This is a genomic window from Phocaeicola coprocola (assembly GCF_041333015.1).
In the GTDB taxonomy this organism is placed as follows: Bacteria; Bacteroidota; Bacteroidia; order Bacteroidales; family Bacteroidaceae; genus Phocaeicola; species Phocaeicola coprocola.
Genome location: NZ_JBGKGM010000004.1, coordinates 692055 through 922740, shown reverse-complemented (window position 1 = coordinate 922740; position 230686 = coordinate 692055). Strand labels below are relative to the sequence as shown.

184 protein-coding genes, 1 tRNA gene and 9 pseudogenes (2 of these 194 only partly in view) are annotated in these 230686 nt (G+C 40.3%); 81 read left to right on the top strand and 113 right to left on the bottom strand.

Annotated elements, in window-relative coordinates; translation table 11 throughout:
* On the top strand, positions 1–646 hold the 3' portion of the coding sequence (locus tag ACDG22_RS14675) for a pyridoxal phosphate-dependent aminotransferase (protein ID WP_022124836.1). Its footprint begins 548 nt before the window's first position; only the last 646 of its 1194 coding nucleotides appear in the window; its start codon lies off the left edge, out of view; it ends in the stop codon at positions 644–646.
* 66 nt (positions 647–712) lie between these two features.
* Here ACDG22_RS14675 and ACDG22_RS14670 read toward each other — a convergent pair whose 3' ends face one another.
* Complete coding sequence (locus ACDG22_RS14670; RefSeq protein ID WP_204482913.1) at positions 713–1609, bottom strand: helix-turn-helix domain-containing protein; 897 nt, start codon at positions 1607–1609, stop codon at positions 713–715.
* A 197-nt stretch (positions 1610–1806) separates the two neighbouring features.
* Here ACDG22_RS14670 and ACDG22_RS14665 point away from each other — a divergent pair, with 197 nt between their 5' ends.
* From ACDG22_RS14665 to ACDG22_RS14650, 4 genes are all read left to right on the top strand, one after another.
* Entirely contained in the window at positions 1807–2928 is a 1122-nt protein-coding gene (locus ACDG22_RS14665) for an efflux RND transporter periplasmic adaptor subunit (protein WP_370858947.1), read from the top strand.
* 16 nt (positions 2929–2944) lie between these two features.
* Positions 2945–6091: an efflux RND transporter permease subunit gene (locus tag ACDG22_RS14660; RefSeq protein ID WP_370858946.1), complete on the top strand. Its 3147-nt coding sequence runs from the start codon at positions 2945–2947 to the stop codon at positions 6089–6091.
* Positions 6092–6125: 34 nt separating this feature from the next.
* Positions 6126–7505, top strand: a complete 1380-nt coding sequence (locus tag ACDG22_RS14655; protein WP_022124840.1) for a TolC family protein — start codon at positions 6126–6128, stop codon at positions 7503–7505.
* Between the two features lie 92 nt (positions 7506–7597).
* Positions 7598–8092, top strand: coding sequence for a hypothetical protein (locus tag ACDG22_RS14650; RefSeq protein WP_007567082.1), 495 nt, complete (start codon positions 7598–7600; stop codon positions 8090–8092).
* A gap of 40 nt (positions 8093–8132) precedes the next feature.
* Here ACDG22_RS14650 and hemW read toward each other — a convergent pair whose 3' ends face one another.
* Together hemW and ACDG22_RS14640 are read right to left on the bottom strand one after the other, a co-directional pair.
* Complete coding sequence (gene hemW / locus ACDG22_RS14645; protein ID WP_040311846.1) at positions 8133–9263, bottom strand: radical SAM family heme chaperone HemW; 1131 nt, start codon at positions 9261–9263, stop codon at positions 8133–8135.
* Between the two features lie 49 nt (positions 9264–9312).
* On the bottom strand, positions 9313–10476 hold the full coding sequence (locus ACDG22_RS14640) for an IS4 family transposase (RefSeq protein ID WP_227994611.1): 1164 nt from the start codon (positions 10474–10476) through the stop codon (positions 9313–9315).
* Positions 10477–10934: 458 nt separating this feature from the next.
* Between ACDG22_RS14640 and ACDG22_RS14635 the strand changes: the two genes are divergently transcribed.
* The 7 genes from ACDG22_RS14635 (at position 10935) to ACDG22_RS14605 (ending at position 19051) form a co-directional block, all read left to right on the top strand.
* Complete coding sequence (locus ACDG22_RS14635; RefSeq protein ID WP_007567075.1) at positions 10935–11123, top strand: hypothetical protein; 189 nt, start codon at positions 10935–10937, stop codon at positions 11121–11123.
* A gap of 35 nt (positions 11124–11158) precedes the next feature.
* Positions 11159–11245: a peptidase associated/transthyretin-like domain-containing protein gene (locus ACDG22_RS14630; RefSeq protein ID WP_083779548.1), complete on the top strand. Its 87-nt coding sequence runs from the start codon at positions 11159–11161 to the stop codon at positions 11243–11245.
* Between the two features lie 8 nt (positions 11246–11253).
* A complete protein-coding gene (locus ACDG22_RS14625; RefSeq protein ID WP_370858945.1) occupies positions 11254–14169 on the top strand; it encodes a SusC/RagA family TonB-linked outer membrane protein in 2916 nt (971 codons plus the stop codon).
* A gap of 14 nt (positions 14170–14183) precedes the next feature.
* Positions 14184–15575, top strand: a complete 1392-nt coding sequence (locus ACDG22_RS14620) for a RagB/SusD family nutrient uptake outer membrane protein (RefSeq protein WP_007567071.1) — start codon at positions 14184–14186, stop codon at positions 15573–15575.
* Between the two features lie 16 nt (positions 15576–15591).
* Positions 15592–16794 (top strand): TlpA disulfide reductase family protein, encoded by a 1203-nt coding sequence (locus tag ACDG22_RS14615; RefSeq protein ID WP_007567069.1) that lies wholly within the window; start codon positions 15592–15594, stop codon positions 16792–16794.
* A gap of 114 nt (positions 16795–16908) precedes the next feature.
* Positions 16909–17874 carry a TIGR01212 family radical SAM protein gene (locus ACDG22_RS14610; RefSeq protein ID WP_302309446.1) on the top strand — a complete coding sequence of 322 codons (966 nt, stop codon included), beginning with the start codon at positions 16909–16911 and terminating at the stop codon, positions 17872–17874.
* On the top strand, positions 17864–19051 hold the full coding sequence (locus ACDG22_RS14605) for an FprA family A-type flavoprotein (RefSeq protein ID WP_007567065.1): 1188 nt from the start codon (positions 17864–17866) through the stop codon (positions 19049–19051). Before ACDG22_RS14610 ends, ACDG22_RS14605 begins: the two co-directional genes overlap by 11 nt.
* A 130-nt stretch (positions 19052–19181) precedes the next feature.
* Here ACDG22_RS14605 and ACDG22_RS14600 read toward each other — a convergent pair whose 3' ends face one another.
* Positions 19182–19517 carry a winged helix-turn-helix transcriptional regulator gene (locus tag ACDG22_RS14600; RefSeq protein ID WP_022124845.1) on the bottom strand — a complete coding sequence of 112 codons (336 nt, stop codon included), beginning with the start codon at positions 19515–19517 and terminating at the stop codon, positions 19182–19184.
* Positions 19518–19700: 183 nt separating this feature from the next.
* On the opposite strand from ACDG22_RS14600, the gene ACDG22_RS14595 reads away from it, so the two are divergent.
* The 3 genes from ACDG22_RS14595 (at position 19701) to ACDG22_RS14585 (ending at position 22270) form a co-directional block, all read left to right on the top strand.
* Complete coding sequence (locus ACDG22_RS14595) at positions 19701–20681, top strand: aldo/keto reductase (RefSeq protein WP_370858944.1); 981 nt, start codon at positions 19701–19703, stop codon at positions 20679–20681.
* An 82-nt stretch (positions 20682–20763) separates the two neighbouring features.
* On the top strand, positions 20764–21375 hold the full coding sequence (locus ACDG22_RS14590) for an L-threonylcarbamoyladenylate synthase (RefSeq protein ID WP_270212980.1): 612 nt from the start codon (positions 20764–20766) through the stop codon (positions 21373–21375).
* Between the two features lie 28 nt (positions 21376–21403).
* Entirely contained in the window at positions 21404–22270 is an 867-nt protein-coding gene (locus ACDG22_RS14585; RefSeq protein ID WP_022124848.1) for a mechanosensitive ion channel family protein, read from the top strand.
* Between the two features lie 82 nt (positions 22271–22352).
* On the opposite strand, the gene ACDG22_RS14580 is transcribed toward ACDG22_RS14585, so the two are convergent.
* A complete protein-coding gene (locus ACDG22_RS14580) occupies positions 22353–23303 on the bottom strand; it encodes a DUF4476 domain-containing protein (RefSeq protein WP_040311850.1) in 951 nt (316 codons plus the stop codon).
* Between the two features lie 197 nt (positions 23304–23500).
* A pseudogene (locus ACDG22_RS14575) lies at positions 23501–24476 on the bottom strand (IS982 family transposase).
* A gap of 69 nt (positions 24477–24545) precedes the next feature.
* On the opposite strand from ACDG22_RS14575, the gene ACDG22_RS14570 reads away from it, so the two are divergent.
* Complete coding sequence (locus ACDG22_RS14570) at positions 24546–25622, top strand: TIGR04133 family radical SAM/SPASM protein (RefSeq protein ID WP_178269895.1); 1077 nt, start codon at positions 24546–24548, stop codon at positions 25620–25622.
* A gap of 19 nt (positions 25623–25641) precedes the next feature.
* On the top strand, positions 25642–26109 hold the full coding sequence (locus ACDG22_RS14565; RefSeq protein WP_022124851.1) for a radical SAM-associated putative lipoprotein: 468 nt from the start codon (positions 25642–25644) through the stop codon (positions 26107–26109).
* 132 nt (positions 26110–26241) lie between these two features.
* Here the strand turns inward: ACDG22_RS14565 and prmA are convergent, their stop codons facing one another.
* Positions 26242–27084: a 50S ribosomal protein L11 methyltransferase gene (gene prmA / locus ACDG22_RS14560; RefSeq protein WP_022124852.1), complete on the bottom strand. Its 843-nt coding sequence runs from the start codon at positions 27082–27084 to the stop codon at positions 26242–26244.
* A gap of 139 nt (positions 27085–27223) precedes the next feature.
* On the opposite strand from prmA, the gene ACDG22_RS14555 reads away from it, so the two are divergent.
* Positions 27224–28474 (top strand): hypothetical protein, encoded by a 1251-nt coding sequence (locus tag ACDG22_RS14555; protein WP_022124853.1) that lies wholly within the window; start codon positions 27224–27226, stop codon positions 28472–28474.
* A gap of 30 nt (positions 28475–28504) precedes the next feature.
* The gene (locus tag ACDG22_RS14550) at positions 28505–30124 is read left to right on the top strand and encodes a porin family protein (protein ID WP_007565464.1); all 1620 of its coding nucleotides are present in this window, start codon (positions 28505–28507) and stop codon (positions 30122–30124) included.
* A gap of 75 nt (positions 30125–30199) precedes the next feature.
* Here the strand turns inward: ACDG22_RS14550 and ACDG22_RS14545 are convergent, their stop codons facing one another.
* The 10 genes from ACDG22_RS14545 to ACDG22_RS14500 form a co-directional block, all read right to left on the bottom strand.
* The gene (locus tag ACDG22_RS14545; RefSeq protein WP_178269894.1) at positions 30200–31264 is read right to left on the bottom strand and encodes a DUF4421 domain-containing protein; all 1065 of its coding nucleotides are present in this window, start codon (positions 31262–31264) and stop codon (positions 30200–30202) included.
* Between the two features lie 36 nt (positions 31265–31300).
* Positions 31301–32290: a Gfo/Idh/MocA family protein gene (locus ACDG22_RS14540; RefSeq protein WP_007565461.1), complete on the bottom strand. Its 990-nt coding sequence runs from the start codon at positions 32288–32290 to the stop codon at positions 31301–31303.
* 17 nt (positions 32291–32307) lie between these two features.
* Entirely contained in the window at positions 32308–33132 is an 825-nt protein-coding gene (locus ACDG22_RS14535) for a transporter substrate-binding domain-containing protein (protein ID WP_370859013.1), read from the bottom strand.
* 7 nt (positions 33133–33139) lie between these two features.
* The gene (locus tag ACDG22_RS14530) at positions 33140–35251 is read right to left on the bottom strand and encodes a putative porin (protein WP_007565457.1); all 2112 of its coding nucleotides are present in this window, start codon (positions 35249–35251) and stop codon (positions 33140–33142) included.
* Positions 35252–35398: 147 nt separating this feature from the next.
* The gene (locus ACDG22_RS14525) at positions 35399–35944 is read right to left on the bottom strand and encodes a 2-oxoacid:acceptor oxidoreductase family protein (protein WP_022124859.1); all 546 of its coding nucleotides are present in this window, start codon (positions 35942–35944) and stop codon (positions 35399–35401) included.
* Positions 35945–35966: 22 nt separating this feature from the next.
* Positions 35967–36743, bottom strand: a complete 777-nt coding sequence (locus ACDG22_RS14520; protein WP_007565452.1) for a thiamine pyrophosphate-dependent enzyme — start codon at positions 36741–36743, stop codon at positions 35967–35969.
* A 21-nt stretch (positions 36744–36764) separates the two neighbouring features.
* Positions 36765–36941, bottom strand: a complete 177-nt coding sequence (locus tag ACDG22_RS14515) for a hypothetical protein (protein WP_007565451.1) — start codon at positions 36939–36941, stop codon at positions 36765–36767.
* Between the two features lie 7 nt (positions 36942–36948).
* Entirely contained in the window at positions 36949–38031 is a 1083-nt protein-coding gene (locus ACDG22_RS14510; protein ID WP_007565450.1) for a 3-methyl-2-oxobutanoate dehydrogenase subunit VorB, read from the bottom strand.
* Between the two features lie 24 nt (positions 38032–38055).
* Positions 38056–38286: a 4Fe-4S binding protein gene (locus ACDG22_RS14505; RefSeq protein WP_021971528.1), complete on the bottom strand. Its 231-nt coding sequence runs from the start codon at positions 38284–38286 to the stop codon at positions 38056–38058.
* Between the two features lie 12 nt (positions 38287–38298).
* Positions 38299–38577 (bottom strand): tetratricopeptide repeat protein, encoded by a 279-nt coding sequence (locus ACDG22_RS14500; protein WP_007568366.1) that lies wholly within the window; start codon positions 38575–38577, stop codon positions 38299–38301.
* Positions 38578–39010: 433 nt separating this feature from the next.
* Between ACDG22_RS14500 and ACDG22_RS14495 the strand changes: the two genes are divergently transcribed.
* Positions 39011–40123, top strand: a complete 1113-nt coding sequence (locus tag ACDG22_RS14495; protein ID WP_007568364.1) for a glycoside hydrolase family 10 protein — start codon at positions 39011–39013, stop codon at positions 40121–40123.
* A gap of 453 nt (positions 40124–40576) precedes the next feature.
* Positions 40577–42871, top strand: a complete 2295-nt coding sequence (locus tag ACDG22_RS14490; protein WP_007568360.1) for a bifunctional dihydroorotate dehydrogenase B NAD binding subunit/NADPH-dependent glutamate synthase — start codon at positions 40577–40579, stop codon at positions 42869–42871.
* Between the two features lie 105 nt (positions 42872–42976).
* On the opposite strand, the gene ACDG22_RS14485 is transcribed toward ACDG22_RS14490, so the two are convergent.
* Together ACDG22_RS14485 and ACDG22_RS14480 are read right to left on the bottom strand one after the other, a co-directional pair.
* Entirely contained in the window at positions 42977–44194 is a 1218-nt protein-coding gene (locus tag ACDG22_RS14485; RefSeq protein WP_370858943.1) for a transposase, read from the bottom strand.
* A gap of 292 nt (positions 44195–44486) precedes the next feature.
* The gene (locus ACDG22_RS14480; protein WP_007564783.1) at positions 44487–45650 is read right to left on the bottom strand and encodes an IS4 family transposase; all 1164 of its coding nucleotides are present in this window, start codon (positions 45648–45650) and stop codon (positions 44487–44489) included.
* A gap of 177 nt (positions 45651–45827) precedes the next feature.
* Here ACDG22_RS14480 and ACDG22_RS14475 point away from each other — a divergent pair, with 177 nt between their 5' ends.
* On the top strand, positions 45828–48932 hold the full coding sequence (locus ACDG22_RS14475) for a glycoside hydrolase family 2 TIM barrel-domain containing protein (RefSeq protein WP_270212790.1): 3105 nt from the start codon (positions 45828–45830) through the stop codon (positions 48930–48932).
* Between the two features lie 223 nt (positions 48933–49155).
* Here the strand turns inward: ACDG22_RS14475 and ACDG22_RS14470 are convergent, their stop codons facing one another.
* The 18 genes from ACDG22_RS14470 to ACDG22_RS14385 form a co-directional block, all read right to left on the bottom strand.
* Positions 49156–50676 (bottom strand): rhamnogalacturonan acetylesterase, encoded by a 1521-nt coding sequence (locus tag ACDG22_RS14470; protein ID WP_270669206.1) that lies wholly within the window; start codon positions 50674–50676, stop codon positions 49156–49158.
* A gap of 8 nt (positions 50677–50684) precedes the next feature.
* Complete coding sequence (locus ACDG22_RS14465) at positions 50685–52037, bottom strand: glycoside hydrolase family 28 protein (RefSeq protein ID WP_370859012.1); 1353 nt, start codon at positions 52035–52037, stop codon at positions 50685–50687.
* A gap of 82 nt (positions 52038–52119) precedes the next feature.
* On the bottom strand, positions 52120–53175 hold the full coding sequence (locus ACDG22_RS14460; protein ID WP_270230807.1) for a DUF4468 domain-containing protein: 1056 nt from the start codon (positions 53173–53175) through the stop codon (positions 52120–52122).
* 214 nt (positions 53176–53389) lie between these two features.
* On the bottom strand, positions 53390–53824 hold the full coding sequence (rpiB, locus tag ACDG22_RS14455) for a ribose 5-phosphate isomerase B (protein ID WP_007570839.1): 435 nt from the start codon (positions 53822–53824) through the stop codon (positions 53390–53392).
* Entirely contained in the window at positions 53824–55836 is a 2013-nt protein-coding gene (locus tag ACDG22_RS14450; protein ID WP_007570838.1) for a transketolase family protein, read from the bottom strand. Before ACDG22_RS14450 ends, rpiB begins: the two co-directional genes overlap by 1 nt.
* 62 nt (positions 55837–55898) lie before the next feature.
* Positions 55899–56378, bottom strand: coding sequence for a lipocalin-like domain-containing protein (locus tag ACDG22_RS14445; RefSeq protein WP_270212852.1), 480 nt, complete (start codon positions 56376–56378; stop codon positions 55899–55901).
* A gap of 34 nt (positions 56379–56412) precedes the next feature.
* Positions 56413–57903 carry a capsule assembly Wzi family protein gene (locus ACDG22_RS14440; protein WP_302559864.1) on the bottom strand — a complete coding sequence of 497 codons (1491 nt, stop codon included), beginning with the start codon at positions 57901–57903 and terminating at the stop codon, positions 56413–56415.
* A 283-nt stretch (positions 57904–58186) separates the two neighbouring features.
* On the bottom strand, positions 58187–59341 hold the full coding sequence (gene galK / locus ACDG22_RS14435) for a galactokinase (protein WP_007570835.1): 1155 nt from the start codon (positions 59339–59341) through the stop codon (positions 58187–58189).
* 116 nt (positions 59342–59457) lie between these two features.
* Entirely contained in the window at positions 59458–60798 is a 1341-nt protein-coding gene (locus tag ACDG22_RS14430) for an MFS transporter (RefSeq protein WP_270212851.1), read from the bottom strand.
* A 53-nt stretch (positions 60799–60851) separates the two neighbouring features.
* Positions 60852–61946, bottom strand: a complete 1095-nt coding sequence (locus ACDG22_RS14425) for an aldose epimerase family protein (RefSeq protein WP_007570833.1) — start codon at positions 61944–61946, stop codon at positions 60852–60854.
* A gap of 91 nt (positions 61947–62037) precedes the next feature.
* The gene (locus ACDG22_RS14420; RefSeq protein WP_007570832.1) at positions 62038–63333 is read right to left on the bottom strand and encodes a bifunctional folylpolyglutamate synthase/dihydrofolate synthase; all 1296 of its coding nucleotides are present in this window, start codon (positions 63331–63333) and stop codon (positions 62038–62040) included.
* Positions 63334–63387: 54 nt separating this feature from the next.
* The gene (locus tag ACDG22_RS14415) at positions 63388–64026 is read right to left on the bottom strand and encodes a hypothetical protein (protein WP_370858942.1); all 639 of its coding nucleotides are present in this window, start codon (positions 64024–64026) and stop codon (positions 63388–63390) included.
* A 176-nt stretch (positions 64027–64202) separates the two neighbouring features.
* Complete coding sequence (gene dnaJ / locus ACDG22_RS14410; RefSeq protein ID WP_007570830.1) at positions 64203–65375, bottom strand: molecular chaperone DnaJ; 1173 nt, start codon at positions 65373–65375, stop codon at positions 64203–64205.
* Positions 65376–65400: 25 nt separating this feature from the next.
* Positions 65401–65997, bottom strand: coding sequence for a nucleotide exchange factor GrpE (locus tag ACDG22_RS14405; protein WP_007570828.1), 597 nt, complete (start codon positions 65995–65997; stop codon positions 65401–65403).
* 440 nt (positions 65998–66437) lie between these two features.
* On the bottom strand, positions 66438–67394 hold the full coding sequence (locus ACDG22_RS14400) for a hypothetical protein (protein WP_270212850.1): 957 nt from the start codon (positions 67392–67394) through the stop codon (positions 66438–66440).
* A gap of 20 nt (positions 67395–67414) precedes the next feature.
* Entirely contained in the window at positions 67415–68461 is a 1047-nt protein-coding gene (gene recA / locus ACDG22_RS14395) for a recombinase RecA (protein WP_007570824.1), read from the bottom strand.
* A gap of 57 nt (positions 68462–68518) precedes the next feature.
* Complete coding sequence (bcp, locus tag ACDG22_RS14390; RefSeq protein WP_007570822.1) at positions 68519–68968, bottom strand: thioredoxin-dependent thiol peroxidase; 450 nt, start codon at positions 68966–68968, stop codon at positions 68519–68521.
* Between the two features lie 106 nt (positions 68969–69074).
* A complete protein-coding gene (locus ACDG22_RS14385) occupies positions 69075–70268 on the bottom strand; it encodes a saccharopine dehydrogenase family protein (protein ID WP_370858941.1) in 1194 nt (397 codons plus the stop codon).
* A gap of 213 nt (positions 70269–70481) precedes the next feature.
* Here ACDG22_RS14385 and ACDG22_RS14380 point away from each other — a divergent pair, with 213 nt between their 5' ends.
* On the top strand, positions 70482–71294 hold the full coding sequence (locus tag ACDG22_RS14380; protein ID WP_007570818.1) for an META domain-containing protein: 813 nt from the start codon (positions 70482–70484) through the stop codon (positions 71292–71294).
* Positions 71295–71382: 88 nt separating this feature from the next.
* On the opposite strand, the gene ACDG22_RS14375 is transcribed toward ACDG22_RS14380, so the two are convergent.
* The 7 genes and pseudogenes from ACDG22_RS14375 to ACDG22_RS14345 form a co-directional block, all read right to left on the bottom strand.
* On the bottom strand, positions 71383–74142 hold the full coding sequence (locus ACDG22_RS14375) for an outer membrane beta-barrel protein (RefSeq protein ID WP_278410708.1): 2760 nt from the start codon (positions 74140–74142) through the stop codon (positions 71383–71385).
* Positions 74143–74206: 64 nt separating this feature from the next.
* Entirely contained in the window at positions 74207–74989 is a 783-nt protein-coding gene (locus tag ACDG22_RS14370) for a LytR/AlgR family response regulator transcription factor (RefSeq protein ID WP_022126042.1), read from the bottom strand.
* Positions 74982–76046: a sensor histidine kinase gene (locus ACDG22_RS14365; protein WP_022126043.1), complete on the bottom strand. Its 1065-nt coding sequence runs from the start codon at positions 76044–76046 to the stop codon at positions 74982–74984. Before ACDG22_RS14365 ends, ACDG22_RS14370 begins: the two co-directional genes overlap by 8 nt.
* Before the next feature lie 4 nt (positions 76047–76050).
* Positions 76051–77352, bottom strand: a complete 1302-nt coding sequence (locus ACDG22_RS14360; protein WP_022126044.1) for a TolC family protein — start codon at positions 77350–77352, stop codon at positions 76051–76053.
* Between the two features lie 63 nt (positions 77353–77415).
* A pseudogene (locus tag ACDG22_RS14355) lies at positions 77416–80441 on the bottom strand (efflux RND transporter permease subunit).
* Between the two features lie 12 nt (positions 80442–80453).
* Positions 80454–80909, bottom strand: a complete 456-nt coding sequence (locus tag ACDG22_RS14350; protein WP_007571759.1) for an efflux RND transporter periplasmic adaptor subunit — start codon at positions 80907–80909, stop codon at positions 80454–80456.
* A gap of 53 nt (positions 80910–80962) precedes the next feature.
* Entirely contained in the window at positions 80963–81493 is a 531-nt protein-coding gene (locus ACDG22_RS14345; RefSeq protein WP_007571758.1) for an efflux RND transporter periplasmic adaptor subunit, read from the bottom strand.
* 580 nt (positions 81494–82073) lie between these two features.
* Between ACDG22_RS14345 and dnaK the strand changes: the two genes are divergently transcribed.
* The 14 genes from dnaK to ACDG22_RS14275 all read left to right on the top strand — a co-directional run bounded on the left by dnaK (position 82074) and on the right by ACDG22_RS14275 (position 97793).
* On the top strand, positions 82074–83981 hold the full coding sequence (dnaK, locus tag ACDG22_RS14340) for a molecular chaperone DnaK (RefSeq protein WP_007571756.1): 1908 nt from the start codon (positions 82074–82076) through the stop codon (positions 83979–83981).
* A gap of 217 nt (positions 83982–84198) precedes the next feature.
* Complete coding sequence (locus tag ACDG22_RS14335) at positions 84199–84759, top strand: helix-turn-helix domain-containing protein (RefSeq protein ID WP_270230964.1); 561 nt, start codon at positions 84199–84201, stop codon at positions 84757–84759.
* 131 nt (positions 84760–84890) lie between these two features.
* Positions 84891–85226, top strand: a complete 336-nt coding sequence (locus ACDG22_RS14330) for a hypothetical protein (RefSeq protein ID WP_270230965.1) — start codon at positions 84891–84893, stop codon at positions 85224–85226.
* A gap of 75 nt (positions 85227–85301) precedes the next feature.
* The gene (locus ACDG22_RS14325) at positions 85302–85670 is read left to right on the top strand and encodes a hypothetical protein (RefSeq protein WP_227994625.1); all 369 of its coding nucleotides are present in this window, start codon (positions 85302–85304) and stop codon (positions 85668–85670) included.
* 1 nt (position 85671) lies between these two features.
* Positions 85672–86016, top strand: coding sequence for an IS66 family insertion sequence element accessory protein TnpB (gene tnpB / locus ACDG22_RS14320; RefSeq protein ID WP_009131421.1), 345 nt, complete (start codon positions 85672–85674; stop codon positions 86014–86016).
* A gap of 86 nt (positions 86017–86102) precedes the next feature.
* Positions 86103–87884: an IS66 family transposase gene (gene tnpC / locus ACDG22_RS14315; RefSeq protein ID WP_370858843.1), complete on the top strand. Its 1782-nt coding sequence runs from the start codon at positions 86103–86105 to the stop codon at positions 87882–87884.
* A gap of 64 nt (positions 87885–87948) precedes the next feature.
* The gene (locus ACDG22_RS14310) at positions 87949–88668 is read left to right on the top strand and encodes an SIR2 family protein (protein ID WP_270230786.1); all 720 of its coding nucleotides are present in this window, start codon (positions 87949–87951) and stop codon (positions 88666–88668) included.
* A 3-nt stretch (positions 88669–88671) separates the two neighbouring features.
* The gene (locus tag ACDG22_RS14305) at positions 88672–90396 is read left to right on the top strand and encodes an ATP-binding protein (RefSeq protein WP_007571753.1); all 1725 of its coding nucleotides are present in this window, start codon (positions 88672–88674) and stop codon (positions 90394–90396) included.
* Between the two features lie 30 nt (positions 90397–90426).
* Entirely contained in the window at positions 90427–91683 is a 1257-nt protein-coding gene (locus ACDG22_RS14300) for a site-specific integrase (protein ID WP_007571752.1), read from the top strand.
* A gap of 293 nt (positions 91684–91976) precedes the next feature.
* Positions 91977–92336, top strand: coding sequence for a helix-turn-helix domain-containing protein (locus tag ACDG22_RS14295; RefSeq protein WP_007571751.1), 360 nt, complete (start codon positions 91977–91979; stop codon positions 92334–92336).
* Positions 92336–93706 (top strand): DUF3987 domain-containing protein, encoded by a 1371-nt coding sequence (locus ACDG22_RS14290; protein ID WP_007571750.1) that lies wholly within the window; start codon positions 92336–92338, stop codon positions 93704–93706. Before ACDG22_RS14295 ends, ACDG22_RS14290 begins: the two co-directional genes overlap by 1 nt.
* 115 nt (positions 93707–93821) lie before the next feature.
* On the top strand, positions 93822–94835 hold the full coding sequence (locus ACDG22_RS14285; protein WP_007571747.1) for a DUF6371 domain-containing protein: 1014 nt from the start codon (positions 93822–93824) through the stop codon (positions 94833–94835).
* A 149-nt stretch (positions 94836–94984) separates the two neighbouring features.
* Positions 94985–96532, top strand: coding sequence for a MobV family relaxase (gene mobV, locus ACDG22_RS14280; protein WP_007571745.1), 1548 nt, complete (start codon positions 94985–94987; stop codon positions 96530–96532).
* 148 nt (positions 96533–96680) lie between these two features.
* Positions 96681–97793: a restriction endonuclease subunit S gene (locus ACDG22_RS14275; protein WP_370858940.1), complete on the top strand. Its 1113-nt coding sequence runs from the start codon at positions 96681–96683 to the stop codon at positions 97791–97793.
* Here the strand turns inward: ACDG22_RS14275 and ACDG22_RS14270 are convergent.
* Positions 97788–98345 carry a restriction endonuclease subunit S gene (locus ACDG22_RS14270; RefSeq protein WP_007571736.1) on the bottom strand — a complete coding sequence of 186 codons (558 nt, stop codon included), beginning with the start codon at positions 98343–98345 and terminating at the stop codon, positions 97788–97790. The genes ACDG22_RS14275 and ACDG22_RS14270 overlap by 6 nt on opposite strands.
* Before the next feature lie 6 nt (positions 98346–98351).
* Between ACDG22_RS14270 and ACDG22_RS14265 the strand changes: the two genes are divergently transcribed.
* Positions 98352–99155 carry a tyrosine-type recombinase/integrase gene (locus ACDG22_RS14265; RefSeq protein WP_007571734.1) on the top strand — a complete coding sequence of 268 codons (804 nt, stop codon included), beginning with the start codon at positions 98352–98354 and terminating at the stop codon, positions 99153–99155.
* Positions 99156–99185: 30 nt separating this feature from the next.
* Here ACDG22_RS14265 and ACDG22_RS14260 read toward each other — a convergent pair whose 3' ends face one another.
* The 7 genes and pseudogenes from ACDG22_RS14260 to ACDG22_RS14230 all read right to left on the bottom strand — a co-directional run bounded on the left by ACDG22_RS14260 (position 99186) and on the right by ACDG22_RS14230 (position 106293).
* Positions 99186–99638, bottom strand: coding sequence for a restriction endonuclease subunit S (locus tag ACDG22_RS14260; protein WP_370859011.1), 453 nt, complete (start codon positions 99636–99638; stop codon positions 99186–99188).
* Between the two features lie 26 nt (positions 99639–99664).
* Positions 99665–99942, bottom strand: a pseudogene (locus ACDG22_RS14255) (restriction endonuclease subunit S); the annotation flags it as partial.
* Positions 99943–100414: 472 nt separating this feature from the next.
* A pseudogene (locus tag ACDG22_RS14250) lies at positions 100415–100653 on the bottom strand (restriction endonuclease subunit S); the annotation flags it as partial.
* Between the two features lie 61 nt (positions 100654–100714).
* Positions 100715–101875, bottom strand: a complete 1161-nt coding sequence (locus ACDG22_RS14245) for a PDDEXK nuclease domain-containing protein (protein ID WP_007571730.1) — start codon at positions 101873–101875, stop codon at positions 100715–100717.
* Between the two features lie 5 nt (positions 101876–101880).
* A complete protein-coding gene (locus ACDG22_RS14240) occupies positions 101881–103314 on the bottom strand; it encodes a type I restriction-modification system subunit M (protein WP_270230795.1) in 1434 nt (477 codons plus the stop codon).
* A gap of 4 nt (positions 103315–103318) precedes the next feature.
* The gene (locus ACDG22_RS14235; RefSeq protein ID WP_007571726.1) at positions 103319–106024 is read right to left on the bottom strand and encodes a type I restriction endonuclease subunit R; all 2706 of its coding nucleotides are present in this window, start codon (positions 106022–106024) and stop codon (positions 103319–103321) included.
* 62 nt (positions 106025–106086) lie between these two features.
* The gene (locus ACDG22_RS14230; RefSeq protein WP_007571724.1) at positions 106087–106293 is read right to left on the bottom strand and encodes a helix-turn-helix domain-containing protein; all 207 of its coding nucleotides are present in this window, start codon (positions 106291–106293) and stop codon (positions 106087–106089) included.
* Positions 106294–106394: 101 nt separating this feature from the next.
* Between ACDG22_RS14230 and ACDG22_RS14225 the strand changes: the two genes are divergently transcribed.
* Positions 106395–109292, top strand: coding sequence for a TOTE conflict system archaeo-eukaryotic primase domain-containing protein (locus ACDG22_RS14225; protein WP_270230797.1), 2898 nt, complete (start codon positions 106395–106397; stop codon positions 109290–109292).
* Positions 109293–109327: 35 nt separating this feature from the next.
* Here the strand turns inward: ACDG22_RS14225 and ACDG22_RS14220 are convergent, their stop codons facing one another.
* On the bottom strand, positions 109328–110083 hold the full coding sequence (locus tag ACDG22_RS14220; RefSeq protein ID WP_007571720.1) for a hypothetical protein: 756 nt from the start codon (positions 110081–110083) through the stop codon (positions 109328–109330).
* A gap of 541 nt (positions 110084–110624) precedes the next feature.
* On the opposite strand from ACDG22_RS14220, the gene ACDG22_RS14215 reads away from it, so the two are divergent.
* From ACDG22_RS14215 to ACDG22_RS14175, 9 genes are all read left to right on the top strand, one after another.
* Positions 110625–111170 (top strand): helix-turn-helix domain-containing protein, encoded by a 546-nt coding sequence (locus tag ACDG22_RS14215; RefSeq protein ID WP_007571716.1) that lies wholly within the window; start codon positions 110625–110627, stop codon positions 111168–111170.
* A complete protein-coding gene (locus tag ACDG22_RS14210) occupies positions 111167–112387 on the top strand; it encodes a site-specific integrase (RefSeq protein ID WP_270230796.1) in 1221 nt (406 codons plus the stop codon). Before ACDG22_RS14215 ends, ACDG22_RS14210 begins: the two co-directional genes overlap by 4 nt.
* A 550-nt stretch (positions 112388–112937) precedes the next feature.
* The gene (gene ltrA, locus ACDG22_RS14205; protein ID WP_118047455.1) at positions 112938–114746 is read left to right on the top strand and encodes a group II intron reverse transcriptase/maturase; all 1809 of its coding nucleotides are present in this window, start codon (positions 112938–112940) and stop codon (positions 114744–114746) included.
* A gap of 490 nt (positions 114747–115236) precedes the next feature.
* Positions 115237–115590, top strand: a complete 354-nt coding sequence (mads1, locus tag ACDG22_RS14200) for a methylation-associated defense system helix-turn-helix domain-containing protein MAD1 (RefSeq protein ID WP_007571711.1) — start codon at positions 115237–115239, stop codon at positions 115588–115590.
* Entirely contained in the window at positions 115587–116186 is a 600-nt protein-coding gene (locus ACDG22_RS14195; protein WP_270213154.1) for a BT4734/BF3469 family protein, read from the top strand. The genes mads1 and ACDG22_RS14195 overlap by 4 nt, the downstream gene beginning before the upstream one ends.
* Positions 116137–117936: a DUF3987 domain-containing protein gene (locus ACDG22_RS14190; RefSeq protein ID WP_270230447.1), complete on the top strand. Its 1800-nt coding sequence runs from the start codon at positions 116137–116139 to the stop codon at positions 117934–117936. Before ACDG22_RS14195 ends, ACDG22_RS14190 begins: the two co-directional genes overlap by 50 nt.
* A 102-nt stretch (positions 117937–118038) precedes the next feature.
* Complete coding sequence (locus ACDG22_RS14185) at positions 118039–118407, top strand: MobC family plasmid mobilization relaxosome protein (RefSeq protein ID WP_007571706.1); 369 nt, start codon at positions 118039–118041, stop codon at positions 118405–118407.
* Positions 118391–119290 carry a relaxase/mobilization nuclease domain-containing protein gene (locus ACDG22_RS14180; RefSeq protein ID WP_007571703.1) on the top strand — a complete coding sequence of 300 codons (900 nt, stop codon included), beginning with the start codon at positions 118391–118393 and terminating at the stop codon, positions 119288–119290. Before ACDG22_RS14185 ends, ACDG22_RS14180 begins: the two co-directional genes overlap by 17 nt.
* Positions 119290–119943 (top strand): hypothetical protein, encoded by a 654-nt coding sequence (locus ACDG22_RS14175; protein WP_270230444.1) that lies wholly within the window; start codon positions 119290–119292, stop codon positions 119941–119943. Before ACDG22_RS14180 ends, ACDG22_RS14175 begins: the two co-directional genes overlap by 1 nt.
* 202 nt (positions 119944–120145) lie before the next feature.
* On the opposite strand, the pseudogene rhuM reads toward ACDG22_RS14175, so the two are convergent.
* The 9 genes and pseudogenes from rhuM to ACDG22_RS14130 all read right to left on the bottom strand — a co-directional run.
* Positions 120146–120490: pseudogene (gene rhuM, locus ACDG22_RS14170) on the bottom strand (RhuM family protein); the annotation flags it as partial.
* A 50-nt stretch (positions 120491–120540) separates the two neighbouring features.
* Entirely contained in the window at positions 120541–122274 is a 1734-nt protein-coding gene (locus ACDG22_RS14165; RefSeq protein WP_007566675.1) for an ATP-binding protein, read from the bottom strand.
* The gene (locus ACDG22_RS14160; RefSeq protein ID WP_007566673.1) at positions 122255–123508 is read right to left on the bottom strand and encodes an SIR2 family protein; all 1254 of its coding nucleotides are present in this window, start codon (positions 123506–123508) and stop codon (positions 122255–122257) included. Before ACDG22_RS14160 ends, ACDG22_RS14165 begins: the two co-directional genes overlap by 20 nt.
* An 18-nt stretch (positions 123509–123526) precedes the next feature.
* The gene (locus ACDG22_RS14155) at positions 123527–125968 is read right to left on the bottom strand and encodes a DUF2357 domain-containing protein (protein WP_007566671.1); all 2442 of its coding nucleotides are present in this window, start codon (positions 125966–125968) and stop codon (positions 123527–123529) included.
* Positions 125969–125985: 17 nt separating this feature from the next.
* The gene (locus ACDG22_RS14150; protein WP_007566669.1) at positions 125986–127941 is read right to left on the bottom strand and encodes an McrB family protein; all 1956 of its coding nucleotides are present in this window, start codon (positions 127939–127941) and stop codon (positions 125986–125988) included.
* A 4-nt stretch (positions 127942–127945) separates the two neighbouring features.
* The gene (locus ACDG22_RS14145; RefSeq protein ID WP_007566667.1) at positions 127946–128803 is read right to left on the bottom strand and encodes a DNA adenine methylase; all 858 of its coding nucleotides are present in this window, start codon (positions 128801–128803) and stop codon (positions 127946–127948) included.
* Positions 128804–128839: 36 nt separating this feature from the next.
* Positions 128840–129046 carry a helix-turn-helix transcriptional regulator gene (locus ACDG22_RS14140; protein ID WP_007568096.1) on the bottom strand — a complete coding sequence of 69 codons (207 nt, stop codon included), beginning with the start codon at positions 129044–129046 and terminating at the stop codon, positions 128840–128842.
* Between the two features lie 134 nt (positions 129047–129180).
* Entirely contained in the window at positions 129181–129891 is a 711-nt protein-coding gene (locus ACDG22_RS14135; RefSeq protein WP_119979582.1) for a hypothetical protein, read from the bottom strand.
* Between the two features lie 4 nt (positions 129892–129895).
* Positions 129896–131416 carry an RNA-binding domain-containing protein gene (locus tag ACDG22_RS14130; protein WP_370858939.1) on the bottom strand — a complete coding sequence of 507 codons (1521 nt, stop codon included), beginning with the start codon at positions 131414–131416 and terminating at the stop codon, positions 129896–129898.
* A gap of 459 nt (positions 131417–131875) precedes the next feature.
* On the opposite strand from ACDG22_RS14130, the gene ACDG22_RS14125 reads away from it, so the two are divergent.
* From ACDG22_RS14125 to ACDG22_RS14100, 6 genes and pseudogenes are all read left to right on the top strand, one after another.
* On the top strand, positions 131876–134494 hold the full coding sequence (locus tag ACDG22_RS14125) for a transglutaminase-like domain-containing protein (RefSeq protein ID WP_270230442.1): 2619 nt from the start codon (positions 131876–131878) through the stop codon (positions 134492–134494).
* Between the two features lie 530 nt (positions 134495–135024).
* On the top strand, positions 135025–138147 hold the full coding sequence (locus tag ACDG22_RS14120) for a SusC/RagA family TonB-linked outer membrane protein (protein ID WP_370859010.1): 3123 nt from the start codon (positions 135025–135027) through the stop codon (positions 138145–138147).
* 18 nt (positions 138148–138165) lie between these two features.
* On the top strand, positions 138166–140160 hold the full coding sequence (locus ACDG22_RS14115; RefSeq protein ID WP_270230441.1) for a SusD/RagB family nutrient-binding outer membrane lipoprotein: 1995 nt from the start codon (positions 138166–138168) through the stop codon (positions 140158–140160).
* Positions 140161–140394: 234 nt separating this feature from the next.
* Positions 140395–141684, top strand: a complete 1290-nt coding sequence (locus tag ACDG22_RS14110) for an alpha-L-fucosidase (protein WP_370859009.1) — start codon at positions 140395–140397, stop codon at positions 141682–141684.
* 11 nt (positions 141685–141695) lie between these two features.
* Positions 141696–142763 (top strand): annotated as a pseudogene (locus tag ACDG22_RS14105) (carbohydrate-binding family 9-like protein); the annotation flags it as partial.
* A 78-nt stretch (positions 142764–142841) separates the two neighbouring features.
* Complete coding sequence (locus ACDG22_RS14100; protein WP_040311950.1) at positions 142842–144080, top strand: PNGase F N-terminal domain-containing protein; 1239 nt, start codon at positions 142842–142844, stop codon at positions 144078–144080.
* A 55-nt stretch (positions 144081–144135) separates the two neighbouring features.
* Here the strand turns inward: ACDG22_RS14100 and ACDG22_RS14095 are convergent, their stop codons facing one another.
* Both ACDG22_RS14095 and ACDG22_RS14090 read right to left on the bottom strand, forming a co-directional pair.
* On the bottom strand, positions 144136–144879 hold the full coding sequence (locus ACDG22_RS14095; RefSeq protein ID WP_007568113.1) for a copper homeostasis protein CutC: 744 nt from the start codon (positions 144877–144879) through the stop codon (positions 144136–144138).
* 55 nt (positions 144880–144934) lie between these two features.
* Entirely contained in the window at positions 144935–145612 is a 678-nt protein-coding gene (locus ACDG22_RS14090; RefSeq protein WP_007568115.1) for a YczE/YyaS/YitT family protein, read from the bottom strand.
* A 128-nt stretch (positions 145613–145740) separates the two neighbouring features.
* On the opposite strand from ACDG22_RS14090, the gene ACDG22_RS14085 reads away from it, so the two are divergent.
* On the top strand, positions 145741–146043 hold the full coding sequence (locus ACDG22_RS14085) for a GNAT family N-acetyltransferase (RefSeq protein WP_022126335.1): 303 nt from the start codon (positions 145741–145743) through the stop codon (positions 146041–146043).
* Between the two features lie 53 nt (positions 146044–146096).
* On the opposite strand, the gene ACDG22_RS14080 is transcribed toward ACDG22_RS14085, so the two are convergent.
* The 8 genes from ACDG22_RS14080 to ACDG22_RS14045 all read right to left on the bottom strand — a co-directional run bounded on the left by ACDG22_RS14080 (position 146097) and on the right by ACDG22_RS14045 (position 155027).
* A complete protein-coding gene (locus ACDG22_RS14080; RefSeq protein ID WP_022126336.1) occupies positions 146097–146498 on the bottom strand; it encodes a putative signal transducing protein in 402 nt (133 codons plus the stop codon).
* 12 nt (positions 146499–146510) lie between these two features.
* Positions 146511–148637, bottom strand: coding sequence for a cation:proton antiporter (locus tag ACDG22_RS14075; RefSeq protein ID WP_022126337.1), 2127 nt, complete (start codon positions 148635–148637; stop codon positions 146511–146513).
* Between the two features lie 60 nt (positions 148638–148697).
* Positions 148698–149831 carry an AMP-binding protein gene (locus tag ACDG22_RS14070; protein WP_270230439.1) on the bottom strand — a complete coding sequence of 378 codons (1134 nt, stop codon included), beginning with the start codon at positions 149829–149831 and terminating at the stop codon, positions 148698–148700.
* 8 nt (positions 149832–149839) lie between these two features.
* Positions 149840–150892 (bottom strand): o-succinylbenzoate synthase, encoded by a 1053-nt coding sequence (gene menC, locus ACDG22_RS14065; protein WP_022126339.1) that lies wholly within the window; start codon positions 150890–150892, stop codon positions 149840–149842.
* Positions 150893–150979: 87 nt separating this feature from the next.
* Complete coding sequence (menB, locus tag ACDG22_RS14060; RefSeq protein WP_007568128.1) at positions 150980–151804, bottom strand: 1,4-dihydroxy-2-naphthoyl-CoA synthase; 825 nt, start codon at positions 151802–151804, stop codon at positions 150980–150982.
* Positions 151805–151811: 7 nt separating this feature from the next.
* On the bottom strand, positions 151812–153479 hold the full coding sequence (gene menD, locus ACDG22_RS14055) for a 2-succinyl-5-enolpyruvyl-6-hydroxy-3-cyclohexene-1-carboxylic-acid synthase (protein WP_022126340.1): 1668 nt from the start codon (positions 153477–153479) through the stop codon (positions 151812–151814).
* A gap of 10 nt (positions 153480–153489) precedes the next feature.
* Positions 153490–154611: an isochorismate synthase gene (locus ACDG22_RS14050; protein WP_022126341.1), complete on the bottom strand. Its 1122-nt coding sequence runs from the start codon at positions 154609–154611 to the stop codon at positions 153490–153492.
* The gene (locus ACDG22_RS14045; protein ID WP_022126342.1) at positions 154608–155027 is read right to left on the bottom strand and encodes a PaaI family thioesterase; all 420 of its coding nucleotides are present in this window, start codon (positions 155025–155027) and stop codon (positions 154608–154610) included. Before ACDG22_RS14045 ends, ACDG22_RS14050 begins: the two co-directional genes overlap by 4 nt.
* Before the next feature lie 141 nt (positions 155028–155168).
* Here ACDG22_RS14045 and ACDG22_RS14040 point away from each other — a divergent pair, with 141 nt between their 5' ends.
* Positions 155169–156515: an MATE family efflux transporter gene (locus tag ACDG22_RS14040; RefSeq protein WP_022126343.1), complete on the top strand. Its 1347-nt coding sequence runs from the start codon at positions 155169–155171 to the stop codon at positions 156513–156515.
* A 79-nt stretch (positions 156516–156594) separates the two neighbouring features.
* Here the strand turns inward: ACDG22_RS14040 and ACDG22_RS14035 are convergent, their stop codons facing one another.
* Both ACDG22_RS14035 and ACDG22_RS14030 read right to left on the bottom strand, forming a co-directional pair.
* Complete coding sequence (locus ACDG22_RS14035) at positions 156595–157587, bottom strand: ISAon1 family transposase (RefSeq protein WP_155162804.1); 993 nt, start codon at positions 157585–157587, stop codon at positions 156595–156597.
* Positions 157553–157939, bottom strand: a complete 387-nt coding sequence (locus ACDG22_RS14030; protein WP_007565224.1) for an ISAon1 family transposase N-terminal region protein — start codon at positions 157937–157939, stop codon at positions 157553–157555. Before ACDG22_RS14030 ends, ACDG22_RS14035 begins: the two co-directional genes overlap by 35 nt.
* A 120-nt stretch (positions 157940–158059) precedes the next feature.
* On the opposite strand from ACDG22_RS14030, the gene ACDG22_RS14025 reads away from it, so the two are divergent.
* Positions 158060–158635, top strand: coding sequence for a Crp/Fnr family transcriptional regulator (locus ACDG22_RS14025; protein WP_370858938.1), 576 nt, complete (start codon positions 158060–158062; stop codon positions 158633–158635).
* 7 nt (positions 158636–158642) lie between these two features.
* On the opposite strand, the pseudogene tnpC (ACDG22_RS16525) reads toward ACDG22_RS14025, so the two are convergent.
* From tnpC (ACDG22_RS16525) to bla, 4 genes and pseudogenes are all read right to left on the bottom strand, one after another.
* Positions 158643–160423: pseudogene (gene tnpC, locus ACDG22_RS16525) on the bottom strand (IS66 family transposase).
* A gap of 88 nt (positions 160424–160511) precedes the next feature.
* Positions 160512–160856: an IS66 family insertion sequence element accessory protein TnpB gene (gene tnpB, locus ACDG22_RS14010; protein WP_370858937.1), complete on the bottom strand. Its 345-nt coding sequence runs from the start codon at positions 160854–160856 to the stop codon at positions 160512–160514.
* 1 nt (position 160857) lies between these two features.
* Complete coding sequence (locus ACDG22_RS14005; RefSeq protein WP_009131422.1) at positions 160858–161226, bottom strand: hypothetical protein; 369 nt, start codon at positions 161224–161226, stop codon at positions 160858–160860.
* 124 nt (positions 161227–161350) lie between these two features.
* Positions 161351–162253, bottom strand: a complete 903-nt coding sequence (bla, locus tag ACDG22_RS14000; protein ID WP_022126344.1) for a class A beta-lactamase, subclass A2 — start codon at positions 162251–162253, stop codon at positions 161351–161353.
* Positions 162254–162634: 381 nt separating this feature from the next.
* Between bla and ACDG22_RS13995 the strand changes: the two genes are divergently transcribed.
* A complete protein-coding gene (locus ACDG22_RS13995) occupies positions 162635–163819 on the top strand; it encodes a C1 family peptidase (RefSeq protein ID WP_022126364.1) in 1185 nt (394 codons plus the stop codon).
* 158 nt (positions 163820–163977) lie between these two features.
* Here ACDG22_RS13995 and ACDG22_RS13990 read toward each other — a convergent pair whose 3' ends face one another.
* The 8 genes and pseudogenes from ACDG22_RS13990 to ACDG22_RS13955 all read right to left on the bottom strand — a co-directional run bounded on the left by ACDG22_RS13990 (position 163978) and on the right by ACDG22_RS13955 (position 172345).
* Positions 163978–164751, bottom strand: a complete 774-nt coding sequence (locus ACDG22_RS13990) for an alpha/beta hydrolase (RefSeq protein ID WP_227994796.1) — start codon at positions 164749–164751, stop codon at positions 163978–163980.
* A 77-nt stretch (positions 164752–164828) separates the two neighbouring features.
* Positions 164829–166433 (bottom strand): MFS transporter, encoded by a 1605-nt coding sequence (locus ACDG22_RS13985; RefSeq protein WP_270230887.1) that lies wholly within the window; start codon positions 166431–166433, stop codon positions 164829–164831.
* Positions 166430–167498: pseudogene (locus ACDG22_RS13980) on the bottom strand (HlyD family secretion protein). Before ACDG22_RS13980 ends, ACDG22_RS13985 begins: the two are co-directional and overlap by 4 nt.
* A gap of 24 nt (positions 167499–167522) precedes the next feature.
* A pseudogene (locus ACDG22_RS13975) lies at positions 167523–168839 on the bottom strand (TolC family protein).
* Positions 168820–169260, bottom strand: coding sequence for a MarR family winged helix-turn-helix transcriptional regulator (locus ACDG22_RS13970; RefSeq protein ID WP_007571672.1), 441 nt, complete (start codon positions 169258–169260; stop codon positions 168820–168822). The pseudogene ACDG22_RS13975 and the gene ACDG22_RS13970 overlap by 20 nt, the downstream one beginning before the upstream one ends.
* 147 nt (positions 169261–169407) lie before the next feature.
* Complete coding sequence (locus ACDG22_RS13965; protein ID WP_022126370.1) at positions 169408–170004, bottom strand: epoxyqueuosine reductase QueH; 597 nt, start codon at positions 170002–170004, stop codon at positions 169408–169410.
* 168 nt (positions 170005–170172) lie between these two features.
* Positions 170173–171747: an Rne/Rng family ribonuclease gene (locus ACDG22_RS13960; RefSeq protein WP_007571670.1), complete on the bottom strand. Its 1575-nt coding sequence runs from the start codon at positions 171745–171747 to the stop codon at positions 170173–170175.
* A gap of 322 nt (positions 171748–172069) precedes the next feature.
* A complete protein-coding gene (locus tag ACDG22_RS13955; protein WP_007571669.1) occupies positions 172070–172345 on the bottom strand; it encodes an HU family DNA-binding protein in 276 nt (91 codons plus the stop codon).
* 177 nt (positions 172346–172522) lie between these two features.
* On the opposite strand from ACDG22_RS13955, the gene mutY reads away from it, so the two are divergent.
* From mutY to ACDG22_RS13935, 4 genes are all read left to right on the top strand, one after another.
* Positions 172523–173581, top strand: a complete 1059-nt coding sequence (gene mutY / locus ACDG22_RS13950; protein WP_040312246.1) for an A/G-specific adenine glycosylase — start codon at positions 172523–172525, stop codon at positions 173579–173581.
* Positions 173582–173594: 13 nt separating this feature from the next.
* Positions 173595–174041 carry a single-stranded DNA-binding protein gene (locus tag ACDG22_RS13945; protein WP_007571667.1) on the top strand — a complete coding sequence of 149 codons (447 nt, stop codon included), beginning with the start codon at positions 173595–173597 and terminating at the stop codon, positions 174039–174041.
* A 125-nt stretch (positions 174042–174166) separates the two neighbouring features.
* Entirely contained in the window at positions 174167–175519 is a 1353-nt protein-coding gene (gene gldE, locus ACDG22_RS13940; RefSeq protein WP_022126372.1) for a gliding motility-associated protein GldE, read from the top strand.
* Between the two features lie 3 nt (positions 175520–175522).
* The gene (locus tag ACDG22_RS13935) at positions 175523–176149 is read left to right on the top strand and encodes a 4'-phosphopantetheinyl transferase superfamily protein (RefSeq protein WP_022126373.1); all 627 of its coding nucleotides are present in this window, start codon (positions 175523–175525) and stop codon (positions 176147–176149) included.
* A gap of 206 nt (positions 176150–176355) precedes the next feature.
* Here the strand turns inward: ACDG22_RS13935 and ACDG22_RS13930 are convergent, their stop codons facing one another.
* The 3 genes from ACDG22_RS13930 to ACDG22_RS13920 all read right to left on the bottom strand — a co-directional run bounded on the left by ACDG22_RS13930 (position 176356) and on the right by ACDG22_RS13920 (position 179973).
* Entirely contained in the window at positions 176356–178143 is a 1788-nt protein-coding gene (locus tag ACDG22_RS13930; protein ID WP_022126374.1) for a sensor histidine kinase, read from the bottom strand.
* Positions 178144–178158: 15 nt separating this feature from the next.
* Complete coding sequence (locus tag ACDG22_RS13925) at positions 178159–178845, bottom strand: response regulator transcription factor (protein WP_022126375.1); 687 nt, start codon at positions 178843–178845, stop codon at positions 178159–178161.
* Between the two features lie 78 nt (positions 178846–178923).
* On the bottom strand, positions 178924–179973 hold the full coding sequence (locus ACDG22_RS13920; RefSeq protein ID WP_270212269.1) for an asparaginase: 1050 nt from the start codon (positions 179971–179973) through the stop codon (positions 178924–178926).
* 367 nt (positions 179974–180340) lie between these two features.
* Between ACDG22_RS13920 and ACDG22_RS13915 the strand changes: the two genes are divergently transcribed.
* A complete protein-coding gene (locus ACDG22_RS13915) occupies positions 180341–181471 on the top strand; it encodes an ISAs1 family transposase (protein ID WP_007565353.1) in 1131 nt (376 codons plus the stop codon).
* A gap of 191 nt (positions 181472–181662) precedes the next feature.
* On the opposite strand, the gene trpA is transcribed toward ACDG22_RS13915, so the two are convergent.
* The 7 genes from trpA to trpB are packed head-to-tail and all read right to left on the bottom strand — an operon-like array spanning position 181663 to position 188144.
* Entirely contained in the window at positions 181663–182463 is an 801-nt protein-coding gene (trpA, locus tag ACDG22_RS13910) for a tryptophan synthase subunit alpha (RefSeq protein ID WP_270230631.1), read from the bottom strand.
* 12 nt (positions 182464–182475) lie between these two features.
* Entirely contained in the window at positions 182476–183096 is a 621-nt protein-coding gene (locus tag ACDG22_RS13905) for a phosphoribosylanthranilate isomerase (protein ID WP_270230630.1), read from the bottom strand.
* Complete coding sequence (gene trpC, locus ACDG22_RS13900; protein ID WP_007571650.1) at positions 183093–183887, bottom strand: indole-3-glycerol phosphate synthase TrpC; 795 nt, start codon at positions 183885–183887, stop codon at positions 183093–183095. The genes ACDG22_RS13905 and trpC overlap by 4 nt, the downstream gene beginning before the upstream one ends.
* 54 nt (positions 183888–183941) lie before the next feature.
* Positions 183942–184937 (bottom strand): anthranilate phosphoribosyltransferase, encoded by a 996-nt coding sequence (trpD, locus tag ACDG22_RS13895; protein WP_022126379.1) that lies wholly within the window; start codon positions 184935–184937, stop codon positions 183942–183944.
* Positions 184938–184952: 15 nt separating this feature from the next.
* Positions 184953–185516: an anthranilate synthase component II gene (locus ACDG22_RS13890; protein ID WP_022126380.1), complete on the bottom strand. Its 564-nt coding sequence runs from the start codon at positions 185514–185516 to the stop codon at positions 184953–184955.
* 10 nt (positions 185517–185526) lie between these two features.
* A complete protein-coding gene (locus ACDG22_RS13885; protein WP_022126381.1) occupies positions 185527–186927 on the bottom strand; it encodes an anthranilate synthase component I family protein in 1401 nt (466 codons plus the stop codon).
* Positions 186928–186953: 26 nt separating this feature from the next.
* On the bottom strand, positions 186954–188144 hold the full coding sequence (gene trpB / locus ACDG22_RS13880) for a tryptophan synthase subunit beta (RefSeq protein ID WP_022126382.1): 1191 nt from the start codon (positions 188142–188144) through the stop codon (positions 186954–186956).
* 464 nt (positions 188145–188608) lie between these two features.
* Between trpB and ACDG22_RS13875 the strand changes: the two genes are divergently transcribed.
* A complete protein-coding gene (locus ACDG22_RS13875; protein WP_007571640.1) occupies positions 188609–189169 on the top strand; it encodes a DUF308 domain-containing protein in 561 nt (186 codons plus the stop codon).
* Between the two features lie 14 nt (positions 189170–189183).
* Here ACDG22_RS13875 and ACDG22_RS13870 read toward each other — a convergent pair whose 3' ends face one another.
* Positions 189184–190035 (bottom strand): helix-turn-helix domain-containing protein, encoded by an 852-nt coding sequence (locus ACDG22_RS13870; RefSeq protein ID WP_007571638.1) that lies wholly within the window; start codon positions 190033–190035, stop codon positions 189184–189186.
* 206 nt (positions 190036–190241) lie between these two features.
* Here ACDG22_RS13870 and xylE point away from each other — a divergent pair, with 206 nt between their 5' ends.
* Complete coding sequence (gene xylE, locus ACDG22_RS13865) at positions 190242–191618, top strand: D-xylose transporter XylE (RefSeq protein WP_370859007.1); 1377 nt, start codon at positions 190242–190244, stop codon at positions 191616–191618.
* A 639-nt stretch (positions 191619–192257) separates the two neighbouring features.
* Here the strand turns inward: xylE and ACDG22_RS13860 are convergent.
* The 6 genes from ACDG22_RS13860 to ACDG22_RS13835 all read right to left on the bottom strand — a co-directional run bounded on the left by ACDG22_RS13860 (position 192258) and on the right by ACDG22_RS13835 (position 199775).
* Positions 192258–194393, bottom strand: a complete 2136-nt coding sequence (locus tag ACDG22_RS13860; protein WP_270212265.1) for a peptidylprolyl isomerase — start codon at positions 194391–194393, stop codon at positions 192258–192260.
* A gap of 125 nt (positions 194394–194518) precedes the next feature.
* A complete protein-coding gene (locus tag ACDG22_RS13855) occupies positions 194519–195775 on the bottom strand; it encodes a hemolysin family protein (protein WP_270230628.1) in 1257 nt (418 codons plus the stop codon).
* A gap of 22 nt (positions 195776–195797) precedes the next feature.
* Positions 195798–196406, bottom strand: coding sequence for an LPS export ABC transporter periplasmic protein LptC (gene lptC / locus ACDG22_RS13850; RefSeq protein WP_270212263.1), 609 nt, complete (start codon positions 196404–196406; stop codon positions 195798–195800).
* 9 nt (positions 196407–196415) lie between these two features.
* Positions 196416–197777: a tetratricopeptide repeat protein gene (locus ACDG22_RS13845; protein ID WP_270230627.1), complete on the bottom strand. Its 1362-nt coding sequence runs from the start codon at positions 197775–197777 to the stop codon at positions 196416–196418.
* A gap of 23 nt (positions 197778–197800) precedes the next feature.
* Positions 197801–199060, bottom strand: a complete 1260-nt coding sequence (locus ACDG22_RS13840; RefSeq protein WP_007566647.1) for an OmpP1/FadL family transporter — start codon at positions 199058–199060, stop codon at positions 197801–197803.
* A complete protein-coding gene (locus tag ACDG22_RS13835) occupies positions 199050–199775 on the bottom strand; it encodes a type III pantothenate kinase (RefSeq protein WP_022126389.1) in 726 nt (241 codons plus the stop codon). The genes ACDG22_RS13840 and ACDG22_RS13835 overlap by 11 nt, the downstream gene beginning before the upstream one ends.
* Positions 199776–199934: 159 nt before the next feature.
* On the opposite strand from ACDG22_RS13835, the gene lnb reads away from it, so the two are divergent.
* The 6 genes from lnb to ACDG22_RS13805 all read left to right on the top strand — a co-directional run bounded on the left by lnb (position 199935) and on the right by ACDG22_RS13805 (position 208983).
* On the top strand, positions 199935–201107 hold the full coding sequence (gene lnb, locus ACDG22_RS13830; protein WP_270230626.1) for a lipoprotein N-acyltransferase Lnb: 1173 nt from the start codon (positions 199935–199937) through the stop codon (positions 201105–201107).
* On the top strand, positions 201107–202690 hold the full coding sequence (locus ACDG22_RS13825; protein ID WP_270230625.1) for an alkaline phosphatase family protein: 1584 nt from the start codon (positions 201107–201109) through the stop codon (positions 202688–202690). The genes lnb and ACDG22_RS13825 overlap by 1 nt, the downstream gene beginning before the upstream one ends.
* Before the next feature lie 104 nt (positions 202691–202794).
* On the top strand, positions 202795–206094 hold the full coding sequence (gene secA / locus ACDG22_RS13820) for a preprotein translocase subunit SecA (protein WP_007566639.1): 3300 nt from the start codon (positions 202795–202797) through the stop codon (positions 206092–206094).
* Between the two features lie 332 nt (positions 206095–206426).
* Positions 206427–207416 (top strand): DUF6340 family protein, encoded by a 990-nt coding sequence (locus ACDG22_RS13815; protein ID WP_022126393.1) that lies wholly within the window; start codon positions 206427–206429, stop codon positions 207414–207416.
* Positions 207417–207478: 62 nt separating this feature from the next.
* Positions 207479–207928, top strand: a complete 450-nt coding sequence (locus ACDG22_RS13810) for a hypothetical protein (protein ID WP_040311807.1) — start codon at positions 207479–207481, stop codon at positions 207926–207928.
* A 56-nt stretch (positions 207929–207984) separates the two neighbouring features.
* Positions 207985–208983 (top strand): MBL fold metallo-hydrolase, encoded by a 999-nt coding sequence (locus ACDG22_RS13805; RefSeq protein ID WP_022126394.1) that lies wholly within the window; start codon positions 207985–207987, stop codon positions 208981–208983.
* Between the two features lie 13 nt (positions 208984–208996).
* Here the strand turns inward: ACDG22_RS13805 and ACDG22_RS13800 are convergent, their stop codons facing one another.
* From ACDG22_RS13800 to hisH, 9 genes are all read right to left on the bottom strand, one after another.
* Positions 208997–209293 carry a DUF4884 domain-containing protein gene (locus tag ACDG22_RS13800; RefSeq protein ID WP_007566626.1) on the bottom strand — a complete coding sequence of 99 codons (297 nt, stop codon included), beginning with the start codon at positions 209291–209293 and terminating at the stop codon, positions 208997–208999.
* Positions 209294–209484: 191 nt separating this feature from the next.
* Entirely contained in the window at positions 209485–212127 is a 2643-nt protein-coding gene (locus tag ACDG22_RS13795; RefSeq protein ID WP_270230623.1) for a valine--tRNA ligase, read from the bottom strand.
* Between the two features lie 231 nt (positions 212128–212358).
* On the bottom strand, positions 212359–213519 hold the full coding sequence (lysA, locus tag ACDG22_RS13790) for a diaminopimelate decarboxylase (protein ID WP_007566620.1): 1161 nt from the start codon (positions 213517–213519) through the stop codon (positions 212359–212361).
* A 79-nt stretch (positions 213520–213598) separates the two neighbouring features.
* Positions 213599–214918, bottom strand: coding sequence for an aspartate kinase (locus ACDG22_RS13785; RefSeq protein ID WP_007566617.1), 1320 nt, complete (start codon positions 214916–214918; stop codon positions 213599–213601).
* Positions 214919–215034: 116 nt separating this feature from the next.
* Entirely contained in the window at positions 215035–215715 is a 681-nt protein-coding gene (locus ACDG22_RS13780) for a cell division ATP-binding protein FtsE (protein ID WP_022126398.1), read from the bottom strand.
* 4 nt (positions 215716–215719) lie between these two features.
* Positions 215720–216331, bottom strand: a complete 612-nt coding sequence (gene hisIE, locus ACDG22_RS13775) for a bifunctional phosphoribosyl-AMP cyclohydrolase/phosphoribosyl-ATP diphosphatase HisIE (RefSeq protein ID WP_007566614.1) — start codon at positions 216329–216331, stop codon at positions 215720–215722.
* A gap of 18 nt (positions 216332–216349) precedes the next feature.
* The gene (gene hisF, locus ACDG22_RS13770) at positions 216350–217105 is read right to left on the bottom strand and encodes an imidazole glycerol phosphate synthase subunit HisF (protein WP_270230622.1); all 756 of its coding nucleotides are present in this window, start codon (positions 217103–217105) and stop codon (positions 216350–216352) included.
* A 19-nt stretch (positions 217106–217124) separates the two neighbouring features.
* Positions 217125–217844, bottom strand: a complete 720-nt coding sequence (gene hisA / locus ACDG22_RS13765; RefSeq protein WP_007566610.1) for a 1-(5-phosphoribosyl)-5-[(5-phosphoribosylamino)methylideneamino]imidazole-4-carboxamide isomerase — start codon at positions 217842–217844, stop codon at positions 217125–217127.
* A gap of 30 nt (positions 217845–217874) precedes the next feature.
* Positions 217875–218465: an imidazole glycerol phosphate synthase subunit HisH gene (gene hisH, locus ACDG22_RS13760; RefSeq protein WP_007566608.1), complete on the bottom strand. Its 591-nt coding sequence runs from the start codon at positions 218463–218465 to the stop codon at positions 217875–217877.
* A gap of 252 nt (positions 218466–218717) precedes the next feature.
* Here hisH and ACDG22_RS13755 point away from each other — a divergent pair.
* Positions 218718–218791, top strand: a tRNA-Asp gene (locus tag ACDG22_RS13755).
* Positions 218792–219071: 280 nt separating this feature from the next.
* On the opposite strand, the gene ACDG22_RS13750 is transcribed toward ACDG22_RS13755, so the two are convergent.
* Positions 219072–219560 (bottom strand): hypothetical protein, encoded by a 489-nt coding sequence (locus ACDG22_RS13750; protein WP_270666700.1) that lies wholly within the window; start codon positions 219558–219560, stop codon positions 219072–219074.
* Positions 219561–219769: 209 nt separating this feature from the next.
* Between ACDG22_RS13750 and ACDG22_RS13745 the strand changes: the two genes are divergently transcribed.
* From ACDG22_RS13745 to ACDG22_RS13705, 9 genes are all read left to right on the top strand, one after another.
* Complete coding sequence (locus ACDG22_RS13745) at positions 219770–220939, top strand: site-specific integrase (RefSeq protein WP_270231176.1); 1170 nt, start codon at positions 219770–219772, stop codon at positions 220937–220939.
* A gap of 550 nt (positions 220940–221489) precedes the next feature.
* Positions 221490–223298: a group II intron reverse transcriptase/maturase gene (gene ltrA / locus ACDG22_RS13740; RefSeq protein WP_118047455.1), complete on the top strand. Its 1809-nt coding sequence runs from the start codon at positions 221490–221492 to the stop codon at positions 223296–223298.
* A 267-nt stretch (positions 223299–223565) separates the two neighbouring features.
* Positions 223566–223979 (top strand): hypothetical protein, encoded by a 414-nt coding sequence (locus ACDG22_RS13735; protein WP_040311825.1) that lies wholly within the window; start codon positions 223566–223568, stop codon positions 223977–223979.
* Positions 223980–224153: 174 nt separating this feature from the next.
* Positions 224154–225095, top strand: coding sequence for a ComF family protein (locus ACDG22_RS13730; RefSeq protein ID WP_117866896.1), 942 nt, complete (start codon positions 224154–224156; stop codon positions 225093–225095).
* A gap of 222 nt (positions 225096–225317) precedes the next feature.
* Complete coding sequence (locus ACDG22_RS13725; RefSeq protein WP_237468097.1) at positions 225318–225671, top strand: helix-turn-helix domain-containing protein; 354 nt, start codon at positions 225318–225320, stop codon at positions 225669–225671.
* Complete coding sequence (locus ACDG22_RS13720; RefSeq protein WP_370859006.1) at positions 225655–226071, top strand: helix-turn-helix domain-containing protein; 417 nt, start codon at positions 225655–225657, stop codon at positions 226069–226071. The genes ACDG22_RS13725 and ACDG22_RS13720 overlap by 17 nt, the downstream gene beginning before the upstream one ends.
* Positions 226072–226248: 177 nt before the next feature.
* Positions 226249–228123, top strand: a complete 1875-nt coding sequence (locus ACDG22_RS13715; RefSeq protein WP_370858936.1) for a DUF4099 domain-containing protein — start codon at positions 226249–226251, stop codon at positions 228121–228123.
* A gap of 147 nt (positions 228124–228270) precedes the next feature.
* Positions 228271–230406, top strand: coding sequence for a type IA DNA topoisomerase (locus ACDG22_RS13710; RefSeq protein ID WP_370858935.1), 2136 nt, complete (start codon positions 228271–228273; stop codon positions 230404–230406).
* A gap of 223 nt (positions 230407–230629) precedes the next feature.
* Positions 230630–230686: the beginning of a DUF1896 family protein gene (locus tag ACDG22_RS13705; protein ID WP_370858934.1), read on the top strand. Its footprint extends 393 nt past the window's final position; 57 of the gene's 450 nt are visible here — the first part of the coding sequence; it begins with the start codon at positions 230630–230632; its stop codon lies off the right edge, out of view.

Genomic DNA, 230686 nt, shown 5'->3' with positions numbered 1-230686 from the left:
GGAAGAGCTGAAAGGATTGGCAGAAGTGCTGGCTAAACACGAACGTGTTATCGTTATTGCTGACGAAATTTATGAGCACATTAACTACATCGGCAAACATCAGAGCATTGCTCAGTTTGCAGAAATTAAAGACCGTGTAGTTATTGTAAACGGTGTGTCTAAAGCTTATGCTATGACGGGATGGCGTATTGGTTTCATTGCCGGACCAGAATGGATTGTAAAAGGTGTGAATAAATTGCAGGGACAATATACTTCAGGACCTTGCTCTGTTTCACAAAAAGCTGCTGAAGCTGCTTATACTGGAACACAGGCTCCGGTAGAAGAAATGCGTAAAGCTTTCGAACGTCGTCGTGACCTCATTGTGAAACTGGCAAAAGAAATTCCTGGATTCGAAGTAAACTTCCCTCAAGGTGCTTTCTATTTATTCCCGAAATGTGATTCATTCTTTGGAAAGAAAGACGGTGACCGTGTTATCAATAATGCTGACGACTTGGCAATGTATCTGTTGGAAGTAGGTCATGTAGCATGTGTAGGTGGTACTTCATTCGGTGCTCCTGAATGTATTCGTATGAGCTATGCTACTTCTGATGAAAATATCGTAGAAGCTATGCGTCGTATTAAAGAAACATTGGCTCGTTTGAAATAATTCTGGAATATTATTTCTGCTTATAAGTCCTCCGCTATCAGTGTGTCAAACATTGATAGCGGTTTTTTATTGTTTTCCTTTTTTAAATTCACTGGGAGATATGCCACAGCATCTTTTGAAGAATTTACAGAAAGCGGCCTGGTCAGAGAAAGAAAGTAGCTCTGCCACATTCTGTATCGAATGAGCCGGATTTTGCAGATAGGCTTTGGCTTCTATTAATAAATATTCATCTATAATCTGGCTGGCTGATTTTTCGTACATTCTTCTGGCCTTTGCAGAAAGTGCGTCAGACGAGACACACAATTGATTGGCATACCACTTCACGTCATGGTGAAACCGGCAGTTTGTACGTACCAGATGTAGAAAATGTGAAAGAATGTCACTCCATAAATGCTGCTCATCAGTAGTTTCATTCTTATATAGACTGAATACCGTATTCCATACTTCCAGCTGAAACATACGCAACATATTTTCCATAGCTTCATAGCGGAAATGATATTCAGGCTGCGTGATGATATTGGTCAGCATGTCTATAAAAAGATGTACTCTTTGTACAGCTTGTTCATTAAGAGAAACAAAAGGTCTGTGTGCGTATTGATAAATAAGTCCTACAAATTTAGAGCGTATGCTTTCCGATATCTTGACGAAAAAGCTTTGTTCCGTCATGATAAAGTATCCTTCAAAGTCTTTGCTGGTTTTCATATTACTCCACGGATGAATAAGTATGAAATCTATATGTGCAGGAGCATGAATTTCTATATAATCTCCATTAACTTTAAAACTTAGTTTTCCTTTCGCTAGAAAAAGAAAGGCAGGATGCGATTCTTCCAGCTGATTGGAGCACAATACATTTTCTCCTTTTAGTTTCAGAATTGCCATTTTATCGTTTGCAGCCAGTTCTTCTACCTGCTTTTTTAATATAGCTTCATTGTTTATCCATTGCGAAATAATACATTTTTTCATTTTGTGAACGTTTTTGAGCGCGATAAAAATACGGATATATTTCAATCGTAAAAAGGGCTTTTAAGTGTTTTATGTTTTGTAAACAGAAAAATTCCTAAACGTCGGTTTTGGGCAAGTATCTTTCGGTTTGGGACAAATATTTTACTGATACAGCCTTTTAACTTTACGCCGGATTTTAACTAAAAAAGAAAGGCAAAATGAATAGATTGTTTTTACCGATGAGTTTCGCCTCTTTCTCTTTGGCATTGCTTTTTACAGCATGCAGCCAACCGGCAGGCCAGCAGGGAGGAAGCGAATACAAGCTGATAACAGTAGAAAAAACAGACCGGACATTGACTAGCTCTTATACAGCCGTAATCAATGGAAGGCAGAGTGTAGAAATTCGTCCACAAGTAAGTGGAACCATTACAGACATTTGTGTAAACGAAGGTGCTAAGGTTACTAAAGGGCAAACCTTATTTATTATTGATCAGGTTCCTTATCAGTCGGCTTTACAGACAGCTTTAGCGAATGTGAAAAGTGCAGAAGCTGCTGTTGCTACAGCTCGCCTTACGGCAGAAAGCAAAGAAGAATTGTTCAGGGAACATGTCGTTTCCGATTTCGATCGACAGACAGCCCAGAATTCTTTGCTGGAAGCTGAGGCTACACTGGCACAGGCTAAGGCTGAAGAAATCAACGCGAGAAATAATCTTTCGTACACTGTCATAAAAAGTCCCGTTGATGGAGTGGCAAGTATGTCATCATATCGTGTGGGAGCATTAGTCAATTCTTCCATTACGACTCCGTTGCTGACTGTATCAGACGATGAGGAGATATATGTTTATTTCTCTATGACTGAACAGCAGATTTTATCACTGGCTCGACAATATGGCACAATGGATAAGGCACTTGAGGAAATGCCGGAAGTGGAGTTGCGTTTAAGTGATGGAGGTATGTATGCTCATAAAGGAAAGATTGATGCTATCAGTGGGACTACCGATACAGAAACCGGAGCAATTACTTTACGTGCAGTATTTCCGAATCCGGAAAGAATGTTGCGTAATGGAAGTACGGCGACCATCATCTTCCCTTATGTCAAGAAAAATGTTTTTGTCATTCCTCAGGAAGCAACATTCGAAATACAAGACAGAGTTTATGTATATAAAGTAAATAGTGAGGGCAAGGCTGAATCGGCACAGGTTACCGTATTCCCTTTGAATAACGGAAAGGAATATATTGTAGAAGACGGTTTGCAGCAGGGGGAAACAATTGTTGCAGAAGGAGCCGGACTGATTCAGGAAAATACACAGGTTGCTACTTCTCCGGTAGGCAGACAATAATGGAAGGAGGACTATTATGAAACTGAAAACATTTATTGATCGTCCCATCCTGTCATGTGTGATTTCTGTACTCATACTGATGCTGGGAATTATCGGGCTTACCAATTTGCCGATGGAACAATATCCGGATATTGCTCCGCCTACTATTACGGTTTCGGCAACTTACACCGGAGCCAATGCTGAAACTGTGCAGAAAAGTGTGATTGCTCCTTTGGAAGAGGCTATAAATGGTGTGGAGAACATGACATACATGACTTCTACTGCTACCAATAACGGTTCGGCTTCCATTACGGTTTACTTTTCGCAGGGAACCGATCCGGATATGGCAACCATTAATACGAAAAACCGTGTGTCGGAAGCAGAAGGAGTGTTGCCTGCCGAAGTTACCAAAATTGGTGTTACGGTAGAGAAACGCCAGAACAGTATGGTAAAGATTCTGGCTCTTTATAGCGAAGATGACAGTTATGACCAGAATTTTGTAAATAACTATTTCAAGATAAATGTTGAGCCTCGCTTGTCGCGTATCACAGGTGTAGGAAATGTCAATGTGATGGGTGGCGACTATGCTATGCGTATCTGGATGAATCCGCAGGTTATGGCGCAATACGGTTTGGTTCCCAGTGATGTGACAGCTTTGCTTGATGAGCAGAATATAGAAGCAGCTACGGGTACATTGGGTGAAGATTCTGAGAACACGTTTCAGTATACACTGAAGTATCGTGGGCGTTATGAAACGGAAGAAGAGTTCGGCAATATGGTTATCAAGGCACTTCCATCGGGAGAAGTTCTTCGTCTGAAAGATATAGCCCGGATTGAACTTGGTGCGCAGACGTATAGCTATAATAGCCAGATAGCCGGACATCCTGGAGCTACTTGTATGATTTCACAAACGGCAGGATCTAATGCCAACGAGATTGTGAAAGAGGTGGACAAACTGGTTGAAGAGATTTCGAAGGATTTGCCGAAAGGTCTGGTACTTACCGACCTGATGAGTACGAAAGACTTCCTTGACGCTTCTATACACGAAGTCGTAAAAACACTGGTGGAAGCCATTATCTTGGTTATCCTTGTGGTATATTTTTTCCTGCAAAGTGTACGTTCCACCATTATACCTTCTATATCTATTATCGTTTCACTGATAGGTACATTTGCGTTTCTCTATGTAGTCGGTTTCAGTTTGAACTTGCTTACCCTTTTTGCGCTGGTACTTGTTATCGGTACGGTGGTCGATGATGCTATAGTTGTGGTGGAAGCGGTCCAGGCAAAATTCGATGAAGGCTACCGTTCTCCGTATAAAGCTACTATTGCAGCCATGGATGGCATATCGGCAGCTATTGTCACCACTTCTTTGGTGTTTATGGCTGTGTTTATTCCTACCTCTTTTATGGGAGGAACCAGTGGAGTCTTCTACACCCAGTTCGGACTTACCATGGCGGTTGCTGTAGGTATTTCTGCTATTAATGCTCTGACTTTGAGCCCGGCTTTATGTGCTTTAATCATGACGCCTCATATGGATGAAACAACAGGTGAAAAACTCAGTTTTTCGAGCCGGTTCCATCAGGCTTTCGAAGCATCTTTTAATAGGTTGGTATTGAAATATAAAAATGGAGTTTCCTTTTTCTTGCATCGCAGATGGCTGGCATGGATTGCTCTGGCAGCAGCTTGTGTATTGCTGGTATTCTTTCTTCGTACAACCAAGACAGGACTTGTACCCGATGAGGATATGGGAACTGTATTCGTGAATGTGACCACACCTCCGGGAAGTAGCCTTGCCCAGACGAAAAAGGCTATGGAGCAGATAGATGAACGTATTCGTGAAATTCCTCAAATAAAGCTTTACAGTAATGTGAGCGGATATAGTATGATGGGAGGACAAGCTGCTTCGGGAGGTATGCTTATTATCAAGCTGAAGCATTGGGATGAGCGTACCAGACCGGAAGATAATATAAATGCAGTTCTTGCTCAGATTTATGCACGTACGGCAGATATAAAATCGGCTAAATTATTTGCATTTGCACAGCCTACTATTACGGGATATGGTATGGGAAGTGGTTTTGAACTTTATGTACAAGACCGTGCCGGAGGTGACGTAAACTCGTTGCAGAAATATTGTCAGGATTTTATTGCAGCTCTGAACCAGCGCCCTGAAATTTCTATGGCCTATACAACTTTCGATACCAAATTTCCTCAATATATGGTTGAGGTAGATGCGGCTAAATGTAAACGTGCAGGTATTACTGTTTCCGATGTGTTGGGAGTGCTTTCAGGTTTTATCGGAGGTAATTATTCCTCAAACCTGAACCGTTTCTCGAAACTTTATCGTGTAATGATACAGGCTGATAAAAATTACCGGCTTGACAAAGAGTCATTGAACAATATGTTTGTTCGTACAAGCAGTGGCGAGATGGCTCCTGTAGGACAGTTTTTAACCTTGACAAAAGTTTATGGAGCTGAAACTCTTACACGTTTCAATATGTATACCTCTATTCCGGTCAATGGTATGCCGGCAGAAGGATATAGTACGGGCGATGCCATCAATGCAATAGCGGAAGTTGCCGCTCAGACACTTCCTACTGGGTATGGCTATGAATTTAGTGGTATTACACGCGAGGAAACACAAAGCTCAAGCAATACGGTTATCATTTTTGTCATCTGTATTTTGTTTGTTTATCTGATTTTGTGTGCCTTATACGAAAGTATGTTTATTCCTATGGCAGTCATATTGTCTGTACCTTTTGGTCTGATGGGAAGTTTCTTGTTTGCGAAATGTTTCGGACTGGAGAATAATATTTATATGCAGACTGGTTTGATCATGCTTATTGGTTTGCTTTCAAAGACTGCTATTTTGCTTACTGAATATGCTTCTTCACGCCGCAGACAAGGAATGTCTATCGCACAGGCAGCAATTTCGGCAGCTGGTGTTCGTCTGCGTCCTATCCTGATGACTGCCCTGACTATGATTATAGGCTTATTCCCTCTGATTGTTGCATCAGGAGCCGGTGCTAACGGAAACCGTTCATTAGGAGTTGGTGCAGTGGGAGGTATGCTGGTCGGTACATTGGCTTTGCTCTTTGTTGTGCCGGTATTGTTTATGGTTTTTCAGGTAATTGAAGAACGGGTGATGCCAAAGCGCAGGATAGAAGACGACGATGAAGAGAGGTAATTCAGGACTAGTCATTTTTTAGAATTAATGAAATATGCAGAAAAAAGCTAATTATATATTGATGTCTATAGCAGCCGTTCTATTGTTTAGCGGCTGTGGCATCTATAACAAATATCGGCGTCCGGAAGTAAAGACAGATAATCTTTTCGGGGAAATGCCGGTAGAAACAGATACTTGTTCTTCTATTGCTGATTTGAAGTGGCACGAATTATTTACGGATACGTTGTTGCAGAAGCTTATAACTCGTGCGCTTGATGCTAATACTGATTTGAATGTAGCCAGACTGAAAGTACAGGAAGCACAAGCTTCTCTGACTGCGGCAAAACTGGCATATTTGCCTTCGGTGCAACTGAATCCGGAAGGTTCACTCAGCAAGGTGAAGGACGGGCAGACCAGCAAGACTTATACACTCGGAGCTTCGGCTAGTTGGGAAATTGACTTGTTTGGTAAGTTGACCAATGCGAAACGCAGTGAACTGGCTGTACTGGAACAAAGTCAGGCTTATCAGCAGGCTGTTCAGACGCAGCTGATAGCTACTGTTGCCGAAAGCTATTATACCTTATTAATGCTCGATGAGCAGATTAATATTACCACCGAAACGATAGAAAACTGGAAGGAATATATTCATAGTTTGCGGGTTCTGATGAAATCCGGGCAGGCAGACCGTGCGGCAGTCAGTCAGGCAGAAGCCTCCCGGCTTGGTGCAGAAGCGTCGTTACTCGACCTGAAACAGCAAATTGTCGAAATGGAGAACTCCCTTTGTTCTCTTTTGGCATGGCAGCCTGCCCATATCGAGCGCAGCTCACTGGATTGTCAGGTATTTCCTCAGGAGCTTTCTGTAGGAGTTCCTTTGGAGCTATTGTCACGTCGTCCTGATGTTATGCAGGCAGAAGCTGAACTGAAGCAGGCTTTTTATGGAGTTAATCAGGCCCGATCCGATTTTTATCCAAGCATAACCTTAAGTGGTTCGGCCGGATGGACAAATAATGCCGGAGCGACAATAACCAATCCCGGAACATGGCTTTTACAGGCTGTAGGTTCGCTGGTTCAGCCTATTTTCAATCGAGGTAAAAATATAGCCAATCTGAAAATATCCAAAGCTCAGCGTGAAGAAGCATTGCTACAGTTTCAGCAGTCATTACTTGATGCGGGAGGTGAAGTAAACAATGCATTGAATCAGTGGCAAAATGCCCGGAAAAAAGTAGTGCTGGATGGTCAGCAGGTAGAATATCTGTCGGTTGCTGTACATGATACTCGTTTGTTGATGGAACATGGCACAACGAATTATCTGGAGGTACTTACTGCACAGCAGTCGCTTCTGTCTTCGCGTTTGACGTTGGTTTCCGACAGAAACTCTGAGATTCAGAGTGTAATCAGCCTTTACCATGCTTTGGGAGGAGGCTCCGATAATTGAGTTTTTTTCGCAACATATTCATATTTTTTATTTTCCCACCTCGTTCGTGAGGAATAGGGTGGGATTCTTATATTAAAAACAATACAGAAATCATGAAAAAATATTTGCTGACAGCAGGCTGCGGTTTTGCTTTGTTGGTTGTATCGTCTTGTAATAAAGAAGAGATAGGAGCATATACTCCCATACCTAAGCTGCACTTAGGAGAACCTTTTACTTATAAATGTGACGTAAGCAATTATGTGCAGCTTGAATACGACTCACTGGGGCAGGCAGCTATCCTGAATTTTTATAAAGAAGAAATAACAGAGTTGGATGATGTACATTATGATGAACATACCTGTACGTTTTCCTTTCATAAAGGAGAAACGGCAAAATATAAAATCAGTTGGGATTATACTTCACGGTTAAATGTAATCCGTTTCTTATATGGTCAGAACGGTATGTGGTACCGGATGAACAATGATAAGAACGAATATATACTTACTGCCAATGATGGAATGACTGTACGTGTTGTAGCCTATCGTGCCAATTATGATTCCCTCAGCTTTACTATCAATAATTTTTGCATTGAGGAGTACAATGATTGATTAAATAAAGTGTTTTTCTCAATATAACTTCCCCTCCGTATCAGTCTACCCATAGCATGTCGCTCATGATGCCGTCGGAAATAAAAATGCCTTTTTCTGTGAGTTTCAAAACTCCTTCAGGCTGTTCCAGAGTACCTTGCTGTAAATGCGGGTAGGCCATACGGAGGCAATAATCGTACAGCTTGCTGCCAAATGTTTTTTTCAGCATGTCGAGATTCATCCCCCACATCGTACGTATGGTAGTAATTACAAAATCGTTATAGCGTGTATATAAATTCAGCTCTTCTATTTCAGAATAAGGCTCTCCCTCGTTTATATTGGTGATATATTCGTCTAAAGAGGATATATTCCATTGTCTTGATACGCCATTGTATGAGTGTGCAGAGGGACCACATCCTAAATACTTCTTTCCGGTCCAGTAACTTGAATTATGTCGTGAGTACATTCCCGGCAGACAAAAATTGGATATTTCGTAATGTTGGTATCCTTTTTCTTTCAGTTTATGAATGAGTAGTGTGAATAAGGATACGCTCAGTTCTTCATCAGCCTCTTCCATCCGATGCTGTTCACGCAATTTCCAAAGTGCAGTTCCTTCTTCATAAATCAGGTGATAAGCCGATATGTGTTCCGGTTTCATACGGATAGCCTGATTCAGATCTGATTCCCAGGTTTGCATGCTTTCTCCCGGCAGTCCATACATGAGGTCGATACTGATATTCTTAAATCCAGCTTTTCTGCACCGTTCGAAAGCATCAATAGCTTGTTGTGCAGTATGCCTCCTATGTAGCAGGCGTAAAATATCTTCTTGAAAAGTTTGGATACCCATACTCAGTCGGTTGAACGGAAACTCACGTAGCATACTGACGTAGGAACTTGTCAGGTCATCAGGATTTGCCTCAATGGTTATTTCTGCATTCGGCTGAATATCGTAGAGTCGGCCGAGTGTCTGAAAAATAAGCTCAAAATCTTTATATTCCAGTTGCGATGGAGTTCCTCCACCCAGATAGATTGTTTCTATTTTTTCACCTTCCAGATAGTTTTTTCTTTCTTCCAGTTCACGGCACAAAGCGTTGATATAACTGGATTTTTTTTCATTTTGGGTAGTAGAATAAAAGTCACAGTATATACAGCGACGTTTGCAAAAAGGGATATGAAGATAAATTCCTGCCATTTGTTTTTCTATTTTTCGGATCACTACTGTCCACTAAAAATGGACAAGGTTAAAAATTAAATAAATTCGGTTCACTTGAATCATATCGGTCTTTGACATTTTTGAAATTCGATTTGTCAAACAAGTCACTGAGATGTGTTTTGTCGGTCAGAGAGATTCCGAGTATTTGGAGAATTTCATAGACGCTACGTTCTAATTTCATATCGTGTTGGACTATTGCTACTAAGCAGTAAGTGATTATCGCACAATAGATTTGTATGCGTACAGCGTTTTCCGATGTTCCCCAGAACTTCTTAATCCTGAGGTGGTGTTTTATCCATTTGAAGAACAGTTCAACACTCCATCTGTTTCTATAAAGCGATGATATAAACTCTGCAGATGCGTCAAGATTATTTGTCAGGAAGATGTATCGTGTACCGTCTTCAGGATTTTCAATGATGAGTTTTCTAAGTTCCTCAGGGTAATCCTTAGAACTTTTATAAACCGTAAAGCATCCGATTACATCCGATACTACACCTTCTGGCAATCTTCGTTTCCAGGTTTTAGGCTTGATCCGTACATTTGTTTTGGCTCGTACAAGGAAGAAAGCACCTATACGATTTATTGTATTAAGGTTGCTGAAATCGTTATACCCTCGGTCGAATATATAATGCGCTCCTGATTCATATGGAATCTCAGGCATAGCCTTTGAATCGTGAATATTGGCAGGTGTAATATGCACAAATGCAGGTACTTCCGCTTCAATATCGTAGAGCGTATGCAACTTTATTCCGCCTTTATGTTTGCGAAATTTAGCCCATTCAAACACTGACAGGCACAGATCAATCGTTGTAGAGTCAAATGCATAAACATGACCGTCAAGTTCGAATATTTTATTGATTCTACGCTTGCGGGCCTCGGCAATCATGAATGTTGCGTACTCTTCGAAGATGCGGTAGTTACGTTGCTCATTAGCCTTACTAAGATTGCTCCGAGTTACAGACTTCCCGATTCCGAGATGGTAAAGTTTTCCAGCATGAGCTTCCATAGCCACAATCAAATCTCTAAGACTATCTCGATTGGATAGCTGACCGAACATCATCGTAAGCAGCTGATTCCAACAGGTATAGCTCTTGATATACTTATCGCCTTCATACTTTGTAACGATACGATTGAATTTACTTCGGTCAAGGAACTTAACTAATTGGGCAAAAATATATGGGTCTTTATGCATAACGGTCTGAAAATTACCACAAAAGTAAATTCAAATCCGTTCTCCCAAAAATCTCCTATAACAAATTGAATTTCAATAATTTCAAAGAACTTCTATGATTTTTTAGTGGACACTAATGTTTTCGGATACAAAAATAATGAAGAACTTATAAATATGAAAATATACCTCGTCACGTACGTGGTGAGCTCTTGTCACGTACGTGTGAATATCTCGTCACGAACGTGATAAGCTATAGTCACGAGCGTGATAAGGTAATTTGATGCTGTAATTCTTCTCTGAAAGCCATGATGGGTATCCGAAGTAAAACAGATTACAAAATGTCAGCAAAACAAACTTTTCTATATATATGTGAAAAATATTCAGAATAAGAATTGTTTATGTGTTAAAGTTATTTTATATTTGCATATAACACAAAAACTAATTCCTTTTTTCGGATAATATCTTAAATATTTAAAAATATGAATGGTCGTAAGTGGATGAATCTTTTAGCTGTACTGAGCGTGGGAGTCTTGCATGCGGAATCAGTTTTTGCCACAGTAAGTTCTACAGTCAAAAGTGTGGAAGTGCGACAGGCAAATCAGCAGAAAAATGTTGTGAAGGGAACGGTTACCGATGAAAGCGAACTTCCTGTACCTGGGCTTCGGTAGTAGTTGTAGGTACTACGGAAGGAACTGTAACCGATATGGACGGAGCTTATTCTCTTGCATTGCCGAGAAATAGAGCTGTGTTGCGATTTTCGTTTATAGGCTTGAAATCGGTTGAGTTCTAAATGTTGTTTTGAAATCAGATAATCAGGTGCTCGACGATGTGGTTGTCATCGGTTACGGAAGCAAGAACCGTAAAAGCCTGACAAGTTCTATTTCGTCTGTCAAGAAAGACGATTTGAATAAACTGTCGGAAACATCATCTACAGTTCAAGATATGCTTGGCGGAACGATAAAAGGTGTGCTGGTGACACAAAACAGCGGTGAACCCGGTGAGACGATGACGGTCAATGTACGTGGTATTACTTCCCCTTATCCGATTTCTACCTCGCTTACGGCAAATAACGCTCCGCTTTATGTAATAGACGGTGTGCCGATGTTTGTCGACAGTAATGCACTGAATCCACTTATGAATATTGCACCGAATGACATTGAAAGCATTGATATACTGAAGGATGCTTCGGCTACGGCTATTTATGGTTCGCGTGGAGCAAATGGTGTAATTATAGTGACTACCAAGAATGGACGGAAAGGAGAGAAGGCTACTGTGGAAGCCGGATATACATTGAGCATTGCAAATCCGGTAAAGGTCTTTGAACCGTTGAACAATCAGGAATTCCGTTCGTTGCAGGAAGAAATTTTGCGTAACACGATGGATGCGTACAATTATGATATGGCGAATTTTACCATGACTACGCAGTATAGCATGATGTACGATCCGACAATCTTGATGGCTTACGGTAATTTTGAAGTCGACTGGAATACGTTGATGTATACTAAATTCCTGGGACTGAACGAAAGCGCATTTGGTAAGGAAAATATTAATTGGGAAGATGAAACAAGAAATAAAAATGCAATAACCAATCAGTATAATGTTTCTGTTCGTGGCGGATCTGAAAAAACAGATTATTCGTTTGCTTTCAATGCCATCGATCAGGAAGGTTTATACAAAAATGACAATCTTGAAACTTATAGCGGACGTTTGTCTGTCAATACCGACATAACCAAACGCATACGTATGGGAGCTTTGCTTGGCTATTCTTACTCAAAGCGTACTAGTCCTAGTCAGGAAAGTATCATGGCTCCTGATACACATCCGTGGCTGGTTCGTCCGGATTTGCCCGTCTATGATGAGAATGGTGATTATACCCGACTGGATAAAGGATCGTTGTATTTTATGCCGTCAGGGTATGTAAGTGGCCCGAATCCGGTTGCTTTGCTGAACCGTAAAGCAAAATATGAAAGCGACCAGTTTATGGGAAATGTTTATGTCGACATAGAGCTGCTGCGTAACCTGAAGTTCCATTCCGATTTTACGCTGGCTTCTTATAATTATGACAATAGTTATTTTTCGCCCAGTTATTTGCAGGAAATTTGGGTAGGAAGTCCTTATTATGCTCAGCTTACCACAAACAACTCGAAGTATGCCAGTACATCGATAAATTTCCGTTTAGATTATAACTATCATACAGGCAAACACTTATTTGGTGCAATGGCTGGATATGGAGCCGACCGTTCACGCAGTACTGGTGGAACAAATATGTATCAGGGCTTCCCGAATGATGATAATTTGGATAATGTGGGTTCAGCACAGTCTGTATTGATGTATTCCGACTACGTTGCAAAGAGTGGTTTGAACTCTGTATATGGACGTCTGTCGTACGATTACGACTCACGTTATCTGCTGGAAGTGAGTATGCGTGCCGATGCTTCATCTAAATTCGGTCCGGGAAACCAGTGGGGAGTCTTTCCGGCAGTTTCTACCGGATGGGTAATAAACCGTGAAGCTTTTATGGAAAAGGCATCCTGGATAGATAACCTGAAGATGCGTTTAAGCTGGGGACAGACCGGATCTACGAATGTTTCCGATTTTTCATTCCGCCAGTTCTATACATCCAGCCAGTATGGAGAAAGTTCGTCTGTCAAGTTGCAGGATTTACTTCCTAACCGTGGTATCCATTGGGAAAAGACAAATGAAGTGAATTTTGGTCTGGATTTCTCTTTCTTTGGCGACCGCTTGTACGGAAGTTTGGATGCATATTATCGTTATACCGATGGTGCACTGGCTCCTGCTCCTCATATACTGGAATCCGGAATGTCGAATTATTACGATAATATAATCGATATGTCAAACCGTGGAGTGGAAGTTTCGCTAGGTGGTTATCCTGTTCGTGGTAAGGATTTTGCCTGGAATACGGATTTGAATATTTCGGTAAACCGTAACCGTATAGAGTCGCTGAACAATGCACAGATCAATTCGTACATGCAGGATGCTTTTATTGTGGGAAAACCGGCAGGAACAGTGAAAGGTTATATAGTTGACCATATTGTTCAAAATATGGATGAAGTGAATGAACTGAATGCAAAGGCTGTAGAAAAAGGTTTTGCTGAGTATCAGTCTGGTATCGGTGTTGGAGATTTTCTGATGAAAGACACTGACGGAAATGGTACGATTACATCCGACGACCGTCAAGTCATAGCAACTCCTGAACCTAAATTCTTCGGAGGATGGACCAATACGTTTACTTATAAGAATCTTTCTTTGTCTTTCCTTATGCAGTTCTCTTGTGGAGGAGAAGCTGTATATAGTAACTTAGGAGAGGAAATCAGCGGCGTTTTGGGACAAAGCGTTGGCAGAGAGCTTTACGGAAACACCTGGACACCGGAACGTACGAATGCTAAGTATGCACGTCTGGTTGCAGGTACAATGAGTTATAATTATATGGCGAACGACCGTTTTGTTTTTGATACATCTTATTTGAGAATGAAGAATATTACGCTGTCGTATTCATTGCCTAAGGCATGGATAAATAAATTGTATTTAAGTAATGCTTCACTCTTTGTGACGGCTACCAATTTATTTACGATTACTCAATGGCCTGGACTTGATCCGGAAACTGTTGCTACTGGCATTACAAGTATGGGAACTAACAACGACCCTTATCCGTTGAGCCGTTCCTTCTCACTGGGAGTTAAGTTACAATTCTAAAAAAAAGACTATTTATGAAACTGAATATAAAATCTTGTTTAGTGGCAGGCATGTTTTCTCTGACAATGGCTTCGTGCAGCCTGCTGGGACCTATTGATGATATCCATCCCGAAAATGTGTTGGATGATGAAACTGTCATAACCGATGCCCGTTCGGCCGAAATAGCAGTAAATGGTATCTATGAAGGCTGGAGAGCGAAAAGTTCTATTTACAATGCATTGTTTTTGCGTACCGGAGTTATGCAAAGCTCGAGTGTAAGTGGTGCCAGAAGCTTTTTGACTGGAGATATACAGGATGACAATGTAATTGTGGAAGAAACTTATATCTTCTTGTATTACATAATCAATCAGGCAAATTCGGTGCTGGCGGCTTTGGATAAGGATATAAAAGGACGTTCTGAAGAAGAAAATCTGAATTATCAGAGAGAAGCGAAGTTCAACCGGGCGATGGCAAACTTTATGCTGCTACGTTTGTATGGTGAATTTTGTAACATGGACTCTCAGTATGGTATCGTGCTTCATGACGCTCCTGTGCGTGACAATACCCCGAAAGCGAGAGCGACTGTCCGCCAGTGTTACACATCTATTCTTGATGATCTTAAAGAGGCTGAAGTGTTACCGGTAAAACATTCTTCTTTGGGAACAGTAGCCATGTATTATGGAAATTATCTGTCGGCAAAGGCTTTGAAGGCAAAGGTCTTATTGTCTATGGGTAATTTTGATGAGGCATATAAACTGGCCGATGAGGTTATAACAAAAGGGGCTGATGAGGGTATTATGCTTGAGCCTGTATATGGTGATATTTTTAGCAGCTTCCAAAGTACGGATTTATTGTTTTATCCATATACGATGAACAATCAGCAGACTGTAGCTGGATACCGTTACGACTGGAGTGCCGGAGCAGGAAACACCTTGAGAAAAATAGCAGCTCTATATCCGGAAGATAAACGTTATGCCTGGGCTTTTGATGCAGAGAATATGATTTCATCGTATCGTATGAATAAGTATCAGATGAATGATAATGTGGATAAAGTTCCGGGAAACTCTTTATATATGCTTCGCCTGTCGGAGATGTACTTGGTGAAGGCTGAGGCTGCGATACGTAAACCGGCTCCTGATTTTACTGCTGCTCGTGAAGCATTGCGTCCGATAACCGATCGTGCAGGATTTGCTGCGGACTTTGTTGATAATGTAGCCGACAAAGATATGCTGATGACAGTCTTTTATCAGAAATATCTGGAGCTGTTCGGTGAAAATTTTGAAGATTGGTTCGACATGATACGTTATAACAAACTGGACGGAACTGATTGGGTTGCATTGGGATATGTTAATTCATGGACCAGACTGGCTCTCCCTATTCCTCGTTCAGCTATTGCTGGAAATGATTTATTAGTTCAAAATCCTTAAATGAAGAATAATAGTTATGAAGAAAATTTTTTTGTTGGGCATGGTAGCTGGTTTGTTGGCTTCATGTCAGAGTAAAACGGATGGGTATACCATCGAAGGTACATTAACAGGTGATGCAGCTTCAGGAAAAGCTTATCTGGAACGTTCGGTATACTTGTCGGATCCGGTTGTGGTAGATAGCACTGTGGTGCAGAATGGCAGTTTTACTTTTTCAGGAAAAGTAGAGCGTCCGGGACTTTATTATGTAATAATCGACTTAAACAAGCCGGGCGAAGAGCCGGATTATCATAATAAGATGTTTCGTACAATGCTTTATCTGGAGAACTCAGACATTACTTATAAGGGAGATGTAGCTACATTGCCAGGAGTTTATTATGCTTCCGAGCGTGAGAGTAAATCTCCAGAGATTACCGGTTCGTCAGTTCACGATTTATTTGTTACGATGAATAAGGAGATTCAGGTATATTCTGATACTTTGAATACTTTGATGGAACGTTATGCAGATGAATACTTGGTACCGGAGTCGGAAGGAAAGGATGTGAGTGCCGTTGGTATGGAAATAGCTCGTGAAGAAATGAAATGGAAGGATAAGCTGTTACAGTATCAGCTTGACTTTATCAAGAAACATGCAGACTCTCCGGTAGCGATGGATCAGGCAATGTATTATCTTTCGGGTATGGAATTCTTACCTGATGTTAAGGAGATTGACCAGATGCAGGCTTTGTTTGAGAAACATTGGGCAGGAACTGCCGAGCTGGAACATTTTACAACTGCTGCATCAGCGGCACGTCCGTTGGCTGTAGGACAGAAGTATAAAGATATCGATGTTTTAGACCGTAACGGAAAGACTGTAAAACTTTCTTCTATGATTCCGGAAAACGAATATGTCATGCTGGAGTTTTGGGCAAGCTGGTGTGGACCTTGTCGCGGAGAAATACCTCATTTGCGTAAAATACATGATAAGTACAAGGATTTTGCTATTGTAAGCATTTCACTTGATGAGAAGGAGTCTGAATGGCAGAAAGCCATGAAAGAAGAAAATATGAGCTGGACACAGGGACGGATAGAAGGAGGTATTTATGGAGCAGGTGCCAAAGAATATAATATCCAGGCTATTCCGATGTGTCTGATTCTTGATAAAGAAGGACGCTTCTATAAGACAAATATGAGAGGTGCATATTTGGATGTATTTTTAGATGATTTATATAAGGCGAATTAACCTCTGTAAGGTTATTTTTCTTGAAATGTTCCTCAGTAACTGGTATGTGCTGGGGAACATTTTTTGTTTGTTCTCAAAAAAACGATTATCTTTGCTTCCGCAAATTGTATGCAGATGGATAAACAGTTACGATATAATGACTTTACCGGTTTTTTAACGAAGCAGTTTCCGTTCAAGGTACAGAAACTTTCGGTTAATGCGGGTTTTACTTGTCCTAACCGTGATGGCTCAAAAGGGTATGGAGGGTGTACATATTGTAACAATCAGACGTTTAATCCGGAATATTGCCGTACAGAGAAAACGGTAACCACACAGTTGGAAGAAGGCAAGCTGTTCTTTGCCCGCAAATATCCTCAGATGAAATATCTTGCCTATTTTCAGGCGTATACAAATACTTACGGAGAATTAGAACAGCTGAAGCGAATGTATGAAGAGGCTTTGGATGTAGAAAACGTTGTGGGGCTGGTCATCGGTACGCGTCCGGATTGTATGCCCGATTCGTTGTTGGACTATCTGGAAGAACTGAACCGCCAGACTTTCCTGCTGGTTGAATATGGCATAGAAAGCACTGATGATCATACACTGGCACGGATAAACCGGGGACATACATTTGCATGTACGGAAGATGCTGTACGTCGTACGGCCGGAAGAGGGATCTTGACAGGTGGACATGTGATATTGGGTTTGCCTGGGGAAGATTCTGAAAAGTTGATCCGTCAGGCTGAGGCCTTATCTCAGTTGCCACTGACAACGCTGAAAATGCATCAGCTGCAGCTGATAAAGGGTACGCGTATGGCCCATGAATTCGCACAACATCCGGAGGATTTTCATTTATATACGGTCGATGAATATATTGATTTGGCTATCGACTATATAGAACACCTTCGGCCGGATTTGGTTTTGGAGCGATTTGTTTCGCAGTCGCCCAAAGAATTGCTGATAGCTCCTGACTGGGGACTGAAAAACCATGAGTTTACAACCAGACTGAAGCGCCGGATGGAAGAACGTGATGCATGGCAAGGAAAGCATTGTAGTAAAAAATATAGTATAATTAATTCGGATAACAAAAATGGAAATTAAAGGAAAAGTACATTACGTAGGTGTGAACGACCGCTCAAAAGCGTTGTTCGAAAATCTTTGGCCGCTGCCTTATGGTGTGTCTTATAACTCATATCTGATTGCCGACGATGAAATGGTAGCGCTGGTAGATACTGTTGATGTAGCATTTTTCGAAGTTTATTTGAAGAAAATTCGCGCTGTTATCGGTGACCGCAAAATCAATTATTTGATTATTAATCATATGGAACCCGACCATTCTGGCTCTATTGCACTGATTAAGCAGTATTATCCTGATATCGTATTGGTTGGAAACAAGAAAACTTTCGATATGGTAGAAGGTTATTATGGAGTAGGTGGTGACCGTTATGTTGTAGGTGACGGTGATTTCCTGAAATTAGGACATCATAATTTACGTTTCTATCTGGTTCCGATGGTACACTGGCCTGAAACAATGGTGACTTTCGATGAAACAGAAGGTATCTTATTCTCTGGTGATGCTTTCGGATGCTTCGGAGCACTGAATGGAGGATGTATCGATAAGAATATCAATACAGATATTTATTGGAATGAAATGCGTCGTTATTATTCCAATATTGTAGGAAAGTTTGGAAATCCGGTACAGAAAGCTTTGCAGAAATGTAGTGGACTGCCTATCAAGATGATCTGTTCTACTCACGGTCCTGTATGGGAAGAAAAGATTCCTCAGGTTATCGATATGTATGATAAAATGAGCCGCTACGAAGGTGAAGAAGGTGTGGTTATTGTTTACGGTACAATGTATGGCAATACAGAAGAACTTGCAGAAACCATAGCTGAAGAATTAAGTGCCCAGGGTATCAAGAATATTGTAATGCACAATGTTTCGAAAACTCATCATTCATTTATCTTGGCAGATATCTTTAAATATAAAGGTCTGATTGCAGGATGTACTACTTACAACATGAACTTATATCCCGAAATGGAAGCTTTGTTGAGCAAGGTGGCTGCCCGCGAGATGAAGAATCGCGTAATGGGATATTTCGGTTCGTTTACATGGGCTAGTGCCGCAGTCAAGAAAATCGGTGAATATACAGAAAAGCTTAAATTCGAGGTTGTTGGCAATCCGGTAGAAATGAAGCAGAGTATGAAGGAAGATACTTGCCGTCAGGCTAAGGAACTGGCAAAAGCTATGGCAGACCGTTTGAAAGCTGACCGTTGATTGTGCTGGTAGAAAAAGAGAAGCGTTAAAGCTAAAATAAGTATATAGTAAACTTATATACTCTAGTATACAAACATAAAAGAACTGTATCAGGCTCTATTTGATGAGCTATGATACGGTTCTTTTTTATTTATTTTTCGAAGATATATCGGTGGTTTTCTCCCCATTCATCCAGTATGTCTATCAAAGGCAATACACTTTTGCCTAATTCTGTCAGTGCGTATTCGCTGTGGGGAGGTAGTTCTGCATATATTTTCTTTTCTATGATGCCGTGTGCTTCGAGCTCTCTCAGATTCTGATCTAGCACGCGAGAGATGGCCTCTGGTATTTCACGGTGAAGCTGGCTGGGACGTTTGGGAGTTTCTCTCAGTGCATCTATCAGGCAAGGCTTCCATTTTGAACCGATAATTTCCATTGTAATGCGGATTCCGCAAGAAAGATCAAGAGGTGTTTTTCTTTTATACATGCATGTTATTTTTAGTTTACTTGCAAAGATAGTTCTTTTTATTTGCTTGATAATCAATATATGGATAAAGTTGTTGGTATCCGATTATTTTATCGTGTATTGCAACGGCTGATAATATCCTTTACTTTTGCTGTAAAAAGAGGCACGTGTTAGAGCCGTAGTAGTTATATAAAAAATTATAGTATGAATTATAGAGTTTTTGGAAAAACTGGATTTAAAGCGAGTGAGGTATCTTTAGGAACCTGGCAACTTGGTTCTAAATGGGGAGATCCTTTCGATGAGCAGGTAGCTATGAATACATTGCAGGCTGCATACGAACAAGGGGTAAATCTGATTGATACGGCTGATATTTATCAGGATGGAATGAGTGAACATACTGTCGGAAAGTTTCTGAAAGGCAAGAAAGATAAAGTGTTTGTAGTAACCAAATGTGGTAGAAAGCTCAATCCGCATGTTTCAGCGGGATATAATGAAGAAAACATCGTGAAATTTGTGGATGCTTCACTCAAGAATATGGACGTTGATAGCCTTGATCTGGTTTTGCTTCACTGTCCGCCTACTGAAGTATACCGGAATCCGGAGATTTTTTATGTTCTTGATAAATTGAAACGGCAGGGCAAAATCTGTCATTATGGTGTCAGTGTAGAAAAGGTAGACGAAGCACTGGAAGCATTGAATTATGACATATCTGCCATTGAAGTTATTTTTAATATGTTTCGTTTGAAGCCGGCAGAAGAATTGTTTCCGAAAGCAAGTAAACAAAATGTCGGAATCATAGTCCGTGTACCTTTGGCTAGTGGACTGCTGACAGGAAAATACTCAGAAGAAACAACATTTGGAAAAGCTGATCACCGCTGTTACAACAGAAACGGAGAGCTTTTCGATAAGGGGGAAACTTTTTCAGGAGTAGACTATATGACAGGCGTGAAGGCTGCACGCGAGCTGAAACAGCTGTTGCATACAGATAATCTTGCAGCTCGTGCTTTAAGATATATTCTGATGTATCCCGAAGTCAGTACTGTCATTCCGGGAGCAAGTTCTCCTGCTCAGATAATGGAAAATGTCAAAGCTTCTTCTTTGCCTCCTTTTTCACATGAAGAAATGGAGGTGGTACGCCAAGTATACGATAAGCATATCCGTCCTCTGGTACATCATTGCTGGTAACCAGTTGTATTTTTAAAAGCCTGAAATGAATAATCACAGATAAAAAAGTCATTGCATTTTAAAAAGTGCTATATTTGTGATTATGATACAGAAATTATATTCCAAGAATAATGATCCCGATGTGTTGCAGCACATTGTGGATATATTGAATGACGGTGGGATAATCATTTATCCCACCGATACCATGTATGCTATGGGTTGTCATGCCCTGAAAGAACGGCCGATCGAACGAATCTGCAAGTTGAAGAATATCGATCCGCGTAAAAACAACCTCTCTATTATTTGCTGCGACTTGAGCAATATCAGCGAATATGCCCGTGTAAGCAATGCTACCTTTAAGTTGATGAAGCGAAATCTGCCCGGACCGTTTACATTTGTCCTTAATGCAGACAGCCGGTTGCCTAAGATATTCCGTAACCGGAAGGAAGTGGGAATTCGTGTGCCGGACAATAATATTATTCGTGAAATATGTCATTTACTTGATGCACCTATTCTTACCACTACTTTACCCTTGAATCCGGATGAAGATGTCGAATATGTCACCGATCCGGAGCTTATAGACGAGAAATTTGGTTCGGAAGTTGATTTAGTGATAGACGGAGGCATAGGAGGCGTTGAACCTTCTACCGTTATAAATTGTTGTGAAGATGTGCCCGAAATAATTCGTCAGGGCAAAGGGGTATTGGAAGAATAAATATTAATCAATTTAAAATAAAACAACTATGTTATTATCATCTTTATTGAATGCAACTTTCCTGAGTGCAGGTTCTAAGGGAGTAGATGTAGAACAGCTGCTGTCGAAGTTGCTTGACTGGGGTATTGAGGTAGGAAAAGACCTGTTAGGAGCAATCATTATTTATATTGTCGGCCGCTTTATCATTAAGCAAGTCGGACGTTTGCTTGCACGTATTCTGGAAAAGAGAAAGCTTGAAATCAGTGTGCAGACTTTTTTGAGAAGCCTTGTCAGCATATTGCTGAATCTGATATTGGCTTTTGCTATTGTTAGCCGTCTGGGAGTAGAAACTACCAGCTTTGCAGCCTTGCTGGCTTCTGCCGGTGTTGCTATTGGTATGGCTTTGTCTGGAAATCTCTCCAACTTTGCAGGAGGATTGATTATTCTGGTATTCAAACCTTTTAAGGTAGGCGACTATATTGAAGGCCAGAATGCGAATGGTACTGTACGCGAAATTCAGATATTCCATACTATTCTGACAACTGTAGATAATAAAGTCATCTATGTTCCGAATGGTGCATTGAGCAGCAATGCCATTACAAATTACAGCAAACAGGAAACACGTCGTGCTGAATGGGTATTCGGAGTAGAATATGGTGAAGATTTCGAAAAGGTAAAAGCCGTATTGCAGCGTATTATCGATGCAGATCCTCGTATATTGAAGGATCCGGCTCCGATGATTGCTTTGGGAGCTCTTTCGGCAAGCAGTGTGGATATTAAGGTCCGTGCGTGGGCTAAGACAGCTGATTACTGGGATGTATATTTTGACATGAATAAAATCGTGTACGATACATTCAATAAGGAAGGTATCGGATTCCCGTTCCCACAGCTTACTGTTCATCAGGCAAAAGACTGATTGTGATTTTTACATAAAAAACGGAAAAAGCATTTCCTCTTCCTTTGTGTGGATGGGAAATGCTTTTTTGTTTGAATGAAAGTTATTTGCAATATCGTTCTATCAATTGGCGTGCTTCATCTTTTCCTGAGGCGAAACTCATTGTATCAATGATTAGCTGACGGTTGTGGCAGTCGTATATGTGAGGCGCCATGACTTGCAGGAATTTTATCCGTTCATTGTCGAAATCACATATAGAAAGCAGTTTGACACATTGCTTGCATGTAATATTTCTGCCATTCATGCCTGTTTGCAGTATCTTTAGCTGATCGAATGAGAAAGCATCCTTTACCTTTTCATATAATACATTGATTTCACCGTCACTATATATCCGACCGCTGTGATGCTTCTTGTTCAGTATGTTTTTTGCTTTTTCCTCTCCCGATATAAAAGTCATTGAATCAACAATCCGGTCGGTATTTTCCCGGTCGATAATGGTTGGTTCCAGAATGACCAATGCTTCCAGTCTTTCATCGTCGAAGTTGAATATTTTCATCAACTGTACGATTTCATCACAGGTAAAGTCTGACTGGCGTGCGGCTTCTCTGAGTATTTTCAGACGTTCGTCTTTGAAAGGCTTGTCTTTTACCTTCTGATACAATTCCTGAAACCATGCCTGATCGTCTGTCGGATAAGCCAGCGAAGGTCTTTCTTCAACAGGAGCAGGCGGACAGATAGCTATAGGCGGGTAGGCAGGAGAGGGGGTAGCTCCTGCGTATGAATTGAATGAAATGACTTTATCGTGTTGAAAATCGAGCAGAATGGTTGTTACTGCTCCGCTGAAGTGTATCTTATGAAATTCCCATTGCTCTATTCCATTGTAGGAACGTTTGAACTCGGGATTTCCCAGTAGGTCAACGACTTCACGTTTTGTCATACCTGTATGTAGGCTTTCTGCCAGGCGGGAACGCTGTAAGGAGGTATCTAAAACTCCGCAGCTGGTTGTAGTCAGTAGCACGATTGCCATAATGACGACTTTCATAAAGTTCTTCATATCCATTATTCTTTTTGGTTGGTGTTACAAAAATAGACAATAAAATGAATGATAGACGAATAGAAAATCCTATAAATATGCAGGCAAATTCCTATAATGAATAGGGAATTTCCCTATAAAGGATATACTATCTGTATTACTTAGGGTATATTTCCTTCTGTCTTGCTTTTTTTATTATAAAAAACCTGTTGGCGGAATTAAAATAGCGCATATTTAACTCTGCCAATAGGCTTTTCATTTTTGTAGTTAATATATTGGAGGATTGTAAGTGCGCTAATCTTCCCGATAATCCGGGCAAACAATCCATCTGTATCTTTCGCATAATTCCTTATAATCATAAACTGGTCACACAATTGCGAGAATATGGTTTCAATTCTTTTTCTCGCTTTGGCAAAAGCTGGGAATGTTGGCTTCCATTCTTTTTGATTACATCTGTATGGTACCTCCAATCTGATATTGGCAGTTTCAAACAGATCCAATTGCACTTGGGCACTTATATATCCTCTGTCCCCTATGACTGTACAATTACTATAATCCACTTTCACATCCTTCAGGTAATGAATGTCATGCACACTTGCCTTAGTGAGGTCAAAGGAATGGATGACACCACTTAACCCACAGACTGCATGGAGTTTATACCCATAATAATACATGCTTTGTGATGCGCAGTAGCCTACCCCGGGTGCTTTACTAAAATCCTTCTTTCCCATACTGCAACGTTTGGAACGGGCAATACGACATACTTCTATCGGCTTCGAATCAATACAGAAACAGTCTTCACCACCATCCATTTCAGAAACCATTCTTTCTCGGATTGCATTACATAGGGAGGAAGTTGTTTTACGCCTGTCATTGTATTGTCGGCGGGAAATAAGGTTGGGTATTTCAACCCTATATTCCTGTAGCTTTGCAAACAACAGAGACTCACTGTCAATACGGGGCAGCCTCTGATGCCATGTTCAAAGCCACTACTTCAAGGTCTGAGAATTTAGGGACGACTCCTCGTCTTGGCACATTCCCAGATTCATTGACTAAATTGCCGGCAATTTGCTTGCATATGTTCAGTAATTTTGCGAATATTGCATATAAGTTGTGCATACGATATTTGTCTATTAAAAGTTTGGTCACCTTTAATTTACTAAATATCAACAATATGCACAACTTTTTAAACATAAATCTTTTATAATTTAATTCCGCCAATAGGTTATAAAAAGAGCTATTTTTGTGATAAATCCGAAAACTATGAATACAAATCTGTCTCTTCGTCGCAGGCTGGGGTTAGAGATAGCCCGTAAGATAACGAATACATTGGTCGAACAGCATCCTCTGAAACAATTATTCTGGGAATGTACTTTACGCTGTAACTTGCATTGCCGTCACTGTGGCAGCGATTGCAAGAAAATATCCGGTTATGCCGATATGCCTAAAGAAGATTTTCTTCGGGTTTTGGATAATATAGCTTTGCATACCGATCCGCATCATGTTTTTGTGGTAATCACGGGTGGAGAGCCTCTTATGCGTGAAGATTTGGAAGAGTGTGGAAAAGCTATTCACGACAAAGGATTTCCGTGGGGAATGGTGACAAATGGGCTGGCTATGACTCCCGAACGCTTTACTGCTTTGCTGAAGGCCGGAATGCATACTGCTACAGTCAGTCTGGACGGGTTTGCCGATGAGCATAACTGGATGCGCGGACATCCGCAAAGCTTTGACAAGGCTATTCGAGCCATTCGTATGATGGCCGCTATTCCCGGATTTGTGTTCGATGTGGTAACATGTGTCAATAAGCATAATTATGCGCAGTTAAATGAATTGAAAGAGTTTCTCATTGGCATAGGGTTAAAACAGTGGAGGTTGTTTACGGTATTTCCTGTAGGACGTGCAGCCAGTGATGCCGAACTTCAATTGTCCGGCGAGGAATTTCGTGGAATGCTGGATTTTATCAAGCAAACTCGTAAGGAAGGGCGTATACGCATTAGTTATGGATGTGAGGGATTTTTAGGTAATTATGAAGGTGATGTACGCGATCATTTCTTTTCCTGTCAGGCAGGGATAACAGTGGGATCAGTCCTTATCGATGGCTCTATATCCGCTTGCCCCAGCATTCGTGCCGATTTCCATCAGGGAAACATTTATAAAGATGAGTTTATGGATGTATGGGAGAATAACTATCAGCCTTATCGCGACCGCACATGGATGAAGAAAGGAGAGTGTGCTACATGCAAGTATTTCCGCTATTGTCGTGGAAATGGTATGCATTTGCGTGATGGACAAGGAGAGTTAATGGTCTGCCATTTGAAAAGAATCGTCAATCCTTAATGTAAAAAATCATACAGTTATGAGAAAGAAAGTTAGTTGTTTTAGTACTCGAGTCTGGGCTGGATTTCTTGCTTTGCTAGGCTTTGCTTCATGCACCAGTAATGAGGATCCAGAAGATATTCCATTGGAATATGGAACACCTACGGTTGGTTTTCAGGTGCAAGGAGTAGTAACCGACGAGGAAGGCAATCCGCTGGAAGACATTCAGGTTATCGTACGCAGAGCGTATAATAATGATTATCGTTCGGGGGATACAATTTACACGGACAATAAAGGGGCGTTTGCCGCAGAGAAATTTGTTACAACTGGTTTCGAGCCAGATGAGCAGAAAGTTTATTTCAATGACGAAAAGAAGGTTTTCAAGTCGGATTCTATTTTACTGAAAGATATGAAGCTTGAAAAAATAGAGGAAGGGTCTGGCTGGAGCCATGGTACTTATCAGGCCACTACGGAGGTAAAGTTGAAGAAGGCAGAAAAAGAAGAATAAAGCAGCTTTTCCCTTTGAAAAAAGACGATGAATTATGGCGAAAAATCTGTACGAAGTTTCCTGATCTTTGTACAGAAAAAATAAAAACTTCAGCATCTTTTCCCGAAAAGATGCTGAAGTTTTTTTATATTGTTACATAACAAACTTTACAGCCACCCAGCGGTTCTTTTCCCGATGGTGAACGAAAGTCATTCCCAGACTTTCAGCCTTTTCGCGGATAGCAGGAATGTCTTCTACGTAGAATCCACTCATATAAAGTTCAGAACCCTTGTGCATGCATGCTGCATAGGCAGCCATATCATTCAGCAGAATATTACGGTTGATATTAGCTATGATGATGTCGAACGGCTTGCGTCCTTTCAGAAGCGATGCATCACCCAGTTCTACTGTGATGTTTGCAATATTGTTCAGGGCAATATTATCGCGTGAATTGTTTACACACCAGTCGTCTATATCAATAGCAGTTACCGGATCTGCTCCTCTCATGCTTGCCAGAATAGCCAGAATAGATGTTCCGCATCCCATATCGAGTACTGACTTGCCTTTCAGGTCGGCATCCAGCAGTTCGCCCAGAATAGAACTTGTTGTTTCATGATGTCCAGTTCCGAAAGCCATTTGCGGATTGATTACAATATCATATTCAGCCTGTGGGTAGTCATGATGGAAGGTGCTGTGTATCACGCAGCGGTCTTCTATCACGATAGGCTGGAAAAAATTCTTTTCCCATTCCTCGTTCCAGTCTTTGTCTTCCGGTTCGGTAATGGTATAAGTAATTTGGGTGTCGGGTATAGGAAAGTTTGCCAGTGTTTCTTTCAGGGCATTTTCATCGAACAAGCTTTGCTGTACATAAGCCTGAACGCCTCCTTCACACTCAACAAAACTCTCGAAACCTATTTCGCCTGCCAGTGCCGACAGGACATCGGTTACAATTTCATTGCACGGCTGTGCAGTAAAAGTGACTTCAAAGTATTTCATATATAGAGATATTCGTTTGTTTACACAAAGGTAGTGAAAATAGGGAAAACCCTATACTGAAATAGGGAATTTCTACTTGCCTGTAAGAATTTACTTCTTACTTTTGTAATTGAAATAAACCGTATAAAATGATATAAGTATGAAAAGTAGAATATGTGCTTCGCTGCTGATAGCTTGCTTGCCGTGGCTGGCTATGGCTCAAAGCAACGACGACCTTTACTTTATTCCGAAAAAAGAAAAGAAAACGGAACAGAAGGCAGAGGTTAAGTCCGTTCCGAAGCAGACTTCAAACAATACGACGGTATATGCAGCTCCAGGGTCGACTATCGTGGTGAAAGACGTTACAGGAAAGACTCGTGACATTGACGAATACAATCGCCGTTATACTTCACGCGATAATACCTTTTCTATGCAGAACGATACACTGTATATCGAAGAGAAGCCTTATGGAGAGCGTGGAGAGTGGGTTAACGGTTTCGAAGGTTCGCAGGATGATTATGAATATGCCATGCGAATCATACGTTTCCGCAGTCCGCGATATGCCATACCTGTAAGCAGCCCGCTTTATTGGGATGTTGTATACGGGGGATATGCTTCATGGGACTGGAATATTTATGAAGACGGATTGTATGCATATGTTTTCCCGACATCTACGAACCCGTTGTGGTGGGACTGGCGCTGGAATTGGGGCGTTGCAGGTCCGAGATGGGGATTCAGCTGGGGATGGTCTTCTCCGTGGTATTATAGCAGTTGGTATTCTCCTTACTGGTATGGTGGCTACTGGGGTGGCTATTGGGGAAGTTACTATGGCGGTTACTGGGGTGGTTACTGGGGACCTGCCTGGCATCATCACCATCATTATCCGTACTGGGCAGGCAACTACCGTGTCGGACATACAGACTACCGCCCGTCAAGATATACAGGATATTCTTCTTCCAGACGCAGTACGTCAGGATTTGGTAATACCAGCAGATTTACAACTAGCTCACGAAGAGGGTCTTCAAGTGGTGTAGGTCGGGTTGTCCGTCCGGGAAGTGGAGCAGGAAGTTCTTCGTCTACTTCTGTTCGTCCTTCAGGTGGAGGATCAAGTTTCCAGCAGAACGGTCCATCGTCAATAACTCGTCCGTCACGTGGAAACGGAAGCAGCTACGTACGTCCTAGTAGTACAGTAGACCGTACAGGATCTATCTACAGCCGTCCTAGCAGTACCCGACGCAGTTCGAACTATAACAATAACCGTTCGAATACTCGTTCCAGCAGTAGTTATTCCACTCCTCGTAGCTCAGGAAGCTCTTTCTCAAGAGGAAGCAGCAGTTATAGCCGAGGTTCAGCAACGGGAGGAAGTTCTTCACGTTCCAGCTCAAGAGGTGGTAGCTCAAGCAGAAGATAAAGAAACAAAAATTAGAAGGTCATTCGAATTATGAAAAAGAAAATAATGGTTCTGACTGTGGCTGGTGCATTAGCTTCGGCCGCAGCAGCACAAAATCAATATGATGCACTTCGTTTCTTAGGAAACGATGTAAATGGTACGGCACGCTTTGTCGGTATGGGAGGAGCTATGAGTTCATTGGGGGCAGATTTGTCTACTATTGGAACAAACCCTGCCGGCATCGGACTTTACAGAAGTAATGATGTTGCGTTGAGTTTTGGCTTTAATGCCAACAAATCGCATAGCGACTTTAATGGTAGTGTGATGGATGAAAGCCGTAATCGTGCTTCGTTCGATCAGGTTGGTTTTGTATGGAGTACGAAAATTGGCAACAAGACCGATTTGCGTTTTCTGAATTTCGCATTCAATTATCATAAGCGTGTTAATTTTAACCGTCAGTTCGCTTCGAAAGGCGGTTTGAATGGAAATTCGCTTACCTGGCAGATGGCTGATATGATAGATGGGGCTGAAGATGGTAATGGTGGACTGTTCTATCAGAGTGAAGATGACTTCTATGGTTCTAATGGGTTGCTGAATGCTGATAATCCATATATGGATAGGAAATATGTAGGAACTCCATATTTAGGTGCTATGGGAGCACGTACTGGTCTGGTAGATGTAAAGGGAGATAAAGATGGAAATATTACTGATATTTATGGATGGAATGGTATAGATGGAGAATATTACAGCCGTGAAACAGGCTCTGTCAATGAGTACGATTTTAATGTTTCCTTTAATGTTCGCGACCGCTTTTATTTTGGTGCAACCTTGGGCGTTTATGATATTGATTACTTGCGCTACTCTTCGTATGGAGAAAATTTGGAAGGAAATTCAAATTTCACTTTAAACAATACGTATAAAACAGAAGGTACAGGAATTGATCTGAAAGTCGGTACTATCATTCGTCCGTTCGAATATTCTCCGTTCCGTTTTGGGCTGGCTATACATACGCCTATATTATATAATATGTCCGACCGTTATACATCGGTATTGGTAACTAATTTAGCATTAGAAAATTCTACGGTTAGCTATACGGAAAACTTGAGAGATTATCTGAGCGGCGGGCAATATGTATGGGATTACAGACTGATTACTCCGTGGCGCTTCAATGTTAGTGTCGGTACGATTGTAGGAGGCATTATGGCTTTGGACGCTGAATATGAGTTTGAAAACTATTCTGCAACCAAACTTCAGAATGCTGAAGGTGTGGAACTGAACGGTCAGTCAGCTATTAAGGAGACCTTGAAAGGGGTTCACTCGTTCCGTGTGGGTATGGAAACAAAAGTTTCATCTGCCTTCAGTGTACGTGCCGGATATAATTTCCGTTCTACTCCTATTACGGGTGATGCCTTCAAGAATATTCCGGTTACCGACAATACCCGTACCGATGCCGAATATCTGAATTTGAAATCGCGTCAGGCTGTCAGTGTCGGATTAGGTTACAGAGGTCGTCTGGTTTATGCAGATGTTGCTTATAAATATGATTTCTATAAAGGTGATTTTTACGCGTTTGACGGAGGTCTTGACCAGTCAGGAAATTTATTATTATCACCGACAAAAGTGAACAATGAGCGTCATCAATTGTTATTTACTATAGGAGTACATTTCTAAAAGATAGGATTATAATTGTGTGTGTTTATCGGCTTCACCTCGGGTAATGATATTACTTGGGGTGAAGTTTTTTTATTACTTTTCCTGTCTGTATTCTTTTCTTTTCCAGAAATTAAATCCGGCATATATACGTAAGCTTCCGAAAGAGTTTGTCATCGAGAAATCAGATTTGCGATAGTCATACGTATTTAATACGAGTGAGGCCCCGATATAATATTTGCTGTTGTTCCATGTTATGCCTGTGCGGGTTACCAGATCGAAATTAATATCGTTTATCCACTCAAACCAGTCGTTTTCCATATCTGTTGGTTTTCCGTTCATTTTAGCTTTTTTATAAGCGATAGCTGGCATTAGCGAAACGTTGAGCAGACAGTTCTTGGCAAATACCCAGTTATATCCGTATCCGAAACTTAAATTGTAATCACGATATTTCAGGCTGTTGAATTTTAGTGACGACTGTATTTGTTCAATCATCTCGGCCGGTAGTTTGGTATGATTGAAAGAAATACTATGGTGTGAGTATGAAAAACCAGCCATAAACGAACCACAGCTGCGGCGCTGATTAGTAGACTGGCTGTATGCTGCCGGATATGAAAATTTCTTGTTGTTGAAAATCCAGTATGCATTAAGACCGACTATTTTGCTTTGGAAGCCTTCGAATTTCTGACCTACATAATCTTCCGGAAGATTGAATCCTGAATAGGAATTTATATGAAAGTCGCTACCTGTTTTTCTGTAATAAAAGTCTGCTCCAACTCGTGAACTGTATAGGTTGAAAACATATTCTTTCTTCGATTTGCCGCTTTGGCTTTTGCCTATGAGATCGGGAATGCTGAATGACATTCCTAAAAATATCCATCTCCAGCCGAAATAGGCTCCTATCTTAGGAGTTGGAGTAGGTGCAAAACTGATGTTTTGTCTTTCTTCGTTTATTCGGGTCCCCAGACGGTAACGTTCATGCCAGAAACTTTGTTCCACCATAAACGTCAGGTTATATTTGTTGGGAGCGATGTAGGTGGTATCTGTTTCTGTAAAAATCTTTTCCAAATGTTGCATAAATTTATTCTGCTTTTCGGTCTGTGCCTGTATCGTCTGACCGAAAAGCAGTAGGATTATGCCGGTATGTCGGAAAAATTTCATGACGTCTGTATTGAGTGGCGCGATGAATAAAGTTTTTCAGAGTTTATTTAGAATACGGTCCATTACCCAGTTTGTAGGAGTTGCACTCACCCCGTCGCATGTACAGATTGCTTTCCCTTGTAAATGTTCTACCACAGCCTGAATCAACGGAAGTTGTACATATGGCGGATTCTGTGGGAGTATTTCCTCACGACCGCGTTCAGTGTGCAGGGCAATCGGATCATAGGTAAAGACAGAGAAGCAAATCATACCCTTGTCACCTATAATTTCTATACGGTCTTCTTTTGCCGATTCGTGAGCAACGAAGCACCATGAACCTGAACCAGGCAGTCCGGAAGCAAACTTAAAGCAGGCACTGATAGTATCTTCTGCCTGATAAAGCCCTCCACGGTTACTTGTATAACCTTCTGCTTCGAGTATACATCCGAACATTTCCTGAAGAAAGTCCAACTGATGGGGTGCCAGATCGTAAAAATATCCTCCTCCTGCGATGTCGGGCTGTACACGCCATGGAAGATTGGTGCTGTTGTAATCGAGTGCTCGCGGAGGTTGTGCGAAACGTATCTGTACATTGATTACATTTCCTATTTCTCCCTCTTCAACCAGTTGTCGTACCTTTTGGAAATAGGGCAGATATCTGCGGTAGTAAGCTACAAAACAAGGAACACCTGTTTCTTGCGATATACGGTTGATGCGGGCGCAGTCTTCATAACTTGCGGCCATCGGCTTTTCTATATAAACAGGCTTGCCGGCTTTCATCGCCATAATGGCAAATGTAGCGTGTGAAGAAGGAGGAGTGGCAATATAAATAGCATTGACATCCTCGTCGCCTATCAGTTCCTGAGCATCTGTATACCATCGAGGTATATTGTGACGGCGTGCATACGATTTTACTTTTTCTTCGTCACGGCTCATTACTGCTACTACTTTCGAACCGTCTATCATATTGAAGGCAGGTCCACTCTTTTTCTCGGTTACTTCACCGCAACCGATAAATCCCCAGCATACGTTATTCAGTTGTATCATAGTGTACGGTGTATGTATCAGTTAAAATATTTATTGTATAGCTTTTTATATTTTGGTGTCTGGACAAAATCATTGAGCCAGACGTTCAGGCTATCCAGCAGGGCAGGAGAATGTTTGCTTACTCCCCAGGCATAAAACTGTGTGAAGCTGATGTCGGTATTGATGTCCAGATTTGGAAAATCATCGATAGATGCACGGGCAATGTTTTCATCGCATACTGCATAATCGATATCTCCTCCCGAAACCATAGCCAGTAATTGTTCCGGTCCATATAGTTCTACTTCATTTATGTAAATAGTATCGGCTATTTCGTCTATCAGATTATGTATACGCAGCAGTGCCGGCGATCCTTTTATCACATGAAGATGCTTATGTGCCAGATCAAGCTGACTCTGGATGTATAAGCTGTCTTTTCCTTCTTCTTTCTTTCGTTGTACTAAAACCTGTTTGCTTAATAGTAGAGTCCGTGTAAAAAGCAATGAGTCTTTTAGCTGGGTCGTTACGACTGTTCCGGTAGCCAGTATGTCGTATTGACCGTTGATGATACCTTGCAGACGCTTTTCAAAACTCATTTCAGGAGTAATTTCCAGTTTCAGTCCTTTCTCAGAAGCAAAAGCATTCAATAGTTCGTAATCGAATCCTTGTAATGTATCTTTGCTGACATGATAGCTTACTGCATTATATTCGGTTACGGCACGCAGCTGTCCGGAACTGAGTATTTCGGCATAGTCACGGGGAGAAGAAGCCGGTTTTTCTTCTTCTTGTGTATTCAGCATGATAATACCTGCTGCTATAGCCAGTGCTATGATGATATATCGTACTCCTTTTCTTAGCATAGTGATGTAGTTCTTAATCGAAGAAGTTCCATGATAACCCGAATTTCAGCAAGCGGGGATTCAGAGGGTGGTGAGGAGCCAGGAAGTAGCTCTTTTCTCCTTGTCCTTGAATCAGATTATACATGGCTATAAAAATACGGGTACGTTTCAAATGAATATTGACATATGCGTTCAACAATGGATAACCTCCTAGCTTGAAACGGGTTTCCTTATTTTGCAGATAGAACTGTCCGATAGCAGGTGCATAGTCGGGAGCGTAGTATTGAGTGAAATACCGGACATCTGTACCCAATTCTACCTGAAGCACTTTCTTTGCCAGACCGAATTTGAGATAGAAGTTATGGTATAATACCAGGTCGGGCAATGGCAAGACATCCTGATTGCTCGATTTCTGATAAGTAACTTCATTGTCAAGATGGAATATACCCAACTGGAAATCTTGATTCAATGTGGCGCTGAATATCTGGATATTACCCGTATGCTGTTTTACGGCTACATCATTTTTATAGCTTACAACTTCTTTATCCGAAGCTGTTTCGGTATATTTTACAGAAGTATTGTCAAGATATGTATAGTTCTTAATGTTTTCTACTCCAGCTTTCAGTTGGGTTTTCCAATGGTCGATACTCAGTTTCCCTTCAATACGGGTACGCATGATTTTCGATAAGTCATTATTATCCCACCAGTAATGCTTGGAATGGAAATGTCTGTAATAGAATGTCGGATTCAGGTTTTTGATGTATGCATTCGCTTCCAGTCTGACAGTATCCCTGAACAGGCGGAAATTCAGATCACCTTTTCCTTCTATTTGAAACTGTCCGGCATCTTCTCCAGCCAGGGCTATTTCTCCCATGACGTCATAGTGTAATGTCTTTCCTTGTTCCTTGATGAGTTGTCCTCCTACCGATACGGTATTTTCAACATAGTCGGTCGGAATACGTTGTCCCGGAGTTTGAGCAAGGGTATCTGTCATTGTGAAACGGCGGTACTCATGACTCATGAAAGCTGTCAGTCCAGCCTTGGCCCATTTATTGAATCCCTCACGTAAAGATATACCTATGGTATTTTTTACGGCAAGATGTTCTGTTTCATCACGCTGGATGTCTGTCAAATAGTTATTCTGAAAATATTTCTGGTTCTGCTCCTCGTCGTATGAAATATATCTGCGACGGTTAATGTCTACATTTACAGTATGAAGGAAACTTGTTACCGGAACAAATACTTCTGTATTGACCGTATCCTTTGCGTCTGGATTTTCACGGTAGAATCCCAAGTTGTAACGATGGGTAAGGAAAGCATGGTAACCGGTATTATGATTCCATACCTGAGATAAATTTGTTGGAATTTCGCTATTGCCATACACTTTACCTCCTTCTGCCATTCCCAGGGGGTCAGTAATGAAGCGGTCGTCAGTAATACCACCATTCTCGGCAACTTTTAAGTTGTCGTTCATGAAACTGAAATGCATGTTATACTTGTCGCCAAGATAATAAGCAAAAAGATTTCCGTTGAATAAGGCAGTAGACTGGTTCATATATTTACCTCGACCGTAAACATAATCTATATTGAAACCGAATCCCAGTCTTTTATTGGCATTTACGGCAAAATAAGCTTTAAAACGTTCTTCACCGTCTTTACTTCCTCCCTGCTTATAGTAAGTCAGATTTGAAAAAGGAGATTTGGTATTGGTGTAAACGACATCTTCCGGTCTGACGACTGTATAGTCATACGGATCCAGAAAGAAAAACTGTTCAGGATCTTTGCGGTCGAAAAAAACGTGAGCGATACGTGGAGCTCCCAAGTTTCCTAAATATGTATAGTGTCCTGTAGGTCCTCCTGTATCATTCGTATTTTGAAAGTTATGCTGCAATGTATCTACCGGAATCTCTGTTCTGTTGCCGAAAAGTCTGTCTATCTTCCATGATGTAAGTCCGATAGGAATAGTACTGGCATCAATTACGGAAGTTGTATCAATCGGGTTTCCGTTGCGGTCGTACAAGTTACTGTCCACTCCTGAGGCAGAACTTCCGAACTGCCCTGTGAATTGACTTTGCTGATAGGTATTTTGCGCAGATATGGTTCCGCAAATCAGTAATATTGTTGCTATAAAAAATATCTTCCTCATAATGGAGGCAAAGATACAATATAAAAACGAAAGAAACCGTGTACGGAGTGCAAAAATACTAGAAGATGTATTGATACAGAGGCGTGCAGAACTTTCTATACAAAAACTATCTGCACGCCTCTGAGTTTTGATTGGAGTTGGTATTTATTATTTTATTTCTTTGATAATATCCATTCCTATATGGATTGCCTCTTCATTCATCGGTATCAGGTGATGATGGCGTTCAGGCAATGTTTTACGCAGTGCTTTAATAACGCTTTCTATTGATACGATAGGACGGATTTTTAATAATCCTCCCAATACAATCATATTGAACGTCTTTGCCATTTTACGTTCGTTGGCTTCATCCATAGCATCAATACGATATACATGAATGTCTTTGCGTGTAGGAGGGTTTATAATGCCATAACCATCATAAATCAGTACACCGCCTGGTTTGATTTTGTTTTCAAATTTGGCAAGTGAAGGCTGGTTCAGAATAATGGCTGTATCATATTTACTTAAAATAGGAGATGAAATACGTTCGTCGCTGACGATAACCGTTACATTGGCTGTTCCTCCTCGCTGTTCGGGACCGTAGGCAGGCATCCAAGTAACTTCTTTATTTTCCATCAGTCCTGAATAAGCCAGAATTTTACCCATTGACAATACGCCTTGTCCTCCAAATCCTGCTATAATGATTTCTTCTTTCATGATAGTGCTTGTTTTGGTAATGTTATTTGTTTTCTCCGCTTGTATCTTTCAGGTCGCCTAATGGGTAGAAAGGGAACATGTTTTCTTCCATCCACTTGTTGGCTGCTTCTGGAGTCATTTTCCATCCTGAGTTACATGTAGAAACGATTTCTACCAGACTCGAACCTTTGCCTTGCATGCTGTTTTCGAATGCTTTGCGGATTGCCTTTTTAGCTTTGCGGATTGCTGCTACCGTATGAACTGACTGGCGTGTTACATAGCATGTACCTTGCAGTGTCGCTGCTATTTCTGTCATTTTCAACGGATATCCGTGTATTTCCGGATTTCGTCCGTACGGACATGTTGCAGTTTTCATTCCTACCAGAGTAGTAGGAGCCATTTGTCCTCCTGTCATACCATAAATGGCATTATTGATGAATATAATGGCTATATTATCACCTCTGTTTAGAGAATGGATTGTTTCTGCTGTACCGATACAAGCCAAGTCACCATCTCCCTGATATGTGAATACCAGACGGTCGGGCCATAAGCGTTTGATGGCTCCGGCCAGTGCAGGCGCACGTCCATGAGCTGCTTCCTGACAATCGATGTCAAGATAGTTGTACATGAATACAGCACATCCCACCGGACTAATACCGATAGCTTTTTCTGCCATACCCATTTCTTCTATAACTTCGGCAATCAGTTTATGAACTACTCCGTGGCTGCATCCCGGACAGTAGTGCATCGGATTATCATTTAATAAACGAGGTTTCTGGTAAACCAGATTCTCGGGTTTCATTATTTCTTCTTTTGTCATAAATTTCTCCTCCTTATCGGGTTAGCGTAGAAAGAAACGGAACACAAACTCCATCATCTTTACGAACAGCGATGCGCCGCATACATAAAAGAAGATAGTTTTGTCTTCTCCCAATGAAAAATAAAGAATGAAAGAAGCTGCTGCTCCTATCATGAATATCACATTGAGCACGGTTCTGATCTGATCTATATTGCCCATGAGTTTCTTACTTGTTAATGATTTTTTCTTTTAGTGCATCAATCACTTCATCTGGGTCGGGAACAATACCTCCCAAACGTCCGAAGTGTTCAACTGGTATGCTGCATTTTACAGCCAGTTCAACATCTTCAATCATCTGTCCGCTATTCAACTCTACAACAAGGATGCCTTTTATGTTTTTTGCTCTTTCAGCCAATGGCTTGCTTGGGAATGGCCATAAAGTAATAGGGCGGAACAGTCCGACTTTAATTCCTTCTTCACGTGCGTGTTCCATTGATTTCTGTGCAATGCGGGCACATGAACCGAATGCAACAATCAGGTATTCTGCATCTTCGCAGTCTATTTCTTCATATCGTACTTCGTTGGCTTCAATTTCTGCATATTTTTCCTGCAAGTGTAAATTACGTTTTTCCATTACAGCAGGATCGAGTTCCAGTGAAGTAATGATATTCGGTTTGCGTCCCTTGCATCCGGTAGCGGCCCATGGGCATTGTGCAATGATTTCCTCTTCGGTACGGCGCGGACGAGGAGCTGGAAGAACTACTTTTTCCATCATCTGTCCGATTACACCATCTGCAAGGATCATTGCAGGATTACGATATTTGAAAGCCAGTTCAAATGCAAGACCTACAAAATCGGCCATTTCCTGTACAGATGCCGGAGCTAAAGCTATTAAATGGTAATCGCCGTGTCCTCCACCTTTTGTTGTCTGGAAATAATCTGCCTGGCTCGGCTGTATGGTTCCAAGTCCCGGACCTCCACGCATTACGTTTACAATCAGGCAAGGTAATTCTGCACCGGCAATGTATGAAATACCTTCCTGTTTCAGGCTGACGCCCGGACTGGATGACGAAGTCATTACCATTTTACCGCTTCCTGCGCCTCCATATACCATATTAATTGCTGCTACTTCACTTTCAGCCTGCAATACAACCATTCCGGTTGTTTCCCACGGCTTCTGTTCGGCAAGAGTTTCCAATACTTCTGATTGGGGAGTGATAGGGTAACCGAAGTATCCGTCTACACCGATGCGGATAGCGGCATGAGCGATAGCTTCGTTACCTTTCATTAGAACTATTTCTTCTGCCATAATTCTGATTGTTTTGCTTTAAAGTTATTCTTCACATTTTGCTCTGTATACGGTTAAGCAACCGTCTGGACACACAATGGCGCACGAAGAGCATCCGTTACAGGTATCTTCTACTACCTGTTGCACATAGTTATATCCTTTTTGATTTACTTTGGCGGTGAGCGACAGTACGTGTAACGGGCAAGCTACTACGCACAAGTTGCACCCTTTGCAGCGTTCTGTATTCACTACAACTACACCTTTCATTTTAGCCATAAGTCGATTACCTTATTGATTAAACATATCTTTATTGTAAAAGTTAAGAATATCCATCACCATATTCCGTGCTTCTGCTGCCGGACTATCCGGATTTAATGCAATGGCTTCCTGATAGTTGTTCAATGCTCCTTGCCAGTCACCTTTCTTGCGGAAAGCATTTCCTAATAAATAATATGCTTCGGCAGCATATTCAGGATTTAAATTGATTAATTGATTTAATTGGTCGATAGCGTGTTCGGTAGAACCTTCGGCTATTAAATTCTTTATCTCTTTCAGCTTTTCGGTCATGGTTTTGAATATATTAGTCTACCCACAAAGATAAAGCTTATTTTCAATCGAATAGGAATTTTGGATAACTATTTCCTCTTTATGGATAAAAAATTTTTTTACTGATTGTATAATGTGTTGATATGTAATACCTTATAGGTAGGGCTTGAATGTTTCATATGAAAAAGTTGTTTGATTAATTATGTGGATAGTTATAGGAGTATTGAAAGTAATTTTGATGTGTTTTGTAAAACGGTAATGAGGTCTTTGGTGGAAGATTAAGTGGGTTCAATAGACAAAAATTATATCGGGATGTAAAAAAAACAGCATTATCGGATGTTTTATTTAGAAATTTATATTTACTTTATAAGAGTTATTCAGTTTTTAACTGTTTTATGTTACAGCTGATATTTGCTGACAGTACTATTTTTATTATTAATAAATAATCAAATTTATGAAAATCAAGTTATTATTGGCTGCTACGGTAGCATGTGTATTGGGCTTTTCTTCATGCTCAAATGAATCAGTGAAAACTATTCCTGTATATGGTTGGCAAGGAGAAGGTGAGGAGGCTACAGAAGCGTCTATACAGTCCGATTTCAAAAAATGGAAGGACCACGGGCTGGTAGGTATGTGTTATAATGCGGGTGGTTTCAATGTAGAAAAACATACTCGTGCTGCAAAAATAGCTCATGCTACCGGATTGGAGTATCATGCATGGATTCCTGCAATGTTGAAAGGGGATGCAGATTCTACTTGGTATGCGGTAAACCGTAAAGGCGAGTCGGCATATACTGTGCAGGCATATGTTCCTTATTATAAATGTATGTGTCCGAACAATCCGGATGTAATCAATTATCTGGTTACTGAATATAGTAAGATTGCAGAGATTCCCGAAGTTGATTTCATTCATCTGGATTATATTCGCTATGTCGATGTAATTCTGGCACGTGGACTTTGGGATAAATATGGTCTGGTGATGAATGAAGAATATCCTACAGCCGATTATTGTTACTGCGACAAATGTGTAGCCGATTTCAAGGCTGAAAGCGGTATCGATATCAAGTCGGTAGAAGACCCTTCTACTTGTGAAGAATGGAAACAGTTCCGTTACAACCGTATTACCAGTCTGGTAAATAAGATTGCGGCTGCAGTTCATGCAAAAGGCAAAAAAGTCAGTGCTGCTGTATTCCCAGGTCCGGACTCATATGCAAAAAAACTGGTTCGTCAGGAATGGAACAAATGGGATATCGATGCATTCTTCCCGATGAATTATAATGATTTCTATCTGGAACCGGCTTCTTGGGTAGGAGAAATAACTAAAGAAGAAGTAGCTTCCGTAAATGGAAAGAAGCCTGTTTACAGTGGTTTGTTCATTTGTCGTGACTGGCAGAATAAGGCTAATATCAAAGATCCGGAAGGCCACGGTCTGATTCCTTCAGAAATCGGTGAAGCTGTTCGTGGTTCTATTGAAGCAGGAGCTGCTGGAGTGGCATTGTTTATTCCTGCCAATATGACTGATGAACATTGGGCTGAATTTGATAAAGCTATTCAGGTAAAACCCTGATGCCATTGTAGCAATATAAGTAGTGAGGCTACAAAAATGAAATCTCCTTCGGAATCTTTCGGGAATCCGGAGGAGATTTTTTTATATGGCTGGGTATGTTTATGCTACTTTTTCCCTATAGATATAATGTTTCACTATGGTGGAGTGAACGTTTCATTCAAGTGAAGCTATCATTTCACTATAGTGAGGCGATGGTTTTACCTTAGTGAAATGTTTATATTATGTGGAAGAGTTGTGGATTTTATAAAATAGTAAAATCCCTTTTAAAAATGGTACGCTGACTGTTGATTTTTATGACGGTTATGATTTTATAGTTGAATTAAGAACGTTGTATGACAAAAATATACAACGGAAATTGCGATTTTGAAGATTTCTTTTGGTATTATTTTATTTAGTGGTAACTTTGCAAAATATAATGAATTGCAAAAAATAACTAACTTATAGTACGAGGAAATGAATAAAATTATTTCAAAAGAACATTTTTCAGAAAAGGTTTTTAAGCTGGTAATCGAAGCTCCCCTGATTGCTAAGTCACGTAAGGCTGGTCATTTTGTGATTGTACGTGTAGGTGAAAAAGGTGAACGTATGCCTCTTACCATTGCAGAAGCCGATCCTGTAAAGGGAACTATTACGTTGGTCGTACAAGAGGTCGGTCTGTCATCAACTCGTTTGTGTGAACTGAACGAGGGTGATTATATTACCGATGTAGTAGGTCCGTTGGGTAAAGCAACCCACATCGAGAACTTCGGAACAGTAGTTTGTGCTGGAGGTGGAGTAGGAGTAGCTCCGATGTTGCCTATTGTTCAGGCTCTGAAGGCTGCTGGAAACCGTGTCATTACTGTATTGGCGGGCCGCTCTAAGGAGCTGGTCATTTTGGAAAAAGAAATGAGAGAAAGTTCGGATGAAGTAATTATTATGACCGATGATGGTTCGTATGGCAAGAAAGGTTTGGTGACCGAAGGTATTGAAGAGGTAATCAAGCGTGAAAAGGTAGATAAGTGTTTTGCCATTGGTCCGGCTATCATGATGAAATTTGTTTGTCTGCTTACCAAGAAATACGAAATTCCTACCGATGTTTCGCTTAATACAATCATGGTAGATGGTACAGGTATGTGCGGAGCGTGCCGTATCACTGTGGGTGGCAAGACGAAATTCGTTTGCGTAGATGGTCCTGAGTTCGACGGACATCAGGTGGATTTCGATGAAATGTTGAAGCGTATGGGAGCGTTCAAGGATATTGAACGTGAAGAAATACATAAACTGGATGCTGTACAGCCTGATACATGTGAAGCTGTGAAGGCTGTTGAAGACCGTAATACACCGTGGCGTGCAGAGTTACGTAAAGCAATGAAGCCGAAGGAACGTACTGCCATTCCACGTGTGAAAATGAATGAGCTCGATCCGGAGTACCGTTCTCACAGCCGTAAAGAAGAAGTAAACTTAGGCTTGAATGAGGAACAGGCACTGACAGAAGCTAAACGTTGTCTGGATTGTGCTAATCCATCGTGTAGGGAAGGTTGTCCGGTCGGTATCAATATACCTGGATTCATTAAAAATATCGAGCGTGGTGAATTCCTCGAAGCTGCCCGTGTCTTGAAGCAGACCAGTGCTTTGCCTGCTGTATGTGGTCGTGTTTGTCCACAGGAAAAGCAGTGTGAATCAAAGTGTATTCACCTGAAGATGGGACACGAAGCAGTAGCTATTGGTTATCTGGAGCGTTTTGCTGCCGATTATGAACGTGAAAGCGGTCAGATTTCTGTTCCTGAAATAGCTGAAAAGAACGGTATCAAAGTTGCAGTTGTAGGTTCCGGACCTGCCGGACTTTCATTTGCCGGAGATATGGCAAAACTTGGTTACGATGTAACTGTATTCGAAGCTTTGCACGAAATTGGTGGAGTGCTGAAGTACGGTATTCCTGAATTCCGTTTGCCGAACAAGATTGTTGATGTTGAAATAGAAAACCTGTCGAAGATGGGCGTACAGTTTGTCAAAGACTGTATCATCGGCAAGACTATCAGCGTGGAAGAATTGGAGCAGGAAGGCTATAAAGGTGTATTCGTAGCATCTGGTGCCGGACTTCCAAACTTCATGAACATTCCGGGGGAAAATTCTATCAATATTATGTCATCCAATGAATATCTGACTCGTGTCAATCTGATGGATGCGGCTAGTGAAGATTCTGATACTCCGGTAACATTTGGCAAGCGTGTGGCTGTTATCGGTGGTGGTAATACTGCTATGGACTCTGTACGTACAGCTCGCCGCCTTGGAGCTGAAAAGGCAATGATTATTTATCGCCGTTCGGAGGCAGAAATGCCGGCTCGTCTGGAGGAAGTAAAACATGCCAAAGAGGAAGGTGTGGAATTCCTGACTTTGCATAATCCGATAGAGTATATAGCAGATGAAAAAGGACGTGTAAAACAAGTTGTTTTGCAGAAGATGGAATTGGGTGAACCGGATGCTTCAGGACGTCGCAGCCCTGTTGCTATTCCTGGAGCTGTAGAAACAATAGACATTGATATGGCTATCGTCAGCGTGGGAGTATCTCCGAATCCGATTGTCCCGAATTCGATTCCTGGACTGGAATTAGGACGAAAAGGAACAATTGCTGTAAATGATGATATGCAGTCGTCTATTCCTACTATTTACGCAGGAGGCGATATTGTCCGCGGTGGAGCTACCGTAATTCTGGCAATGGGTGACGGACGCCGTGCTGCTGCCGCAATGGATAAACAGTTGCGCGGGTAAGCGGAAGAAAATTGATATTAGTATATAAATCTTATAGAGAACAGGTTGGCTGGTAATAAACCGGCTGACCTGTTTTTTCAATAGTTCGTTAAAAATTCGCCAAGCCTAAGCGGCTCTGGCAGTAAATAAAATGAGTTCTTTGAAAAGTTTGTCAATAACTTGCGGGTCTGGGCTAATCCCAAACACGCAAATAAATCGTTCAAGCATATAAGCATTGTGTATGAAAGACTTGCAAGAGGATATGGAATAGGCTATTCCGAGCCTCTTACATGCCGCTTTGGCCAAGTTGACAGCTGCGAGCGATGCATTGAAGTGAAAATCCAACTTCCTGAAGTCGGTTGACTGGCAGTTGGTGATTCCTGCATGCTGCTTGCCATCTCTAAAGCAAAATTCCAGTTGGAACCTGGTTCTGTAATAATCCAGCACCTCACGTCCATCCATGGAATCGTCTGTAGAGAAGTAAAGCTGCCACTTGTCTGTCCTCCCGTCCATCGGATACCAGACGGCTAAGGAAACATACCTTTTGAGAGCTTTTGCATATACCCTCAATCCGTATAGCTTTCCTTTGTTCACCTCGTATTCCTTGCACCGGGTCAAATCCAGATTGGCAAAGTCAATCCTGCCGTCAAACCACTTGGGATGACCACGTTTTCCTGTTTTCTGCTCCAATGTCGGATAGTACAGGATTACGTCATTCCGAAAGCGGCTGATGACATGGAAATCGTTCTCACACATAGGTGTTACGAAAGTTTCCTTGGAAAAGAATGCGTCTGCAACCACCGTTTTGGATATGCTTTGCAGCTTGTCTTTTCTGCTGATAAGATAGCAGCTGTACCAGTCAACAAGGTTCTTGTCCATATTATCCAAGGTCTTACAATCCGGCGTCTGAATGGAACCTAAAGTCATGCATTCATGGTTGTCGATGTCAATGACACCGATGCCCATGATTTCCAGTCCACGCTTGTATTCTCCTGCACAACCGGACCAGAAGTAACCTATCCAAGGTGTCTTCTTGCCTGATTTGGGAATATAGGAAGGATCGATGGCGATGGCTTTTCTTTTGCCTGTGAGATACTTGCTGATGATAGATCCGTTGAACGCAAACCAGTCGAAAGTTTCATGCTCAAAAAGGTTGCGATAAGTCTGTTCTGAGAAACAGCCATATCTGCCCAATTGAAGGAAATTTATACGATCCGGGATGGCCATGAATAATTTCATGGTGTCCATGAATGCTTTTTCAAAAGGTTTGTGTATATTCGCTACTGATTTGAGAGCCGACAGGCACTCGGATTGGTATTGCATAAGGAGTGTTTCTTTAGTCATAATCAGAAGAGTTCAGAGACTTCTAATTTACTAAGAAATAACGAATTATGCAATACTTTCCTCCTTTATTATCAGCAGGTTAGCTCTCTTTTTTCAGCACATTTCTTCATGCTTAACCATTCGTTTTTGACAACATTTCAATGACCTCTTTAGTGTTTCCGAACCAGCTTTTGCCGGTTCTGTTGTTTAACTTTTAATCTTTCGGTAAAAATTTACCGAAGTATTGTTTTTTTATAATTTAAAAATCACTACTTTTCATTAGTGTCCCGTTAAAATCGGGACGAATTAAATATTAATCAAACAACCCCGGGAAAAGGGGATTTAATTGCTCTTTGACATCATTGAAATTAGTCTTATTGAACAACTCTTGTAAAGGTGTTTTATCCGTTAATGAAATGCTCAAAATCTGTAGGACCTCATAGGTCGAACGGCTTAAGTGCAAATCATGTTGGATAATAGCTACCAAACAATAAGTGATAATAGCCACACTTATCTGAATACGGACTGCGTTTTCTGTGGTGCCCCAGAACCTTTTGATTTTAAGGTGCTGCTTCAACCATTTGAAGAACAGTTCTACAAGCCATCTCTTTTTATAGAGATTAGCTACATCAAGTGCAGATATATGTTTGGCATTTGTCAGGAAGGTAAATTCACGATCATCTTCTTCATCATAGAACCTGATAATCCTGAATGATTCCGGATACTTCTTTTCAGAGGTATATCCTGATAATTTCACTTCAGCATCAGATAGTATATTCTTTGGTAGTCTGCGTTTCCATTTGCAGAACTTAAATTTAAGATTCGACTTGGCTCTTACGACAAAGAAAGAGCCAGTAAGATGAATCCGATATAGTTCCTTAAACGAATCATACGCTCTATCAAAAATATAGTATGCATTTGGTTCATAATGAATTGCAGACATTGCTGTTGAGTCATGTTTTGAAGCTGTGGTTACTGTAAAAAAAGCCGGAACCTGAGCCTCAATGTCATAAAGGACATGTGCCTTGACTCCACCTTTTTTACTTCGAAATTTAGCCCAAGGAAATGTTGCCAAACATAACGGAATGGTGGTTGAATCAAAAGCGTACTTCTTTCCTTCGATATCCAGAATATGAGTAGCTCGTTTATCACTGGCTTCTTTCATCATGAAGAATGCAAAATCTTCAAAGATTCTGTAATCCCTATTTTGGTTAGCTGATGCAAGTGTGGTTTTGGCCAAGGGTTCACGACCCAATCCCAAATGATAACACTTGGCTTGATGTGCTTCCAATGCAACAATCAGGTCGCGTAGGCTCTCACGATTGCTTAGCTGTCCGAACATCATAGCAAGAAGCTGGTTCCAGCAAGTGAAATGTTTGACGTAACGATTTCCATCGTATTTGTCCACGATTCTTCTGAATTTATTGTTGTTCAAAAACTCTACCAATTGAGCGAAAACATATTTGTCTTGATTCATTTGAAGCCATTTGATTTGGTTTCAAAGGTACAATTTCAAATCGTCGCGCTTTACAAATAGAGTATAATAAGCTATATTTCAGTTATTTCAAAGAACTATTTATCCACTTTTACGGGACAGTAATGACTACTTTTGTATTGATATAATTTTATTAATATAAGAGTACCTAATTTTATTATGAAAAAACATCTTTTATTAGGCATCCTGGGAGCTTGTGCACTTTCTTCTCAGGCACAGACCTTCAAGGAATGGCAAGATCCGGAAGTAAATGCTGTCAATCGTGCTCCGATGCATACAAACTTTTTTGCTTATGAAAGTATGGATGCAGCAGCACAGGCAATCAAGGAACATTCTAACAATTTCATGACATTAAACGGCAACTGGAAATTTTTCTGGGTAAAAAATGCCGATGCACGTCCTACAGACTTCTGGAAAGTTGATTTTAATGATAAAGGATGGGATGACTTACAAGTTCCGGCTGTATGGGAACTAAATGGTTATGGTGATCCTATTTATCTTAATGTGGGTTATGCATGGAGAAATCAGTTTACGAATAATCCTCCTTATGTACCGGTAGAAAACAATCATGTAGGTTCTTACCGTCGTGAAATTGTAGTACCTGCCGACTGGAAAGGAAAAGATATCATAGCTCATTTTGGTGCAGTAAGTTCGAATATGTATCTGTGGGTAAACGGAAAGTATGTCGGATATAGCGAAGATAGTAAGCTGGAAGCTGAATTTGATCTTACTTCTTATTTGAAGCCGGGGCAGAAGAATGTAATTGCTTTTCAGGTATTCCGCTGGTGCGACGGCAGTTATTTGGAAGATCAGGATTTTTTCCGTTATACAGGTGTTGCCCGCGACTGCTATCTTTATACAAGAAATAAAAACCGTATAGATGATATTCGTGTAACTCCCGATCTGGATAGCGAATATAAAAACGGTTCTTTGGCTGTTGAGCTGAAGTTGAAGGGCAGTTCGAAAGTGACTCTGGATTTGCTTGATGCGCAGAATCAGGTTGTTGCAACCAAGGAAGTGGCAGGAAGTGGTAAAGTGTCTGCAACCATTGCTCTTGATGCACCTCATAAGTGGTCGGCAGAAACTCCTTATCTCTATACATTACGTGCTACATTGAAAAAAGGTAATGAAGTAAGTGAGGTGGTTCCTGTGAAAGTCGGATTCCGAAAAGTAGAATTGAAGGATGCTCAAATTTTAGTCAATGGACAGCCTGTACTTTTTAAAGGTGCAAACCGTCATGAAATGGATCCGGACGGAGGATATTATGTATCTCGTGAACGCATGATTCAGGACATCCAGATCATGAAACAGTTTAATATCAATGCCGTACGTACTTGTCACTATCCGGACGATAATTTCTGGTATGAATTATGTGATAAATATGGTATTTATGTAGTAGCTGAGGCTAATCTGGAATCTCATGGTATGGGGTATGAAGAAAAAACACTGGCAAAAGTTTCTTCATACAAGAAAGCACATTTAGAACGTAATCAGCGCAATGTTCAGCGTGGTTTCAATCATCCAAGCATTATCTTCTGGTCTTTGGGTAACGAAGCTGGTTACGGACCTAACTTTGAAGCTGCTTACGAATGGGTAAAGGCTGAAGATCCCAGTCGGGCTGTACAGTATGAAAGAGCAGGCCTTAACGGAAAAACGGATATTTATTGTCCGATGTATTACAGATATAAAGACTGTGAGGAATATGCAAAGAATCCTGATAGTCCAAAACCGTTGATTCAGTGCGAGTATGCTCATGCGATGGGTAATTCTGAAGGTGGTTTTAAAGAGTATTGGGATTTGATTCGCAAATATCCGAAGTATCAGGGAGGTTTTATTTGGGATTTTGTTGACCAGTCATGCCGCTGGACCGGAAAAGACGGTAAGATGATTTATGCTTATGGTGGTGACTTCAACCGTTTCGATGCCAGTGATAACAATTTCTGTGATAACGGTCTGATCAGCCCTGACCGTAAGCCTAATCCACATATGTATGAAGTAGGCTATTTCTATCAGAACATCTGGACCAGTGCTGGTGATTTATCAAAAGGTGAGATTAAAGTTTATAATGAAAACTTCTTCCGTGATTTATCTGCTTATGCATTGGAATGGGAGGTATTGAAAAATGGTAAGGCGGTTCGTAGTGGACGCGTTGAAAATTTGTCAGTAGCTCCACGTCAGACTACTAATGTTAAACTTGATCTGGGCAAAACTTGTAAGTGTGCAGAATGGTTGCTGAATGTAAAATACGTTCAGAAAAATCGCGAAGGACTGCTTCCGGCTGGTCATGTAGTTGCCAAGGCACAGTTGACCCTGAATCCTTATAAGGCTCCTGCAATGGATCTTGCCAATGTAGAGGAGAAGAACGTAGCTGTAGTAGTTCCGCAGATAAAAGATGAAAATGTAAACCGTATAGTTGTAAAGGGAGAAAACTTCAATATCCAGTTCAATAAGCAGAGCGGATATATGGATAAATATGAAGTAAATGGCTTGGAGATGATAAAAGAAGGAGAAGCTATGACTCCGAACTTCTGGCGTGCTCCGACCGATAATGATTTTGGAGCAGGTTTGCAGCAGAAGTATGCAGCATGGAATAATCCTGGAATCAAATTAGTGTCTTTAAAGGCTGAAATGGTCGATGGCATAGCTGTTGTTTCTGCTGAATATGAAATGAAACAGGTTTCGGCTAAGTTGGCTTTAACGTATGCTATCAACAATAAAGGTGCTGTTAAGGTGACTCAGAAAATGACCGCAGATAAGAGCGCGAAAGTGGCCAACATGTTCCGTTTTGGTATGCAGATGGTAATGCCTGCTTCTTTTGAAAAGATTTCGTATTATGGACGTGGTCCGGTTGAAAATTATGCAGATCGTAAGACTTCTACTGATCTTGGTATATATAATCAGTCGGTAGACGAACAGTTCTATGCTTATATTCGTCCGCAAGAAAATGGAACGAAATCGGATATACGCTGGTGGAAACAACTGAATGTTGCTGGAAACGGACTGATGTTTGTTGCTGAAGCTCCATTCTCAGCATCTGCTTTACACTATACTATTGAATCTCTTGATTCTGGATGGGAGAAGAAGCAGGAACACTCTAATGAAGTAGAAAAGGCTGATTTAACCAATGTATTGATAGATAAAGCTCAGATGGGACTGGGTTGTGTAGATAGTTGGGGAGCAATTCCAGAGCCACAATATCTGCTGCCTTATGGTGATTATGAATTTAGCTTTATCATGACTCCTGTTTATCATTCTTATAGATAAATAAAGTAGAGCGATCTTTTAACTGAAGTAAAAGGCAAGGGGAAATTTGAAAATACCTGATAACATTTTCAAATTTCCCCTTTACTATTTGTTCCTGTCTATAAATATATTAGGTATTCCGAGTGCCGATGGTGTTTATTGTAAGTCTTGCTGGGTAAGATAACAGATAAACAATTATTTTTTCGGCTGATTATAAACAAATGTATGTTTGCAAGAAGTAATTTTATTGAATTTCTGTAGCCTCAAAAATACATTCCTGAATATTGAAATACAAGTTATCTGTTGCTTTCAGACTCCATGGAAAGAGTCGGACATGCAGCTGTTTATGCGGCTGGAGGGTTGCTTGTATCGGAAGTACTATTTTATGTTTGACTGCTACCGGACGTTGGGCTTCTCCAATATCTGTACGTGGATAAAAGTCTTTTCCTCTTGCATAGGCTGCCCGATAACAGATATCTCCATCTAACATGAAAGACACTTGTTTGACAAGCAAAGTCTTGTCTTTGCTCTCTATTATGATTTCTACATACCGGTTGGCAGCTTCATCAATATCTGCTGGCCAGTTTGCTCCTGTTATTGTATATTTTCCCTCATTGAAAGTAATTCCTTTCATTCCGGTAACTTTCCCCTGTATTGTGATATTTTGACTGTTTGTTACTTCTTTGCATACAGCCTGTACCGGAAGTTTACGGCAATTGTCCCCATAACTGATTGTCACATAATCGGAGACTGTATTAGCTTTTCGAGGAGTGTAATGCAGGTAAAAACATTTGTTCCACAGTTTTCCGTTGGTGTAAGTGAGTACGAGTTCATTCTTTTCGTCCTTTGATTCTGGAGAATCCGTTAACGTCATACCCTCTGGAGCTTTCACTTTTAATGTACCCTGCTGGGGAGATAAATGTAGTCCAGTCAGGTCAAAGCATCTCGTGGCTTTGTCACCTGCATATATCGTATCAAAATTAATCAGGGTAGGGTTCAATATTAAAGGAACATTGGTACGTATATATTTTTTTAGGATATCTTTTTCTCTCAAACCTTCTGCCGCAAGTTCTGCGTAGCATGCAGCTCCGGTAGCTTGTGTATGTGTTCCGTCAGTGGGAACATATATCTGTTTTACCGTAGCTGTTTCTCCTAATTGTTCCACAAAGGCTTTCGTTGATGCTGTCATGTCTACGACTGGAACGTGCCGTTCTTGTGCTACATACTTCATTACTCGTACATAATTTAATGTAGAGTCATCGGGAGCGATACTCAGATCGTGGCATCCTTTCGGGCTGATTGTTCCGTCCTTCTGGAAATATCTTCTTACAATGGGAGTCACGAATATCGGTTTACCTCCCAACGAACGGGTTTCATCCACATATTTTTCCAAATAAGATTTATAGGTAGTCCATGGAGCAGTACCTCTTCCGTCTGCACCGTCCTTTCCTCCTTCCTTTTCATCATTATGTGCAAACTGAATCAAGACATAGTCGCCTTTACGAAGATTGTTCTTTACCTTCTCCCATCTTCCTTCCTGATAGAATGAACGTGAACTGCGTCCTCCCCGGGCGTAATTAATTACTTCTACTTCTGGATAGAAAAATTCCTGAAACATTTCTCCCCATCCGCGTGTACGGGTTGTATTTTCTACATAATCGGCCATTGTTGAGTCACCAATGGTGTGTACTCGTACTTCTTGTGCTGAAAGTAAAATGGTACTATATAGCCATAATGCTCCCAGACTCCAGTATTTTCTTTTCATTGCGTGTTTTATTTGTCTTTGTTGAATAAGTTATCTTTCTGACTAGCAGTTGAGGGTATTCCTACATACCCGCCTAGGTTACAATTCTTAATGCTGATTGTTTCTGTATTCGAGAAACTTAGTCCTATTCCTGCTTTATCTACATTTACATTTTCGAATGTTACATGATGAATAGGTTTGGCAAGGGTACCCTGCAAGACAATAGCTGCCGCCGATGCTTTTTTACAACTGATATCTTTTACGTAGATATTGCATACTTCAGAGTAATGGTTGTTGTCCATTCCTTCTCCTGCATACATCGAAGTAACGTAGAATAAATCTTCCACTTCACCAAACTGGCAATTGTTTACATAGATGTTACGTAGAAATCCTCCACGGTCAGGATTGGTTTTCATGTAGATACCTCGTTTGCAGTAACCTCCATATGTGCAATTTTCGATAAATATATTTTGCACTCCGGATGACATTTCACTGCCTAATACTACGCCGTGCAGTCCTTTAAACTTACAGTTACGTATGATGATATTTTCTGAAGGTCTGTTTGTGTTCCATCCGTCGTTATCACGTCCACATTTTATGGCTACGTTGTCATCGCCATTGTTGAATTCAATATTTTCTATCAAAAGATTACGTGTATACTCAGGATCTATACCATCATTGTTTACAAGTTTGGCGTCATAACGGATATTTCGGCAAATAATATTTTCTGATTTCAGCAAGTGAATACACCAGAAGGGTGCGTTAGTGATGAATACTCCTTCTATCGTGATATTCTTGCAGTCGAAAAACTGTATTAGCTGCGGGCGGAGGTAGAATCCTTCACCAAAATTACGTTCTTCTATGGAAACTTCCTTGTGATTCATATCTCGGCTTAATTGCTGGCCTTTCTTCTGTTGGCTTTTCCATGTAGCAAAAGTTGTACCGGCATTTCCGTCTATTGTGCCTTTACCGGTGATAGAGATATTCTTGAGCTGGTAACCGTAAATGAAGGGGCTGTAATTTTGCAGAAAAGTACCTTCCCAACTTGTTTTTACGACGGGTAAGTAGTAATGAGGGTCTGGTGAGAATTTCAGAGTTGCACCTTCTTGTAATTCAAGGCAAACATTACTAACGAAATGGATTGGTCCGTTTAGTAAGTATTCACCGCTTGGAACAATAATGCGTGCCCCTCCCATTTGAGAGGCACGCTTCATTGCTTTATCGAAAGCTGGCTTGCAGTCTTTCTTTCCATCGCCTTTTGCCCCAAAAGAAAGGATTTTCAAACTCTTTTGAGGCATTTGGGCTCCTGTAATTTCTGATAAAATTGAGTCACGTTTTGCTATCCGTATACTATCATTAGCGTATGCCATATACGGAAGCATGGCGATTAATAAAATAATCGCCAGTTTCAAGCGTTTGTGTAGTTTCATAGTGTCGTGTGTTATTGTGTCTGAATGTTTCTTTTTATCTCATCAGTGTTTTGGTTACTTCACCGATGTACATCGTATATTGTTTTGATGTATCTGCATTCTGGTTCAGCGATTTCAGCTCTTCAGCAGTCATCTTTTGTGACATTGCTTTTTTGCATTCTATTACAACGCTGGCCTTGCTGTTGTCATCTGTATAGAATGAGATTTTATAGGTGTCACTTTGTTCCATCAATGCTGTAGCAGCAATACGACTTTGATCTATCAGCAGGTAAGATACGTTCTTATTGAACATTTTTCCGAAACCACTCCAGTTGTCTGCTTTAATCTCAATTTCTTCACCATTTGAAGCTGTCAGAGTGATACGTCCTAGCGCTGCTATTTCGTTTAAATTGCTTGGTAACTGTTCCAGTCCAACCTCTTTCAGTTCGGCAGATGCGTTTATTTTTATTGCAGGCTGTAATTTCTGCATCGGAACACTTTGTGGAGCTGCTTCTGGAGTAGTATCTAAGAATTTTTGTCCTAATGCAGAAGCTGCCGACTGGAATAATTCATCTTTTAGATCGATAGTTTCTCGTCTGAACTTACCACAAATAGGGACCAGTTTGGTCTTCTTTTTGTTCAGAGCCATATCATCTGTAATCCATTCTTCAGCTGAATATTTTTCTCCACCGTCTCTTGCTTCGTCGTACCAATAGCGGATGCGGGTCATCATCAAATCACATTTACCGTCTTTTGTATTAATTAAAAGCTGGTAGTAAATACGTGTGCGGTCAAGGGATAAGGCTGAAGAAGAAAATATAATGTATTCTTCTGCGGATGCGGCTATAACTCCTTCTTCTTCATTTGAATATGAAACATGGCTATACAACTTACCATCGGGTTTGAAACGACCTTTTGCCCAGTCTAGCATTTGATTGAAAATGTCTGTTTTTGATAATCCAGGAGCATTGATTTCTTTGGTAAAAGCTACTCTGCCATCGATTGTTGTAACGGCTCCTGTCAGATATTTCGGGTTGGAATTATCTTTTTTATCTTTTGCCATACTAATTATCGGCAAACACATCAGTAGGATAAATAAAATTTTTTTCATGGTAAATCTCTATTTGTTTTTCTAATTTTTACTGTAAGCAAATATACAGATAAAAAATATAGGAAGACAAGAGATACCTGCTAAAAAAAAGAAATGGCTGATAAATAAAAAATATTCACTACAATTCATACATGCTTAGAAATAGGTTCTAATTTAAAGCATTGTATGAACTATAGTGAATATATATTTAATTCCTTTTATTTAAAAGAAATATTTATTTTACTGGAATTTTGTCAATTCTTGCTTGATGGCGTCCACCTTCAAAGTCTGTAGTGAAGAATTCTGACATGATTTTATCAGCCATTTCTGTGTTGATAAAACGTCCTGGCATAACGAGTACATTTGCATCATTGTGCTGGCGAGCCAGATGTGCAATTTCTGGAATCCAGCAAAGTGCAGCGCGGATACCTTGATGTTTGTTCAAGGTCATTCCTATGCCTTCTCCACTTCCACAAATGGCTATACCTGGATAACACTCTCCAGCTTCTACTGCAAGAGCCAGAGGATGAGCGAAATCCGGATAATCACAACTGTCGGTACTATATGTTCCGAAATCTTTGTACTCCCAGCCTTTTGCTTCCAGCCATTGCTTAACATATTGTTTTAGTTCAAATCCGGCATGGTCAGAAGCTAGTCCTATTACTTTCATTATAACATTGCTTTTACTTGGTTGTATACATTTTCTGCAGTGAATCCCAGTTTTTCGTCCAAAACTTTGTAAGGAGCAGAGAAGCCGAATGATTCCAGTCCCCAAACCTTACCGTTGTGTCCTACTAATCCTTGCAAGTTTACAGGCAATCCGGCTGTTAATCCGAATACCTTTGCACCTGTTGGGATAATACTTTCCTGATATTCTTTGCTTTGGCTGCGGAACAGACCTTCTGAAGGAACAGAAACAATACGAAGTTTTACTCCGTCTTTGCGCAACAATTCAGCACCAGCTACCAGTGTAGATACTTCTGAACCTGAAGCTACTAATATTACATCTTGATTTTCATCTGCACCAGCTACGATATAAGCACCTTTTGCTGTTTGAGTATAGTCTGTACCTGCAGGAAGATTTGCAATATTCTGGCGAGAGAAAATCAATGCAGTAGGAGTTGCTGTATTTTCCATTGCCAGTTTCCATGCTTGAGTTGTTTCTTCAACATCAGCAGGGCGGAGAACCAACATAGAATTGTGTCCTTTATGGTTCTTCAGTTTTTCCATCAGACGAATTTGAGCTTCTTGTTCTACTGGTTCGTGAGTAGGACCGTCCTCACCTACACGGAATGCATCGTGAGTCCAGATGAACTTCACAGGCATTTCCATCAAAGCAGCCATACGTACTGCTGGTTTCATATAATCAGAGAATACAAAGAAGGTTCCACAAGCAGGGATTACACCTCCATGCAGTGCCATACCGATACAGCAACAAGCCATAGTCAATTCAGCTACACCAGCCTGCAAGAAAGCACCGGTAAAGTCACCTTTCGTAAAGGCATGTGTTTTCTTTAAGAAACCATCAGTCTTGTCTGAGTTTGAAAGGTCAGCCGAAGCTACTATCATATTTTCTACCTGAGTAGCCAATACTCCCAAAACGGTAGCCGAAGCAGCACGTGTTGCAGCACCAGCCTTTTGTTCGATAGCTTCCCAGTTTATCTTTGGAGCCTGATTTGAGAACCAGAATTCCATTTTGGCAGCCAGTTCAGGATGTGCTTTTGCCCATTCTGTTTTTGCTGCATAGCGTTCTGCTACGATAGCTTTAAGTTCTTCGCGACGAGCAGCATACAATTCTGCCACTTCAGGGAATATTTGGAATGGGTTTTCAGGATCTCCTCCTAAATTGTTGATTGTATTGATATAAGCGTCACCTCCTAATGGAGCACCATGAGTTGCACAATTGCGTTCATAGCTTGATTTGTCTGCTTTCAAAGCGCCTTTACCCATTACGGTCTTACCGATGATCAAAGTCGGCTGATCTTTTACAGCTTTTGCTGCTGTCAATGCTTCACGGATTTCATCGGCATCATTTCCGTTGATAGTAAAAACTTTCCATCCCCATGCTTCGTATTTTTTTGCTACGTCTTCGTCTGTAACAGCATTACATTCGGTAGAAAGTTGGATATCATTTGAGTCGTAGAACATGATAAGATTATCAAGTCCCAGGTGTCCGGCTAAACGTCCGGCTCCTTGAGAGATTTCTTCCTGTATACCGCCGTCTGAGATATAAGCATAGATTGTCTGATTCATTACATCTCCCAAACGTGCTTTCAAGAATTTAGCTGCAATGGCTGCACCAACAGCAAATGTATGACCTTGTCCCAATGGGCCAGAAGTGTTTTCAATGCCACGCATAATATCTACTTCTGGATGTCCAGGAGTAGGGCTTCCCCATTGACGGAATTGAGCCAGTTCTTCTAATGTGAATTTTCCGCTCAGGGCCAATACTGAGTATAGCATTGGTGACATATGTCCCGGATCGAGGAAGAAACGGTCGCGACCTTCCCAACGTGGATTTTCGGGATCATAAACGAGAAATTCAGAAAACAGTACATTTACAAAGTCTGCACCACCCATTGCGCCACCCGGATGACCGGAATTAGCTTTTTCTACCATAGAAGCAGCCAAAATACGAATGTTGTCGGCTGCACGGTTCATTAGTTCTTTATCGTTTTTCATTATTGGATATGTTAGTTTATGCAAAGATAGTAATATTCTTTAAAATGTAACTATTTTTATTTTTAAAAGCTGGTAAACTCAAGGGTTGCGTAATCTGATTCAAGGGTAAGATGCTTGCCATCTGCTTTTATGACATTGAATGTCGTTTCCAGACTATTTATGCCATACGGCTGAAGTTTGCTTATCGGATATATGATTTCACCCTTTTCGTTTTTATCTATTCCTACTCGTATACCGTCATCTCCTGTAGAGTAGCGATGTACAAAGTCTTTCATTACAACTTTTTGTTTGTTGTTTTCGTAAGAAAATCTGCCAATGAATGTACCATAGCTATGTGTACATTGCTTTTCTGCTACTTCTACGACCCATAGCTGGATGCTGAAAAACATTCGTTGACAGTCTTTATGGACGACGCCGTCTTCGTGTGTAGTGAACTGTTCCAGCCTCCACATGCCTTCTATATTTCGGTCTATCGGCTCTTTTTGGCATCCGCTAAATGTTATGCAAAGCAGTAGTATAGTTATATAAAATATACTTTTCATTGTTCTATATATAAATGAATATTATTCTTCGACTTTATAATATGCTTCCTGTTTTCTTTATGCTAAGCATTCCTCCGGTAGAGTTGCCGAGGTAATTACCGCGGTCCAGTCCCATGCTGACTGATGTACTCCATCCTTTTGCCCACTGAGGGCTGTACGTTACTTCATACAGTGAACTGAACTGTTTTCGTTGCTTGTCAAGAGGAGTACTGTAAGTTCCCCAGTGGCGGGCAAAAGAAACTAAAATGCGATAATTCCATTCGTCACTCGGATTACCTTCTATGCCTAGATGATTTGCTCGTACTCGGTTGCTTTTAAAGGTTATTTTCCCATCTTTATTATATATAGGTCCGGGTAGGAGAGGGTTTCCCATACCTTGTCCCCAGTGCTGCCATGCTTGATAGCAGTAATTATTGTAATAATTGTCTCCTGCACTGATTTGATAACCTAAACTGCCTGCAAATGAGTCATATAAAATTGGTCCGGTCTGATCTTTTGTAGACATACCTTCCCATAATATAGAACTTACCCACCGGTTCTTTGGCAATGTAATTTCTATGCCTATCTGTCCGTCTTTCCAGCGTCCATATTGCCAGAACATTTGTGAGTGGTCATCGAAGAAATGTTCCAGATAGGCACGAAACTTCCAGTCTTTCAAATAATAGTTTATAGCAAAGTTCCAGCTACCCAGATGATTGCCTTCTACATTTACCTGATCTCCCCAAGGTGTATCACTTCCACCGCTCATTGGAACAAAAGCTTTGAAAAAACTCTTTAAACCATCAGGCATGTCGGTAATCAGCTCACTTGTACCGTCACTCTTCTTTTTTAGCTGGTCGCCTGCAAATTGGGTTGCCATGAGTAGACCAAACTCAAATTCAGCAGGAAGTTTTTTTCGGTTACCGATTCGGAACATCAGGGACTTGCTATGATAATAAATATTTTTACCATAGGTGTTTCCTGCTGACACGAAACTTTCCTGCCATCCGTTATCGGTAAACATTCCGTATGCTAAATGTCCTTTCAGCGAGAGCCATCCTTTGGTTCCGGGAATAGCTACATATTCTGCTATTTCTCCACGGACTTGAGGTACTGGGCGTGCATTGGCGCCTTCTACCATCATACCACTACTCAGGCGTTCATTCTTTGTCAGAGGAAATCCCAGACGTTCTTTGCTTCCAACACTTAGTCGGAGAAATTTCCATGAGAAATCAGCAAAAGCTTGCTGAATAACAAAATCAGCTGTCTGATTAGCTGTCGCTGCTACATCCAGTCCTGCCTGTATCTGCCAGTTATGGCGTAATTCTTTATCAAAATTTATTCCTGCACGGACATAGCCGCTATTAGGTTCTACACTTGAAAGTCCGTAACGGTTTGAGGTTAGCCACAATGGGGCATACGTGCCATTTGATACATTTCCGCTTGCTTCCACCCGATAGGTTAGTATGGAGTCTGCTGTCTGTGCATGCATAGTTCCACCCAGACATAACATCGCAAGCCATGTACTGATACATTTGTAAGTCATTGATAATTGATTTGATAAATGTGAATGCAAAGTTAAAACTTTTCTGTCAGTAAACCAAACACGGGATTTGCTGGGCTGTTTGAAACTAACAGAAGCGTTATTATTAAGAACAAACAACTATAGGCTATTGTTGTACTGAGTGTAAAATTTGATATGAGTATAAATAAAATCTCCTCCATGTTTGATACGTGGAGGAGATTTCTTGACTCTATCTACGAATAAAAGTCTTCGTATAAGATTTAATAAAATTCTATTCTGCGTAAAAGATTACTCGAATAATTCATTAGCAGATTTTGCGAGCTCCATTGCTGATTACTACATCATATACTTTAGGGCTGCGGCCGAATTTTTCTTTGAAGCGTTCTTTGGCTGTGATGATGAATGTTTCGTAAAGTTCATTTTTCACCAAGTTGATAGTACAACCTCCGAAACCACCTCCCATAACGCGAGAGCCTGTTACACCACAATCGAATGCTACATCGTTCAAGAAATCCAGTTCTTCGCAGCTTACTTCATACAATTTACTCATACCGTGGTGAGTTTCATACATTTTCTGACCTACGGTTTCATAATCATTGCGTTCAAGAGCTTCGCATACATCAAGTACGCGCTGAATTTCTTCGATTACATATTCTGCTCGTTTATAATCTTCTTCGCTTACTTCTGCTTTTACCTCTGCAAGCATTTCGAGAGTAGCGTCACGCAAGAATTCAACGTTCGGATATTTTTTCTTTAGTGCAGCTACTACGTTTTCGCAACTCTGGCGGCGTTTGTTGTAAGCTGATGAGGCAAGTTCGTGCTTAACAACAGAATCAACCAAAACCAGACGATAGCCTTCCGGACGGAATGGGAAATATTGATATTCCAATGAACGACAGTCAAGACGCATCAAGCTGCCTTCTTTACCGAATACAGATGCAAACTGGTCCATAATTCCGCAGTTTACTCCGCAGTAGTTGTGTTCTGTAGCCTGACCTACTTTCGCAAGTTCAAATTTATCTATTTTGTTGTCGCCGAATAAATCATTCAGAGCAAAGGCAAAAGTAGATTCGAGTGCAGCAGAAGAAGACATACCAGCTCCCAGAGGAACATCGCCTGCAAATGCTGTATTGAAACCTTTTACATCTACTCCTCTCTTTATCATTTCGCGGCATACGCCAAAAATATAACGTGCCCAGCTAGCTTTAGGTGCATCTTCTTCATTCAAACCAAATTCTACATAGTCTTTCAGGTCAATAGAGTAAGCACATACTTTATTGGTGCCGTTTGGTTTAATTTCTGCCATAATACCTTTGTCTACAGCTCCCGGGAAAACAAATCCTCCATTATAGTCTGTGTGTTCTCCTATCAGGTTGATGCGTCCGGGTGATGCATAAATACTTCCGGTTGTACCATCGAAATGCTTGATGAAACGGCTTCTTACAAATTCTATATCCATAGTGGTAAAAGCTTAAAAGGTTAATATTGTTTTAGTGAGAAACTAAAAAATGATGAATGAAGACTTCTTTAACAAATAGTGATAATCTTCATCCATCATTTTCGTCTATCATCTTATTATTCAACAGGGATATCTTTATTTACATTTTTGCAACCTACTAATCCGTAGAACAACAGATAAGCTAACATTGCAATGATAAGCCAGTAACTATTCATGTAACCAGCTGAGTCTGAGATGAACTGCTGTATCAATGGCAGGATTCCACCACCTACAACCATCATCATGAAAATTCCTGATGCCTGTGCTGTATATTTACCCAATCCTTCTACAGCGAGGTTGAAAATACCTCCCCACATGATTGATGTGCAAAGTCCGCACAATACAAGGAACAGAGCGCTCAGAGGTACAGATGCCATCTGGAAACCATTGTCGGCGCTATAGCCCGGCATAGATACTGTAACTTCTTTCGGAGTAAAGATAGCGATAAGGATAAAACAGATAGCAACTATTGATACTGTGATAAGCTGTACACGGCTTGATACTTTACCGCTGATGACACTACTTGCCAAACGTCCAACCAGCATCAATAACCAGTAAATTGCAGCGATAGCTCCACCGATAGCGGCACCGTCTGTAAGCAGACCAGCTCCTTTTTCTGTAGAGTCTGCTAAATAGAAGTTAAGTGTTCCCGGGATACCAATTTCGATACCTACATAAATAAAGATACCGATAACACCTAGTACAGTGTGACGGAAGCTCCATGGGCTGTGAAGGTGTTGTTCTTTTTGAACTTTACCTTTACGCAAGTGAGGTTCTGGAATGCTGACAAAAGAAATAATGATGAATGTGAAGATAAATACACCCATTGCGATGAAAAGCAACGGAGCTACATCCGACATTGCAGTCTGAGGAGTTACACTGCCGATCAATACACCTACGAAAAGCGGAGTAAGAGTACCTGACAATGAGTTCAGTGCACCACCTGCCTGGATTAACTGGTTTCCTTTGTTACCACCTCCACCTAACAGGTTCAACATCGGGTTTACTACAGTATTTAACATACATACGCAGAAACCACAGATGAATGCTCCCAGCAGATAAATGATAAAGTTTAATTTAATAGTGTATTCACCCATTGAGAACACTGAAACATCAGCGCCTACCAAGCTTGAAATATACTGGGTGAGCAAGCCGAAGAAACCTACTGCCATTGCAATCAGGGCAGTTTTCTTATAACCAATTTTTACAAGCATATTTCCTGCCGGAATACCCATGAACAAGTATGCAAGGAAGTTCATCATGTTTCCCATCATACCCAGGGTGTTTGCACCGGCATATTGGTTTTTCCAAATCGTTCCGAAAGGTGCTGCAAGATTAGTGACGAAAGAGATCATCGCAAAAAGAAAGAACATCGTAATAATTGCGATGAGATTGCCATTCTGTTTTTGTTGATTCATGGTTTTGTTGATAATATAGGGTTAATAAATTAGGTTAGTTCTGTTTCATTAAATTATTGCTCTATTCCGAATTTGTATACGGTAACTTGATGGTATACTTCTCCAGGATTAAGGGCTGCAGAAGGGAAATGACCTTTATTTGGTGTATCGGGGAAATGTTGTGCCTCGAAACAGATTGCACTACGTGCGGGGAATGTAGCTCCATGCCATCCAGCGAAACCACTGTGCCAGTTGGCTGTGTATACTTGTACGCCTGGTTCGGTGGTATAAACTTCAAGAGTACGACCGCTGATTGGTTCTACGCATTTGGCAGCAAATGTCAGTGTTCCTGCTTCTTGCTTATTGATTACATAATTATGATCGTATCCAGCTCCATAAACAAGTTGTTGGAACGGTTCGTTGATACGGCTTCCTATAGTATGTGGAGTGCGGAAATCCATTGGCGTTCCTTCTACTTTTAGTATTTCTCCGGTAGTAATAGAAACTTCATCAATCGGAGTATAAAAATCAGCGTTGATAGTAACTATATTGTTTTCTACACTGGCGGTCGGTGTTGCCAGACCAGAAAGGCTGAAAAATGCGTGGTGAGTAAGATTGACAATTGTACGTTTGTCTGTTGTTGCTGTATAAGTAAGAACTAATTCGTTCTGATTGGTAAAAGTGTAAACAACTGTTATATCAAGGTTGCCTGGGAATCCTTCTTCTCCATCCTCTGAAAGATAATGAAGTGTTACACTTTGTTTGCTTGTTTGCTGGGCATCCCAAACGCGTGCATGGTAGCCAGTCGGTCCTCCGTGAAGTGAATTCGGACCATTGTTGATTGTAAGTTTGTATTCTTTACCGTCAAGCTGGAATTTTCCTTTGGCTATACGGTTTCCGTAGCGTCCGATTAATGTACTTAAGAAAACTTCCGGGCTATTGATTACACTTTCTATATTGTCATGTCCTTGTACGACATTGGCCAGTTTCCCATTTTTATCAGGAACCATAATGGCTAAGATAGCACCTCCATAGTTGGTGATTGCCATTTCAGCACCGTTGTCGTTTGTCAAGATAAATAAATCAGTTTCTTTGCCTCCGATATTTTTCTGGAAATCGGTTCGCTTTAAGCCGCAAAGGTTATTTTCGTAATAAAATGTGTTATTCATAATTTTTTATATCTGTCGTTATCTTTTTATGACTTGTAAATGTATGCAAATAAAAAGATTTTATTCAAGATACACAAACAAATCTGTTATTTTATTCTTTAGGTAGGCAAGTCGAAAGCAAATCGGCAACGATAAAACTACTTCCCCCTACAAATATAAAGTCATCTGTTTCTGCATCTTTTTGCGCAGAGGCTAATGCTGTTTTTACATCGGGATAAGCTTCACCTTTCAGGCCAAATGGAATTGCCAGTTCTTTTACTTTATCGGCTGGTAGAGCACGTTGTACACTTGCTTGAGTAAAATAGTAAATGGCGTTTTTAGGAAGCATTGCCAGTACTCCAGTAATGTCTTTATCATTTACCATTCCGATTACAATACGTAGTTGTTTATATTTTTGGCAGGATAATTGTTTTACAATGTATTGTATCCCTCCTACATTATGTCCTGTATCGCATATTACAGTAGGATGTTCCGATAATTTTTGCCAGCGTCCCATTAATCCGGTCAATTCACAGACATGAGCAAATCCGTTCCGAATATCTGTTTCGGAAATATGGTAATTCAATTTTTCTAGCTGATGAATAGCCGAAAGTAAAGTATTGGTGTTCTTCTTCTGACAAAATCCTCCCAGTTCACCTTTTAAGTCTTTAAGAGAGCTTGTCTGGTAAGTATATTTTCCATCTTCGTCTTGGAATATATCTGTTAGCAGATGCTCTTCTTCAGCAAAAATGATTGGGGCGTTAACTTCTGCTGCCTTATGTTGGAAAACTGATTTTGTTTCGGGAGTTGTTTCACCAATTACTACTGGTACGGATGACTTGATAATTCCTGCTTTTTCGCCTGCTATTTTTTCTAGCGTATTACCAAGAAATTGCACATGATCGAAACTGATATTGGTAATCAGACATAAATCTGGATGAATGATATTAGTGCAGTCCAGTCGTCCTCCCAATCCTACTTCTATAACAGCTACATCTACTTGCTGGCATGCAAAATAATGAAATGCCATTGCGGTAGTCAGTTCGAAAAAAGAAGGGTGAAGCGGTTCGAAGAAAGAACGATGTTTTTCCACGAAGTCAATAACGAAGTCTTGTGAAACAGGAATCCCGTTTATGCGGATACGTTCACGGAAATCGACCAGATGAGGAGATGTATATAGTCCCACACGGTAACCTGCGGACTGAAGGATTGCTGCTAATGTATGCGAACATGAGCCTTTGCCGTTTGTTCCAGCTACGTGGATAGACCGGAACTTCTTGTGTGGATGTCCGAAATATTCGTCGAGTGCCAGTGTGTTTTCTAATCCTTCTTTGTATGCTGCCTTTCCTATATGTTGAAATAAAGGAGCGCTATTATATAAATATGCTAGAGTTTCCTGATAAGTCATTTATGTCTGTTGTTTTTTGTCGTGCAAAGATAAATCATTTATTGACATAATATATCAGTACCACCATGGATAATCATTTTTTCTTCCCTCTATACCTATACTGAAAGAGCTGCTTTCGCCTACCTTAAAATTAATCATGCCTCCGATACGGTCGGGTGCATAGTTTGGCAGAGGATAATAATAAGGTGGACGTTGAGGTGTGAAGGATTTGTTCCCATAGGCGTAAATACAGATTCTGTCGGTCAGTTTATATGCTGCTACTCCTGCAATTCCTACCGTATGATATCGGAGAAATCCCCAGTCCATATTGCTGGCATAAAGTCCTCCTGCCACACTGAGGCGTTCGGTGATAGGAACAGCATACATAAATGCTGCATCTTGTCCGAATCCTACTCCAGATGGAGCATATTTGCTGGGGCTGAATGTCAGATTCAAGCCAATGGAAGCATTGAAGCCTTTGTGCAGTTGCCATGTGGCATAACCATAATCGAATGGGGTGATACCATACATACCAAAGGGCTGTATATATCCTGTTTGAGGAATAGGGGATACCAACGGTACATCAAGGCTGTCTTTTATCATTGTAGTTTGCGTAGCTTCAGGAGAAGGAGCAATGTCTTTTTCCTTTTCTGTCTGTGAAAAGATTTTGAAAGGGAATAACAAGATGAGTAGTATCAGGTATATTTGTTTCATGTCAGCGTTTTTTACATTTATCTTTTACCAAAGATACGGATATTCTTGTATGTCGCATGACAGGAGCAACAGAGATTAACGCAGATTAACGCAGATTTATATGAAAAAAGGTGCAACATAGCCTTTCTCATTATACAATGAATGCTATGTTGCACCTTTTTGTTGTATGTGAAATATTAATCGAACAAGCTTCTGAACTTTTTGAATATCTTTTCTTTTAAGCTCATATCTGGTTTAAAGCTTTCCGATTCCTGCCATTTTTCCAAAGCTTGTCGTTCTTCTTTGGTCAGACTTTCAGGAATATATACACTTACATTTACCAGTAAATCTCCAGTTCCGGTACTGTATCCATAACTGTTAATGTTAGGTAATCCTTTTCCTCGCAGGCGAAGCACCTTTCCGGGCTGTGTACCCGGCTCGATTTTAATTTTAGCTTTTCCGTCGATAGTCGGAATCTCTACGGTTCCTCCCAGTGCGGCAGTAGGTACACTTAACAACAGGTTGTATATCAGGTCGCTTTCATCACGAATTAGTTCCGGATGTTTTTCTTCTTCGATAAGAACTAACAAGTCTCCGGCTACTCCGTTGTGCTTTCCTGCATTACCTTTACCGTTCATGGTAACTTGCATTCCTTCGGCTACACCTGCTGGAATTTTTACAGTAACTACCTCTTCGCCATATACGATACCTTCACCGCCACATTCCTTACATTTATTTTTGATGATTTTACCTTCACCGCCACACTGAGGACATACGGTTTGGGTTTGCATCATACCAAATATGCTTTGTTGTGTACGGGTAACGCTTCCTGTACCGTGACATGTAGGACAAGTTTCTACACCACCGTCACCTTCTGCTCCTGTTCCATGACAATGTGAACATTGAACATATTTCTTAAGCTTGAATTTCTTTTCAACTCCAGTTGAGATTTCTTTTAAGTTTAGCTTGACCTTTACACGTAAGTCTGATCCCCGGAATTTACGCTGGCGGGTTTGTCCGCCACCGCCTCCAAAGCCGCCGAAACCTCCATGTCCACCGAAGATATCGCCAAACATAGAGAAAATGTCATCCATAGACATACCCTGTCCGCCAAAACCGCCAAAGCCTCCAGCTCCAGCAGCTCCATCTACTCCAGCATGTCCGAACTGGTCATAACGTGCACGCTTGTCTGGATTGCTTAGTACTTCATAAGCTTCTGCAGCTTCTTTAAATTTTTCTTCTGCTTCTTTATCTCCTGGATTTTTATCAGGATGATATTGGATTGCTTTCTTACGGTATGCTTTTTTTATCTCGTCTGCTGAAGCTGATTTGTCTACGCCCAGCACTTCGTAATAATCTCTTTTTGCCATAATGATAAAAACAAGGATTAGGAAATTACTGTGCTACAACAACTTTTGCATGGCGAATAACTTTGTCGTTTAGCTTGTATCCTGTTTGGACACAATCTAGAACTTTACCCTTCTGTGTTTCGTCCGGAGCAGGAACCAATGCTATTGCTTCATGAAAGTCGGTGTCGAATGTTTCTCCTACCGGTTCCATCTTTTGCAGACCTTCTTGTGCGAGAACTTTCAGGAATTTCTGTGAAATAAGGTCTATACCTTCATACATAGCCTGTACATTGTCGGCTTTCTGCATGTTTTGTAAGGCACGTTCTAAATCATCAAGAATAGGAAGAATTGCGCTGATTGCTTTTTCTCCACCATTCTTAATTAATTCAGCTTTTTCTTTCATTGTACGTTTGCGGTAGTTGTCGAACTCTGCAGAAAGTCTTAAATATTTATCTTTTTGGTCTTCGATAGTTTGCTTAGCTTCCTCTAATTCTTTTTCCAGCTTTTGTTCAGCAGATGGCTCTTCGCACTGTTCTTCTGTGTTAGAAGTTTCTTCTGTTTGAGTTTCGGTTTGTTCCGATGCTTCTTCTTGTTGAGCCTTCAATACCTCTTCTTCTTGCGGATGATGATTTTTTGTAGTCATGATAATATCTATTTTTATTTATTTCTTAATACAAACGTTGCATATAATTATTCTTCGACTTTCTTACAAATTTCGTGCCTGAATGAATAAAAACATAAAACAGCTGCAAAAATACATTTTTTTTGTCATACTGTCAGTCAAAAAAATGTGCTTCATGCCTTTCACCTGAAAAGAGTTCCTTATGAAAGGATGAAAGGGAGAATGCGTAAAAACTTTGTAGGGGAGAAAAATTCTCGATCTTTTAGTGAATTTTACTTGAAGTTTTTGGAAAATATGTACAATCTTTTTTGAGATTTTAGTGATGAATATATATCCTGTTTATGATAAATAGATGTTGAAGGAGTAGGGGAAGCTGCAATATATAATAAAAGCCGGTTTTATGCTTGTTTCACTTAGAAACGTTAAGCATAAAGCCGGCTTTTTCGGATTGCAGATTATTTTTATTTTTTCAAAACCTCTTTCATACGGTTTACGACCTCAGGGGTTGGTAAATCTTTTTTCTCTACTATCATAAAAGCAAAGTTATCTGCCAGTACCTCTTCGGGGTTGATGACATAATCTGTGTTTTTACCTATTTTTTCGTATAAGTCTTCAGCTTGTTCGATAGGTATGATTATTGTTTCTCCGTTCTCTTGTATTGGAATGAACTGTTCATTCAGAGGAATAAGTCCGATTTTTATGTAATCAAAAAAATCGCCGTCCTCATATGGACGATCTGTATAGATCATCATTGTATAGTTTTGAGTTCTACCATTTACGGTAAGCGGAGTATAGCTGTCATAACGGCTGATGTCAGGATTGGAAATACGTTTTTCCAGAATATCTGTTGGAAACAATATTTCGTGATCCATAACCGTGAAACCTATTGTCTGATATACTGACTTCTTAAAATTCAAGTCGTGACGGGTCAGAATATGAAACAACTCGTGTGCCAGCAATAATTGCATTTGTGCATCTTGCGTATTGTTCAGAACATTTTCTCCTATAGCAATCCAGTTCTTGCGAGTATAGGCACTTGCTCCTCCTTCTTCCTGCATTGATGTCTTTATTAAAATGATTTCATCAGGAAAACTAAGAGCCAGTTTTTGTTTTTTGATGGATGCAACTATTGCATTGAAGGCATTTGTTGCCTTTTTTTTCTCCGTATCACTCCAGTTCTGTACGCTGCTCATCGCTAGAGTAAGCAATTGTGACTTTCGTCCTTCTTTATTCTGTAAGCGTGAACAAATATCGAACTGATTCCATCCATTGGTGTACTCGTCGATATCTGTAATAAGCATCTGCGCTTCAGCTTTTGTTGCAAAACGGAAAAAAGGATTGTTTGTTGCTTTTTGGGCAAACCCTGCCACCGCAACCATACATAAACAGATTGCGATGATTGTACGTGTTAGTTTCATAATCGTAGCCTTTTTTCTATTTATTCTTTGTCTTTCAGGGCTGTAAAGATAAGTCCTTCCAGCTCTTCTGCCAGTTCAGGGTTGTCCTGAATGCACTGTTTAGCTGCATCCCGTCCCTGTCCCAGTTTGGTTTCATTGTAGCTGTACCACGAACCGCTTTTTTTGATTATACCCAGTTCGGCACCTAAATCAATAATTTCTCCACTTCTGGAAATTCCTTCACCAAACATAATGTCGAATTCCGCTTTTCTGAATGGAGGGGCAACTTTGTTCTTTACGATTTTTACGCGAGTCTGGTTTCCGATAATGTCTTCTCCATCTTTGATAGGTTGACCTTTGCGAATATCCAGACGTACAGATGCATAGAATTTCAGTGCATTACCTCCTGTTGTTGTTTCCGGATTTCCAAACATGACACCGATTTTTTCACGCAGCTGGTTGATGAAAATACATGTTGTATTTGTCTTGCTGATGGCAGATGTCAGTTTGCGCAGAGCTTGTGACATGAGTCGTGCCTGCAATCCTACGCGGTTATCTCCCATATCTCCTTCTATTTCAGCTTTAGGAGTTAATGCGGCAACAGAGTCGATAACGATGATGTCAATAGCAGATGAGCGGATCAACTGCTCAGCTATTTCTAATGCTTGCTCTCCGTTGTCAGGCTGTGAAATCCACAAATTATCGATATCTACACCTAATTTTGCTGCATAAAAACGGTCGAAAGCATGTTCTGCATCAATAAAAGCTGCGATACCACCTGCTTTCTGTGCTTCTGCAATGGCATGGATTGCCAAGGTTGTTTTACCTGATGATTCCGGACCATATATTTCAATGATACGTCCTTTAGGATAACCTCCAACACCCAAAGCTGCATTCAGTGCGATAGAACCAGTAGGAATGACTTCTACTTCTTGTACATGGTTGTCACCCATTTTCATGATAGAGCCTTTTCCGAAGCTTTTTTCTATCTTATCCATTGCAGCCTGAAGTGCTTTCAGTTTTTCGCTGTTATTTGGTTGGGGGCTTTCTACTCCTCCTTCGAATGCTAATTCATCTTTTTTCGCCATATCGGATATTTTTATATTTTCGAAAATACTTGTTTTGATATAGTCAGGAATAAAGAGTTATCCCAAGATCTGCGCAGCATGATCTTTTGTCTTTATTTCCTTCGGAGAGATGATACGTTCTATTATTCCTTCTTCATTAATGATAAAGGTTGTTCGGAATGTACCCATATATTTTCTTCCGTACATGCTTTTCTCTCCCCATACGCCGAATTCCTGAACTAATTTTTGTTCGGTATCTGCAATCAATGTAAACGGAAGTGTATTTTTCTCTATAAATTTTTGATGTGATTTCTGGTCGTTTATACTAACGCCAATAACTTCATATCCAGCTTCGCGAAGTGCTGCATAGTTGTCACGCAAGTTGCATGCCTGTGCCGTACATCCGGAAGTCATGTCTTTGGGATAAAAGTATAAAACAACTTTTTTCCCTTTGTAATCGCTCAGGCGTATTTCTTCACCTTTTTCGTTAAGTCCCAATATTTCAGGGGCTTTATCTCCTACGTTCATAAATAAAGATTGAAAAATGAAGAGCCTGTTTAAATTTCACAATATGTCGTTGGGGGAAATGACAAGCCCCAACAAAATTTAAACAGGCTCTATTGGTATAATGGTATTATAATTCTAAATCGCCATCGAATACTTCATGCCATGGTAAACCATATTTGTTGAGAGCATCCATAAATGGATCTGGATCGAATTCTTCTACATTCCATACTCCCGGACGTTTCCATAAGCCTTTTAAGAACATCATGGCTCCAATCATGGCAGGAACACCTGTTGTGTAGCTTACTCCCTGCATGCCTGTTTCCTGATAAGCAGCCTGGTGTGAGCAGTTATTGTATACATAGTAAGTATGTTCCTTACCGTCTTTCAGACCACGGATACGGCAACCGATAGATGTTTCTCCTTCGTAGTTTTCTCCTAGATCTTGAGGATTAGGTAAAACGGCTTTCAAGAACTGCAAAGGAACAATTTCCATACCGTTATAATTAATAGGCTCAATGCTTGCCATACCGATATTCTGGATTACACGCAAGTGAGTAAGATACTCTTGTCCGAAAGTCATCCAGAAGCGTGCACGTTTGATTGTCGGGAAATTCTTAACCAGCGATTCCAATTCTTCGTGATACAGCAAATATGAATCACGCGGACCAATGTTAGGATAAGTCAGATCTTTATGGAATTCCAGCGGTTTAGTTGTAACCCATTTTCCGTCTTCGTAATAACGTCCGTTCTGAGTGATTTCTCGGATGTTGATTTCCGGATTGAAATTAGTAGCAAATGCTTTGTGGTGATTACCTGCATTGCAGTCTACGATATCCAGATAATGGATTTCGTCAAAATGATGTTTTGCTGCGTATGCTGTGTATACACCACTTACTCCCGGGTCGAATCCGCATCCCAAGATAGCAGTCAGACCAGCTTCTTCGAAACGTTTTTTGTATGCCCATTGCCAGCTGTATTCAAAGTGAGCTTCATCTTTCGGTTCGTAGTTTGCTGTATCCAGATAGTTGACTCCGGCTTTCAGACAAGCTTCCATGATGGTCAGATCCTGATAAGGAAGTGCTACGTTAATAACGATTTCGGGTTTAAAACCATTGAATAAAGCCACCAGTTCGTCTACATTGTCTGCATCTACCTTAGCGGTTTTGATGTTAGGGTTACCGATTGCCTTTACAATCGCGTCACATTTTGACTGGGTGCGGCTAGCAATCATCACCTCACTGAATACTTTGGGATGTTGAGCCACCTTGTGTGCAACAACGGTACCTACACCGCCTGCACCGATAATCAATACTTTACTCATTTATCTTAAATAATAATCTTAAATGCCCGGTAAACGTTACCGTTCAATATGCAAAGATAGAAAATTTTCTCAAACGTCATGCAGTATTCCAATTATATCCGTATTTTTGTATTGTAATATGTACAAATCCATAAACTATTTACTGTTTGTGATTGTTTATGTAGCGTAAATGTAAAATAAGTAACAAATATTTGTTCTAATATAAAATTTGATATGAAGAAGATTTTTTTTGGAGTAGCTGCAGTATGTGCAGGAGCATTAATGATGACAACAGCCGGATGCAGCAGTAGTAAAAACGTGACTAAGATTGATTTGGCTGGAGAGTGGAATATTGTTGCTGTAAATGGCGAAAAGATAAATGTAGACAATATGCCGTACATCGGTCTGGATGTAGACGGAAAACGTATTTATGGGAATGCTGGATGCAACAGAATGATGGGAGGTCTTGAACTGGATTCATTGAAGCCCGGTGTGATACATTTCACTCAAGTGGGTGCTACACGTATGATGTGCCCGGATATGGATGTAGAAACCAAAGTTCTTGGTGTATTGGATAAGGTGAATGGTTATGTTGAAACTCCGGAAGGTATCGCTTTGACTGATGCCGATGGTAAAACACTTATGAATCTGGAAAAACGTCAGCTTCCTGAGTACTCTGTAAATGATTTGGCTGGAGAGTGGATTATTTCTACTGTCAACGGTACAGAACTTGAAAAACAGGAAAATGTTCCTTTCCTTGCATTCAATATTGAAGAAAAACGTGTGCATGGAAATGCTAGCTGCAATGTTGTAAATGGTGGATTCATGCAGGAAGAAGGTAAAGAAAATTCTTTAAAATTCTCTCAGATGATTTCTACCATGATGGCATGTCCGAATATGGATACTGAAAGACTTGTTTTGGAAGCTCTTAATAAAGTAGCTAGTTTTACATTGGATCAAGATAAGTCTAAGTTATCACTGTTAGACGAAAATGGTACAGAAGTTATGTCTTTGACAAAGAATACAGGCGAAGCCTTGTCTAAATAAGTATAATTTAATAGTACGATAAAAGCGATATTGTTTCTTCTTGTCTGGAAGAGGCAATATCGCTTTCTTATTAGATTTCATGGTGATATCAGTTCATGTTATTCAATTCATATTTTAGAGATACCATAAAATAGCCTTTCAGTTGCCGTTCATAATATTCGTAGAATCCGGTAGAAGTGGCACTTCGTGATAAATTTTTTCGCTGACTTAATATATCAGCCCAGTAGACAGATAGCTCTGCCTGTTTTTCTTTTAAGAATTTCCATGAGAGCTTCATATTCCACAGTATCTCATTTTCATCATCTCCTGATATTCCTGTACCATTCCGGAAACGATAATTGGCATCTGTCTTGAAGATAAAGTCCCAGGGCAGATTGATGGAACTATCTAGCCCTAATGTATATATGCGAGTATAGGTATTACGGTTTTGCAGGGAATTTTTTGACTGGTAAAATGTCCATTTCCCGTTTAATTCAATATTTCCCCACGAAGGCAGGTAAGATAATCTCAAATCGCTGTTTAAGCCTGTGGTATGTGTCTTGCTTTGTTGAGGCATTTGGTTGTCATATCCTTCATTTATCAGGCTGACATTTTGGTTGAAATTACCCGCTCCTGTGAGATAAATCCGGAAAAAGTTAAAGCGCTTGTCATAAGAAGCATTGCCTGACAGTCCCCAGTTGCCATTAATGTTGACAGGAAAAGTTTCTCTACCTCCTGTCTCTGTATTATATATTGTAGCACGGGTTACAGAGTTTATTTGCTGATTCCAACTCATTCCCACCATAATCCCTTTACGGAAGTTATTGAACATTGCATATATATAGTTACTATACGAAGCACGAAGGTTCGGGTTACTCCGTGTAATATTCAAAGGTGAACTATAATCGGTAGGCGCAATAAGATCTCTCAGCATGGGTTGTGAAGTTCCTCCATTGTAACTTATCATTGCATAATTGTCACCCTTATGGTATGTGAGGGTCAGATTAGGCTGCCATTCAATCGAATTTATTGTTGTGTCTGCCTGATGCCTGCCTGTATATTCATTGATTGATCGTTTTTGAAAGGTCGTAGTCAGACTGCTTCTTATTCCCCATACTTCTCCGTTATATGTGAACTGTAGTGCCAGATTATGTCCTGAAGTCAAGCTGTTGCTGCGATTGGCAAGACTGTCGATATTCCCCGCTTCATATCCTTCCGGCAAAATACCGATAGGAATATTTTTATCATCCGGCGCTCCCAAGTTGTATGTATTACTGTTCAGATGTTCCTTATTGGCATTGAAACCATAAGATACCTGTAGGCGACTTTCCTTGGTTAAGACTTGTGTGTAAGCCAGATTCAATGTATAGTTTTGCTCTTTTCCCGGTGCATACTGATATTGATTGAGAGATAACACAGAATCTTTTCCTGCTATATCCGACAGACGGAAATAGCGTGTGGATGACAATGTGTAAGTTTTGCTCTTATTCTGGTTTTGTGCCGTGGAAAAGCTAAAACTGATATTATTTCCTTTCTTGTTTAGTCTTCGGGTAATGCTTGTGTTTATATTATAATTGCTATATTGGCTCTGTTCTTTCGACTGTCTTTTACTGTCATTAATGTAAGTAGCCGGATCTATTTCTTCAAATCTGTCGAATGGATTTTGGGTGCTGACTTCCGGATTAGTATCAAATGTTGCTTCCCGGTTGTGGTCATCACTGTTGTTGCGGTTGGAATTGAACCAACCGGAAATGTTGAACATGGTTAGCGAATCAATATCCCATTTAAAATCAACGTTTCCATTGAATCTGTTTCCCTTACTTAATCTGTTTGATTCGGAAATGGCATACTGGTTGCCGGTCGTCATGTATTGTTCACTATAAGAACTTGATTCATTTCCAACCCTATCATTTGAAAAACTGACATTTCCTGAAATTTCAAACTGATCTTTTACTTTCGTGATATTAGCTCCAATCGTATTCGAAATATTTTTATCATATGGTGTAGTATAATGGCGGTTTGTAGACTGCCCGTTTATCATGAAATTATCTCCGGCTTCATTAAAACGCATTATTTTTCCGTTTATATCCCGTCGTTTATGAGTCCCATAACCACCTTCTGCTGATAAAAGTATGGCGTTGTTCACTTCTTTTTTAGTCTGAAGATCGAGCACATAGTTTTTTTCTGCCGATTTCATACCTGTAGCTTCTTCCTGTTTGGTTGGCTTGTCGTACACTTTCAGCTGACTGACAAACTTGACAGGAAGGTTTTCCAAAACGACCTGCTGGTTACCTTTAAAAAAGTCTTTGCCATTTACGGTTATTTCTTTGATGGTATGTCCGTTGTAAGTGATGGTTTTTTCTTTGGGATCGTATGTTAATCCTGGAATGCGTTTAACCAATTCTTGCAAATAGGATCCTTCTGGTGTAGGGTAGGCATCTACATTATATATAGTAGTATCACCCTTCTGTTCCATAGCCTTCAGTGGAGCAACGACTACAATTTCTTTCAGGTGCAGTGCATTTTCTTTTAGCTTGATTGTACCCAGACGCACTGTGTCCGACTGGGATGTGATGGTTTTAAATACCGGACTACATCCTGTATAGGATACTTTGAAAAGATAGCTGTGATTCTTTTTGCGTGAGAACGAACAAGTAAACTTGCCCTGTTCGTCACTTACAGCTCCTGTTACAAACGTAGAGTCAGGTAACTGTATAAGTGCGATATTGGCATAGGGTAGAGCTTCAGTTTGCTGGAGAGCATTACATAAAACAACACGCCCTTTTACCACTTGCTTTTGTGCCAATATCTTGACCGGCATCAACAGTAGTAACACAATGCTTACTATGAACAGGTTCAGTATTTTCATTACAAACACAAAAGTAAGAAAATACTTTTCAATGTCTTATATAAAAAACATAGATATAGGAGTTTTAACTATTAAGCCACATTTTTAATAAAGACACTTTTTCGCGACTGATATATATGGTTTCGCTATAAGGAGGAATTACGCTTACTACGGCTTTGCCATTGAAATGGTTTTGTATACTTTTAATAGCATCTGCCGATAAAATAAACTGTCTGTTGGCGCGGAAGAACATTCTATCATCCAGCTGCTCCTCCAGTTTATTCAGCGGAAAATCGATGACGTGGGTTTTTGCATCTTTCGTTACGGCAAAAGTTATTTTATCTTCTGAGTAAAAATAGGCAATGTCACTTACCTGGACTGTATATAGGTGCTTGGGGCCGGAAATGAGAAAGCGAGTACGAAATTGTTTTTCCTTTTTTTCGGCAAACGACTTAAGTAGTTGCTCTATGTTTGATAAATTATACGTATGTTCCGAGCTTAAAGCGAAAAGGCGTTCAAATTTTAGGATTGCTTCAAGTAGCCTTTCTTCGTGTATCGGTTTTAGCAGATAGTCGATACTGTTTACGGTAAAAGCACGTACAGCATATTCATCGTATGCGGTTGTAAATACAATCATACTTTGTGGCTGTGCCTGTTCGATAAAGGTAAATGATATGCCGTCATTCAGTTGAATATCAAGGAATATAATATCCGGATGAGGATTTTCATTAAACCAGCTTACTGCTCCTTCGATTGTTCCTGGAAGCACCGTTACCTCCCATTCCGGACGTACTTTTTGTATCATCTTGTTCAGCAGTCGAACTGCCGGAAACTCATCTTCTATGATTACGGCTTTTATTTTATTCATATAATAAAGGTACTTTAATGACAAATTTATTTTTGTTGTTTTCTATGATAAGCTCCCTGTTGCATAATAACTTATAGCGTTGGGAGAGATTCATAAGCCCTTTTCCCGATGAGGCAACCCCTTGTTTGAGTTTTATAGGATTGGAAACACTGAGCCAGACCTCTTTGTCACGTACTTCGGTGGTCAGTTTTACTTCCATGGGTTTACTGAGACTTATGATATTGTGTTTGATGACATTTTCTATTAAAAGTTGTAGTGTTAAAGGAGGAATAGGTACATCCCAGTATTTTTCATCTATTGTATTGTTGATATTTAGGCAATCTCCCAGACGGACTTTTTGAAGTAGGATATAAGTATTAAGAAAGTCAAGCTCTTCTCTGAGCGGAATGGTATGCTTGTCCTGGCAGTAAAGAATATACCTGTATGTATCGGCGAGGTTTCGTGTAAATTCTATGGCATTCATCGGATTATATTCTATTTCAGAAATAAGTGTATTCAGACTGTTAAATAAAAAATGCGGATTCAGTTGGTTTTGTAGCGCCATATACCGGGCTTGTGCTGTTTTTTCCTCCAGTTCTTCTGCACGTTTATATAGCTTCACCAGATCTACGTAAAAACGGTTCAGCATGAATTGTCCTACAATGATGAGTTCTATAAACCACACTGTAAGCATGACATACAATCCTTTATCTTTCAGCATAAAAGGATGAGGTGACTCTATGAGCAGTTTGGTAGAAACCAGCAACAGGTAATTGGATATGAAGAGAATGATTGCAGCAGTTATTAATCCGATAGACAGCATGCGATGATTCTTTAAGAAAAACTGATAATACATCATCAGTTTCTCGTTTATGTATTTTACGCTGAGTCCAACCCCGTTAAATAATACAACTACGGCAGAAAAAGCCTGAAAAGTCATCAGCCGGTCTTGATATTGGGAAGGAATATCTGCATAATATACCAATAGAAAATAAGAGAAGCATCCTATTCCGGAGAATAAAAGTACATCCCACAAATACCGCTTTATGTCTTTCAGTCTGTTTTTCATTTCTATCATTCTATTATTGTATGTCTATTTTCCCTGTGGCTCTGTCCAGCCCGCTTTTAGCTATCTGAGCGTTTAGCTTCGACTGAATATAATTGATTTTGGCATCCTGATGATATAATTGTGCATTGATAACTTCAAGGATGGAAATATTACCTTCTTTATATTTGTCCATTGCCATCTTTTCGCTGTCGGCTGCTTTCGACAGGGAACTTTCTGTGAGTCTAACTTTTTCTATAGCTTGCGAGTAGGTATAAAAGGCGGTTTCTATTTCCAGACGAATATTGTCGGCCACCTTATGATGATTCTCGATTGCCATGTTTACACTATATTTCCCTGATTTTTTGGTATGTCTGCGTTTACCCCATTCGAATATAGGTACGCTTAACTTGGCATATACAGCGTAATTAGGATCCAGATCCGATTTGAAATCATATCCCGGTGATGAATAACTTCCATCTATACCAACCGACAGTTTAGGCAAATATTGTGCATTAGCGATTTTCGAAGCTGATCTTTGAATGTCGACTTTATTGGTTGCTATTCGCAGTTCCGGTCTTGATGCCATAGCTGTTTCTACCGTTCCCGGAAAGTGCTGAACTTCTGTCAGTGGTACAACGACGGAGTCTGTTTCCAGCTCTTGGTTGAATGGAATGCCGGAGAAAGAGTTCATAGATAAACGTGCTACTTCTGCGTCATTGCGCGACTGTATCAGCCGGTATTCAGCATCATTCAGTTTAACTTCTGCCATAAGTAAATCGTTACGGTCGGAATATTCTTCTTCTACGCGGTCTTTTACTACCTCAACCAACGTTGCGACCGATTCTTTAAACTCTTTGGTCACTGTCACCATTTCCTGACGTGCGACTTTGTTCCAATAATATACATCAGCATCATATATGATATTGTTTGTCACACGCATCTGCTCATAACGTGACGATTCATTTTCTTTTTTTGCCTTGTCATATCCAGCCTGTAGAGCTCCTCCTGAATAGATAGGCTGGGCTAATGTGAGCGATGCCCCATATTTCGCATTTCGTCCCTGAAAACTAACAGGTTCATTAAGCGAAGGGATAGCTACAGAGAGTTCTGCCGGATTACCGGTATAGTTGAAGTTGGCATTACCAGACAGCGAAGGCAGGAAATCAGCTTTTGCCGATTTCTCTTTTTCCTGTTGTATGGAAGCTGCATATCCTGCTGCCTTTATGTCTTGGTTATATGCTTTCACCTTGGTGCGATATTCTTGCAAAAGTTTGTTGTGTTGTGCCTGAGCTTGTGCAGAAACACACATCAGGCACAATATAATCCATTTATTCATCCTCTTGTAATTTGTAAAGTTAAGAAAAAGTTCCACATAAATTTCGAGAAAACGCAATAGACACTATATTTTGTAAAAAATAGCATATAGAGCCGGAGTCACAAATAATGTAAGTAGTGTGGCAAACGACAAGCCGAATACGATTGTTGCTGCCATGCCACCAAATACGACATCGAATAAAAGTGGGATACTTCCGAAAACAGTTGTCAGTGCAGCCATCAGTACAGGACGTACTCTGGAAACTGTAGCTTCGATGACTGCCGTATATGGCGCGATACCTGCTCTTCGCTGTACGTTTACTTCATCCAGCAATACAATAACATTCTTTATAATCATGCCTAATAATCCGAGCCATCCGGCTATACAGAAGAAACCAAACTGGAATTCTGTGAGCAATAATCCGAATACCATACCGATGAGTGACAACGGTAGAATAAGGAAAATGATAAGTGGCTGCCGGAAATTTCCGAAAAGCATGACGAGAATGATTATCAGCATGATAATGGCCAAAGGAAAATATTTGGTCAATGCTGCCATGGCTTCTTTCTGATCTTTATATTGTGAATCCCAGAAAAAACTATAGCCTTCGGGCAGTTTGATGTTTTCTATTTCTTCCCGTATCTCTGCATGTACTTCTTTCATGGTATGTCCACGTTTCACGTCACATTGGGCAGCCATAGAAAGCTGTCGGTTGTATGTACGCACAAGCGGATATTCCCATGCGATGTTGATGCCATCGGTTACTTGTCCTAACGGAGCAGAGTTAGATCCATTCCATATCTGCAGGTCTTCCAGTTTTTCTGTATCCCATGATGCCTCTTCTTTTGTGCGGAGTAGTACGGGAACCTTTTTGTCATTATCGCGGTAAATACCTATGGCCGTTCCGTGCTAACCGATTTGACAGCATTCATCATATCACTCCGTCCGATATTCAGTCTTCCGGCTTTTACCGGATCGTAGCCCGCTTTTATCATCATAGCCATATTTCCCCACTCGTTGCGTGCATTCAGCACTTTCGGATTCTTACGCATGATACCGATAGCAATGTTTGTCAGAGAATCCAATACAGCCGGATCATCTCCACAGAACCGGGCTTCGATTAAAGTCTGAGGTATGCTGTTGATTTCGAAACTGTTGACTCGTATAAGTGCATCCTGAAATTTTTCAGGAAGCTTGTGGTATAAAATTTCCTGTAATTCGCGTGACTTTTCAGGAGTTTCTGCCTCTATCAGACATTGAGCATAATTAGGTTGCGGACCATAAGCAGCATTTGCCAGATAATATCTTGGAGGAGTTTGCCCGATATAAGTCGAAACCTTCTTTACTCCATCGAATGTTTGCAGGTATTCCGTCAGTTGTGCAGCCTGTTTTTCACTTTCTTCGATACGTGTACCTTCGGTCAACCACATGTCTACGGAAAAGTATTGCTTGTTTAATAGTGGCATAAATTGCTGAGGAATATATCTGAATCCCCATCCGGCCACAGCCAGCAGTACAACCATGCATCCTACCACTGTATATCGTTTCCGTATCGTGAAACTTAGTGCTTTACGGAAAAAGTCGTATATACGTCCGGTAAATAGTTCGTTTTTCAGTTCTTCCGGTCGTGGACGTCTTACAAACTCTTGAACGAAAAATACATTTTGTGTGATGGCAAGTACCCAGCTGAGCAGCAAAGACACCGCTATTACAATAAACAGCGATGAAAGAATCTCGCCTGTGATATGTGGAGAAAGATATACCGGCAAAAAGGTAAGTACTGCTATCAGTGTAGCTCCGAGAAGAGGCATGGCAGTACTTGATACGGCGTTCAGTATGGCAACACGCTTTCTCATTCCACGTTGCATATTAACTAAAGCTGCATCATATACCACAATGGCATTGTCTACCAGCATACCTATTGCAATGATGATGGCTGCAAGCGACATACGTTGCAGGGCAATTCCAGTAGCCTGCATGTAGATCAGCGTTCCGAAAATGGAAAAAATCAGTCCACTACCTATCAGAAATCCGTTTTTGAATCCGATGAAGAACAATAGTACAGCTACTACAGTCAGTACAGAAACAATGAGATTCATTACAAATCCATCGTTAGCTACAGCCGATTCATATCCCTGATCATAAATAATGTCCAGTTCATATCCCTCCGGCATATCAGCTTTCAGTTTATCTATTTGCTGGGATACAAGCTCTGCCATCTCTACTACATTCCCGTCGGATACTGTTGAAATTGCGATACCTACAGCTGGAATATTTCCGATTCTCATCAGGTTTCTTGCCGGACGCGAATAGCTTTCTCTGATTTCTGCAATTTCTCCCAGCCGGAAATATTCACCTTTACGCGAAACGACAGTCAGATTCTCTATTTCTTCCAGACTTGTAAAACTTCCATCGGCTTCAATTCGAAGACGATTGGTAGATGTTTCTATCGCACCTGCATCGACTACCTTGTTTTGTCTTTCAAAGGCTGAGGCTATGTCGGCCATCATTACTCCACTTTGAGAAAGTAGTGAAGGGGTGACCGTTACTTCGATTGTCCGGTTCTGAATACCGAACAGTTCGACTTTAGCCACGTCTTTTACGTCCAACAGTTCATTTTTTATTTTTTTTGCACAGTCTTCCAGTTCGCGATAAGTATGTGTTTCACTGCTTAAGCCGTAGAATACTCCCAAGACATCACCAAAATCATCATTTACAACCGATGGACCTGCACCGGCGGGTAACTTGTTTTGTACATCGTTTACTTTCCGGCGAAGTTTGTCCCAAAGCTGTTGCATATCTTTGGCGCGTATTTCTTTTTTCACATAAACGGTAATTTTAGAAAGCCCTGCCCGGTTTTCCGTCTTCAGATAATAAAGTTCACCCAGCGACTGAATCGATTCTTCCAGTACATCGGTTACTTGTTGTTGTACTTCCATTGGAGAAGCACCCGGATAAGAAGTTGTTACGAGTGCTTGTTTGATTGTGAATGGTGCATCTTCAAGCTTTCCCATATTGTTATATGCGAATATGCCTCCACTCAAAATCAGTATCAGTATCAGCCAGCTTAAGGCTTTGTTCGTCAGGAAAAATTTTACTAATCCTTTCATCAGTATTTCGTTTTAGTCTTGAATGGTTATTTCTTCATTTTCCGAAAGATAAGTCAGCCGTGTTGCGGCAATTCTTTCACCGGCAGAAAGTCCTGACAGAATTTCTATTTTGTCATTCTTTCTTAGCTTGCCTGTTTTTACAGACCTTTTTACAACCCGGTTCTGTTCGTTCACGAGCCAAACGAAAGAACCCGTTTCGTCAGTATGACAAACAGCCGTTTGGGGGATGACCACGCTCTGGTATGAATATGAAGATGAACTAAAGCTAGGGATTAAAAGAGAGCCTGCCATACCACCCAATAAGCTGTTGTCTGCATTGTTGATTATTGCTGTAAATAAATAAGATATGTTGTTGTCGCTTGCGCTTTGTGTGATATAAGTCTTTTCCGATATAAATGTTTTTTCCTGTATAGCATTGAATGTGATAGAGCAGGGGAGGGCAGACTGCTTTCGGACATTTACTGCCATATCTTCCGGAATATAGGCTTCAACCTTGATTTTGGAAAGGTCGATAAATGTTACTACCGGACAGAGGCCTTGATGTCCTGATAACGCTCTATGTTAACTTTTTGGATATATCCATCGAAAGGTGCATACAGTTTGGTATCTTTTAATTCATTGACGGATGTTGTATAGTCTGCTTTGGCTTTTTCGTAGTCAGCCTTGGCTTTTTCGTAACTTGTTCCTGATATACTTCCTTTTTCATATAGATTTGAAATACGTTTGTAGTCAGCCTCCGTTTGTTTATAGATAGCCTCTGCGCGTTGTTTGCGAATCAGAAAGTCACGGTCGTCGATAGCGGCAATTAGCTCTCCTTTACGGAAGAACTGTCCGCTTTGTGTATCGAAAGTATATACCGGACCACCTACTCTGAAAGAAAGTTCTGTAGTCCGGTAAGGTTGTGAAATGAATGAATAGCTGCGCTCGGAAGATGTATCCGACTGTTCGGCACGGATAACTTTTACATTAGGAGCTTGCTGCTCCTTGTTTGAATTGTTGTCGCACGATATGAAACACCCCATACATGCGAGAAATAAAAGTGCTTTTTTCATCTTAATGTTCTTCTGAATGATTATTTAGTAATGCAAAAGTAAGTCAAGGTAAATAAGGCTTCAATATTGTTGTTTCTGAACCGTAGATAGAAGATACTGAACCGTAGAAAAGCAAAACTGAATACTTTTGGGCAGTTTCACCTTATATATAATATATATGAAGGGCTTTATATAGAAGCATTTAGATCTTTACAGAGATTTATCTCGATGTTTTTTTATTTTTTGTACAAATGTTCCACTCTTTTCGTACAAAAATTCCGATGTTTTGTACAAATTTTCTGATTTTTTGTACAAAGATTGAGAAACATTTCAGGATGTTTTTTGAAAACTTCTGCATGAATTCTTTTAAACATGGCATATACTGGAAAATGACTTGTGCCAAATTCTGTCGATTTTAGGTGAGATTATGTAATTTTTGGCGTATGCTTTGTCTGCTTTGTCATAACGGACTGCCAAAATGTCCGTCGGCTATGAGAAAAAAAGAAGTTTTCTTTCTGGCACGCCATTTGTTTTAATTATGGCGTAATGCTTCGGTATTACAGAGTAAACTTGAATAAAAATAAATAAAATAGATACAATTATGGGAAAGATTATTGGTATTGACTTAGGAACAACAAACTCATGTGTTGCAGTATTCGAAGGTAACGAACCGGTGGTAATTGCCAACAGCGAAGGTAAACGTACCACTCCTTCAGTAGTAGGTTTCGTTGATGGTGGCGAACGTAAGGTTGGTGATCCGGCTAAACGTCAGGCTATTACAAACCCGAAACGTACAGTATATTCTATCAAGCGTTTCATGGGTGAAACTTACGATCAGGTTCAGAAAGAAATTTCACGAGTACCTTATTCAGTAGTAAAAGGTGACAACAATACTCCGCGTGTAGATATCGACGGACGTTTATATACTCCACAGGAAATCTCAGCAATGATTCTTCAGAAAATGAAAAAGACTGCTGAAGATTATCTGGGACAGGAAGTAACAGAAGCTGTTATCACAGTTCCGGCATACTTCTCAGATTCACAGCGTCAGGCTACTAAAGAAGCTGGTCAGATTGCAGGTTTGGAAGTAAAACGTATCGTAAACGAACCGACAGCAGCAGCACTTGCATATGGTGTTGACAAATCAAATAAGGATATGAAAGTTGCAGTGTTCGACCTTGGTGGTGGTACATTCGATATCTCAATCCTTGAATTTGGTGGTGGTGTATTCGAAGTATTGTCAACTAACGGTGATACTCACCTGGGTGGTGATGACTTCGACCAGGTTATCATCGACTGGTTGGTACAGGAATTCAAGAACGATGAAGGTGCAGATCTGACAACTGATCCGATGGCTATGCAGCGTTTGAAAGAAGCAGCTGAAAAAGCTAAGATTGAATTGTCTTCTTCTACATCAACAGAAATAAACTTGCCGTATATCATGCCGGTAGCTGGTGTTCCTAAACACTTGGTTAAGACATTGACTCGTGCTAAATTCGAAGCTTTGGCTCACAACTTGATTCAGGCTTGTCTTGAACCTTGTAAGAAAGCAATGAGCGATGCTGGTTTGAGCAACTCAGATATCGATGAAGTTATCTTGGTTGGTGGTTCATCTCGTATACCTGCCGTTCAGAAACTGGTAGAAGACTTCTTCGGAAAAGTTCCTTCTAAGGGTGTTAACCCAGACGAAGTAGTTGCAGTAGGTGCAGCTGTTCAGGGTGCCGTTTTGACAGACGAAATCAAGGGTGTAGTTCTGTTGGATGTAACTCCGCTGTCAATGGGTATCGAAACAATGGGTGGTGTGATGACAAAACTTATCGATGCTAACACTACTATCCCTTGCAAGAAGAGTGAAGTATTCTCTACAGCAGCCGACAATCAGACAGAAGTAACAATCCACGTACTTCAGGGTGAACGTCCTATGGCAGCACAGAACAAATCAATCGGTCAGTTCAACCTGACAGGTATTGCTCCTGCTCGTCGTGGTGTTCCTCAGATTGAAGTAACCTTCGATATCGATGCAAACGGTATCTTGAAAGTTTCTGCTAAGGATAAAGCAACAGGTAAGGAACAGGCTATTCGTATCGAAGCTTCATCTGGCTTGAGCAAGGAAGAAATTGAACGTATGAAAGCTGAAGCTGAAGCAAACGCAGAAGCAGATAAGAAAGAAAAAGAACGTATCGATAAATTGAACCAGGCAGATAGCTTGATCTTCACAACTGAAAATCAGTTGAAGGATCTTGGTGATAAGCTTCCAGCTGACAAGAAAGCTCCTATCGAAGCTGCTCTTCAGAAACTGAAAGATGCTCACAAAGCACAGGATTTGGCTGGTATCGATGCTGCAAGTGCTGAACTTCAGACTGCATTCCAGGCTGCAAGTGCTGAAATGTATGCTCAGACAGGTGCACAAGGCGGTGCTCAGGCTGGTCCTAATGCAGGTCAGGCAAATACTCAGAATGACGGAAAGAATGATAATGTCCAGGATGCTGATTTTGAGGAAGTCAAGTAAGTTGCGATAAACAACGATAACTAAAAATAGGAATGCAGGGTGTAACTCAATGAGTTATGCCCTATTTCTTTTTATATCACTTTTCCTTGACTTTGCTTGTTATTCGGATTTTTATTATATATTTGTACCATAATTGTACCGACACTTAAAAGTAGATAATGTGACACCTATAAAAACAGCGGTATTGAGAATGAAGAATATAAGTAAAATGTAGGTTATGCCAGCAGCAAAATTTGAAATAACACGTCAATGCAAGGTTTGTGGAGAAACCTTTGTAGCTAAAACCATTGAATCGTGGTATTGCACTCCCAAATGTTCCAAGATTGCGTGGAAAAGGCGTAAGGATGAAGAACAGAGATTGCAAAGGTTGGACGAAGTGGTTAAGAAGATACCCAAGTCCAAAGAGTATATCACAGTTCCTGAAGCATACGCTTTGTTTGGCATAAGCAAGGAAACTCTTTATCGTTTAATTCGTAAGGGTACAATCCCAAGTGTGAATGCCGGAGAAAGGCAGACTTTACTATCAAAAGAAGAATTGATGAAACTCTATCCTTTCCGAAAGAAAACTCTCACAAAGCCAAAGCCTATTGCCAAGCTGTATAGTCTGGAGCCAAAGGACTGTTATACTATTGGCGAAATCACAGAAAAGTTTCTTGTGAATGAAAGCACTGTTTACCTTCATATACGCAAGTATTCCATTCCTACCAGACAGATAGGTAACTTTGTTTATGTACCAAAGAAAGAAATTGATAATCTATATAAAGGTGTGAAGCGATGAAGAAAGCATTAGTACATGAGTATCGATTAAATATCTCAACTAAGTAATTGCACAACGATAGAAATTCGCATAAATGCATACAACGTAGTACTTTAATTGAGATTTTTATCAAATAAATGTTTTTAATGAATATGGAAAAGAAAGACATATTTCAAGATATTCAAAACATACGAAGTTCCAATCCTGTAATTGTATTGGGAAGTGGAGCATCTGTTTCCTATGGCATACCAGGAATGGGTGTTTTAGCAAATGAGTTAAAAAACTTCTTTAAATCAAATCCATATTATGATACAGCTACTAATGATGTCGTTAGTGATTTCATAAAGCTTTTAGATTCAGGTGTAGGTTTGGAAGCTGCATTGCTGGATGTTAAGGTTCCTGAAATTGTTGAAGCAGATATAGTAAATATTGTCTGGAAGGTTATTATTGAATCCGATGCAAAAGTCTATGAAAGGTTTATAAGGTAACCATTCTATTTTCCGCCTTGACACGCATGTTCCCTAAACCTACCTTTGCGCCGTAACCCTTAAACAACAATGATTATGGCAAAAGAAAAAGTAAACTACCAGGAGGTATATGACCTCTATCAGTTATGCAGTGAGACCAAGGATCTTCGTGAGTTCTGTGCGGATTATGGAGTAAATTACGACAAGTTCATGAACTGGCAGCGTCATCAGCTATGGAGCGAAAAGTTAGGCAAGACAGTTCAGGTTGAGCAACCCAAGGTTGCCAAAGTCCGGATAACCGGCAAGCCTTGCAACAGTCCAACCGTAAAGTTGGAGGTGAAACAACCTGAAGGTGAATCTCCTATAAGATGGGTTAAGCTGCAATTGACATCAGGTGCCACACTGTTCCTGAGAAACACCACAGTTCTTGACTTGAGCCTGTTGCTTAATAAAATGATAGGATGATATGCTTGGACTGAGTGCTAACCTGAACTATTACCTGTTTAACGGTAATGTGGATTTGCGGAAAGGAATCTTCCGCCTGTGTGAGAGTATAAGGGAAGAGATGTCACTTGACCCGAGCGATGCATCCAATGTATATATGTTCATGTCCAGGAACCGGAAGGTCGTTAAGATACTTCATTATGAACGCGGATTTTATGTGCTTTACGAGAAACGTCCTGTCATGGGAAAGTTCAAGAAACCTGTGTTTGATGAAGTTTCCAAATGCTACCGGATACAATGGTCGGACATGGCCTATCTTACTGAAAGTATAGTAGTTGACAAGATGTACGTCAGTCCGAAAGATTAATATTAATACATTGATTATCAACAAAATGATACAAAATAAACGATAAAGAGTTTGCGTAACTGCCTGATTTTTCGTACCTTTATATCATGATTGATGAAAGGGCATACGAGTTACTTTGCTGCCAGCTGGGTCTGGCGAATGAGGAAAAGGCAGGGCTTCGCAAACAAGTAAACGAACTGATTGCGAGGCTTAAGGCTATTGAAGAATCAAACAAAGAGAACTCCAAGGCTCTGGTTGATACAATCAATGACCTCAAAGAATCCCTCGAAAAGCAATCGAGTACGGTTGAACATTACAGGAAAGAGATGGAACTTATGAGAAAGCAGCTTGAGGCAAAAGACGAGGTGAACATGATGCTGGCAAATGAGATATCCAATCTCAGGCTTCAGCTTGAGGGCAGCAGGAAACACCGTTTCGGCCGTACCTCAGAGCAAAGAAGGCTGCTGAACAACCGTAACATCGACAAGTCTGCAATGGAGAAGTCCGAGTACGACGGTTCTGGCAAGAATGGTGATGATGATAATAAGACCGATGGTAACGGTACCGGCAGCAATACCTCTTCCGGTAACGTACCTGCACAGAACTGCAGGCCTTCAAGGAAAAAGGAAACTGCTCCCCGTGCAGCAAAGACCAGGCTGAAGGTGGATAAGGTAATTGTTCATGAAATAGAAGACTATTACCAACTCCCGGATGGTGCAAGGCTTATGAAGCGTAACGGAATGGCTGATGTGTGGGAATACAGGTTTATAGAACATGTGCGTGCTCATAACGTGGAGCATGTGTACAAGGTGGCAAGGGTAAAGCTTGCAGACGGCACTTTCACTAACACGATGGAGCATCCCTTGAAAAACCTTGGAGGAATCTTTTCCCCTGATTTGCTTGCCCGTCTGCTTTGTCTGAAATATGACTTCAGTATGCCTGAGAACAGACAGATAAGACTGCTTGCAAGAGAAGGCATCCACATAAGCAACACCACGCTGAACAGCTATATCCATAACGGAATCTCCAGACTTAGGGAGTTTATGGAAGATGTCTTCAAGGAGTTTGTACAACAGGCAAAATACCTTATGGTTGACGAGACGACCGAGCTTGTCGGAGTTGAAACACCGGAAGGCAAGGCTTACAGGAGAAAGTATTTATGGGCTTTTTTTGCAAAGCATGTCAAGTTGGTTTACTATCATTACAATAACGGCAGCAGAGCCTCTGATGTAGCAAAGACCTTCCTTGAACATTTTATGGGATCTGTATCTACAGACGGATATACGGTTTACAGGATGTTCGACGGAGAAGACTCAAAGGTGCTTCATATAGGCTGCTGGACACACTGCAGGAGGCTGTGGGTCGATGCCTTGCCATCAGACAGAACTGCGATGGATATAATAGACCCTATCGGTGATATGTTCAGAAATGAAGACTTGTTCCGCACAATGAAACTCAGCGGTGAGCAGATTAAGGAAAAAAGACTTAAGCTTACGAGACCTATTCTTGAACGTATCCATCATAAGGTGGTCATGATGATGCAGGATACCAAACTCATGGCAAACGAACTGATGAGAAAGGCTGTGAACTATACGATAAACCAGTGGAAATCCCTGAAAAATATCCTCAAGGACGGTTCTGCGGAAATATCGAACAACCTCTGTGAGCAAAGGATGAAACCTGTAAAGCTGCTGCTCAAGAACTGTATGAACATAGGCAGTGAGGATGCAGCAGGAAACTCGGCATTCATCTTTTCTCTGATAGAAAGCTGCAAGCTTAATGATATAGCCCCTCAGGATTACCTGAAGCACTTGTTTGAATGTATTCTTCATGGTAAGGACTGCGACAAGAAGGTCCTTCTGCCATGTTTTTATAAATCGGAATGTTAAAACTAAACTATTTTCTTGCGGACATTTTTATTTTATCGGCTGAAAAACAGCCGATAAAATTGTCGTGGCGGAAAATAGAATGGTTACGTTTATAAGTGGAGAAGATATTAATCTAAGACAACTATTTGATTATATTATATATGGAGATCCGAATAAAACGCTAAATGTAATCTCAACCAATTATGATAGGATTGCCGAGTATGCAGCTTGTCAAACTGACGCTTACATTAATATAGGTTTTACTCACGGACTGATGGGAAAGTTAAAAGATAATATTATGCTAAATCCTAAAAAGCCGGAGGCTGATTATACTGGATTTATTAATATCTTGAAAGTTCACGGTTCCCTAGACTGGTATAGGAGAGATGGAATCATTTGCAATATCCCCAATTCTGTCAATATTCCATTAGGGTTTACACCATGTATCGTAACTCCAGGAACTAATAAATACGAACGTACTCAAGAGGAACCACATAGACAACTTTTATCAGCTGTGGACAAAATCTTTGAAAGTGCCCAAAACTATGTTTGTATTGGTTATGGTTTTAATGACAAACATGTTCAAGAAATGTTGCTTAAATATGCCAAAAAGAGAAAGGCAAAAATACTGATTGTTACCAAAGAAATTACAAATTCAATAAAAGAAAATGTAATAGATAAAGGATATGATTATATCGCTATTTGTAGTGATGGTGCTAAGGGTACTGTTTTTCATACAAATAGTGATTCTATAATTGTTGATGACAAAATATATTGGACTATAGAAGGATTAATGGAAATATAAAAAATGGAAAGTATAGTATTAAGATATGATAAAGGTGAGTCAATAGGCTCAATAAATAGTGTAGACACAGGTATGGCAACAGCCATTATAGATTCTGACGATGTTCTGTCCCAGTTACAAATTAATCAACTTATAGCTATTCAAAGTCCGAAATCTGGTCGTTACATTATAGCAATGATAGTAAAAATCTATCGCAAGGCTACTGATATGACTTTGAATGATGACGAGGATGAAGAAGATACTTCTTCGGCATTTAACCAAGTTAGGTTAGTTTTTGTGGGTGAATTTATGGACAAAGCTGGAGAGCAAAGTAACGTGTTCAGAAGAAACGTTAGTGCAGTTCCATCTATAAGTGCCTTATGTTATAAGATTGAAGGAACACGTCTCACAGACCTCATGCAAACAATATCCAACAAATTAGCGACTTCCATCAGTCCTCTTGCAATAGGGAAATATACAATGGATGAAAGTTCTATAGCATATATGGATGGAGATAAACTATTTCAACGACATGCTGCTATTGTGGGTTCTACAGGGAGTGGTAAATCTTTTTGTGTTGCATGTATTGTTGAACAAATGGCTAAATTAAAACATTCTAATGCAATTTTGTTTGATATCCACGGAGAATACTCCTCTACTGATTTCAAAATAGATGGCATCAAACAATATAAAATTGCAACACCAGGAGATTTGGCTACCTCTGAAAAACTCAACAACAATATACTTATGGTACCCTATTGGCTCTTAAATTATGAGGAAATGCAGGCATTGTTATTAGATCGTAGTGACCAAAATGCACCAAATCAAGCAATGATATTCTCTCGTGAAGTTCTTGCCGAAAAAGAAAAAGGTGTAGAAGGAACAATATATGAACATCTGATTACTGTTGATAGTCCCGTAGCTTACGACTTGCAAACAGTGTTAACTCGGCTAAAGTCCAAAGACGAAGAAATGGTACCTGGTGCAAGAGCCGGTTCTGAAAAGCTAGGCCCATACAATGGGAAGTTAACACGGTTCAATCAAAGACTGGAGAATAAACTTTCAGATAAGAGAATGGGATTTATGTTCAGTTTACAAACAGAAGAAAAATCGCAAAATTGGCTCAAAGATTTCGCCAGAGTTCTGATGAAGGCTGATGGTGGGGTCAAGGTTATAGATATGTCAGAAGTACCATCAGATGTACTTCCTTTAGTAATTGGTCTATTGGCAAGAATTGTATTTACTGTTCAACAATGGAGTTCAATGGAACATCGTCATCCAATAGCACTATTATGTGATGAAGCACACTTATATGTTCAGCAATCTATTTCACAAGATGCTGTTGCAGAAATAGGTTTGAAAAGTTTTGAACGAATAGCGAAGGAAGGACGAAAATATGGAGTTGGTCTTGTGATAATCAGTCAAAGACCTTCAGAAGTAAATCGTACAGTACTAAGCCAATGTAATAATTTTATTAGTCTTCGACTTACAAATGTGGATGATCAAAATGTGATTAAACGACTACTACCAGATAATCTTGGTAATATTGCCGACAATCTTTCTTTGCTTGACATCGCAGAAGCAATTATTGTTGGTGATGCTACATTATTACCGTCTAGAGTAAAAATAAATGAACCTTCAATCAAACCATCAAGTCAAACAGTTCCTTTCTGGAGTATTTGGGGGAAAGATAATTCTGATCAAGATTTGTCAGAAGCTATATGCAATATGATTAAACAATCTAAGTGAAAGTAATTACTATGTCAAGGATATGAAGCGATGAAGAAAGCATTAGTTAATACACGTGTGTCGGTAAAGCTCCGCAAGTCTGAATATCGTGATGAATGGTATCTTTATGTGGAATCTTATCCTGTATTCCAATCTGGAAAACATACGCCACAAAGAGTGCGTGAATATCTCAATCGTACCATTACAACACCTATTTGGGATAAATCACGCAATGCAAGGACTAATGCCGAAGGCAAAACTACTTATAAGCCGAAGCGAGATTTAAACGGTGTTATTCAATGCAAGTCGCAAATAGACCAAGAATCATGTATCTATGCCGATAAAGTCAGAAGCCTAAGACAAAAGGAATACGACAATGCAGCTTTATATGCCGATACCGATGCAGAACAGGCGGAGCAGTTGGAACGCTCCCGAAGTAATTTTATTGAGTACTTCGACCATGTGCAACGAACAAGACATGCCCATAGTTCCGATTCTATTATTGTCAATTGGAGGCGAGTACATGAGTTACTGAAGATATTTGCAAAAAGTGATACCATTCTCTTTTCGCAGATAGACTTAAAGCTGGTTGAATCGTTCCGTCAATTCATAATGAACGCACCGCAAGGTGGTACTAAACGAGGTACAATTTCTCAAAATACAGCATCAACATACTTCTCAATTTTCAAGGCAGGATTGAAACAAGCCTTTATAGATGGCTATCTGACTATTGATATTGCAGCGAAAGTCAAAGGCATTCAGGAAAGGGAGAGTCGCAGAGAATACCTGACAATAGAAGAGTTGAACCGACTGGCACAAACTCCGTGTGACCCATTATTGAAACGAGCCGCACTCTTTTCAGCATTAACAGGAATCCGACATTGCGACATTCAGAAATTGAAATGGTCGGAGGTGGAACAATTCAATGGTGGTTATCGGCTGAACTTTACGCAACAAAAGACAAAAGGTGTTGAGTATATGCCAATTTCAGAGCAAGCATATAATCTTTGCGGAGAGCAAAAAGAAGGAGAATTATTAGTGTTTGCCGGATTACCTGACCCATCATGGATAAATCGCCCTGTTAAAAAATGGGTTGAAGCTGCCGGAATTACCAAGCACATTACCTTCCATTGCTTTAGGCACAGCTACGCTACCCTTCAACTGGCTGGAGGAACGGACATTTATACCGTTAGCAAAATGTTGGGGCATACCAATGTACGAACCACTCAAGTGTATGCCAAGGTTGTAGATGAGAAAAAGGAGAAAGCAACAGAAACTATCAAATTAGCTTTATCACAAACGGAATAAAAGTGTTGTCCCACTTGATAGGCATAGCCATCTGCGTAGATTCTGCGTGGGTGGCTTTTTGTTTTTACCTATGAGCTGTTATTATGACCACCTAATGATTTCCTTATGATTGGGTACATTACCATAAAAAACTACTACTGACGTTTTTCATCATTTGCATTGATAATCAATACATATTCCTTATGGTATTTCTGTTTCGCTGCTGTTTCTTTATGTGACACAGTCCATCATAAAATCAGTATGCTAAATCACGATTACTTTGCCGAAAAATCAAACATAAATCAGATAGCAGTATGAGTGAAAAGAACATTACTTTTGAAGATTTACCCAAGGCAATGTCGTGGATGATGGATAAATTGAATGAACTGGATTCTAAGATTGACGGTCTCAACACTCAAAGTCCGAGTATTCCAACCGAGCAATGGATGAACTTAAAGGAGTTGTGCGATTATATTCCCAGTCATCCGGCAGAGCAAACAGTATATGGATGGACAAGCTGCCACCAAATCCCATTTCATAAAAGAGGTAAACGTATCATGTTTCTAAAATCGAAGATTGATGCGTGGCTTCGAGATGGCAAGGTAAAGTCCGAAAAAGACTTGGAGGACGAAGCTGCCCGATTCATAAAGTCTAAAAGAAACAACCGATTCTAATGGATTCACTCGATTTATGCAATGCAATCAGAATGGAATTTGGAGGGATACTTGAAGACAAGATTCCTTTGAATGCTTTTCCTGCTAAAATTCAGGATATGGTATTGGCATTGGCACGACAAGAGAATTATTCCATTGAATATATGATGGCTTCTCTTTTGGCGGCAATTTCAACAGCCATCGGTAATGCTGTCAATATCCGTATTCGTGGTGGCTGGATAAGTAATCCTGCCCTCTATATGATATTGGTTGGCCGCCCCGGAATGGGCAAAACTCCCCCGTTAGACTTTGCTTTTCGCCCAATTCGCAAGCATGATGCCAAAGCTGTCAAACAATTCAAGTCTGATATGGAGCAATATAATAATATGGTAGAGGACAACAAAGGGAAGAAGGAAAATTGCACTCCATTGCCAGAAAAACCGATTTTGCGAAGAACCATAATATCCGACTTTACCCCAGAAGCTTTAATGCGTGCGCTTGATGACAACCAGCGTGGTATTGTGGTATATGTGGATGAAATTATGGGAATGTTCAATGCTGTGAATCAATACAGCAAAGGGCAACTTATTGAACAGTTATTGACTGCATTCAGCGGAAAACCTTTAGACATTTCCAGATGCAGTATGCCCATACCTATTCACATAGAGCATCCTTTTATAAATATGGTAGGTACGATGCAGACCACCCGAATGCACGAACTTACAGATAAAGGCTATAAGGACAATGGGTTGATTGATAGAATAATTTTTGTTTATCCGTCTTCACAGGAAATATCAGATTGGCAAGATGAAGAAAACGCTTTTACCACTTTTGACAAATACTCGTCTATGTGGGAAAATATCATCAACAAAGTGATGAGTTTGCCTTTTATAGTAAATGAGGATGGCGAAATAGTTCCTGACATTTTGGACTTTTCTTCGGAAGCAAAAGCCTATTTTACCAATTGGCGCAATGATGCTATTCATGCAGTCAATCAAATCCAAGATGACGGCTTGGTGGATAGCAGAATAATGAAAGCTCCGATGATTACAGCACGATTGGCTTTGGTTATGCAAATCTTCCGCTGGGCTTGTGGTGAGGTTCATAAAGATTTTGTGGACATCGATTCAATCAAATCAGCTATTGCATTAAGCGATTACTTTGAAAGTTGTTATGCCGACATTCAGAAATATATGTTGGTAGAGGGCATTGAACCACAAAAGAAAGAATTGCTTGATTGTCTTTCTGCAACATTCACAACTGCCGATGCCATTCAAGCAGGAAAAGAAGTGGGGCTTTCCGAACGCTCTGTAATGTATTCTTTGGTCAGCCTTACCACGAATAAGATAATCAAGAAAATTAAGAGAGGGGAATATGAGAAACTGCAATAACCTATCCCCATTGCATCTTGCAGTTGTTGCAGTTTGCACTTTCGTATCATCCGTTTTCCTGCAAAACTGCAAGAACTGCAAACTGCACGGACTGCAATTATAAAAAATATCAAGCATGAATGAATACCGATTTACCCTTCAAAAATATAAGCGAGGCTCTAAACTTTCATGTCCTCAGTGTGGAAAGAAACAATGTTTTATACGTTACGTTGATACTCAAGGGGAAGTTTCGTTTCCTGACTATGTAGGCAGATGCGACCATGAGCAGTCGTGCAAATACCATTATACGCCCTCTGATTATTTCAAGGATAATCCAACGCTGATAGAAAAAGGTTCCAATTATGGCATTGAACATGCTAAGCCACAGCCACATTCATTGCCACCTACTTCCTTTATTGATAAAGAACTAATGGAGCGAACACTTACCAATTACACAATGAATCCTTTGTACATTTATCTGGTAGGTATATTGGGCAAGGATGAAACAAAGCGAATATTCCATTTATATCGTGTTGGCACATCAAAAAAATGGGGCGGCTCTACTGTCTACTGGCAGATTGATAGGCAAGGCTACGTGCGAACCGGAAAGATAATGTTGTATGATTCAACAACAGGACATCGGACAAAAGAGCCGAGAAGTTATGTAAGTTGGGTACATACCGAGTTGAACCTTGTCGACTACAATCTAAAGCAATGTTTGTTTGGTGAGCATCTGTTGTCTGATAATCCTGCCAAACCGATTGCTATAGTAGAGAGTGAGAAGTCTGCTTTGATAGCCACTCATTATATGCCGGAATTTATATGGCTGGCTACTGGTGGAATGCACGGCTGCTTCAAAGCAGATGCGGTTGGTGTATTAAAAGGTCGGACGGTAATGTTGTGTCCGGACTTAGGAGCAAAAGAGATTTGGCAATCCAAGATGGCTATGCTCTTCTCCGTTTGCTCAAAGGTTATAATGAGTGACACATTAGAACAATGCGCTACTGATGAACAACGAAAGAAAGGATTGGACATTGCCGATTTCCTCTTGATGACCGATACACCACAAATGATTCTTTCAAAGATGATACAGCGCAATCCGGCTTTGCAGACGCTCATTGATGAATTGGGGTTAGAACTTATTGAATAACGAAGGAACTTGTTCCGGTCACTTATAGAAAGTCCATAACACAATAAGGACTTTTTGCCTGATAGCAATAAAATCCGGCTACTGCCACACTATGTGAATAGGCACAGGAGCAAGCTCCAATTATTAGAAATACGTATAAAAACGAGATTATGAATACTGATATAAAACAAGCAATGCACGTTGAAGCTGCCAAATCATTTGGCACATCAGAAGCCAACGAGAACGAAAGGCGTTGGAACGAAGATAAGGTCGATTGTAAAAATCAAGACCCTACCAACAATTATGACAAGACCAGAATGAGGCTGAATTTTGAGATTGGTCCCGATGGCAAAATACATCCGTTGGGGTATCAAGAGAAGTCTCTTGAACTCCGTTTGCAGGAACGATTGTTGGAATTAGGTTGGAAGCCATTCAAACCGGACAGTAAGATTCAACCGAACTGTTGCGCCAAATTTGTCTTTGGCGGCAATCATGAACGTACACTTGAGATGGCTTTTGGCAATCAGACCGTCAATTTAGAGAAAGGATCAGACAACAGCCATCTGCACCGCTGCGAGGAAATAGAACTTTGGGCGAAGGATGTTTATGATTGGTGTTCCCGAAGATATGGTCAGGAAAACATTGTCGGCTTTCAGGTTCACCTTGACGAGAGCAGCCCGCATATTCATGCTTTAGTTGTGCCAGTCGGTATCCGGCCTAAAAGCGGTCGTGAGTGTGTCATGTGGTCTGCAAAGTTCGGAAAGAACAGGTTTGAATATGGGCAGATATTGAAAGAAATGCACACATCGCTGTATGAGGAGGTCGGAAGTAAATACGGACTTGAACGAGGAGACAGCATATATGGGCGCAATGTGCAGCATTTGAACAAACGCGATTATATTCGTAAGCTATCAAAAGAGGCAAAACAGGCGGAGAAAGCGGTTAAGGGATTACAGACTATGATACACAGACTGGAATCGCAAATATTCAAGTCTAAATCTCAACTTGAACAGATTGACAAGGAACTGGCTTCCGGTAAAATAGCTCTTGAAGAATACAAATTTCAAAAGGCGGATATACAGAAACAGATTTCAGAATACCAATCCAAACTTGAAGACAAGGCTGACAAACTCCATACAAAAGAGCAGGAATTGAACAAACTGACCCAAGACCTTGAAAAAGCTGGCTCTGTAATACAGCCTTTCAGAAACTACAAAATTGATTTTGATCCACCTTGTATTTCGGGGAAATATCCTCTGTTTATTACGGACAAATGGATTGAGAAACAGAATCAGGAAATAGCCAAGCGTTTCAATTCGATCGTCCGCCAAATAGAGGCTCTCTATAGAAATGAAGCGGAGAGACAAGTGAAGACTGCACAGCAAAATGTATTGGCAGAGTATGGGGAATTTTATCGGTTAAAAAGGGATGTCGAACAACTTTCAAAGAACAACGATGAGTTAAAATCAATATTGGACACCATACTTGACCAACTGTCGAATCCATCACTCCGGTCAAAGATATTCGCCATAGCGGATGCTTTAGCAGGTGGAACTCCTATCAGTGTATCTTCTGGAGGAGGTGACTCTTCATCTGATATCCGATGGGATGGTCGTCAACCCGATGAAGAGGAAGAAGCCTATCGAAGAAGGTGTCTGATGTTTGCGATAGGAATGGTTAAGATTCAGAATAAAAAGAAAAGTTATAGGAGAAGATAAACGTCCTATTTGATGTGCTGTAATTAAAAACTAAAGTTGCAACACATTAAATGTTTTTAACTCATTATGTACAATACATACGCCCCATTATGAGAATGTACCGTTTGAGGTGCCGGAATCGTGGGTGTGGTGTAAATTCCAAGATTGCATGGATGTTCGTGACGGAACTCATGTTTCCGTTGATAGCATAACCGATGACGACTGGGTTTTAGAACTTGAAGATTTAGAAAAGGATACAGCAAAAATCATTCAAACACTTTCTAGATCAAAAAGAAGTATTAAAGGAGTACGGCACAGATTCAACAAAGGAGATATCCTATACTCTAAATTACGCACATATCTGAATAAGGTCTTGGTCGCACCACAATCAGGATATTGTACAACTGAAATAATGCCATTCAATTCATACTGTAATGTTTCTTCATATTATCTTAATCATGTACTGCGTTCGGCATATTTTCTTGACTATACGCAACAATGTGGATATGGTGTTAAGATGCCACGCTTGAGTACAACAGATGCTTGTAATGGCATGATTCCATTGCCACCTCTTGCTGAGCAAAAGCGTATTGTGAAAGAAATTGAACACTGGTTCTCTTTGATTGACGTTATAGAAAGTGGAAAGGAAGATTTGCAGGCAACCATCAAGCAAGCCAAGAGTAAGATTCTTGACCTTGCCATTCACGGCAAACTCGTACCACAAGACCCAAACGATGAACCTGCCTCAGAACTGCTCAAACGCATCAACTCGAAGGCAGAAATCACTTGTGATAACGGGCATTATACGCAGTTGCCTGATGGATGGCAAATTGCATCTATGCAAACTTTATGCAATTTAACAGATGGAGAAAAGCAAAGTGGCATTAAACGAATCAATCTTGATGTAAAATTTTTGCGTGGAGAACGGGAGGCAAAGTCTTTGCTTTCCGGCAAGTTTGTAACTGCAAACACTCTCTTGATTCTAGTTGATGGCGAGAACTCTGGTGAGGTTTTCCGGAGTTCGATTGACGGCTATCAAGGTAGTACTTTCAAGCAGTTGCGTATCAACGAAAATATGAACGAAGAATATGTACTACAAGTTATCAACTTGCATAGGAAAATCTTGAGAGAAAGTAAGGTTGGGTCTGCCATTCCTCACTTGAACAAGAAAATATTTAAAGCTATCGAAGTTCCTATTCCACCTTACAAGGAACAACAAAAGATTATAAAGGCTATAACTAAAGCGTTTATGTCTTTAGATTTGATAATGGAAAGTTTATAGACTCTCCATCATCAAATCCAATTGAGAAAACAAAATCTGTATTTTAGACTTAATTCGTTTTTGTTCTGCTAATGGGGGTAGCATTATTTTAATAGAACGCATATCGGTTTGCGTAAGTTTCAAGCGTGTACTTCCATTTACGTATTCAGAATAATCAATTTGATTAAGTGAGTACTGTAGAAATTCAAAATCAATTTTAGGAGATAGGATATGAGCATGATTATTTACCCAGCTTTTTCCACTAATAGAATATGCCTTAATTGCATTTTTATCAAGGAATGGTGCACCATCTTCACCAAGCAATAAATAATTGCCATTTATAATATAGTCGTCTATCAGTCCAACTTGACCTGTCGCACCATAATAAGGGTACAATTCATCGATTTGCCTATTCCTTATACGTGAATCTCGTTCACTAGAATTAATCGGTTTTCGTAAATTATCCAATATGTCTGCTACTTGTTCAAGCCTACAAGCAGTCCATCCATCAGGCAACTGCGTATAATGCCCGATACGTTCTGCTATATTGTTACTGTATTCATTATAAATCAATGTAATATGGTAACAAAATTCAAAAATTATTTGGCAAAAACTAATCTTGCCAAGAACACCGTCACCTCTTATGTGTGGACGGTGCAGTATTTCCTCAACCATTATGGAGAAGTAAACAAGAAGAACCTTTTGGCATACAAGGGGTATTTGGTAGAGAACTTCAAGCCGCAGACTGTGAACCTGAGATTGCAAGGTATCAATAAGTTCTTGGAGTTTACGAAACAAGAAAAACTAAAAGTGAAGTTCGTAAAGGTGCAACAAAAGAACTTTTTGGAAAATGTAATCAGCGATGCCGATTACAAATTTCTCAAAGCACGGCTTAAAGCTGATGGTTATGAGGAGTGGTATTTTATTGTGTGGTTTATGGCTGCCACCGGAGCACGTGTTAGTGAATTACTCCACATCAAAGCGGAACACATCAAAGTGGGCTATCTTGATTTGTATAGTAAAGGTGGAAAGATTCGACGGCTATACATCCCCAAGAATTTACGGACAGAAGCAGAAAAGTGGTTGAAAAGTCAAGGCTTGACATCGGGCTATATCTTCCTGAACCGTTTCGGACAGCGTATTACTACTCGTGGAATCGCTTCTCAACTCAAGCATTTTGCTGAAAAATATGGAATGAACAAGGAGGTAGTTTATCCTCATTCATTCCGTCATCGTTTTGCCAAGAACTTTCTTGACCGCTTTAACGACCTTGCTCTACTTGCCGACCTTATGGGGCATGAAAGCATAGAAACTACTCGTATCTATCTTCGTAGAACAGCCAGTGAGCAACAGAAGATTGTAGATAAGGTGGTGAACTGGTAAAATCACACCAACCCTTAGAAGTGTATTGGATTACACTTCTAAGGCGTTTTGAATGTTGTCAAAGACATGAAATAATTCTTCTATTTTTTGAACTATGCGTTGTTGCTCTGCAAGAGGCGGTAAAATAATATTCTCATTTCTTATTATCTCTCCTGATATTGCTTTAAACGTAGTCCCTGTTGATTGATTATCAAAGCTATCTTGCAAGGTTTGAAGTAAATAGAAATAAAAATCCACATTACCTTCAAAAGGGGTTAAAGCACATAATCCACGCCCAATACATATTTGATTTTTTGTTATATTCACAACTCCAACTGGGGCTCGAACACATAATAAGATGGAATTAGGTTCTGCTATTTTTGTGGGCTCATTTGTAAATATACCAGACTCTAAAAGAAATTTATCTGAAAAACATATTTTCCCTTGATGAAATTCTATACCTCTTTTATTATTTAATGAATCTCCTTTAGGGGATTGCCCCATTGTGATTTTAAGTACATTACTAAGTTGACAATACGCCCATCCTTGTGGTAACTTCCTACTATGCCCGTTATCACAAGGTGTGAAGTCGGGATTTATGCGTTTCAAGAGTTTAATGGCTGGCTCGTCGTTCGGGTCTTGCGGTACGAGCTTTCCGTGAATGGCAAGGTCAAGAATCTTACTCTTGGCTTGCTTGATGGTTGCCTGCAAATCTTCCTTTCCACTTTCTATAACGTCAATCAAAGAGAACCAGTGTTCTATTTCTGTTCACAATGCGATGTTGCTCTGCAAGTGGAGGCAATGGTACAAGAGTGTTCCATAACAATCATCTGATCCAACAAAAGCGTGGCAGCTTACCACCATATCCAGCTATTGCTTGATACTCTTGTATTTTTGATTCTAAGAAAATAAGCCGATACTCATTTTGTACATGATGTCAGCTATTTTGATAGAGGCATTACAGTATGAAGAGCAATGGCATTTTTTCAGTTGTCCAATGTCAAACTGATTGTCGTGCTGTACGTAAGACCATACTTCCGATATTTCCGTCCTATCATAGAGTACAGGATATGTCTCCAATGATCAACTCTTTGAGCGTACTCCTGATAATACTTCTTTTAATCTACTTCTGAGATATATCTGGTGTTTGAATGAGTCAAGATGTGTCCGTTCTCTAAAATCTTCACTAGTGATCTAAAGGGCAGCCTTCTTCGAGTATATGCTATCAGCGTGAATCATGAGTTCCGTCACGAACATCCATGACTAATCTCTGGCAAAGTTGTACACCACACCCACGAACTTCCGGCACCTCAAACGGTACGTTCTCATAATGGGGCGTATCAGAAGCCTTTGTAGACTTTTTGCTCTTTTTAATTTTACCCTCTTTTATCAGTCGCTCCTTTTCTGCCTTGATACGTTCAAGGAGAACAGATGCAGGCTCATCATTCGGGTCTTGAGGGACGAGTTTACCATGAATGGCAAGGTCGAGTATCTTTTGACGTAATTTCTTAGTATCCATACCAGTTAATCTATTTGTCCAATTTTTGGTTGGACAGTTTGTGCAGTTCTTGGCTGCACAATTAGTTTTTGTTTATTTGTTTCTCTTCTTCACTCTCTTCAAACTCTTCAATCCACTCCTTTACCTTGGCCTGCAATAGAGCTTTGTTAGGGAGATAGAGCTGATATGCCGAGGCGTATATATTGGCATCTTTGGGTAAGGTAAGTTCCACAAGTGCATCGTTTTTCTCCTTACACAGCAGGATGCCAATTGTCGGCTTTTCAAAATCTTGTTTGACGTGGCGATCGTAATAATTGACATACATCTGCATCTGTCCTAAGTCTTGATGGGTAAGTCTCTCTATCTTCAAGTCTATAAGCACATAACATTGTAGCAAGCGATTGTAGAACACTAAGTCAACATAGAAATGTTGTTCATCAAATGTAAATCTCTTTTGACGAGCCTCAAAAAGAAATCCCTTGCCAAGTTCCAATAGGAATTGCTGCATCTTGCTGATAATGGCATTCTCTAGTTTAGTTTCCGAGTATACAGCATCAGGCTTTAGACCAAGAAACTCTAATGTAATGGGGTTCTTGATAATGTCAGATGGCTTTTCAAGGGTTTGTCCCTCCTGTGCCAACCGCATCACCTCGTCTTTGTTACGTGAGAGCGCAAGACGTTCGTAAAGCGAAGATGCCACTTGCCGGCTGAGTTGTCGCACACTCCAATCTTGTTGTCGGCACTCAATTTCATAGAATCTTCGAGCCATTGGGTCTGTTATACGCATCAATATTAGATAGTGTGACCACGAAAGAGTAAATGATTCTTCTGAAAAGGCTAAACAGTGTTTGTCCTTTTTATCCTGCACTAAATCTTGATCGTATTTCCTTTCCTCATTTTGCAACCTAAGTTTGCTGTTTTCAATTGGCTCGACAGTGTTTAGCCTTTTCGCATAAACTAAATAGAACTGTTTGATGTTTTTTAAAGTTGAATATCCCCAACCGTCTCCTAATCTGTCAGTCAGACGTTTAGAGAGTTCTTTCAGTACAGTCTTTCCGTATTCAGCTCTAATCTCTCCCTTTTGTTCATATTCTACTATATATTGGCCAATATGGAATTTTGTATAGACTTCAGCGATATTGACTGTTGTCGCCACACGTTTCCTTGCCTGAGTGATAAGGTCAACAACTTTTTGAAACAAGTTGTTTATTTCTTGATTGTTTGTGATGATGTCTTTGCCCATAAAATTTAGTCCTCCTCTATATTTACCAATAACTTTTGCAGCTCTGCCACGGCATTGCTGATAGTATCGCTTTTCTCCTTTATCTCATCCATTAGTTCCGATAATGAGCGGTCGTCCACTTCGCCACCTTGACGAATCCAAGTGATGTCGAGACTGGTTTTGTCGCGAGCCAATAGTTCGTCCACAGCATATTTGCGCCAACGCCCTTGTGGATTATTCTCGGCATCGTATGTTTCTTTTCGTTCGGCTAAGTTACCGGAATTGTAGCAGGAAATGAAATCATCCAAGTGATGTCGTTCCAATTTATTGGTTGCCAAAGTGTGCTTCACATCGGTACGATAGTCATAGAACCAAACCTCTTTAGTGGGTTGCCCCTTTGTAAAGAACAATACGTTGGCTTTCACTCCCTGAGCATAGAAAATACCGGTGGGTAGGCGCAGGATGGTGTGAAGATTGAAATCCTGTAACAAGCGTTTGCGGATAGTTTCACCTGCTCCGGCTTCAAAAAGAACATTATCGGGTAATACCACCGCAGCACGTCCTCCTGTTTTGAGCATCAGCATCATGTGCTGGAGGAAATTCAACTGGTTATTCTTTGTCTCGACATAGAAATCGGGACGGTTAATATCTACCGAACCTGCCGGACGAGTGCCGAAAGGAGGGTTGGCAAGAATCACATCAACAAGCGTGGAAGGCTCTTTCTCCAAAGAATCCTCGCATACAATCGGGCTTCGGTCTGTACCGACACCATGCAGATAGAGGTTCATGGAAGCAAGCGTTACAACTAATGGTGTATTGTCTACTCCATGCAAAGCTTTGTTACGCAGAAAGTCACGCTTTTCCTTGTTGGCGGATTGATCTTTCATATAGTCGTATGCCGTCAGCAGGAAACCTCCAGTACCACAAGCCGGATCACAAACCGTTTCGCCCATTTGTGGAGCGATGCAATCTACCATTGCCTTAATCAATGGACGAGGCGTAAAGTATTGCCCGGCTCCGCTCTTCTTATCCTGACCATTCTTCTCCAAAATGCTTTCATAGATAGCACCCTTTACATCTCCATCCATGATGAGCCACTGCTCTTCATCAATCATCGAGATAACCTTTTTGAGATAAACGGGCTTGTCAATCTTGTTTTGGGCTTTGGTATAAATTGTGCCAATTAGGTTTTCTTGTTCGCTGAGCTGCTTTAGCGTATCTTCATATTGCTTGACCAGATCCAATCCGTCAAGAGAGATTAAGTCCATCCACTGATAACCGGTGGGTATAGCTGATTCCTCTCCAAACATTTCTACATTCTCGGCATCCATCTTCAAAAACAGAAGATAGGTCAGTTGGGTGATATAGTCGGTGAAGCCGATGCCTTGTCCGGCAAGGGTTGTTGCCAAATTCCAAACCTTTTTTGTGAGCGACTGCTCTGTTGCGTTATTTGTTGCCATTATATTATGCTGATTTTCTTAAAACTACAAATGTGTAAAGTGAGTGCAAAGCCTCGTCTGCCTTCTGCATATTACCAAAGGCTCGTATCATTTGAGCCGCTTGGGTTGCATCGTCCTCTCGGATGTCTCTAATAGTGCAAGCTCCATTGGATGCAATATAATCTACAATGCGGCTGATTACTTCTCGCTGTTTGTCTGTTATGTTACGTTGCGTTTGTCCCAGCCACAAGTTGAAGTATTGCTTGGAGGTGGTAACCACGCTATCCAATTTTTCAATCTGATGGTAAGCGAAACGAACCAACTGTATGATATTGGTCAGGGCATCACTTTCTTCCTTTGTTGTGGAACGTCTTACAACCGCTGGATTGACTATGGCATAGGAGTTCCAAAGTTGTTTGGACGTAAAATGGTTATTCGCCATTTTGAGTTTATTCTCCAAGTCCTTCAACATTGAATAAGTGATTGGCTCTCCTTCATTATTATATATAATGCGTAAAGCTTCTATCTCGTCACTATGTTCTTTGCAGAACTCCTCGAATGCCTCCGTCGTACTTTTTGCTTCTTCTACGGAGAAACCTTTTGAGATAAGCGTGTCCTCGCCCGGCATCAATGTATTGACAAATCCGGCAGCAAGGATAAGCAAATATCTTCTGGCATCCGCATGATTTGCAAGTGGAGAAACCAATCCTTTGCGTTCGCTATTGGGTTCATTTGCATTTATAAAAGGAGGAAGTGTGTCGTTTTCAAGCGCAGTGTAGATTCTTGCCGACAATTCCTTCATATCACCGTGAGCCAAGTTCTCAAACTCTTTTCGTTGAGAATTATCAGCTCTGTTATAGATTCGGGCAAGTGTTGCTGCAAGCCGTTTCAGATATTCATCGGGGATATAACCATGACTAATCCGTTCCAATAATTCTTTGAGGGTAATGGTCTTTGTCGTAGGCTCATCAGTTGCTGTAGGGACAGTCTTTTCGTGTTCTGTAACACCCACAGCATCCACCAAGTAAAAGCAATCCTTGCTAAAGGCATTTGGAGTAACATTGCGTAGCTGCTCATCTCCGATGGTACGCACGCCACGACCTTTCATCTGAACATAAAGAGATTGGGACTCTACATCACGCATAAACATCACCACCTCCAGCGGTTTTACGTCCGTACCTGTTGCAACCAATGTGCAAGTCACGGCAATACGGAAATCCTTATCGTTTCGGAATTGTCGTATCAGTTCATTGCTATCTCCTGCCGAATAAGTGATTTTCTGAACGAAACGGTCATCAGTACGTCCAAACACTTCTTTCGCTATCTGCACTATGTTGGTGGCATGGGCTTCGTTGAGAGCAAATATCAAAGTCTTGGGCAGATAGTCCATATTTGGTTCACGCTGTGGGTCGTTGAACATCTCGGTATAGACCGCATCACGATAAGTGGAGAGTATTAGTTTGATTTGTGCCGGGTTGATAATGCTTCGGTTCAGTTCTTTATTGGTGTAGGTCTTTGTCTCTTTGTTGCTGATTGTTTTTATCTCTCCTGTATAGCGAGTCTCCTCTTTTACTTTTTCTCCTTCCAATATAGCTCCACCGTTTTCGGTAGCTTCTGTCTTGATGCGATATACACGGCAATCCACATTTACACCGTCCACAATACTCTTTTCCAAAGTATAGTTGACGATACGATTGTTATTGAAGAATGCTATTGTTTCTGGAATAGGGGTTGCCGTCAGTCCCACTAGTTTTGCCGTGTCAAAGTATTCGAGTACCTTGCGCCAGTTTCCATAGATAGAGCGGTGGCACTCATCTATGATAATCATGTCAAAGTAATCGTGGGGCAAATTCGGATTATCAGGCAAGGCGACTTCTTCCGTTAGTTCGTTGTCGTCATCATCATCCGTATCTTCTATGGCTTCTCCTTTCAAGAAAGAGAAAAGGCGTTGTATGGTTGATATAACTACATTGCTATCAGCAGGAATGGAAGCAGAACGAAGACGGTTGACAGTGAATATTGTGTTGAAAGCATCACCGTTTTCAGTCAATCGGAATGTGCCAAACTCTCCTTCAGCTTGTTTTCCAAGATTGTTCCTATCCACAAGGAACAAGATTCTGCGCATAGGAGTGTATGACAACATACGATATGCAGCAAGGCAAGCCGTATATGTTTTACCTGCACCTGTGGCAAGAACCATCAATGCACGATTTTGACCTGTGCGAAAACTTTTCTCCAGTTCTGTAACGGCTTCATATTGGCAATTACGCAACCCTTTTTTGCGCAGAGTAGGTAGTCCGGCAAAATAATCATTTATTCCCAACTTCTTAACCAGTTCGTGCGGTGTGGGTATAGTCATTATTTGGATGAAACAAGCATCCTTTTCGCGAAAATCACAGAAATATAATTCCTTGCCGTTGGAGGTAAAGATAAAGGGTAATGGCTTCTGATACGTTTGGTAGATATTGGGTACACTTTTAGCATATAGTGCAGCTTGCTCACACACTTTTGCCGAGAAAGCGTCCGTTTCTTCACGCTTGGCTTCAAGCACACCAACAGCCTTTCCATTTATAAAAAGGAAATAATCGGCTTCAAGATTACCTTTTAGCAATCCTTCCCTTATGGCTACAGCCGTACAAGTCGGTTCATATTCTTCTCGGTTTATAACTTTCCAACCGGCTTCGGTCAGCCATTGGTCAATTTTAATTCGAGCTTTTTCTTCCGGTGTCATATATTCCTATATTTTTATATTATCAGAAGTTGTAGTGTAAAAATAATTGATAACGACAAACGCTATTGACGTTCGTTTTTGTCCGTTATCAATTCTTTTAAATCCACTTGAAGTATTTCCGCAATCTGCTGTAACGTATCCAAATTGGGCTGGATTCTATTACAAGCATAGGCATTAACCATGCTAAAACTTTTGTCAAGTTGTTTGGCTAGCCATGTCTGCGAGATACCTTTGTCTGTCAAGACTGCCTTTATTCTATTTAGCTTCATTCTTAGATGTAATTTTATTCTGCAAATATAGTGAATTATATTCAATAGTCTGGGTCCTTTTTCGTATTTTTGTAAGTGTCAAAAGAATCTCTAAGCGTATGATGGATAACTTTAAGGAGAAATACGACACACTTGTCAGAAAATACGACAGCCTTCTTGCGGAAAACGAAGAATTGAAATCAATCCTTCGGCAATACGGCATTGCCTATTCTACTACAAACAGAATGGATGAGGAATCAGTATTCTCTTCTATCTCATTTCCTCCTGTATATTTCTCTCTTGATGAGAAAATAGAATTATTCCATAGCTTTTTCAAAGGAAGGGATGATGTATTTGCACGACGATGGTTCAGCAAAACCACAGAAAAAGGTGGCTATCAACCAGTCTGTATCAACGAATGGCGTAGAGGAATATGCGACAAGAAAAAACATAAATGTACGGAATGTCCCAACCGTAATTTTGCGTCATTGACAAACCAAGACATATATCGTCATTTGGAAGGTAAAGACGAAAACGGATGTGATGTTATCGGCCTGTATGTCATTACTCCGGATAATAAATGCTCTTTTCTGTGCGCTGATTTTGATGACAAAAACTGCACTCACGGATATAAGGATGATGTGTTGGCATTCGTTTCTGTTTGTCGAGATTGGAATGTCCCATGTAGCATTGAGCGTTCAAGGTCTGGAAATGGAGCACATGTATGGGTCTTCTTCACTGATGTGATTCCAGCTATTAAAGTGAGACGGTTTGGTAATATCATTCTTACGGAAGCTATGAAGCGGAATGGAAGAATTTCTTTTGATTCATACGACCGTTTCTTTCCAAACCAAGATAGAATACCGGAAGGAGGATTTGGAAATCTAATAGCACTACCATTACAAGGTGGAGCAAGAAAAGTGGGAAACAGCGTTTTTGTTGATGATAAATTTCTTCCATTCAAAGACCAATGGGCATATTTGTACAATGTCAAGAGAATTGACGAATGTGTCGTGGATAGATTGTTGGTTGAACATCAACAAGAGGATTTTGGAGCATTAGCCACATCTTCGGAAGCAAAGCCTTGGGAAATACCTATTGTACAAGAAGTCGCACGGACAGACTTTGATAGTAAACTTAAAATCAACAAATCCGACAATATTTATATCCCATTAAGTTCAATTTCCAGCAAGGTGATTAATCAGTTGAAGCGATTTGCCGCCTTCAAGAATCCTGATTTTTACAGTAAGCAGGCAATGCGTATTTCAACATATAACATTCCTCGCATTATCTGTCGCGCTGATTTCAATGATGAGTTTCTTGTTATGCCTCGGGGGTGCGAAGAGGCTATAATAGCCATGTTGTCTTCTCTAAGTATTGATTATGAAATAATTGATAAAACCAACCATGGCAAATCTATTGCGATAGCCTTTAAGGGTAAAGAACGTGATGAGCAGTTAGAAGCCATTAATTCACTTATGCCCCATACAAATGGAGTATTGTCGGCAACAACCGCTTTTGGAAAGACTGTTACAGCGGCAGCATTGATTGCCCAAAGAAAGATAAATACACTTATCTTGGTACATTCTAAAGCATTGCTTATGCAATGGCACGAACGCCTTTCTGAATTTCTTGATATTGATTTCATAGAGGATAACGTACCTAAGAAACGTGGTAGAAAGAAAGTCTTTTCTCCAGTCGGAAGTCTTGATTCAACTTCAAATACATTGCATGGAGTTGTTGATGTGGCTCTTATGCAATCTTGCTTTGAAGATGGTGAAGTCAAGTCTTTTGTACAAGATTACGGAATGGTTATTGTTGATGAATGTCATCATGTATCTTCAATAACTTTTGAAAATGTTCTAAAACACGTTACGGCTCATTATGTTTATGGGCTTACTGCCACTCCAATTCGCAAAGACGGACTACAGCCAATTATTTTTATGCAATGTGGCCCGATTCGATTTTCAGTTGATGCTAAGGCACAGATACAAAAACAATCGTTTCAACGTTATCTTGTGCCGAGGTTTACTTCGTATCGACCCGTTACAGACGACAAACATACATTTACGGCACTCTCACAATCACTTGCGGAATCTGAGATGCGAAATAATCTCATCATAGAAGATGTTCTTAACGCAGTAGCCTCAGGTCGTACACCAATTATACTGACAAGTAGAACTTCTCATGTCGAGTTGATTACGAAAATGCTTGAACCACAAGTAGCTAATGTTATAAAACTTACAGGAGAGGGTACGAGCAAACATAAACGTGAAATTATACAAAAACTACAGGATATTCCACGGGACGCTCCTCTTGTAATAGTCGCTACAGGAAAATATGTAGGAGAGGGCTTTGATTATCCAAGGCTTGATACACTATTTCTTGCTCTTCCTATTTCGTGGAAAGGATTGGTTGCCCAATATGCAGGTCGATTGCATAGAGAGAATGAAGGTAAAACAGATGTTCGCATTTATGATTATATTGACATACACGAACCTGTGTGCGAAAGTATGTATCGTAAACGGCTAAAGGGATATTCAGCCATTGGTTATCGTGTTCTTACGAAAGAAGTATCGACTTTATTTGATGCGACTGAGGACTTGCATTTATCATCGTGTGAAGGGCAAATCTTCAATGGGAATACGTTCCGTTATCCCATTGTTCAAGAAATGAAAAGCTCAAATCAATCTGTTGTAATATCATCTCCAAGACTTTACCGTGTAGAGCGGAACGCGCTTATAAAAAACTTGCTTGAACTTCAGGCAAATGGTATTGATGTTGCTATTTTTACAACAACCGAGAACGAACAAACCGAGTATCTAAAGAATCAAGGGTTATTCATAAGGATTGTTCCAAAACTATCGTTATGCGCCTGTATCATTGATAAAACGGCCATCTGGTATGGTAGTGTTAATGTTCTTGGATATTCAACAGAAGAAGACAGTATCATTAAAATTTCAGATACCAAACTAGCAAACGAACTATTGAATGTCATATATGATAAGGGGTTGGCCTAATCTTATTATGCGAAACATGCATAAATTTAATTTTGCTAATGGGTCTGCACATTGTACTTTGCCAAAATATTTTCGTCTATTTCAATCTTATGCCGTCCTGTGGTTGTACGCAGATTCTTTCTAACAGTATCAAATGTGGAATTGGCAAACCACTCTGCAAATGTCGCCATTACAAATGATGTAGTCATATCTCTACCTATATTATATTGAAAAGCGATATTCCAAGCAAAGTTCTTCAACGAGATTTGAGTGAGGGACGTGCGCTTCTTGATATGAATTTCGGTTGCAGAAAGCACTTGACGGTTAATTGCAAAATAGCGGACAGATTCGCATATTTGGTAAATCTCTATTTCCTCCAAATCAAACCGTTTAAATGTATCTCGTGTGTATCTCAGGATAGCATTCAATTTTTCATCTTCTTCTCTTTCTTTTTGCCATTGGTATTGTTGTTGCTCACGTTGGTATTCATAATGAAATAGCTCCAGTCGCTTTTTCTGGACTTCTTCATTGTTTGAGGTAGGTGAATACGCTAAAGGCTGTGTCTTTTTACTCACACACTTTTTGACAGATATTAGCAATGATGGAGGAATTGCATCAACAAGATACCTTGCTAAGATAATGCAAAGATGGTGTAGTAGTTTTTGTATGACATATCCGATGACCATAACTAATGGAATCAAACTCATTCGTATTCCAAGCATATTGCATACTTGAAACGCTATCATTGAAGCTAATAGCACCATAGTAACCTCGATTATCAGAGAGTGAAGTATATCTTGTTTTTGCTTCATACCTATTATTGTTTATTTTCCCTATGCAAAGGTACAATAGATTTTCATAAAAAACGATAGACAAATCGTAGGTGTATTTTTGCAATCACATAGTAATCAGTGATTTTTGAAAGCAAAACCATAACAAGAGAAAATATCCAAGACTATTTGAAAACAAGAGAAAACAGAAATCACACAAAATAGCATAGTTAAACTAAGTTAAAGTTTTCCTGTGGCGGTTTTTCTGCTTTTTCTAAGGCTTAAATATGTAGTAACTGGAGCAAAGTAATCATATCTGTACCAAGCAATATATAATGTATTGATATTCAGTAATGATTATCTTTGAGGAAGTTAAATGATTCCGATAAGTAAACAAATAATAAACAATAAGCAAAAGCGTGCAGCTCAATGAGTTGCACGCTTTTTGCGTTTATGGGGTTCATGGTTGCTATGCGTTTTCTATGGGCTTTTTTATCTCTTATTTGCGACATATTTGCGACACGTCTTATTTGGCGATAAGGTACAACTTAGATTGATATAAACCATTTATAACGAGAAGAATATGCCAAGAGGAAATTACACCATTCAAAGAAGTTGTGAGGAGTGTGGTAAAATCTTTACTCCTCCCACATTGATGTCAAAGTATTGTTGTCCAACTTGTTCCAAGAGGGCATACAAGAAAAGGCAAATCGCAAAAGAGAAAGAGGCAATACGTCAAGCATTAGTCAGGCGAATACCATCCAACAAGGGGTATCTGACAGTTAAAGAGTCTATGCTGATTTACGGTATTAGCAAAGATGTACTTTATCGTATGATACGGAAGGGCTTGATACCATCATACAATTTTGGTCAGCGTCTGACACGCCTTAGTCGGCAGTATATGGATGAACACTTCAAAACAAAGGCTGGCAGTAGAAAGAGAAAAAAGGAAGCATTGTCCTTTGAACCCAAAGACTGTTACACTATCGGAGAGATTGCCAAAAAGTTCCATATCAATGACAGCAGTGTCTTTAAGCACATACGCCGTCATTCTATTCCTACACGCCAAATTGGTAATTATGTTTATGTTCCCAAATCTGAAATTGATAAATTATATAAGTCGTTATGAAGAAAGCATTACCTAATACCAAAGTGACCGTCAAGCTCAGAAGGTCGAATTACAAAGAAGAGTGGTGTCTGATTATAGAGTCGTACCCGGTTTACAAGAGAGGTTCTAAACGGGCAAGCCGTGTGGTGGAATCTATTAACCGGACTATATCCACACCTGTTTGGGACAAGTCGTCCATTGCACGTATCTTGCCGGATGGAACATTCAACTATAAGCCTAAGCGTGATTTGAATGGAATCATCCAATGCCGTTCAACGATAGACCAAGAGGCTTGTATCTATGCCGACAATGTGCGTAAGTTACGCCAACACGAATATGACAGTGCAGTCCTCTACACTGATAAGGAAAACGAAATCGCGGCACAAAATGAACGAAGCGAACAGGACTTTATCAAGTACTTCAATCGCATCATCAGCAAACGGCATCCCAATAGCTCTAATTCAATCATTGTCAACTGGACCCGTGTGGGAGAATTATTGAAAATCTATTCGCAAGGTAACCCGATCCCGTTTAAGACGATTTCCGTAAAACTACTTGAAGACATCAAAATGTTCCTGTTACGTGCCCCGATGGGAGGCAATAAGAAAGGAACTATCTCACAGAATACGGCATCCACCTATTTCTCCATCCTCAAAGCCGGATTGAAGCAGGCGTTCGTTGATGAATATCTGACGGTTGACATCAGCGCAAAAGTAAAAGGAATAACAAACATAGAGACACCTCGTGTTGCACTTACTATGAATGAAGTGCAAATGTTGGTTGATACCCCATGTAAAGATGATGTATTGAAACGCGCGTTCTTGTTCTCTATTCTCACCGGATTGCGACATAGCGATATTCAGGCATTGAAATGGAAACAGATTCAACAGACAAGCAAAGGTACATGGCAAGCGATTGTGATTCAGCAAAAAACAAAACGACCTGATTATAAGCCAGTCATCCAACAAGCCCTTCAGCTATGTGGTGAACGCCCAAGTAATGATGAAGCACTCGTTTTTGAGGGATTGACAGATGCCTCTTGGATTTCCCGTCCATTGAAAGCTTGGATAGAAGCATCCGGCATCAAGAAACATATCACCTTCCATTGCGGCAGGCATAGCTACGCTTCGCTATTGTTGGAAAATGGTGTTGACATATATACCATCAAGTCTTTGATGGGACATACAAACGTCAAAACCACGCAGATTTATACGCGTGCGCCCAGAATGGTCGCTTAATAAATACTTCTTTAGCAAGAAGTTAGGATTGGGTTCGATATAATCCTATCGTCAATCAGTTTATCCAAAGGGGAAACCCGATGGGGAGTGTAGCATACTGATTAAAGCTCCAAGTCCACTAATAGTCAGGTGGCGACTGAGGGGCAAGACGAAAAGACATACATAAGGATGAAGCCTTGATTGGTTGAATGATAGTTCAGTGGTACCAAATCTTGCAACAACGGAAGACTATTATACATACGTTGTTTCATAGTACTCTGCCTATTTTGTGCGTTAGTGCAGAGCATAAAGAACCGACTATGACACAGCCGCAATAAGCGGACAAGAACGAAAGTCGCATCCGACAGTATGTCGTGCTAATAGTTATTAAGAGAACTAACTGGGGATTACCTAAGTCGGAACGCTGGAACAAACAGCTATAAAGAAAGCTTTTGAATATCCGATATGGTAACGGAACTTCCGTAGTAGTCCGAGCAAGGGAAAGCCTTGTACATGGCGAAGGGAAGTAGTCTGTAACTTTAATACAAACAACGGAAAACGTGAGAGACGTATGAGAAATCCAGAGCAAGTATTAAACATTTTAGCTGGACACAGCAATGAGCCCGAGTATAAATACGAAAGGCTTTACCGTATTCTATTCAATGAACAGATGTTCTTTGTCGCCTACCAACGTATGTGTGCAAAGCCGGGCAACATGACACCCGGCACAGATGGCAAAACTGAGGATGAAATGAGCATTGACAGGATAAACAAACTCATAGAGAGTATAAAGGATGAGACTTATAGTCCCAATCCTGCAAAGAGAACTTACATTCCGAAAAAGAATGGGAAGATGCGTCCGCTAGGAATACCGTCTTTTGAAGACAAATTGGTTCAAGAGGTAGTAAGAATGGTGCTTGAAGCCATATATGAGGGACACTTTGAGTGGACATCGCACGGTTTCAGACCCAACCGAAGCTGCCACACAGCACTGAAAAGTCTACAAAACAATTTCAACGGTGCAAAATGGTTCATTGAGGGAGATATAAAAGGCTTCTTTGACAACATAGACCATAATGTGCTGATAGAAATAATGAAAGGCAGAATAGCAGACGACAGATTTCTTCGTCTGATACGGAAATTCCTCAATGCAGGGTACATGGAAGAGTGGCAATTCAACAAGACTTATTCAGGGACACCGCAAGGTGGTATCATAAGCCCTATTTTGGCAAACATATACCTAGACAAGTTCGATAAGTACATGGATGAATATGCCAACAAATTCAATAAAGGGACAGCAAGAAGCCGCAACAAGGATATTTGCAAACTCAACAGCAGAGTACACTACCTAAAACGTAGGATAAATGAAGTAGAGGATGTAAACGTAAGAACAAGGATGGTAGAAGAACTGCACGAAAAGCAGAAGCTGATACTTACAATGCCAAGTGGCAATGATATGGATGTAAACTTTCGCAGGTTGAAATACGTGCGCTATGCCGATGATTTCCTTATCGGAGTTATCGGAACGAAAAACGAATGTGAGAGAATCAAAGCTGACATCACTAAGTTTATGCAGGAAAAGTTAAGACTGGAGATGTCACAGGAAAAGACTTTGATTACAAATGCACAAGACAGCGCAAAATTTTTGGGTTACGAAATATATGTCCGTAAAGACTATGCCACAAAGAGAAACAGTAACGGAACAGTGCGCAGATACTTCAATGGGAACGTGATATTGCACGTTTCAAGAGAAGTAATCAAGAACAAGCTGCTCAGCCTCGAAGCCATGAAAGTTGTCACCAAACACGGCAAGGAGACATGGGTGTCAAAAGGCAGGACTTATATGATTGACAATGAAGCGCACGAGATTGTATCTCAGTTTAATACCGAAATACGAGGGTTCTACAACTATTACTCAATAGCAAACAATGCATCGGCTTTGGGACGCTCTTTCGGCTGTATTATGAAGTTCTCCATGTACAAAACTCTTGCTCAAAAGCTGAATATGTCAGTGAGAAAAGTCATTGAAAGATACCGCAAGGACAATCTCTTTGCAGTGCCTTTTGTAAACAAGGGAGGAGAAACCAAGTACAGGGTATTCTATAATGAGGGGTATGCCCGTAAAACGGATTGTGAAACAGCCCCAAGTGACAATCTGCCGTACATGTTCAAAACGCCATCGTTGAGTCTGATAGAAAGGCTTACAACAAAAACGTGCGAACTATGTGGCAAGCACGGAGAAGTGGTAATGCACCATGTCCGCACACTCAAAGAGTTAAAAGGTAAAAATGACTGGGAACGCAAAATGCTCTACATGCACAGAAAGACTTTGGTTGTATGTGCGGAGTGTAACGCAAAAATCCAGAGATGTGTCAAGTAAGATGATGTTACAGATGGAGAGCCGTATACATGGAGACGTGTAAGTACGGTTCGGGGGCAGGCAAACGAAAACCTACCGCTGTAAAGCGGAAAGGCGTTGTTTGCCGAGCCTACATATCGTAAATGAACAAAAAGAGAAAGCTGCCAATACGCTGCATATAGAAAATTTGGCTTTATAGGTTATAGTGGATATTTCCACCATTGAGCACCAGCGACTTATATAATATCAACGATAAATTCACCACCGTTTACCCCTCATGAAGCATCGCCTTTTTGAGGGGTATCTTGTAGTATAGGCGTTCTCAGGGATGATATTATTAGTGTCAATAATGTTTTTTCTCCATTTTATTATCTCTTTCAACCAATCCTTAGGTTAATGAAAATTAAATCCGTCGGTGGCAAATAAGTGGCTTGTTGGTGGCTTTCAAGCACCTATTTAGCACTCATAAACATCCCTATACTTTTGCGGCATCAACTTTAATACGAAGAAAATGGCTTATAAAGTAAATTCATTGGAGGAAATGCCAAATGCGTTGTCCTACCTGATTGAGTCCGTAGAAGTACTACAATCCAAAGTAAATGCCTTGCAACATGAGCAGGCAAGTAATTCACCCAAATGGATGGATATAGATGAACTTTGTGCTTATCTGCCATCACATCCAGCCAAACAGACAGTTTATGGATGGGTATCTACCAAACAGATTCCCGTACATAAAATAAATAAGGCTTTGGCTTTCCTGCAATCGGAGATTGACGATTGGTTGAAGAACAAATCGCACAAGACCCAAGTCGACTTAATGGAAGAAGCCAGACGATTTGTCGAATCTAAAAAGATTATCAGATGATGGGAACGACAGATTATTGCTTTTCGTTCTTTCGCAAGCCCATTCAAAACATCGAACCGATAAGGGCGGTAGGCATTGTGGATGTGTATCGCTATGTCATCGGGCATTATGCGCAACCACAAACCGAGTCTCTGCGTTCGATGCGATCTTCTCCCGAATCCAAAAGATACAAAGCCACTCATTTCGACTATTGTACTTTTTCGGGATTATTCCGCAAACGGAATGAGAAGGAACTGATTATGCACTCAGGATTGATGTGTTTGGATTTCGACCATGTGGAGAATATCGTGGAGTTAAAACAGCAATTACTCAATCATGAGTATTTCAATACGGAACTGTTATTTGTCAGCCCATCTGGTAGTGGATTGAAGTGGATAATACCTGTTGACTTGAAGGGCTGGGAACATTCCCGATACTTCAAGGCTGTCGCCAACTGTATCAAAGCAACAGGTTTGCCATCAGTGGATATGTCCGGCAGTGATGTGGCTCGTTCATGCTTTTTACCCCACGACCCACAAGCATATATTAACCCTAAATACAAAGATGATGTCGAAGAAAATATTTTCCGCCCAAGATTGGGAGAATGTCCCTTCTGAAATACAGCAAATACATACGCCTGATATTGCTCCTATATATAATAAGGTAAAAGACGATGTAGAAAGTGTTGTTCGGGAGATAGAACAACGTGGCATTGATATAGCACCCAACTATAAAGATTGGGTGGAATTGGGCTTTGCACTTGTTGATGGATTGGGAGAGAACGGACGGGAGTATTATCATCGCATCAGCAGGTTTTACCCTACCTATCAAAGGGAAGAAACAGACAAACAATATACGCATTGTCTGCAATCCAAAGGGCAAGGTATTACTATCCGTTCTTTCTTCCATTTGGCAAATCAAGCCGGAATCTCATTGGCTCCATCCAACAAAGAACATTTATCCATTTTGCCAAATATCCAAAATGGCAAAACGGGCAAATGGATAAAGTCAGAGGAAGAACTTCCTGCATTTCCTGAATGTGTGTTTGAGCATCTTCCTCCTTTTCTAAATGAGATTGTCAACAATTCCATTTCGGTGGATGACCGTGACACGATATTGATTGGAACTATTGTGTGTTTGTCGGTTTGCTTTTATAATGTTTGTGGTGTGTACGATGAACGCATTGTTTATCCGAATCTATATCTGTTTGTTGTGGCAGATGCAGGCATGGGAAAAGGGGCATTGACCCTATGCAGAGAACTGGTAGTACCCATTAATCGCAATTTACATGAACTCTCAAAGCGATTGGAACAGGAATATAAAGAAGCGATGAATGCTTATATCAAAGGTAAGAAAGATAATGGAATGACTATGCCAGCCGAGCCGCCCATGCGTATGCTTGTCATTCCTGCCAATAGCAGCGCAAGCTCTTTCTTGAAGATATTGGGAGATAATGACGGAGTTGGACTATTGTTTGAGTCGGAGGGCGACACGTTAAGCCAAACATTGAAGTCGGACTATGGCAATTATTCCGATGTGTTGCGAAAGGCATTCCATCATGAATTGGTCAGTTTGAGCCGGCGCAAGGACAGGGAGTATTGTGAAGTAGCCAATCCGAGAGTTTCCGTAGCTTTGGCTGGAACTCCCGAACAGGTAAGAAGATTGATACCTGATGCAGAGAACGGATTGATGAGTCGCTTTTGTTTCTATATCATCCGCTTCAAGCGAGGTATAAGAAATGTGTTTGCTACAAGCGATATTTCTCAATCTAAAAATTCAATGTTCAAACTATTGGGAGATAAATTCTGCCATCTGCATGAGGAATTTGTACGGCAGGGAAATTATTCTTTTTCCCTTCCCTCCGATTTGCAGGAACACTTTATTGAATATCTCAGTCGTGTGAATGAGGAGTGTTGTGACGAAGTGGATAACAAGATGCAGGGAGTAGTCAGACGGATGGGACTGATTGCTTATCGTATAATGATGGTGTTGACCGCTGTCCGGAATTTGGAGAATGTACATCGTAATTCTTCCTTACTTGACGGGGCAGAGCGATTGGTTTGCCATGACTATTCTATAGCCATGAATATGTGCGAAACCTTACTTTATCATGCCGTATTCATTTATCAGAATTTATCAGGAAATCAGTCCAAACGATTCTATACCGCTTCGCAAGAGACTGGCGTTTATGCACGAAGGAATACCCTTTATAATATGTTACCCGATACTTTCACAAAGGAGGATTATGATGCGGCAGTTTTAGCTTTGGGTGAAAATGGAAGTACTGCAAACAAGTGGATAGAAGCCTTTATCAAAGATGGCAAGCTATGCCGAATAGAGCAGGGGAAATATAGGAAGATTTTTTGAGTGGCAAGTTTGTGTTTTAGTGTCACTAAAACCTATGCGGCAAGCGGATGGAACAGCCACTCTCAAAAAATCAATTCATGAACATTGAAAGTTAAGATAAATATGAAGGAGAAGAAACTTGGCGGTCGCCCTAAGTTGGCGAACTATCAGAAACGTACCAAATGTTTTCGGGTAATGTTTACCGAGAACGACTATATCTATATCCAATCCAAAGCGGAACAGGCAGGATTGTCTGTCAATGAATTTTGCCATCAGGCGGCAATGGATTGTCAGATCTGTCAACGTATCAGTCCTGAAATGGTATCGGCAATCCGTGATCTTTCCGGCATCGCTAATAATGTCAATCAGATTGCCCATCAGATGCACACTTATGGTTTAGAAGCAGTCAAACAACAATGCTTTTCAATCATATCAGAAGTCGGTAGAATTATCACTCAAGTAAAGAACAATAGCCATGATAGCGAAGATTAAAACAAGAGCAGATTTCGGAGGAATAGTAAATTACGCCAATGACCAAAAGAACAAGAAGAAATGTGCCATACTTTTAGCACACGAAGGTGTCTGTGCCATCAGTAATAAAACCATAGCCGATTCTTTTCAGATACAAGCGTCCATGCGTCCGAAAGTAAAAAATCCGGTGAAACACGTATCACTTGCTTTTTCTTCGCAGGACATTAACCGTTTTCCCGATAATGAAGAAGGAGATAAACTTATGGTGGAGATTGCCAAGAAATGGATGGAACAAATGGGGATTCGCAATACTCAATATATCATAGCCCGGCATCACGACACGAAACATCCTCATTGTCATTTGGTGTTCAATCGGATAGACAATGACGGTAATCTTATCTCTGACAGCAACGAAAGAATACGTAATACTAAAGTATGTCGGACTTTGACTAAACAATATGGACTGTACTTTGCTCCTAAAAATAGCAAAGCCAGAAACAAGAGTCGTTTGCGCCCTCATCAATTACGTAAGTATAATCTTCGTTCCTCAACTCTTGATGCTTTAGCAGCATCTCGCTCATGGCATGACTTTTTCCGTATGCTCAAAGAAAAGGGAATAGATGTACGTTTTAATCGTGCAGAAAACTCTGATAATATTCGTGGTATATCCTTTTGTATGGATGAATTTAGCATTGCCGGTTCTAAACTTGATTCAGATCTAAGTTTTAACCGTCTTTGTGCAACATTGGGTAATGTGGCAACAGAACTTATAGTGCAACCTCATCAAACAATTGTTCCTAGTGCTGGCGGAGGAACCAGTAACGAACAGGGATGGCGGGATGATAAAGATAAGGATAAACAAAGAAACGAACCTTTTTATAAACCTTCAAAACGTAGAAGATAATGAAAGAAGATGTAGTAGCAGCAAATCTCGCAAATTTGCGTCAAAGTATCAATGAATTGAAGGAATGCGTTAATAGGCAGAATGTAACTCCAAACCAACCGGAGCAACATATAAAGGTGGATTTGGATGAAAAGACCATTTATAATGGAGTTGCCAAAAGCTTCTGTACTTGCTGGAACGATGCACTGTCAGTAGTGAAGAAACACATTTGGAATCAACAGCCGGATACATTGCCATTTTCACTATGGTTTCCAAAACTTGTTGACATATTCAAGCAAAAATCAAGGTTTCTTGAGTACATATATAGCCACGTTTGTGATTATAATCTCAATCGTATGACTATTGAGGCTAATACAGAAAACATATTAAAACGGCAGGATGAAATACTTGCAAAAATTAATGAGCTGAAACATCCAATAACCGTTATTCCACCCAATATCAATGGGATGTTTATACGGGGACATCATATAAAACTTCGATATGTTGTGGCTATTGTAGCCATTATTTTGACGTGGGCTGTTACCGCCTCTGTTAGTAGTCTGAAATATAAGGAAGAATCCTTTGCACATTATTCCATGTATCGGGTAGTGAAGGAACAACATCAGTACTTAATAGAACAAACAGGGATGAGACTAACTGAAGATACGGAATAGTCATTTGGAGGTAAAGAACAACAGCCCTTATTTTTTTTGAAAACAGAATCCAGATATAAGAATAAACTTACAGCTGAATCCTGTTTTCATTTACACAAAATTCTTTCCATTTACACAAAATATTTTATAGTGCTATAAAAGGTCATATCTGAAAAAGATGTGGCCTTTTTTACTTTACATAATACTATGCTGCACATAACCTTTGGCGGAACTGTGTTGCACGGACGCTGTTCACGCGATAACCTACGCTGATAACTGCATTGAGGTTGTAAAATTGGAGCGAACGGCTTACCTCTCTGGTACCTTCTTGACGAACTACCGAGATTTTCTCGGTAGTTGCTTTTTCGTCCAAGTCTCCACTATCATAAATATTCTTTAGATGAAGCCCTATATTGTCCGTTGAACAGTTAAATAACATACTCATAGCTTTTTGAGTACACCAAATAGTCTTATCCTTATAATAGACCTCAATGCCTTGTTCCTTACCTTCTATCTGGAATATCAAGAACTCAGCAGTGCTATTTCTTATTTCTCTTCGATTTGCCATAAATTGCTTCTCATATGCATGCAACAATACACTAAACAGCAATAGTCAATTTATATATGTTTACCTTTTTGCTTTAATTTGGGCGTTTGGGAGTCTGGTACCTTTTGCGGAGCGTTGACTTTTATTGTTAATGGCATTGGAAAATCTACACCGACAAGAAGTGCTTCTCCTTCTCCAAAACTTGGCAAGAAAGACAGACTATTCCTATTTGCAGCAGATGCAGCATTTTCTACTGCCTTTTTATCTTGTTCATTTATCAATCTATGAACAACAAACGTACCCATTTGACTTAGTGTTCCTAACGGAATATCTCGTGGCATTTGTGTAGCTATACACAAAAATAGTCCATACTTGCGTGCCTCTTTTGAAATTTGTTCAAAGGCATCAAGAGGTTTTGCCGAGAAATATTCATCTGCGATACTTTTATTTAAGAACTGATGAGCCTCGTCCATGAATATAATTATTGGATTATCCTTATAAAGTCCCTTTCTTGCTTCATTTAACAGATAATTTCCTATTGCATTAACTAATATTTCTCTTACTTGGTAATCGAAACTTACTTTTGAAAAATTCAATCGCAAAACACTATTCTCTCCCTTCAAGAATTCTTGTATGCCTTCTCTTAAGTCTTTTGCATCGGGAATAGTGTCTTTTCTAAAACCGAAAATTTTATTGTATTCAGATGTTGACATGACATTGTTAATTCGAGATATCAAACTTATACAATTTGAAACATCGTTTTCATTCCTATCTCCCCACATTGAAGAATTATTTCTATCCGAATCCCAATTACATTCATTAGTAATCTGTGCAGCAAGAAGATTGAAATCAAAATTACATGATTTGTCTTCTATCTGTACAATATGATTATAATAAAAAACTTCAAATGCGCGCTTTATCTTCTTGGCTTTGTATATGTTCCCCTTGATTGGATTTCCTTGTGGATTTTGTTTATAATATAAAGATAACTCTGTATTATTGTCAAGTTTGGACATCTTCAAAGATCTAATAGCTTCCATTAGTTTTGGCACTTGCGTCTTTGAAGACGGATGTAGCAAATAATACAATTCGTCAATTGAAAGATTCTTATAATCGAAAATGTATTCACCTGTACCCAGTTCAATATTCTGTATATTCTCATTGATATTATTATATTCTCCCGTAGCATCAATCAGAATACATTTGTTTTCCGTGTAATCTGATGCAAGTTCTAGAAGTTTTGCCACGGTCCAACTTTTTCCTCCTCCTGTTGTCCCCAAAACAGCACAATGACGGCCGAAAAGAGAATTAAGAGAAATATTACATAAGGCATTATTGGATGTTAATTTTCCTAAAGGAGCAAATGGAACATCCTTATCACCTGTTTTTATACCAAATGCAGATATATATGCACCTATTTGTTCGTCAGAACATGAAAAAACCTTAGAACCAACAGATGGATAACGAGAAACTGTTTTGATTATAGACTCAGGTTTGTAAATATCGAATAGAGCAAGTAATTCAACTTTTGCAATTGGATGGAACTGAGTATCTTCTTCATTTATACTTCTATTTGTTATTTCTGTTCTTTCCCCTTGAGGAAGATTCAGTTCAAACACCCTTCCTAAGAAACCGTATTCTTGACCTTCAATAACAACAAAACTGCCAACAGAGCCACCCGAAAAGATTTCTCCATTAAAATAGAATGTATGTAATAATTTTGCAGAAGGAATCTGCAAACGAACATATTGTGGAGTTACCTCACAAACATATCCAACAAATTTGTTATGGTCGAATGGCTTCATAATTATTGGGATTATCTACCTCATAAGAGCTATTATACGGATAGTTTTCTACAAAGGCTTTAAACTTAGAGAAAATTATTGTTACATTTTGAGTGACAGTTCCATCTTCTGCCACAAAATCAGGAACTAAATTATGTGTTATGCCACTTTCTTCCCATTTATCTGCTTCTCCATCTTTGGCGAAGTTTTTCATGCCAAAACAAACAATAAGCAAATGAAAGTTAGGGTTTTGAAGTGCAGCCTCCTTAATAACATTTTGAATATGCTTGTCTTGAAATCCAAAACCTGCAACAATTAACAGAGTTCCCTCTTTTCGAAGGGTACTCTGTAAATGTGACATCATTTCAAAATATGGTTGTTCATAACTGCTTTCATATTTCTCACTTGCAGGATATATGATGCATGGATGATCTGTTGTTTCTTTTTGATATATTTTACCATCTTTCTTTTCCCAATCTATACTACCATGCAATTTAAACAGTTGTATTACATTAGGAACAAAACTTTCTTCGTTCTTAATCCTAGTACGTTCCCTATATACAACGTCATGATCAAAGTTACTTCCATTGAACAATCGTGGATAAGAGAATGAAAAACCATCTATAATGGTATAATTCATTCTTTGAGCAGCTTGCTCAAATAATGTATCATAATTTGTCGTATATAGTTGAACTCGTGGTTCTGCGGGCTTACGCGCTGTTAGTTTTCTAATAAAATCCTGATGGTGTCTATTATTCTCGTCAAGAGGCAACTTGCAAGCATCGGCAATCTTCTTTTCTAATTTACATCTTAAAGAATTGCCTTCGTCGTCTTTAATCTCACCATTCAACTTTTCATACAAAATTGTAAAAGACAAAAAGTCTTCAATATTCTTAGATTCAATAATTGACTGGCATTTATCTTTTAAAATACCATCATTTTGTGTTAATACAGAGCTAATCGCATTTATTTCCTCTTCATAGCTTTGCCATAATTCTGTACGAGTTTTCCCTCCATGAGCCCCATTTTCCATAGAAGTGCCAGCTGCTGTCAAAACTGCAATATTTTTAAGATGACTAGTATATTTACTAATATCATTCGCTATTAAACGAAATGCTTCAGAAGTGGCATACTCCTTGAACTGGGCAACTCCATCTCCATCATTTTGTTGTTGAGGATTATTATCAATATACCAATGTTCCTCATCGTAGGCAACAGATTTGGTTATCGTTTTATATAAGAATATCTTTTCCATTATAATATCCAATTTAATTTACACTCTATCAACGATAGTCTCTAAGTCATTCAACTTAACCAACATGAATGCCATTCGCTCGTTTCCCCAGTATTTATTAGGAATGTCTTTGACACTGAATCGCAACTTTTGCAATTCAGCATCTGTGTCACTCGGCTTTCTTATTCGAATCATGAAATATGATGAGTTGTGTGGCTCACTTGGATAATTCGATTGAATTAGACGCTCTTTCGTCCATACATCATGCTTTGTTCGGACAATCTTGCAGAGGTTACCGACATATATCTCTCCTTTGACATACAAGAGCAAATACTTTGCTTTGTTCCAAGGAGAATCTGCAATTTTATCCAAAGGAATGTTGTACCAAAGATTGTCAAATGTCCATTGACGTTTCTCTTCACTACCAGCAACCGCCACCATTACCAAATCGTCTGGCAACATTCCAACCTTTTCTTCTTCAGTGATATATGCCAATGTGCGTTGTGGCTTGGCTTTAGCCACATGAGTATCAGCTGTCGTGAATTTCATCAAGATGTCATCCAAATGCACTCTCAGCAAGGATTCGCTATTGGGTAAAAGAGGGAATGCACCGATATTCACACTTTCTATACTAGCACTATAGTAACGTCTCTTGATGTATTCATCGTTACCACGACCAGGAAAGAGGATATAGCCACCAATTATTTCTTTGGAGCGATATGGTTCATGCTCTTTGCTATAATAAATAGCGTCACGGTAGCGATGCATCTGATTGATAGCATCAGTTGGGGGGTAATCACCTCCTGGAAAATTTGACATTTCAGCAATATCTTGCTCCTCAAAATCTTTATCAAGCTTTTTGTCGTTAATGACACGATATTTCGCATCATACAAATACGTCAAGACAACTTCTCCAGATGCCTTGCGAATATTAAGCACAATGTCTGGACGTTGCTCTGTTGTTGCTGTATTAATGCTCATGCTATACTCATCCTTACCGCTTGTTCGGTTAAATGTATGCTGATAATGAAGAGTTACTACGTCTCCTTCATGTGCTGCCAGTTGCGCCTTACGTTCATCCTTATCATCGTTCTCTGCTTTGGGGTAATGATATTCCACAATATGCTCCAAAGAGGAATTTGTAAATGGATTGAGCAATGTTCCTTTAGGCTCTGTCACCAGTTGTTCATGTGATGGCTTGTTATAGTCAATACCCATGACATCAGCCACCAACTTCTTCATCTTTATGAAGCACCATAGCTCATAAATCTCCCATATTTGTAGAGTTCCAATGTTTGCAGCTCCATTATACAAGTCAATTCCTCGTTTCAATTTCAACCAATCCTTGTAAATTTGCTGATAACCTAATCGGTTTTGCAGTACAAGACTGTCTTGTTTTATACCATCGAAACGACCTACTGTTTTGAAGAAAGGGTGTTTCGAAAGTTTTCTCAGAGAATCCTGATAGTCTGTCCACATCTGGCGATGACGTTCTGAAAGTTCTTCTTGGGAGGAACTGAGAACTGTCGTTATTACAGAAGAAAGTCGTTTTCCAATACTTTGAAGAGTATATTTCACGAAACGGTTTTCCATCGTGTCGTGTGTAGAATGTGCTTCATTATAGCCAAAGTAATATTCTTCCAGTTTCCCTTCTTTTTTTACTTCGCTATAGCGTTCTTCCATGGCAGGTGTCCAGAACTTAATCTGTTCTGCCTTTCTTGATGTGCGGAAGTTCACAATTTGTGAATGTGGATTCTGTATCACACGTTTTACGTTCTTCACATAGTCATCCACAACGCTTTGAAATGCAGCCATCCATGTGGCATCGGTATTAATCCGTCCTCGACTGAATTGCTGGAGAGTAATGCTCAGATAGCGATAGATGACGTTTTCGTACTCCTCGTTAATCTCCCGTAATAGCGACTTGTAATCGTTTTTTGTGTCGAGTTTGGGTGATACTACATCAAAAGTTACATAGCTATCTTTACGGACACCATTCTTCTGATAGGAGAAATCTAGTTTGAACACTCCAGGCTCATTCAAAAAGTCCAACTCTCCCGTGAGGGATTTTTCTTCCCTTCCATTCAACTCTTCATCAACAAAGAAGCTGTCCTCTATGTCTTTTCGTACATGGCGAATTTCTGGTACAGAGTCTTTATCTACACCATGGAATAGTAAGCGAACTTGATATTTACAAGTTTCAAAGATGACAGGCCATAACTTATCCCAAACCTTGCCCGCTGCAAGTTTTGTTTCTTCTTCGTCTTCAGTTTTCTTCCTTGTAATTGGACTGTATAGGCGAAGTTCACATTCATCTTTTGAGGTATATCGACAATATGTTTCTGGCGCATCAATATCTGGATTGTCTCTCCTTGAATAATTGATGCGACCCTTGAAGCGTTCCCACGAATAGCTTATGTCTTGTGTGCGAACAATTACCTCGTAATCAGGATGAATTAATCTTAAAACCTCTGTCTGCATATGTCCTTTCTATATGATTATGGCCAGAAACGAGTGAACTCTTGATTATTCAATCGGTCAATCATTTCTTGTATCTTCTCTTTGGCTATTTGTTGATGTCCCTTGTCCTTTTCTGTCAGTTCTTCTGCCTCATCATTTTCGGATGTTGTAATGTCGCTTGATATTTCTTTGATGTCTGGAGCCAATTCTTTCAGCCATTCTAAACGATTGTCATAAGGTACATCAACTTTACTTTTATATTCTCTTGACAACGCAAACATCTCTGCATCGCCCTCAATGCGTGGAAGAATCTTCATTAACAGAATGTTATTTACAGATTGTGTAATGGCATCATCCAGTTCCTTGCCTTCATCGAGCATCACACCAACCATAATGGTCAGTTCGTTCAGCACACGATAACTAACCTCAAAAGGAGTGCCTTTCAATGCCTTGTTGATTTCCTCCAACTGTGATGGAAGTTTTTCTACTAATTCTGCTGCGACATCTGAATGTGCCTCTAGAACCTCGTCGGCAGTGACATTTCGACGAGCGAAAGCATTCTGCCATTTTTGTTGCTCTTCGCCAGACAAGTACTCCAAGTTTTTGCTACCACCGAACATATTGCGTAGATTACCTCCATTCATTTCTATGGTCATAGCACGGTCAATCACTTTACGAGAGAACTGATGCGTGGTATCATCCATATTGACTGTACCAATAATTACTACATTGTCAGGAAGGGTTAGTCCTTCGGTCGTCAGGTCTGTACGTTTGCCGACCTCTTCATTAATATCACTTTCGGTTTTAATATTAAAGAGTTTAAGGTAGATCTCCCTGTCGGTCAAATTGCTGCTGAAAAGCTCTCCCGTTTGTGCATTCCTTGTGTGGGGTATCTCTGACAATTCACGGAAATACAGTGTATCAATTATTGGCTCTGTTTTAACCATGGTCATATCAACCTCGCCAGTTTCTTCATTCTTTGGATGCTTGCGAGTTTCCAATATACTCAAAATCTCTGCAAAGTATTGTTCTACAGGCGCCAGATTCATTTCATCAAGACAAACAAAGAATGGAACGGTAGGGAACATCTTGGCCTTTACCAAGAACTTGACGAACTTAGTGAACTGATAACCACCCTTCCCTAATCGGCTGTAATATCCCAACAATTCTGTTGAGTCATGCCAATTGGGTTTTACCTCAATCATACAATAGTTGCCAGGCGTTGTGCCAGCCTTGTCTTGCAAGTATTTTGGACATGACTTAAAGGCAAATTCGCGCACAATCCGGCTTTTCCCTGTCCCGGAAATACCAGCTAGCAAAAGAAACGGTTTAGTTTTAGCTGCAGTAATGATATCGGTATATTTTATATATTCTGAACTTATTTTTAATTCATTGACCATTTGTTTACTAACATTATTAGTTGAGTTTTGGTATGGTCTTGAATCAAAAATGTTGATAAAATTTTCAAAAGTCGTTTTGTCGGGATTACTAGGAGTACCTATATAAATAAATGATGCTTGGTTTATGTCGGCCTTATAGTTGGTACGAGAACATTTAAGAAATTTTCTTTTGCCCAATTTCTCATTTGCATAATCGTAAATACTTCTTAAATCTCTTCTAGACCCCTCAGTATCAAGATTTGTTTCTATGGAGATAATATATTCTTTGGGATTGAAATTGTTCAATCCCCTTGCCATATTATCATCCTTTGTAAAAATTGAAAATAGATAGTAGCGTAATTGATGTTCTTTTGCAAAATGGAAAGGCTTCTTATATTCATCAAGAAAAACTCTAAGTTGGGGTTTGGGTCGATCAGTTCCAGTAATACTAATATTGGTATATGATATTAATATTATTTCCTCATGATTTATTTTGTATAATTCACTCAAATCATCTCTAAAATCAATGTTTTCTTGGAATTCAGAAAAACTGATTTTTTCCCAATCAGGAAAATTACTCTTTATAAATTCTTTAATACGTGTAATAGAGTCCATTTTATTATAATTCGTAATTTGTTATTATTAAATGTGTAGCCTCCGCCTGAAATCTATTTCTAATATTCACGGAATAATTTTTATCATACTCTGCTATGATATTATTTCCATATAAATCTCGAATTAACGGAGTATCACCTATTACCATAAGTGATCTGCATCCTAAATTATAGAAATCCTCAGCTAACCGTCTGTGGTTTTCTTCGTTAAACCCATCTTGATATTGTATATTTCCGTAGTCTGAAAAAATACAATCATATGGTGGATCCAAAAACACAAAATCGTCAGGATTTACTAAATTAAATATATCACTATAATCTGTATTATGAATCTCGGTATTTACCAGTAAAGCATGATGTGCTTCAGTAATAATTTTTGTATTAAGATTTTTGTACCTACCATAAGGAACATTGTATTCTCCTTTTGCGTTAAAACGAATCATTCCAGAAAAAGCTGTTTTATTAATAAAGTAATATAAAGCAGCATCTGAATAAGTCGAAGGTATTAAGCCATTATACATATCCCTTAATTGATAATATAAAGTCTCATTCTCATCTGGTATTCTATCTTCTGGATGAAGTTTCTTTAATTTATCAAATTCCAACCGATTGTTGCTGTAAATATTCTCTAACTCAGCCAATTCCATACTTAATTGCATAAAATCTTGTTGCACACTTCTATAAAAGTTTATCAAGCGTACATTAATATCATTAATTATAGCATTATTTGGCTCCAGATGGAAGAACATAGCACCACCACCCAAAAAAGGTTCTATGTACCTTCCATCAAATTGTGGCATATATTGTATTATTTGTGGAATTTCTTTCGATTTTCCACCTCTATATTTTATTATAGGTTTCATATACTATTATAAATCATTTTTGATTTTAGTGTTACTCTAGTCTTTTATAGGCCATAACAAATCCCTGATATCTACTTCAAGAATTTTTGCAATTTTCGCTAATGTCTCTAGATTGGGCTGCATAGTGTTGGTACACCATTTCGAAACAGTTCCCGGATCTTTACCCAGTTGTTCTGCCAACCATTTATTGGTGCGTTTCTTTTCTGCTAGAACCACTTTCAAGCGATTAATATCTTTGTTCATACATTACATAATATGTTTTCAAAAACAAAGATAATCATTATAATCGAAAATCTATTCTGATTATAATGATTATCTGACAAATATATGTCGAAAAACGACTTTATATTGGAATATACTTCAATAATACTTTTGGTTCATGTGGATTGTTTTTCTTTATCTCTTCTTTCTTTTACCCTTTCCTGTCCCGGCATTTTTTTAGCCAATACACTTTCTCCGGCAGGAAAATAGATAGGAAAAACTTTATATAAGAAACTTACAATATCATTACGCTTCTTTCCCATATTGAAAAAAGCAGAACAAACAAAATACATAAGGTCTTGCTGACTACACGTCTCTTTTTGCTGAATAGCTATTGATGGAGCGATTATCAAGTCATGTTCTGCAAATGCGCAGGCACAGGCAAGAATAGCTTTCTGCTCTTCCTCAGTAAATACTTTGATTTTTTCTGTTAACCATTCAAGTTCTCCTTTGAGAAGTTTTTTTTGCTTTTCATTTTGATGCTTTAATAGAGCATCTACATTTTTTTGTTGCTTTTCTGTCAAGGCATTTTCTAATGCTTGATTTTTTTGTTTAAGAAGATTGAATTTCAGCAAACCGGCAATGTACATACAAAAATATCCCACCGCAATATCGAATATTAAAATAAGCAGGTATTCTTCACTTGAAATTTGCGTAAACTTAGTCAAATATTCATTGATAGGAATAACGGCAAATAGCATGATGATGGCTATTACATAAAGCACTATATATCGAGTTTTATGTTTTACTTGCTGTAAAGAAGCAAACAAAAAGGCGATTACCAAAATGGCAACTATAACACAGAGTGGTATAAGATATATTCCCATAGTTCTATTCTTCTGCTTTAGGATTAATTACAATACGCCAATAGCCACCATGATCTGCTCCCTCTCTGACAAGCAATCCTTTGGCTTTTAGATTTGCAATCTGCATTTCAATGGCTCGTTTACTGACTCCTATTTTTTCCGCCATCTTATCTTGAGATATAGAACCATCTGATATTACAAGGTCAAGAATGCTTTGTGCAGTCCGTCCCAATCGCTTTTGTTTCACCGAAGAATTTTGCAAATCACCGAAGGTTTTCACCGAAGATTTCTGTAAATCACCGAAAGTTTTCACCGAAGATTCTTCATCGATAGAGTACTTTTCGAGGCTACTATTTACTCTGTTGGCGACTTCCTCTATAGGTATCCTTCCGTTCTCTCCCCAATTCAAATTATAGAATGTGGTATAGAAAGAAATTGCTTCCGTTTGATATTGTGGTTCTTTGCCCGGCATGAAATTAGGTAGTTTCTCCGTAAGTTCCCGCATTTTCCTTAAGCCCGAACCACGTTTCTCCATATAGTCCAATTGAGTAAACATATCCGCTATAACAGGATTCCGGCGCATGGACGGTACTTTGTATATGTCTCGGTCTTGGATTTGTGTGCCATCAAGCATTGCACCTGGTGATACCAATTCAACTCGGTCATCATAGATGTCAATATGTACTTCACCGCCCATCACGGTATAATCCCGATGGATAAGATGGTTTACCAATCCTTCAAAAATAGCACGGTCGGAATAGTCGGGGAGATTCAGGCGATAGTTCGGCATCTTGACCCACCCGCTCATGGTATAGTTCTTGATGAAGTCCATGCCATATTTCAGAAGCAATACGAGATTTGCCCGATGCTCTACGGAACTGATGGCATCGTCTTTATAGAGCCCCGTCCAACGGGTGCAGAAAATACGTGATTGGAATACGGTGCAATTGTCCACAAACAACAATCCGGCATTGGTCAGTTTCCCGTCAGATGTGACAAGTCCGAATGATTCCAAATACTTATCGTTCCATTCCTGATGGGTTTGCTCACGGAAAGTATTGGCGAGAATAATAAATGAGTGCTTGCTGGCATCCACTTGTGTAGGAAGAGAATCCCATGTCATGTGTGTACCTTTCAATACCAACGAAAGAAGTTGTTGTGAATTACACTCCACGCTTTCATTGCCAACCCGTACATATGCAGTACGTGTTCCGTCCTGATAATAGTAATAAGGTGTAAGCGTTCCTGCCTTTACTTTCACTTCAAGCAGGGTATGTCCTTCATGTTCTATCGGAATAAGTTGAACTTCCGGCACAGGGTCAAGTCGTGCCTTTATCATTTCACTGATAAAATCAGCATCGGCTTGTGGATTCTCCAACCCTACAATTACGCCGTCATCATTCACTCCATAGAACAAACTGCCACCGTCCGTATTGGCAAATGCCGACACGGATTTAAGCCATGACTTTACTTTCTTACGCTCCAACATTTCCTTGAAATCGTAAGCCGAGCATTCCGCTATCAATGTATTGTTATGTATCTGCATCGTTTTCTTATTGTTGTTTGGGTATAACATCCCAATATCATACACAAAGGTAAGGATAAAACCGAAGAATCTGTTAAAAACATCGCTTTCTTTTGATTTTTATGCGTTTACATCTCTTTATTTATGAATAAAAATCGTAATTTTGCAAGCAAGAGCTGTGGTTGCTTATGGATGCTTATTTTCGGGTTTGCGTTATATTTGCAACACATGTACGCAAGTCGCTGATAGATATATCACGTTGATTTTGAGGAAGTTAAGCAATATATTGACTAAATAATAAATGAAATCGGTATAATCCTTCAATGGATTATGCCGATTTTTTTGTTTCATATCTAGTTAGATAGATATTTATATAATTAAGATTGGATTCATTAAGAATTAGAAATATTTTGGTTTATATTGTGTGTTAATTTTTAAAAATATATCTTTGTAGCATAATATTATTAATTATTTTATACTATGAAGAGATCTCTAATGATGATTGCAGGGCTGTTTTTGTCAGTCTGTTCCATTACTGCGCAAAATCTTTCAATGGATCGCGTGAATGCCGATTTCCAAAAAAAGAAAGAAGCACTGCCGACTGGTGATTTGTTTAGTGTTTTCCGACAACAGCTTACACAAGAAGAACGTGATGCACTTACTTTCTTTTATGCTTATATGTCAGTCGGAGATATAACAGATTATTCCGGTGATTTTTATTTGGAAAATGTACGTAGCTCATTGTCTACGCGAAAAGAAACGACATGGGGTAAAACAATACCCGATGATATCTTTTCTCACTTTGTCTTGCCGGTACGAATAAATAATGAAAATCTGGATCGTGCACGCATGATTTTTCATGATGAACTGATGCCCCGTTTAAAAGGGCTTTCTATGCATGATGCTGTGCTTGAAGTAAATCATTGGTGTCATGAAAAAGTAAATTACCAACCGGCTGATGCTCGTACGAGTGCGCCATTGGCTACAGTGAAGACAGCTTACGGACGTTGTGGTGAGGAATCTACTTTTCTTGTTGCTGCTCTTCGTTCTGTAGGCATTCCTGCCCGTCAGGTTTATACTCCTCGCTGGGCTCATACGGATGATAATCATGCATGGGTAGAAGCATGGGTTGATGGTGAATGGCATTTCTTGGGAGCTTGCGAACCTGAGCCTGTTCTCGATTTGGGATGGTTTAATGCTCCTGCCAGTCGTGGTATGCTAATGCATACAAAAGTATTTGGCTATTATCAGGGTCCAGAAGATGTTATGCGCCGTACAGCGAATTATACGGAGATTAATATTATAGGAAATTATGCTAAGTTTGCTCCTCTTACTGTGACGGTTGTTGATAACCGACAGAAACCTGTAGAAGGTGCATGTGTACAGTTTAAGGTCTATAATTATGCAGAATTCTTTACTGTTCATACTCGTACAACAGAGAAGGATGGTAAGGCTAGCTTGTCTGCTGGTCTGGGAGACATGATGGTGCTCGTAACGAAAGGTGACCAGTTTGGTATTAAGAAAGTAACATTTGGAAAAGAACGTGAGGTTGCTATAGAACTTAGCCACCGTATAGGTGAAGAGTTTTCGTTTCCTATAGATCTAGTACCTCCTCCCGTAAAACCGAACATACCGGAAGTTACTCCTGAGCAGCGCGCTAAAAATGATATTCGTTTCAATCGCGAAGATTCTATTAGAAATGCTTATGTTGCATCTTTCCCAAATGCTTCAGCTATCGAACAATTTGCATCAGAAACTGGGTATAAGGCTGCGGATGTCAATAAATATATTGTTGCTTCAAGAGGTAATTATGGTGATATAATGGCTTTTTTGCGTGAGGCTGCCAAAAAAAATTATGCCACACGTGCACTTCAATTGTTAGCAACGCTTTCAGATAAGGATTTACGTGATACTCCTAAGAGTATATTGGATGATCACTTATATAATACAGATCTGGCTTTGGATGCGGATAAAGTATTAGCTCCGCGTATAGCTGGCGAAATGTTGACTCCATATCGTTCTTTCTTCCAGAAAGAGATTTCGAAAAAAGATGCCAAAATGTTCCGTGCAAATCCGAATAATTTGGCAGAATGGTGTCGTAAGAATATTACACTTCGAGATGAGTTGTGTTGTGTTGGAACTTTTATTTCACCCGAAGGAGTTTGGCGTAGTCGTATTGCCGACCGTGTGTCACGTGATATATTCTTTGTTGCAGTTGCACGCTCGTTAGGCATTCCAGCATGGATAGATGGAGTTACAGGAAATGTATTCTATAGAAATAATGGTTCAGATATCCAGCTGGATTTTGAAAGTGGAGTATCTGGAGTCTCTGAAACAGGTAAATTGCAATTAGCATATTCACCTGTACCGCAGCTGAATGATCCGGAATACCTTCGTCACTTTACTCTCTCAAAATTTGATGGAGTAGGATTTACATTATTGAATTATCCTGACTTTGCAAAATGGAGTGCTTTGTTTAAAGAACCATCTTCTTTGGATGAAGGATATTATATAATGGTTTCTGGAAGCCGTCTGGCAGATGGTGGTGTATTAGGGCAGGTTTCTTTTTTCAATGTTCGCAAAGATGAGCTGACAAATGAAAAATTGCTTGTGCGTGATAATACTGAAGCTGTGAAGGTGATTGGTAACTTTGACTCTGAATCTAAGTTTATAGATGCTGCCACAGGTCAAGAAACTACAGTGCTGAAAACTTCAGGACGTGGATTATTTGTACTTGCTATCTTAGGCGTAGGACAGGAACCTACGGATCACACATTGAAGGATATTGCTGTCAAGGCAAAGGAATTTGATGCTTGTGGACGAAAAATGATTCTTTTGTTCCCAACTCGTGCTGCTTATGAAAAGTATCAGACTGCACCTGCTCTAGGACTTCCTGAACATGTTGTGTTTGGTATTGATCAAGATAGCTCTATTCAGAAAAAACTCCTTGAAGCATTAGAACTTGAAGCAAATACTCAATTACCTATATTTATAATAGGTGATACTTTTAATAGAATTGTATTTACATCACATGGTTACACAATTGGATTAGGTGAGCGTTTGCTGAAAATTATTGATAGCCTGGATGAAACAGAGTAAGATTAGTAATTAAAAATATTTTTATAGAAAGCCGGTATAAGATAATACTTATATCGGCTTTCTGTTTTTTTGAATTTCTTTTATATTATATATAAGTGACATGGAATGTGGCACACTTATATTCTGTAAGAATTTTTTTGCCATAATATTGCTATATGAAATTTTGTATCTCTATGGAAACTAAATAAGTAGTGAAGTATATATAAATACTATGATTATCTTCTTGTAAAATAACTGATAATGATAGTGGTATTAGGGAATTAGTTAGTATTGTTAATAATGTTTAAGTGGCTAAATATTTTATATAGTTGCTAATAAAAAATTTTAAAATATAATTATCTTTGTCCACAAGAATGTTACTATATATAAAAAGGAATCTAATATTATGAAATTTTATTGTCATTTTAATTGAAAAAATGATATGTTTTGTTTGTTTTTTATTTATTCTTTATGAATGACCTTTTAACTACAAGTTTCTAATTATATAATTATTAAATGTTAAATCTATGAGAATTAGTAGGTTTTCACAAATGTTTTTATTGCTGATGGTTTCCGGCTGGGGAACTGTATGGGCTGCTCCAGAAAAATCATTGGATGCATCTATTTCACAGCAATCAGCTAAAATTACCACTCAAGGTACAATTGTCGATGCTCAAGGTGAGCCGTTGATTGGTGTAAGTATTCTTGAAGTTGGCACAACTAATGGTACGATAACCGATATAGATGGTAAATTTACTCTTCAGGTAGCTTCTGGCGCTACATTGGAGATTTCTTATATCGGTTATAAAACTCAACAGTTGACAGCTACTCCGGATTTCGGGACTATAAAAATGTCTGATGATACGGAAGTTCTTCAGGAAGTTGTAGTAACAGCTTTGGGTATCAAACGCGAAAAGAAAGCTTTGGGTTATGCAATACAAGAAGTGAAGGGTGAGTCTTTGGTTGAAGCTCGTGAAACAAATCTTGCTAATGCGTTGTCTGGTAAAATTTCAGGTGTACAGGTTATTCGTTCTAGTAATGGTCCTGGTGGATCTTCTAAGATCCAGTTGCGTGGAGCAAATTCAGTTACAGGTACAAACCAGCCGCTGATTGTTGTAGACGGTGTTCCGATGGATAATTTTACCGGTGCTGATAATGCTGATTTTTATAATCCTTCATTGGATATGGGTAATGGTCTTTCCGATATCAATCCGGAAGATATAGAATCTATGTCTGTATTGAAAGGTGCTTCAGCTGCTGCTCTCTATGGATCTCGCGCAGGTAATGGTGTTATCTTGATTACGACTAAAAAAGGAACAAAACGTGAAGGATTAGGTATTACTATTTCTGGTTCTGTTTCAGCGGAAACTATTTTTATGAATCCTAAGATGCAAAAGGCATTTGGACAAGGTGATAATGGTTCGTACAATGCTGAAACCTCTAATAGCTGGGGACCTGCTATGGGAACTGAGTATACTTTTAATGGACAAAAGCGCATTATGCAGTATTATGATAATGTGGATTCTTTCTTTAAAACAGGAACAAATCTGACTGAAAGTATTTCTTTCTCTCAACAGTATGATAAAACTTCAATTTATGCTTCTTTGAATCGTATGGATGATTCTAGTAAGATTCCAGGAGCAACTTTGGATCGTACTAACTTAACTTTACGTGCCTTTTATACTTTTGGTAAAGATGATCGTTGGAGTTTGGATGCTAAGGTTCAGTATATTAATACAAATGCAGATAATCGTCCGATGACAGGTTCGAATGATCAAAATATGTTCCGTACTATTTATCAATTACCTTCTTCTATGGATATTCGTGATTATAGTAATCCTTTAACAGATGAGGGTAAAATTAATTGGTACAATAATAGCGGTATGAACCCTTATTGGGCGGAATTATATAATACAAATCATGATACACGTAACCGTTTCTTGATGAATGCATCTTTAAAGTATAAGTTTACGGACTGGTTGAATGCTGAAATTAAGGCGGGTAGCGATATGTATAATACCGAAAGTAATAATAAACTATATGCTGGAAGTAACCGTAATAATGGAAATAGTCAATATAGTTTAGAAGAAAAGAAGTTTTACGAAAATAACTTTAGTTTTTTGATCAGTGCTCAAAAAGATCATTTGATTAATAAGTTTGGTGGAACAATGACCTTTGGTGGTAATCTTATGGAGAGAAAGTCTACAGGTCTGAAAGGTGATGCGACAAAGCTTACTGTGCCGAATCTATTTAATTTATTAAATAGTAGTAAAAATGATCGTAATTTCAAGGAAACTTATAACCATAAGAAAATTAATTCATTATATGGTACTTTGGGTATAAATTATGATGGTTGGATATTTTTGGATGCAACATTCAGAAATGATTGGTCTTCAGCTTTAAGTAAAGAAAATCGTTCATTCTTTTATCCATCAATCTCTGCCTCTTGGATCATTAGTGATATGGTTGGTAAAATAGGTAAGATGATGCCTTCATGGTTTACATATGCTAAAGTTCGTGCTTCTTTTGCTCAGGTAGGTAATGATATGGATGCATATCAATTATATAATTATTATGAGATATTTTCAGATCCTAATGGTAATACTACCGGTAAGCCTCTTGAAACTTATTATGATTCAACAGTTCGTAGTGAGTTGATTTCTTCTTGGGAGGCTGGAGTTGAATTGAAGTTCTTTAATAACCGTTTAGGTTTTGATTTTGCTTGGTATAAATCAAATGCAAAACGCCAACTAATGGATATACCTATGGATTATATGTCTGGGTATAAGGCTCGTAAAATTAATGCAGGTAATATTCAAAATACAGGTGTTGAATTGATGATTAATGCTCGGCCAATTGAAACGAAAGATTTTAGTTGGGATACTCAGTTAAACTTTTCTAAGAATAATAATAAAGTACTTGAATTAGCTCCTGGAGTTAATAAATATGAATTAGGTGGTGCTGCTGAATTGAAAGTTTATGCGGTTCAAGGTGGTAACTATGGAGAAATTTGGGGTACTAAGTTCATGCGTGTGACAGATGAAAATAGTCCTTATTATGGAAAACTTTTATTGAATGAAGCGGGATTACCTCAATCAACAGGTGTTTCGGAAAAGATTGGTGATCAACAAGCAGACTGCATGTTAGGTTGGAATAATAGTTTTAGATATAAGAATTTTGCATTGAGCTTCCAAATTGATGGTAGATTAGGTGGTGATATTTATTCTTATACTAATTATGCATTACAAATTGCTGGTCGTGCAGAATGTACAGCCCCTGGTGGAATGCGTGAAGATTTTGTTGTAGATGGTGTTATTCGTCAACAAGATGGTAGCTATGCGCCTAGTACAATAAAAGTTTCTCAACAAGATTATTGGCAAGCTATAGGTACTGGTAATACTGGTATTGGAGAAGCGAATATTTATGATGCAACAAATATTCGTTTGCGTAATATTGCTTTGAATTATTCTTTCCCGTCGTCTATGTTGAAGAAAACTATTTTCCAACAGTTAAAATTGGGATTCTCCATTAATAATGTATGGATGATTTATAGTGATATGAATGGAATTGATCCAGAAGCTGTATTTATTACTAATACAAATGCAACTGGTTTTGAGAACTGCGCTTCTCCTACATCACGTTCTTATTTGTTTAACGTAACTCTAGGTTTCTAATCAAAAAAAGGATATTACATGAAAACGATTAATAATTTATTTTGGGGGTTAGGCCTGATTAGTTTGGGGTTAACTTCATGTTCTGACTTTGATGAGGTGAATACAGATCCCTCTAAGACAGAATTAGGATCTGTGAAATCGTATTATGCATTGAATCAATCGTTCAGCAAGATTCAAATGGATCCTAGTACAGGTGAACGTGTGTATGTCTATAATTGGGGTGAAGGAGCGCGTTTCATCACAGAAAAAAAACATTTGTCTATAGGTAACTATGATGATGATTATATTAGTTCCTTTTACTATCCTGCAATTGCTTATTCTATTAATAATGCAACATTAGCTGTTCAAATTGCAGAAAGTCCTACAATTGAGATAGCCGATCAAAAGTTTTATCCAAATATGAAGCAGTTTGCTCGTATTTGGCGTGCATATTTGTTAGGACAGTTTACAGATTGTTTTGGTCCTTGTGCTTTGCCTCAGGATTTAACAGGTGGACTTAACCCTGTATATAGTAGTGAGAAGGAAACATACAATTATATTTTAGATGAATTATCGGATGCGGTTAAAGCTATTGATATAACAGTTGAACCAACTGAAGATCAAGCTAAATGTGATCCTTATTTTGGTTATGATGCAAAAAAATGGGTTAAATATGCAAATTCATTGCGTATGCGTTTGGCTATGCGTTTAAGTAATCTGAAAGATAAAGATTCTGAAATGTACAATAAGGCTATAGCACAATTTAAGGATGCAGTTTCTGATTTGAGTAAGACTATCAGTGAAGATGTTGATATTATGGAAATTGTACAAAATAATGGATGGGATGATTACTCAGGACCATATACAAGATCTTATAATCAACATTGTTTGTCAGGAACTTTAGCTAACTTGATGACTAATTTGGGAGGTATTTCTATTCAAACTCAGCGTCCTGATATTGATTCTAAATATATTAAACCTGCGAATTATTTAGGAAAGCGTTTTGAAAAACATTTTGTGCAGAATACTGATAATCCAACTAAGGGATATTGGTTAGATGGTCTTCCTGAAAATTTGGATCCTCGTGCATTAAAGTTGTATTATCTGCCCTATGATTCAAAAGCTGATAATATGATTGATATCGGTACAGAGGTAAAGAAACTGAAAGGGACTTTTGGATTAATATCTTTTGAAAATGATAAAGATACAATTAAGATAGATGGTACATATTGTTGGAATGGTATACCTGCAGGAACAACAACAAGTTTTTCTCCCTCTATGTCCAAAAATGAATTGGCTAATAGTAGTAGTGCACGTTTGAATAATTATCCAATTTTGGGTTCTCAGGCAAGAAATGCAGAGGAAAAAATGGTTTATTTTGGTCCATGGGAAACATATTTTCTTATTGCAGAAGCTTTGGAACGCCAATGGATTACTTCTGGAGATGTGAAAGGTATTACAGCTGAAGAAGCCTATAATAAAGCTATTGAGTTAAGCTTTATACATTTTGGCGTTTCTGAATATTACGAAGATTATATTAAATCTGAAACTTATAATCGTATTGGAACTTCTGTTGCATACACTCATACAACTCCAGCTTCTGCTGAAACTATGCAGTATATTGATGGCTATACGAATAAAAATGCGACTGTACAATATCAATATCCTGATGGTTCTCGTACATTATATGGCGGTCAATTAAATGATCATTTGTCTAAAATATTTACCCAAAAATATATAGCTCAATTGCCATATCTAGTACAAGAATGTTGGTCTGATTATCGACGTGTTGGTTTACCGTTCTTTGATATTCCGGCAAACGAAAAAATGATGACTGGTACAGATATGACTGAATGGAAGCCAGACTCATGGACTTCTGGACAAAAATGGCAGTATTATCCACAACGTATGAGATATCCTACGACACTTAATAATGCTAATGAAGCAGAATATAATCACGCGTTGGAATTATTGGGTGGTAATAATACTACTATGATTCCATTGTGGTGGTCATTAGGAAGTAATCAGAAATAATTATAATTAATAAAATAGCCTGACAGCCTGTTAGCAGATACTTTGTCTGCCCTAGAATGGTTGTTGGGCTATTTTTGTTTATTTAAGGAAATAAGTTTTTATAATGTATAAGATGTACTTTCTTCGTTGGAGTGAGTATGTCACATTAGCTATAATGAATTTTAATCATATATAAGAATGAGTAAACGATTATTTGCAGCACTATTTTCTATTAGTGTAATTGTTGCTCCTGTGATGAGTCAAACACAACCTAAGGACCAACAGGATACACAGAAAGAAAAAAGAATGGAGTGGTTTGCAAATGCCAAGTTAGGTATTTTCATCCATTGGGGTATTTATTCTGTAAAAGGAGTTTCTGAAAGTTGGTCTTTCTTCAATAAGTATCTGCCTTATGAGGAGTACATGAGTCAGAAAGATGGATTTACAGCTTCGAAATATGATCCTAAAGCATGGGTTGACTTAATAAAAGAGAGTGGTGCACGCTATACAGTTATTACAACCAAGCATCATGATGGAATGGCTTTGTGGGATACAAAGGCGGGAGAACTCAGTACTGTAAAGTGTACACCAGCTAAACGTGATTTAATAAGTCCTTTTGTGAAGGAAGTTCGTAAGCAGGGATTGAAGCTGGGATTTTACTATTCATTGCTGGACTGGTCGCATCCTGATTATCCAAATATGACACGTACAGAGGTTCGTTATAAAGATGATTCTGTAAGGTGGCAGCGTTTTGTAGATTTCAATATGGCACAGCTGAGTGAATTGAATAAAACCTGGAAGCCTGATTTGTATTGGTTTGATGGAGACTGGGAACAAACAGCAGAAGCTTGGAACTCTAAAGGTATCGTTGATTTGTTGAGATCTGATAATAAGAATGTAATTATAAATTCGCGTATTCAGGGATATGGTGATTATGCTACACCCGAGCAGGGAGTTCCTATTGTTCGTCCTGAAGATAAGTATTGGGAGCTCTGTATGACTATGAATGATTCTTGGGGATATCAGCATACAGATACAAACTATAAGTCACCTTTTATCCTATTGCGTACATTTGTCGATTGTCTGAGTATGGGTGGAAATCTGCTGCTTGATATTGGACCGAAGGAAGATGGTACAATTCCTGAAGAGCAGGTCGCTATTTTAAAAGAATTTGGTCGTTGGACTAAAAAACATAAAGAAGCTATTTACGATACTCGTGCTGGTATTCCGACAGAGCACTTCCAAGGATATACAACTTTAAATAAAGGTGGAGATATCTTGTATCTTTATTTACCATATAAGCCTAATGGACCTATCGAAGTAAAGGGATTGATGAATAAAGTTAATAGAGTGTGGGTTGTCGGTAATGGCTCCATGTTGTCTTATAAAGTGTATAACAAAAATTACTGGAGCGAGGTTCCTGGCAATTTATATATTGATGTACCAGAACACGTACTGGATCCACAGATAACGGTAATTGCTGTATTGTTGGATGGTCCGGTTAAGTTATATCGAGGAGCAGGTCAAGTAATTGAAAGTAATTAATAAAAATAACCATGAGAAAACAACTAGTATGTAGTGTGCTTGCGTTGGCTATGGGAGGACAACTTCTGGCGCAAAATTTGTATTCGAAGTATAAGCGTATGCTAACTTTGCCCGCAGGGTATGTATGTTATCGCGTAGATGGAAAAATTAAGGTAGATGGAAAACTGAATGAAGCTGACTGGCAGAAGGCACAGCCCACTTCTTCTTTTGTAGATATAAGTGGAGAAGGACTTGCTAAGCCGTGTTATGATACTTCTGCTAAAATGCTGTGGGATGATAAGTATCTTTATGTTGCTGCTACGTTGCAGGAAGATGATATTAAGGCGAAGCTGAATCAGCGAGATACAATTATTTACCATGACAATGATTTTGAAGTTTTTCTCGATCCGGATTGTGACGGGCAGAATTACTTTGAAATAGAAACTAATGCAAAAGCTGTTATATTTGATTTGATGTTGGATAAGCCTTATCGTTCTGGAGGAAATTTCATGATTCAGTGGGATTGTCCGGGACTTCAACTGGCTGTACATCGTGACGGGACATTGAATAACTCGAAAGATAAAGACAAACAATGGACTGTAGAGATGGCTATTCCTCATAAAGCATTGACTGTAAATTTCTCTAATCCTGGAGAAGCTGGAAAATATTGGCGTATTAATTTTTCACGTGTGCAGTGGCTGAAACCGGGACAGCGTGAAGAAAACTGGGTATGGATGCCAACTGGTAAAATTGATATGCATATGCCTGACAGATGGGGATTCTTGTATCTTTCAGATAAAGTTATAGGACAGGGTACTGATACGTTTAAATATCCTTATAATATGGCCGCATACAAATTATTGTGGGCAATGTTTTATGCACAGCAAGATTTTTATTCAAAAGAAAAAAGATACTTGCGCGAAAAAGAAAGCTTCTGCCTGACAGCTGCTGAACTGAATACTCTACCGGCAGGTACAGATATTTCAGTAGAGGCTACTACTCATAGTTTTCGTATCGCTATCAGTGTACCGGAAGAAAATGTACGCTATGTAGTAGACAATCTTAGCAAATTTACTTGCGAACCAATTACCGTACAAGAATAAATAAAAAATTCGAGTTCTTTGATTTATAAGAACTCGAATTTTATTAATCTGAAAGCATTAGAATTTAACATAGACATGAGAACAATCTTTATTCTTTTTTCTCTGCTGTTTACATTAACAGTAAATGCAGCCAGTCATAAGGAGCTGCCAGCTAAAGGTAACTTAAGCCTACAGGTATTTGATAATGCGAATGTGCGTTTTTTGCCTAATACATATCCAAGCTTTTCGGAAGCAGATAGTGATGGCATTATTCATTTAGTGAATGGGCGTATTATTTTGAAGAAAATCCAGATACCTGATTATCAAAGAGACGTGACAGTTAGTTTGAAGGTTACGGTAGCATCGAATGGGGACAGATGGGATAAATCTGGATCTTGTTTTGTTTTACCTAAGAATTCGGCTGTCAATTTGTTGAGTATAGCACAAGGGAAAAATAAATTTCCTGAGGTTGATAGTCTGAAATTAGAAAATATGGTTGGTATAATACCTGGAAAAAACTATTTGCCTACCATCGAATTGATGCGCTTTATGACACCGTTTGGAGTAGGACATTATAGTGAAAATGATGATTCTTTATCTAGCAAACGTCGTCCTGTATATATCCCTAAATGGGAGAAGTGCGTACAGTGGGAACAGGATATTACCGACTTGTATGCTGCGCTTAAAGGTGAAGTGTATGTTGGTATTTTTATTGATACTTGGACAGCAGAAGGATATATTGCCAGTATGGAACTGAATATTAAGGAAACTCCGATTGCATGTGAAAAACTAATACGTCGTCATGTAGAACCGTTGATGAATACGGTATATTATATTGGACAGTCGTATCCGGATATTTTTGCACGTAAATCTGTTTCTGCTGATTTTGTTCTTCCTAAAAATGCGAAGAATGTACGTCTGAAATATATTGTAACTGGTCATGGCGGTCATAGCGGGGGTGATGAGTTTGTCCAAAAGAAGAATATTCTTTCGGTAGATGGAAAAGAAGTATATAGTTTTATCCCATGGAGAGATGATTGTGCTTCATTCCGTCGTTTTAACCCAGCTACGGGAGTATGGCTTATAGAACGTCTTGCTGCTTATATTAGTGAAGATGGATATAAGACAAAAATGGTAGAGGAACCTTTAGCATCTTCTGATTTATCTCGTTCGAACTGGTGTCCTGGGTCGGACGTTGTTCCAGAGGAAATTCCTTTGAAAGAACTACAGGCTGGTAAACATACTTTTACTGTAAGTATACCCGATGCACAACCAGGAAATGGAGAAGAACTGAATCATTGGTTGGTTTCTGCTTATTTGGTATGGGATGAATAAATGAAAGAATCTGTATAATAAAAAATCCTCGGTTCAAAGAGCCGAGGATTTTTTATTATAGACTGGTAAGTGCATCAATTGTTCGTTTTACTCGTTGGGCTGTTGTGATTTCGCGTGTGTATTCATTAATAGAATCACTTCCCATCTTTACTTCCGGATTCGAAAAGCGCATGGCACTTTTTATCTTTTCCCGTGCAGAAAAGTGGAATTCACTGGCACCGCTTTCTGCTGCTAATTGGCGGATATTGTTTTCATTTACTCCACATCCTGCCATCAGGCTGATTCTACCGTTTGAATAGTCTACAAGTTTTCTTATTAAACCACTTCCTTCAGGGGCGGTAGGTTGCTGTCCTGAAGTCAAAATACGATGGATGTCCAATTCAGCTATTTCATCAAGTGCTTTAAAAGGATCTTTGCATCTGTCGAAAGCTCGATGAAATGTTACGGAACAATCACCTGCTGCTGTTCTGAGGCGTTTCATGGCTGGTAAATCAATCTCACCTTCAGGGGTAAGACATCCTATTACTATGCCATCCACGCCCGCTTTTCTGGCTAATTTTATATCTTCTTCCATAATTTCCAGTTCGAGGGGAGAATATAAAAAATCTCCTCCGCGTGGACGTATAATGACATGTAGTTTGATTTGAAGCATACGACGGGCAGTTAGGATTTCACCTAATGAAGGAGTAGTACCTCCTTCGGGGATGCCAGCACATAATTCTACTCGATGTGCTCCTCCTGCTTGGGCAGCAAGACAACTTTCTACAGAGTTGGCACAGATTTCAAATTGATAGTTCATGGATAAGAATTCTAGTTAATGGAGATTATTGATTAAAATTTTTTCTTTTGAGCTTTTATTCATGTTTTATGGGTATGATGCGGTATAATGTTTTTCTTGTCATGACTTTATAATTCAGAAAGTTAACAATATATCCGGTGATACAAGCTGCTATGACTGAGCCTTCTCGAACTCCTTCTATACGCATGGTGAAAGCCAGTGATATAAGAATGGCCAGACTAACCAGTGTAATATCTACATAAACTTTTACATTACCGAATTTTTTATTACAGCGTCGGGCTATATATTTCACAAGTCCTTCAGCGCTCATCATTGCTGCTTTAGGTTTGATTTCTAACACTACGCCTATGGATTGAATGATGCATCCTGCCAGTAGAATTCCTACAGCCATACCATAGTTACTTGGAACAAGATTGCGGATGAGTATCATGTTTAAATCGATAAAAGCAGAAAATATAAAAGAAAAAGGTATCTGCAATAAAATTTCTATGGTATCCTTACGTGTCCCATATTTGCCGCTTGCCAGCCATAGTTGGATGATAATCATGAGCAGATTTACAATAAATGTCCATGTACCGAGGGATAATGATGTGTTGATGCTTAATACATAGTTCATACTTGAAATGGGTGTAGTTCCTAAGCTGGAATGAACAATTAATGATATACCCATTGCTAAAAAATACAGACCTGCGATGAATACTAAATATCTTTTTATAAGACTTTCTTTTTCCATATCGTTATATGAATTTTATTTCTGCAAATTTCATGTATTTTTTTGAAATAAGATTCATTGATTCTTTTTTTAATATTCTTTAATTTTGTATATTGCTTCAGATATATAAATCTTTAAACTTTAGTAATATGGATATAAAACATAATGCAGAACAAAGAAGATTTGAGATAGAAGTTGATGGATATAAAGCTCATGTAGCTTATAGTATTCATGATAATGGTTTGGATATTCGTCATACCATTGTTCCGTCAGAGATAGGGGGGAGAGGAATTGCATCTGCTTTGGTGAAAGCCGCTTATGATTTTGCTCTTGAAAATGCCCTGAAGCCCATCGCTACTTGTTCGTACGCTGTAATATGGTTGCAGCGTCATCCGGAGTATCAAGGGGAAATAAGTAAGGACTATTGTGAAGGAAACTCGTGTGCACTATAGTGAATGAACGCTTCCTGATGATTTTTATAAAAGTCATCAGGAAGCGTTCATTTTTATGCAACTGGATTTTCAAAATGTTTCCCACATTGCTTACAAATGTATTCCCAATGTTCTGTTTTAAGGGGAGTTGCTGTAAGCAGAGATAAAAATGTCGCAAAGAGTGCACGTATTTTTTTCTCTTTTTTCAGGGCATATTCAATATTGTCGGAGTGGCAATATGGACAATATTTCATTTGTTTTGCTATTATCTCATTTTGTTCAAGTACTTTCAGAGCTTTTTCGTATTCATCTTCATACACAAAAATATCTACGCCAATATTATTGATATAGCCTTTTAGTATGTTTGAGCTATTTTCATTATGTAATATGCCAGCAATACCTTCGTTTTCTAAAGCTCCTAAAATAAGCCTTGCTTGAAACGAGCTGTCGCAAGTGATAAGCCTGACTGTTTTCATCTGGTTCTGATATTATAATTCTTTTGAAGACTTTCTAAACAACCTCCGTAAAATAGTTCCAGGTATGGTATATCTGAAAGTATTCAGCTCGTCTGTTCGTTCGTCTACTTTTTCCAATAATCCTTCAGCATCTTTCTCTGAAATGACACCATTTGATTCCATTTGCTTGATTGTTCTGCGCTCGTTACTTAATAACATGCGAATCGACTTTAACGTTAAAGCATGTTTGTAAGCTCTGGGGAAGTTTATAGCTAAACTGTCTATAAGTTCACTCATAGCTTTTATGTTCAGGTTTATTTCTTCTTTTAGCGTGTTTACAATCGATTGCTCATTGAGTAAGTCTGAGTTCTTTAATTCATCCAAGAATTTCAAATCTTCTTTCTGTAGAATGATAAATCCTCTTCCCAAGTCGTAAATTAGTGCGATGCGTTTACGGAAATAGAAGCTCATCAGGTTGTGTAGGTAGGGCTCTTTTCTTAAACTGTTCAGTAAAGCAGTCCGGTTGCAGAAACGAAATATTGAAAGGCGATTGTCTAATGGATATGTTCCGTCATGATCGTATAGTTCGTCTAATGAGTTCATTAATCTGCGGAAAGTACTTTGCGATATAATGCCTTCATCATAGAGTTGATGGCAGAGAGCCTTTTCTCTATCTAGTACACGTAAGCGAACTTCTGTAAGCATGGCATGAGTTCCTGCTGTATGAGTAACTTCCTGCGGCTTTGGAAAAATATAGTGTCTGACTTTTTCCCAATTGGTACCCTCCAAAGCATCACGCTTTTCTAAACGTTCCAGATATTTTTCTGAATTTTCACGAATGGTTTGCTGGATTTTATTTTCTAATATAATGCGTGCCGAGGGTATATTGATTAATCCTAATTTATTCAGCAACCATCGTGTCGTAGTAGCATTTACGCAAAGTGTTAATGTGACTATTCCGGCTGTGAAAAATAATACTTGGCTGCGTACCTCTTCAGGTATAGCAGGGGTATAAGATACCATTAAAGCCAGTGTCATACCTAATGCTCCACGTAATCCTCCCCATGTCAATATAACGGACTCACGTTTACTTAATCCATATCCCATTCTTTTCATAAGTGGATATAGTAACATTATCATGGCGAAGCGGAATAAGTTGAGGCAAATGTAAATCAGTATTAGAATTCCTAGTGCTCCCCATGTAAAATTGACTTTCTGGGCAATTACAATTCCTACCAAAATAAAAATCAGTGTGTTTGCGATATAGGTAAGGAGCTCCCAGAAATGTTCCATGAAATTATTAACTTGGGGTTTTAATCTTGGCTTACCTACGTAAGTGACAGTTAATCCAAAAACCAGCAGGGCTATGACTCCTGAAACTCCCAAATAATATTGAGAAACAATAAAGGTGAGATAAGCTGAGAGGATCACAGCACTGTTTTGGATCATTTCTTCTGAGTTTATTCGGGTAATAAACCAAATAACAAGGCGTGCCAGTAGGAACCCCAATAGTGTACTAATACTTACTACTTGTATAAATTCCATTACTGGTGAGGAGGAACTTCCTCCCGTTGCTGCATAAGTTCCGAAAAACAGCATGAAACATACGATACCTGTGCCATCATTTAGAAGTGATTCTGCGTCAACAAGTGTAGAGAATCGTTTACTGGTCTTTAATTCATGAAGTAAAGCAACGACTGCAACCGGGTCGGTAGCACTAATTAAAGCTCCGAACATAAGCGCAAGTCCCCATGTCCACGATTCAAATCCAGGAACAATATGGGCGATTCCTATTAATAATGTACCGGTAAGAAGCATACAAATGATCAGCCCCGGGACGGCAAGTAGAGTTGCATTTGCTAATGTCTTTTTGAATATATGCAGGTTGAGTTCATAAGCTGCATCAAAGATTAAAATGGGGAGAAATAAGTAGAGTATTAAATCAGGGTTGATATTGGCTACAGAGTTTACACCTTCTGACAGATCACTCCAAAAATTAAAAATTCCATAACGATTTAATAAACCTACTAACAGTCCGACGGCAAATAGTCCTACTGTATATGGAATACGTGTGTGCCGTAATAATGACTTTAGTAAAGCTCCGATAACAAGTCCACCAATAGTTAATAACAGTGGTGCCAAAAATGAAGTGTCTTCCATAAATATTAGTTGTTAGGGTATTCCTTTTTAAGCAAAGGTAACCATTTAAATATTCTTCTCCTATGTTTTATCTATATAATTTGAGGCTATTTGTCGTGCAACAGCTCTACTAGGCTTACCTGTATCAGTTAACGGGAGTGTATCTATTCGTATGATTTGCTTTGGACGCCGATAAGGAGGAAGTTTTTTTATGGATTCGTTTATTTGTTCGTGGTTTATATGAACCGCTTCTATTAATAAAACTATCCGCTCTCCAAATTTAGGATCAGGTACGGAGGTTATCATAAATGGACAATCGAGTAAGGGCTTGAGTTCTTTTTCTACTTGCTCGATTTGTACTTTAACTCCTCCTGTATTGATTGTGTTATCTTTTCTTCCTAAAATACGAAATAGTCCGTGTTGATTAAATTCTGCAATATCATTGGTTCTCAAAAGTTCTGAACATACTGAAGGTGCATGAATTATCAATGTATTTTCTTCTGATAAGCTGAGGCTGACATTATCAAATGGAGTGTACCAATCTGAGTGGTCACTTCCATTCAGTCGGCGTAGGGCAATGTGTGAAAGTGTTTCTGTCATTCCGTATGTGCTCCATACTGCGTGAGGAAACTCTTGCAGAGCTTTTCCAAGTGCATCATCTATAGCTCCTCCACCAATAATAAGATGTTGTATCTGCATGAGTAACTTTCGTTCAGACGGAACTTGTAGCGAATTGAATACTTGCATGGGAATCATGGCAGAAAATACCGGAGGAGTTTCTATGTTTTGCATCGGATGACCGCATGGAGGAATGGGAATGAGATTTAATCCCGCTACGAGTGAACGTACCACAACCATTTTCCCTGCTATGTATTGTAAAGGCATGCAGAGCATAGCACTATCGCCTTGATGTAGTTTGAGGAAAGAAATTGTTAGTATGGCACTATTCATCATTTTTCTTTTCTCTACCCAAAGCTCTTTAGGCTGTCCTGTTGAGCCAGATGTATGAACTTTTAGCGTGTTGCTGTCGTCAAACCATTCTGCCAGAAAATCAGCAAGGGAAGAATAGAAACTATCCTTTCCATATAGGTCATAGAATTTTTTCTGTAGAAGGCTTTTTCCGTCAGAAGCAGAAATCTTTGCTTCCGAAGCGGTATAACGTTCACCATTAATGGTAATAGTTTGTTGAGCTCTTTGAGTGATAAATGTTGTCATGGGCAATGTCATAATAGGAATTTGTTGAAGTCTGGTTCTTTTTCTTCTGGATGAAACCATAACCAATCTCCTTGTATATGAAGCGGATAATCGATATTATCAGTGAAAAGCATACCAGTTCCTAATCCTTGAGGTATATCCGGACTTAATGTTGCACACCATTGTGCGATGGCATTTAGTCCGATGTTAGATTCAAGTGCTGAAGTAACCCATGAACCAATTCCCCGTTCCTTGGCTAGTTTTATCCATTCAGTAGCCCCTTGTATTCCTCCATGAAGAGAGGGTTTTAATATGATATATTGTGGTCGGATTGTTTCGAGTAATTCTATTTTGCGTGCAATAGTGTTTATGCCTATAAGTTCTTCATCCAGAGCTATTGGAAAAGGAGATTGTTGGCATAGTGTTGCCATTTCTTTCCATTGACCTGCACGAATAGGTTGTTCGATGGAGTGTATGTGGAATGCATGTAAGCTTTCCAATTTGAAAGGGGCATCAGCGGGAGAGAACGCCCCATTGGCATCCACACGTAGTTCTATCTGCTCGGGAGAGAAATGCTGTCTTATATGCTCCAGTAGTTCAAGTTCTTTATTGAAATCGATTGCGCCGATTTTGACTTTAATACATCTGAAGCCCAATTTCATTTTTTCTTCTATGCGGGAATACATTTCATCGAAATTTCCCATCCATATGAGTCCATTGATGGGTATTTCTTTTTCTCCCTTTGAGAAAGGAGTGTCCCAAAACTGTAAATTGCCAGCTTTCAGGTGAGCAAATGCGGTCTCTAATCCAAACAGCATAGATGGATAAGGGCGAAGGGCTTCGTAATCAAGATAGCCATTTAACTCTGTCTGATGGCAGTGATAAGCCAGAATTTCACTATAGTCTGGTAAGTCGTCACAACTTAATGCTGGAAGTGGTGCACATTCTCCTACGCCATATTTTCCTGTTTGGGTGTCAGTGAGCAGTACATACCATACTTTACGTGTATGATAAACTCCTCTAGATGTTCCGGCAGGCTGCTTGAAGTGTAATGTTTTGGGGATGATTTTTATTGTATACATAGGCGTTTGATCTTGATCTGATTTAAAAAGGTACTTAGAAAGAAAAAACTTTCTGACGATATGTGCAGAAAGTTTTTTCGATATTGTTTATGGCATTTTAGGGAATTTGCTCCAGTCTGGTTTGCGTTTTTCCAAAAATGCTCGTCCTCCTTCTTGTGCCTCTTCTGTCATATAATAAAGCATAGTGGCATCTCCGGCAAGTTCTTGTATGCCGGCTTGTCCATCTAATTCTGCATTCAGTCCGGCCTTAATCATACGTAGGGCAAGAGGGCTATGTTGCATCATGGTTTCCGCCCATTCTACTACTTCATCCTCCAATGAATCGAATGGAACTACCTTGTTTACTAATCCCATTTCAAGAGCTTCTTGTGCTGAATACTGACGGCAGAGGAACCAGATTTCTCTGGCTTTCTTTTGACCGACGATACGTGCCAGATAAGAAGAGCCGAACCCTGCATCAAAACTACCTACTCTTGGTCCTGTCTGTCCGAATATAGCATTTTCGGAAGCTATTGTCAAATCGCAGACTACGTGCAGGACATGTCCTCCTCCAATGGCGTAACCATTTACCATAGCAATTACCGGCTTAGGTATGGAACGAATTTGTTTTTGCACATCTAGCACATTCAGTCGAGGAACTCCATCTGTACCGATATATCCTCCATGACCTTTCACATGCATATCTCCGCCAGAACAGAATGCTTTATCTCCAGCTCCAGTCAGAACAATGACGTTTATATCTTGACACTCACGGCAATAATATAGCGCATCACTTATTTCGGATGTAGTTGTCGGAGTAAATGCATTGCGGTAACGTGGACGGTTAATTGTAATTTTGGCAATTCCGTTATAAAATTCAAAAAGAATATCTTGATACTCTTTTATCGTTTTCCATTCTCTCTTTTGTGACATAGTGGATTTATTTTTGTTTTAGGTTATGGTAATATTCTTTGAGTAATTCGATATCTAATGCTTTGTCTGTAAATACTTCCAGAAGAATCGGATGGGTAGTTACATCAGGTTGGGTAAAGGCATTTATGGCAGTATGTAGTTCATTTCCATTATGTGCTGAAAGATATTCGAATCCTCTGTCTTCTGCCCATGCACGTGCAGATGTTGTATGGGTAGCGGTGACAAAGCGTCGTGCATTTTCATGTAATTCCAAGCCTGGAAGTGCATGAAAAATTTCTCCTCCTGCATTGTTTAGAAGCAGAATACGTATGTTTGTGCCATAATTAGAATTCCAAAGGGCATTCATATCATAGAAGAAGCTTAAATCGCCTATGAAGATAAAGTTCAGTTTATCAGAAGCTGTTGCATATCCTAGTGCGGTAGACAGTGATCCTTCTATACCATTAGTACCTCTGTTGGACAAAATTTCCACTTCTTCAGGCAAATCGAACAGTTGTGCATAGCGTACTACGGAGCTATTGGCCAGATGTAAAGAACATGGAACAGGAAGATGTTGGATGACTTCACCAATGGCACTCATTTCCGAATATGCAAAACTAGCCTGTGGGATAGCTTTTGACCGTGTTTCCCAAATCTTTGGGTACTCTGGTGTACGGCTATCTAACATTGGGGCTATCTTCTCCAAAAATTCGAAAGGATCCATTTCTATGATAGTGCTCAGTGAACCAAACAAATCGACGACTTCTCCATCAACAGATACATGCCAATGCTCCATCGGGGGATGCTTACGCAGAAATTTTTTTAAGCGTTTTGAGATAATATGTCCTCCGTATGTGATGAGTAATTCAGGACGCATTTTTTCTTGTTCTTCATTGTTCATCGAGCAAAGTAGAGGCTCTATATTTCGTATAGGCATTCCGGGGATGGTACGATTACTTATATTTTCGGTGAACCATGCGAAATGCTTGTACAGCATTTTGGTATATTTTTTGTCGAACAGATAAATCAGATTCATTTGTCCGACCACGATCATGCGTCGCTGGTATTTGTTTAATCGTTCAATGAGCGGTTGGTAATCTTTATCATAAATATTTAGTCCCTGGTAACGTGTAATTACTCGTGCACTAGGTAACTCTTTTTCAGGAAGTAAAAAGAACGGCTCACTGATCGGAACGTTGATATGTACTGGCCCCTTACCGTGATGGTTGAGCTCCAGCAGGGCTTCATTGATAAGTCGGTTGCAGAACCATTCACTTTCTTCGTTTGTTACTTCGGGTAAATTTACCGATTTTTTTACTAATGTACCGAATACTCCCGGTTGTGGTAATGTCTGCCCATCCATTTGTCCAATCCAAGCCGCTGGGCGATCAGCTGAAATTATTACTAATGGAACTTGCTGGTAAAAGGCTTCTGCTACAGCTGGGTGTAAATTTAATAATGCTGTACCTGATGTACAACACACAGCAACAGGAGTTCCCCCATGCAAGGCGAGTCCAAGTGCAAAGAAACCAGCACTTCGTTCGTCTGTCATCGGATAACATGTAGAGTCTGGTATATTGGCAAACGTTTGAACTATTGGAATGTTTCTACTTCCTGGACACAAAACGATGCGCTTTATTCCAAATGATCGAAGCAAAGAGGCTAGTTGTAATATGCTTTTTTTATCAGTATACATAGCTTTATTTTTATAAAATATTCCTCATGGTATTCATTTTCTGCTGTGTTTCTTCCCATTCTGTTTCAACGGTAGAGGAGGGAAGTATTCCGCCTCCGGCATAGAATGTTGCAGTTTTATCAGTAATATTCATACAGCGTAGATTGACATAAAGTGTTGTTTCACCTTGAGGATCTAGCCATCCGATAATTCCTGTATAATAAGCCCGGTTATATCCTTCGTTATTCAAAATGAAGTAGTATGCTTCTTCTTTGGGAAGGCCGCATACTGCTGGAGTGGGATGAAGCTCCTGTAAAATGTCACCTAAATGAGCTGTATCTTTTAGTTCAAAATGAAAATCAGTTTTTAAATGGACTAATTGTCCGGCTCGTGCCGTATAAGGACCTTTTTCCTTTAATTTGTTTCCGAAACGTTTTACAGTTTGCCGGATGTATTCACTGACAAATGCCTGTTCGTTCTGATTCTTTTCACTCCATTCCGTAGGCATTATTTCACCTTGCATAGGCATAGTGCCTGCAAGAGCTACTGTATGCCATTCTGTATCTTGTCCGCTTAAAATAATTTCAGGAGTACTTCCTATCCAGGTTCCAGTCTGTGGAGTGTGACATAAAGAAATCATCATACGTGGATAGTTATTACATGCACGTATAAATGCCGTAAGAGGAGAAAAATCTCCTTCTAATGCTTGAGTATAATTGCGTGACAGGACTAACTTTTTGAAAGTATTATCTTCTAGTGATGAAATGAAACGGGAGAAAACCTGTTCATATTTTTCTTTTGCTTCCTGAGTATTAGTGCTTCTTTTTTCTTTTGAATTGAAGGATGAGGAAAATTCAAATGATATTGATGAGGCAAATGCTTCGAGAGTCTGACTGATATTTTCCCATTCGTGTGCAACTTTATCCGGGCGTATAAGGACTGCCGGATATTCTTCTGTTTGATGAAAAGGAGTCATGACAAATCCTCTTTTACCGTTTAAAGCTGCCGGGCTGTTTAGTACTTCTACATCTTCTTCTTCCTGTAAAACCAATATTGGCTCATCTGTCCAAGGCAGACGATATAGAGCAAAACTGAAAGGACTACGTGTAAGATTATCTATCAGCTTGTGAATTGTTGTTCCGGGAAGATTCATAATCGTTTTTTTACTATTAAATTAACAATGCGTGCAGTAGAAACTAATTTACCTTCAGGAGTGGTTATATCGACATTCCATACGTGTGAAGTACGTCCTCTGTGTACAAGTTTTCCCACAGCTTCGACGTAAGTACCTATTGGAACCATGTGTACATGGTTAGCACTTATCTGTATGCCGCAAGGCATTTGTCCAGGTTCACATAAAGGGATTGAACCGTATCCTGCAACAGTTTCTGCTAATGCAAGAGAGGCTCCTCCATTTAAAATGTCTACAGGCTCACATGGGCGTGAAGTGCGTTCGTCGACAGGCATTGTTGCTTTTACATAACCTTCTTCAACGGAGATAAGTTGAATTCCGAGATTTTTTGCTAATGACTCCGGAAGTTCATAACATTTCTTTTCGCTCGTTTGCATAAGTCTTATATTCGTAAACTTTTGCAAAGTTACAATTTTCCATTCAAAAGCTGGAATAAGGTGTGAGAAATTACCATATGTTAATCTTTCTGTCATGCCATTGTCGTACTTTTGCACCCGGATTCAAATATAAAATAATATATGAGAGATAGCATTGATTTTAAAACGATGAATATACCGAAGCTTTTTCGGAAACTTCTTATTCCTACTGTATTAGGAATGATATTTAATGCGATATTTATTATAACAGATGGTATATTTGTAGGTAAAGGTATCGGAAGTGATGCGCTGGCTGCTGTTAATATTACGGCTCCCTTGTTTCTGATTAATACAGGAGTTGCTTTAATGTTTGGAATAGGTGCTTCAGTTGTTGCTTCTGTCCATTTATCACAAGGAAAAGCAAAGGTTGCACGTATTAATGTGACTCAGGCGATTATTGTATCATCTGTTTTATTATTGATTTATGCAATAGGAATCGTTTCGAATGTAGAGCGAGTTGCTGTCTGGTTGGGAAGTTCTGAACGTTTATTGCCTTTGGCTGTGGAGTATATGTACTGGTTTGTTCCTTTTTTGGTCTTTAGTGCTTTACTCTGTTCTGGTATGTTTTTTGTCCGTTTGGATGGGGCACCTAATTATGCAATGGTGTGTAATATCATTCCTGCTATAATAAATATTGTGCTGGATTATGTGTTTATCTTTATTCTTAAATGGGGAATGTTTGGTGCCGCTCTTGCTACTAGTTTGGGCTATATAGTTGGTGCTGTTATAATCTTGGCTTATTTGTTTCATCCTGAAAGGATACTGCATGTATGCCGAGTAAAATTGAGTAAAAAGAGTTTGTATCTTACCATAAGAAATGTAGGATATATGTGTCGCTTGGGATTTTCTTCTTTTTTATGTGAAACAGCTATTGCAACTATGATGTTTGTTGGAAATTATGTTTTTATCCGTTATTTAGGAGAAGATGGTGTAGCTGCATATAGTATTGCGTGTTATTTTTTCCCTATTGTTTTTATGGTATATAATGCCATTGCCCAGTCTGCACAACCTATATTGAGCTATAATTATGGAGCAAAATGTACAGCTCGTGTTCGTGAAACGTTTCGTTTGGCACTGACTACTGCGATATTGTGCGGAGCTGGTGTTTTTTTGCTTACATGGATATTTTCTCATCAGATTGTTGGCATGTTTCTTGATAGTTCTTATCCGGCATATAATATAGCAGTGAAAGGTTTGCCCTTATTTGCTTCGGGATTTGTATTCTTTGGAATAAATATTGTTTCTATTGGGTATTTTCAGAGCCTGGAACGTGATTGTCTGGCGATGATCATAACATTGTTACGTGGTTTTGTTTTAATCCTTTTGTGTTTCTGGATTCTGCCGATTATTTGGGGATCCTGGGGAATTTGGCTGGCTGTTCCGATGTCGGAGTTATTGACTTTCTTATTTGTTTTGGTTATTTATTGGTTGGAGAATCGGAGAAATTAGTGAGGATTGTTACATTTGTACAAAGAAAATATAAAAGATATGGATTCATTTATAGAAAGATTTTGGGGTCAGTAGAAATTTAGTGGGGATACGCATATAGCTTCGCAATGCGGAATAAAAAGAACTTCTTATCAGCTACTCCTCTTAGATTTGCTCTGAACAGTTTAATTTTTGCATTGAACGATTCTGCCATCGCATTTGAAGAACGATGGTTGTAGAAATTCAGTATTTCATCATAGTGCTCATAGAAAGTAGCAGCAATGACATTAAAAGAATGCATCCCTGCTTCTTCTACTTTATTATACCATCGTGCCATAGCCAGACGTGCAGCGTCCTTTATGGTGTTCTTAGAGAAAATCATCCGCAGGGAATGGCACAAACCGTATGCCTTTTTGATGTCAGGGTATTCCTCAAATAGGATTGCTGCCCTTTGCTTCTGTTTTTCTGTCCATTTATCAGCTGACTTGAAAAGCAGATACCGGGAGCGTATAAGTAATTCCCTACGGGTATCGCCATTGGAATATCGGTATGGGACATAATCTTCGTTCTTCCGCTTAGCTTCTTCCATTTCCTCATTGGCCTGCTGTATGGCATCCCAACGGTGTTTGATGCGTAATTCCTGCACAGCATCACAAGCTAATCTCTGAATGTGAAAACGGTCTATCACACGGCTGGCTTCAGGAAATGCAGTCCGTACAATCTTGCGCATGGAGTCTGAAAGGTCAAGTGTCACTTCTTTAACGGCATAACGGCTTTCCTCGTCAATTCGTTGCAGTACAGCTATTACATCCTCTGATTTAGTTCCTGCCACGACAGCTACCAGGGAGCACTCTCTCGTACAGGCATCACGGTTGGTTACAAAGGTGTAAAGTTCACCGTTGGAGAGTGAGGTCTCGTCAATCGCCAGATACGGTCCCATATTTTCCGGAAACAGCATCCATTCACCGGCATGGGATAACTGTTCCCAATTACGATATCCGCTGAGAACCTCCTTGTACTGTTTTTCAAATGTATGACCATCTATATGATAGAATTCCTCAAGCGTACGGCAGGTCACTGGGGATGTCTCCATACGTTTCTTTTAAAAAAGCCCCAAATTCTTTGGAGTATCTGGTTCCCTTGGCTACAACATCGAGGTCGATGGGAATACTGAAACTTTTACCTGTGCGCAAGTCCGTCCAACGACGACGTCTGATCTTGAGGATTACCTTATGGTCCCGTATGGGAAAGTCTGTCACATTAACAGCTTCCATAAAACCTTTGGATTCAAAATGTTCGTCATTGCTTAACTTGGAATTCATCTTTTCATCCAGACTAATATGAATCTCTTGAGAGGTTTGTTCAACTCCAGAGATAAGAAAGTAATCTAATATCTGAGCCGGCAACACGAGGCTGGCTAGCATATTCAAATAATCGTTTTTCATAATGCGAAGTAAGCAATACTTTACGAGTATAAAAAATAATCCCCACTAAATTTCTACTGACCCAGATTTTGTGCAAAATATTATTTTCCTTATGCTGAAGGAAGACAATTGATTGAGGGTATGGAATATAAGACTTATCGTAAAGGTGATTGTCTGGTACGTGAGGGAGAACGTGACACGTCTTTCTATATAATTGCTCGTGGTATTTGGCGAGGGCATTATTTACGTGATGGGCAGGAGGTATCTGTCTGGTTTGCTTCTGAAGGAGAAGCTTTATTTTCTACATGGGGATATGTCGATAATGCTGTTTCGAGAATAACTATTGAGGCAATGAGTGAAGCTGCATTGTATTGTATGCCAAAGCAGAAATTGGAAAAGTTGTTTGCTTCATCAGTTGATTTTGCCAATTTAGGAAGAAAACTTTTTGAGCGTGAATTTCTTAATGTAGAAACATGGCTTATTAATGGTGGGGCTTCCCAGGCTAGGGAACGTTATTTGGCATTACTTGAAGATAACCCGGAGCTTCTCCGTCATGTCCCATTAAAATATATAGCTTCATATTTATATATAACCCCACAATCGTTGAGCCGTATTCGTGCAGAATTGGCTAAAAGTGGTAACCATTCTATTTTCCGCCACGACAATTTTATCGGCTGTTTTTCAGCCGATAAAATAAAAATGTCCGCAAGAAAATAGTTTAGTTTTAACATTCCGATTTATAAAAACATGGCAGAAGGACCTTCTTGTCGCAGTCCTTACCATGAAGAATACATTCAAACAAGTGCTTCAGGTAATCCTGAGGATCTATGTCATTAAGTTTGCAGCTTTCTATCAGAGAAAAGATGAATGCCGAGTTTCCTGCTGCATCCTCACTGCCGATGTTCATACAGTTCTTGAGCAGCAGCTTTACAGGTTTCATCCTTTGCTCACAGAGGTTGTTCGATATTTCCGCAGAACCGTCCTTGAGGATATTTTTCAAGGATTTCCACTGGTTTATCGTATAGTTCACAGCCTTTCTCATCAGTTCGTTTGCCATGAGTTTAGTATCCTGCATCATCATGACCACCTTATGATGGATACGTTCAAGAATAGGTCTCGTAAGCTTAAGTCTTTTTTCCTTAATCTGCTCACCACTGAGTTTCATTGTGCGGAACAAGTCTTCATTTCTGAACATATCACCGATAGGGTCTATTATATCCATCGCAGTTCTGTCTGATGGCAAGGCATCGACCCACAGCCTCCTGCAGTGTGTCCAGCAGCCTATATGAAGCACCTTTGAGTCTTCTCCGTCGAACATCCTGTAAACCGTATATCCGTCTGTAGATAAAGATCCCATAAAATGTTCAAGGAAGGTCTTTGCTACATCAGAGGCTCTGCTGCCGTTATTGTAATGATAGTAAACCAACTTGACATGCTTTGCAAAAAAGCCCATAAATACTTTCTCCTGTAAGCCTTGCCTTCCGGTGTTTCAACTCCGACAAGTTCGGTCGTCTCGTCAACCATAAGGTATTTTGCCTGTTGTACAAACTCCTTGAAGACATCTTCCATAAACTCCCTAAGCCTGGAGATTCCGTTATGGATATAGCCGTTCAGCGTGGTATTGCTTATGTGGATGCCTTCTCTTGCAAGCAGTCTTATCTGTCTGTTCTCAGGCATACTGAAGTCATATTTCAGACAAAGCAGACGGGCAAGCAAATCAGGGGAAAAGATTCCTCCAAGGTTTTTCAAGGGATGCTCCATCGTGTTAGTGAAAGTGCCGTCTGCAAGCTTTACCCTTGCCACCTTGTACACATGTTCCACGTTATGAGCACGCACATGTTCTATAAACCTGTATTCCCACACATCAGCCATTCCGTTACGGTTCATAAGCCTTGCACCATCCGGGAGTTGGTAATAGTCTTCTATTTCATGAACAATTACCTTATCCACCTTCAGCCTGGTCTTTGCTGCACGGGGAGCAGTTTCCTTTTTCCTTGAAGGCCTGCAGTTCTGTGAAGATACGTTACCGGAAGAGGTATTGCTGCCGGTACCGTTACCATCGGTCTTATTATCATCATCACCTTTCTTGCCAGAACCGTCGTACTCGGACTTCTCCATTGCAGACTTGTCAATGTTACGGTTGTTCAGCAGCCTTCTTTGTTCTGAGGTACGGCCGAAACGGTGTTTCCTGCTGCCCTCAAGCTGAAGCCTGAGATTGGATATCTCATTTGCCAGCATCATGTTCACCTCGTCTTTTGCCTCAAGCTGCTTTCTCATAAGTTCCATCTCTTTCCTGTAATGTTCAACCGTACTCGATTGCTTTTCGAGGGATTCTTTGAGGTCATTGATTGTATCAACCATAGCCTTGGAGTTCTCTTTGTTTGATTCTTCAATAGCCTTAAGCCTCGCAATCAGTTCGTTTACCTGTTTGCGAAGCCCCGCCTTTTCCTCATTCGCCAGACCCAGCTGGCAGCAAAGTAACTCGTATGCTCTTTCATCAATCATGATATAAAGGTACGAAAAATCAGGCAGTTACGCAAACTTTTTATCGTTTATTCTTATATTATTTTTATTGATAATCAATGTATTAATATTAATCTTTCGGACTGACGTACATCTTGTCAACTACTATGCTTTCCGTAAGATAGGCCATGTCCGGCCATTGTATCCGGTAGCATTTGGAAACTTCATCAAACACAGGTTTCTTGAACTTTCCCATAACAGGACGTTTCTCGTAAAGCACATAAAAACCACGTTCGTAATGAAGTATCTTCACAACCTTCCGGTTCCTGGACATGAACATATATACATTGGATGCATCGCTCGGGTCAAGTGACATCTCTTCCCTTATACTCTCACACAGGCGGAAGATTCCTTTCCGCAAATCCACATTACCGTTAAACAGGTAATAGTTCAGGTTAGCGCTAAGTCCGAGCATATCATCCTATCATTTTATTAAGCAACAGGCTCAAATCAAGAACTGTGGTGTTTCTCAGGAACAGTGTGGCACCTGATGTCAATTGCAGTTTTACCCACTTAATCGGAGATTCACCTTCAGGTTGTTTCACCTCCAACTTTACGGTTGGACTGTTGCAAGGCTTGCCGGTTATCCGGACTTTGGCAACCTTGGGTTGCTCAACCTGGACTGTCTTGCCTAACTTTTCGCTCCATAGCTGATGACGCTGCCAGTTCATGAACTTGTCGTAATTTACTCCATAATCCGCACAGAACTCACGAAGATCCTTGGTCTCACTGCATAACTGATAGAGGTCATATACCTCCTGGTAGTTTACTTTTTCTTTTGCCATAATCATTGTTGTTTAAGGGTTACGGCGCAAAGGTAGGTTTAGGGAACATGCGTGTCAAGGCGGAAAATAGAATGGTTACCTAAAAGTGGTAGGTGTTGATTTTACTTTTGTATGTGAATTAAGTTTATTTGTTGGAGATGTTCTTTTCTGAAACTAGATGATGATATACAATTCCCGAAATATTTGCTATGATTTTTTCAGTATCAGCCATACTTTCTGTTGAATCTTTGACCAATACTGCTATTGTGTAGCGTTTCCCGTCTGGAAGAAGAATAAAACCAACATCATTGATACCAATTAATTCTCCCTGCACGTTCCGGTCGGAAGTTCCTGTTTTGTGACCTATTCGTGCTGTAGTATCCAACAAAGGAGCTGGTAACCTGTTAGTACCGGTTTGACAATTAAGCATTGTTTCTTTGAGGAAGTTTTGATATTCGGTTGGAAATAATTCTTTTGAAAATAACATATCGGTTAGGGAAGCTATTTCCAAAGGGGTACTCCAGTTCTCATAACAAGCTGCCAAATCCTCATGCATGTCATCTTCTGTCTTTGATATGGAAAAATTATTAATCCCCAAAGAACGTATATAGGAATCTGTATACGATACGCCGCCGGTATAATTGAATAATATATCGCAAGCATTATTATCACTCTTTTGAATGGTATAATCTAATAACTGAGCTATGGGCATGTAAATGTTTCCTTCCGGATATTTATCGCGTAAAGGGCTGTAAGTATCATCAAGCAGTGCTTCTTTAGGTATAAATATCTTGGTGGAAAGTGGTTGATTATGTTGGTGCAGATAATGGAGTACAGCTAAAGCTTGAGGGTATTTCATGACACTCATCAATGGATAATGACACTCATTGTTTACAGTTATGGTATCTTTCCCGTTAATGATTATTGCTACTCCAACCTGTGCAGGGACGTTTTCAATCGATTTTTTGATTTTTGATTCTAATAAAACTTCTTGTGCCTGTATCAGAGAGGTAGATAATATGAAAAGGAATAATATTAAAAAACGCATAAAAGGTAAGCCACAGTTGGCATACGAGATATATTCACCTTTTTCGAATAAAATGATTTCAGTTTTCTCTGTATTACGGCGGATACGTGCAGCGGCAGTTGCACCTCCGGCTACTCCTCCGATGATAATGTACTTCATATGTATATTCTTTTATGTTGTTATTATTTTCTAATGGAAAATTTTTGCAAAGAAAATAATTTATTCTTTATGGATAAATTTTTCATTGGAAAATATTTTTGTCTTTAATTGTTATTAACATGTTGTGGCTTTCATGAGCTGAAAGTAGAGGGAAAATTGTAGAATATGAGTTGGATTTGCTGTACAAGACGTATTTTTTGTTTATTTTTGACACATAAAACTTTTATATATAAAAACATACAGATGAAACCAATACATTACACACTGTCTGTCCTGTTACTTGCTTCGGCTTCACTTTGGGCAGAAAACAATGAAGGATATAAGTTCGAAACAGTAGTTAACCAAAAAGTCACTCCGGTGAAAGACCAGGCTTCTACCGGTACATGCTGGTGCTTTGCCACAACTTCTTTTGTAGAGGCAGAACTGTTGCGTCAGGGCAAGGGTGAATATGATTTGTCGGAGATGTTTATCGTACGTCAGAAATATATGAATCAGCTGAAAGATAATTTCTTGCGTCAGGGCAAAGGGAATATCGGCCAGGGAAGCATTACTACAAGCTGGATTACGGCATTCAATCAGGTCGGCATTGTACCGGAAGAAGTTTATATGGGTATTAATTATGACTCAAAATTACATAACCATTCGGAAATGGTGGAGTATATGACAGCTATAGCCAAAGAGGCAGTTAACATGAAAAAGTCATCTCCTCAGTATGAGCAGCTGATAAATAGTTTGTTCGATATTTATTTAGGAAAAGTACCTGAGAAGTTTACTTATAAAGGAAAGGAATATACCCCTAAAAGTTTTGCTGAAAGTTTGGGCATTTGTACGGATGATTATGTGATGCTGACAAGTTTTACTCATAAACCGTATTATGAGCCGTTTGAGATTGAGATTCCCGATAACTGGGAGCACGACCGTATGTATAATTTGCCGTTGGATGAGCTGATAGAGGCTACCGACCATGCGCTGACCAATGGTTATACTGTGTGCTGGGACGGTGATGTAAGCGAACGAGGCTTTTCTTTCTCGAATGGAATAGCCATTAATCCGGAGGTGGATGATGTAGACGAATATAAAGACAGTGACCGTGCTCGTTGGGGACAGATGACAAAGCGTGATCGTCTGGCAGAGGTGTTCCAGTTTAAGCATCCTTACCCGGAAGTGAATGTAACTCCGGAAGTTCGCCAGCAAGGATATGAATCGTTTGCTACAACCGATGATCATCTGATGCATCTTACTGGTATTGCTAAAGATCAGAACGGAACAAAATATTATATTACCAAAAACTCTTGGGCTGCCGACAGTAATAAATTTGGAGGTTATCTGAATATGTCGGAAAGTTATGTACGTGCCAAGACTATTTTTGTGATGATGCACAAGGATTCACTTCCCAAGGAATTGAAGAATAAGCTGGGAATTAAATAAAACGGATTTCCGGTTGAATCCATAGTAAAATGCAGACAAAAGAAATCTCTTAAATAGAAGTGTTGAAAGTATGAATGTTATGCTTCTGTTTGAGTTTGGATAAAATGAAATGAGGCTACTTTTTTAAGGTAGCCTCATTTCATTTTATTGTTTTGATATCATTCACCATTGTTCCGATATCCGTCAAAGAATTTTTTGAAAAACAGCCATTGATAGTCTATTGAATTATTCCAATAGGTGCTGCTATGTTTCCCGGGACGGATGATAAAATCGTGGAAAATACCTCGTTTTTCCAATTCTTCATGAAATTTCTGGTTGACTTCCAGGAAGAAATCTCCTGTGCCGCAATCGATAATTAATGCCAGATCACCATTTTGAATTTTATCCAGCTGTGTCATTACAGTGTGCTCATCCCATCGTTGACGGTTTTTGGATAGCTCTCCAAGTTGTTCTTTCATTTTCCATTCGTGAGGAAACGGACGAATGTCTACACCACCACTGGTACTGCCTCCTGCACCAAAAACATCTTTATGACGAATAGAAAGCCACATACCTCCATGACCACCCATGCTAAGTCCTGTTACAGCTCTTCCTTTCCGGTCCTTTATTGTTGAATAATGTGTATCTATATACTTTACCAGTTCAGAGGAAACGAATGTTTCATATTGGCTGTCGGCATGGGTAGGGCTGTCCCAGTACCAGCTGTTTTTCCCGTCCGGACATACTACGATAATTCCATCCCGATCTGCCATTTGAGGAAGTTCTGGCTTAATCCCCAACCAGGTAAGTGAGTTGCCTCCATATCCGTGCAGCAGATATAGGGTAGGGCATTTTTTCCCTTCTAAAGCTTGATCGGGCACAATGACTGCTACTTTGATCTCTTTTTTCATTTTAGGACTTTCTACCGATAATGTATCGATACGTGCAGCCATCGTATTGAGGGCAAATGATAAAATCCCCAAGCTGCATACTATAATTCTTTTGATAGTCATTTTTATTTTGTTTTTTGTTATACCATATCATCTCCTGTTTTGGCAAAGGTAACTCTAATTGTTTTATGGAAAGGTATAAAACGTGAAATAATAGCGATTATCAGAGTAATGATAAATAGCCACCCCAGTATCTCTTTTAATGCCAGCAGCAGACTCTGTTGCTGCAAAGTAGTATAGAGCGAGGTTGTTGCCAGTTGGGTAGCTTCACTATATTCGTGTCCCTGAGCCAGGCCGCTTGTAAGCGATTGTGAGAATTTCGAGGCAGCCAGAGGATCAGCCATCGTTATGGTCTCGGATAAAGAGTGCATGTATTTTTGCTGTAGCCTGTATAGCGTATTACTGTAAAAAGATGTAGCTATGATAGGAGCTAGTACAGAACGGAATATTATCAGAAAGAAAGCATTCGAAAGCAGGAACTTCGGATTCAAGTCTTCTACGGCAAACAGAGCGAAGGCTATAATCAGAGCCAGCATACCCAATCCACGCAGGAAGATGGGAAAGAACAACATTTCGTATGTACTTTCAGGCGAAATACCGAAATAAAGGATGCCGAAGAAAATAGCGAAGCATGCCATACCTCCAGCAATGAAAAAACGGAAACGCCAGCGTTGCCATCTGAACCACCAGAAACAGATGAATGCTCCTAGTATATATCCGGGTAAAAGCCAGATATAAAGTACATAAGAGTGTGTACTGTCTACTTTTAGAATAGATGTCATGTAGTTCGTCAGTAATGTGGTTGATGTACTGAAAAACATGATGAGCATCATGTAAAAATAGCCAACTATAGCTTTAGGTTGATATAAGGGAGCCAGATTGACATAAGGAGTTTCGGAATGATATTGCATCCAGACAAAAAAAGCTATCAGAATCGGTGCTATGGCAATGTAAGCGCAGATTTTGTAGGATGACATCCAGTCGAGTATTTTTCCGTAATTGATGACATACATCAGCATCAGCAGACCGATAGCGATTACGAACATCTCCCGCAGATGCAATTCTTCTATGGGAATTTTCTGTAACGGGCGGTTGTGGCGATAGCAGACTATTACCAGCAATATAGCCAATAACAACAGAAGCATCATAAAATAATACATGTACTTCCAGTTGTAATGATAGGCAAGTTCTGCTGTGAGCACCATAGATATCTGGCCACTTCCATATACTAATGGATAGAAGTATGAGTAGAATTCGCTACGGACATTTTTCGGACTGAATATCTTTTGTGCATGTCGGATAAACCAAAGCATGAGGAATCCTTTCAGAAAGCCTATGGCAAAACTGGCAACAATCAGAATATCCGCACTTTGCGAGCGGGCGCATATCCAGCTTAATATAAATTGCAAAGCCAGATCGGCGAGCAAAAGAAACTTGACTGAGAAAGCAGACAGGACTTTCGGTACGATGGGATAGGCTATTGCCATGCCTGCCGAAGCAGCGTAATATCCCATTGTTATATCTTCTGTATTGGTACCTAGTGTGCTGGATACCTCAAGCATACTTCCTGTATACGAACCGTTGAGCATCGTTATAGGAAGAATAATAATGAAAATACTTATCAATGCCAGCCAGTTGGGAACCCACTTACGTAAGGGTAATCCCAGTTCTCTCATATTTGTCATTTGCGTAATGCTTCTGTTTCTACCATCATTCCGGCACGCAGGTGTTGTGCATCTTCTTCACTGATATTGATAATATCGATACGGACTGGAATACGTTGTTGTACCTTTACAAAGTTGCCGGCAGAATTATCTGTGGGAACAAGCGAATATTTTGAGCCGGTTGCTTCTGATATAGCTGTAACCTTTCCTTCAAACACTTTTCCAGGCAAAGCGTCTACTTTAATGCGTACCGGTTGTCCGATGTAAATGTTTACAATCTGCGTTTCCTTATAGTTTGCAGTAATCCATTTATCTTTGTTGCGGACCAGGTACGAAATGGTTTGTCCTGCCTGTACAAACTGTCCGGGCTCCAAGGTACGTCGCCCCATATATCCATCGTAAGGAGCAGTCACAACAGTATACGAGAGATTCAGGCGTGCCAAGTCTAAGTCGGCTTCTTTGCGGAGGATAGCTGCTTCAGCGCTGGTATTCTTTTTGCTTGCTTCCGAATATTGTGACAATGCTACACGTTTTTGTTCGAGTAAAGCCTGATAGCGTGCTTGTGCTGCGTCGTAAGCAGCTTTGGCTTGTTCGTATTGCTGTTCGGGTACAGATTCCTCTTTAAAGTAACCGTTCGAAGCGATGATAGTCCTGTTCCAGTTGCCATAATTTGGCTTTTGCCTCGGCAATGTTTGCTTCCTGTACGGCAATGTTTGTATGTGAGGTTTCGATGCCTGAGTGGAGTGCATCCTTCGAACCTTGAGCGTCGAGTAGGGAAGCTTCTGCTTCTTTTACCTTTATTTGATACTCACGGTTGTCGAGAACTAACAGGGTATCTCCTTGATGGACAAATTGATGTTCCTTAAAGCGAACTTCTTTGATATATCCTGTTGCGCGGATATTCAAGGGTATGACGTATTGATCGACAAAAGCGTCGTTTGTTACTTCATAATTTATGTACCGTCAAAAATAAGTGGCAGTCCACCATAATCCCGAACAAGCCAGGATGATACAGATGGTATTCAAAATGAAATTGCGAATACGCAGTTTCTTTAGTTTTTTCTGTTTAATTTCTAGTTCAGACATAGTGCTTGGGATTAAGTTTGTGAATTACAAGCGTCCGCAGGCGCGTTCCAGTTGATAATAAGTATAAATAACCCGGGTACGGGCTGAAGTGAGCTGAAGTTCTGCATTCAGACGGACAGAGTTAGCATCCAGTAAATCTGTCAGTATGGCCAGCTGGTTCAGATAGCGGTTTTGCATGATACGATAGTTTTCTTCTGCCTGTTTGACAGAGAGTTTTAATGCTTCTACCTGTTGCAGTGCTTCATGATGACGAAGGTAGGCCGTACGTACATTAACTTTGATTTGCTGCACCCTTTGTTCTTCGATGTTCTGGCTAAGTCTTACCGCAAGTTAACTTTCTTTAGTCTTATGGTTGTTTTTGTCTAATGACGAAAGAGGGTATGATACAGACAAGCCTATGTTCCAATTATTATTATACATGTCGGCCATTGTTCTCGAGATAGGACGTGCCAGTGTATTCGCTGCATAAAGCGATATGTTTGGCAGGTATTCAGCTTTTGCCAGACGGACATCGTTTTGTGCAACTTCCGTTTGCTTGCGTAACAGTAATATTCCCGGATCATTCATACAAGCTTGTGCTACGTAGTCATCGTATTTTTCAAGGGCAATGGAACGGTAGAGCAAGGCTGTATCTGGCAATAACAAGCAGTTTTCGTTAATTCCTGGTAAGATATCCAGCTGTTGAGATACAAGTGCGATACTATTTTCCGTTTCTGTAAGTGAAAGGCGGTCGTTAGTAAGTTGCATTTCGCTTCGAAGTACATCATTATTTGTTATGAGTCCCTCCTTTTTCATCTGCTTGATATCTTTCAGCCGACGTTCTGATTCTTCAGTGTTTCGGGTTAATACGTCGTGCTGGCGGAATAAACTAAACAAGCTCATATATTGCTCCAAGAGATTGAGCTTTATATCAGCACGGTCTGTTACGGTCTGAAGAGAGGCTATCTCTTTTTTCAGATCTGCTTTATGTATAGCATATCGTATCTTACCTCCTTGATATAAAGGTTGAGTAAAATTTATGGCATAATTTTGTGACCAGTCGGGAGTATCTGGATAGGTTGCGTCTGATAAGCCATGCTGGAAAACAACGGGTTGTCCTATAACACCTCCGTTAAGCCCTATCTGTAAGTCGGGTAACAGTGAAGTACGTGCTGTCTTTCCCTGCTCGTGTGCCATTGATTCCTGTACTTTGTCCGCCTGGAGTTTCAAACTGTTTTCCACACCTAGACGGAACAGCTCATCCACGGTAAGAAACAATGAATCAGCTGGAGAAGCTATGCTTTTACAATAACTTCCTGAAAGTAGAAAGACAAGTAAGTATTTATATATTTTCGAGTACATCATATACGGATTTTAATTCGGACATCATGGTTCTGATGCTATCAAGCCCTATTATTTGTTCTGCATTTACATATACTTGATCCAATATGGGCCGAATCTGATTACGGAATTCTTCGCCTTCTTTTGTAAGGTAAACCAATTTGCTACGCCGGTCTGCGGGATCTTCTTTACGACATACGTATCCTTTTTTTTCCAGGTTATTCATCAGATTAGTCAGGCATGCTTTGTCTTTGGCTGTTCGTTCCGCTAAAACTTGCTGGGTGATACCTTGCTCGTGCCACAGGCTACTTAATATTTGTAGCATTTCGAATGTGATTCCTGCATTATTCCTTTTTAAAGTTCGTTGCATGGCTCTACGGAAAGACATGCGAGTGCGGAATACCTGCAGCATTAACTCTCTAAACTCTCCTCCTTCTCTCATGATTATCTTTTTACTTTTGAACTGCAAAAGTACGAATTTTAGTCTTATTAGTCAAATATTTGACTAATTATTCATTGCGTATGATTGGAGTATATGTAGAAAAGCTGCTTATTATGAGTGAGTTATGCTTTTTTGATTATCGAGATGTTATAGAGAGGGGGATTCCTCTTTACGCATGCTAAATTCGCATCCGCAATATTGCTGGTTGTAAAATCCATATTCTTTTATTATAGCAATACGCCGTTCGCTTAATCCTCCTTTTCTCCAGTTCTGATCCCACCAGATGACGTCCGGATAATTCTCTACTGCATATCTTCCTGCCTGATTAATCTGCTCTAAGCTTTTCCAACGTGAAGAAGCAAGTGTGGTAGTAATTACAGAAAATCCATTTTCGTGAGCATATCGTGCTGTATCGAGTAACCGCATTTTGAAACATTGCAGACAGCGTCCGCCCCGTTCTGGCTCTCCTTCGAGTCCTTGAACCGTGCATCGCCATGCCTCGTGATTGTAATCTGCATCGATGATATCCAGTCCTAACGACTGTGCATAACGCGAACATTCATTTTTGCGAATGTTATATTCTTCTAGTGGATAGATGTTTGGATTGCAATAGTAAATGGTAGGGCGTATGTCATGTTGCATCAGGCATTCGATGATAGCTGACGAGCAGGGGGCACAACATGTGTGAAGCAATATTTCTTTTGCATTTCCTGGAACTTCCAGTGTGAATTTCTTTTTTTTCATACGCTCAAATTGGAGATTTAGATGATTCTATATGCAAAAATAATCTTTTTGTGTGTGAGTGGAAAATGATTTTGCTCTGTTCCGGATAAAAACGGACGGACACCCTTTATGGTAAGGCATCCGTCCGCACTTCTTAGGATATTTATTTTTCCCTTTCTTGTATCAGAGTTATTTTATTTCGAACTCTTCTTTCATGTCAAGTTCATCGCCATGCATATCATAGAATTTATATTCCAGGAAAGCGAGGCTTTGATTAGGTATTATCTTTATACCAAATCCGAATTTCATTTGCCATTTACGTTTTAAGGAAACTATTCCTTGATTGATGTAAGCGGCAACATAGGGATGGATATGTAATGTAAATTTCTTGACCTTCAGTTTATTGACCAGGTAGTCAATTTTACTTTCCAATGTATCTGTAAATAATATGGAGGGCTTTATTTTCCCTTTTCCAAAACACGTCGGACAGTCTTCATCGGTATTGACGTCCATGGCAGGACGAACTCTCTGACGGGTAATCTGCATTAATCCGAATTTGCTGAGTGGCAATATGTTGTGTTTTGCTCGGTCTTTCTGCATGTTTTGGCACATGCGTTCATATAGTTTTTGTCGGTTCTCGGCAAGATTCATATCAATGAAATCGACAACGATGATACCTCCCATATCTCTCAGGCGGAGTTGTCGGGCAAGTTCGTCTGCTGCACCTAAATTTACGTCCAACGCATTGGCTTCCTGACCGTTGCCGGATTTGGACCGGTTGCCACTGTTTACATCTACCACATGCAAAGCTTCTGTATGTTCTATAATAAGATAAGCTCCGCTTTTGTATGAAACCGTTTTACCGAACGAAGATTTGATTTGCTTGGTTATTGCAAAATTGTCGAAAATGGGAAGTTGTCCTTTGTAAAGCTTCACGATTCCCGAACGTTCGGGAGCAATGAGCGTTACATAATCTTTTACTTCATTGTAAACGCTTTCATCGTTTACATAAATATTTTCATACGAAGGGTTGAATAAGTCGCGCAGCATGGCTACCGTGCGGCTTGTTTCCTCGTATACCAATGAAGGCAGTTTGGTTGCCTTTTGTACTTTTGAGATGGTATCTTCCCAATGCTTCAGTAATACTTTCAGTTCTGCATCCAGTTCTGCAACACGCTTTCCTTCTGCTACGGTACGTACTATTACTCCGAAGTTTTTCGGTTTGATGCTTTGCAATAATTGCTTTAAGCGTGCGCGTTCTTCGCTTGATTTGATTTTCTGGGAAACAGAAACTTTATCGTTGAACGGAATCAGGACAAGGTATCGTCCGGCGAAAGATAGTTCACATGTCAGTCGCGGTCCTTTGGTTGAGATAGGTTCTTTTACGATTTGTACGATGACTTCCTGTCCCTGCTGTAAAACGTTCGAAATGGTTCCATCCTTATCAATGTCGGGCAGTATCGATGCTTTCGACATTGGATAAAGTTTTTTTCTGTCGCTGATGACCTGCTTCAGATACTTTTGGTAAGAATTAAATTGAGGTCCGAGGTCTAAGTAGTGAAGGAAAGCGTCTTTTTCGAAACCTACATCCACAAAACAGGCATTCAGTCCAGGCATGAGCTTGCGTATCTTGCCTACGTACATATTGCCAACCGAGAAAGACAGATTTCGTTCTTCTTTCTGGAACTCTACCAGGTTCTTGTCTTCCAAGAGCGCAATAGAGATTTCTTTAGGCTGTACATCTACTACTAATTCGCTTGTCACTTGTTACTTAGTTTTTAGAATGTTAATAATGCTTTTCGAAATATACAGACGTAACATGTTTCGGTAAGATGAATAGTTTAGATTGGAAACTTGTCTGTAAAGTCTGTATTATCACATACACAAAGAACAAACCTGAAAGACTAGTAGGAGCTTTACAAGTTTGTTCTTTATTGAAGTCGGACAGACTAACAATTATTTTTTGCTTTTATGTCTGTTCTTTCTTAGTCTTTTTTTACGTTTGTGTGTAGACATTTTATGTCTTTTTCTTTTCTTTCCGCTAGGCATACTTTTAAAAATTTATAGGGTTAATACTAATGTTAATTTATTTCTTTACTGAAAGAGTAAATGTTTTAGCTGGCTTAAATGCCGGAATATTGTGCTCCGGAATAATAATAGTTGTATTCTTTGAAATGTTACGGGCAGTCTTCTGCGCTCTTTTCTTCACAATGAAACTACCGAAACCACGAAGGTATACGTTTTCATCGTTTGACAACGATTCTTTTACTGAATCCATAAACGCTTCAAGTGTGGTCAGGACTGTTGCCTTGTCAATACCTGTGTTTCTAGCAATTTCGTTTACAATATCTGCTTTAGTCATTTCGCTAATAATTATTGTTATACGTTATCTTAATTTTTTGGATTGCAAATATATAGCTTTTCTCGTTCTCAGAAAAATTTCTTTCGAACAAATTTTATAAAAAGTGGCTTGTGCTTTGCTAAAACCTTTATTTTTGCTGAAAATTTGACTGGTATAAATATTGAAAAAACATTTTGGATGAGTTTGCTGAGCGACAAGATTATAAATTGGTATAAAGAGAATAAACGTGATTTGCCTTGGAGAAATACGAAAAATCCTTATAAAATATGGATATCTGAAATTATTCTGCAACAAACGCGGGTAGCGCAAGGATATGACTACTACTGCCGGTTTATAGAACGTTTTCCCGATTTCCAGACCTTGGCAGATGCTGATGAAGATGAGGTGATGAAATATTGGCAGGGGCTGGGTTATTATTCCCGTGCCAGAAACTTGCATGAGGCTGCTCGTTCGATTGCCCGGGAGGGCGCATTCCCTGATACATATGCAGGAGTCAGGAAAATGAAAGGAGTAGGCGATTATACCGCAGCGGCTATTTGTTCCTTTGCCTATGATATGCCTTGTGCCGTTGTCGATGGCAATGTGTATAGAGTGATATCGCGTTGGATGGGAGTAGAAGAGCCGATTGATACAAATTCCGGTAAAAAACTATTTGCGGAGCTGGCTGATGAACTGCTGGATAAAGCACAGCCTGCATTGTATAATCAGGCTATTATGGATTTTGGAGCACTTCAGTGTGTGCCGTCTTCACCTTCGTGTTTATTTTGTCCTTTGTCTGACAGTTGTGTGGCTTTGCAGAAAGGCATAGTAGATGAGTTACCTTGCAAGAAGCATAAAACAAAAGTTTCTAATCGCTATTTTCATTATTTCTATGTACGTGCAGGGGCTTATACCTATATATATAAGCGCGGGGCAGGCGACATCTGGCATAATCTGTATGAATTTCCTTTGATAGAAACAGAGGCTCCACTTGACGGGCAACATATTCTTCAGATTCCGGAGTTTGAACGTTTGTTTGGAGGGTGTCAGATAGATAATATCAGGTTGGTGGCAGAAGGAGTGAAGCATGTGCTGTCGCATCGGATTATCTATGCTGATTGTTATGAAGTTGTATTGTCTGAAATAAGTATGCTGGGAAAAGAATATCAGAGAGTTTTGATTGACGACTTACATAAATTTCCCGTATCGCGCTTGACTTCTCGTTTTTTTTCTCTAATTTTGAAGCCAAATATTTAAAAGAAAGTAAATTATGTCATTAAATAAAGTTCAGTTGATAGGCAATGTGGGAAAGGATCCCGATGTACGTTATTTGGATAATGGTGTAGCGGTGGCAACATTCCCCTTGGCTACGACAGACCGTGCTTATACATTGGCGAACGGTACACAAGTTCCGGAGCGTACAGAATGGCACAATATTGTCTTGTGGCGTGGCCTTGCCGAAACAGCAGAAAAATATGTTCATAAAGGTGACAAACTGTATATTGAAGGAAAAATCCGTTCTCGTTCTTATGACGATCAGAACGGAATCAAGCGTTATATTGTAGAGATTTTTGCCGATAATATGGAGATGCTTACTCCGCGTACAACTCAGGCTGGCACGGCACAACAGCCAATGCAGCCGGGTGTCGCTCCTCAGCAGCCTTCATCGGCACAAGCGGTACAAACGGCTGACGCTTCCGATGATTTGCCGTTCTAAAGCCGAATGCTCTTTCTCCGTAAGCGGCATAGTCTGGTATATTACTTGTATAAGATATTTCAGACAGTACAGACTTGCGGCGAAAGAGAAAAAAGAAAATTGATGTTTAACTAAATATTTATTCCTTGGACCCTGACTCGTGTATATCCTACTTACAGGATTTATGTGACGGAGTGACCGTCGTTCCCCCTTCTATGGGGGCTATAATTGCATTGATTCTTGCAATTCTATTATTGTATGCTTCTGGTTTTGTTTCGGCATCCGAAATCGCTTTTTTTTCGTTGTCCCCTTCCGATCTGAGTAAGGTGGATGAAAATGAGCATCCTTCTGATTCACGCATTAGAGCTTTGCTTGATGATTCGGAACGTTTGCTTGCTACCATTCTTATTTCGAATAACTTTGTCAATGTAACAATAATCATGTTGTGCAATTTCTTTTTTGCCAGCGTGATAGATTTTGGCGATGCTCAGTTACTTGAGTTTTTGCTCATAACGGTTGTGCTTACTTTTCTGTTGTTGCTTTTCGGGGAAATCATGCCGAAAATATATTCTGCACAAAATACGTTGAAATTTTGCCGTAAAGCAGCACCGGTTGTTTATCTGTTGCGTTCTGTTTTTAAGCCCGTGTCGAATTTGCTGGTACATTCCACTTTTTTGATAAACAAGCTTACCAAAAAACGTAAGGTTCCCAATCTCTCGGTCGATGAACTGTCGCAGGCTTTAGAGCTGACCGACAAGAATGAAATATCCGAAGAAAGCAATATGCTGAAAGGCATTATTCGTTTTGGTGAGGAAACAGCAGAAGAAGTCATGACTTCAAGACTTGATATTGTAGATCTGGAAATAAACACTCCCTTTCCGGAGGTTATAAAATGCATCGTGGAAAATGCTTATTCCAGAATACCCGTATATGAAGAGTCGCGCGATAACATTAAAGGTGTTTTATATATCAAAGACTTGCTCCCTTATTTGGATAAAGGAGCCGACTTTAAATGGCAGAATTTGATACGTCCGGCGTTTTTTGTCCCTGAAACGAAGATGATAGACGATTTGCTTCGCGATTTTCAGGCCAACAAAATTCATATTGCCATCGTGGTAGATGAATTTGGAGGAACATCGGGCATTGTGACGATGGAAGATATTATCGAAGAAATCGTGGGTGAGATAAACGATGAGTACGATGAAGAAGAACGTACCTATGTGAAGATTTCGGAGAACGTATATATCTTTGAAGGAAAGACTTTGCTTTCCGACTTCTATAAACTGGCAGAAATCAATCCGGATGATTTTGAAGCAGTAGCTGGAGATGCCGATACATTGGCTGGACTGTTGCTGGAGTTGAAAGGAGAGTTTCCCGTTCTGCATGAAGTAATAAATTATGACCGTTACCGTTTTGAAATCCTCGAAATGGATGTTCGTCGTATAGTAAAGGTGAAAGTCACTGTAGGAATGAATACAAGTAAGGAAAAGAAAGATTGATCTATGCCTCTTCTTAAAAAGTGGATTGAAAACGGAGCTTTATTCGCTATCTGGCGCGTTGAGGAAACTGCCGAAGAGTTGAGAAAAATGCTGGTTGCTTCTTTGCCATACGATGAAGAATTGTCGCAGTTGAAGTCGGAGGCACGCCAGTTGGAATATCTTGCTGTGCGGGTATTGCTTCGTGCTGTTTGTGGAGAAGAAAAACATATTTCTCATTATTCTTCAGGAAAGCCATTTTTGACCGACGGAAGTTTTCATATTACAATCTCTCATACGCGAGGATATGTTGCTGTTGGGCTCCATGCTACATACGAAGTAGGAGTTGATATCGAGTATATTTCCAATCGTGTTCGGAAAGTTGCCGGTCGGTTTATGTATCCGGACGAACTTCGCCATTCATCCGATACTGCTTATCTGCTTGTCCAGTGGTCGGCAAAAGAAACCATGTATAAGTTGCTCGATGAACAAGGAGTTGATTTTCTGGAGCATCTTCGTATTGTTCCATTCCAGCTTCAGACGGACGGCAGATGTGAGGGGCACGAGTTGCGAACTTCCTCACAAATTCATTTTGATATACATTATATAGCTTCCCCTGATTTTGTTTGCACCTGGTGTGTGCTGGATTGTTAATTCTTATGATATATATGTCAGGAAGTTTCAGTAATTTTTCGTACAAATTTCTCTAACATTTGTACGATTTTTAGAAAAATATCGAGAAGTTTTGATGAAGATATGCTGAAGTTTTGAATAAAGAATAAGGCTGCTTTTAACTGTTTGATAATCAGTTGAAAGCGGCCTTAGTTTTTTAAATATAGATTGATATGTTTTCTTTGTTTTTATGCCTCTTTGTTTTTTTGTAGAGTAAAGACGAACTCAAGTCCACCATGAGGATTGTTCTTGGCGAAGATAGTTCCTCCGTGGAACAAGACGGCATTTTTAACGATGGCAAGTCCCAGTCCGGTTCCTCCCAGTTTTCTTGAACGTCCCTTGTCTACTCGGTAGAAGCGTTCGAACAAACGGTTCAGATGTTCTTCCGGAACTCCAACTCCCGTATCGGAAAAGCTGAAATAATAAAATTTTTCATCTTCACGGAAGCAGTTGATTGTAACTGTTATGTTCGTACCGGCATAAGCAATAGCATTATCCATCAGGTTACGGAAAATAGAATAAATCAGCGAGTTGTTTCCGGTCAGTATCAGGTTGAAAGGAAGTTTGTTTACAACTTTTATTTGTTTTTCTTCCAATCCCAATGCAACTTCATTCAACATGTTTTCTATCAACTTGCTCAGGTTGACTGTTTCTATTTCTACCAGATGTGGAGCTTCATCCATACGTGTCAGTACAGAAATATCCCGTAAAAGTATAGTAAGGCGGTTACTCTGTGCGTAACTTCGTTCCAAGAACGTATGCATGGTAGCCGGTGTTATGTTAGGGTTATTCAAAATTGTTTCCAGATATCCCTGTATACTGCTCACTGGAGTTTTCAGCTCATGAGCGATGTTTTGTGTAAGCTGGCGTTTCAGTCGAGCCTGTTCTTCTTCCTGCGTCACGTCTATGATGGAAATTTCGAAGGCGTGATCCTGAAAAATAATACATTCTACTGAAAACGAACGTGCGTTTTTGTCGATATGCAGTGAAAATCTTTTTTCTTCCTTATGAAAATTTCCTTCGTTTCGGTTCAGGAAATCCGTGATAGGAGCCAGTTCCGGAATGGAGAAAACTTCTTCGGTAGAAGTCAGGTTATGGTCGGATATCGTATTTGCATATTGAGTAAACAGGTTATTTACCAGAATTTCGTTTCGTTCGCGGGTAAATACTCCCAATCCCTCGTGTGATGTCTGTAAATGCGATATCAGTTTTTCACGTTCGATATACAGTGCTTCCTTAGCCCGGTGCAGTCGTTTATATATCTTGATGATATGTTGTGATATTTCTCCAAGTTCATTCTTTGGGAATGATTCCAGAATATCAAGATCTATCGGTTCGTTTCGGTCAGCCTTTAATGCAAATTGCTGCAACTGGGTGATAGAAGTTCCCAGTTTATGAGTAAAACGATAGAAGATAGACATCAGTATCAAACTGATGATAATAGTAAACCAGATGAATCCGGAATCAGCACGCAGATGTTCGCTCAGACTTACATTGTAAGGAAGGGCTGAGCGTATTATTATTTGTTTGGCCGGATAATAACGTGCCGAATAAAAAAATTCTTCTCCGTTCAGACTTTCTGAGTAACGGCTGATAGAATATCCACTGCCGTACATCAGGGCATCTTGTACTTCTTTGCGCGAGCTATGATTCTTAAACTGTCTGATTTCTTTTTGGGTATTGTCGTAAAGCACTTCACCTTCGGAAGTGATAAGTGTTACCCGCAGGTTAGGAATCATATGCGTAGTAACATAGTGTTGCAAAGTATCTACGCTGAAATTATCGTTTTCGCTGATAAAATCATATAATTGCGCATTATAGTTCTGCAACTGTGTATTCAGCAGTTCACTTTTGTATGACTTTTCGCGCTGATACTGAAACAGCATAAAGCAGACAGCAAAAGCGAGAAACAAAGTGATGACTGAAAGAAAAAGCCGTTTGTTGAATGGTAATAAACGATATGAAAGTTTAGTCATGATAGTTTTATAGAATTATTCACATTCGAAACAGTAACCATATCCTAAACGGGTTACTATGTATTTGCCGTAGCTGCCTATCTTTTTGCGTAAACGGGTGATATTTACGTCTATGGTACGATCGAGTACATACACTTCGTCATTCCATACTTTTGCCAGAATATCTTCGCGTGAAAATACTCGTCCCTGATTTTGTAGCAGCAGCAATAATATTTCAAATTCTTTTTTAGTCAACGAAGTTTCCTCTCCGTCTATCGTGACTTTCTTCTGAGGTATATTTATAACGAGCCCCTTGTATTGAAGCTGTTCTTCTTCTTTTATCTGTACACCTGCCGTGCGGCGTAATACCGCTTTCACACGCATGATTACCTCACGCAATGAGAATGGTTTCGAGATATAGTCATCTGCTCCCAGGTTAAATCCTGTGATTGTATCGTTTTCAGTATCTTTTGCGGTAATGAAAATAATAGGAATTTCGGCTGTATCCTTATTAGCTTTCAACATGCGCGCCATTTTGAAACCAGATATTTCTCCCATCATCACATCTAGCAGCAACAAATTGTATTGTGTGATGTCTAGTTTCAATGCTTCTTCGGCAGAATAAGCTGTATCTACCGTATACCCTTCCATCTCAAGATTGAACTTCAGAATCTCGCAAAGGTCTTCTTCATCGTCTACAACAAGAATACGATAATCGTTCATAGTGCTTTTGTTATAATTAGTTGCTGCAAAAGTGATGCTTTTTTGTTTCGCCACGATGAAATAGGTATTACAAAAATATTACAATTCAGGACGCGTAAATTCTCCGGCAATGGAACGGTTCATTTCGTTCCGTACTTCTTTTGGGGTCAGGTTATGTCCGAACAGGAACATCAGTTTGGTTAGGACACTTTCTACAGTAGCATCAAATCCACTGATGACACCTGCATCTAAAAGATGAAGGCCGGTTTCATAACGTGCCATTTCTACCATACCTGCAGGACACTGTGAAATGTTCACAATGACAATACCTCGCTGGGTAGCTTCTTTCAACAAGCGGATAAACCAAGGTTTTTGCGGAGCATTTCCCGAACCATATGTTTTCAGTACCACTGCTTTTAATCCCGGTATACGGAAAACATTACTTACTACATTTTCTTGGATGCCGGGGAATATGGTGAGAATAAGCACATTTGTATCGAATACATAATGAGGATGCATCGGAAGATTCAAGTCTGCTTTCCGGATACGGTCGTATTCATACTTGATATGTATACCTGCTGTAGCCAGTGGGGGATAGTTGTACGAACGGAATGCATTGAAGTTTTCTGCATTGATTTTGGTTGTACGATTTCCTCGCAGCAGAAGATTTTCGAAGAAAATACACACTTCAGGAACTATTGCCCGTCCGTCCGGATACTTGGCAGCTGCTATTTCAATGGAAGTGATCAGATTTTCCTTACCGTCAGTACGTAACACTCCGATAGGCAATTGACTTCCGGTCAGAATAACAGGTTTGCTCAAGTTTTCCAGCATGAAGCTCAGTGCCGATGCCGTATAAGCCATGGTATCCGTTCCGTGCAGAATGACAAAGCCGTCGAAATTATCGTAATTATAATGAATGATTTTTACTAATTTGCTCCACAAAGCCGGTTCCATATCGGAAGAGTCAATAGGAGGGGTGAACTGGTAAGAGGATATACGATAATTAAAACGTTTTAGTTCCGGAACGTTTTCTTGAAGTTGGTCAAAATTGAAGGCTTCCAGTGCTCCTGTTTCCGGATTTTCAATCATTCCAATCGTACCTCCGGTATAGATTAGCAAAACGGAAGGATAATCTGGCTTTATCATGTTAGTGTATATTGCTTAATTTGTCACAAAGATAGTAAAAAGAGTTCTAACCATGCAACAGTTGGGGAAAGAAAACAACAAAATGATCACGGCTCTTTCATTTAAAACAACCTCTATAATCCTTGTTATTCTCCGAAAAACCATTATTTTTGCACACAGCGATGCAGGAAGCACCGCTTCCGGTGTTTCTTTTTATCGTTCATATAAAATTATTTTTGTAGGCGGAAATCAAATGCGACAGAGGTCGTTTTTTGATTTCCGCCTTAATTTTCGCTATGCGAAAATAAGATTTATTTTGCTGATATGCAACATTTTGCATATCTAATATATAAAAAAGAAACATGCATTCTGCCGTCGTGGCAGCATAATGAAACATCTGAAAGAATTTGTGAAATCAGTGCCGGATTACCGCAGGACAGACAAGGGAAACTACAAATACAAGCTGGAAGATATTCTTCTCCTTGTAATACTCGGACGGCTGGGCAAGTGTATGACAAGACCGGATATAATCAGATTCGGCGAGCGTAATCTGAAACGCTTCCGCTCTTTAGGAATTTTGTTGGACGGTGTGCCTTCTGAACCTACGCTCTGCCGTATATTCAAACATATTGATGATGAAGCCATGTCTGAGCGGATGTCTGAATTTACCTCCACCTTCCATGATGAGCTTGTCGGTTGTGCCGGAGACATCCTCTGTATTGACGGCAAGGCAATGAGAGGGACGGTACTTGAAAACGGACGCACCCCCGACATCGTATCCGCCTATTCCCTTGAAGGAGGTTTCACCCTTGCCACGGACATGTGTGAAGAAAAAAGCAACGAGATAACTTCCGTACCCAAACTGTTGGACAAGGTGGATGTGTCAGGATGCATAGTTACGGCAGACGCCATGTCCTTCCAGAAAGCCATCATAGATAAAATCCGGGAAAAAGGCGGTGATTTCCTTATCGAGCTGAAGGCAAACCAGAGAACTCTGCGATATGGGGTTGAGGACAATGTCGAACTTGCAGAGCCTGTGGATGTATATTCGGAAGGCCCTTTTCTTGAACATGGCAGAATAGAGACCAGAGTATGCCGTATCTTTCGTGGAAATGACCTGATTACGGACAGGAAAAAGTGGAATGGAAATCTGACGGTTGTCGAAATACGGACTGCAACGGAGAGAAAATCTGATGGTCAGAAATCTTCCGAGAGGAGGTTCTATGTCTCCAGTTTTCACGGAAGTGCCAGGCGGCTGAGTACAATAGCCAGAATGCATTGGGCAATAGAAAGCATGCACTGGGACCTTGACCGCAACCTGAGGCAGGACTTCATCAGGCGGAATAGTGCAAGGTCCGCCAGAAACCTTGACACGATACAGAGGATAGTACTGGCAATACTTTCTATATGGAAAGGTAAAAGGAAAAAGCTCTCCGACAAGGCTAAGGGAACGGCCGAACTTATTAGAGAACTTTCTTTGGACTTTACCGCAATGATACATATGCTGGATCAAAAATGAGATAATTTGTAATTTCAGAGGATTCGTAACGTTTTGGGTATCAATCATAACAAAATCCCTACTTCCCATAAGAAGTGGGTGGGGGAATTATGTGCCTTTATCTAAGCTTAAATGAAAGAGCCGTGCAAAATGATTGTTTTTATGTGATAAATCAATTAATTATCCCTTTTCATGGTTTCACTTTTATCATTTTAGGGGTTTGATGTCTTATAATTTTGTCGTCCTAATAAGTGCATCAAACGTTCGGTTGCTCGGTCTGCATTACCATGTTCTTCGTCGAGAAGAGTAATAAATTTACTTCCTATAATACATCCGGAGGCGTGTGAAGCAGCTGTTTTGTAGGTTTGTTTGTTCGATATGCCGAAACCTGCCATGCGTGGATTACGTAGCTGCATATTCTCGATACGGCAGAAATATGCTTGCCTTTCTTCATCGAAATTGGTTTGAGCTCCAGTTGTAGCAGCGGAAGAAACCATGTAGATGAACCCATCAGTGTGCTGGTCTATTTCTCGTACCCGTGCTTCACTGGTTTCGGGAGTAATGAGCATGATGATGCGCAAATCATACCGTTCTGCTATAGGGCGGAATTCTTCTACATAATCTTTAAATGGCAGGTCGGGAATGATTACGCCGTCTATGCCACAATTTTGACAACTTCTACAGAAGTTATCGAAACCATATTGCATGATGGGGTTCAGGTAGCCCATAAGAATAAGTGGAATACTTACTTCCTGACGAATTTCTTTCAGTTGGTCGAAGAGTTTTCTTAAAGTCATTCCATTTCGTAAAGCCTGGGTAGCTGCATTCTGAATGACGACTCCGTCTGCCATGGGATCACTGAACGGAATACCTATTTCTATCATGTCAATTCCCTTTTGTTCCAGAGTTTTGATTACTGTTGCTGTTCCTTCCAGTGTAGGACTTCCGGCACAGAAATATAAAGAAAGGATATCGTGGCGTTTTCTACTGAATAATTCATTAATACGGTTCATAGTGATATGTTTTTATTTGTTGGTTAATAGTCTGAATTGTTCGATAAAAGAAGCTAGTTGCTTTGCGTCTTTTTGTGCCGGAGCAGTTTCAAATCCACTGTTCAGGTCAATGCCGGTCCAGCGTGGATGATGGAAACCGGATAGGGCAGGCAAGCTTTCCGGACGTATGCCTCCGCTTAAGAGGAAAGGAGTGTCACCTTTGTAATTTCCCAATATACTCCAGTCGAAAGATTGTCCTGAACCTCCATATCCATGACAGGGAGTGTCGAAAAGGAAATAATCACAGTAAGGAGCATATGCATAGGTACACTCCAAATCGGATGCTTTTCGAAGGGCGAAAGCCTTGATAAGTCTGAAACCTTCTTCATGCAGCTTTTTACATAGCTCAGGTGTTTCTTTGCCATGCAGTTGCAGATAGTCAAGGCTCAGCTCGTGTGCACGATGTGTAATGCCTGCATAATCTTCATTGACAAAAACTCCTATACGTTTTGAGTGTTGCGGAAGATATGAAGGAACCGATGAAACAAAACGGGGCGAACGGTCGTAACAGATCAATCCTATCCAGTCGGCTCCTGCCTGTTCCACTGCTCTGATGTTTTCAGGCTGCCGCATGCCGCATACTTTTACTATCATAAGGCAGATTGAAGTTGGTTTATAAACTCATTTAAAGCTTTTCCGGGATTTTCGGTTTTCATAAAATTCTCTCCGATAAGGAAACCTCGGAAACCGGCTTCACGTAGCTTGATGACTGTTTCAGGGTTGGAAATGCCACTCTCCGAAACCAGAACTTTATCTTTGGGAAATTTCTCTGCAAGGCGAAAGGAGTTCTCCGTATCGGTATGAAACGTTCCCAGGTTGCGGTTGTTTACTCCTATCATGTCGACATATTCGTTTATATAGTCTGTTTCTTGTTCGGTATGGATTTCGAGTAATACTTCCAGTTGTAATGCATGTGCTTCTTTTGCCAAGCTCATACATTCGTCTTTGCTAAGTGCTGCGGCTATTAGCAGCACGGCGTCAGCTTGTGCCACTTTGGCTTGCAGTAACTGGTATCGGCTGATGATAAAGTCCTTGCGCAACACAGGGATATTTACCGTAGGACGGGCATTACGAATGTCTTTCAATGACCCACCGAAAAACAGTTCGTCTGTCAGAATAGACAATGCAGCAGCTCCTGCCAGTTCGTAGCTGTGAGGCACGATCGATGCGTCGGCTTCACGGTTTATCCATCCTTTCGATGGCGACCTGCGTTTGAACTCGGCAATGATGCCTGTGGATGAGGCTGTCAGACTTTGTTTCATGCTGCGTGTAACGGTAGTTCCTCCAATATGGTTCTCGAGGAACGAAGCCGAAACAGCAGCTTCCTGTATGGCGATTTCTTTTCTTTTATGGGCGATGATGTCGGTCAGTATATCTTGATTCATGGTGATGTTTATTATAAAATATGGTGATGTTTTTATAAAAATGTGCGGATGTTTTCAGCTGTTCATGCTGACGAATTTACAGAATGTGTTCCAAGCCCGTCCGCTTTCCAGTGATTCTCTGGCCATTGATACGCATTCTTCTATTTGCTTTTGTGGCTCGCGGGCTTGTATGGCGAACGAAGCATTTATCAGAACACAGTCTGTCTGGGCTTTTGTAGCACGGTTTTGCAGGACATTGTCGAATATGCTGGCAGCTTCTTCTGGAGTTCTTCCGCCGTATAATTCTTCCTTTCGTGAGATAGTAAATCCTAGGTCTGAGGGACGGTAAATTGTTTCATAACGATTGGTCATGACTTTAAATTCGTCGGTTAGGGAAATTTCATCATATCCGTCGAGATTGTTGACTACGGCAAAACCGATATTCAGACGCTGCAAGGTATTGGTGTATAACCGCATTTGGGGAAGATCGGCCACACCTAGCAGCTGAAAGGCCGGCAGACATGGGTTTACAAGCGGACCTAGCAGATTGAACAATGTTCGTACTTGCAGAGCTTTCCGTACCGGAGCAACCGTTTTCATGGCCGGATTGAAGAGAGGGGCATGCAGGTATGCCATGCCGCATGTTTCGATGGAACGGCGCAGTTTACTTTCATCGTTGGTAAATTTTACCCCGTGCTGTTCCATTACGTTGCTCGCTCCACTTACTGAGGTTGCACCGTAATTTCCGTGTTTGGCTACGGCATATCCGGCTCCGGCAACGATGAAACAGGCACAAGTAGAGATATTAAACGTATTTTTTCCGTCACCTCCTGTACCGACAATGTCTATTGGCTGGAAATCGGAGAAATCTACCGGAACACGTGTTGTCAGCAATGCCTCACGAAATCCGGTGAGTTCGTTTACTTTTACTCCACGCATCTGGAATACGGTGAGCAGCGAAGCAATCTGCGCTTCATTGTAGTCGCCACGTGTGATGCCTTTCATCAGGTTGCATGCCTCTTCGTGCGAGAGCTCTTCGTGAGCAAAAAGTCGTATGAGTATTTCTTTCATTGTAGTAGCTGTTTTTTAGTGGTTTAACCAGTTTTGTATCATTTGTTTGCCATCGGGAGTAAGTATAGATTCCGGATGAAACTGTATTCCGCAGATATCATACTGACGGTGGCGCAATGCCATGATATATCCTTCGCGACTTCTGGCTGTAATTTCCAGACAAGTGGGAAAATCTTTTGTGTCTACTACCCACGAGTGATAACGTCCGACGGGTATTTCATGGGGTAATCCGCAGAAGATATAGTCGTCTGCAACGATTTCTACCGGACTCTGTATGCCGTGGAATACTGTGTCAAGGTTTATCAGGCTGCCTCCGAAGACTTCTCCGATGGCTTGTTCACCAAGACAGACTCCTAGAATAGGCTTTCGGCCGGCATAATTTTTAATGACATCCAGCAGCAGACCTGCTTCACTGGGGATTCCCGGACCTGGGGAAAGCACTATCTTGTCGAATTTCTCTAAATCTTCTATATGGAAACAGTCGTTTCGTAGTACTGTTACTTCTGCTCCAAGCTCTTTTATCAGGTGACTCAGATTATAGGTAAACGAGTCGTAATTGTCTATGATAACTATTTTCATTGTCGGATGATTATAATTGTTCTGCCAGAAGAATTGCTTTTTTCAAAGCTCCCAGCTTGTTGTTTACTTCTTGTAATTCATTCTCTTCATTGCTTAATGCTGTAATGCCGCCTCCCGCCTGAAACCAAAGCTCATTATTGCGGCTTACAAAAGTACGTATGGTAATGGCCTGATTTAGCGCGCCGTTTAGTCCGATAAATCCGATACATCCTCCGTATACGCCACGATTATGTGGTTCTATTTCACTGATGAGTTGCATGGCACGCACCTTAGGAGCGCCACTCAATGTTCCGGCTGGAAAGGTATCGATGAACGTACGTACCGGATTGGTCGTTTTACTGAGTGTTCCGCTTACACGACTTACCAGGTGAATAACATGACTGTAATATTGAGGCTCTTTGAAAAACTCAATATGTGTGTTGTGGCAGTTGCGACTCAGGTCATTTCGTGCCAGATCGACCAGCATGACGTGTTCTGCATTCTCTTTCGGGTCGGCAAGCAGTGAAGCTGTCAGTTGGCTATCTGTTTCTTTATCTCCACTGCGTCGGGTAGTTCCGGCTATCGGATCGATAGTAGCCTGTCCGTTTTCTATTTTACAGTGTGTTTCTGGAGATGAACCGAAGATACGGAAGCCTCCGAAGTCAAAATAAAACAGATATGGTGACGGATTGATGCTTCTCAGTGCACGGTACAGCTTAAAATCGTCTCCCTGAAACTTTTGAATAAATCGCCGTGAGAGAACTACCTGAAAGACATCTCCCCGCATACAGTGTGCTATGCCTTTGCGGATATTGGCTTTATGTTCTTCATCGGTCAGTGTACTGGTTGTTTCACCTGTAGGATGAAAATCATAAGTCGTATAGTTTCGGTTGTTTATAGCTTTCTCTATTTCACCTATGTGACTTTTTTCCTGACTGTCCTGCATCTCGATCAATACCATTTCGCTTTTGAAATCATTGAAGACAATCAGGTATTTGTATACAATGTAAAGTATTTCCGGGGCATCATTTTTCGGTTCGTGGCTGTCTTTTACCGGTATGTCTTCGAAGTAACGTACGGCATTGAATGTGGTATATCCATATAATCCGCAATAATGAGAGTATTCTCCTTCTATACTGAAGCACGACAGAAAACCGTTGATGGCATCTTCTGCCGTAAAGTTTGTACCAAGTTCTTTTTCCACGCAGGTATCATCGGGGAAATTCATAGTTGCTGTTCCATGATTGATACTGATGCTTGCTATCGGATTGAAGGCAATAAACGAACGGTTGTTTTCGCTTCCGTGATAGTCGGAACTCTCCATGAGTGCGCTTTGAGGGAAGAGATCGCGTACCTTGAGATAGGTGCTTACCGGAGTATGTAAATCGCCTAACAATACTTTATGTGCTGTATGATATGTATATGTTTTCATTGTATTGTAACTTATAAAATTGTGACTTAGTCATTATAGGGTTGATTATCTAAATAAGTTTCGATATCCTTGTCACCTCTTCCTGAAACAGTCAGGACAACAATATCGCTGGGCTTGAATTTGATTTTGCTGAGAGCTCCCAGTGCATGTGCCGACTCTAGTGCGGGAATGATTCCTTCGAGTCTGGTCAGTTCGTAGGCAGCGCTAATTGCTTCATCGTCGTTGATAGCCAATACGGTGGCGCGATGTTGTGCGGCAAGATTGGCATGCATGGGACCAATGCCCGGATAGTCTAGTCCGGCAGATATGGAATAAGGTTCGATAATCTGTCCGTCTTCGTCCTGCATAAGCAATGTTTTTGAACCATGGATGATGCCTAAGCGCCCCAGCTGAATAGTTGCCGCTGACATACCGCTGTGTATACCCTTTCCACCGGCTTCTGCCAGAACGATTTTTACACGTTCATCATCGATGTAGTGATAAATTGTACCGGCAGCGTTGCTACCTCCTCCGACGCATGCTATCAGGTAATCCGGATAATCTCGCATTTCATGCTCCGAAAGTTGTTTTCTTATTTCTTCACTGATGACAGATTGCAAGCGGGCTACCATGTCGGGATAAGGATGAGGACCTACGGTTGAGCCAATGAGATAGTACGTATCATCCGGATGGCAACACCAGTCGCGGATTGCTTCGTTTGTAGCATCTTTCAATGTCATGTTGCCAGAAGTGACAGGGCGTACTGTTGCTCCCAGCATTTTCATTTTTTCTACGTTAATGTGCTGGCGCTCTACATCGGTTTTTCCCATGTATACAATACACTCCATATCCATTAGCGCACAGACAGTAGCAGTGGCTACACCATGTTGGCCAGCTCCGGTTTCGGCAATGATACGTTTTTTGCCCATGCGGCGTGCCAGAAGTACCTGCCCGATGGCATTGTTGATTTTATGTGCTCCTGTGTGATTCAGGTCTTCCCGTTTCAGATAAATTTTACATCCGTATTTATCGGAAAGCCGTTTTGCCAGATACAGGGGTGATGGACGTCCTACATAGTCGCGGAGAAGTTGAGCGAATTCCTGTTTGAACTCTTCTGTTTCCATGACTTTCAGGTATGCGTTTTTCAGATTCTGTACACACTGATGGAGGATTTCGGGAATATATGCTCCGCCGAAGTTTCCGTAAAAACCGTTTTTGTCTACTTGATAAGTTTTCATAAAATTATTCTGTTGGAAAGTGATAAAAAACAAAAAGGGCTGTCGTAAGTACGACAGCCCTTTGCTATATTTTTACTATATATTTATTATGGTATATATACACATGACTGATGTTCCCTTACGACTTTTTGAAGCTGCAAGAGGTGCCACCAGAAAAATGTATTTACCATTGTTTGTTTCATAACACGTGAACTATAACTTGTTTGTATGTTGCAAAAGTAGAGATAATTTGCGGATTTGCAAGTAAAAAACTACTTTTTTTATGAATTTAACAGAAGAAAACTATAAAATTTCCTGGTTACCTTACTGGCTGATGAGTGTAAAGAGTTCTGTTAATGGGGTATCAGAAGGACGAGAATAGACTTGCTTTAAAAAAGTGACAGTCTTTTAGGTAAATTGGTGTTTTTATTTGTTTATATAGATAGAATAAGATATATTCGTAATAGATAATAAATTAAAAGTGTATGAAATCATTGAATTATGCTGCGATAAGTAGCTTATGTGCATTGGCAATCGGAATTTTGCTAGTTGTATGGCCTGAAGCCGCTATTATTTATTTAGTAATAACGGTAGGAGTACTTTTCTTGTTACCAGGTTTGTTTGGGTTATTCTCTTACTATGCTGCTTCCCGACATAAGGATGTAGAAATGCGCAGGTCATTTCCTATTGTTGCATTGGGAAGTACTTTATTGGGATTTTGGCTGATGATAATGCCGGAATTTTTTGTAAATATCTTAATGTACTTGCTTGGAGCGCTGCTTGTGTTAGGAGGATTGTCACAGCTGATAAACTTTATATCTGTGCGTCAAGCGGTAAAGGTACCTCTTCTTTTCTATCTGGTTTCTGTGTTGATTCTGGCATCTGGTGTTGTTATTCTGTTCAATCCGTTCCAGGCAGCTACCGTTCCGTTTATTGTTTTGGGAGTAACAGCCATTGTATATGCGGTAAACGATCTGATTCGCTTGTTGTTCTATCACCGCAAACGGAATAAGAATATCACAGATGTAACAATTATAGAGGAATAGTTGGATTTTTCCAACTATTCCATATTCCGATATTGTTTGGGCGACATGCCTGTATATCGCTTAAAATATTTCCCGAAAAATGAGATATCGGGGAAATTGAGTGAATAGGCTATCTCTTGGATAGTGAGTTCGGTAGAACGGAGTTTTGCCTGAGCATCCCGTATGACGAAAGTCGAAATAATGTCAGTCAACGTTTTTCCCGTAGTTTTCTTTATGGTAGTGCTGAGATGCTGAGGTGAAAGATGCATTTTCTCGGCATAGAAAGATATATTACGTTCCGATCTGTAATTTTCTATCACAACGCGTACCAACTCTTTTACAATCTCCTGATTTCGGTTATAATGCGGACGTTCGTTGCTTTCTCCTTGCTTATAAATATTTCCTAATCCCATAATCAGCTGGCTGCAAATAAGATCTGCCTGTTCGTCCTTGATAAAACTGTTGGGCAGTCTCATCGCCTTTGTCAAGACTTTGAAGTATTCATAAAATATTTCTGCTACTTCAGGTCTTAGCTCTATTACCGGTTTCTCAAAAATGGAGGGGGTGTATTCTATCATTCGAGAGAATAAAGGAGGACTTTGGATTAACTTTTTTGAAAATCCGACAAATATAAAGCGACAGTCATTGCTTTCTTCCATGACTTGTACAAACTGATGCGGGAAAATTATAGCTATGGAATTTTTCTTCAGTTCATATTTGCTTAAATGTATAGTAATAGAACAGTTTCCTCGGATACACAACAAGAACAGGCATCCAGGCATCTGGGCAGGAGTCTTAAAAAGCCTTTTTATGTTGCCTATAAGGTCAATACCCGTCAATATATCTATGTTTTCTGGTAGAGACTCTAATGAGTTTATTCGTTTCATTTATCTTACCTTTATAATAATCCGAAGCAAATATAATTTTTTTGTGTGAGAGTTCCAAATGTTGCTTGTTGGTGCTTAGATTAGTTAAGAAACTATTATCTAATCTAAAGAAATATATCTGACAATGTGAAAAAGACTTAACGGAAGATACGATGAAAGAATAGATTTTGTATTTTCGTAGCCAGTACGAAAACTATAAATTTAATATCGTGAGAAACAGTAATTTGTATTTGGTTAGTTTGGTCTTAGTGGCCATTTTAGGCGGTCTTCTTTTCGGATATGATACCGCTGTAATTTCTGGAGCAGAACAGGCTCTTCAGAAACATTTGGGATTAAATGCTTTTTGGCATGGCGTTACAGCTTCCAGTGCTTTAATCGGGTGTGTAATTGGTGGAGCGATCTCAGGAGTGTGCGCTTCTCGTATGGGACGACGCAATTCTTTGCGTTTATCAGCCGTGCTGCTTTTTTTGTCTGCACTGGGGTCGTATTATCCGGAATTTATTTTCTTCGAAAAAGGAGATACTTCATTTTCTCTGATTCTGGCATTTAACTTCTACCGTATATTAGGTGGAGTAGGAGTAGGTCTGGCTTCTGCTATCAGTCCGATGTATATTGCCGAAGTAGCTCCATCGGAGATTCGTGGTAAGCTGGTTTCATGTAATCAGTTTGCGGTGATTTTCGGTATGCTGGTTGTGTATTTTGTAAATTACATGATTAAGGATGGTATGACCGAAGAAGTCCTGGTATCGGAAGGCTGGCGTAAGATGTTCGTTTCAGAAGCATATCCTGCTGCTGTATTCGGTATCTTATTGTTTTTTGTTCCTAAGACACCTCGTTATCTGGTGATGGAAGGAAACGATTCTAAGGCATTGTATGTATTGGAGCGTATTAATGGTCCTGAAAAGGCAAAGAAAATCTTCGCAGATATTAAGTCTGTTACAGCTGAAAAAACAGAAAAGCTCTTTACGTATGGTGTTGCTGTTATCGTTATTGGTATATTGCTTTCTGTATTCCAGCAGGCTATCGGTATTAATGCTGTGCTTTATTACGCTCCGCGTATCTTTGAAAAGATTGGAGGTGGAGGTGATGGCATGATGCAGACTGTTATTATGGGTATAGTTAACATTACCTTTACACTGGTTGCTATCTTTACTGTAGAGAAATTAGGTAGAAAGCCATTGCTTATTATTGGTTCTATTGGTATGGCTATCGGAGCATTGGGAACTGCTGCATGTGATGAATTCCATGTAAGTGGAATGATTGCTGTATTGTGTATCATTGTTTATTCTGCTGCTTTTATGATGTCATGGGGACCGATTACATGGGTTTTGATTGCAGAAATATTTCCTAACACAATTCGTGGTAAAGCTGTAGCTATTGCTGTTGCTTTCCAATGGATATTCAATTATCTGGTATCTTCTACCTTCCCTGCAATGTACGAAGTTAGTCCTTTCTTTGCATATTCACTCTATGGAGCGATATGTTTGATTGCTGCTTTCTTTGTATGGAAATGGGTTCCTGAAACCAAAGGAAAGACTTTGGAAGAGATGAATCAGCTTTGGCTTAGCAGAAAAGGTAAATAAACAGTATTTGTTAGTGTCATAAAATTCTTAGAGCAGGAAAATGGAGCTTATCCGTTTTCCTGCTTTTTTATGTGTGTTTTGTTTGCTATAGTTCACTTGAGATATCCTTAAGAACTTCCAGTAAGTTTGATTTTAAGATCATACGAATTTGTTTCCTAAGAAAAGAGCAGGGAGCTTGATAAATCTGTAATGTGGAGAAGAATAAGTTATATACGGGGTTATTCAAGCTATAGTGGCAAGTAAGGTGTATTATTCTTGTAACTTATTCGATCGAGTTACTTTAAGGATGGAAGAGCTTTCAATAATTGAATTGACTTTTATGAGGGTTGTAAGATCTACTATTTTAGCCTGAATTATTGCTTAATTTTCAGGAAAAATAACCTGAAGTTTTTATTAAAACATCTCGATGTTTTTTTTATTTTCGTACAAATTTGTGAGCTTCTTATACCCCGATTGAACTTGTTTGATCTCTCTAGTGAAAGAGAACTGTATTTTGTATCTCTGTCTTATGTTATGACAGTAAAATATGCTGTGTATAGGGAAGGAGGACTTTTGATATCCTTTATAAAAAACTGCCTCATATAAAGATATATGAGGCAGTAATAAGAATATTAATAATCAAAACTTATTGATTTTTCTTTAGAAGAACAAATAGCGTTGGTCTACAATTTCAGCTTTGTCACGCAATTCATAAATGCATTGTCCTGCATAACGTGCTGCCATATTAGATAATGCAGTTTCTTCTTTCTTAGCGTCAAACTTCTCAGCGCTCTTTTCTTGGTTGTATACCTGAATCATGTAAACTCCGGCATTACCCTTAATAGGTGCAGAAACCTTATTTAACTCAGTCTTAGAAGCGTAAGCACTGATGGCTGGTTCACTAGCACGAGTGACTGAGATAAATGCAGGTGCATTGAATGTTACGTGTTTTACAGTGTCGCTGATAGCATCTTTCATTCCCTTAACCTGTGCCAAAGAATTGAAACCTTTCATTTGTCCCATAATCTGTTCAGCCTTTTTGTTACGGAGAACTTCACTTCTCAGCATATCTGATACTTTATTGATGTTTACGTATCCAGCAGGGTTGATTGCTTCCAAAGCAACTACCAGCAGGTGGTCGTTTTCACCGCATTCATACAGAGGAGAAACTTCACCTGGTTTTGCATCAAATACCCATTTCAAAGCTTCACGAGTAGATTTTACACCACCTACATAGTGTTCATCGCTGCGGAAGTTAGAACGTGGAGTAAGGCTGTAACCAGCTTCTTCTGCATTCTTTTCGAGATTTTCAATAGTTGTGTTCTGAGCAACGAACTGGCTGAATTTATTGTAAGCATTGTTATATGTCTCTTTGCTGAATTCAACAGGACATTTTATAACAGCTACTTTATATTTATCCTTCATAGCCTTTTTGTTCATTACCTGCAAGATAAGATTTGCCTGACCAACTTTGACATTAGCAAGTTCATTTACAGGCTGAGAAATCAGTTTGTTGATGAATGTTGCATTTTCTGCGTCTAATGCAGCACCTTCCCAGCTTTGTGCATTTACCCAATTTGCTTCTCCTGTCTGACCATATTTTTTAGCCAACTCTGCAAAATCAGCTCCTTCTTTCAGTGCATTGTAGATGCTGTCTGCCAAACTTGCTGTCTTAGCTTCTGTATCAGCATATACCTGAATCTGACGGAACTGGATTGAATCTGGAGCTGTTGTCTTAGCAATGATTTTAAATGCATTGTAAGAGTCATCTGCCTGATTGTAATAAGGACCGTAAACTTCATTAACAGAAGTAGAGTCTAAACGGCTTGCAACATCTGAAGGCAATACTGTTTTGTTTACAGGTACGTCTGCAAATGGAATAACAGAACCTGTTGAACGGATAAATGCAGTATAGTCGTTGGTTGTAGTGATCAGCTGACTGCTGTATTCTGTTACTTCTTTCTGAACTTCCTGACGGTCTGCTTCTGAAGGCACAACGCGTACATCGATAAATTTGATATCACGTGTTTCTACAGGCTGTTTAAATGATTCTTTCTTTTCTTCATACAATTTTTTGATGTCATCATTAGAAACAGTAATTGTAGAGTCGCTGATACTAGAATAAGGAATTCCTGCTAAAAGCAAGTCTGACTGTGCTGTACGTCCGTTGAAAACATCTTCTGCTGCTACCGGGTTTGAAATCAATGATTTAGCAATCAGATTCTGGTATTTTTCAGCAAGAACAGATTGTTTCAATGTTCTTTCAACGAATTTCCAGAAATTACCCATTGTCTGGTAATATTCTACATATTGTGCAGGCATTTTGCTTGCATCCAGATTAGCGTAATCTACCAAGAATTTCTTCAACATATCTTTGTCGAAAGCGCCAGTCTGAGGATTACGGAACGGAGTCTGCATCAACAGTGGGTTTGTTCCTTCGTCGATGATTGCCTGAAGCTCTTTATCTGTTACTTTAAGACCCAGTTTTTTTGCTTCAGCAGCTATCAGTTCGTTTGTTACATATGTGTTCCAAACTTGATCCTTGATATTAGTCAGCTGATCTTCGCTTAATGAATTCAGTCCGTTAGTCAGTTTGATTACTTCACTGAATTCGTCTACCATTTTTTGATAATCTTGTGCAGAGAGTGTGTTTCCATTTACTTCTCCGGCGTCTTGTTTTCCCTGATGTGGCTGAAGTATTTTCCAAGCATCACCTGCAATAAATGCAAATAGGGCAAGACCGATTACAATGACCAAAAGAGGTCCTTTGCTTCTGATTGTTTGTAAAGTTGCCATTTAAAGTTATTATTTTTTGTTTATTGTTTTTTCTCTTTTTGTCTTTAGCGCACGAAGATACAAAAAATGTGCTTAGTAGGCTCTTTTTTACTGAAAATTTTTTATTTTAAGACGTTTTAGCTTACTTATTTGGTGACTTTTAGCTTGACTAACTCAATTTTTGTAGCTGTAACTTTTATAATTTTAAATTGAAATTCTCCTATTGTTATAGTTTCGTGTACTTTAGGGAAACTTTGGTATTCGTGTAAAATAAGTCCGCCTATTGTTTGGTATTCATCGCTTTCCGGTAATTTTAATCCAAATTCTTCATTGGCTTTTTCTATTTCCAAACGACCGGAGAAAATATATTCATTTTCCCCAATATTCTTAGCAATACTAGAGTTTGTATCATGTTCATCCTCTATGTCACCGAATATTTGTTCTACCAGATCCTCCATAGAAACCAATCCGGATGTTCCTCCGAATTCGTCTACGACTATTGCCAATGAACGTTTCTGCTGCATAAGCTGTTTCATCAGCTTATGCGCACTCATTGTTTCTGGTATGATAGGTATGGTACGTATATGCTTGCGCCAGTCGGTAAGTGGTTTGAACATTTCAGATGAGTGTATATAGCCGATGACATTGTCTATATCTTCTTTATATACAATTACTTTACTTATGCCATGTTCTATGAACTCTGCTTTTAGTTCATCAAGTGTTGCGTTCATTTCTACTGCAATAATTTCAGTTCGTGGAACCATGCAGTCGCGTACTCGAATATTCGAAAAGTCGAGGGCGTTTTGAAAAATCTTTATTTCGGTGTCTATTGCATCCTGATCTTGTACCTTTTCGATACTGCTTTGTATGAAATAATCCAGATCTATTTTCGTGAAAGCTTTTTCCTTGGTTTCCTTATTGATTTTTGTCCCAGTAAAATAAAGGAAACAAGTAGAAAGGAAGGATGCAAAACGGCTGATAGGATACAAAATAAGATAACAGATAAATGTTGGCACTGCAAATATACGCAGGGTACTGTTAGGGCTTATTTTGAATAGTGTTTTGGGAAGAAATTCTCCTGTAACGAGGATGATGGCTGTAGAAATCAGAGTTTCTATTGTAACCAGCATGGCTTGGTTGCTGATGATATTTATCAAGATGTATTGCTCTATCAGTTGTGCCATCCAGATTCCGTAAACAACAAGTGCTATGTTGTTCCCTACTAGCATGGTAGAGATAAAATTATTCGGGTTCCGATAAAAAATGGATAAAATACGTGCTTGCATACCACTTCCTTTTTCCATTTCGAACCGTAACTTGTTAGAAGAAACAAAGGCTATCTCCATTCCTGAAAAGAATGCAGAAAAAATCATTGATATAAGTAGTTTTATAATAAGTCCCATATATAAATTGGTACATCTTTTTCTAGTTCTTGGTCGTATCGGCAGGTGTTGTATCTTCTACTGTAAAAATTCCTGTATTATTGAATATCTGATATTCTGTCATTTGCTGGTTGGATTCGAATCCATATCCTGTCAGAACCTTGTCAGGTTGTTCGATACGTATGAATTGGTCGGAATATATTCTTTCCTTCCCCTGATCCCAATACATCAGTTGGGTATCAAATTTATCACCGCGCTGACTGCGGATGTGTACATTGCTGCGAAGTTCCCATAACTTCTTTGGTTCATAGTAATAGGCAGTGTCTGCCTTTATGCTAGCATCGATATGAAAAAGGGTATCGAACTTTTCTAGATAAATACCTTTTTCGAACGCCCAAAATGGCGTATCAACTTCACTGAAAATCAGCCATTCGGCTGTAATAATTTTATAACGGATCATACCAGAGTCGGATATAAATGTTGTAACTCCGGTAGTACGCATGTCTGGTAGAGAGTCTTCTTTGCTGACAGCTTCTGCCAATTCTTTCTTTTTGCTACATGCAGGCAATAAAATAAACATAACAGTTACCCAAATGGCAACTGTTATGTTTAAAATCATTATATGTTTTTTATTGGTCACTCTATATGACATATAAAGTTATTATCTGATAGTTGTTGTTTCACCAATCCATCCACCGATAGTTACTGAATCACCTTTCTTCAGACCCAGGAAGAACAAGTCTTCATCTTTCGGAGTATATGCTGAATAGCTACCGATCAGTTTGTTAGCTTCTTCTGCAACACTTGGATCTACGCTCTTTGCGCGTTGCAATTTGTCGATTGCTGCAAAGTAAGTACATTTATTCAAAGCTGCTTCATCGCCCCAGTTTGGACTTGCTGCATACATCTGAGCAATCAAGATATAAGCTTTACCCATGTTAGCGTTAAGAGAAAGAGCTTTGTTTGCATACTGTCTTGCTTTGCCATATAATTTCTGGCTCATAATAGCAACTGCTGCCTTGTAGCAGTTTTCTGCTTTTTCCATTGGATCTTGTTCCAATTCAATAGCTTGATCGAAATAGCCTACACTCTTATCGATGTCACCTTTCTTGTAATACATGTAACCACATCCCAAAGCTGTTGCTGCTGCCGGTTCGATAGCGTGAGCTGCTTCAGATGCTTCGAAGTAAGCTTCTTCGTTTGTACATTTCAATATCTGCATTACAGCGATAACCTGTTTCAAATAATCCAGATTTGATTTATTCTGTGCAACCTTCGGACCATAGATAGACTGCATGTCTTCACAAGTAGCAGTACCACTATTGATGAAGTAAGCATCTACGTTGTCTTTTGCTGTTTTTAAAAGCTTTTTAGTCTTTTCTGATTTAGTTGCTTTATATGCAGCATCAGCATAACCTGAAACAGCCAGATAATCCTGAATGAAATTTTCTTTGTGGTTTGTATCAGCTTTCAGCTTGCGCAAAGACAAGTCCATCATATCTTGGAACATGAAATAGTCTGCATTTTCTTTTTCCAGATCAACGGCTTCTTTTTCAATGCTATAAGCACTGTTCACGTCGAGATTCTTGCCTGAAAATACAATCATGTCGTGAGCTTTCATACCCAAAATAGATCCTTTTGTGGTCGGAGTACGTACCAGACCATTCAGTTGGTCAAGATATTTGATACGTTGATCGTGTACGGTCATTAACTCATTCAGATAAGTTTTTTGCTGAGCAGCATCTTTAGATTCAGCAATCAAGGCACGAAGAATTTTTGCACCGTTTGTATAAGTTCCTACCTGTGCCAATGGCGCTTCTGTGAATACAGCTTTCCAAGGAGTATATGCATCCTTGAAGTTGTTTGTTTTTACATATTCAGTATAAATACTGATGTTCTGGAGGCAACGGAGGCTGTCTTCTCCATGTCCAAAACGAGAACCATCTTCCACTCCTTTTTGAGCGAAAACTGCTGTTGCGCTCAATGAAAGCGCAGCCAACATTGTAAACATCTTCATTTTCATCGTATATAAATTTAGTTATTTTGTTAGTTAACTTTCCACTTCATGAACCAATGTTCATTGAATGTCAGACCGATTTTTATGACAAAACGGTTTTCTGACAGCATATTTGGAACAGATGGAGTAACATGAACATATTGACCTGTCACATTTAAGATGGTATTCCGCTGGAATAATTGGAGAGGAAGACCAAATCCTGCACTGATTCCATATTCAGAAGGTCCGTCGCATTGGGGGAGTTTCAGATATGAGCTCTTGTAGTAACCTCCTGCGCGATAACGTATACGTTTCAGATAACTTCTTCCTATAGGATTGGGCAAGTATTCTACACCTGCTGCTATTTTACTGCGATCATTATATGCATCTGTCGAATTTTCATATTTTACTTTCGACCATTTTTCGAGAGAGTAATCAACTCCAAAGGTAAGGCTTTGAGCATGGTTATATGCCAAACCTGCACCAAAGGTATGAGGAATACCATATGAATCATTGATTACATGTTCGTTTACAGAAGAGTAACTGGAGTTGTCTGTTACTTGTATACCTCTAGTATCAGTGGAGTTGAGTGTATGTCCTAATCCATAAACCAATCCGAGCGTCAACTTGTCAGACTTGTTAATCTTCTGAGTATATTGTAAACCAAAGTCAGCGACGTAGCTGTTCACCTTTATATTATTATATACATTAGTCTGGTCACTGCTTACACTAAAACCTTTGGTTGACTGATATTGCAATGTTCCATAGATATATCCGGCATTCACACCGATAGAAAGATTATCAAGCACTTTAAAGCCTAATCCTCCAGTTATTTGTTGCAAACCTCCGTCACCATAGAAAAGATTTGTAGCTGTTACATCTTCAGCACCTTCTACTGGTTGTGTAGTTGTAAAATTATAACCTAAAGTAGAATATGGGGTGAAAGCAATTGCCATACCTAGTCTTGGGTGCAATCGGAACTGCATTGCAATATAGTCAAAACTAGAGTTTTTGGCATTATTCTTTATTCCATTTTCCTGAAAGTTTGAACTTTTAAGGCTCATGCCTACATCAAACATGAATGAGAGGGAATCTACAGCTGTGAACGATGCCGGATTTAACATATTGATATGTCCGCTATTTCGGAGCGCATAGCCAACTCCTCCCATAGCGGCATTATTGGCAAAACCTCGGTCAGACAGTTCTCCCAATCCATATCGTGTATAGGGAGAATTAATGCTAGACTGAGCTAAAGCCGATAAAGAGCCGGCAAGCATCAGAGTGCCGATTAGTGCTTTCTTATTTAACATTGTAATTTAAAATTCTGTTTAAACCTTTCAATACTAAAAATCTATCTGCAAAGATGATACTTTTTAAGTTTGTATCAAAAGAAAATTTATCTCCGCCAGTTAAAAAAACCAAAAGGTCAGGATATTTCTTTTGCATTAGCGTTATGTAACCGCTTATTTCGAACTCCATTCCTTTAATTACACCGGCTCGTATAGCAGTTTCGGTGCTGTATCCGAATTCGGGTAAATCTCCTCCTTTCTCTATTAAAGGAAGTTTGTCGCAGCACGCGTTCAAGGCCTTGAAGCGAGTATATATACCCGGTGAAATGTTTCCTCCCCAATAACGTCCTTTTGCGTCGATGAATTCATACGTCAGGGCTGTTCCTGCATCAATAACTAGCAGATCTCTGTTTGGGCAAAGGTAATTGGCGCCAACTACGGCAGCCAGTCGGTCCATGCCTAGAGTTTCCGGTGTTTTGTATAAATTTTCTATCGGAACCGGAGTGCGATAGGTTAATTCAAGAAAGGGTACTGATTGTTTTGCCAGTTGCTTGCGTATTGTGTTACTTAAAGTAATAACGGAGGCTATAATCCCTTTTTCAATGGGATATTTATTGCACAGCATTGTCAAACAGTCTAAAGAGTGGTTTGATCCTCTCAGAACCTCTACCACTTCTTCCTTGTCGAATACAGCAAGCTTGGCTACTGTATTACCTATATCGATTACTAAATTCACTTCTTTATTCTGTTATTATGCTGCAAAGTAAAGTAAAAAATGAATAGGTATAGTAATAAAACGATGATTTTATTCAGAAGTTATCAATAATTAGCCGTATTTTTGTGCCCGAAACAGAATAAATGTTGTAAAAAATTGGGTTTTATTTTACTGAAATTTATGTCAAGGCTTAAATATTTCATCTTTTGTTTGTTTATGGGAGTGGCTTTTTCTGTGCAGAGTCAAAGTACGGATAGTATTCGTTTTAGCTTGCTGACTTGTGCTCCTGGAACCGAAATATATTCTTTATTTGGACATACGGCTATACGCTATGAAAATTATACGCGGCGTATAGATGTTGCATTCAATTATGGAATGTTTAGCTTTAATACACCAAATTTTATTTTCCGTTTTGTTGCCGGCGAAACAGATTACCAGTTGGGCATTACTCCTTATTCTTATTTTGAAGCAGAATATGCAATGCGTGGGTCTTCTGTCTACCAGCAAGTGCTAAACTTGACTCAATCGGAAAAGGAACGTTTGCTAACGATTCTGGAAAATAATTATTTACCTGAGAATCGTATATACCGTTATAACTATTTCTATGATAATTGTACTACTCGTGCACGTGACAAGATAGAGGAATGTATAGAAGGAAAGGTCGTTTATCCTGATTCTCTGTCGGGCAAGAGTTATCGTAGTATTGTACATGAATTTACTGCCGGTTCTCCGTGGAATGAATTTGGTATTGACTTATGTTTAGGGGCAGAAGCTGATAAGGAGATAAATAAACGTCAGCAGATGTTCTCTCCTTTTTATATGAAATATTATGCTTCGAATGCTTATATAGTAGATGCTGGAGGTACTCGTCGTCCTTTGATTCTTGATGAAACTAAAATTGTGGATGTTGAACCAGAGGAAGTTCAACCGGGTTTTATTTTATCACCGTTGATGTGTGGAGCTTTGTTTTTAGCATTATGTGTGGTGATGGCATGGGGGCAATGGAAAACTCAACGAATCTGGTGGGGATGGGATATTGTGCTTTATGGACTTCAAGGATTGGCTGGATGTATCATTGCATTCTTGTTTTTCTTTTCAGTTCACCCAACTGTAGGTTCTAACTGGCTGCTTATTTTATTCAATCCGATTCCCTTGTTGTATCTTCCTTTTATGGTTTATAAGGCTGTAAAACGCAAGAAAGACTATTATCATGTCGGAAATATGGTGTATTTAACACTTTTTATAACCATTCTTCCATTTTGTGGGCAAGAATTTAATTTAACAGTATTACCTTTGGCACTCGGTTTGCTAGTGACTTCTGCAAGCCATGTATTAGTTTGGAATAAAAAGTAATGAAAGAACGTATATTAACATCGCTGATAGCGGCATTTGTGATAACAAGTCTTCAGGCACAAACGACTCCTGCTGTGCCGAGGTTGGTTGTGGGCTTAACCATAGATCAACTTCGTTCTGACTATATTGAAGCTTTCTCGGCTTTATATGGTGAAAGGGGTTTTAAGCGTTTGATGAGAGAGGGGAGAGTTTATTGCAATGCAGAATATGATTTTATAAATATAGATCGTTCTTCGGCTGTAGCTTCTATATATACAGGTACTACTCCTTATTATAATGGAGTTGTCGGTAACCGTTGGATGGACCGTGCTTCTTTACGTATTATAAAAAGTGTGGATGATCCTGCTTATATGGGAGTATATACTTCTGAAAGCACTTCACCTCAGCATTTGTTGGTTTCAACTTTATCAGATGAGCTGATGGTAGCTACTTGTGGAAATGCAGAGGTATACTCTATTGCTCCTACCCGAGAAATGGCTGTGTTGGCAGCCGGGCATGCTGCTAAAGGGGCTTTTTGGTTGAATGATGAAACAGGAAAGTGGAGTGGCTCTACTTATTACGGCTCGTTTCCGGAGTGGGTGACTACATATAATGACCGCGACGGTTTGGATTTTCGCATCGGGAATCTTGTATGGGGGCCTTATCTGCCTGTTACGTCTTATAAATATGTCACTTCTGATGCAAAGCAGCTTACTTTCAAGCATGATTTTTCTGATGAGCGAACTGAAAAATATAAAAAGTTCAAAACCAGTCCTTATGCAAATGACGAGGTAAACAAACTGGTTGATGCTTGTCTGACATATACTAATGTCGGGAAAGATAATGTTCCTGACTTGCTTACATTGTCATATTACGCAGGAAATTATGCTCATATGTCCAACGCAGAGTATGCTATGGAAATTCAGGACATGTATGTTCGTTTGGATAACAGCATAGGTGACTTGTTGGATTTAATAGACCGTAAAGTAGGGCTGAACAATACGTTGTTTTTTATAACATCTACTGGTTATACTGACGTTGACCCTAAAGACCCTGAACAATATAAGATACCTGGCGGAGAGTTTCATATCAAGCGCTGTGGGGCTTTGTTGAATATGTATCTCATGGCTATTTATGGGCCGGGACAGTATGTTGAGACTTACTATGATCGTCAGATTTATTTGAATCATAAACTTATTGAAGATAAAAAGCTGAATCTTACAGAGATATTAAACCGCTCTTCCGACTTTATTGTACAGATGAGTGGAGTTCGTTCTGCTTATTCTTCACAACGTTTGTTGCTTGGTGCATGGACCCCTCGTATTGATAAGATCAGAAATACTTTCAATCCGCATCTTTCTGGTGATATTTATATAGAAGTAATGCCAGGATGGTCTGTTGTGGATGAGTATTCTCAAGTTACGAAGGTGGTGCGCGACAACTACTCGTCTGCTCCTTTGATTTTTATCGGTAATAACATAAAGCCGGAAATCCTTTACACTCCGGTGAAAATGGCGACTATTGCTCCTACAATAGCTCATTTTATGCGCATTCGGGCCCCCAATGCTGCAACAGCTGCCCCTCTGACGGGCATCCGTAAATAAATTATATACTCAGACAACAAAGAAAATCAGTAAATTAGTTATCTTTGTGCGTCGGAATACCGAATAAATAAATCAATTAGAAATAATAAAAATAACAATATACAATGGGATTTAATGAATTTATAAGCAAACTTTTTGGTAATAAGGCTACTCGCGATATGAAAGAAATTCAGCCGTGGGTGAATAAAGTAAAAGAAGTCTATCCGGAGATTGCTAAGTTGAGTCACGATGAATTACGTGCGAAAACAGAGGAGCTGAAAAAGTATATCAAAGAATCAGCTGTTGAAGAAAACAAGAAGATAGAAGAGCTGAAAGCTACTATCGAAACTACAGATATTGAAAAGCGTGAGCCTATCTTCTCACAGATAGACAAGCTGGAAAAAGAAGTTCTTGAAAAATATGAAAAAGCTTTGAATGATGTGCTTCCTACTGCTTTTGCAATAGTGAAAGATACAGCACGTCGTTTGAGTGAGAACGAAGAAATAGAAGTAACTGCTACTGAAATGGACCGTAATCTGGCTGCTCAGGGCAAAGACTTCGTTCGTATAGAAGGTGATAAGGCTATTTGGAAGAATCATTGGGTTGCAGGTGGTAATGAAATGACCTGGAACATGGTTCATTACGATGTACAGCTGTTTGGTGGTGTAGTTTTGCACCAGGGAAAAATTGCTGAAATGGCAACCGGTGAAGGTAAGACATTGGTAGCTACTCTTCCGGTATTCTTAAATGCATTGACAGGAAATGGTGTACATGTAGTCACAGTGAACGATTATTTGGCTAAGCGTGACTCTGAATGGATGGGACCGCTTTATATGTTCCATGGTTTGAGCGTAGACTGCATTGATAAGCACCAGCCTAACTCTGAGGCTCGTCGTCGTGCTTACATGGCAGATATTACATTTGGTACAAATAATGAATTTGGTTTCGACTACTTGCGTGATAATATGGCTGTCAGCCCTAGAGATCTTGTACAGCGTAAGCACAATTACGCAATTGTCGATGAGGTGGACTCTGTATTGATTGATGATGCACGTACTCCGTTGATTATTTCAGGTCCTGTTCCTAAGGGCGATGAACAGTTGTTCGAAGTACTTCGTCCGCTGGTAGAACGTCTGGTAGAGGCACAGCGTAAATTGGCTACTCAATATCTTGCTGATGCAAAACGTCTGATTGCTTCTGATAAGAAAGAAGATGTAGAGGCCGGTTTCCTTGCTCTGTTCCGTAGCCATAAAGCATTACCTAAGAATAAGCCACTTATTAAATACCTGAGTGAGCCGGGTATCAAGGCTGGTATGTTGAAGACAGAGGAAATCTACATGGAACAGAACAACAAGCGTATGCCGGAAGCGGTAGAGCCGTTGTACTTCGTAATCGACGAAAAACTGAAGAGTGTAGATTTGACAGATAAGGGTGTTGATTTGATTACTGGTAATTCGCAGGATCCTACTCTTTTCGTTTTGCCTGATATTGCAGGACAACTTTCTGCTTTGGAAAATGAAACAGGACTGAGCGATGAAGAAAAGCTTGCAAAGAAAGACGAACTGCTTACTAACTTTGCTATTAAGTCAGAACGTGTTCACACCATCAACCAGCTGTTGAAAGCATATACCATGTTCGAAAAGGATACTGACTACGTTGTAATGGACGGACAGGTTAAGATCGTTGACGAACAGACAGGACGTATTATGGATGGTCGTCGTTGGAGTGACGGTTTGCATCAGGCTGTAGAAGCGAAAGAAGGTGTTAAGATTGAAGCTGCTACTCAGACATTCGCTACTATCACCTTGCAGAACTACTTCCGTATGTATCACAAACTTTCTGGTATGACCGGTACTGCTGAAACAGAAGCAGGAGAGTTCTGGGATATCTATAAACTGGATGTTGTGGTAATTCCGACTAACCGTCCGATTGCACGTATTGACATGAACGACCGTGTATATAAGACTAAGCGTGAAAAATATAAAGCGGTCATCGAAGAAATCGAAAAGATGGTTCAGGCAGGACGTCCAGTACTGGTAGGTACTACTTCAGTCGAAATTTCTGAAATGTTGAGTAAGATGCTTACTTTGCGTAAGATTCAACATAATGTCCTGAATGCGAAGTTGCATCAGAAAGAAGCTGACATTGTAGCGAAGGCTGGTCAGAGTTCGACTGTAACTATCGCTACTAACATGGCAGGTCGTGGTACTGATATTAAGTTGAGTCCGGAAGTTAAAGCTGCCGGAGGTTTGGCTATCATTGGTACAGAACGTCATGAATCACGTCGTGTAGACCGTCAGTTGCGTGGTCGTGCAGGACGTCAGGGTGACCCGGGCTCTTCTGTATTCTTTGTATCTTTGGAAGATGATTTGATGCGTTTGTTTGCTTCCGATCGTCTTGCTAACTGGATGGATAAGATGGGATTCAAGGAAGGAGAAATGATCGAACACAGCATGATTTCCAAATCCATCGAACGTGCCCAGAAGAAAGTGGAAGAAAATAACTTCGGTATCCGTAAGCGTCTGCTTGAATACGATGATGTGATGAATAAGCAACGTACCGTAGTTTACACGAAGCGTCGTCATGCTTTGATGGGTGAACGTATCGGTATGGATATTGTCGACATGATTTGGGATCGTTGTGTCAATGCTGTTGAACAACCTGATTACGAAGATGTGAAGATGGAAATTCTTCAGACACTGGCTATGGAGACTCCGTTCAGTGAAGAAGACTTCCGTAACAAGAAGAAAGAGGATTTGGCAGAACAGACTTTCCAGGAAGCTATGACATTGTTTAAGCGTAAAACGGAACGTATGGCTGCTATAGCTAATCCGGTAATTAAGCAAGTGTACGAAGCACAGGGACATATGTATGAAAACATTATGATTCCTATCACCGATGGCAAGCGTATGTATAATATTTCTGTAAACTTGAAAGAAGCATACGAAACAGAATCTAAGGCTATCGTGAAGGCTTTTGAAAAAGCTATTTTGCTTCACACTATTGATGATGCATGGAAGGAAAATCTGCGTGAACTGGATGAATTGAAACATTCTGTACAGAACGCAAGCTACGAACAGAAGGATCCGCTGTTGATTTTCAAGCTTGAATCTGTTACTTTGTTCGATAATATGGTTGGCAAGATCAACAATAATACGATTTCTATCTTGATGCGCGGACAGATACCTGTTCAGGAACCACAGCAAGTGCGTGAAGCTGCTCCGGAACCAGAACGCCCTCGTCAGCAGTATCGTGAAGAAAAGCAGGATTTGAATGATCCAGACCAGCAGGCTGCAGCCGGACGTGATACACGCGAAGCAAAACAGGAACCATATCGTGCTGAAAAAACAGTAGGTCGTAATGATCCTTGTCCTTGCGGTAGTGGCTTGAAGTACAAAAACTGCCACGGACGTGATAAAGTGTAAGTTTTGACTGAGAAATAAATAAAGTTTGAGAATGTCATTCTTCGGGTGTGAACTCGTGGGATGACATTCTTTTTTTCTTTATACTCTCTACAATATTTTTCTTTGGTGCTGATAAATGCTTATTTATTTGTACAAAAATGATGAAAGTTTGTACAGAAAAAAATAAAATATCACGATGTTTTCTTGAAAAGATGATGAATTTTTTTTGTTTATTGGTATTGAATGTCATCTGTTAATGAGTGATGTTACAAATCTTAATATGTGTATCTAAATTTTTTCGTTTAAATTCTTTTTTATAGCTTTGTTTCGTTAGAGTTTTATTTAAATAGACTATGATGAAAATATATACTTTGTGTGCTGTTGCACTGATGTGCTGCCTTGCATCGTGTAGTTCGATACAAACTTTGACGTTCGATCAGTTGTGTCCGGCTACAGTGAATTTTCCCGAACGAGTTAGAAATGTTGCGGTCGTTAATAATATGCCTGCTACTCCAGAAGCCAAAAGGACTTTGCTGACATTGGGAGAAATGAATGGAAATGGTAAGAAATCGGCAGAAATGCTGGCTTCTTCATTGGCCGATTCCAAATATTTTAATCAGGTGATGATTTGTGATTCGGCTTTAAATGATACTCATTTTGCAGGTAGACGGATTCTTACTCAGAAAGAAGTGCAGCAACTCGCTGGTGAACTTGATGCTGACCTTATTTTTTCATTGGATCAGGTCGGTATCCAGACTGAGCGTGATGAACTTGTTTATCCGGGGATTGCTGCATCATGGCCGGTTATTAAAGCAAAAGTTACTCCTGTTTTAAGCATTTATCTACCGGAGCGTGAAAGACCGATACAGGTGATTGCTAAAACAGACAGTTTGCAGTGGGATGCAGGCTTGGCTCCTTCAGACAGGCAGATGCAGGAGGAAGCAGCTTCATATGCTGCATATATGCTTACCCAGATGCTGGTGCCTTACTGGAAACAAACAGAACGTATATATTATGACGGTGGTTGTGTAGAAATGCGTGATGCAGCTGTTTGTGTAAGAGAAAACGACTGGCAGGGTGCATACGATTTATGGAAATCACTGTTCGATCATAGCAAATCGAATAAGCTGAAAATAAAGTCAGCTTTTAATCTGGCTTTGGCTTCTGAAATGCAAGGTGACTTACCTCAAGCTGAAAAATGGATGAAAGAGGTTGAAAAACGAGTAACTGCCGGGTCAGACGAAGAAGCAGTGTGGAAGTTTTATGCCGCACAGTTGGCAGAAAGGTCGAAAGATTTTCCTTATTTAAATGCCCAAATGGGCCGTTTTGGAAACAAATTCTAGTATTATCTGTTGCGCGAAAGATTTTTTTTGTACATTTGAGGTAATAAAATTCGATAAACATGATGAACATTAGTGAACAGTCGCACGCTTCTATAGCTTCTGCTCTGGAAGAAGCTCTCAGCAGATATGCTGTGAAAAATGATAGTTCGGTAGTAACAGATATTCATTTGCAGCCAAAACAAGATAGCGGAGAACTAGTTGTCTTCAACGATGATGATGAAGAACTGGCACGTGCCGTTATTGCTGAATGGGTGGATTATGATGGAGAAGACTTTTATACAGAAGTCGAGCCATTGCTCCGTGCGGAAGTTACAGCATTGAAAAATGAAAAAGGTCTGGACAAGCTTTGCCTGATGAAGCCTTATTCGTTTGTACTAGTAGATGAAGAAAAGGAAACTGTTTCGGAACTTTTGCTTATAGACGATGAGGACACTTTATTGCTAAGCGATGAGTTGTTGAAAGGACTTGATGAAGAACTGGATGCCTTCTTGAAAGATTTGCTGGAAAAATAATCAGTAAATCTATCTGCTTCTAGAAAAAATATCGGTGACTTATCAAATTTAATACTATGGGGGAGCGCATTACCTTTCGTAAAAATGAGCGTCTGCATACGATTAATCCCCGTTGGAGAGGAAATCCAATTGTTAAGGGGAAGTTTTTCAATCGTCAGCATCGCTGGCGTCCGGGAATGGGTAGTGTGCTTAAATGGCGTTTTTCCCCCAATCCGCAGCGTAAGGAAAAAAGAACGATAAAATGGAATCCGAAGGTTCATTTTCTTCGTTCTTTGGATGCTGTAGTGGGTAATACATTGATATGGCTTGGTCATAACTCTTTTTTCCTGCAGGTAGGAGGAAAGCGTTTTATGATAGATCCTGTATATGGAAGTATTCCTTTCGTAAAGCGTAGAAGCCAGTTTCCTGCCAATCCTTCCATATTTACTAATATTGATTATCTGCTTATCAGCCACGATCATTTCGATCATTTGGACAAACCGAGTGTGGCTCGTCTTTTTGCCGATAATCCGCAGATGAAACTGTTTTGTGGTATTGGTACGGGTGCTTTGATAAAGAGCTGGTTCCCGACAATGGAAGTGATTGAGGCTGCGTGGTATCAACAGCATCGTGATGGCGACTTGCGATTGACGTTTCTGCCGGCACAGCATTGGAGCAAGCGTGGAGTAAACGATGGGGGAGAACGGTTGTGGGGGGCTTTTATGATAGAAGCCGATGGTATTACAATCTACAACAGTGGTGATACAGGATATGCCCGTCATTTCAGCGAACTTCCGGAACTGTTTCCACATATCGATTATTGCATGATAGGAATAGGTGCGTATAAGCCGCGTTGGTTTATGAAGCCTAATCATATATCACCCTATGATGCACTTACAGCTTCGACAGATATGAATGCCCGTATCACCGTACCGATGCATTACGGTACGTTCGATCTTTCAGACGAGCCTTTGTTCGATCCTCCTCATGTCTTTGCAGCAGAAGCTCGTAAGCGAGATATGCCCGTTCTGCTTCCTGAACTGGGAGAAATTGTCAAGCTCAGTCATCAGCGCTAATTCTGAGAGATTTTTATTTTCCCGTTTCTTTAGGTGCTATTATCAGATTATCTTTGGGTACGACGATGGTCCGTTGGGCTGTCGAGTCATTGTTTATGCTGGTTACTTCGCCTTTTGTGGTAAAGTATACATAATTTCCCATGTCATAAAAACGGTAAACTTTTACTCCATCGTGTTCGAACAGGTAACTTATAGTATATGTATCGTTATTCTGAGGTGCTTTGTTCTGAATAGGTATTCCTACGCCACAGGAGGAGAATATCATGGAACACAGAGAAATAAGGCCTGTATAAAATAAACTTGCTTTCATGCTTAAAAGTTTGGGGTTATTCGTTTTCACAAATATATCCAAAATTCTGATTATACAGGAGTTTATGGCTGGAATTTATTTTATAGCAGTATGCTGAAAGGAGTTTATCTGAGGAAATGAATGGGGAATAAAAAAACTTGAAGCAGGTTTGATGTATTCCTGCTTCAAGTTTATTATAGAGGGTATTTAATTTACTTTTTCAGTGCAGCAATGCTTTCTTTCAATGCGGCAATCTTAGTTTCAGCATCAGCTTGTTTTTTACGTTCCATTTCAATAACGTTTGCCGGTGCCTTGCTTACAAATTTTTCATTGTTCAGTTTCTTCAATACGCTCTGTAAGAATCCTTCCTGATACTTCAGGTCTGCTTCCAGCTTCTTCAGTTCTTCTTCTACGTCGATAAGATTACCCAGCGGTATGAAGTATTCTGTTGTACCTACCATGAATGAAGCAGCACCTTCTGGCTTACTTTCTACTACAGTTACAGCAGAGAGGTTTGCCATCTTCTTCACAACCTCTGCATATGCCATCAGCTGAGTGTTTTCTCCAAGTACGAGCATTTCGAGTACTTCTTTCTGTGCAATGTTTTTCTGCAAGCGGATGTTGCGGATACCTGAAATGATTTCTTTCAGCTGATCGAATGCATTGCAAAGTTCGTTGGCTGCCTGTAAGTCACGACCGCAGAAAGTTTCCAGCTGAGCAACCATGATACTTTCTCCCGGTTTGCGATCGTAAATATGCTGCCACAATTCTTCTGTAATGAATGGCATAAACGGATGAAGCTGACGCAACAGAACATCGAAGAAATGTAATGTAGATTCGTATGTCTTTTTGTCGATAGGCTGACCGTATGCAGGTTTTACCATTTCCAGATACCAGCTTGAGAATTCATCCCAGAACAGTTTGTAAACCAGCATCAGCGCTTCGCTCAAACGATATTTGCTAAACAAGTCGTCCATTTCGGCAGAAACCTTAACCAGCAGGTTATCGAACCATTCGGTTGCCAGCTTAGCATATTCCGGCTGTTCGATGTCGGCTACTTGCCAGCCTTTTACCAGACGGAAAGCATTCCATATCTTGTTGTTGAAGTTACGTCCTTGTTCACACAGTGCATCGTCGAACAAGATATCGTTTCCGGCAGGTGCAGAAAGCATCATTCCCATACGTACACCGTCAGCACCATATTGCTCTATCAAATCCAGCGGATCGGGTGAGTTACCCAATGATTTTGACATCTTGCGTCCAATCTTATCGCGTACGATACCGGTGAAATATACATTCTTAAACGGCATATCGCCCATGTATTCATAGCCGGCCATAATCATACGTGCTACCCAGAAGAAAATGATATCCGGACCAGTTACCAGGTCGGAGGTAGGATAGTAGTATTTGATTTCTTCATTACCCGGATTGTTGATACCGTCGAAGAGTGAGATAGGCCACAACCATGAAGAGAACCAAGTATCCAGACAGTCGTCATCCTGACGCAAGTCTTCTACTTTCAGATTTTGGTTGCCGGTTTTTTCTTTAGCCAGTTCCAAAGCCTTTTCAGGAGTTTCGGCTACTACAAAGCCACCTTCTGGCAAGTAATAAGCCGGAATACGGTGACCCCACCACAACTGACGGCTGATACACCAGTCTTTGATGTTTTCCAACCAGTTGCGATATGTATTTTTATATTTAGCAGGGTAGAACTTCAGTTCGTCGTTCATTACAGGAGGCAAAGCCATGTCTGCAAAGTGCTGCATGCGCAGGAACCACTGCATAGAAAGTTTCGGCTCGATAGCTACGTTGGTGCGTTCAGAGAAACCTACCTTATTGGTGTAAGCTTCTACCTTTTCCAGCAAGTCGGCAGCAGCCAGGTCTTTTTCAATCTGTTCACGAACATCAAAGCGATCCATGCCTACGTACATACCAGCAGCTTCGCTGATAGTTCCGTTGTCGTTGAAAATATCGATAGAAGGCAGGTTGTATTTTTCTCCCAGCATATAGTCGTTTACATCGTGTGCCGGAGTTACTTTCAGACAACCGGTACCAAACTCAATGTCTACATAGTCATCTTCGATAACCGGAATGACACGTCCAACCAGCGGAACGATTACTTTCTTACCTTTCAGCCACTGGTTTTTCGGGTCGTTTGGATTGATACACATTGCAGTATCACCCATAATTGTTTCAGGACGTGTAGTAGCTACTACTGCATATCTGCCTTCCGGATCGCCTTCTACTTTGTAGCGCAGATAGAAAAGTTTACTGTGTTCTTCTTTGTAAATAACTTCTTCATCGCTGAGGGCAGTCAAAGCTTTCGGGTCCCAGTTTACCATACGTACACCGCGGTAAATCAACCCTTTATTGTATAAGTCAGCGAAAACTTTAATAACACTTTCGCTACGTTTTTCATCCATTGTGAAAGCAGTGCGGTCCCAATCGCATGAAGCACCCAGTTTACGGAGCTGCTTCAAGATAATGCCTCCGTGTTCTTCGGTCCATGCCCATGCGTGTTTCAAGAACTCTTCGCGGGTAAGGTCGGTTTTCTTTATACCCTGTTGAGCCAGTTTGTTTACTACTTTAGCTTCTGTTGCAATAGAAGCGTGGTCTGTTCCCGGAACCCAGCAGGCATTTTTGCCAGTCATACGGGCGCGGCGTACCAGAATATCCTGAATGGTATTGTTAAGCATGTGTCCCATGTGGAGCACTCCGGTTACGTTTGGCGGCGGAATCACGACGGTATACGGTTGGCGTCCGTCGGGTTTAGAACTGAAAAGTTTATTGTCCAGCCAATACTGGTACCATTTCCCTTCCACATCAGCGGGATTGTACTTACTTGCTAATTCCATTTTTCTATATCGTTTTTAAATGTTTGTTTTTATACGTTTTAGGTTGCAAAATTAATAAAAGTAGTTGGATTTCTGATATTATGCCCTGAAAAACGTCTTTCTATGGCTGTATAAAATTTTACCCCTTCATACCAGTCAGCGTATGAAGGGGTAAAAACGGCTGCATACCTGGGTTAGTATGCAGTTTTTTATAAAGAATATAAACTTTTTTCTTAGTTACCTTCCGTTTTCTTAAATCAATTCGTCGGAAGTGTATCCCTGAGGCAATGTGCGGCAGTTATAGCCTGAAGCCATAATTTCACCGTAAGCTCCGGCAGAACGGAGTGCGATAAGATCGCCTCGTTTCACACGGTTCAGGTCGATAGCTTTGCCGAAAACATCAGATGATTCACAGATAGGACCTACTACATCATAAGTTTCGTTCGGTTCTTCGGAAGTAATGTTCTCTATCTTATGATAAGCCTGGTAGAGAGCCGGACGGATAAGGTCGGTCATACCTCCATCGACAATAGCAAACTGTTTGTTTGTTCCCTGTTTTACGTAGATAACTTTAGTGATAAGACTTCCGCACTGACCTACTACAGAACGTCCCAATTCGAAGTGTAATGTCTGTTGCGGACGCAGCTTCAGATGTTTATGATAAGTAGCGAAATAATCAGCAAAGTCGGGGATAGGCTGGCGGTTCGGATGAGCATAGTCTATACCAAGTCCACCACCGACATTGATATGTTCTACGATGATCTGGCGTGCGTAAAGTTTTTCCTGCAAATCGTTTATGCGATTACACAGAGCTACAAAGTCTCCCATATCCAGAATTTGTGAACCGATATGGAAGTGCAAGCCTACAAACTTCACATTGTTCATTTCGAGTGCACGGTCTATCACCTTATCCATGTCTTGCATGCTGATACCAAACTTGTTCTCTGCAAGTCCGGTGGTAATATTGGCATGGGTATGTGCGCCGACATCCGGATTGATGCGGAAAGCTACTCGGGCAATTTTTCCTTTTGCTGCTGCCAGTTCGTTGATTACTTCCAGTTCTGGAACAGACTCTACATTAAAGCAGAAAATGTCGTGATCTAGTCCCAGGTTTATTTCACGGTCGGTTTTCCCGACTCCTGCATACACAATTTTGCTTGCTGGGAATCCTGCTTTGATTGCTGCTGCAATTTCACCTCCACTTACACAGTCTGCTCCCAGTCCATGCTCACGGATAATGCTCAACACCTTTGGATTAGCATTAGCTTTAATTGCATAGTGCACACAAAACTTATTGTATTTGGCAGCCTCTGTACGGATTACGTTTAACGTATCTCTCAGCAGGTTTGCATCATAATAATAAAACGGGGTTTCCAGTTCGCGGAATTTATTGATGGGAAATGTTCCTTTCATATACTGTAAAGAATTAAGTTGTAAAAAAAACGGACGATGCGATTCGAATATAACCGTATCATCCGTTTTCTTTTGATGATTATTTATTATTAAATAAAACGTCGCTTAATGATTGCAGTGCTGTCTTCTTATCCGATTCTCGAATCAGGAACGAAATGTTGTAATTGCTTCCTCCAAACGAAATCATACGTACAGGAATGTTACGCATTGCCTGGATAGCTTTTGCTTCAAATCCGATATTTTCCCATTCCAGATCTCCCACAACGCAAACGATACACATGTCATGGTCTACGGTTACAGTACCATATTTCTTCAGGTCGTTTACGATTTCATTCAGATGTTTGGTATTGTCAATAGACATCGATACACCTACTTCAGAGGTACAAACCATATCGATGGGTGTCTGGTAGCTTTCGAAAATTTCGAATACTTTACGCAAGAAACCGTGAGCCAGTAACATACGGCTTGACTTGATCTTGATAGCAGTGATATTGTCTTTTGCTGCAACAGCTTTAATCTTACCTTTTTCAGTTTCGTTTGAGATAAGTGTACCCGGTGCACTTGGTTCCATTGTGTTGAGCAGACGTACCGGAATATTAGCATATTTGGCAGGTTGCACACAAGTCGGGTGCAGAATCTTAGCTCCGAAGTATGCCAGTTCTGCAGCTTCTTCGAAGTGAAGCTGACGTACCGGAGAAGTTTTGTCTACCACGCGCGGATCATTATCGTGCATTCCGTCAATATCAGTCCATATCTGGATTTCTGAAGCGTTTACAGCTGCACCGATAAGAGAAGCAGTATAATCACTACCTCCACGTTGCAAGTTGTCTATTTCTCCGTAAGCATTGCGGCAGATAAATCCTTGTGTAATATATATTTCCTGTCCAGGATTTGCTTCAAGCTGTAAAGCCAATTTCTCGCGGATGTAGTTTAAGTCGGGTTCGCTGTTTTTGTCTGTGCGCATAAATTCCAAAGCCGGAATCAAAACCGCTTTCACGCCTTGTTCGCAGAGATAATTAGTTACCATGTTGGTAGAAATGATTTCTCCCTGTGCAAGAATAACTTTTTCTTCGAACAGTGTAAATATATCCTTTGTGAAAGATCGGATGTAGTCGAATACCGATTTTACGAACTCCAGAGTCTTCTGTTTATACTCTTCGGTAGAGAAAAGTTCATCAATATGCTGTTTATATTTTGCTTCCAGCTTATTGACTACTTCGTTTGCTCCTTCGGGATTTTTCTTGTATAGATAATCCGAAATTTCAACCAGTGTGTTGGTTGTACCCGACATTGCAGACAATACTACTATTTTCTGCTCGCCATCAGTAATTAATTTGGCAACATCTTTCATTCTCTGTGCAGAGCCTACTGATGTTCCTCCAAACTTTAAGACTTTCATTTCTAGTTTCGAATTTTAATTGTTCTATAAAATACTCTTTCTTTTGGGCGCAAAGATACGAATATTTTATGGTTCTTTTTAATAATGATAATAAAATCTCTAACAATTTGTCTTTTTTAGTATTCACTTGCTTCGCGCAACTGATGTTGTCCGCAACAGTATACTTTTCCTGGAAACTCGCTTAAAAGGTTCAGGTTGTGGGTTGTCATGATGATAGCCGTACCCTGTGTACATATTTCCTGAAGCAATTTGACGATGTTTCTGCCTGTCTCTACATCCAGGTTTCCGGTAGGTTCATCAGCCAGGATTATTTCAGGCTTGTTCAATATTGCACGTGCTATGACGATACGCTGCTGTTCGCCGCCTGAGAGTTCATTTGGCATCTTGTAGCCTTTGTTTTCCATGCCTACCAGACGTAATACTTCTTCAATGCGACTTTCTCTTTCTGAAAATTGCTTCCAGCCTGTAGCACGCAGTACGAAATCCAGATTATCGTATACAGTACGGTCGGTCAGAAGCTGGAAATCCTGAAATACGATGCCCAGTTTCCGTCGTAGGCTGGCAATATTTTTTTGCTTGATGGTACGCATATCGTAACCCAATACAGTTGCTTCTCCTTCGCATATATCCAGTTCACCGTATATGGTTTTCAGGAAAGTCGACTTACCGGTACCCACTTTTCCTATCAGGTAGACGAACTCACCTTTTTTCAGTTCAAAGTTTACATTGTTCAGTATGCCTAGCTCCTGCTGGTTGATATCTACATTTTTATAACTTATGAGTGGTTGGTCTTCCATAAAATCAATGTTTCTTCCAGTTTTCGCTGTGGCGTTCTTTTAATTCGCGTGCTAAATCTTCAATGCGGTAACCTTTCGATGTCAGCAGTACGATAAGGTGATAAAGCAAGTCGGCTCCTTCATAAATCAGGCGTTCGTCTGTTCCGTTGCATGCTTCGATGATTGTTTCTACTGCTTCTTCGCCTACTTTCTGAGCCATTTTGTTGACTCCCGATTTGAAAAGACTTGTCGTATAAGATTTCTCAGGCATTTCTTCATGACGTTTGTCGATGAAGTCTTGCAACTCTTTCAGGAACATAATATCCTGTTCGTTCTTTTCACCCCAACAAGTATCTGCTCCTGTATGACAAACTGGTCCTGCAGGATTTACCTTTATCAGCAGCGTGTCATTGTCGCAGTCGGCCGCAATGGAAACTACATGCAGGAAATTACCGCTTTCTTCACCTTTTGTCCATAATCTGTTTTTGGTGCGGCTAAAGAATGTGACTTTTCCAGTTTCCACTGTTTTATTGTATGCTTCTTCATTCATGAATCCCAGCATCAGTACCTTTTGGGTATAATTATCTTGAATGATGGCAGGAACAAGTCCGTTCATCTTCTCAAAATCTAAATCCATATTTTATATATTTTAAAGTTAAACTCTAACGTTGATTCCTTCTTTGCAAAGGTATGCTTTTAATTCGGGAATAGGAATCTCACCGAAATGAAAAACGCTGGCGGCTAGTGCTGCATCCGCTTTTCCGATAGTAAAAGCATCTCTAAAGTGCTCCTTGCTTCCTGCTCCTCCCGAAGCGATGACGGGAATGGTCAGTATTTGGCTCAGTTGGGACAGGGCATCATTGGCGTAACCGTTTTTTACTCCATCATGGTCCATACTTGTGAACAATATTTCTCCTGCTCCGCGTTCATTGGCTTCCCGAGCCCATTCAAAAAGATTCCGGTCCGTTTCTTTCCTGCCGCCGTTCAGGTAACATTTCCACCCGTCTGCTGTTTGCTTGGCGTCGATTGCTACTACGCATACTTGAGAGCCAAAGTGAGAGGCTATGTCATCTATCAACTGTGGATTGCGGATAGCCGAAGAATTGATGGAGATTTTATCAGCTCCGGCGCTGAGCAGACAATCTACATCGCTTAATTCATGGATGCCTCCTCCCACCGTGAAAGGTATGCTGATATGTGCGGCAATACGTTTTACCAGGTCGGTAAAGGTTTTTCGTCCTTCGTGACTGGCTGTTATATCCAGATATACCAGTTCGTCAGCCCCTTGTTCGCTGTATATCTTTCCTAGCTCTACAGGATCACCGGCTTGTCGGAGATTTACAAAATTCGTTCCCTTTACGGTTTGTCCGTCTTTGATATCCAGACATGGGATAATTCGTTTTGCTAACATATATATTGTACTATTTTATTTAAAGATAACGGCTTAACTCTCTCAGTGAAATTTTACCTTCGTACAAAGCCTTTCCTACAACTACAGCAGGTATACCTGATTCGTGTAGCTTCAGAATATCATCAATATTGCTTACGCCTCCGCTTGCTATCAGATGTATATCGGGAAAGGCAGCCATAATATCTTTGTAAAGTGGAGTAGAGGGACCTTCCAGCATTCCATCGCGGCTAATGTCAGTACAGAGCACTTTGTTGATACCTTTTTCTATATAGTTTTTAAGAAACGGCATTAGTTCTTGAGTACTCTCTTCCTTCCATCCGCTAATAGCTATCTTGTTGTCTTTTACATCGGCTCCGAGTATTATTTTCTCTTCACCATATTTTTCTAACCACTGGCAAAATAATTCGGGTTGTTTTACGGCTATGCTTCCCAATGTAACCATCTGAGCTCCGTTGTCGAAAGCAATGACAAGATCTTCATCACTTTTTACACCTCCTCCGAAATCGATTATCAAAGATGTCTGACTTGCAATTCTGTCAAGAACTCGATAATTTACTACATGATGTGAAGCTGCTCCATCCAGATCGACTACATGCAAGCGGCTTATTCCGTAAGCTTCGAATTCCTTGGCAACTTCTACCGGATTTTCGTTATATACCTTTTGTGAGTCATACTTACCTTGTGAAAGACGTACACATTTTCCGTCAATGATATCTATGGCAGGAATAAATTCTATCATAATATTATTTATATCGTTGGAGAACAATGTTTATAAATCGAGAAAATTTGTGAGAATTCTTTCTCCGTTTTTACCACTTTTCTCAGGATGAAACTGTGTTGCATAAAAGTTATCTTTATGCAATGCAGAACTGTAAGGCAGAATGTAGTCTGTCTGAGCAGCCGTGCAGTCGTTCAGAGGAACGTAGTAACTATGTACGAAGTAGACATATTCTTCGCGGTTGAACCCCCGGAACAGATCACTATTGGTATGTGAAATTGTATTCCATCCCATGTGTGGAATTTTGTCCTCATGTTTTAGAGGTTGGAAACGTTTTACTTCAGCATCAAATATACCCAGACAGTCTACATTTCCTTCTTCCGAATGTTTACACATCAGCTGCATGCCCAGACAAATTCCCAATACAGGTTGTTTCAGTTCTTTTATAAGTCTGTCAAGTTGATTATCCCGTAAATATTGCATGGTATTGCGTGCTTCTCCTACTCCAGGAAAAATAATCTTGTCTGCCTTTAGCAGCAATTCCTTGTCTGCTGTTATGACAGGAGTTATTCCCAGACGGCGTAGGGCATAATCTACGGAAAATATATTGCCAGCATTGTATTTTATGATAGCTACATTCATTCTTTTATTTTATTTGTATTTTTGCAAAAGTAACGAAATATTGTGAACTTCCTAATATTTCTGACAAAAAGTTCATTGTATGCATCTGGTTGTAACAAGTTTTCTCTAAAATGTGCAATATTTAGGCTTTTAAGCATGTCTGTTGGTGAGAAAAAATAAAGAATTTACAAGCAAACTATTGCAGATTAAGGAAAATGTACTACCTTTGCAACCGCAATCGAGAGAGATAGCAAAATTAAGAATAAAAATAATGGTGCGTTAGTTCAGTTGGTTAGAATACATGCCTGTCACGCATGGGGTCACGGGTTCGAGTCCCGTACGCACCGCTGAGACTCAAGGACAACTGAGAGTCTGAAAGCGACAAAGTCCACAATTTCAATGAATTGTGGACTTTTTTGTATTCGTATGCTCGGCATGAGTATTAGCTAACGGGTGCAAGTCCCCAATGAGCCCTAATAGCGGGAATCATACAGCCAAAAGCAAGGGTGTCCATCGCGAGTTGGAATCTGAAAGAAGCTGGCGGCAAACATCTGGTCTGACGAACAGAAACTTCATATAAGGCATATGACCGTGGGTAAGGTTGCGAAACAAACTAAAGCCCTATAGCTATTCGGGACGGTTAGTGTAAATGGAGCAGACATAAGATTGAAAGTTAATACCCTTATCCGAGGAGGTCTCACGGACATATGGTGAGGATGAATGATTCGAAGTACCATGATGGAGTAAAGCTTGCCGTGAGAAGTCAGCAGAGGTCGTAGTACCCAAGGCATGTATGCCTATAGGGAAGGACCAAACTTTATTTAAACGGCATAACTGAAAACTACCGTTTGTTGGAACGAATGCATAAAACCAAAACAGAAGTATTGGGCTACCTTTAAAGAGATAGGACGGAATCCGAAGGGTATAAAGGAGCGCAGACCTACAAATGGATGGTTGAAGAAGATGTCGTGGAAGTGTCTTTCGAAGAATACGAAAGGCATCCATAGTAAAGAACCGCCGTATGCCGAACGGCACGTACGGTGGTGTGAGAGGTCGGAAAACGAAAGTAGGAAGAAAACTACTTCGTTTTCCTCCTACTCGATTGCAAGTGCCAATCCAAGGACATCAAATAGCCCACTTCGGACAAAGTTCCGTTACCAAATCGTTACAGAAAAATTGCCGTCTGATTATTGTAACGATTTTCATGCTAACTCACTGATTTGTCCGCTGTTGTCTCAATTTTGTCTGCTCATAATTCAATTAATAACCTTTCCTTTGTGACATTGTGTAACGATTGTAACGAAGGATATAAAACAGATACAGTTATGAGCAAAAGTACATTCAAAATTCTCTTCTATCTGAGAAAGAACTACGTGAACAAAGAAGGTAAGGCGAGCATTATGATTCGTATCACCGTAAACGGGGAAATGTCACAATTCAGTTCAAAACTGGATGTGGAGCCTCGTCTGTGGGACACCAAACTGGGACGTTTGTCAGGGAACGGAGCGAAAGCAAGGCAGGTGAACAACATGCTTGATGACATACGTACCGCATTGAACAACCACTACCGCTATATAGAATCAAGGGATTCCTTTGTGACTGCCGAGAAGGTAAGAAACGCTTTTCTCGGATATGAGGTGAAGCAACAGACCTTACTGGAGCTTTTCAAACAACACAATGAGGATGCAGAAAAACTTTGCGGCATCAGTAAAGCTCCTGCTACTCTTGTGAAATATGACCGAACTTACAGGCGGTTGGAAGAGTTCATGAAAGTAAAATATAGAATATCAGATATAGCGCTTCGGGAAATAGACCATAAGTTTGTGACAGATTTTGAGTTCTATCTAAGAACAGTGAGCCGATGTAATGAAAACACGACAGGAAAGTTCATGCAGATATTCCGTAAAATTGTTTTAATAGCCAAAAATAACGGATGGATAACAGTTGACCCGTTTGCCAATTATCATATCCACATGAAAGCTGTGGACCGCGGTTATCTGACGGAAGAAGAATTGGAACGCATTCTGAAAAAGGATTTTCAGTCACAAAGGCTGGAACAGGTACGGGACATATTTATATTCTCGTGCTTTACGGGGCTTGCTTACATTGATGTTTATAACCTGAAAAAAGAAAACATTTGTACATCATTTGACGGTAGCAAATGGTTGAAGCTACATCGTCAGAAAACTGCCACTCCGGTAAACCTTCCACTTCTGAAAATTCCGCTGGCGATATTGGAAAAATACGAAGGAAAGTTAAAAAACAATCGTGTGTTACCTGTATTGAGCAATCAGAAAGCAAACTCTTACCTGAAAGAGATTGCTGATTTGTGTGGAATTAAAAAAAATATTACCTTTCACCTGGCAAGACACACATTTGCGACAACAACCACATTGTCTAAAGGTGTGCCGATTGAAACGGTATCTAAATTATTAGGACATACGAATATAAAGACTACCCAAATATACGCGCGTGCGCCCAGAATGGTCGCTTAATAAATACTTCTTTAGCAAGAAGTTAGGATTGGGTTCGATATAATCCTATCGTCAATCAGTTTATCCAAAGGGGAAACCCGATGGGGAGTGTAGCATACTGATTAAAGCTCCAAGTCCACTAATAGTCAGGTGGCGACTGAGGGGCAAGACGAAAAGACATACATAAGGATGAAGCCTTGATTGGTTGAATGATAGTTCAGTGGTACCAAATCTTGCAACAACGGAAGACTATTATACATACGTTGTTTCATAGTACTCTGCCTATTTTGTGCGTTAGTGCAGAGCATAAAGAACCGACTATGACACAGCCGCAATAAGCGGACAAGAACGAAAGTCGCATCCGACAGTATGTCGTGCTAATAGTTATTAAGAGAACTAACTGGGGATTACCTAAGTCGGAACGCTGGAACAAACAGCTATAAAGAAAGCTTTTGAATATCCGATATGGTAACGGAACTTCCGTAGTAGTCCGAGCAAGGGAAAGCCTTGTACATGGCGAAGGGAAGTAGTCTGTAACTTTAATACAAACAACGGAAAACGTGAGAGACGTATGAGAAATCCAGAGCAAGTATTAAACATTTTAGCTGGACACAGCAATGAGCCCGAGTATAAATACGAAAGGCTTTACCGTATTCTATTCAATGAACAGATGTTCTTTGTCGCCTACCAACGTATGTGTGCAAAGCCGGGCAACATGACACCCGGCACAGATGGCAAAACTGAGGATGAAATGAGCATTGACAGGATAAACAAACTCATAGAGAGTATAAAGGATGAGACTTATAGTCCCAATCCTGCAAAGAGAACTTACATTCCGAAAAAGAATGGGAAGATGCGTCCGCTAGGAATACCGTCTTTTGAAGACAAATTGGTTCAAGAGGTAGTAAGAATGGTGCTTGAAGCCATATATGAGGGACACTTTGAGTGGACATCGCACGGTTTCAGACCCAACCGAAGCTGCCACACAGCACTGAAAAGTCTACAAAACAATTTCAACGGTGCAAAATGGTTCATTGAGGGAGATATAAAAGGCTTCTTTGACAACATAGACCATAATGTGCTGATAGAAATAATGAAAGGCAGAATAGCAGACGACAGATTTCTTCGTCTGATACGGAAATTCCTCAATGCAGGGTACATGGAAGAGTGGCAATTCAACAAGACTTATTCAGGGACACCGCAAGGTGGTATCATAAGCCCTATTTTGGCAAACATATACCTAGACAAGTTCGATAAGTACATGGATGAATATGCCAACAAATTCAATAAAGGGACAGCAAGAAGCCGCAACAAGGATATTTGCAAACTCAACAGCAGAGTACACTACCTAAAACGTAGGATAAATGAAGTAGAGGATGTAAACGTAAGAACAAGGATGGTAGAAGAACTGCACGAAAAGCAGAAGCTGATACTTACAATGCCAAGTGGCAATGATATGGATGTAAACTTTCGCAGGTTGAAATACGTGCGCTATGCCGATGATTTCCTTATCGGAGTTATCGGAACGAAAAACGAATGTGAGAGAATCAAAGCTGACATCACTAAGTTTATGCAGGAAAAGTTAAGACTGGAGATGTCACAGGAAAAGACTTTGATTACAAATGCACAAGACAGCGCAAAATTTTTGGGTTACGAAATATATGTCCGTAAAGACTATGCCACAAAGAGAAACAGTAACGGAACAGTGCGCAGATACTTCAATGGGAACGTGATATTGCACGTTTCAAGAGAAGTAATCAAGAACAAGCTGCTCAGCCTCGAAGCCATGAAAGTTGTCACCAAACACGGCAAGGAGACATGGGTGTCAAAAGGCAGGACTTATATGATTGACAATGAAGCGCACGAGATTGTATCTCAGTTTAATACCGAAATACGAGGGTTCTACAACTATTACTCAATAGCAAACAATGCATCGGCTTTGGGACGCTCTTTCGGCTGTATTATGAAGTTCTCCATGTACAAAACTCTTGCTCAAAAGCTGAATATGTCAGTGAGAAAAGTCATTGAAAGATACCGCAAGGACAATCTCTTTGCAGTGCCTTTTGTAAACAAGGGAGGAGAAACCAAGTACAGGGTATTCTATAATGAGGGGTATGCCCGTAAAACGGATTGTGAAACAGCCCCAAGTGACAATCTGCCGTACATGTTCAAAACGCCATCGTTGAGTCTGATAGAAAGGCTTACAACAAAAACGTGCGAACTATGTGGCAAGCACGGAGAAGTGGTAATGCACCATGTCCGCACACTCAAAGAGTTAAAAGGTAAAAATGACTGGGAACGCAAAATGCTCTACATGCACAGAAAGACTTTGGTTGTATGTGCGGAGTGTAACGCAAAAATCCAGAGATGTGTCAAGTAAGATGATGTTACAGATGGAGAGCCGTATACATGGAGACGTGTAAGTACGGTTCGGGGGCAGGCAAACGAAAACCTACCGCTGTAAAGCGGAAAGGCGTTGTTTGCCGAGCCTACGTATAACTAATGAAAAGATACGTGAAGATATGAAGGTTTTAGCAAGTAAACTTACCAGTATAGAAGATGTTGCATTGAAGAGTAATGTAATATAGACGATTGGTTGTTCTTGTTTCAAACATTCCTGATTAACGGTAAGAACAAAAGATATGCTATGATAAAGATTGGAAATTTTGAAATCGAATATGACCGCAATGCTCCGGAAAGGGTTGCCGTGAAAATAGAAACGGACAAGAACGGAGAAGTATGGCTTTCGAAATGTGACATCGCACGGGCATACGATGTGTTCGTACAGTCAGTGAATGCCGGACTGAAATCTCTGGCAAAAACAGGGGATTTTGACGAATACACGGATGTACGAGTGGAACATTTCATCTATAACGGAAAAAATTGCAGCACTGACCTTTACGGATTGAAGACTATCGTCGCACTGGGATTCCGCATGAAAGGACTGAAGTGCGAGGCGTTCAGAAAATGGGCGGCACGGAGGCTGGCGGAGTCATTTGAGGCAAAAAAGAATACGGTCATTCTCTGTATGACCGGTGAAAAGAGAAAGGGCTTGAACTGAAACCGCCGGATATGACGGATATGCGTGTCGGGGCAGTCTTTTTTGCAGGAGGCTGTCCCGACACGTGTTTGTATAAGCTAAAAAATGTGAAACTGCAAAACATACTTATCTGTAAACCGATAATAATGTGTAACTTATCTCCATCTTAAACCTGTAATTAAAGATAGAAACGGTATGGTGGAGGAATTTGACCTGCTTGAAGAGGTGGAAGTGCAGTTCTGCGATGAGGAATGCACGGAGTCGGTATGGCACGGAGTGGAATACAGCGAAAGCTTGTTTTGCCGGGAGAAACCGAAGTCGGAACTGACGGTAGTCATCAAAGAGGAAGGCATGATGTACTTCCTGACTACTGACATGAAGGAGTTTGCCGGCCTGTGCCGGAAACACGGGTGGTACATCGTCTCGCACCAGCGGTTCAGCGAGGCGATGGAAATCGGCATGTGCCTGATGGAAGCCGGGAAACATGCGGGATGGTACTCGCTGGGCAGGTCGAAGGAATGGAATGCCATGATGAGGGATGTGCTGAACTTCACGTTTGAAAGGGAGAAGAAAATGGACTTCTATCCGTACGAAACGATGTTCAAGGGAGAAGTTCTTATAGACGGATGCAGGTGCCACTACCTGCATGACTATTACCCAACGAAAATTGAAAAGACGGACGAACACCAGAAACGGGTAAGCAACCTGATTTTCCGTTTCAAGGAAGGAGGACACTGCGGCGAGCTGGTCGCACGGATACTGGTACTGTGTCTGAAACATGCGGGGTTCAACGGTACGAAGGAAGACACGGTACTGATACCTATACCCGCATCGACGAGGGAAAGACAGCGGAAACGCTTTCCGGTAGTGTGCTATTACCTGTCGGAATGGCTGGGCATTACGGACGGTTTCAAGGCCATCTGGATAGAGGAAGACCGCAAGCAGCTGAAAGGAAAGGGAAAGGATAAAGACATATTGCGGAACCTGCAATTCACACGGCGGTATATCAGAGGAAAGAATGTTGTCCTGCTGGATGATGTACTCACGACCGGGGAGAGCTTCAGACAGCTGCAACGAAAGATGAAACAACTGGGAGCATTGTCGGTTATCGGAGTGTTTCTGGGGAAAACAGTGTAGCTTGATTCTATTACATATTTAATGACTGACCGATTAGGCGGCTTCATCCGTGCTTCATGCCGGGCGGAGCCGCCTTTTTTTTGTGCCCGTATGTGAAGAAACAGGGCACTTGTGGAAAGAATTACAGGAAATTTCGGGAAAATCATTCCCTACTATGGAAATACTATGGATTGTGCCTGCACGGAGTTGCGCACCTTTGCAGCGTAACCAATACGGAATAATATGGAAATAGTAACAATGGACAACGAGGTCGTGAAAACGATGATGGAGAAGATAGACCGTATAGCGGACTATGTTTTCAAGAAAGACAACGTGCCGAAGGAAGAAGCGGAAATCCTGCTGACGAGCGAGGAGGCGGCGGACCTGCTGAAAATCAGCACGAGGACACTGCAACGGATGCGCAAGGACAAGACTATTCCCTACATGATGGTGAGAAGCAAATGCCGGTACAGACTGACGGATCTGGAGGAATGCGTGAGACGGAAAATCGTACACTGCAATCCCAAGACGCTGGAGGAGTTCAAGCATAACTACCTGATGACAAGAAAGGAGGCGGATGATGGAAGGGATTGGTAAGGAAATGTTCGAGGAATGGATGAAGCGCCTCATGGAACGGATTGACCGGCTGGACAGCATCATATCGGTACTGATAAACAAGGAAGCGGCGGGCGTGAAGTACATGGACGGAGAACGGCTGTATGATAATCAGGACCTGTGCGAGATGCTGAGAACGAGCAAACGGTCGCTACAGCGGTTCCGCAGCGAATACGGACTGCGCTACCAGAAAATCAGCCGCAAGACCTACTACAAGGAATCGGACGTGCTGGAGTTTATCAGCCGGAACATGGAAGAGGTGACGCTGGACGGCAAAAAGTTGCTGAAAGTGAAGGAAGGAACGGGAAAGAAAGCTCCGGGCAAAACGGCGAAAGGGAAAAAAGGAGGCAGAAGGAATACCGGGACTGACAAGCACACGTGAAACGGAGGCGAAAAGAGAAACCGGAAGTGGATGGTGAACCGGATGTAAACGGAAAGCTGAGGGCGAGCCTGATGCAAACCGGGACTGAAAAGCACACGTGAAACGAAGGCGAAAAGATAAACAGACCTGCACGGGAATACCGGCGGGACTATCATCAAACAATAAAAAAATCAATCAATGGAACAGAAAAAGAAAAAGCAAGAGAATGTACTGGTCGTCCGCGATGAGAAGACGGGCGAAATCAGTGTGGTTGCCGGACTGGATGCCAGGGGCTATCCTAAGAGGGCACAGGCAAAGGCGGAACACTCGCAGGAGTTTTTGCGCTTTGACCGCCACGGGGATGCGATAGATAATTTCTTCAAGAATTTCTACCGCCAGTGCAAGGAACCGACAAGATTCGGTTTCTACAGGGTGGCAGCGGACATGGTGGAAGCACTGCTTCCGGTTATCAAGGACCTGCTGAGAGACCCTGCGGCAAATGCAGAACTGCTCGCTCCGCACAAGGTGGATACATCGGCGTACCAGCAAGCTGAGGAACAGCAGACTACAGAGGAGGCGAAAAAGGAAAATGCCGGGACGGAGACTGAGGAACAGCAGGCTGCGGAGGAGGTGAAAAGAGAAAATGCTGAAACGGAGACTGAGGAACAGCAGACTACGGAAGAGGTGAAAAGAGAAAATGCTGAAACGGAGACTGAGGAACAGCAGACTGCGGAAGAGGTGAAAAAAGAAAATGCTGAAACGGAGGCTGAGGAACAGCAGGTTGCGGAGGAGGTGAAAAGAGAAAATGCGGAAGAAAACAATGTGGAACAGAAAACAGACGAGAAAATGGAAAAAATGAAACTGAAAAATCAGGAACAGCAACCGCAGGCGGCAGAATCGCAGGCGGTACAGGGACAGCAGCCTGCACAGGAAGGGCAAGCGCAGGCAAAACCGGAGAAACCGAACCTGATAGCGGACGGCGACGTGGACTGGAAGGAACTGGAACGGTTCGGGGTGAAAAAAGATAATCTGTCTGAAAAGGACATGAAAGCCCTGATGAACTATGGCAAGACAAATCTGGTGACGGTGAACCCGACCTTCGGCGGAGATAGTTATGAGCTGCAAGCCCGACTATCGTTTCAGAAGACGGAAGACGGCAAAATGAAGCTCGCACCCCATTTCGTACGCCATGAGCCGAGGCTTGACATCCCCTACAACGGCTACACTTTCACGGACGAGGACAAGAAGAACCTGAAGCAGACGGGTAATCTGGGCAGGTTGGTGGATGTGGCAGATACGAAAACCGGTGAGATGCGTCCGTCGTACATCAGCATCGACCGCCTGACGAATGAAATCGTGGACATTCCGGCAAGCAAGGTACGCATCCCGGACAGAATCGGACTGACGGAACTGTTAAAACCGGAACAGGACATCCTGCGTGCAGGACTGGCACTGCCCAAGGAGGTAACGCTGAAGAACGGGCGCAAGTTTGAAGCCGTGTTGCAAGTGAGTGCGGAGAAACGCGACGTGGAGTTTGTGCCGGAGCATCTGTGGCAAGGACAGTCGCAACGACGCGGAAACGGACAGGAGAAAAAACAGAAAAGCCCGGAAGCCCCGGATGCTACCGGACAGCAGCAGAAGGAAGACGGGAGTCAGGAGAACGGACAGCGGCGCAACCGCTCGTGGACGAACGAGGACGGAAGCATACGTCCGATAGGCAAATGGAAGGACGACAAATTCACGGAACAGCAGAAAGCAGACTATGTGGCGGGGAAAGTTGTGGTACTTGCCAACGCAAAGGACGACCAGGGACAACCCTGCACGAAGTACCTGAAGTTCGACCGTGAGAAAGGCAGACCGCTGACCTATTCGGAAAACCCTGACCTGGCACAGACCGTTGCCCCGTCGAACGAGAGCCGCACACAGCTTGCGGTGAACAACGAGGGCAAGACGAACGAGGCCACCAGACATGTGAAGGAGCCGCTTCAGCAGGGACAGACCGCCCCGAAGGACGACACCCAGAAACAACAGCAGGAAAAACCGAAGAAAAGCAAAGGCATGAAGGTATCCTGAGTGCCACCACTAAATCCATTACAAGAGAATAAACAACGGATTGAAACGGGGCCTCATGCGCCATGTACCGCATATTCCACGGATAACCGGCGTACCCCGTTCCACTCCACAAGGAACAAAAGTATCAATGATTAAAACAGAAAATGTATGATTACCATATTGGCAGAAAAACCGAGTGTGGCGCGTGAGATAGCACGCATCGCCGGAGCAACAAGAAAGGAAGAAGGATTTTATACAGGAAACGGATACCATGTGACATGGGCACTGGGGCATCTGGTACAACCTGCCCTGCCTGAGGGCTACGGCTTCAAGGGCTTCCGCAGGGACAGCCTGCCGGTGATACCGAAGGAGTTCATGCTGATACCCCGCCAGGTAAAGACGGACAAGGGCTACAAGGCGGACGCGGCAGCGGTGAAACAGATAAAGGTGATAACGAAACTGTGGAACGAGAGCGACGGCATAATAGTGGCAACGGACTGCGCACGCGAAGGGGAACTGATATTCAGATACCTGTATGCCTATACGGGCTGTACGCTGCCCTTCCGCCGCCTGTGGATAAGCTCGCTTACGGATACCGCCATCCGCAAGGGATTGAAGGAACTGAAGGACGGGCATGAATATGACGACCTGTATCTGGCGGCAAAGGCACGCAGCGAGGCGGACTGGCTGGTGGGCATCAACGGCACGCAGGCGCTGACCGTCGCCGCCGGGCGGGGAACGTATTCCGTGGGACGCGTACAGACACCCACGCTGGCAATGGTCTGCAAGCGGTACCGGGAAAACAGACGCTTTACGCCGGAGCCGGTACACCAGCTGCATTTCTCCGTGCCATCGGCAAATGCGGGTACGGTGGTGAAATTCGCTTCCGTGAAGAAATGGCAGGACAAGAACGAGGCAGCTATACTATATAATAAGGTAAAGGCGAAGATGTGCGCCACCGTCACCAAGGTGGAAAAGAAGGAGAAGGTGGAGAACCCGCCGCTGCTGTACGACCTGACCACACTGCAAAAGGAAGCGAACACGAAGCACGGATTCACGGCGGAACAGACGCTGGAGCTGGTACAGAAGCTCTATGAAGCGAAGCTCGTCACCTATCCGAGAACATCGAGCCGCCATATTCCGGAAGATGTGTTTGCTGAAATACCGCTGCTGTTTGAACGGCTGGCAGGACACTCCACACTTTCGGATAAAATCGTGAACTTGGACGGACTGAACCGCCGGAGCGTGGACGCCTCGAAAGTAACCGACCACCATGCCCTGCTGGTGACGCCGAACCGACCGCTCGCCCTCTACAAGAACGAGCAGATTATCTACGACATGATTGCCGGACGCATGGTAGAGGCATTTTCGGAGGAATGTGTGAAGGATACGGCTACCGTAGTAGCGGAGGTGGTGCCGGACTCAGGCGAAAGATGCGAGGGCCTGACATTTGAGGCGAAAGGCTGCATCGTGCGCAAGGCAGGCTGGCGCGGCGTGTACGGAGAGTATGGTGAGGACAACGGGAATACGGCATTGCCGGACTGGACGGAAGGTGACACACTGGTGATGGCGGGATGCTCGATGAGTTCGGGCATGACCCGACCGAAACCGCTGCATACGGAAAGCTCGCTGCTGGCAGCGATGGAAACCGCCGGGCGTGATGATGTGGAGGATGAGGAGGCACGCCAGGCCCTGAAGGACTGCGGCATCGGCACACCCGCCACCCGTGCGGCCATCATCGAAACGCTGATCAGAAGGGAATACATGGTGCGTGTGAAGAAATCGCTGGTGCCGACGGAGAAAGGACTCGCCCTGTATTCCATTGTAAAAGACATGGACATCGCCAATGTGGAGATGACCGGACGCTGGGAAGCGGAACTGGCGGAGATTGAGAAAGGAAAGACCCCGCACGAGGCTTTCATGAGGGACATAGAAAGCTATACCCGCAAGATTACCACAGACCTGCTTGCGTGTGACCGTATTTTCGGACACAAGGCATCGGGCTGTACCTGCCCCAAATGCGGCAAGGGCACGATGCAGTTCTACGGCAAGGTGGTGCGCTGCGACAACCCGGACTGCTCCCTGCCCGTATTCCGCCAGATAGCCGGAAAGACACTTTCCGACGGGGAGATGACCGATTTGCTGGCAAAAGGAAAGACGGAAGTCCTCGGCGGCTTCAAGAGCAGGCAGGGCAAGCCGTTCAGCGCGGCGGTCGCTTTCGATGCGGATTTCAACACGAACTTCATCTTTCCCGAAGCCAAAGGCGCAAGAAAAGGCACGAACATGAAAGGAAAACGAAAATAATGCGTAACTTCGCCACTGGTTCATGTCATAATCTGTTTCAACCTGGTTGTACTTTTTATTTACATGGATTTAGTGGTGACTGATTGTCGGCTGCACTCGGCATAGTTCTGACAAGTCCGACTCTGCCCTCATTTGCACGACAATTAGTGGCGGCACCCGGAGGGATACCGGGTGCCTTTTTATTTCCTTTCCAAAATCATTCACCCACTAAATCCATAAGAAAATGAAACAGAACAAGAACATCGCTCCGGCGGAGCTGTCCTACTACGGGCTGTATCTG

What these genes read in the sequence shown, in the direction of transcription:
- ACDG22_RS13855 (WP_270230628.1), bottom strand. Translation starts at nt 195,775, where the DNA reads ATGGGACTTATTATAAAACTACTTATATCAATGATTTTTTCTGCATTC.
- ACDG22_RS14380 (WP_007570818.1), top strand. Translation starts at nt 70,482, where the DNA reads ATGAAGAAGATTTTTTTTGGAGTAGCTGCAGTATGTGCAGGAGCATTA.
- lptC (WP_270212263.1), bottom strand. Translation starts at nt 196,406, where the DNA reads ATGTCATATAGAGTGACCAATAAAAAACATATAATGATTTTAAACATA.
- lnb (WP_270230626.1), top strand. Translation starts at nt 199,935, where the DNA reads ATGTCAAGGCTTAAATATTTCATCTTTTGTTTGTTTATGGGAGTGGCT.
- ACDG22_RS14545 (WP_178269894.1), bottom strand. Translation starts at nt 31,264, where the DNA reads ATGAAATTTTTCCGACATACCGGCATAATCCTACTGCTTTTCGGTCAG.
- ACDG22_RS13805 (WP_022126394.1), top strand. Translation starts at nt 207,985, where the DNA reads ATGGGGGAGCGCATTACCTTTCGTAAAAATGAGCGTCTGCATACGATT.
- ACDG22_RS14370 (WP_022126042.1), bottom strand. Translation starts at nt 74,989, where the DNA reads ATGAATAAAATAAAAGCCGTAATCATAGAAGATGAGTTTCCGGCAGTT.
- ACDG22_RS14360 (WP_022126044.1), bottom strand. Translation starts at nt 77,352, where the DNA reads ATGAATAAATGGATTATATTGTGCCTGATGTGTGTTTCTGCACAAGCT.
- ACDG22_RS13945 (WP_007571667.1), top strand. Translation starts at nt 173,595, where the DNA reads ATGTCATTAAATAAAGTTCAGTTGATAGGCAATGTGGGAAAGGATCCC.
- ACDG22_RS14095 (WP_007568113.1), bottom strand. Translation starts at nt 144,879, where the DNA reads ATGAACTATCAATTTGAAATCTGTGCCAACTCTGTAGAAAGTTGTCTT.
- ACDG22_RS14155 (WP_007566671.1), bottom strand. Translation starts at nt 125,968, where the DNA reads ATGCAGACAGAGGTTTTAAGATTAATTCATCCTGATTACGAGGTAATT.
- ACDG22_RS13860 (WP_270212265.1), bottom strand. Translation starts at nt 194,393, where the DNA reads ATGGCAACTTTACAAACAATCAGAAGCAAAGGACCTCTTTTGGTCATT.
- ACDG22_RS14290 (WP_007571750.1), top strand. Translation starts at nt 92,336, where the DNA reads ATGGATTCACTCGATTTATGCAATGCAATCAGAATGGAATTTGGAGGG.
- ACDG22_RS13885 (WP_022126381.1), bottom strand. Translation starts at nt 186,927, where the DNA reads ATGAAAACATATACATATCATACAGCACATAAAGTATTGTTAGGCGAT.
- ACDG22_RS14080 (WP_022126336.1), bottom strand. Translation starts at nt 146,498, where the DNA reads ATGAAAACAGTCAGGCTTATCACTTGCGACAGCTCGTTTCAAGCAAGG.
- ACDG22_RS13955 (WP_007571669.1), bottom strand. Translation starts at nt 172,345, where the DNA reads ATGACTAAAGCAGATATTGTAAACGAAATTGCTAGAAACACAGGTATT.
- trpC (WP_007571650.1), bottom strand. Translation starts at nt 183,887, where the DNA reads ATGAATCAAGATATACTGACCGACATCATCGCCCATAAAAGAAAAGAA.
- ACDG22_RS14595 (WP_370858944.1), top strand. Translation starts at nt 19,701, where the DNA reads ATGAATTATAGAGTTTTTGGAAAAACTGGATTTAAAGCGAGTGAGGTA.
- ACDG22_RS14385 (WP_370858941.1), bottom strand. Translation starts at nt 70,268, where the DNA reads ATGAGTAAAGTATTGATTATCGGTGCAGGCGGTGTAGGTACCGTTGTT.
- galK (WP_007570835.1), bottom strand. Translation starts at nt 59,341, where the DNA reads ATGGATATAGAATTTGTAAGAAGCCGTTTCATCAAGCATTTCGATGGT.
- ACDG22_RS14030 (WP_007565224.1), bottom strand. Translation starts at nt 157,939, where the DNA reads ATGAAAAACGATTATTTGAATATGCTAGCCAGCCTCGTGTTGCCGGCT.
- ACDG22_RS13875 (WP_007571640.1), top strand. Translation starts at nt 188,609, where the DNA reads ATGAAATCATTGAATTATGCTGCGATAAGTAGCTTATGTGCATTGGCA.
- ACDG22_RS14580 (WP_040311850.1), bottom strand. Translation starts at nt 23,303, where the DNA reads ATGAAGAACTTTATGAAAGTCGTCATTATGGCAATCGTGCTACTGACT.
- prmA (WP_022124852.1), bottom strand. Translation starts at nt 27,084, where the DNA reads ATGAAATACTTTGAAGTCACTTTTACTGCACAGCCGTGCAATGAAATT.
- ACDG22_RS13995 (WP_022126364.1), top strand. Translation starts at nt 162,635, where the DNA reads ATGAAACCAATACATTACACACTGTCTGTCCTGTTACTTGCTTCGGCT.
- ACDG22_RS14350 (WP_007571759.1), bottom strand. Translation starts at nt 80,909, where the DNA reads ATGGCAGTAAATGTCCGAAAGCAGTCTGCCCTCCCCTGCTCTATCACA.
- ACDG22_RS13985 (WP_270230887.1), bottom strand. Translation starts at nt 166,433, where the DNA reads ATGACAAATATGAGAGAACTGGGATTACCCTTACGTAAGTGGGTTCCC.
- ACDG22_RS14505 (WP_021971528.1), bottom strand. Translation starts at nt 38,286, where the DNA reads ATGGCTAAAATGAAAGGTGTAGTTGTAGTGAATACAGAACGCTGCAAA.
- ACDG22_RS14125 (WP_270230442.1), top strand. Translation starts at nt 131,876, where the DNA reads ATGAAGAGATCTCTAATGATGATTGCAGGGCTGTTTTTGTCAGTCTGT.
- ACDG22_RS14525 (WP_022124859.1), bottom strand. Translation starts at nt 35,944, where the DNA reads ATGAAAGAAGAAATCATTATAGCAGGATTTGGAGGACAAGGCGTATTG.
- ACDG22_RS14415 (WP_370858942.1), bottom strand. Translation starts at nt 64,026, where the DNA reads ATGAAACAAATATACCTGATACTACTCATCTTGTTATTCCCTTTCAAA.
- ACDG22_RS13730 (WP_117866896.1), top strand. Translation starts at nt 224,154, where the DNA reads ATGGTGGAGGAATTTGACCTGCTTGAAGAGGTGGAAGTGCAGTTCTGC.
- hisIE (WP_007566614.1), bottom strand. Translation starts at nt 216,331, where the DNA reads ATGGATTTAGATTTTGAGAAGATGAACGGACTTGTTCCTGCCATCATT.
- ACDG22_RS14635 (WP_007567075.1), top strand. Translation starts at nt 10,935, where the DNA reads ATGAATGGTCGTAAGTGGATGAATCTTTTAGCTGTACTGAGCGTGGGA.
- ACDG22_RS14115 (WP_270230441.1), top strand. Translation starts at nt 138,166, where the DNA reads ATGAAAACGATTAATAATTTATTTTGGGGGTTAGGCCTGATTAGTTTG.
- ACDG22_RS14300 (WP_007571752.1), top strand. Translation starts at nt 90,427, where the DNA reads ATGAAGAAAGCATTAGTTAATACACGTGTGTCGGTAAAGCTCCGCAAG.
- trpD (WP_022126379.1), bottom strand. Translation starts at nt 184,937, where the DNA reads ATGAAAGAAATACTCATACGACTTTTTGCTCACGAAGAGCTCTCGCAC.
- ACDG22_RS14425 (WP_007570833.1), bottom strand. Translation starts at nt 61,946, where the DNA reads ATGAATAACACATTTTATTACGAAAATAACCTTTGCGGCTTAAAGCGA.
- ACDG22_RS14550 (WP_007565464.1), top strand. Translation starts at nt 28,505, where the DNA reads ATGAAAAAGAAAATAATGGTTCTGACTGTGGCTGGTGCATTAGCTTCG.
- lysA (WP_007566620.1), bottom strand. Translation starts at nt 213,519, where the DNA reads ATGAAAGGAACATTTCCCATCAATAAATTCCGCGAACTGGAAACCCCG.
- dnaJ (WP_007570830.1), bottom strand. Translation starts at nt 65,375, where the DNA reads ATGGCAAAAAGAGATTATTACGAAGTGCTGGGCGTAGACAAATCAGCT.
- ACDG22_RS14420 (WP_007570832.1), bottom strand. Translation starts at nt 63,333, where the DNA reads ATGACTTATCAGGAAACTCTAGCATATTTATATAATAGCGCTCCTTTA.
- ACDG22_RS14465 (WP_370859012.1), bottom strand. Translation starts at nt 52,037, where the DNA reads ATGCTTCCGTATATGGCATACGCTAATGATAGTATACGGATAGCAAAA.
- trpA (WP_270230631.1), bottom strand. Translation starts at nt 182,463, where the DNA reads ATGAACCGTATTAATGAATTATTCAGTAGAAAACGCCACGATATCCTT.
- ACDG22_RS14120 (WP_370859010.1), top strand. Translation starts at nt 135,025, where the DNA reads ATGTTTTTATTGCTGATGGTTTCCGGCTGGGGAACTGTATGGGCTGCT.
- dnaK (WP_007571756.1), top strand. Translation starts at nt 82,074, where the DNA reads ATGGGAAAGATTATTGGTATTGACTTAGGAACAACAAACTCATGTGTT.
- ACDG22_RS14530 (WP_007565457.1), bottom strand. Translation starts at nt 35,251, where the DNA reads ATGAGGAAGATATTTTTTATAGCAACAATATTACTGATTTGCGGAACC.
- ACDG22_RS14050 (WP_022126341.1), bottom strand. Translation starts at nt 154,611, where the DNA reads ATGAATCTTCCCGGAACAACAATTCACAAGCTGATAGATAATCTTACA.
- ACDG22_RS13735 (WP_040311825.1), top strand. Translation starts at nt 223,566, where the DNA reads ATGATAAAGATTGGAAATTTTGAAATCGAATATGACCGCAATGCTCCG.
- ACDG22_RS13905 (WP_270230630.1), bottom strand. Translation starts at nt 183,096, where the DNA reads ATGATAGTAAAAGTATGCGGCATGCGGCAGCCTGAAAACATCAGAGCA.
- ACDG22_RS14500 (WP_007568366.1), bottom strand. Translation starts at nt 38,577, where the DNA reads ATGACCGAAAAGCTGAAAGAGATAAAGAATTTAATAGCCGAAGGTTCT.
- ACDG22_RS14100 (WP_040311950.1), top strand. Translation starts at nt 142,842, where the DNA reads ATGAGAACAATCTTTATTCTTTTTTCTCTGCTGTTTACATTAACAGTA.
- ACDG22_RS14655 (WP_022124840.1), top strand. Translation starts at nt 6,126, where the DNA reads ATGCAGAAAAAAGCTAATTATATATTGATGTCTATAGCAGCCGTTCTA.
- ACDG22_RS14660 (WP_370858946.1), top strand. Translation starts at nt 2,945, where the DNA reads ATGAAACTGAAAACATTTATTGATCGTCCCATCCTGTCATGTGTGATT.
- menC (WP_022126339.1), bottom strand. Translation starts at nt 150,892, where the DNA reads ATGTATACAATAAAAATCATCCCCAAAACATTACACTTCAAGCAGCCT.
- ACDG22_RS14235 (WP_007571726.1), bottom strand. Translation starts at nt 106,024, where the DNA reads ATGACACCGGAAGAAAAAGCTCGAATTAAAATTGACCAATGGCTGACC.
- ACDG22_RS13990 (WP_227994796.1), bottom strand. Translation starts at nt 164,751, where the DNA reads ATGGCTGCACGTATCGATACATTATCGGTAGAAAGTCCTAAAATGAAA.
- ACDG22_RS14630 (WP_083779548.1), top strand. Translation starts at nt 11,159, where the DNA reads ATGGACGGAGCTTATTCTCTTGCATTGCCGAGAAATAGAGCTGTGTTG.
- ACDG22_RS14665 (WP_370858947.1), top strand. Translation starts at nt 1,807, where the DNA reads ATGAATAGATTGTTTTTACCGATGAGTTTCGCCTCTTTCTCTTTGGCA.
- ACDG22_RS13785 (WP_007566617.1), bottom strand. Translation starts at nt 214,918, where the DNA reads ATGAAAGTCTTAAAGTTTGGAGGAACATCAGTAGGCTCTGCACAGAGA.
- menD (WP_022126340.1), bottom strand. Translation starts at nt 153,479, where the DNA reads ATGTATACTGATAAAAAAAGCATATTACAACTAGCCTCTTTGCTTCGA.
- ACDG22_RS14330 (WP_270230965.1), top strand. Translation starts at nt 84,891, where the DNA reads ATGGAAAAGAAAGACATATTTCAAGATATTCAAAACATACGAAGTTCC.
- tnpB (WP_009131421.1), top strand. Translation starts at nt 85,672, where the DNA reads ATGCTTGGACTGAGTGCTAACCTGAACTATTACCTGTTTAACGGTAAT.
- ACDG22_RS14430 (WP_270212851.1), bottom strand. Translation starts at nt 60,798, where the DNA reads ATGAATCAACAAAAACAGAATGGCAATCTCATCGCAATTATTACGATG.
- ACDG22_RS14110 (WP_370859009.1), top strand. Translation starts at nt 140,395, where the DNA reads ATGAGTCAAACACAACCTAAGGACCAACAGGATACACAGAAAGAAAAA.
- ACDG22_RS13780 (WP_022126398.1), bottom strand. Translation starts at nt 215,715, where the DNA reads ATGGAAGACCAACCACTCATAAGTTATAAAAATGTAGATATCAACCAG.
- ACDG22_RS14075 (WP_022126337.1), bottom strand. Translation starts at nt 148,637, where the DNA reads ATGGAAGACACTTCATTTTTGGCACCACTGTTATTAACTATTGGTGGA.
- mads1 (WP_007571711.1), top strand. Translation starts at nt 115,237, where the DNA reads ATGGCTTATAAAGTAAATTCATTGGAGGAAATGCCAAATGCGTTGTCC.
- hemW (WP_040311846.1), bottom strand. Translation starts at nt 9,263, where the DNA reads ATGGCAGGAATTTATCTTCATATCCCTTTTTGCAAACGTCGCTGTATA.
- ACDG22_RS13870 (WP_007571638.1), bottom strand. Translation starts at nt 190,035, where the DNA reads ATGAAACGAATAAACTCATTAGAGTCTCTACCAGAAAACATAGATATA.
- ACDG22_RS13965 (WP_022126370.1), bottom strand. Translation starts at nt 170,004, where the DNA reads ATGAAAAAAAAGAAATTCACACTGGAAGTTCCAGGAAATGCAAAAGAA.
- ltrA (WP_118047455.1), top strand. Translation starts at nt 112,938, where the DNA reads ATGAGAAATCCAGAGCAAGTATTAAACATTTTAGCTGGACACAGCAAT.
- ACDG22_RS13840 (WP_007566647.1), bottom strand. Translation starts at nt 199,060, where the DNA reads ATGTTAAATAAGAAAGCACTAATCGGCACTCTGATGCTTGCCGGCTCT.
- ACDG22_RS13890 (WP_022126380.1), bottom strand. Translation starts at nt 185,516, where the DNA reads ATGAAAATAGTTATCATAGACAATTACGACTCGTTTACCTATAATCTG.
- ACDG22_RS14195 (WP_270213154.1), top strand. Translation starts at nt 115,587, where the DNA reads ATGATGGGAACGACAGATTATTGCTTTTCGTTCTTTCGCAAGCCCATT.
- ACDG22_RS13925 (WP_022126375.1), bottom strand. Translation starts at nt 178,845, where the DNA reads ATGAACGATTATCGTATTCTTGTTGTAGACGATGAAGAAGACCTTTGC.
- ACDG22_RS14305 (WP_007571753.1), top strand. Translation starts at nt 88,672, where the DNA reads ATGGAAAGTATAGTATTAAGATATGATAAAGGTGAGTCAATAGGCTCA.
- secA (WP_007566639.1), top strand. Translation starts at nt 202,795, where the DNA reads ATGGGATTTAATGAATTTATAAGCAAACTTTTTGGTAATAAGGCTACT.
- ltrA (WP_118047455.1), top strand. Translation starts at nt 221,490, where the DNA reads ATGAGAAATCCAGAGCAAGTATTAAACATTTTAGCTGGACACAGCAAT.
- hisF (WP_270230622.1), bottom strand. Translation starts at nt 217,105, where the DNA reads ATGTTAGCAAAACGAATTATCCCATGTCTGGATATCAAAGACGGACAA.
- ACDG22_RS14490 (WP_007568360.1), top strand. Translation starts at nt 40,577, where the DNA reads ATGAATAAAATTATTTCAAAAGAACATTTTTCAGAAAAGGTTTTTAAG.
- ACDG22_RS14510 (WP_007565450.1), bottom strand. Translation starts at nt 38,031, where the DNA reads ATGGCAGAAGAAATAGTTCTAATGAAAGGTAACGAAGCTATCGCTCAT.
- ACDG22_RS14045 (WP_022126342.1), bottom strand. Translation starts at nt 155,027, where the DNA reads ATGCAAACGAGCGAAAAGAAATGTTATGAACTTCCGGAGTCATTAGCA.
- ACDG22_RS13935 (WP_022126373.1), top strand. Translation starts at nt 175,523, where the DNA reads ATGCCTCTTCTTAAAAAGTGGATTGAAAACGGAGCTTTATTCGCTATC.
- ACDG22_RS14245 (WP_007571730.1), bottom strand. Translation starts at nt 101,875, where the DNA reads ATGGGCAAAGACATCATCACAAACAATCAAGAAATAAACAACTTGTTT.
- ACDG22_RS14185 (WP_007571706.1), top strand. Translation starts at nt 118,039, where the DNA reads ATGAAGGAGAAGAAACTTGGCGGTCGCCCTAAGTTGGCGAACTATCAG.
- hisA (WP_007566610.1), bottom strand. Translation starts at nt 217,844, where the DNA reads ATGATAGAATTTATTCCTGCCATAGATATCATTGACGGAAAATGTGTA.
- ACDG22_RS14265 (WP_007571734.1), top strand. Translation starts at nt 98,352, where the DNA reads ATGGTAACAAAATTCAAAAATTATTTGGCAAAAACTAATCTTGCCAAG.
- menB (WP_007568128.1), bottom strand. Translation starts at nt 151,804, where the DNA reads ATGTCACAAAAGAGAGAATGGAAAACGATAAAAGAGTATCAAGATATT.
- ACDG22_RS14405 (WP_007570828.1), bottom strand. Translation starts at nt 65,997, where the DNA reads ATGACTACAAAAAATCATCATCCGCAAGAAGAAGAGGTATTGAAGGCT.
- ACDG22_RS14070 (WP_270230439.1), bottom strand. Translation starts at nt 149,831, where the DNA reads ATGACAACATTTATCACTCAAAGAGCTCAACAAACTATTACCATTAAT.
- ACDG22_RS14215 (WP_007571716.1), top strand. Translation starts at nt 110,625, where the DNA reads ATGCCAAGAGGAAATTACACCATTCAAAGAAGTTGTGAGGAGTGTGGT.
- ACDG22_RS14585 (WP_022124848.1), top strand. Translation starts at nt 21,404, where the DNA reads ATGTTATTATCATCTTTATTGAATGCAACTTTCCTGAGTGCAGGTTCT.
- ACDG22_RS14400 (WP_270212850.1), bottom strand. Translation starts at nt 67,394, where the DNA reads ATGAAACTAACACGTACAATCATCGCAATCTGTTTATGTATGGTTGCG.
- ACDG22_RS14335 (WP_270230964.1), top strand. Translation starts at nt 84,199, where the DNA reads ATGCCAGCAGCAAAATTTGAAATAACACGTCAATGCAAGGTTTGTGGA.
- ACDG22_RS14005 (WP_009131422.1), bottom strand. Translation starts at nt 161,226, where the DNA reads ATGGCAAAAGAAAAAGTAAACTACCAGGAGGTATATGACCTCTATCAG.
- ACDG22_RS14590 (WP_270212980.1), top strand. Translation starts at nt 20,764, where the DNA reads ATGATACAGAAATTATATTCCAAGAATAATGATCCCGATGTGTTGCAG.
- ACDG22_RS14475 (WP_270212790.1), top strand. Translation starts at nt 45,828, where the DNA reads ATGAAAAAACATCTTTTATTAGGCATCCTGGGAGCTTGTGCACTTTCT.
- ACDG22_RS14145 (WP_007566667.1), bottom strand. Translation starts at nt 128,803, where the DNA reads ATGAAACCTATAATAAAATATAGAGGTGGAAAATCGAAAGAAATTCCA.
- ACDG22_RS14165 (WP_007566675.1), bottom strand. Translation starts at nt 122,274, where the DNA reads ATGAAGCCATTCGACCATAACAAATTTGTTGGATATGTTTGTGAGGTA.
- ACDG22_RS14460 (WP_270230807.1), bottom strand. Translation starts at nt 53,175, where the DNA reads ATGAAAAAAATTTTATTTATCCTACTGATGTGTTTGCCGATAATTAGT.
- ACDG22_RS14365 (WP_022126043.1), bottom strand. Translation starts at nt 76,046, where the DNA reads ATGATAGAAATGAAAAACAGACTGAAAGACATAAAGCGGTATTTGTGG.
- ACDG22_RS14025 (WP_370858938.1), top strand. Translation starts at nt 158,060, where the DNA reads ATGGAATATAAGACTTATCGTAAAGGTGATTGTCTGGTACGTGAGGGA.
- ACDG22_RS14640 (WP_227994611.1), bottom strand. Translation starts at nt 10,476, where the DNA reads ATGCATAAAGACCCATATATTTTTGCCCAATTAGTTAAGTTCCTTGAC.
- ACDG22_RS14515 (WP_007565451.1), bottom strand. Translation starts at nt 36,941, where the DNA reads ATGGGCAATATAGATCAGATCAGAACCGTGCTCAATGTGATATTCATG.
- ACDG22_RS14090 (WP_007568115.1), bottom strand. Translation starts at nt 145,612, where the DNA reads ATGGAAAAAGAAAGTCTTATAAAAAGATATTTAGTATTCATCGCAGGT.
- ACDG22_RS14565 (WP_022124851.1), top strand. Translation starts at nt 25,642, where the DNA reads ATGAGAAAGAAAGTTAGTTGTTTTAGTACTCGAGTCTGGGCTGGATTT.
- ACDG22_RS14160 (WP_007566673.1), bottom strand. Translation starts at nt 123,508, where the DNA reads ATGGAAAAGATATTCTTATATAAAACGATAACCAAATCTGTTGCCTAC.
- ACDG22_RS14035 (WP_155162804.1), bottom strand. Translation starts at nt 157,587, where the DNA reads ATGGAGACATCCCCAGTGACCTGCCGTACGCTTGAGGAATTCTATCAT.
- ACDG22_RS14275 (WP_370858940.1), top strand. Translation starts at nt 96,681, where the DNA reads ATGGATGTTCGTGACGGAACTCATGTTTCCGTTGATAGCATAACCGAT.
- ACDG22_RS13715 (WP_370858936.1), top strand. Translation starts at nt 226,249, where the DNA reads ATGGAACAGAAAAAGAAAAAGCAAGAGAATGTACTGGTCGTCCGCGAT.
- recA (WP_007570824.1), bottom strand. Translation starts at nt 68,461, where the DNA reads ATGGCGAAAAAAGATGAATTAGCATTCGAAGGAGGAGTAGAAAGCCCC.
- ACDG22_RS14150 (WP_007566669.1), bottom strand. Translation starts at nt 127,941, where the DNA reads ATGGACTCTATTACACGTATTAAAGAATTTATAAAGAGTAATTTTCCT.
- ACDG22_RS14555 (WP_022124853.1), top strand. Translation starts at nt 27,224, where the DNA reads ATGAAAAGTAGAATATGTGCTTCGCTGCTGATAGCTTGCTTGCCGTGG.
- ACDG22_RS14225 (WP_270230797.1), top strand. Translation starts at nt 106,395, where the DNA reads ATGGATAACTTTAAGGAGAAATACGACACACTTGTCAGAAAATACGAC.
- ACDG22_RS13825 (WP_270230625.1), top strand. Translation starts at nt 201,107, where the DNA reads ATGAAAGAACGTATATTAACATCGCTGATAGCGGCATTTGTGATAACA.
- ACDG22_RS14375 (WP_278410708.1), bottom strand. Translation starts at nt 74,142, where the DNA reads ATGAAAATACTGAACCTGTTCATAGTAAGCATTGTGTTACTACTGTTG.
- ACDG22_RS14140 (WP_007568096.1), bottom strand. Translation starts at nt 129,046, where the DNA reads ATGAACAAAGATATTAATCGCTTGAAAGTGGTTCTAGCAGAAAAGAAA.
- ACDG22_RS13930 (WP_022126374.1), bottom strand. Translation starts at nt 178,143, where the DNA reads ATGACTAAACTTTCATATCGTTTATTACCATTCAACAAACGGCTTTTT.
- ACDG22_RS14325 (WP_227994625.1), top strand. Translation starts at nt 85,302, where the DNA reads ATGGCAAAAGAAAAAGTAAACTACCAGGAGGTATATGACCTCTATCAG.
- ACDG22_RS14210 (WP_270230796.1), top strand. Translation starts at nt 111,167, where the DNA reads ATGAAGAAAGCATTACCTAATACCAAAGTGACCGTCAAGCTCAGAAGG.
- ACDG22_RS14240 (WP_270230795.1), bottom strand. Translation starts at nt 103,314, where the DNA reads ATGGCAACAAATAACGCAACAGAGCAGTCGCTCACAAAAAAGGTTTGG.
- ACDG22_RS13920 (WP_270212269.1), bottom strand. Translation starts at nt 179,973, where the DNA reads ATGATAAAGCCAGATTATCCTTCCGTTTTGCTAATCTATACCGGAGGT.
- ACDG22_RS13725 (WP_237468097.1), top strand. Translation starts at nt 225,318, where the DNA reads ATGGAAATAGTAACAATGGACAACGAGGTCGTGAAAACGATGATGGAG.
- ACDG22_RS14175 (WP_270230444.1), top strand. Translation starts at nt 119,290, where the DNA reads ATGAAAGAAGATGTAGTAGCAGCAAATCTCGCAAATTTGCGTCAAAGT.
- ACDG22_RS14570 (WP_178269895.1), top strand. Translation starts at nt 24,546, where the DNA reads ATGAATACAAATCTGTCTCTTCGTCGCAGGCTGGGGTTAGAGATAGCC.
- ACDG22_RS14610 (WP_302309446.1), top strand. Translation starts at nt 16,909, where the DNA reads ATGGATAAACAGTTACGATATAATGACTTTACCGGTTTTTTAACGAAG.
- ACDG22_RS14230 (WP_007571724.1), bottom strand. Translation starts at nt 106,293, where the DNA reads ATGAAGCTAAATAGAATAAAGGCAGTCTTGACAGACAAAGGTATCTCG.
- ACDG22_RS14540 (WP_007565461.1), bottom strand. Translation starts at nt 32,290, where the DNA reads ATGATACAACTGAATAACGTATGCTGGGGATTTATCGGTTGCGGTGAA.
- tnpB (WP_370858937.1), bottom strand. Translation starts at nt 160,856, where the DNA reads ATGCTCGGACTTAGCGCTAACCTGAACTATTACCTGTTTAACGGTAAT.
- ACDG22_RS14470 (WP_270669206.1), bottom strand. Translation starts at nt 50,676, where the DNA reads ATGAAAAGAAAATACTGGAGTCTGGGAGCATTATGGCTATATAGTACC.
- ACDG22_RS14085 (WP_022126335.1), top strand. Translation starts at nt 145,741, where the DNA reads ATGGATATAAAACATAATGCAGAACAAAGAAGATTTGAGATAGAAGTT.
- mutY (WP_040312246.1), top strand. Translation starts at nt 172,523, where the DNA reads ATGAGTTTGCTGAGCGACAAGATTATAAATTGGTATAAAGAGAATAAA.
- ACDG22_RS14480 (WP_007564783.1), bottom strand. Translation starts at nt 45,650, where the DNA reads ATGAATCAAGACAAATATGTTTTCGCTCAATTGGTAGAGTTTTTGAAC.
- rpiB (WP_007570839.1), bottom strand. Translation starts at nt 53,824, where the DNA reads ATGAAAGTAATAGGACTAGCTTCTGACCATGCCGGATTTGAACTAAAA.
- ACDG22_RS13915 (WP_007565353.1), top strand. Translation starts at nt 180,341, where the DNA reads ATGAAACATCTGAAAGAATTTGTGAAATCAGTGCCGGATTACCGCAGG.
- ACDG22_RS14345 (WP_007571758.1), bottom strand. Translation starts at nt 81,493, where the DNA reads ATGAAAAAAGCACTTTTATTTCTCGCATGTATGGGGTGTTTCATATCG.
- ACDG22_RS14520 (WP_007565452.1), bottom strand. Translation starts at nt 36,743, where the DNA reads ATGACAAAAGAAGAAATAATGAAACCCGAGAATCTGGTTTACCAGAAA.
- ACDG22_RS14190 (WP_270230447.1), top strand. Translation starts at nt 116,137, where the DNA reads ATGTCGAAGAAAATATTTTCCGCCCAAGATTGGGAGAATGTCCCTTCT.
- ACDG22_RS14600 (WP_022124845.1), bottom strand. Translation starts at nt 19,517, where the DNA reads ATGTATAAAAGAAAAACACCTCTTGATCTTTCTTGCGGAATCCGCATT.
- bla (WP_022126344.1), bottom strand. Translation starts at nt 162,253, where the DNA reads ATGCGTTTTTTAATATTATTCCTTTTCATATTATCTACCTCTCTGATA.
- ACDG22_RS14440 (WP_302559864.1), bottom strand. Translation starts at nt 57,903, where the DNA reads ATGACTTACAAATGTATCAGTACATGGCTTGCGATGTTATGTCTGGGT.
- ACDG22_RS14445 (WP_270212852.1), bottom strand. Translation starts at nt 56,378, where the DNA reads ATGAAAAGTATATTTTATATAACTATACTACTGCTTTGCATAACATTT.
- tnpC (WP_370858843.1), top strand. Translation starts at nt 86,103, where the DNA reads ATGATTGATGAAAGGGCATACGAGTTACTTTGCTGCCAGCTGGGTCTG.
- ACDG22_RS14295 (WP_007571751.1), top strand. Translation starts at nt 91,977, where the DNA reads ATGAGTGAAAAGAACATTACTTTTGAAGATTTACCCAAGGCAATGTCG.
- ACDG22_RS13795 (WP_270230623.1), bottom strand. Translation starts at nt 212,127, where the DNA reads ATGGAATTAGCAAGTAAGTACAATCCCGCTGATGTGGAAGGGAAATGG.
- bcp (WP_007570822.1), bottom strand. Translation starts at nt 68,968, where the DNA reads ATGAACGTAGGAGATAAAGCCCCTGAAATATTGGGACTTAACGAAAAA.
- ACDG22_RS14450 (WP_007570838.1), bottom strand. Translation starts at nt 55,836, where the DNA reads ATGAAAAACGATAAAGAACTAATGAACCGTGCAGCCGACAACATTCGT.
- ACDG22_RS14670 (WP_204482913.1), bottom strand. Translation starts at nt 1,609, where the DNA reads ATGAAAAAATGTATTATTTCGCAATGGATAAACAATGAAGCTATATTA.
- ACDG22_RS14180 (WP_007571703.1), top strand. Translation starts at nt 118,391, where the DNA reads ATGATAGCGAAGATTAAAACAAGAGCAGATTTCGGAGGAATAGTAAAT.
- ACDG22_RS14285 (WP_007571747.1), top strand. Translation starts at nt 93,822, where the DNA reads ATGAATGAATACCGATTTACCCTTCAAAAATATAAGCGAGGCTCTAAA.
- ACDG22_RS14650 (WP_007567082.1), top strand. Translation starts at nt 7,598, where the DNA reads ATGAAAAAATATTTGCTGACAGCAGGCTGCGGTTTTGCTTTGTTGGTT.
- ACDG22_RS14130 (WP_370858939.1), bottom strand. Translation starts at nt 131,416, where the DNA reads ATGCAGATACATAACAATACATTGATAGCGGAATGCTCGGCTTACGAT.
- ACDG22_RS14605 (WP_007567065.1), top strand. Translation starts at nt 17,864, where the DNA reads ATGGAAATTAAAGGAAAAGTACATTACGTAGGTGTGAACGACCGCTCA.
- ACDG22_RS13845 (WP_270230627.1), bottom strand. Translation starts at nt 197,777, where the DNA reads ATGAAAATGAAGATGTTTACAATGTTGGCTGCGCTTTCATTGAGCGCA.
- ACDG22_RS14620 (WP_007567071.1), top strand. Translation starts at nt 14,184, where the DNA reads ATGAAACTGAATATAAAATCTTGTTTAGTGGCAGGCATGTTTTCTCTG.
- ACDG22_RS14260 (WP_370859011.1), bottom strand. Translation starts at nt 99,638, where the DNA reads ATGGGGCAATCCCCTAAAGGAGATTCATTAAATAATAAAAGAGGTATA.
- ACDG22_RS14135 (WP_119979582.1), bottom strand. Translation starts at nt 129,891, where the DNA reads ATGGGAATATATCTTATACCACTCTGTGTTATAGTTGCCATTTTGGTA.
- ACDG22_RS14040 (WP_022126343.1), top strand. Translation starts at nt 155,169, where the DNA reads ATGAGAGATAGCATTGATTTTAAAACGATGAATATACCGAAGCTTTTT.
- hisH (WP_007566608.1), bottom strand. Translation starts at nt 218,465, where the DNA reads ATGAATGTAGCTATCATAAAATACAATGCTGGCAATATATTTTCCGTA.
- ACDG22_RS14495 (WP_007568364.1), top strand. Translation starts at nt 39,011, where the DNA reads ATGAAAATCAAGTTATTATTGGCTGCTACGGTAGCATGTGTATTGGGC.
- ACDG22_RS13745 (WP_270231176.1), top strand. Translation starts at nt 219,770, where the DNA reads ATGAGCAAAAGTACATTCAAAATTCTCTTCTATCTGAGAAAGAACTAC.
- mobV (WP_007571745.1), top strand. Translation starts at nt 94,985, where the DNA reads ATGAATACTGATATAAAACAAGCAATGCACGTTGAAGCTGCCAAATCA.
- ACDG22_RS13800 (WP_007566626.1), bottom strand. Translation starts at nt 209,293, where the DNA reads ATGAAAGCAAGTTTATTTTATACAGGCCTTATTTCTCTGTGTTCCATG.
- ACDG22_RS13710 (WP_370858935.1), top strand. Translation starts at nt 228,271, where the DNA reads ATGATTACCATATTGGCAGAAAAACCGAGTGTGGCGCGTGAGATAGCA.
- ACDG22_RS14485 (WP_370858943.1), bottom strand. Translation starts at nt 44,194, where the DNA reads ATGACTAAAGAAACACTCCTTATGCAATACCAATCCGAGTGCCTGTCG.
- ACDG22_RS13815 (WP_022126393.1), top strand. Translation starts at nt 206,427, where the DNA reads ATGATGAAAATATATACTTTGTGTGCTGTTGCACTGATGTGCTGCCTT.
- ACDG22_RS13970 (WP_007571672.1), bottom strand. Translation starts at nt 169,260, where the DNA reads ATGAGAGAAGGAGGAGAGTTTAGAGAGTTAATGCTGCAGGTATTCCGC.
- ACDG22_RS14220 (WP_007571720.1), bottom strand. Translation starts at nt 110,083, where the DNA reads ATGAAGCAAAAACAAGATATACTTCACTCTCTGATAATCGAGGTTACT.
- ACDG22_RS14615 (WP_007567069.1), top strand. Translation starts at nt 15,592, where the DNA reads ATGAAGAAAATTTTTTTGTTGGGCATGGTAGCTGGTTTGTTGGCTTCA.
- trpB (WP_022126382.1), bottom strand. Translation starts at nt 188,144, where the DNA reads ATGAAAACTTATCAAGTAGACAAAAACGGTTTTTACGGAAACTTCGGC.
- ACDG22_RS13810 (WP_040311807.1), top strand. Translation starts at nt 207,479, where the DNA reads ATGAACATTAGTGAACAGTCGCACGCTTCTATAGCTTCTGCTCTGGAA.
- ACDG22_RS13720 (WP_370859006.1), top strand. Translation starts at nt 225,655, where the DNA reads ATGGAAGGGATTGGTAAGGAAATGTTCGAGGAATGGATGAAGCGCCTC.